General features: G+C 74.1%; 201 protein-coding genes, 4 tRNA genes, 1 other RNA gene, 4 pseudogenes and 1 riboswitch (2 of these 211 cut by a window edge). Of the genes and pseudogenes, 104 read left to right on the plus strand and 106 right to left on the minus strand.

The window, feature by feature from the left end; translation table 11 throughout:
* Positions 1-579 carry the 3' portion of a GGDEF domain-containing protein gene (locus NXY84_RS12800; protein WP_258723468.1) on the plus strand. 516 nt of this gene lie to the left of the window's left edge, so the window shows 579 of its 1095 coding nt (coding positions 517-1095); the start codon falls outside the window, past its left edge; the stop codon is at positions 577-579.
* Positions 580-622: 43 nt separating this feature from the next.
* On the opposite strand, the gene NXY84_RS12805 is transcribed toward NXY84_RS12800, so the two are convergent.
* Positions 623-2764: a putative bifunctional diguanylate cyclase/phosphodiesterase gene (locus NXY84_RS12805; protein WP_309484994.1), complete on the minus strand. Its 2142-nt coding sequence runs from the start codon at positions 2762-2764 to the stop codon at positions 623-625.
* Between the two features lie 573 nt (positions 2765-3337).
* Between NXY84_RS12805 and NXY84_RS12810 the strand changes: the two are divergent.
* The 4 genes and pseudogenes from NXY84_RS12810 to NXY84_RS12825 all read left to right on the plus strand — a co-directional run bounded on the left by NXY84_RS12810 (position 3338) and on the right by NXY84_RS12825 (position 10197).
* Positions 3338-4248, plus strand: a pseudogene (locus NXY84_RS12810) (IS5 family transposase).
* A 31-nt stretch (positions 4249-4279) separates the two neighbouring features.
* Positions 4280-4786: a GNAT family N-acetyltransferase gene (locus NXY84_RS12815; protein ID WP_258723470.1), complete on the plus strand. Its 507-nt coding sequence runs from the start codon at positions 4280-4282 to the stop codon at positions 4784-4786.
* Positions 4787-5502: 716 nt separating this feature from the next.
* Positions 5503-7911: a diguanylate cyclase domain-containing protein gene (locus NXY84_RS12820; protein ID WP_258723471.1), complete on the plus strand. Its 2409-nt coding sequence runs from the start codon at positions 5503-5505 to the stop codon at positions 7909-7911.
* Between the two features lie 660 nt (positions 7912-8571).
* Entirely contained in the window at positions 8572-10197 is a 1626-nt protein-coding gene (locus tag NXY84_RS12825) for a methyl-accepting chemotaxis protein (RefSeq protein ID WP_258723472.1), read from the plus strand.
* 847 nt (positions 10198-11044) lie between these two features.
* Here NXY84_RS12825 and NXY84_RS12830 read toward each other — a convergent pair.
* Positions 11045-11506, minus strand: coding sequence for a MarR family winged helix-turn-helix transcriptional regulator (locus NXY84_RS12830; protein ID WP_258723473.1), 462 nt, complete (start codon positions 11504-11506; stop codon positions 11045-11047).
* A 71-nt stretch (positions 11507-11577) separates the two neighbouring features.
* Here NXY84_RS12830 and NXY84_RS12835 point away from each other — a divergent pair, with 71 nt between their 5' ends.
* The gene (locus NXY84_RS12835; protein WP_258723474.1) at positions 11578-12051 is read left to right on the plus strand and encodes an SgcJ/EcaC family oxidoreductase; all 474 of its coding nucleotides are present in this window, start codon (positions 11578-11580) and stop codon (positions 12049-12051) included.
* A gap of 274 nt (positions 12052-12325) precedes the next feature.
* Positions 12326-13930, plus strand: a complete 1605-nt coding sequence (locus NXY84_RS12840) for a CYTH and CHAD domain-containing protein (protein WP_258723475.1) — start codon at positions 12326-12328, stop codon at positions 13928-13930.
* Positions 13931-14055: 125 nt separating this feature from the next.
* On the opposite strand, the gene NXY84_RS12845 is transcribed toward NXY84_RS12840, so the two are convergent.
* Entirely contained in the window at positions 14056-15006 is a 951-nt protein-coding gene (locus NXY84_RS12845) for an SDR family oxidoreductase (RefSeq protein WP_258723476.1), read from the minus strand.
* Positions 15007-15032: 26 nt separating this feature from the next.
* A complete protein-coding gene (locus NXY84_RS12850) occupies positions 15033-15788 on the minus strand; it encodes a DUF3159 domain-containing protein (RefSeq protein WP_258723477.1) in 756 nt (251 codons plus the stop codon).
* A gap of 189 nt (positions 15789-15977) precedes the next feature.
* On the opposite strand from NXY84_RS12850, the gene NXY84_RS12855 reads away from it, so the two are divergent.
* Entirely contained in the window at positions 15978-16817 is an 840-nt protein-coding gene (locus NXY84_RS12855) for a helix-turn-helix transcriptional regulator (protein WP_258723478.1), read from the plus strand.
* A gap of 320 nt (positions 16818-17137) precedes the next feature.
* Here NXY84_RS12855 and NXY84_RS12860 read toward each other — a convergent pair whose 3' ends face one another.
* From NXY84_RS12860 to NXY84_RS12875, 4 genes are read right to left on the minus strand one after another with little or no spacing between them, the layout of a single operon-like run.
* Positions 17138-18085 (minus strand): carbohydrate ABC transporter permease, encoded by a 948-nt coding sequence (locus NXY84_RS12860; RefSeq protein ID WP_258723479.1) that lies wholly within the window; start codon positions 18083-18085, stop codon positions 17138-17140.
* Positions 18085-19008, minus strand: a complete 924-nt coding sequence (locus NXY84_RS12865) for a carbohydrate ABC transporter permease (protein WP_258723480.1) — start codon at positions 19006-19008, stop codon at positions 18085-18087. Before NXY84_RS12865 ends, NXY84_RS12860 begins: the two co-directional genes overlap by 1 nt.
* Positions 19008-20267: an ABC transporter substrate-binding protein gene (locus tag NXY84_RS12870; RefSeq protein WP_258723481.1), complete on the minus strand. Its 1260-nt coding sequence runs from the start codon at positions 20265-20267 to the stop codon at positions 19008-19010. The genes NXY84_RS12865 and NXY84_RS12870 overlap by 1 nt, the downstream gene beginning before the upstream one ends.
* A gap of 31 nt (positions 20268-20298) precedes the next feature.
* Positions 20299-22473 (minus strand): alpha-galactosidase, encoded by a 2175-nt coding sequence (locus NXY84_RS12875; RefSeq protein ID WP_258723482.1) that lies wholly within the window; start codon positions 22471-22473, stop codon positions 20299-20301.
* 214 nt (positions 22474-22687) lie between these two features.
* Here NXY84_RS12875 and NXY84_RS12880 point away from each other — a divergent pair, with 214 nt between their 5' ends.
* Positions 22688-23827, plus strand: coding sequence for an ROK family transcriptional regulator (locus tag NXY84_RS12880; RefSeq protein WP_258723483.1), 1140 nt, complete (start codon positions 22688-22690; stop codon positions 23825-23827).
* Between the two features lie 77 nt (positions 23828-23904).
* Here the strand turns inward: NXY84_RS12880 and NXY84_RS12885 are convergent, their stop codons facing one another.
* Positions 23905-24393, minus strand: coding sequence for a GNAT family N-acetyltransferase (locus tag NXY84_RS12885; RefSeq protein WP_258723484.1), 489 nt, complete (start codon positions 24391-24393; stop codon positions 23905-23907).
* 63 nt (positions 24394-24456) lie between these two features.
* Between NXY84_RS12885 and NXY84_RS12890 the strand changes: the two genes are divergently transcribed.
* The 3 genes from NXY84_RS12890 (at position 24457) to larC (ending at position 28263) form a co-directional block, all read left to right on the plus strand.
* Positions 24457-25134: a trimeric intracellular cation channel family protein gene (locus tag NXY84_RS12890; RefSeq protein ID WP_258723485.1), complete on the plus strand. Its 678-nt coding sequence runs from the start codon at positions 24457-24459 to the stop codon at positions 25132-25134.
* Between the two features lie 170 nt (positions 25135-25304).
* Entirely contained in the window at positions 25305-26744 is a 1440-nt protein-coding gene (gene gndA / locus NXY84_RS12895) for an NADP-dependent phosphogluconate dehydrogenase (RefSeq protein WP_258723486.1), read from the plus strand.
* 154 nt (positions 26745-26898) lie between these two features.
* Positions 26899-28263 (plus strand): nickel pincer cofactor biosynthesis protein LarC, encoded by a 1365-nt coding sequence (larC, locus tag NXY84_RS12900; protein ID WP_258723487.1) that lies wholly within the window; start codon positions 26899-26901, stop codon positions 28261-28263.
* A gap of 19 nt (positions 28264-28282) precedes the next feature.
* On the opposite strand, the gene larB is transcribed toward larC, so the two are convergent.
* The 4 genes and pseudogenes from larB to NXY84_RS12920 all read right to left on the minus strand — a co-directional run bounded on the left by larB (position 28283) and on the right by NXY84_RS12920 (position 31764).
* A complete protein-coding gene (larB, locus tag NXY84_RS12905; protein WP_258723488.1) occupies positions 28283-28975 on the minus strand; it encodes a nickel pincer cofactor biosynthesis protein LarB in 693 nt (230 codons plus the stop codon).
* Positions 28968-29849 (minus strand): ATP-dependent sacrificial sulfur transferase LarE, encoded by an 882-nt coding sequence (gene larE / locus NXY84_RS12910; protein WP_258723489.1) that lies wholly within the window; start codon positions 29847-29849, stop codon positions 28968-28970. The genes larB and larE overlap by 8 nt, the downstream gene beginning before the upstream one ends.
* 133 nt (positions 29850-29982) lie before the next feature.
* Positions 29983-31539: pseudogene (gene uidA, locus NXY84_RS12915) on the minus strand (beta-glucuronidase); the annotation flags it as partial.
* 15 nt (positions 31540-31554) lie between these two features.
* Positions 31555-31764, minus strand: coding sequence for a hypothetical protein (locus NXY84_RS12920; protein WP_258723490.1), 210 nt, complete (start codon positions 31762-31764; stop codon positions 31555-31557).
* A gap of 129 nt (positions 31765-31893) precedes the next feature.
* Between NXY84_RS12920 and NXY84_RS12925 the strand changes: the two genes are divergently transcribed.
* From NXY84_RS12925 to NXY84_RS12935, 3 genes are all read left to right on the plus strand, one after another.
* Positions 31894-33066 carry a LacI family DNA-binding transcriptional regulator gene (locus tag NXY84_RS12925; protein ID WP_258723491.1) on the plus strand — a complete coding sequence of 391 codons (1173 nt, stop codon included), beginning with the start codon at positions 31894-31896 and terminating at the stop codon, positions 33064-33066.
* 79 nt (positions 33067-33145) lie between these two features.
* The gene (locus NXY84_RS12930) at positions 33146-34438 is read left to right on the plus strand and encodes a lactate racemase domain-containing protein (protein WP_258723492.1); all 1293 of its coding nucleotides are present in this window, start codon (positions 33146-33148) and stop codon (positions 34436-34438) included.
* Between the two features lie 133 nt (positions 34439-34571).
* The gene (locus NXY84_RS12935) at positions 34572-35648 is read left to right on the plus strand and encodes a DNA polymerase IV (protein ID WP_258723493.1); all 1077 of its coding nucleotides are present in this window, start codon (positions 34572-34574) and stop codon (positions 35646-35648) included.
* Between the two features lie 59 nt (positions 35649-35707).
* On the opposite strand, the gene NXY84_RS12940 is transcribed toward NXY84_RS12935, so the two are convergent.
* Positions 35708-37165: an amino acid permease gene (locus tag NXY84_RS12940; RefSeq protein WP_258723494.1), complete on the minus strand. Its 1458-nt coding sequence runs from the start codon at positions 37163-37165 to the stop codon at positions 35708-35710.
* A gap of 168 nt (positions 37166-37333) precedes the next feature.
* The gene (locus NXY84_RS12945; RefSeq protein WP_258723495.1) at positions 37334-37798 is read right to left on the minus strand and encodes an HNH endonuclease; all 465 of its coding nucleotides are present in this window, start codon (positions 37796-37798) and stop codon (positions 37334-37336) included.
* 104 nt (positions 37799-37902) lie between these two features.
* Between NXY84_RS12945 and NXY84_RS12950 the strand changes: the two genes are divergently transcribed.
* Positions 37903-38142, plus strand: coding sequence for a hypothetical protein (locus tag NXY84_RS12950; protein ID WP_258723496.1), 240 nt, complete (start codon positions 37903-37905; stop codon positions 38140-38142).
* A gap of 124 nt (positions 38143-38266) precedes the next feature.
* Here NXY84_RS12950 and NXY84_RS12955 read toward each other — a convergent pair.
* The 6 genes from NXY84_RS12955 to fucP form a co-directional block, all read right to left on the minus strand.
* Positions 38267-38339, minus strand: a tRNA-Arg gene (locus NXY84_RS12955).
* Between the two features lie 282 nt (positions 38340-38621).
* Positions 38622-38765 carry a hypothetical protein gene (locus NXY84_RS12960; RefSeq protein ID WP_258723497.1) on the minus strand — a complete coding sequence of 48 codons (144 nt, stop codon included), beginning with the start codon at positions 38763-38765 and terminating at the stop codon, positions 38622-38624.
* Between the two features lie 143 nt (positions 38766-38908).
* Positions 38909-39487 carry a DUF4334 domain-containing protein gene (locus tag NXY84_RS12965; protein WP_258723498.1) on the minus strand — a complete coding sequence of 193 codons (579 nt, stop codon included), beginning with the start codon at positions 39485-39487 and terminating at the stop codon, positions 38909-38911.
* Entirely contained in the window at positions 39484-40275 is a 792-nt protein-coding gene (locus NXY84_RS12970) for a DUF1992 domain-containing protein (protein WP_258723499.1), read from the minus strand. The genes NXY84_RS12965 and NXY84_RS12970 overlap by 4 nt, the downstream gene beginning before the upstream one ends.
* 170 nt (positions 40276-40445) lie before the next feature.
* Positions 40446-41474, minus strand: a complete 1029-nt coding sequence (locus tag NXY84_RS12975) for a substrate-binding domain-containing protein (protein ID WP_258723500.1) — start codon at positions 41472-41474, stop codon at positions 40446-40448.
* A gap of 14 nt (positions 41475-41488) precedes the next feature.
* Entirely contained in the window at positions 41489-42817 is a 1329-nt protein-coding gene (gene fucP / locus NXY84_RS12980) for an L-fucose:H+ symporter permease (RefSeq protein WP_258723501.1), read from the minus strand.
* Positions 42818-42950: 133 nt separating this feature from the next.
* Here fucP and NXY84_RS12985 point away from each other — a divergent pair, with 133 nt between their 5' ends.
* Together NXY84_RS12985 and NXY84_RS12990 are read left to right on the plus strand one after the other, a co-directional pair.
* Positions 42951-44498, plus strand: coding sequence for an ATP-dependent DNA ligase (locus NXY84_RS12985; RefSeq protein ID WP_258723502.1), 1548 nt, complete (start codon positions 42951-42953; stop codon positions 44496-44498).
* A complete protein-coding gene (locus NXY84_RS12990; RefSeq protein ID WP_258723503.1) occupies positions 44495-45148 on the plus strand; it encodes an SGNH/GDSL hydrolase family protein in 654 nt (217 codons plus the stop codon). The genes NXY84_RS12985 and NXY84_RS12990 overlap by 4 nt, the downstream gene beginning before the upstream one ends.
* Before the next feature lie 51 nt (positions 45149-45199).
* Here NXY84_RS12990 and NXY84_RS12995 read toward each other — a convergent pair whose 3' ends face one another.
* The gene (locus NXY84_RS12995) at positions 45200-46183 is read right to left on the minus strand and encodes an endonuclease/exonuclease/phosphatase family protein (RefSeq protein WP_258723504.1); all 984 of its coding nucleotides are present in this window, start codon (positions 46181-46183) and stop codon (positions 45200-45202) included.
* 318 nt (positions 46184-46501) lie between these two features.
* Between NXY84_RS12995 and NXY84_RS13000 the strand changes: the two genes are divergently transcribed.
* Both NXY84_RS13000 and NXY84_RS13005 read left to right on the plus strand, forming a co-directional pair.
* Positions 46502-50569 (plus strand): endo-1,4-beta-xylanase, encoded by a 4068-nt coding sequence (locus NXY84_RS13000; RefSeq protein ID WP_258723505.1) that lies wholly within the window; start codon positions 46502-46504, stop codon positions 50567-50569.
* On the plus strand, positions 50569-51837 hold the full coding sequence (locus tag NXY84_RS13005) for an endo-1,4-beta-xylanase (protein ID WP_258723506.1): 1269 nt from the start codon (positions 50569-50571) through the stop codon (positions 51835-51837). The genes NXY84_RS13000 and NXY84_RS13005 overlap by 1 nt, the downstream gene beginning before the upstream one ends.
* 84 nt (positions 51838-51921) lie before the next feature.
* On the opposite strand, the gene NXY84_RS13010 is transcribed toward NXY84_RS13005, so the two are convergent.
* Complete coding sequence (locus NXY84_RS13010) at positions 51922-53280, minus strand: S8 family peptidase (protein WP_258723507.1); 1359 nt, start codon at positions 53278-53280, stop codon at positions 51922-51924.
* A gap of 146 nt (positions 53281-53426) precedes the next feature.
* Here NXY84_RS13010 and NXY84_RS13015 point away from each other — a divergent pair, with 146 nt between their 5' ends.
* Together NXY84_RS13015 and NXY84_RS13020 are read left to right on the plus strand one after the other, a co-directional pair.
* The gene (locus NXY84_RS13015; RefSeq protein ID WP_258723508.1) at positions 53427-56162 is read left to right on the plus strand and encodes a CHAT domain-containing protein; all 2736 of its coding nucleotides are present in this window, start codon (positions 53427-53429) and stop codon (positions 56160-56162) included.
* Positions 56163-56349: 187 nt separating this feature from the next.
* Positions 56350-56820 carry a hypothetical protein gene (locus NXY84_RS13020; RefSeq protein ID WP_258723509.1) on the plus strand — a complete coding sequence of 157 codons (471 nt, stop codon included), beginning with the start codon at positions 56350-56352 and terminating at the stop codon, positions 56818-56820.
* Here the strand turns inward: NXY84_RS13020 and NXY84_RS13025 are convergent.
* The 9 genes from NXY84_RS13025 to NXY84_RS13065 all read right to left on the minus strand — a co-directional run bounded on the left by NXY84_RS13025 (position 56817) and on the right by NXY84_RS13065 (position 65217).
* A complete protein-coding gene (locus NXY84_RS13025) occupies positions 56817-57410 on the minus strand; it encodes an RNA polymerase sigma factor (protein ID WP_258723511.1) in 594 nt (197 codons plus the stop codon). The two genes, NXY84_RS13020 and NXY84_RS13025, sit on opposite strands and share 4 nt — an antisense overlap.
* A 158-nt stretch (positions 57411-57568) precedes the next feature.
* Positions 57569-57967, minus strand: coding sequence for an OsmC family protein (locus NXY84_RS13030; RefSeq protein ID WP_258723512.1), 399 nt, complete (start codon positions 57965-57967; stop codon positions 57569-57571).
* Between the two features lie 106 nt (positions 57968-58073).
* Complete coding sequence (locus tag NXY84_RS13035; protein WP_258723513.1) at positions 58074-58859, minus strand: ZIP family metal transporter; 786 nt, start codon at positions 58857-58859, stop codon at positions 58074-58076.
* A gap of 154 nt (positions 58860-59013) precedes the next feature.
* Positions 59014-59163: a hypothetical protein gene (locus tag NXY84_RS13040; protein WP_258723514.1), complete on the minus strand. Its 150-nt coding sequence runs from the start codon at positions 59161-59163 to the stop codon at positions 59014-59016.
* Positions 59160-59813 carry a DsbA family oxidoreductase gene (locus NXY84_RS13045; RefSeq protein ID WP_258723515.1) on the minus strand — a complete coding sequence of 218 codons (654 nt, stop codon included), beginning with the start codon at positions 59811-59813 and terminating at the stop codon, positions 59160-59162. The genes NXY84_RS13040 and NXY84_RS13045 overlap by 4 nt, the downstream gene beginning before the upstream one ends.
* A gap of 69 nt (positions 59814-59882) precedes the next feature.
* Complete coding sequence (locus NXY84_RS13050; RefSeq protein ID WP_258723516.1) at positions 59883-60554, minus strand: thymidine kinase; 672 nt, start codon at positions 60552-60554, stop codon at positions 59883-59885.
* Positions 60555-60581: 27 nt separating this feature from the next.
* Positions 60582-61856, minus strand: a complete 1275-nt coding sequence (locus NXY84_RS13055; protein ID WP_258723517.1) for an alkaline phosphatase family protein — start codon at positions 61854-61856, stop codon at positions 60582-60584.
* Complete coding sequence (locus tag NXY84_RS13060; protein ID WP_258723518.1) at positions 61853-62428, minus strand: DUF5998 family protein; 576 nt, start codon at positions 62426-62428, stop codon at positions 61853-61855. Before NXY84_RS13060 ends, NXY84_RS13055 begins: the two co-directional genes overlap by 4 nt.
* A gap of 41 nt (positions 62429-62469) precedes the next feature.
* Positions 62470-65217, minus strand: a complete 2748-nt coding sequence (locus tag NXY84_RS13065) for a GNAT family N-acetyltransferase (RefSeq protein ID WP_258723519.1) — start codon at positions 65215-65217, stop codon at positions 62470-62472.
* Between the two features lie 225 nt (positions 65218-65442).
* On the opposite strand from NXY84_RS13065, the gene NXY84_RS13070 reads away from it, so the two are divergent.
* Positions 65443-67914: a DNA gyrase/topoisomerase IV subunit A gene (locus NXY84_RS13070; protein WP_258723520.1), complete on the plus strand. Its 2472-nt coding sequence runs from the start codon at positions 65443-65445 to the stop codon at positions 67912-67914.
* 199 nt (positions 67915-68113) lie between these two features.
* Here the strand turns inward: NXY84_RS13070 and NXY84_RS13075 are convergent, their stop codons facing one another.
* Entirely contained in the window at positions 68114-69145 is a 1032-nt protein-coding gene (locus NXY84_RS13075) for a GNAT family N-acetyltransferase (protein ID WP_258723521.1), read from the minus strand.
* A 94-nt stretch (positions 69146-69239) separates the two neighbouring features.
* Positions 69240-71366, minus strand: a complete 2127-nt coding sequence (locus tag NXY84_RS13080) for a DNA gyrase/topoisomerase IV subunit B (RefSeq protein ID WP_258723522.1) — start codon at positions 71364-71366, stop codon at positions 69240-69242.
* A 164-nt stretch (positions 71367-71530) separates the two neighbouring features.
* Between NXY84_RS13080 and NXY84_RS13085 the strand changes: the two genes are divergently transcribed.
* Positions 71531-71758 carry a DUF7455 domain-containing protein gene (locus NXY84_RS13085; RefSeq protein ID WP_258723523.1) on the plus strand — a complete coding sequence of 76 codons (228 nt, stop codon included), beginning with the start codon at positions 71531-71533 and terminating at the stop codon, positions 71756-71758.
* Positions 71759-71997: 239 nt separating this feature from the next.
* Complete coding sequence (locus NXY84_RS13090; RefSeq protein ID WP_258723524.1) at positions 71998-72894, plus strand: NAD(P)H-binding protein; 897 nt, start codon at positions 71998-72000, stop codon at positions 72892-72894.
* 113 nt (positions 72895-73007) lie between these two features.
* Here NXY84_RS13090 and NXY84_RS13095 read toward each other — a convergent pair whose 3' ends face one another.
* The 3 genes from NXY84_RS13095 to NXY84_RS13105 form a co-directional block, all read right to left on the minus strand.
* The gene (locus NXY84_RS13095; RefSeq protein ID WP_258723525.1) at positions 73008-74504 is read right to left on the minus strand and encodes an RNA polymerase sigma factor; all 1497 of its coding nucleotides are present in this window, start codon (positions 74502-74504) and stop codon (positions 73008-73010) included.
* Positions 74505-74957: 453 nt separating this feature from the next.
* Positions 74958-75356 carry a universal stress protein gene (locus NXY84_RS13100; RefSeq protein ID WP_258723526.1) on the minus strand — a complete coding sequence of 133 codons (399 nt, stop codon included), beginning with the start codon at positions 75354-75356 and terminating at the stop codon, positions 74958-74960.
* 96 nt (positions 75357-75452) lie between these two features.
* A complete protein-coding gene (locus NXY84_RS13105) occupies positions 75453-76580 on the minus strand; it encodes a DUF4192 domain-containing protein (protein ID WP_258723527.1) in 1128 nt (375 codons plus the stop codon).
* Positions 76581-76717: 137 nt separating this feature from the next.
* Between NXY84_RS13105 and NXY84_RS13110 the strand changes: the two genes are divergently transcribed.
* Together NXY84_RS13110 and NXY84_RS13115 are read left to right on the plus strand one after the other, a co-directional pair.
* Positions 76718-77263, plus strand: a complete 546-nt coding sequence (locus tag NXY84_RS13110; RefSeq protein ID WP_258723528.1) for a hypothetical protein — start codon at positions 76718-76720, stop codon at positions 77261-77263.
* 19 nt (positions 77264-77282) lie between these two features.
* Positions 77283-78401, plus strand: a complete 1119-nt coding sequence (locus tag NXY84_RS13115) for a polyprenyl synthetase family protein (protein WP_258723529.1) — start codon at positions 77283-77285, stop codon at positions 78399-78401.
* Positions 78402-78452: 51 nt separating this feature from the next.
* Here the strand turns inward: NXY84_RS13115 and NXY84_RS13120 are convergent, their stop codons facing one another.
* Positions 78453-78872, minus strand: a complete 420-nt coding sequence (locus NXY84_RS13120) for an Rv2175c family DNA-binding protein (protein ID WP_258723530.1) — start codon at positions 78870-78872, stop codon at positions 78453-78455.
* 162 nt (positions 78873-79034) lie between these two features.
* On the opposite strand from NXY84_RS13120, the gene NXY84_RS13125 reads away from it, so the two are divergent.
* Positions 79035-80267 (plus strand): LysM peptidoglycan-binding domain-containing protein, encoded by a 1233-nt coding sequence (locus NXY84_RS13125; protein ID WP_258723531.1) that lies wholly within the window; start codon positions 79035-79037, stop codon positions 80265-80267.
* A 48-nt stretch (positions 80268-80315) separates the two neighbouring features.
* On the plus strand, positions 80316-82328 hold the full coding sequence (pknB, locus tag NXY84_RS13130; protein ID WP_258723532.1) for a Stk1 family PASTA domain-containing Ser/Thr kinase: 2013 nt from the start codon (positions 80316-80318) through the stop codon (positions 82326-82328).
* An 83-nt stretch (positions 82329-82411) separates the two neighbouring features.
* Here pknB and NXY84_RS13135 read toward each other — a convergent pair whose 3' ends face one another.
* The 3 genes from NXY84_RS13135 to NXY84_RS13145 form a co-directional block, all read right to left on the minus strand.
* Positions 82412-83764, minus strand: a complete 1353-nt coding sequence (locus tag NXY84_RS13135; protein ID WP_258723533.1) for a class II 3-deoxy-7-phosphoheptulonate synthase — start codon at positions 83762-83764, stop codon at positions 82412-82414.
* Positions 83761-84981, minus strand: coding sequence for a pyrophosphate--fructose-6-phosphate 1-phosphotransferase (locus NXY84_RS13140; protein WP_258723534.1), 1221 nt, complete (start codon positions 84979-84981; stop codon positions 83761-83763). Before NXY84_RS13140 ends, NXY84_RS13135 begins: the two co-directional genes overlap by 4 nt.
* A 145-nt stretch (positions 84982-85126) precedes the next feature.
* The gene (locus tag NXY84_RS13145; protein ID WP_258723535.1) at positions 85127-85924 is read right to left on the minus strand and encodes a lysophospholipid acyltransferase family protein; all 798 of its coding nucleotides are present in this window, start codon (positions 85922-85924) and stop codon (positions 85127-85129) included.
* Between the two features lie 76 nt (positions 85925-86000).
* On the opposite strand from NXY84_RS13145, the gene NXY84_RS13150 reads away from it, so the two are divergent.
* The gene (locus NXY84_RS13150; protein ID WP_258723536.1) at positions 86001-86633 is read left to right on the plus strand and encodes a hypothetical protein; all 633 of its coding nucleotides are present in this window, start codon (positions 86001-86003) and stop codon (positions 86631-86633) included.
* A 131-nt stretch (positions 86634-86764) separates the two neighbouring features.
* Here NXY84_RS13150 and NXY84_RS13155 read toward each other — a convergent pair whose 3' ends face one another.
* Positions 86765-87709: an ROK family glucokinase gene (locus NXY84_RS13155; RefSeq protein ID WP_258723537.1), complete on the minus strand. Its 945-nt coding sequence runs from the start codon at positions 87707-87709 to the stop codon at positions 86765-86767.
* A gap of 364 nt (positions 87710-88073) precedes the next feature.
* On the opposite strand from NXY84_RS13155, the gene NXY84_RS13160 reads away from it, so the two are divergent.
* Positions 88074-89885, plus strand: a complete 1812-nt coding sequence (locus tag NXY84_RS13160) for an AMP-dependent synthetase/ligase (RefSeq protein WP_258723538.1) — start codon at positions 88074-88076, stop codon at positions 89883-89885.
* 88 nt (positions 89886-89973) lie between these two features.
* On the opposite strand, the gene NXY84_RS13165 is transcribed toward NXY84_RS13160, so the two are convergent.
* Together NXY84_RS13165 and NXY84_RS13170 are read right to left on the minus strand one after the other, a co-directional pair.
* Positions 89974-90150 (minus strand): hypothetical protein, encoded by a 177-nt coding sequence (locus NXY84_RS13165; RefSeq protein WP_258723539.1) that lies wholly within the window; start codon positions 90148-90150, stop codon positions 89974-89976.
* 97 nt (positions 90151-90247) lie between these two features.
* A complete protein-coding gene (locus tag NXY84_RS13170) occupies positions 90248-91702 on the minus strand; it encodes an NYN domain-containing protein (RefSeq protein WP_258723540.1) in 1455 nt (484 codons plus the stop codon).
* A 66-nt stretch (positions 91703-91768) separates the two neighbouring features.
* Here NXY84_RS13170 and NXY84_RS13175 point away from each other — a divergent pair, with 66 nt between their 5' ends.
* Both NXY84_RS13175 and NXY84_RS13180 read left to right on the plus strand, forming a co-directional pair.
* Positions 91769-93694: a DEDD exonuclease domain-containing protein gene (locus tag NXY84_RS13175; protein WP_258723541.1), complete on the plus strand. Its 1926-nt coding sequence runs from the start codon at positions 91769-91771 to the stop codon at positions 93692-93694.
* A 7-nt stretch (positions 93695-93701) separates the two neighbouring features.
* Positions 93702-93983: an Lrp/AsnC family transcriptional regulator gene (locus NXY84_RS13180; RefSeq protein ID WP_258723542.1), complete on the plus strand. Its 282-nt coding sequence runs from the start codon at positions 93702-93704 to the stop codon at positions 93981-93983.
* 99 nt (positions 93984-94082) lie between these two features.
* On the opposite strand, the gene trpD is transcribed toward NXY84_RS13180, so the two are convergent.
* Together trpD and NXY84_RS13190 are read right to left on the minus strand one after the other, a co-directional pair.
* Positions 94083-95129 carry an anthranilate phosphoribosyltransferase gene (gene trpD, locus NXY84_RS13185; RefSeq protein ID WP_258723543.1) on the minus strand — a complete coding sequence of 349 codons (1047 nt, stop codon included), beginning with the start codon at positions 95127-95129 and terminating at the stop codon, positions 94083-94085.
* Positions 95126-95566, minus strand: a complete 441-nt coding sequence (locus NXY84_RS13190; RefSeq protein ID WP_258723544.1) for a hypothetical protein — start codon at positions 95564-95566, stop codon at positions 95126-95128. Before NXY84_RS13190 ends, trpD begins: the two co-directional genes overlap by 4 nt.
* A gap of 273 nt (positions 95567-95839) precedes the next feature.
* Here NXY84_RS13190 and NXY84_RS13195 point away from each other — a divergent pair, with 273 nt between their 5' ends.
* The 5 genes from NXY84_RS13195 to NXY84_RS13215 all read left to right on the plus strand — a co-directional run bounded on the left by NXY84_RS13195 (position 95840) and on the right by NXY84_RS13215 (position 100859).
* Positions 95840-96439: a cytochrome c oxidase subunit 3 gene (locus tag NXY84_RS13195; protein WP_258723545.1), complete on the plus strand. Its 600-nt coding sequence runs from the start codon at positions 95840-95842 to the stop codon at positions 96437-96439.
* A 61-nt stretch (positions 96440-96500) separates the two neighbouring features.
* On the plus strand, positions 96501-97286 hold the full coding sequence (locus NXY84_RS13200) for a c-type cytochrome (protein WP_258723546.1): 786 nt from the start codon (positions 96501-96503) through the stop codon (positions 97284-97286).
* Between the two features lie 2 nt (positions 97287-97288).
* A complete protein-coding gene (locus NXY84_RS13205) occupies positions 97289-98323 on the plus strand; it encodes a ubiquinol-cytochrome c reductase iron-sulfur subunit (RefSeq protein ID WP_258727209.1) in 1035 nt (344 codons plus the stop codon).
* Complete coding sequence (locus NXY84_RS13210) at positions 98320-100101, plus strand: cytochrome b (RefSeq protein ID WP_258723547.1); 1782 nt, start codon at positions 98320-98322, stop codon at positions 100099-100101. Before NXY84_RS13205 ends, NXY84_RS13210 begins: the two co-directional genes overlap by 4 nt.
* Positions 100102-100232: 131 nt before the next feature.
* Positions 100233-100859, plus strand: coding sequence for a superoxide dismutase (locus NXY84_RS13215; protein WP_258723548.1), 627 nt, complete (start codon positions 100233-100235; stop codon positions 100857-100859).
* Positions 100860-101315: 456 nt separating this feature from the next.
* On the opposite strand, the gene NXY84_RS13220 is transcribed toward NXY84_RS13215, so the two are convergent.
* From NXY84_RS13220 to coxB, 3 genes are read right to left on the minus strand one after another with little or no spacing between them, the layout of a single operon-like run.
* Positions 101316-101714 (minus strand): cytochrome c oxidase subunit 4, encoded by a 399-nt coding sequence (locus tag NXY84_RS13220; protein ID WP_258723549.1) that lies wholly within the window; start codon positions 101712-101714, stop codon positions 101316-101318.
* Entirely contained in the window at positions 101711-103522 is a 1812-nt protein-coding gene (gene ctaD, locus NXY84_RS13225) for a cytochrome c oxidase subunit I (RefSeq protein ID WP_258723550.1), read from the minus strand. The genes NXY84_RS13220 and ctaD overlap by 4 nt, the downstream gene beginning before the upstream one ends.
* Positions 103519-104397 carry a cytochrome c oxidase subunit II gene (gene coxB / locus NXY84_RS13230; protein ID WP_396126225.1) on the minus strand — a complete coding sequence of 293 codons (879 nt, stop codon included), beginning with the start codon at positions 104395-104397 and terminating at the stop codon, positions 103519-103521. The genes ctaD and coxB overlap by 4 nt, the downstream gene beginning before the upstream one ends.
* 199 nt (positions 104398-104596) lie before the next feature.
* Here coxB and NXY84_RS13235 point away from each other — a divergent pair, with 199 nt between their 5' ends.
* Complete coding sequence (locus NXY84_RS13235; protein WP_258723552.1) at positions 104597-105820, plus strand: cysteine desulfurase family protein; 1224 nt, start codon at positions 104597-104599, stop codon at positions 105818-105820.
* Positions 105821-105909: 89 nt separating this feature from the next.
* The gene (locus tag NXY84_RS13240) at positions 105910-106137 is read left to right on the plus strand and encodes a sulfurtransferase TusA family protein (RefSeq protein WP_258723553.1); all 228 of its coding nucleotides are present in this window, start codon (positions 105910-105912) and stop codon (positions 106135-106137) included.
* 211 nt (positions 106138-106348) lie between these two features.
* On the opposite strand, the gene NXY84_RS13245 is transcribed toward NXY84_RS13240, so the two are convergent.
* Positions 106349-106699: a HesB/IscA family protein gene (locus tag NXY84_RS13245; protein WP_034632266.1), complete on the minus strand. Its 351-nt coding sequence runs from the start codon at positions 106697-106699 to the stop codon at positions 106349-106351.
* 181 nt (positions 106700-106880) lie between these two features.
* Positions 106881-108068, minus strand: coding sequence for a glycerate kinase (locus NXY84_RS13250; RefSeq protein WP_258723554.1), 1188 nt, complete (start codon positions 108066-108068; stop codon positions 106881-106883).
* A gap of 41 nt (positions 108069-108109) precedes the next feature.
* Between NXY84_RS13250 and nadA the strand changes: the two genes are divergently transcribed.
* Genes nadA through NXY84_RS13265 form a run of 3 tightly spaced genes read left to right on the plus strand, consistent with a single transcriptional unit; the run spans position 108110 to position 110488 of the window.
* Complete coding sequence (nadA, locus tag NXY84_RS13255) at positions 108110-109324, plus strand: quinolinate synthase NadA (RefSeq protein ID WP_258723556.1); 1215 nt, start codon at positions 108110-108112, stop codon at positions 109322-109324.
* The gene (locus NXY84_RS13260) at positions 109321-109920 is read left to right on the plus strand and encodes a DJ-1/PfpI family protein (protein ID WP_258723557.1); all 600 of its coding nucleotides are present in this window, start codon (positions 109321-109323) and stop codon (positions 109918-109920) included. Before nadA ends, NXY84_RS13260 begins: the two co-directional genes overlap by 4 nt.
* Before the next feature lie 4 nt (positions 109921-109924).
* Positions 109925-110488 carry an acyl-CoA thioesterase gene (locus NXY84_RS13265; RefSeq protein WP_258723558.1) on the plus strand — a complete coding sequence of 188 codons (564 nt, stop codon included), beginning with the start codon at positions 109925-109927 and terminating at the stop codon, positions 110486-110488.
* A gap of 36 nt (positions 110489-110524) precedes the next feature.
* Here NXY84_RS13265 and NXY84_RS13270 read toward each other — a convergent pair whose 3' ends face one another.
* Complete coding sequence (locus tag NXY84_RS13270; protein WP_258723559.1) at positions 110525-111967, minus strand: dipeptidase; 1443 nt, start codon at positions 111965-111967, stop codon at positions 110525-110527.
* 32 nt (positions 111968-111999) lie between these two features.
* On the opposite strand from NXY84_RS13270, the gene NXY84_RS13275 reads away from it, so the two are divergent.
* Both NXY84_RS13275 and NXY84_RS13280 read left to right on the plus strand, forming a co-directional pair.
* The gene (locus NXY84_RS13275; protein ID WP_258723560.1) at positions 112000-112605 is read left to right on the plus strand and encodes a DUF3043 domain-containing protein; all 606 of its coding nucleotides are present in this window, start codon (positions 112000-112002) and stop codon (positions 112603-112605) included.
* A 70-nt stretch (positions 112606-112675) separates the two neighbouring features.
* Complete coding sequence (locus NXY84_RS13280) at positions 112676-113686, plus strand: aldo/keto reductase family protein (RefSeq protein WP_258723561.1); 1011 nt, start codon at positions 112676-112678, stop codon at positions 113684-113686.
* 92 nt (positions 113687-113778) lie between these two features.
* On the opposite strand, the gene NXY84_RS13285 is transcribed toward NXY84_RS13280, so the two are convergent.
* Both NXY84_RS13285 and NXY84_RS13290 read right to left on the minus strand, forming a co-directional pair.
* A complete protein-coding gene (locus tag NXY84_RS13285) occupies positions 113779-114375 on the minus strand; it encodes a YczE/YyaS/YitT family protein (RefSeq protein WP_258727210.1) in 597 nt (198 codons plus the stop codon).
* An 83-nt stretch (positions 114376-114458) separates the two neighbouring features.
* Complete coding sequence (locus NXY84_RS13290; RefSeq protein ID WP_258723562.1) at positions 114459-114641, minus strand: hypothetical protein; 183 nt, start codon at positions 114639-114641, stop codon at positions 114459-114461.
* A gap of 60 nt (positions 114642-114701) precedes the next feature.
* Between NXY84_RS13290 and NXY84_RS13295 the strand changes: the two genes are divergently transcribed.
* On the plus strand, positions 114702-116177 hold the full coding sequence (locus NXY84_RS13295) for a PLP-dependent aminotransferase family protein (RefSeq protein ID WP_258723563.1): 1476 nt from the start codon (positions 114702-114704) through the stop codon (positions 116175-116177).
* 73 nt (positions 116178-116250) lie between these two features.
* Here the strand turns inward: NXY84_RS13295 and NXY84_RS13300 are convergent, their stop codons facing one another.
* The 4 genes from NXY84_RS13300 to NXY84_RS13315 are packed head-to-tail and all read right to left on the minus strand — an operon-like array spanning position 116251 to position 118371.
* Positions 116251-116463, minus strand: a complete 213-nt coding sequence (locus tag NXY84_RS13300; RefSeq protein ID WP_258723564.1) for a hypothetical protein — start codon at positions 116461-116463, stop codon at positions 116251-116253.
* Positions 116463-117521, minus strand: coding sequence for a quinone-dependent dihydroorotate dehydrogenase (locus NXY84_RS13305; RefSeq protein WP_258723565.1), 1059 nt, complete (start codon positions 117519-117521; stop codon positions 116463-116465). Before NXY84_RS13305 ends, NXY84_RS13300 begins: the two co-directional genes overlap by 1 nt.
* A gap of 59 nt (positions 117522-117580) precedes the next feature.
* Complete coding sequence (locus NXY84_RS13310) at positions 117581-118018, minus strand: hypothetical protein (RefSeq protein ID WP_258723566.1); 438 nt, start codon at positions 118016-118018, stop codon at positions 117581-117583.
* Positions 118015-118371: a hypothetical protein gene (locus tag NXY84_RS13315; protein WP_258723567.1), complete on the minus strand. Its 357-nt coding sequence runs from the start codon at positions 118369-118371 to the stop codon at positions 118015-118017. Before NXY84_RS13315 ends, NXY84_RS13310 begins: the two co-directional genes overlap by 4 nt.
* Positions 118372-118508: 137 nt before the next feature.
* On the opposite strand from NXY84_RS13315, the gene NXY84_RS13320 reads away from it, so the two are divergent.
* On the plus strand, positions 118509-120008 hold the full coding sequence (locus NXY84_RS13320) for a leucyl aminopeptidase (RefSeq protein WP_258723568.1): 1500 nt from the start codon (positions 118509-118511) through the stop codon (positions 120006-120008).
* A gap of 75 nt (positions 120009-120083) precedes the next feature.
* Here the strand turns inward: NXY84_RS13320 and NXY84_RS13325 are convergent, their stop codons facing one another.
* A complete protein-coding gene (locus tag NXY84_RS13325; RefSeq protein ID WP_258723569.1) occupies positions 120084-120452 on the minus strand; it encodes an oxidoreductase in 369 nt (122 codons plus the stop codon).
* A gap of 222 nt (positions 120453-120674) precedes the next feature.
* Between NXY84_RS13325 and lpdA the strand changes: the two genes are divergently transcribed.
* The 3 genes from lpdA (at position 120675) to NXY84_RS13340 (ending at position 125014) form a co-directional block, all read left to right on the plus strand.
* On the plus strand, positions 120675-122060 hold the full coding sequence (gene lpdA, locus NXY84_RS13330) for a dihydrolipoyl dehydrogenase (RefSeq protein ID WP_258723570.1): 1386 nt from the start codon (positions 120675-120677) through the stop codon (positions 122058-122060).
* Between the two features lie 28 nt (positions 122061-122088).
* Positions 122089-123939 carry a 2-oxoglutarate dehydrogenase, E2 component, dihydrolipoamide succinyltransferase gene (gene sucB, locus NXY84_RS13335; protein ID WP_258723571.1) on the plus strand — a complete coding sequence of 617 codons (1851 nt, stop codon included), beginning with the start codon at positions 122089-122091 and terminating at the stop codon, positions 123937-123939.
* A gap of 184 nt (positions 123940-124123) precedes the next feature.
* Positions 124124-125014: a TIGR01777 family oxidoreductase gene (locus NXY84_RS13340; RefSeq protein WP_258723572.1), complete on the plus strand. Its 891-nt coding sequence runs from the start codon at positions 124124-124126 to the stop codon at positions 125012-125014.
* On the opposite strand, the gene NXY84_RS13345 is transcribed toward NXY84_RS13340, so the two are convergent.
* The 3 genes from NXY84_RS13345 to NXY84_RS13355 all read right to left on the minus strand — a co-directional run bounded on the left by NXY84_RS13345 (position 124998) and on the right by NXY84_RS13355 (position 130073).
* Positions 124998-126443: a protein kinase domain-containing protein gene (locus NXY84_RS13345; protein WP_258723573.1), complete on the minus strand. Its 1446-nt coding sequence runs from the start codon at positions 126441-126443 to the stop codon at positions 124998-125000. The two genes, NXY84_RS13340 and NXY84_RS13345, sit on opposite strands and share 17 nt — an antisense overlap.
* A 132-nt stretch (positions 126444-126575) precedes the next feature.
* The gene (locus NXY84_RS13350) at positions 126576-127679 is read right to left on the minus strand and encodes a Gfo/Idh/MocA family protein (protein ID WP_258723574.1); all 1104 of its coding nucleotides are present in this window, start codon (positions 127677-127679) and stop codon (positions 126576-126578) included.
* Positions 127680-127754: 75 nt separating this feature from the next.
* Positions 127755-130073 carry an MMPL family transporter gene (locus NXY84_RS13355; protein WP_258723575.1) on the minus strand — a complete coding sequence of 773 codons (2319 nt, stop codon included), beginning with the start codon at positions 130071-130073 and terminating at the stop codon, positions 127755-127757.
* 88 nt (positions 130074-130161) lie between these two features.
* Between NXY84_RS13355 and NXY84_RS13360 the strand changes: the two genes are divergently transcribed.
* Together NXY84_RS13360 and lipB are read left to right on the plus strand one after the other, a co-directional pair.
* Positions 130162-130731, plus strand: coding sequence for a MarR family winged helix-turn-helix transcriptional regulator (locus NXY84_RS13360; protein WP_258723576.1), 570 nt, complete (start codon positions 130162-130164; stop codon positions 130729-130731).
* Between the two features lie 104 nt (positions 130732-130835).
* Positions 130836-131564, plus strand: a complete 729-nt coding sequence (gene lipB / locus NXY84_RS13365; protein ID WP_258723577.1) for a lipoyl(octanoyl) transferase LipB — start codon at positions 130836-130838, stop codon at positions 131562-131564.
* A 39-nt stretch (positions 131565-131603) separates the two neighbouring features.
* Here the strand turns inward: lipB and NXY84_RS13370 are convergent, their stop codons facing one another.
* The gene (locus NXY84_RS13370) at positions 131604-132107 is read right to left on the minus strand and encodes a flavodoxin domain-containing protein (protein WP_258723578.1); all 504 of its coding nucleotides are present in this window, start codon (positions 132105-132107) and stop codon (positions 131604-131606) included.
* A gap of 175 nt (positions 132108-132282) precedes the next feature.
* Between NXY84_RS13370 and lipA the strand changes: the two genes are divergently transcribed.
* From lipA to NXY84_RS13385, 3 genes are all read left to right on the plus strand, one after another.
* Positions 132283-133284, plus strand: coding sequence for a lipoyl synthase (lipA, locus tag NXY84_RS13375; RefSeq protein ID WP_258723579.1), 1002 nt, complete (start codon positions 132283-132285; stop codon positions 133282-133284).
* 64 nt (positions 133285-133348) lie between these two features.
* The gene (locus NXY84_RS13380; RefSeq protein ID WP_258723580.1) at positions 133349-134056 is read left to right on the plus strand and encodes a DUF4191 domain-containing protein; all 708 of its coding nucleotides are present in this window, start codon (positions 133349-133351) and stop codon (positions 134054-134056) included.
* 96 nt (positions 134057-134152) lie between these two features.
* Positions 134153-134749, plus strand: a complete 597-nt coding sequence (locus NXY84_RS13385; protein WP_258723581.1) for a class I SAM-dependent methyltransferase — start codon at positions 134153-134155, stop codon at positions 134747-134749.
* A gap of 57 nt (positions 134750-134806) precedes the next feature.
* Here the strand turns inward: NXY84_RS13385 and NXY84_RS13390 are convergent, their stop codons facing one another.
* Positions 134807-135241 carry an RDD family protein gene (locus NXY84_RS13390; protein WP_258723582.1) on the minus strand — a complete coding sequence of 145 codons (435 nt, stop codon included), beginning with the start codon at positions 135239-135241 and terminating at the stop codon, positions 134807-134809.
* A gap of 175 nt (positions 135242-135416) precedes the next feature.
* Here NXY84_RS13390 and glnA (NXY84_RS13395) point away from each other — a divergent pair, with 175 nt between their 5' ends.
* Positions 135417-136841 (plus strand): type I glutamate--ammonia ligase, encoded by a 1425-nt coding sequence (gene glnA, locus NXY84_RS13395; protein ID WP_258723583.1) that lies wholly within the window; start codon positions 135417-135419, stop codon positions 136839-136841.
* A gap of 181 nt (positions 136842-137022) precedes the next feature.
* Here glnA (NXY84_RS13395) and NXY84_RS13400 read toward each other — a convergent pair whose 3' ends face one another.
* Entirely contained in the window at positions 137023-138036 is a 1014-nt protein-coding gene (locus tag NXY84_RS13400) for a LacI family DNA-binding transcriptional regulator (RefSeq protein WP_396126400.1), read from the minus strand.
* Between the two features lie 253 nt (positions 138037-138289).
* On the opposite strand from NXY84_RS13400, the gene NXY84_RS13405 reads away from it, so the two are divergent.
* The gene (locus NXY84_RS13405) at positions 138290-139552 is read left to right on the plus strand and encodes an AI-2E family transporter (RefSeq protein WP_258723585.1); all 1263 of its coding nucleotides are present in this window, start codon (positions 138290-138292) and stop codon (positions 139550-139552) included.
* On the opposite strand, the gene NXY84_RS13410 is transcribed toward NXY84_RS13405, so the two are convergent.
* Positions 139543-142593 (minus strand): bifunctional [glutamine synthetase] adenylyltransferase/[glutamine synthetase]-adenylyl-L-tyrosine phosphorylase, encoded by a 3051-nt coding sequence (locus NXY84_RS13410; protein ID WP_258723586.1) that lies wholly within the window; start codon positions 142591-142593, stop codon positions 139543-139545. The two genes, NXY84_RS13405 and NXY84_RS13410, sit on opposite strands and share 10 nt — an antisense overlap.
* An 88-nt stretch (positions 142594-142681) precedes the next feature.
* Positions 142682-144019 carry a type I glutamate--ammonia ligase gene (gene glnA / locus NXY84_RS13415; RefSeq protein WP_258723587.1) on the minus strand — a complete coding sequence of 446 codons (1338 nt, stop codon included), beginning with the start codon at positions 144017-144019 and terminating at the stop codon, positions 142682-142684.
* Positions 144020-144148: 129 nt separating this feature from the next.
* Between glnA (NXY84_RS13415) and NXY84_RS13420 the strand changes: the two genes are divergently transcribed.
* From NXY84_RS13420 to NXY84_RS13430, 3 genes are all read left to right on the plus strand, one after another.
* Positions 144149-145807: an NAD+ synthase gene (locus tag NXY84_RS13420; RefSeq protein WP_258723588.1), complete on the plus strand. Its 1659-nt coding sequence runs from the start codon at positions 144149-144151 to the stop codon at positions 145805-145807.
* Positions 145808-145887: 80 nt separating this feature from the next.
* Positions 145888-146700: a 3-methyl-2-oxobutanoate hydroxymethyltransferase gene (gene panB / locus NXY84_RS13425; RefSeq protein ID WP_258723589.1), complete on the plus strand. Its 813-nt coding sequence runs from the start codon at positions 145888-145890 to the stop codon at positions 146698-146700.
* Positions 146701-146819: 119 nt separating this feature from the next.
* Positions 146820-147779: an endonuclease/exonuclease/phosphatase family protein gene (locus NXY84_RS13430; protein WP_258723590.1), complete on the plus strand. Its 960-nt coding sequence runs from the start codon at positions 146820-146822 to the stop codon at positions 147777-147779.
* A gap of 74 nt (positions 147780-147853) precedes the next feature.
* On the opposite strand, the gene NXY84_RS13435 is transcribed toward NXY84_RS13430, so the two are convergent.
* Complete coding sequence (locus tag NXY84_RS13435; RefSeq protein ID WP_258723591.1) at positions 147854-148036, minus strand: SPOR domain-containing protein; 183 nt, start codon at positions 148034-148036, stop codon at positions 147854-147856.
* 87 nt (positions 148037-148123) lie between these two features.
* Between NXY84_RS13435 and map the strand changes: the two genes are divergently transcribed.
* From map to NXY84_RS13455, 4 genes are all read left to right on the plus strand, one after another.
* The gene (gene map / locus NXY84_RS13440) at positions 148124-148996 is read left to right on the plus strand and encodes a type I methionyl aminopeptidase (protein ID WP_258723592.1); all 873 of its coding nucleotides are present in this window, start codon (positions 148124-148126) and stop codon (positions 148994-148996) included.
* Positions 148993-149802: a polyphosphate--glucose phosphotransferase gene (gene ppgK, locus NXY84_RS13445; protein ID WP_258723593.1), complete on the plus strand. Its 810-nt coding sequence runs from the start codon at positions 148993-148995 to the stop codon at positions 149800-149802. The genes map and ppgK overlap by 4 nt, the downstream gene beginning before the upstream one ends.
* A 47-nt stretch (positions 149803-149849) precedes the next feature.
* The gene (locus NXY84_RS13450) at positions 149850-150608 is read left to right on the plus strand and encodes an MBL fold metallo-hydrolase (protein ID WP_258723594.1); all 759 of its coding nucleotides are present in this window, start codon (positions 149850-149852) and stop codon (positions 150606-150608) included.
* A 119-nt stretch (positions 150609-150727) separates the two neighbouring features.
* Positions 150728-151138: a VOC family protein gene (locus tag NXY84_RS13455; protein ID WP_258723595.1), complete on the plus strand. Its 411-nt coding sequence runs from the start codon at positions 150728-150730 to the stop codon at positions 151136-151138.
* 11 nt (positions 151139-151149) lie between these two features.
* Here the strand turns inward: NXY84_RS13455 and rnpB are convergent.
* Together rnpB and NXY84_RS13465 are read right to left on the minus strand one after the other, a co-directional pair.
* Positions 151150-151534, minus strand: an RNA gene (gene rnpB, locus NXY84_RS13460) — RNase P RNA component class A.
* Positions 151535-151594: 60 nt separating this feature from the next.
* Positions 151595-151978: a tautomerase family protein gene (locus tag NXY84_RS13465; protein ID WP_258723596.1), complete on the minus strand. Its 384-nt coding sequence runs from the start codon at positions 151976-151978 to the stop codon at positions 151595-151597.
* Positions 151979-152046: 68 nt separating this feature from the next.
* Here NXY84_RS13465 and NXY84_RS13470 point away from each other — a divergent pair, with 68 nt between their 5' ends.
* A complete protein-coding gene (locus NXY84_RS13470; RefSeq protein ID WP_258723597.1) occupies positions 152047-152829 on the plus strand; it encodes a YaaA family protein in 783 nt (260 codons plus the stop codon).
* 155 nt (positions 152830-152984) lie between these two features.
* Here NXY84_RS13470 and NXY84_RS13475 read toward each other — a convergent pair whose 3' ends face one another.
* From NXY84_RS13475 to NXY84_RS13515, 9 genes are all read right to left on the minus strand, one after another.
* Positions 152985-154208 carry a bifunctional RNase H/acid phosphatase gene (locus NXY84_RS13475; protein WP_258723598.1) on the minus strand — a complete coding sequence of 408 codons (1224 nt, stop codon included), beginning with the start codon at positions 154206-154208 and terminating at the stop codon, positions 152985-152987.
* On the minus strand, positions 154208-154948 hold the full coding sequence (locus tag NXY84_RS13480) for a zinc ribbon domain-containing protein (protein WP_258723599.1): 741 nt from the start codon (positions 154946-154948) through the stop codon (positions 154208-154210). The genes NXY84_RS13475 and NXY84_RS13480 overlap by 1 nt, the downstream gene beginning before the upstream one ends.
* Complete coding sequence (locus NXY84_RS13485) at positions 154945-156159, minus strand: Nif3-like dinuclear metal center hexameric protein (protein WP_258723600.1); 1215 nt, start codon at positions 156157-156159, stop codon at positions 154945-154947. Before NXY84_RS13485 ends, NXY84_RS13480 begins: the two co-directional genes overlap by 4 nt.
* 10 nt (positions 156160-156169) lie before the next feature.
* On the minus strand, positions 156170-157078 hold the full coding sequence (locus NXY84_RS13490) for an MOSC domain-containing protein (RefSeq protein ID WP_258723601.1): 909 nt from the start codon (positions 157076-157078) through the stop codon (positions 156170-156172).
* Positions 157079-157133: 55 nt separating this feature from the next.
* Positions 157134-157505, minus strand: coding sequence for a DoxX family protein (locus NXY84_RS13495; protein ID WP_258723602.1), 372 nt, complete (start codon positions 157503-157505; stop codon positions 157134-157136).
* 81 nt (positions 157506-157586) lie between these two features.
* Positions 157587-158162 (minus strand): TetR/AcrR family transcriptional regulator, encoded by a 576-nt coding sequence (locus tag NXY84_RS13500; protein ID WP_258723603.1) that lies wholly within the window; start codon positions 158160-158162, stop codon positions 157587-157589.
* Positions 158163-158253: 91 nt separating this feature from the next.
* Positions 158254-158327 (minus strand) — tRNA-Val (locus NXY84_RS13505).
* 36 nt (positions 158328-158363) lie between these two features.
* Positions 158364-158855, minus strand: coding sequence for a peroxiredoxin (locus NXY84_RS13510; RefSeq protein ID WP_258723604.1), 492 nt, complete (start codon positions 158853-158855; stop codon positions 158364-158366).
* Positions 158852-159274 carry a DUF3052 domain-containing protein gene (locus tag NXY84_RS13515; RefSeq protein ID WP_258723605.1) on the minus strand — a complete coding sequence of 141 codons (423 nt, stop codon included), beginning with the start codon at positions 159272-159274 and terminating at the stop codon, positions 158852-158854. The genes NXY84_RS13510 and NXY84_RS13515 overlap by 4 nt, the downstream gene beginning before the upstream one ends.
* A gap of 305 nt (positions 159275-159579) precedes the next feature.
* Here NXY84_RS13515 and aceE point away from each other — a divergent pair, with 305 nt between their 5' ends.
* Positions 159580-162324, plus strand: coding sequence for a pyruvate dehydrogenase (acetyl-transferring), homodimeric type (aceE, locus tag NXY84_RS13520; protein ID WP_258723606.1), 2745 nt, complete (start codon positions 159580-159582; stop codon positions 162322-162324).
* A 92-nt stretch (positions 162325-162416) separates the two neighbouring features.
* On the opposite strand, the gene NXY84_RS13525 is transcribed toward aceE, so the two are convergent.
* Positions 162417-163103, minus strand: coding sequence for a hypothetical protein (locus tag NXY84_RS13525; protein ID WP_258723607.1), 687 nt, complete (start codon positions 163101-163103; stop codon positions 162417-162419).
* Between the two features lie 114 nt (positions 163104-163217).
* Here NXY84_RS13525 and NXY84_RS13530 point away from each other — a divergent pair, with 114 nt between their 5' ends.
* From NXY84_RS13530 to NXY84_RS13550, 5 genes are all read left to right on the plus strand, one after another.
* A complete protein-coding gene (locus NXY84_RS13530) occupies positions 163218-164483 on the plus strand; it encodes a PucR family transcriptional regulator (protein WP_258723608.1) in 1266 nt (421 codons plus the stop codon).
* Between the two features lie 88 nt (positions 164484-164571).
* Positions 164572-165588, plus strand: a complete 1017-nt coding sequence (locus NXY84_RS13535) for an ACP S-malonyltransferase (protein ID WP_258723609.1) — start codon at positions 164572-164574, stop codon at positions 165586-165588.
* Positions 165585-166583: a beta-ketoacyl-ACP synthase III gene (locus NXY84_RS13540; protein ID WP_258723610.1), complete on the plus strand. Its 999-nt coding sequence runs from the start codon at positions 165585-165587 to the stop codon at positions 166581-166583. Before NXY84_RS13535 ends, NXY84_RS13540 begins: the two co-directional genes overlap by 4 nt.
* Before the next feature lie 137 nt (positions 166584-166720).
* Positions 166721-166969: an acyl carrier protein gene (locus tag NXY84_RS13545; RefSeq protein ID WP_258723611.1), complete on the plus strand. Its 249-nt coding sequence runs from the start codon at positions 166721-166723 to the stop codon at positions 166967-166969.
* A gap of 220 nt (positions 166970-167189) precedes the next feature.
* On the plus strand, positions 167190-168437 hold the full coding sequence (locus tag NXY84_RS13550; protein WP_258723612.1) for a beta-ketoacyl-[acyl-carrier-protein] synthase family protein: 1248 nt from the start codon (positions 167190-167192) through the stop codon (positions 168435-168437).
* A gap of 105 nt (positions 168438-168542) precedes the next feature.
* Here the strand turns inward: NXY84_RS13550 and NXY84_RS13555 are convergent, their stop codons facing one another.
* The 3 genes from NXY84_RS13555 to NXY84_RS13565 all read right to left on the minus strand — a co-directional run bounded on the left by NXY84_RS13555 (position 168543) and on the right by NXY84_RS13565 (position 170241).
* A complete protein-coding gene (locus NXY84_RS13555) occupies positions 168543-169043 on the minus strand; it encodes a DUF3145 domain-containing protein (RefSeq protein ID WP_034625127.1) in 501 nt (166 codons plus the stop codon).
* A 259-nt stretch (positions 169044-169302) separates the two neighbouring features.
* The gene (gene def / locus NXY84_RS13560) at positions 169303-169788 is read right to left on the minus strand and encodes a peptide deformylase (RefSeq protein ID WP_258723613.1); all 486 of its coding nucleotides are present in this window, start codon (positions 169786-169788) and stop codon (positions 169303-169305) included.
* A 264-nt stretch (positions 169789-170052) separates the two neighbouring features.
* Entirely contained in the window at positions 170053-170241 is a 189-nt protein-coding gene (locus NXY84_RS13565) for a BldC family transcriptional regulator (RefSeq protein ID WP_258727211.1), read from the minus strand.
* A 58-nt stretch (positions 170242-170299) separates the two neighbouring features.
* A riboswitch (cyclic di-GMP riboswitch) is annotated at positions 170300-170374 on the minus strand.
* A 535-nt stretch (positions 170375-170909) separates the two neighbouring features.
* Between NXY84_RS13565 and NXY84_RS13570 the strand changes: the two genes are divergently transcribed.
* The 4 genes from NXY84_RS13570 to NXY84_RS13585 all read left to right on the plus strand — a co-directional run bounded on the left by NXY84_RS13570 (position 170910) and on the right by NXY84_RS13585 (position 176834).
* Positions 170910-174311: an EAL domain-containing protein gene (locus NXY84_RS13570; RefSeq protein WP_258723614.1), complete on the plus strand. Its 3402-nt coding sequence runs from the start codon at positions 170910-170912 to the stop codon at positions 174309-174311.
* 84 nt (positions 174312-174395) lie between these two features.
* Complete coding sequence (locus NXY84_RS13575) at positions 174396-174800, plus strand: DUF5655 domain-containing protein (protein WP_258723615.1); 405 nt, start codon at positions 174396-174398, stop codon at positions 174798-174800.
* An 88-nt stretch (positions 174801-174888) separates the two neighbouring features.
* Positions 174889-175410 carry a DUF2231 domain-containing protein gene (locus tag NXY84_RS13580; protein ID WP_258723616.1) on the plus strand — a complete coding sequence of 174 codons (522 nt, stop codon included), beginning with the start codon at positions 174889-174891 and terminating at the stop codon, positions 175408-175410.
* Positions 175411-175769: 359 nt separating this feature from the next.
* A complete protein-coding gene (locus tag NXY84_RS13585) occupies positions 175770-176834 on the plus strand; it encodes a lytic polysaccharide monooxygenase (protein ID WP_258723617.1) in 1065 nt (354 codons plus the stop codon).
* A gap of 93 nt (positions 176835-176927) precedes the next feature.
* Here the strand turns inward: NXY84_RS13585 and NXY84_RS13590 are convergent.
* Positions 176928-177001, minus strand: a tRNA-Ile gene (locus NXY84_RS13590).
* Positions 177002-177267: 266 nt separating this feature from the next.
* On the opposite strand from NXY84_RS13590, the gene NXY84_RS13595 reads away from it, so the two are divergent.
* The 5 genes and pseudogenes from NXY84_RS13595 (at position 177268) to NXY84_RS13615 (ending at position 181675) form a co-directional block, all read left to right on the plus strand.
* Positions 177268-178164 carry a carbohydrate kinase family protein gene (locus tag NXY84_RS13595; protein WP_258723618.1) on the plus strand — a complete coding sequence of 299 codons (897 nt, stop codon included), beginning with the start codon at positions 177268-177270 and terminating at the stop codon, positions 178162-178164.
* A gap of 150 nt (positions 178165-178314) precedes the next feature.
* Positions 178315-178821, plus strand: a complete 507-nt coding sequence (locus tag NXY84_RS13600) for a hypothetical protein (RefSeq protein ID WP_258723619.1) — start codon at positions 178315-178317, stop codon at positions 178819-178821.
* A gap of 57 nt (positions 178822-178878) precedes the next feature.
* Positions 178879-178951, plus strand: a tRNA-Asn gene (locus NXY84_RS13605).
* Between the two features lie 684 nt (positions 178952-179635).
* Entirely contained in the window at positions 179636-180646 is a 1011-nt protein-coding gene (locus tag NXY84_RS13610; protein ID WP_258723620.1) for a hypothetical protein, read from the plus strand.
* Between the two features lie 117 nt (positions 180647-180763).
* Positions 180764-181675: pseudogene (locus NXY84_RS13615) on the plus strand (IS5 family transposase).
* Between the two features lie 16 nt (positions 181676-181691).
* Here the strand turns inward: NXY84_RS13615 and NXY84_RS13620 are convergent.
* Positions 181692-182117, minus strand: a complete 426-nt coding sequence (locus NXY84_RS13620) for a hypothetical protein (RefSeq protein ID WP_258723254.1) — start codon at positions 182115-182117, stop codon at positions 181692-181694.
* 357 nt (positions 182118-182474) lie between these two features.
* On the opposite strand from NXY84_RS13620, the gene NXY84_RS13625 reads away from it, so the two are divergent.
* The 4 genes from NXY84_RS13625 (at position 182475) to NXY84_RS13640 (ending at position 185185) form a co-directional block, all read left to right on the plus strand.
* On the plus strand, positions 182475-182783 hold the full coding sequence (locus tag NXY84_RS13625; RefSeq protein WP_258723621.1) for a hypothetical protein: 309 nt from the start codon (positions 182475-182477) through the stop codon (positions 182781-182783).
* Positions 182777-183697: a hypothetical protein gene (locus tag NXY84_RS13630; RefSeq protein ID WP_258723622.1), complete on the plus strand. Its 921-nt coding sequence runs from the start codon at positions 182777-182779 to the stop codon at positions 183695-183697. Before NXY84_RS13625 ends, NXY84_RS13630 begins: the two co-directional genes overlap by 7 nt.
* 37 nt (positions 183698-183734) lie before the next feature.
* Positions 183735-184418: an SAF domain-containing protein gene (locus NXY84_RS13635; RefSeq protein WP_258723623.1), complete on the plus strand. Its 684-nt coding sequence runs from the start codon at positions 183735-183737 to the stop codon at positions 184416-184418.
* A 575-nt stretch (positions 184419-184993) separates the two neighbouring features.
* On the plus strand, positions 184994-185185 hold the full coding sequence (locus NXY84_RS13640) for a hypothetical protein (RefSeq protein ID WP_258723624.1): 192 nt from the start codon (positions 184994-184996) through the stop codon (positions 185183-185185).
* A gap of 116 nt (positions 185186-185301) precedes the next feature.
* Here the strand turns inward: NXY84_RS13640 and NXY84_RS21875 are convergent, their stop codons facing one another.
* Positions 185302-186303, minus strand: a complete 1002-nt coding sequence (locus tag NXY84_RS21875) for a hypothetical protein (protein ID WP_396126227.1) — start codon at positions 186301-186303, stop codon at positions 185302-185304.
* Positions 186304-186435: 132 nt separating this feature from the next.
* Positions 186436-187614, minus strand: a complete 1179-nt coding sequence (locus NXY84_RS13650) for a GGDEF domain-containing protein (protein WP_258723625.1) — start codon at positions 187612-187614, stop codon at positions 186436-186438.
* A 231-nt stretch (positions 187615-187845) separates the two neighbouring features.
* On the opposite strand from NXY84_RS13650, the gene NXY84_RS13655 reads away from it, so the two are divergent.
* The gene (locus NXY84_RS13655; protein WP_258723626.1) at positions 187846-189867 is read left to right on the plus strand and encodes a SpoIIE family protein phosphatase; all 2022 of its coding nucleotides are present in this window, start codon (positions 187846-187848) and stop codon (positions 189865-189867) included.
* A 177-nt stretch (positions 189868-190044) separates the two neighbouring features.
* Positions 190045-191706 (plus strand): SpoIIE family protein phosphatase, encoded by a 1662-nt coding sequence (locus NXY84_RS13660; protein ID WP_258723627.1) that lies wholly within the window; start codon positions 190045-190047, stop codon positions 191704-191706.
* A 588-nt stretch (positions 191707-192294) separates the two neighbouring features.
* Here NXY84_RS13660 and NXY84_RS13665 read toward each other — a convergent pair.
* Positions 192295-193047: an NAD(P)-dependent oxidoreductase gene (locus tag NXY84_RS13665; protein WP_258723628.1), complete on the minus strand. Its 753-nt coding sequence runs from the start codon at positions 193045-193047 to the stop codon at positions 192295-192297.
* A 94-nt stretch (positions 193048-193141) separates the two neighbouring features.
* Between NXY84_RS13665 and NXY84_RS13670 the strand changes: the two genes are divergently transcribed.
* A complete protein-coding gene (locus tag NXY84_RS13670; protein ID WP_258723629.1) occupies positions 193142-193837 on the plus strand; it encodes a TetR/AcrR family transcriptional regulator in 696 nt (231 codons plus the stop codon).
* Between the two features lie 320 nt (positions 193838-194157).
* Here NXY84_RS13670 and NXY84_RS21920 read toward each other — a convergent pair whose 3' ends face one another.
* From NXY84_RS21920 to NXY84_RS21880, 3 genes and pseudogenes are all read right to left on the minus strand, one after another.
* Positions 194158-194493 (minus strand): zinc finger domain-containing protein, encoded by a 336-nt coding sequence (locus NXY84_RS21920; protein ID WP_425322222.1) that lies wholly within the window; start codon positions 194491-194493, stop codon positions 194158-194160.
* Positions 194493-196037 (minus strand): CYTH and CHAD domain-containing protein, encoded by a 1545-nt coding sequence (locus tag NXY84_RS13675; protein WP_258723630.1) that lies wholly within the window; start codon positions 196035-196037, stop codon positions 194493-194495. Before NXY84_RS13675 ends, NXY84_RS21920 begins: the two co-directional genes overlap by 1 nt.
* Before the next feature lie 232 nt (positions 196038-196269).
* Positions 196270-196425 (minus strand): annotated as a pseudogene (locus NXY84_RS21880) (hypothetical protein); the annotation flags it as partial.
* Between the two features lie 638 nt (positions 196426-197063).
* Between NXY84_RS21880 and NXY84_RS13680 the strand changes: the two are divergent.
* Together NXY84_RS13680 and ppk2 are read left to right on the plus strand one after the other, a co-directional pair.
* Entirely contained in the window at positions 197064-197534 is a 471-nt protein-coding gene (locus NXY84_RS13680) for an ATP-binding protein (RefSeq protein WP_258723631.1), read from the plus strand.
* 411 nt (positions 197535-197945) lie between these two features.
* Positions 197946-198854: a polyphosphate kinase 2 gene (gene ppk2, locus NXY84_RS13685; protein WP_258727212.1), complete on the plus strand. Its 909-nt coding sequence runs from the start codon at positions 197946-197948 to the stop codon at positions 198852-198854.
* Between the two features lie 58 nt (positions 198855-198912).
* On the opposite strand, the gene NXY84_RS13690 is transcribed toward ppk2, so the two are convergent.
* Complete coding sequence (locus NXY84_RS13690) at positions 198913-199146, minus strand: hypothetical protein (protein ID WP_258723632.1); 234 nt, start codon at positions 199144-199146, stop codon at positions 198913-198915.
* A gap of 403 nt (positions 199147-199549) precedes the next feature.
* On the opposite strand from NXY84_RS13690, the gene NXY84_RS13695 reads away from it, so the two are divergent.
* Together NXY84_RS13695 and NXY84_RS13700 are read left to right on the plus strand one after the other, a co-directional pair.
* Positions 199550-200056: a hypothetical protein gene (locus NXY84_RS13695; RefSeq protein WP_258723633.1), complete on the plus strand. Its 507-nt coding sequence runs from the start codon at positions 199550-199552 to the stop codon at positions 200054-200056.
* Positions 200053-200685: a hypothetical protein gene (locus tag NXY84_RS13700; protein ID WP_258723634.1), complete on the plus strand. Its 633-nt coding sequence runs from the start codon at positions 200053-200055 to the stop codon at positions 200683-200685. Before NXY84_RS13695 ends, NXY84_RS13700 begins: the two co-directional genes overlap by 4 nt.
* A 335-nt stretch (positions 200686-201020) precedes the next feature.
* Here NXY84_RS13700 and NXY84_RS13705 read toward each other — a convergent pair whose 3' ends face one another.
* Complete coding sequence (locus NXY84_RS13705; RefSeq protein WP_258723635.1) at positions 201021-202805, minus strand: alkaline phosphatase; 1785 nt, start codon at positions 202803-202805, stop codon at positions 201021-201023.
* 603 nt (positions 202806-203408) lie between these two features.
* Here NXY84_RS13705 and NXY84_RS13710 point away from each other — a divergent pair.
* The 6 genes from NXY84_RS13710 to NXY84_RS13735 all read left to right on the plus strand — a co-directional run bounded on the left by NXY84_RS13710 (position 203409) and on the right by NXY84_RS13735 (position 210333).
* On the plus strand, positions 203409-204554 hold the full coding sequence (locus tag NXY84_RS13710; RefSeq protein WP_258723636.1) for an ABC transporter substrate-binding protein: 1146 nt from the start codon (positions 203409-203411) through the stop codon (positions 204552-204554).
* Positions 204551-205579, plus strand: a complete 1029-nt coding sequence (locus NXY84_RS13715; RefSeq protein ID WP_258723637.1) for an ABC transporter permease — start codon at positions 204551-204553, stop codon at positions 205577-205579. Before NXY84_RS13710 ends, NXY84_RS13715 begins: the two co-directional genes overlap by 4 nt.
* On the plus strand, positions 205576-206406 hold the full coding sequence (locus NXY84_RS13720; protein WP_258723638.1) for an ABC transporter permease: 831 nt from the start codon (positions 205576-205578) through the stop codon (positions 206404-206406). Before NXY84_RS13715 ends, NXY84_RS13720 begins: the two co-directional genes overlap by 4 nt.
* A gap of 55 nt (positions 206407-206461) precedes the next feature.
* Positions 206462-207520: an ABC transporter ATP-binding protein gene (locus NXY84_RS13725; protein WP_258723639.1), complete on the plus strand. Its 1059-nt coding sequence runs from the start codon at positions 206462-206464 to the stop codon at positions 207518-207520.
* Positions 207517-209091: a metallophosphoesterase gene (locus NXY84_RS13730; protein WP_258723640.1), complete on the plus strand. Its 1575-nt coding sequence runs from the start codon at positions 207517-207519 to the stop codon at positions 209089-209091. The genes NXY84_RS13725 and NXY84_RS13730 overlap by 4 nt, the downstream gene beginning before the upstream one ends.
* 180 nt (positions 209092-209271) lie before the next feature.
* Entirely contained in the window at positions 209272-210333 is a 1062-nt protein-coding gene (locus NXY84_RS13735) for a serine hydrolase domain-containing protein (protein WP_258723641.1), read from the plus strand.
* Between the two features lie 147 nt (positions 210334-210480).
* On the opposite strand, the gene NXY84_RS13740 is transcribed toward NXY84_RS13735, so the two are convergent.
* Positions 210481-211740, minus strand: coding sequence for a tyrosine-type recombinase/integrase (locus tag NXY84_RS13740; RefSeq protein ID WP_258727213.1), 1260 nt, complete (start codon positions 211738-211740; stop codon positions 210481-210483).
* A 361-nt stretch (positions 211741-212101) separates the two neighbouring features.
* On the opposite strand from NXY84_RS13740, the gene NXY84_RS13745 reads away from it, so the two are divergent.
* The 4 genes from NXY84_RS13745 to NXY84_RS13760 are packed head-to-tail and all read left to right on the plus strand — an operon-like array spanning position 212102 to position 215057.
* Complete coding sequence (locus NXY84_RS13745) at positions 212102-212812, plus strand: hypothetical protein (protein ID WP_258723642.1); 711 nt, start codon at positions 212102-212104, stop codon at positions 212810-212812.
* A gap of 11 nt (positions 212813-212823) precedes the next feature.
* Positions 212824-213393, plus strand: a complete 570-nt coding sequence (locus NXY84_RS13750) for a hypothetical protein (RefSeq protein ID WP_258723643.1) — start codon at positions 212824-212826, stop codon at positions 213391-213393.
* A gap of 3 nt (positions 213394-213396) precedes the next feature.
* The gene (locus NXY84_RS13755) at positions 213397-214191 is read left to right on the plus strand and encodes a hypothetical protein (protein ID WP_258723644.1); all 795 of its coding nucleotides are present in this window, start codon (positions 213397-213399) and stop codon (positions 214189-214191) included.
* Positions 214188-215057, plus strand: a complete 870-nt coding sequence (locus NXY84_RS13760; RefSeq protein ID WP_258723645.1) for an ATP-grasp domain-containing protein — start codon at positions 214188-214190, stop codon at positions 215055-215057. Before NXY84_RS13755 ends, NXY84_RS13760 begins: the two co-directional genes overlap by 4 nt.
* A 34-nt stretch (positions 215058-215091) precedes the next feature.
* Here the strand turns inward: NXY84_RS13760 and NXY84_RS13765 are convergent, their stop codons facing one another.
* Entirely contained in the window at positions 215092-215994 is a 903-nt protein-coding gene (locus NXY84_RS13765) for an endonuclease/exonuclease/phosphatase family protein (protein ID WP_258723646.1), read from the minus strand.
* A 277-nt stretch (positions 215995-216271) separates the two neighbouring features.
* On the opposite strand from NXY84_RS13765, the gene NXY84_RS13770 reads away from it, so the two are divergent.
* Together NXY84_RS13770 and NXY84_RS13775 are read left to right on the plus strand one after the other, a co-directional pair.
* Positions 216272-216916: an AAA family ATPase gene (locus tag NXY84_RS13770; RefSeq protein ID WP_258723647.1), complete on the plus strand. Its 645-nt coding sequence runs from the start codon at positions 216272-216274 to the stop codon at positions 216914-216916.
* On the plus strand, positions 216903-217409 hold the full coding sequence (locus tag NXY84_RS13775) for a DUF1990 family protein (RefSeq protein ID WP_258723648.1): 507 nt from the start codon (positions 216903-216905) through the stop codon (positions 217407-217409). Before NXY84_RS13770 ends, NXY84_RS13775 begins: the two co-directional genes overlap by 14 nt.
* Before the next feature lie 33 nt (positions 217410-217442).
* On the opposite strand, the gene NXY84_RS13780 is transcribed toward NXY84_RS13775, so the two are convergent.
* From NXY84_RS13780 to NXY84_RS13810, 7 genes are all read right to left on the minus strand, one after another.
* Positions 217443-218159: an SOS response-associated peptidase gene (locus NXY84_RS13780; protein WP_258723649.1), complete on the minus strand. Its 717-nt coding sequence runs from the start codon at positions 218157-218159 to the stop codon at positions 217443-217445.
* A 162-nt stretch (positions 218160-218321) separates the two neighbouring features.
* Positions 218322-219230 carry a hypothetical protein gene (locus NXY84_RS13785; protein ID WP_258723650.1) on the minus strand — a complete coding sequence of 303 codons (909 nt, stop codon included), beginning with the start codon at positions 219228-219230 and terminating at the stop codon, positions 218322-218324.
* 187 nt (positions 219231-219417) lie between these two features.
* Entirely contained in the window at positions 219418-220221 is an 804-nt protein-coding gene (locus tag NXY84_RS13790) for a hypothetical protein (RefSeq protein ID WP_258723651.1), read from the minus strand.
* On the minus strand, positions 220218-220889 hold the full coding sequence (locus NXY84_RS13795; RefSeq protein ID WP_258723652.1) for an RNA polymerase sigma factor: 672 nt from the start codon (positions 220887-220889) through the stop codon (positions 220218-220220). Before NXY84_RS13795 ends, NXY84_RS13790 begins: the two co-directional genes overlap by 4 nt.
* On the minus strand, positions 220886-221974 hold the full coding sequence (locus NXY84_RS13800) for an amidoligase family protein (protein WP_258723653.1): 1089 nt from the start codon (positions 221972-221974) through the stop codon (positions 220886-220888). The genes NXY84_RS13795 and NXY84_RS13800 overlap by 4 nt, the downstream gene beginning before the upstream one ends.
* A 53-nt stretch (positions 221975-222027) precedes the next feature.
* On the minus strand, positions 222028-222669 hold the full coding sequence (locus tag NXY84_RS13805) for a hypothetical protein (protein ID WP_258723654.1): 642 nt from the start codon (positions 222667-222669) through the stop codon (positions 222028-222030).
* A gap of 148 nt (positions 222670-222817) precedes the next feature.
* On the minus strand, positions 222818-223828 hold the full coding sequence (locus NXY84_RS13810; protein ID WP_258723655.1) for an LLM class flavin-dependent oxidoreductase: 1011 nt from the start codon (positions 223826-223828) through the stop codon (positions 222818-222820).
* Between the two features lie 149 nt (positions 223829-223977).
* On the opposite strand from NXY84_RS13810, the gene NXY84_RS13815 reads away from it, so the two are divergent.
* Positions 223978-224775 (plus strand): transglutaminase-like domain-containing protein, encoded by a 798-nt coding sequence (locus NXY84_RS13815; RefSeq protein WP_258723656.1) that lies wholly within the window; start codon positions 223978-223980, stop codon positions 224773-224775.
* A 69-nt stretch (positions 224776-224844) separates the two neighbouring features.
* Here the strand turns inward: NXY84_RS13815 and dnaG are convergent, their stop codons facing one another.
* The 4 genes from dnaG to NXY84_RS13835 all read right to left on the minus strand — a co-directional run.
* Positions 224845-227142 carry a DNA primase gene (dnaG, locus tag NXY84_RS13820; protein WP_258723657.1) on the minus strand — a complete coding sequence of 766 codons (2298 nt, stop codon included), beginning with the start codon at positions 227140-227142 and terminating at the stop codon, positions 224845-224847.
* Between the two features lie 89 nt (positions 227143-227231).
* Positions 227232-228506, minus strand: coding sequence for a deoxyguanosinetriphosphate triphosphohydrolase (locus NXY84_RS13825; protein ID WP_258723658.1), 1275 nt, complete (start codon positions 228504-228506; stop codon positions 227232-227234).
* Between the two features lie 32 nt (positions 228507-228538).
* A complete protein-coding gene (locus tag NXY84_RS13830) occupies positions 228539-230416 on the minus strand; it encodes a glycoside hydrolase family 13 protein (protein ID WP_258723659.1) in 1878 nt (625 codons plus the stop codon).
* Positions 230413-230686 carry the 3' portion of a sugar ABC transporter permease gene (locus tag NXY84_RS13835; RefSeq protein WP_258723660.1) on the minus strand. It continues 608 nt past the right edge of the window, so only the last 274 of its 882 coding nucleotides appear in the window; the start codon falls outside the window, past its right edge — the gene reads right to left on this strand; it ends in the stop codon at positions 230413-230415. The genes NXY84_RS13830 and NXY84_RS13835 overlap by 4 nt, the downstream gene beginning before the upstream one ends.

A 230686-nucleotide genomic window follows, 5' to 3' on the forward strand; every position in this document is an offset into this window, starting at 1 on the left:
GGCGCACGCGAGCTCGCCGCCCAGCTCGAGCACGCCGCGCTGCACGACCCCCTCACCGGGCTGGCCAACCGCACCCTGTACACCGACCGGCTCGAGCACGCCGTTGCCCACGCCCATCGCACCGGCCGTGACGTCGCGGTGCTCCTGGTCGACCTCGACCACTTCAAGGACGTCAACGACACCCACGGCCACGCGACCGGTGACGCGCTCCTGGCAGCCGTCGCGGACCGGCTGCGCGCCACGGTGCGGGCCGGAGACACCGTCGCCCGGCTCGGCGGCGACGAGTTCGTCGTCGTCCTCGACGACATCGCCGACCCCGCTGATGCCCTCGCCACCGCCCGGCACCTGCGCGACGCCCTGATCGGGCCGATCACCGCCGATGGTGTGCAGCTGCGCTGCAGCGCCAGCATCGGCGTCGCGTTCGCCCGTGCCCGCGGGCACGAGCTCGGCAAGGTGCTCCGCGAGGCCGACGTGGCGATGTACCGGGCCAAGGCACAAGGCCCCGGGCACCTCGAGGTGTTCGACACCACCCCCGACCTCCCGACCGCGCTCCCCCGACGCGCCGTCGACACCTCCTGACCACCCGGAGGTGTGGCAGCGCCGGACCCGGGCCTGAGCCAGGTCAGGGCTGGGTGTGCTCGCTGCGCCACGCCATCGTGCTGGCTGAGCGGGGTCGGGCGAGCAGGAAACCGGTGGCGGCGTTCGCGCCGGCCGTAGTGACGGCGTCGAGCTGTGCCGGGGTCTCGATACCTTCGGCGATGACCTGGGCGCCGAGGGCGTGGGCGAGGCTGACGATCCCGGCGAGCAGGGTGTCCCCGGTGCGTGTGCCGGACGCAGCGACGAAGGAACGGTCGATCTTCACCACGTCGACCGGTGTGCGGGCGAGCCGCGAGAGCGAGCTGAACCCGGTGCCGAAGTCGTCGATCGCGACCGCGACGCCCAGGTCACGGACTGCTCTCAGGTTCGCCACGAGGCGCCCGTCGTCCGCGGTGGACTCGGTCACCTCGATGCCGAACCTTTCCGCCGGGACGCCTGCCGCAGACAGGTGGTGCTCGAGGAGACGGGCGAGTCCGGGCAGGGCGAGCTGGCGCGGGGAGACGTTCACCCAGACCCGCACTCCGGGAACGTGCGCCCATCGGGCGGCCTGGCGAGTCGCCGCGGCGATGATGTGCTCCCCGACGGACAGGATGAGCCCGGACTCCTCGGCGACGGGAATGAAGTCCAGTGGTGGCACGCCACCCCATGCGGGGTGACGCCAGCGAGCGAGCGCCTCGACGTGAGCGACGTGCCACGTCCGCAGGTCGAACGCCGGTTGGAAGTGCAGTCCCAGCTCGTCCTGGTTCTCGAGGGCTCGGCGCAGGTGGTGCTGGATGTCCAGTCGTCGCGCGGTCCTGTTGTGGAGCGCCTGGTCGAACCAGGCGTACCCGTCGCGACCGGCGTCCTTGGCCCGGTGCAGGGCGGCGTCAGCGTTGCGCAGCAGCGTGTCGATGTCGCCCCCGTGCGCCGCCCGTGCGATCCCGACGCTCGCCGTGATCGACAGCTGGGTCGATCTGGTGGTGATGTGATCGGTCCCCGTGGTCACGACCCGACGTGCGAGGCCTTCCCCGCACTCGGCCGAGCAGTCGGGAACGACGACAACGAACTCATCGCCTCCGAAACGCGCGAGGAGTCCCCCCTCGGGCAGAAGATCGTTCAGGCGCCGTCCCACGGCGGCGAGGACCTCGTCGCCGACGACGTGCCCGAGGGTGTCGTTGACGAGCTTGAACTGGTCCAGGTCGATGAACAGCAGCGCCAGTGGCGAGCCTGGCCGTCGGGTCTGGATGTCGGCGACCTCCCGGAGCAGACCCCACCGGTTCAGCAACCCGGTGACCTCGTCATGGGTGGCTTGGACGGTCAGCTCCCGCTGCGCCGCCTCAGCCGTGGCGCGCGCTGCTCGTTCGCTCACCAGCAGCCGCTCGCGCTCCGCTTGGGCGGCGTGGCGATCGCTGATGTCGCGGAAGTACACCCCCATGCCCTGCCCCGACAACGGGAACGCACGCACTTCGAACCGCAGACCGGTTCCCTCGTAGTACCCCTCGAACTCCACCGGCGCACCGGTACGCATCAGCGTCCGGTAGCGCTCCTCGAAGATCGTCTCGCGCACCGACGGGAAGACCTCCCACAGATCCCGCCCGATCACCTGCGACCCGTCGAGTCGCAGCAGGTGCTCCGCGCGGCGATTGAGATAGGTCAGCGCCCAGTGCCGGTCGACCGCGACATAGGCATCGCTGATCGACTCCAGGATGTCCATCACGGTCTCAGCCGCGCGCTGGGCCTCACCAGCTCGCTCCACGGCATCCACGTAGTGCGAAACGTCTCGGACGAGGACGATCGCTCTACCGGTACCGACGATCGCGGAGGAGAGCTCCACCGGGAACGTCGAACCATCTGCGCGCCTCGCGCGCAGCTCGCCGTGGAAGAAGCCCTCGGCGTTGCGCACCGCGATCGCGTCGATCCACCGATCATCGCCCGTGTCAATCAAGCCGACCCGGCCAACACGGCGCAGCTCCGCCTCGTCACGTCCGAGCATCCGGCACGCCGCCGGGTTCGCCGACAGAATCGCACCCGACGGGTCGGTGAACAGCACCCCGGCCGAGCTCCGCTCCAGCAATGCACCATAGGCCTCAGCCCTGACCGTCCACGCGCCCGGCGAATCAACAACAGGCACGCGTCGCTCCGGTTCACCCGGGCGCGCCCCGCCCGTCCCCTTAGCAGCACCCAGCACGTCGACCCCCCAGTCGCAACGCGTCCGACGCCCCGAGCGTAAGCGCAGACTCCGAGCGCATCAGCGCCGTGTGCAACGAACTCGCTGAACGCCGCCACTCTCTGGCCCACCAGGCCGTGCGACCGGCTTCGGGCTCTTGGGCGCATCGGGTGTTCGAGCGACACGAACACCGCCCCTGGGCAGCTAACGGCTCGGTGAGGTGGAGTCCCTTGTGAGGGACGTTGCCGACCGCCTCGCCGACCTTGCGCGGCTCGGGGAAGAGCCGGTCCGGACCTCCTCGTAGGTCGCTGCGCCCTGGCGGACCTCGGCCTGGCGATCGGGGTAGCGGCCGACGCGGTCCGCAGAAATGGCCTCGGTCAGGGCCACGACGGTCACACGCCGGAGCGCAAGAATGCGCCTCCGAAGCCCGAGGCAGGATCGTCGAAGCCGCACGCCGGCGAGGGCATCTGAGGCATGCCCGTCATGGCGATCTCGACCCACCCTTATGTCATATCTTGACGCGATGAGTGACGCTGAGACCGATCTAGGGCGCGTCTCCCAACCTCCTCTGTAGTTGCCGGGGATGCTGTGCGGGTGTCTTGTCGTGCGGTATCGACCGATGCTCAATGGGAGCGAATCGCTCCGCTGCTGCCCTCGGACGCGGGGAAGCCTGGTCGCCGGTTCCGCGATCATCGGCAGGTGGTGGAGGGCATCGTCTACCGGTACCGGACGGGCGTCGCCTGGCGGGACCTGCCGACGGAGTTCGGTCCGTGGCAGACGGTCTGGAAGCGTCACGCCCGGTTCGCCCGGGACGGGACTTGGGACCACGTCTTGACCCGGCTGCTTGCGCAGGCTGACGCGGCCTGACGCGGCCGGGGCCATCGACTGGGCGGTGTCGATCGACTCGACGATCAACCGGACACATCAGCACGCCGCGACGCTGCCGCACGACACGGGGAGCCGACGCGAATCACAAAAGTCAGATATCCGAGCCGGCTGACGACGCGATCGGCCGGTCCCGAGGCGGACTGTCCACGAAGATCCATCACGCCGTCGACGGGCGAGGCCGGCCGCTGGCCGTCCTGGTCGGACCGGGGCAAGGCGGAGATGCACCGATGTGCCTGCCCGTGCTCGATGCGATCCACGTCCCACGCTTGGGCCCTGGGCGTCCTCGCACTCGGCCGGACTCGGTGCTGGCGGACAAGGCGTACTCCTCGCGGGCCATCCGCGCCCAGCTGCGCCGCCGCGGGATCCGTGCGGTCATCCCCGAGCCACGCGACCAGCAAGGACATCGCAAACGGCGCGGCTCCCGCGGCGGGCGACCTGTCACTGACGACATCGACGCCTACCGTGGCCGCAACGTCGTCGAACGGTCCTTCAACGCCCTCAAGCACTGGCGGGGACTGCCCACCCGCTACGACAAACTCGCCTTGACCTACCGCGGCGGTGCCGTGCTCGCCGCAATCCTCGCCTGGCTCCGCACACCCCCTCGAGACATGCCGTAGAGGCCCGTTTTCGCGCATCTACGATCACCGGATGACTCCTGTTCTCGCGGTCCGAAGCGCCGTGGTCGGCGATGCCCATCAGATGGCTCGCGTGCACGTCGACTCCTGGCGGCAGACCTACCGGGGCCTCATGTCGGACTCCGTCCTGGACGACCCGGAACTCCTCCACACCCGCAAACGCTTCTGGACCGGCGCCCTCACCGATGAGCGCTACAGCAGCAACCGGGTCGCAGTGGCCGAGCGCAACGGCGCCGTGATCGGCATCGCGATGTCCGGCCCCAGCCAGGACCCGGATGCCACCTGGACCTCTCAACTGTTCGTGCTCTACGTCGATGCCGCCCACCACGGCTCAGGCGCAGGACCGGCTCTGCTGAACGCCGTCCTGCACCTACACGAAGCGGCCGCTGTCTGGGTTGCGGACCCCAATCCTCGCGCCCAAGCCTTCTACCGCAAGCACGGCTTCACGCCCGACGGCCACAGCAAGGCGGGGCCCTACGTGCAGGAGCTCCGGCTCCTGCGCGGCCCGGGGACCGCGTGACCTGCCCGCCCACCGCCGCTCGCACCCTCCGGGCAGGCAGGCCGTGTTCCCCGCTCCGCACGATTGAGAGACACGTCCTAGTTGACACAGACGCGGAAGCGCGCACGAGAGCGAGCGTTTAGCGCCTCCACGACGCCGCGCACTGGAGGAAGACTCTGCGGTCGGCACCGCAGGCATCGTCCGGGACTCGCTCCATGACCCCGATTCAGGAAGCGCTCACACTCCTGGACGTCGCGCTCGATGCGGAAGCCTCGGCGCAGAGCCTCGCTCACGCGGCGGGGGAGGTCGCGCGTGAACCAACGCGACGCTCGCGACCGTGCGCGTGCGCACGGTGGTGGCCACCGTGTTCCGCGCGCCGAAGCCGACGACCGCTCGCGAGGCCTTGCCCGCATCCCCTGCCGAACCGAGGCGGACTCAGCGGACGTCGACCTACCCATTCTCAGCGTGCCCCCTCGTCGGTGGCCAGACCAGACTCCGGTCACGACATCGGCAGCCGCCTCGCATCCGCGAGAGCTGCCACGCTCCGTGCCACCAGCACGCCATGGCATGCCGAGCGATCACGCAACGCGAGGCACGCCCGCGCTCCCCTCATTGCACGACCGCTTCGCGTTCCTGCAGTCCGGCGAACTTGCAGCCGCTCCCCCGCCCACGTCGCGGCGTGCTGGCCTTGTCTGGCCTGGTAAACGCTTGCACTGTTCCGCTTCGCAGATGTCCTTATGGTGGGGCGTGGGCTCATACATCAGCAGTCGAGGCAGTGTTGTGCGGTGACCGGTTCACGGTCGGAGGCGCCTGAGGGGGCGGCGTCCTGCGATGAGCACGACAGCGGGGCGGCTGCGGGCGGAGCACAGCTTCGCGCCGTCTATCAACCGATCGTAGATCTGCGTAGCGGGCGCCCGGTGGCCGTCGAAGGCCTTGTCCGGGGGGCACGTCACGGGCTGACCGTCTCCCCGGCCGAGCTCTTCGCCGAGGCAGGGCGGTCGGGCCCTGCGGCAGTGGTGCGCCTGGACGAGGCGTGCATGCGGTGCGTGATCGGGTCCGCGTCCGACCTGGGGGCCGACGCGACGCTCTTCGTCAACGTGGAGCCGGCAACCCTGGCAACGCTGTCGCGCAGGGCATTGGCGGAGATGGCGGCCTTGTTGGCGCCGACGGTGCACGTGGTGGTCGAGGTGACGGAACGTGACCTGCTGCGGCAGCCGGCGGCGCTCCTCGCTGGCGTGGAGCGGGTCCGCGAGCTGGGCTGGCGGGTGGCCGTCGACGACGTGGGAGCCGAGCCGGACGCGCTGGCACTGGTGCCGTTCCTGCGTCCTGACGTGATCAAGCTGGACTTGGCTCTGGTCCGCGCCCGACCCACGCTTGAGGTGGCGACCATCGTCAACGCCGTCAACGCCGAGGCGCAGCGCTCGGGCGCGCTCGTGCTGGCGGAGGGCATCGAGACCGCGGAGCACCTGCAGCGCGCCCTGAGCCTGGGAGCCAGGCTTGGGCAGGGATGGCACTTTGCCCACCCAGGTCCGCTCCCCCAGCAATGGGACGCTGCTCTGCGGCTGCCCGCTGCACGGCCGCGGCAGCCGTCGGCGACAACTGCCTTCCAGCTGATCAGCAGCACCGTGCCTGCTCAGCTGACCACTCCTGCGCTGCTGGCGCCACTGACTCGGCAGGTGGAACGGCAGGCGATGCTGTTGGACGACATGGCTGTGGTGCTGGCCTCGTTCCAGCACGTCCGCTTCCTCACCCCCGCCACCCTCCGCCGCTACCAGTCGTTGGCCCAGGTCACCGCCCTGACCGCTGTTCTGGCCCCAGGCGTCCCGGACGAACCCGCACCTGGCGTGCGAGGCACCGCTCTTCGCGAAGACGATCCCCTGGCGCAGGAGTGGGTCGTCACGGTGATTTCCCCGCACTTCGCCGCCGCGCTCGCCGCCCGGGAGGTCAGCGTGCCGAAGGGCGTCCGGTCAGACGGACTGCTCGACTGCTCAGCGGCCGCCGCGGTCCCAGGCACGGAGCAGCGCCGCCTGGAGTATGTGCTGACCTACGACCGGGACCAGGTCATCGCGGCGGCCGGCTTGCTGATGTCCAAGGTGTCGGCGCGCCCCCTTGCCGACCCGCGGCCGGGTCAGCGCCCGGGCCCTGGACCTGCTCGTGAGCCGCACGCATCTTCGCCAGCGGGCCGGGGAGCAGACGGGGCCTCACCCCCCGGTGCAGCCCCGAAGGGCCGGGACCCGGCCGCATCGTTGCTGGGTGTGCCCCCGGCCGAGCTGCCTGCTCTGTTGACGCGGGCGATCTCCACCGCCAGCAACGGGATCGTCATCGCCGACGCCCAGGCTGCCGACATGCCGCTGGTCTACGTCAATGCAGCGTTCGAGCAGATGACCGGCTACACCCAGCACGAGGTCCTGGGGAAGAACTGCCGCCTGCTACAGGGGCCAGCCACCGATCACGCCATGGCGCGGATCGTCGCCCGCCGCCTGCTCGCCGGGAGCGCTGTGCAGGCGACGCTGCTGAACTACCGCCGCGACGGCACCACGTTCTGGAATGAGATCACTATCAGCCCCGTCCACGACGCCACCGGCGCCCTGACCCACTTCATCGGCAACCAGGTCGACGCCAGCGACCGCATCGACCGTCATGAACGCGCCACGTACCTCGCTCATCACGACCCCTTGACGGGATTGTCCAGCAGAGCGCGCGTACTCGAAGCCCTGGAAGCGGAACTTTCTCGCAGCGCCCGGTCAGGAGCAGGCGTCGCGGTGGTCTTCATCGACCTCGACCGCTTCAAGGACATCAACGACGGCTTCGGTCACGCCGCAGGCGACCAAGCGCTCATCATCGCGGCGCACCGGCTGCGGTCCGTTGTGCGCTCGGGTGACCTGCTCGGGCGTCTCGGCGGTGATGAGTTCCTCCTCGTCATGACAGGTCTGCGAGCGGGCGACGACGAGCCGGTACGGCACGTCGTCGAGCACCTCCACACCTCCCTGGCACCCGCCGTCGAGGTCGTCGGCAGCACGCTCCAGCTCAGCGCCGGAATCGGCTTCGCCGTTTCACCCGGCGACGGCCGTGACGCAGCAGCCCTCCTCGACATCGCTGACGCCCGCATGTACCAAGCCAAACGCGAGGGTCTGCAGAACGGGTAGCTGACCCGACCCAGCGCGAAGATGGTCCCCGATGGAGGCCTCTCCGGCCGCCGCGGTATCGCTCGCTGTACGGCGCGGGTAGTAGCACGTCCACGGGTCGTGATCATCGTGATCGGGCGTTGACCCTTCGTCCGCGAAGTGCCGCGAAGTCCTGGCGAGCCGGACCAGTACGAACGTGACGTCGTACGGGCAACCGCTACAGCGGCGAGACTCCCGACGGCTCCCCCGGTCCGGACACACGCACCGACAGCTCCGCGCGGTCCCGGATGAGGTGCGCCTCGACCGTCGACTCGCTGACGAACGGCCGCGGGGCGATCTCGCGGTTGCGCAGCCCCCGGTCACGAGCGACCCGATCTCGGTCTCGGTCCAAGTCGGGCCTCCGTCGCTCGCCCCCGGACGCGGCCGAGCGGCTCGCAGGCGGCGCCGTCCACACTCCTGGAGCGGTATCCCCGGCGACGTCCCAGCGGTCGAGGGTGCGGTGCGGAGTTCCGACCCCGACCACCCACCGACTGCAGCCGGATGGCCTCTTTCGTGAGGGACGGTCGCAGCCTCGACGAAGGTCGGTCCCGGCGTTCACCCGGTCGGCCCTCTCACCCTGGCGTTGAGGTCGTCGATTCCGCTGGATGGCCTGCGTCTTCAAGTCCGCGTCCCTGGAAATGAGTGATCGTGCACTTCTCGCTTCGCCGCGCCTCCGTAGGTCATCGCCTAGCAGCGTCGTTCGGTGTGGTAACCGTGCTCTTCATTGTGACCGCCGCGACCGGCCTGGGTTTCGGCGAGCTCGAACGTTCCTACAGCGACCGGCTGAAGGCGGCGGAGAAGCATCTCGCGATGGCGGAGGCTGTGCGGTTCCAGATCGCCGACGCCACGGGCTGGCAGGCGCTCGTCGTCGCCGACGCCATGGTCTACGGCCCCGATGCCGCGCTCGCGCCCGGAGCGGTCAACCGCGACGGGATGCTGGCGACCAAGGCCGCCGTCTACACGTGGCTCGATGAGCTCGACACAGCGGGGATGGACGCCGATGAGGCCGACGCGCTCGCGCGCCTGCGGGCCGCGTGGGACGACTACTACACCTGGGACGACGCCGTCGTGGAGTGGATTCGCGACGACACGGCGGCAAGCCACCGTGCGGCTATCGAGTCGATCAACACCGGTGACGCCGGCGCTGCGTACGAGGAGATCCTCGGGGTCGCGGACGAGGTCGACGCGTCGGTGCGTGAACGCATCGTCGAGCTGAGTGAGGCGCGTGAGACGACAGGCCAGCGCTCGTCGCTCGCGATCGGGTCGGGCGCCGGGGCGCTGCTCGTCGCTGTCGTGGCGCTCTCGCTCGTGCTGACGCGCTCGATCGTCCGGCCCGTCCGGGCCGTCGGCTCTGCGCTCGACGCGCTCGCCGTCGGTGACCTCATGACGACCCCAGACGTGCGCTCGCACGACGAGATCGGCCAGATGGCCGCGGCGCTCGGTCGGGCGCAGACCTCTCTGCGGGCAACGCTCGTCGCAGTCGCGGACGCTGCGACGACGGTGGACGGTGCCGCAGTCGCGCTGTCGACGTCGGCGAGCGGTGCTGCTGCAGCGTCCCGCGAGGCCTCCGGAGAAGCGGAGGCTGTCGCTGCTGCCGCCGAGCTGGTGTCGCGCAACGTGCAGGGTGTCGCAGCCGGCGCGGACGAGATGGGCGCCTCGATCCGCGAGATCGCACACAACGCGAACAACGCCGCGAAGATCGCGGGCGAGGCCGTCGAGCAGTCGCGCTCGGCCGCCGCCATCGTGACGGAGCTCGGGCGTAGCTCGGCTGAGATCGGCCAGGTCGTCAAGCTCATCACGAGCATCGCGGAGCAGACCAACCTGTTGGCGCTCAACGCGACGATCGAGGCCGCGCGCGCCGGCGAGGCCGGCAAGGGCTTCGCCGTCGTCGCCGGCGAGGTCAAGGAGCTCGCGCGCGAGTCGGCACAGGCCGCCGAGGACATCGGGGCACGCATCGCGGCCAGCCAGCGCCGGACGGAGTCTGCCGTCGCCGCGATCACCTCCATCGCGGACGTCATCACCGACATCAACGACTACCAGCTGACCATCGCCTCGGCAGTCGAGGAGCAGACCGCAACCACCAACGAGATGGCCCGTTCCGTCGTCGATGCGGCGAGCGGATCCGGGGAGATCGCGGCCCGGGTGACGGCACTGGCGCGCGCCTCCGCCGACTCGTCGGTCGTGCTCGCCGAGATGGGGTCGTCCGTGTCCGAGCTGGCGCGCTTGTCCACGGACCTGCGCAAACGGCTCTCGACGTTCTCCTACTGACGCCCGGTCGCCGCGGCGCGATGGTCACCGTCCAGCGCCAGAGACGGGTCGGCGGCGATCTCCCGTGACGGAGCGCTGCGCGCCTGCAGCGCCGTCTGAGAAGCCGCTCGAAGTTGACTCTCGCCGCGCCTACCTGCGAGTGAGGTCCATACCCGAGGGTTGACGCCCGCCACGAGCGGGATGCGGGCCGGTTCCCGCTTCCTGACGAAAGCCGCTGCGGACATGTCGACTATCGACCACGGCAGCCCAAGCCGGCCGCGCTTCCGAGCGCGGCCAATCGTCCGGCGACCTACAGCCCTGAGGAGGTCGCAACCATGCTCGGCACGTCAGCCTGGTGGGTCCGCGAGCAGGCCCGCCGCGAGCGCGTCGCCCACCTGCGACTCGGCAAGGGCCGCATCCGCTTCTCCCCAGCCCAGGTCGCGGCACTCATCACCAGCGCTACCGTCGAGGTTGTCGAGGATCAGCCGCGGCCGGGACGCAACGTAGCCCGTGAGGACGCAGCCGTTCTCGGAGCGAGCGTCCGGTCGCTCGGCGCACACCGCCGCCGACAGGCGGGCTCTGCTGGCCTCCCGGGCTCCGCGCTCACGGCATCCGGACACCCGTCCCCCGCGGGGACACAGACACCGATCCTCACGTCACCGCAGGTCAGGCCGGTGACGAGGTCGAGGACGTGTCCGATATGCCGCTTTGTCGGGGTTCGAATCCCACTCGGGGCACTGCGTCTGCGCAGGGCAGACCCTGTGACCATGGAGACCACCGGACCGACCCGGGCCGCACCGGCGAGCCGACCTGTCACCCGCGTCCGTGCGTGCCCGAGGGGTCCCGAGCCGATCTCGCGGACATCCGGCTACGCGCCGCCGCACAGCCGGACCGTCTCCTCCTGCAGCACCCTCACCGTGCGCGTGAGGTAGTCGACGATCGCGGCCTGCTCGGAGCTCGTGTAGTCGGCGAACAGGCGCCCCATCGCCGCGCCGAGGTGCCCGTACGCGTCCGCCAGAGCGGGATCGAGGTCCGGGGCGGCGCGGATGACGGCGCGCCGCCGGTCGACCGGATCCGTCTCGCGAACGACATGGTGCCCCCGGCTGAGCCGGGCCACGAGGCTCGTGATCGCGGCCTGCGTCAGCCCCGTGCGCTCGGCCAGCTCGCTCGCGCTGAACGGGCCGTCGCGAGCGATGAGGTCGAGCATCTTCAGGTCCCCCGCCGAGAGGCCGACCTGCGCGGCGACCGCCTGATGGAACAGGACGACGGCGGCGCTGAGCTCGCGCCCCAGGTCGCTGCCGCCGGACGTCTCGTGGGGGCTGGTTGACACGGCGCGCTCCTATTACTTAACTTCGTCGTAGCATTTGCTACACCGGATCTAAGTGAACCAGGGAGGTCCCGATGAGCGCGAACGTAGGAGCCGCCTCGCCCCGGTCGGACGACGAGGGCGTGCTGGCAGTCATGGAGGAGCTGGAGCGGGCGTGGGCCTCCGGCGATGCCGACGGGTTCGGAGCGCTGCACACGGAGGCGTGCAGCTACGTCGCCTTCGACGGCACGGTGATGCGCGGCGCCGAGGGCGTGGCGGACGGGCACCGCGCGCTCTTCACCGGCATCCTGCGCGACTCGCGCCTGGTGACGCAGCACCGCGACGTCCGGTTCGTCACCCCCGAGGCGGCGGTCGTCGTCCAACGCGGGGGGGTCGTCATGTCGTGGCAGCGCGGTCGCACGGCACCGTCCCGGAAGCGGCTGTCGACGAGCACGACGTTGCTCACCTTCACCACCGGCCGGTGGCAGGTCGCTGCGTTCCAGAACACGCGGTTCCGGCCGTGGGCGGAGACGCTCGTCGGCCGCTTGATGACGCGCCGCACGCGCTGACAGGTGGCCGATCGGGCCATCGCACCACACCGGACGGCCCGCTCTCACGGCGACAGGTGCACTCGAACGTCCGGCACTCCGCACCAGTACCGCGGCGACGGCCTCAGCGGCTGGGCAGACGGTCCTCGCTCCGCCCCAGCTGCCGCGCGCGGGTCCGGAGCTGGCCGAACCCGGACGCCAGTTCACTCGTCGGCGAGACCCGATGACGACGCCGAGGTCCCGGAGCAGGCCCGTCGAGGCGACGGGAGCGCGACGCCGCGGTAAGACTGGACGGATGACCGAGGTCCACCGTGAGATCGAGGCGACGCTCGTCGCCGACGACGCGTTCGACGTGCCGAGCCTGCTGGAGCTGGTGCGGTCCTCCGACGCCGCCACCCCGTGGGTCGAAGGCGAGCCCGCGACCCAGGTGCTGCGCGCGACGTACTACGACACCGACGACCTCGCGCTCGCGCGCCACGGCCTCACGCTGCGCCGGCGCGCCGGGGGCAGCGACTCGGGCTGGCACCTCAAGGTCCCCGACGCGGGTGCGGCGCGGTCCGAGGTCCGTCTGCCTCCCGGTCGCGCCGGCTCCGCGCTGCCGGAGCCGTTGCGCCGCATGGTCCGGGCCCAGACGCTGGACCGGCCCCTCGTGCCCGTCGCGAAGGTCACGACGCGGCGGACGGTGCGCCGGCTGTTCGACGCGACTGACCGCCCGGTGCTCGAGCTGGCCGACGACCGCGTCAGCGCCCGGCGCGTGCTCCCGCTGGGCGGCACGGGCGCCGCCACGGGTCCGGAGATCACGTGGCGCGAGCTCGAGGTCGAGGCCCTGGACGACGGGACCGCGCTGGTGGACGTCGCCGCGGCGGAGCTGGTCTCCCGCGGGCTCCGCCCGGCCCCGCACACGTCCAAGGTGGCGCACGTGCTCGGGCTCGACCCGGGCAGCCAGGCCGGTGACGACGGCGGGCGCTCCCGCCGGCCCGCGAAGCCCGCGAGGTCGGCGAAGGCGGCGCGGGCCGCGACGAGCCAGGTGCCGCTCGCGTACGTGCGCGACCAGGTCGAGCAGCTCCGCACCCAGGACCTGCTGGTCCGGCTCGACGCACCGGGCAGCGTGCACAAGATGCGCGTCGCGACCCGCCGCCTGCGCAGCGCCCTGGTCACCTACCGCAAGGCGTTCGACCGGGACGCCTTGCGGCCGCTCCTCCCGGAGCTGAAGTGGTTCGCGGGGGTGCTCGGAGCGGTGCGCGACGCCGAGGTGATGCGCGAGCGCGTCGTGGACTCCCTGCAGGGGCCGTCCGAGCACCTGCAGGGAGCCGACGCCGGCCCGGACCGCGACCCCGACCTGCGCCCGTGGGACGACGCTCACGCGGCGGCACGCGCGGCCCTGCTGGTCGAGCTCGACGGCGAGCGGTACGGCCGCCTGCTGCACTCGCTCGAGCGCCTCGTGACGGACCCTGCCGTGCCGGAGCGCGGGCGTCGGCCCGCCCGGAAGGTCCTGCGGCGCGGGGTCGCACGGGAGTACGCCGACGTGCGCCGCCTCGTGCGGCGGGCGACCACCGTGAGCGACGAGGCCGAGCGTGAGGACGCCCTGCACGACGCCCGGAAGGCCGCCAAGCGCGCCCGCTACGCGGCGGAGCTCGCCACCGCCGTGTTCGGGGACGAGGCGCGCGCGTTCGCCGCGGCCATGGAGAGCACGCAGGAGGTGCTCGGCCGGCACCAGGACTCGGTCGTGCTCCGGGAGCGCCTGCGCGACCTCGCCGCGAGCGCGACGGACCCGATGACGGCCTTCGACTACGGGCGGCTGCACGCGCTCGAGCAGGTCCGCGCACGCGAGGCGGAGGACCGGCTGCCGTCGGTCTGGCGCAAGGCGAGCCGCAAGCGCCTGCGCCGCTGGCTGCGGTGACGCCGGCCGCGCCGCTGTGACGTCGACGTTGCGGTGACGCCGGCGTTGCGGTGACGCCGGCGTTGCGGTGACGTCGCCGTTGCGGTGACGCCGGCGGGCCGGGGCGCAGGCCCCCGGCCCGCCGCTCACACCGCCGCCACCCCCGCGAACGACACGCCCGCCAGCTCCTCCGAGACCCTCCAGACCCGCTCCGCCTCCGCGGGGTCGCGAAGCGGGCGGAACAGGGCGTGCTCCGCCGGGCCGCCGCCCAGGTGCCCCGGTCCCGCCGGTCCGTAGAGCCGCCCGCCGACGGCCTGCGGGGACGTCGCGGCGAGCAGCGCGGGCAACGGCGCGCTGTCGACGGTCCCCACGAGGATCCCGGCCCTGGACAGCCTGCGGATCAGCGCGATCTGCGGGGTGTCCCGGTCCCGGCCGATCTCCGGGCGCGCGGTGAGCAGGCTGGTCGGTGCCACCCCGGGGTGCGACAGGGTGCTGGTGATCCCCCACCCGCCGGCGCTGCTCCGGCGCTCGAGCTCGAGCGCGAAGAGCCCGAAGGCGATCTTGGACTGGCTGTACGCCCGCCGACCGTCGTAGGAGCTCTCCCAGTTGACGTCGGCCCAGTGCACCTCCCCGCTCCGCGCGGCGACGCTGAGCTGCGAGACGACGCGCGCTCGCCCGGCGGTCAGCAGCGGCAGGAGGTGGGCGACGAGCGCGACGTGGGCGAGGTGGTTCGTGCCGAGCTGGAGCTCGAACCCGTCGTGCGTGGTCTGCCGTTCGGGCGGGGTCATGACCCCGGCGTTGTTCACGAGCAGGTGGATCGGCAGGCCCTCGTCGCCCAGGCGCCGCCCGAGAGCGGCGACGGACCCGAGGGACGCGAGGTCGAGGTCCCGCAACGACACGCGGGCAGCCGGGTGCTCGCGGCGGATCCGGTCCACCGCGGCCGCGCCCTTGGCGCTGCTGCGGACCGGGAGGACCACCTCGGCGCCAGCGGCGGCGAGACGGCGCGCGATGCCGAGGCCGATCCCGTCGCTGCCGCCGGTGACGAGCGCGCGGCGGCCGGACAGGTCGGGCAGGGTCAGGTGAGGGGGACGCGGCATGGTTCGGCTCCTGTGCTCGGGGGTCGTCAGCGGGTGGTGGGTGTCGAGAGGGCAGGTGCGGTGCGCGGGCGCGCGGCCAGCCGGCGGGCGACGACGAGCGTCACCGCGAAGTGGAGGGCGAACAGCGTGGTGGCCCCGACCTGGATCGCGGCGAGCACCGCGGGCTCGTCGGCGACGTAGAAGACGACCCGCAGGACGAGGTTCGCCGCCGCCATGGCGAGGCCGACGAGCGAGCTGACGACGTAGGCACGCCGGAGCGCCGGGTGCCGGCGCCAGTCGCGCGGGCCGCCCGAGAGACGGTTCACCATGACCCCGGCGAGCGGCCGGCCGGCGACGAACGAGATGACGTACGCGACGACGAAGACCGCCGGGAGCACCATCGTGGGCAGGAAGAACGCGCGCGCCTCGCCGGCGACGGCCGCGACCGTCGCGCACACCGCCGCGACGAGCAGACCGGCGAGCGCCGACCCGGGCGACTCGCGGCGGGCCAGCCGTACGGCGCAGGCTGTCACGGCGGTGACGCCGAGCGCCACGAACGCCGGCCCGAGCCCCGCGACAGCGTCCGCAGCCACGAAGGCGATCGTCGGTGCCGCCGCCGTGGCGAGGCCGAGCGGCCCGCCGACGCGCTCGAGGGTCCGTCGGGTGGCGGCACGGGCCGCGGACTGCACCACGGGCTCGGGCAGCCCGAGCACGCTCCGGGCGGTCGCGCTGGGACTCGAGCGCGCGCCGCCGGGATCGGCGTGCGCGAGCCCGGGCTGGGCGGTGGTCGGCAGGTAGGTCACGGGACTCTCCTCGGTCGGGGTGTGCAGCCAGCCTCACGGCGGCCGCAGCTCGGAGCCAGGGCCTGCCGATCCGTGCCTGCGCGGGGTGTGCAGGGCGCAGCGTGCTGAGGGGGGGATCGCCGGGCCGTGGCAGCGAGGCGGGCGCGCGGGGTAGGAACGGGACGCACCGATCCGACGAAGGGTGGACCCGTGATCGACAGGACAGGGCTGGCGGGGTTCCTGCGCCGCCGCCGGCAGGCGCTGCAACCGCACGACGTGGGCCTGCCGCGGGGGCAGCGGCGACGGACGGCGGGGCTGCGGCGCGAGGAGGTCGCCGCGCTGTGCCACATGTCGACCGACTACTACGCGCGGCTCGAGCGGGAGCGCGGTCCCCAGCCGTCCGAGCAGATGATCGCCTCGATCGCCCAGGGCCTGCACCTCAGCCTCGACGAGCGCGACCACCTGTTCCGCCTCGCCGGGCACCAGCCGCCGCCGCGCGGGGCGCAGAGCGAGCACGTCAGCCCCGGCCTGCTCCGCATCCTCGACCGCCTGCCCGACACACCGGCCGAGATCGTGACCGAGCTCGGCGAGACCCTGCGGCAGACGCCGCTGGGCACGGCCCTGACCGGCGACACGACCGCGTACACGGGCCCGGCACGCAGCCTCGGGTACCGGTGGTTCACGGACCCGGCTGCCCGCGAGCTCTACGCCGCCGAGGACCACCCGTTCCTGTCCCGGCTGTACGCGTCGCACCTGCGCACGCTCGTGACGCTGCGGGGCCCCGGCTCGCGGGCAGCTCTCCTGGCGGACCTCGCGCTCGCGGAGAGCGAGGAGCTGCGGCGCCTGTGGGACACCCACGAGGTCGGCCTCGTGCCCCACGACGTCAAGCGGCTCGTGCACCCCGAGGTCGGTGCGCTCGAGCTGCACTGCCAGACGCTGCTGGACCCGCAGCAGTCGCACCTGCTCCTCGTGTACACCGCGGCGCCCGGCACCGAGAGCTACGACAAGCTGCAGCTGCTCTCCGTCCTCGGCTCCCGGCCGCTCGGCTGACGAGTCCGGGGGTCGCCGTCCCGCCGCTCGACGCCGGGAGGCCCGGACGGTCGACCGCGTCGGGGCCGGCCGGCCCGCTCGGACGTGGACCGCCGAGGTCGGATCTCGGGGGCGACGAGCACCCCGTCCCCGATCCGGGGCCGCTCGGCGAACCCGAACGCCGCGACGAGCCAGGCGACCGCCGCCGGCACGTCGGACAGAGCCCCGACCCGGTCCGCGCCTCACCCCGGCGCCCGCCGCGCCCCGACGCCCTCGAGTGCGCCGCGACGCCCTCGTCGCACGCGGCGGCGAGGGCGTCGTGGCGTCCGGTCAGCGCGCCGTCACTTGATCGCGCCGCGTGTGACGCCCGAGATGACCCACCGCTGGGCGATCACGTAGACGACGAGCAGCGGTGCCATCGCCATGAGGTAGGACGCGAAGGCCACCGTGTAGTTCGTCGTGAACTGGCTCTGGAACACGTACTGCACGAGCGGCAGCGTCGCGCCCCGGGGGTCCGAGACGATGACCAGCGGGAGCAGGAAGTCGTTCCACGCCCACAGGCACGTGAGGATCCCGACCGTCGCGTTCATCGGGGACAGCAGCGGGAAGATGATCTTCCAGAACAGCGTCCACGTGCTCGCGCCGTCGACGATGGCGGCTTCCTCGAGCTCCCGCGGGATCGAGTTGATGTACGCGACGAAGATGAAGATGTTGAACGACAGGCCGTACACCACGTACAGCAGGATCAGGCCGACCTGGTTGTCGAGCCCCAGCAGCGCCGTCTGCTTGGCGACGGGCAGCATGAGGATCGGGAACGGCACGAACAGCGCCGAGATGAAGTAGAAGAACAGGCCCTTGAACAGCCGCCGGTGCATGTTCCGGGCGATCGCGTAGGCGACCATCGAGTTCGTCAGGAGCGTCAGGACGACCGCACCGACCGTGATCACCGCGCTGTTCAGGGCGGTGCGGGGGAACTCGGTGAGCTGCCAGGCCTCCGCGAAGTTGCCCCACGCGAACTCGGTCGGGAACGCGAACCCCGTGCCGCCCAGCTGGTCCTGGGTCTTGAGCGCCGTGACGACCGTGAAGTAGAGCGGGACGAGGATCGTCAGGCTCAGCACGACCAGCAGCGCGGTGAGCCACCAGTTGACGCGGTACTCCTCCCGTGACTTCCGGGGGCGTCGCGTCCTGCCCCCGGGCCGGCCGGGCAGGTCCGGGCCGTCCGGGTCGGCGCCGCGCGCGGGCCGCGGGGGTGCGGCGATGGTGTTCGGTCCACTCGTCGGCGTGGTCATCACACGGACACCTCTCTGCGCTGCAGGACCCGGAGCTGGACGACCGCGAACGCGACGATCACGATCATGAACAGGACCGCGTTGGCGAGCTGGTAGCCGTACTCGCCGCCCTGGAACCCGCCGCGGTAGATGAGCACGCCCACGGACTGGGTCGAGGTCCCGGGCCCGCCGTTCGTCAGGGCGATGATGTGGTCGAACACCTGCAGGAAGCTCTTCAGCGCGAGCACCATGTTGATCGTGAAGAAGCCGGCGATCATCGGGAACGTGATGCTGCGGAACTGCCGCCAGGAGCTCGCGCCGTCGAGCGACGCGGCCTCGTAGAGCTCCCCCGGCACGGTCTGGAGACCGGCGAGGTAGATGATGATGTTGAACGCGGTGGCCTGCCAGACGGCGAGGACCAGGATGCCGACCCAGGCGAGCTGCGGGTCGGCGAGGATCGACGTCGACAGCCGGTCGATCCCGAGCGCCGTGGCGATCGCGGGCAGCGAGCCCGAGAAGAGGTACTGGAACACGTACCCGATGACGAGGATCGAGAGCACGTTGGGCACGAAGTACGCGCCCCGCAGCGTGTTCTTCCACTTGATCTTCCCGTTCAGCCCGATCGCGACCGCCAGGGCGATCGCGTTGACCAGGATCGTCGCCAGGAGCGCGAACCGGAAGGTGAAGCCGTACGCCGCACGCACCTGCGGGTCGGCGAACAGCGCGACGTAGTTCTCGAGCCCCACGAAGCTCCAGTCCCCGTAGCCCGGGGAGTCGGTGAAGCTGTAGAACACGCCCTGGAGCACGGGGACGGTGTGGAACACGAGGAACAGCACGACCGCCGGCAGGACCATCCAGTAGAACGTGCGCGGTATGCGGTTCCGGTCGGGCCGGTGGGCCGGCGCACCGGTCCGCCGGGCGGGGGCCTGGGTCGACGTGGCCATCAGGAGCTCACCGCCCCGAGGCCCCAGGTGCGGCGCTGCGCGACGCGGTCCCACGCGCCGTCGAGCCCGTCGAGGAACGCGTCGGCGTCCTTGTCGATCAGGAGCTGCTGCAGCAGCGGCCCGAGCGGGATCGCGGGGATGAACTGGTGGTCGTCGAATCCCACGAGACGCTCCTCGTCGATGTAGGGCTGGATCCCGGCGAGCGCCGGGTCCGGGTTGCTCGCGCCCTCGAGCGCGGGGATCGCGACCTGCTGCTCGGCGTAGTCCTGCACCGCGCCGGGCTCCATCAGGAACTCGATGAAGCGGCGCGACTCCTCGGGGTGCGCGCCGCCGGCGCCCGCGGTCACGAGCACGTCGACCCCCGAGACGAGCCGGGTGTCGGCCGGGTCGTCCGTCGCCGGGAGCGGGAAGCTGCCGACGGTGAAGTCCGGCTCGAAGCTGCGGATCTGCGGGACGGCGTAGCTTCCCAGCAGGAGCATCGCGGACTCCCCCGCCGCGAACGCCACGGTGCCCTCCTGGTACCCGAAGGCCGCGGGGTTCGGCTGGGTGTACTCGAACAGCTCGAGCTCCTTCTCCGCGGCCTCGCGCCAGCCCTCGGCGAACGTGGCGTCACCCGCGAACCGGGCCTCGAAGAAGCCCTCGGGCGCGGTCTGCGCGGTGAGCGGCGCGAGCGGCGCCTGCGCGGTCCACGCGTCGGCGAGCATCGCGTAGAACGGCGTGACGCCCGCGGCCTGGAACGTCTGCGCCGCGGCGATCAGCTCGTCCCAGGTCTGCGGGACCTCGACGCCCTGCTGCTCGAAGAGCTCGACGTTGTACAGCACGCCGCTCGCATTCGCGGCGAACGGGATGCCGTTGACGGCGCCCTCCCCGCTCGCGCCGAGGTCCTGCAGGATCTCGACGTAGCCCTCGTTGAGGTCCTCGAGGAGCGGGTCGCCCGCGTAGTTCTCGAAGATGCCCGCCGAGGCGAGCTCTCCGAACGTGCCGTTGCCGTTGAGCGTGAGCACGTCCGGCACGTCGTTCTTGACCAGGCGGGTGCGCAGCGCGGTCTCGGGGTCGGGGACGTTGTCGACGACGACGTCGATGTCCGGGTTCTGCGCCTCGAACTCCGCGGCGCGCTGCTCGAAGTACGCGACGGCCTCGGGCTTGAACTGGAAGAACGTGAGCTCCGTGCGCTCGCCGGACCCGCCGGCGCACGCGGTGAGCGCGGAGGCGGCGAGCCCGACGACGAGGAGCCTCGCGACGGTGCGGGGTGGTGCCATGACGGGTGCCCCTTCCGGGGGGTCGACGGGCTCAGTCGGCGGTCGGGCCGCTGGGTGCCCGGCGCACGTGCAGCAGCACGAGGCGCTCGGGGAAGAGCGACGGGACCTGGATCCCGACCGCCGCGAGGGTGCGGCCGCTGAGCCGCGTGCCGTCCGTCCACCAGGGGACGGGGTAGATCGCGTCCCCGTGCGCGGCGGCGTCGCCAGGCGGCAGCGGCCGCACGTCGTACGTCGCGGCGGGGTCGAGACCGGGGAGCCGGACGCGCCCCGGAGGGCTCGTGGCCGAGGTGCCGAGCGTCACGACGGCGAAGACCGCCTCCTTGCCGTCCTGCGCGACGACACCGTGCACCCACAGCGAGGGGTCCGGCGTGTCCGCGTGCACGACGGTGCCGCTGTGCAGCAGCGCGCGGTGCTCCTGGTGCACGCGCACCCAGGTGGCCAGCGCGGCGACGTCCGCGTCGTCCGCCCGGGTCAGGTCCCACTCGATGCCCAGGTGGGAGAAGAACGCGGTCCCCGCGCGGAACCCGAGCACGTGCGTGCGCCCGGTCGTGTGCGCCGTCGGGGCGCCGACGTGCGAGCCGATCATCTCGGGCGGCAGCAGCAGACCCATCCCGGCCTCGATGCCCTGCCGCTCGAGCGCGTCGATCGTGTCCGACGCCCACACGCGCTCGGCGCGCTCCATGATCCCGAGGTCGGTGCGCCCGCCCCCGCCCGCGCAGGACTCGATCTCCAGCCCGGGGTGACGGGCGCGCAGCTCGTCGAGCAGCCGGTAGGTCGCGAGCGTCTGCTCGTGCACGCCGGCGCGCCCGGTCGGCCACAGGCCGGCGTCGATCAGGTCGCGGTTGTGGTCCCACTTGACGTAGTCGACCGGGTGCTCGGTGAGGATCGCGTCGATCCGCTCGAGCACGTGCGCGTACGCGTCGGGGTGCGCGAGGTTGAGGACCTGCTGGTGGCGCGCGGACGGGCCGAGCCGCCCGCCGGTCTGCAGCAGCCACTCGGGGTGCGCCCGGGCGAGGTCGGAGTCGGGGTTGACCATCTCGGGCTCGAACCACAGCCCGAACTGCATCCCGAGACCGCGCACGTGGTCGACGAGAGGCCCGAGGCCGTCGGGCCAGACGTCCTCGTCGACGTACCAGTCGCCGAGCCCCGCGGTGTCGTCGCGCCGGCCACGGAACCAGCCGTCGTCGAGCACGTAGCGCTCGACACCGAGTGCGGCCGCCCGGTCGGCGAGCGTGCGGAGCCGGTCGAGGTCGTGGTCGAAGTAGACGGCCTCCCAGACGTTGAGCAGCACGGGGCGCGGCGTGCGCGGGTGCTGTGGACGTGAGCGCAGGTGCGTGTGGAACCGTCCCGCGAGCTCGTCGAGCCCGACGCCGTACGAGCCGTACACCCACGGGCTCGCGTACGTCTCCCCCGTTGCGAGCCGCACCTCCCCCATGAGCAGCAGCTCGCCGGCCCCGAGCAGCCGGACGCCCGACGACGTCCGCTCGGCGAGCGTGCGGGTGTTGCCGGACCACGCGACGTGCACGCCCCACACCTCGCCCGACCGGTAGCCGAAGCCCGTCCGACCGGCGAGCAGCAGCACGGTGGCGTCGTGCGCCCGGCCGCGTCGGCTCTCGCGCAGCCGGGTGCCGACGTCGAACGGTGCGCGCTGCGGCGAGCGCTCGCGCAGGTGGCGCCCGGTGAAGTCGAGCACCTCGTCGGCCTCGGACGGCACGGGGAGCATCACGTCGAGCGAACCCACGGTGTAGGTCCCGTCGCCCGTGCTGGTGAGGCTGCTCCGTGTCCGCAGGAGCCCGCTGCCGAGGAGCTCGAGCTCGAGCGCGAGGCCGAGCCCGGCGACGTCGTCGCGTGCCGTGACCCGCACGCGGTGCTCGACGCCGGCCTCGGGGCGCCGCGCGTGCTCGGTCCGGGCGGAGGCGAACGCGACGGAGAAGTCGGCGCCGTCGCGGTGCCCCGTGATCCCGGGCGTCCCGAGCCAGCCGAGCGACTGCTCGGGGAGCAGCGAGACGGGCACCGGGGCGTCGGTCGAGCCGGGCGCGAGCGGGGGGACGCTCGCGGCGCGCAGGTCGGCGAGCTCGTCGTCGGGGAGGTCGCCGAGGTCGGCGCCCCAGTGCAGGACGCGGGGCAGACGCTCGCCCTCGACGTCGAGCACGAGGCTCACGCCCGCGGAGCGCAGGTGCAGCAGGAGGGGGTGCGACGGTGCCACAGGAGTCCAGACGTTGGTCCGATCGGATGACTCCGAGTGTTGCTCCGGAAGTCCCGAAGCGTCAAGCGGAGACCTGCATCACACAATGCGGCATCTGCGCGCCCGCTGGACTTCCGTGACGGAGGTATCGTGGTCCTCGGCCAGCCCCAGGGGCTGGCAGGATGCTGCGCGCAGCGGGCGTGCGACGGGCGGGACCGGGTGCGGAGGAGAAGACATGACCGACGTCACCGCGTGGACGCCCGCCGGTGGATCGACGCGCGACGTCGCGCTCGAGGTGCTGCTGCACGGCCCGCTCTCGCGCACCGAGCTCGCGCGCCGCCTTGAGCTCTCGCAGGCGAGCCTCACCCGGCTCACCAAGCCGCTGCTCGAGTCCGGCATGCTCGTCGAGACCGAGCCGGCGCGGGACCCGGCGACCGGCCGTCCGGCGCGTCCGCTCGACGTCGTCCCGGGGTCGCACCACTTCGCCGGCGTGAAGCTCACGGGAGACGCCGTACACGCGGTGCTCGTCGACCTGCGCGGCATGGTGCTCGCGCACGCGAGCGCGCCCCTCACGGAGCACGACCCGGACCACGTCCTCGGCGTGGTGGCCGCCCTGACCCGCGACCTCGCCGGCGGCTCGGACGTCACCGGGCTCGGCATCGCGCTCGGCGGCCACTCCCCCGACCACCGCTCGGTGCGCAGCGCGCCGTTCCTCGGCTGGGACGACGTCGCGGTCGCAACCCGTGCCGAGCAGGCGACCGGCCTGCCGACGGTCGTCGAGAACGACGTCGTGGCGCTCACGACCGCGGAGCACTGGTTCGGCGCCGGCCGCGGCCTGCGCAGCCTGGCCGTCCTCACGATCGGCGCGGGGGTCGGCTACGGGCTCGTGCAGCACGGGCGGCTCGTGACCCACCGGGACAGCGGCCTGGGGCTCGTCGGGCACTACCCGCTCGACCCCAACGGCGCGGTCTGCTTCGCAGGGCACCGCGGCTGCGCGAGCGCGATGCTCACGATCCCGTCGCTCACGGCCCAGGCGACGGTCGCCCTCGGCCGGCCGGTCGCCTACGACGAGCTGCTCACGCTCGCGCGCGACGACGAGCCCGCGGCGCGGCTGATCGTGCGCGACGCCGTCGGTGCGCTCGGCCGGCTCGTCGCCGCGGTCGCCAACCTCACGATGCCCGAGCGCGTCGTGGTGACCGGCGAGGGGGTCGCCCTCGTCGACGCCGACCCGGCGGCGCTGCGGGTGGCCGTGGCGCGCGACCGGGACCCGCGCACCTCGCCGCTCGATCTCGTGACCCGGCCCGGCGACTTCACCCAGTGGGCCCGGGGCGCGGGCGTCGTCGCGATCCAGGACTTCGTGCTCCGGGCGCCCTGAGCGTCCTGGCGCAGGTCGCCCGGGCCGGACCGCCCGGGGTCGGCACGAGGAGGGCGGCCGCGGGAGGTCACCCGCGGTCAGCCGGCCGCGGCGCCCGGCCCGGGACCGAGATCGCACCGCATCCGGAAGTTCGTCAGCTCGACCCCCCGGAGCACGGGGTGCTGCTCGGCGACGACCACGAAGCCGTGCGCCTCGAAGGCCGGCCGCGCGGTCAGGCTCGCGTTCGTCGTGAGCTCGTGCGCCCCCAGCTCCACGGCCGTCGCCCGCGCCCAGCGCAGGAGCGCGGAGCCGACACCCTGCCGCGCGACGTCGGGCTCCACGAAGAGCATGTCGACGTACCCGTCCTCGTCGACGTCCGTGAAGCCCACGACGCGGCCGTCGGCCTCCGCGACCTGGGTCCGGGCCGCCGCGCGTCGACCGGCCCAGACCACCGGGTCGATGTCCGGGCTCGCCCACGCGTCGACCTGCTCCGCGGTGTAGTCGCGGCTCGCGAGGAGCCGGATCGCGCGGTGGAACACGTCGAGCGTCGCGGCGGCGTCGTCGTCGCGGTACGGGCGCAGGTGCACGTCCCGAGCGTAGCCAGCGGGCGTGGCCCTGCCGGGGCACCGAGCGTGCGGTAGACCCGTGTCGTGACCACCACGACGACCGTGCTCGTCGTGCTCGACCTGGTAGGCACGTTCGCGTTCGCACTGACCGGCGGGCTCACCGCGATCCGCGTGGCGCACGTCGACATCGTCGGCGTCGTGACGCTCGCGGCGATCACCGCGGTCGGCGGCGGCATCCTGCGCGACGTCCTGCTCGGCGCCCTGCCGCCCGCGACGTTCGTGGACTGGCGCTACCTGACCGTCGCCACCGGCGGAGGGCTGGTCGCCTTCGCGTTCAGCCGCGGGCTCAGCCGGTTCAGCAACCCGATCGAGGTGCTCGACGCCGCGGGCCTGAGCCTCTTCGCGGTGACCGGGGCGGGGCGGGCGCTCGAGCTCGGCGCCGGGCCGATGCAGGCGATCATCCTCGGGGCCGTCACCGGGGTCGGCGGAGGGACGCTGCGCGACGTGCTGGTCCGGCAGGTCCCGAGCGTGCTGAGCAGCGGCGTCTACGCGATCCCGGCGCTCGTCGGCGCGGCCCTCGCCGTCGCCGCGGCGACGGGCGGGGTCGACGAGGTGCTCGGTCTCCCGGCGGCGCTCGGAGCGGCCGCGGCGTGCTTCACGATCCGGATGGTCGGCCTGCACCTCGGCCTGCACGCTCCACGCCCGCCGGGTACCGACCGGGGGACGACGCCCGGGCGTGACGGCCGCGCCGGAGCCGGGTGACGGCACGTGGCGCAGCGCCCGTGGCGGGGCCCGCGGCCCGGGCAAGTCGCGACAACCGCTTGCCGCGCACGTGGCCCGCGGCGGTCAATGGGGTGCGGGACGTCGGCACGTCCCCGCGGCGTCCGGGCACGTCCCCGGGACCGTCACGCTCACGAGGAGAGGATCGTGCGATGCCCGGAGGAGCTGCTCAGATCGGTGTGACGGGTCTGGCTGTGATGGGTCGGAACCTGGCGCGGAACTTCGCGCGGCACGGGTACACGGTCGCGGTGCACAACCGGTCCTGGGCCAAGACCGAGTCGCTGGTCGCCGAGCACGGGGACGAGGGGACGTTCGTGGCCTCGGAGTCGATGGCGGACTTCGTGGCCTCGCTGGCCCGTCCGCGCAAGGTGGTGGTCATGGTCAAGGCCGGTCCGGCCACCGACGCGGTGATCGCCGAGCTGGTCCCGCTCCTGGAGGCGGGGGACATCGTGATCGACGCGGGCAACGCCCACTTCCCGGACACGGTGCGCCGGGAGGGCGAGCTCAAGGCCCACGGCCTGCACTTCGTCGGGTCCGGGGTCTCCGGCGGGGAGGAGGGCGCGCTGCTGGGTCCCTCGATCATGCCCGGTGGGTCGCGGGAGTCCTATGCGGTGCTGGGCCCGATCCTGGAGGACATCGCCGCGAAGGTCGATGGGGTGCCGTGCTGCACGTATGTGGGGCCGGAGGGTGCGGGGCACTTCGTGAAGATGGTGCACAACGGCATCGAGTACGCCGACATGCAGCTCATCGCGGAGGCCTACGACCTGCTCAAGCAGGGCCTGGGCGCCTCGGCCGCGCAGATCGGGGAGATCTTCCGGACCTGGAACGAAGGGGACCTGGAGTCGTTCCTGATCGAGATCACCGCCGAGGTGCTCACCCACACCGACGCGGCCACGGGTCAGGCGTTCGTCGACGTGGTCCTCGACCGCGCGGAGCAGAAGGGCACCGGGCGCTGGACCGTGCAGAACGCCCTCGACCTGGGGGTCCCGATCACCGGCATCGCGGAGGCCACGTTCGCCCGGGCGTTGTCGGGGTCGGTCCCGCAGCGCACCGCCGCCGCCGGCACCCTGGTCGGGCACGCCGAGCCGTTCGAGGTCACCGACCGGGACGCGTTCATCGAGGACGTGCGCCTGGCCCTGTACGCCTCCAAGGTCGTCGCGTACTCGCAGGGCTTCGACCAGATCGCGGCGGCGTCCGAGCAGTTCGGGTGGGGCATCGACCGCGGCGCCATGGCCCGGATCTGGCGGGGCGGGTGCATCATCCGGGCCCGGTTCCTCAACCGGATCACCGAGGCCTACGAACGCGACGCGAACCTGCCGCTCCTGCTCGCCGACCCCTACTTCGTCGGCGCGGTCGGCAACGGCGTGGCCGCCTGGCGCCGGATCGTGGCCGCCGCCGCGTTCGCGGGCGTGCCGACCCCGGCGTTCTCCTCCTCGCTCGCGTACTACGACGGGGTCCGCGCCGAGCGGCTGCCCGCCAACCTCATCCAGGCCCAGCGCGACTTCTTCGGCGCGCACACCTACCAGCGCACCGACCGCGAGGGCACCTTCCACACCGAGTGGACCCGCGACCGCACCGAGACCCCCGCGTGAGCGACGAGCCGACCTCACCCTGCCGGGGTGCCCGCGCCCCGAGCGCCGACGATCCCGACCGCTGGCGTCCGGGCTCGTCCCGTGCGCCGGGGGGCGCGCGCGCTGCGGCGGCCCCGCCGTTGCCGCAGGTCAGGGCGCACGGCAGGGTGGCGGCATGACCGTCGAACCCCAGGTGTCCACCGGCGGCACCGGTCGCGTGCTCTGGGTCGACGCGTCCGCCGGGGTCGCGGGCGACATGCTGCTCGGCGCTCTCGTCGACGCGGGCGTCGCGCTCGACGCGCTGCAGGCTGCCGTCGACGCCGTTATCCCGGGCTCCGTCCGGCTCACGGCGTCGACCGTCACCCGCGCCGGGCTGCGCGCCACCAAGGTCGAGGTCGAGGTGCTCGTCGACGACCCGCCGCACCGCACGTGGTCGACCATCCGCGCGCTGCTCGACGAGGCCGACCTCGACCCGCCGGTCCGCACCGCGGCCCTCGCGGCGTTCGCGCGCCTCGCCGACGCCGAGGGCCGCGTGCACGGCGTCCCGCCCGAGGACGTGCACTTCCACGAGGTCGGGGCGCTCGACGCGATCGCGGACGTGGTCGGCTCGTGCGCCGGGGTCGCGAGCCTCGGCGCGGCGCACGTCGTCGTCTCCCCCGTCGCGCTCGGCTCGGGCACGATCGAGGCGCACCACGGGACCCTGCCGGTGCCCGCGCCCGCGGTGCTCGAGCTGGCGCGCGGCTGGGACGTCGTCGCGGGCGGCCGGGGTGAGCTCGCGACGCCCACGGGCCTCGCGCTCGTGACCGCGCTGGCCTCCGAGTCCGGCCCCTTGCCCGCCATGCGCGTCGAGCGCACCGGCATCGGGGCGGGCACGCGGGACCGGCCCGACCGCGCCAACGTGCTGCGGCTCGCGCTCGGCACCGGGGCGCACCTCGGCGCGCCGCACGCCGGGTCGCGGCCGCACACCGAGCCCGCCGTCCTGCTCGAGACCAACGTCGACGACCTCGACCCGCGGCTGTGGCCCGGGGTTCTCGCGCACCTCCTCGCCGCCGGGGCGTCCGACGCGTGGCTCACCCCGATCCTCATGAAGAAGGGTCGCCCGGCGCACACGCTCCACGTGCTCGCCGACCCGTCCGTCGCCGACGCGCTCCGGGCGGTCGTCCTCGCCCACACGACGACGCTCGGGGTCCGGGTGAGCACCGTCGAGAAGGACGTGCTCGACCGGGCCTGGGTCCCGGTGCGGGTCGACGTGACGACCGCCGGTGCCGGTCCCCGCGCCGAGGCCGGCCACGGGCACCCGCACCCTCACGCGGTTGTCGCCCCGACCGACATGGGAGCGCCGGGCACCGGCGTCGTGCGGATCAAGGTCGGTCACCGCGCGGGCCTCGTCGTCCAGGCGATGCCGGAGTTCGAGGACGTGGCTGCCCTGGCGGACGCCACCGGCGTGCCGGCCGCCCGCGTGCTGGCCGACGCGCACGCAGCCGCGGAGGCCGCCGGGCTGGTCGCGGGTGCGTCCTGGGACGGCAGCCGGGCGGGGTGAGCCTCGCAGCGGCTCGCGGTCAGCCCGAGTGCCCCCACGGCGCCGCGACCTGCGCGGCGAGGTGCCCGGCGCCGTAGCCGTTGTCGATGTTGACCACGGCGACGCCCGGGGCGCACGCGTTGAGCATCGTGAGCAGCGGCGCCAGCCCCTCGAACGCCGCGCCGTAGCCGACCGACGTGGGCACCGCGACGACGGGCGCCTCGACGAGCCCCGCGACGACGCCGGGCAGCGCGCCGTCCATACCGGCGACCACCACGAGCGCCCGGGCCGAGCGCACGAGGTCGAGGTGCCCGAGCACGCGGTGCAGGCCCGCGACCCCGACGTCGACCACGGTCTCGACGGGACGCCCGAGGTGGCGGGCGGTGAGCGCCGCCTCGCGCGCGACCGGGAGGTCGGACGTCCCGGCGGCGAGCACCACGACGAGGCCCCCCGTCGCCTCGGGCGGCTCCCCCGGCCACGCGACCAGCCGCGCGTCGGGGTCGTGCGCCGCCCCCGGGAGCTCCGCGAGGAGCACGTCGACCTGGGCGTCGGTCACGCGGGTGAAGAGCGTCCGCGCGTCGCGCGTGCGGACCTGGACCGCGATGACGCGCACCTGCTCGACGGACTTCGACTCGCACAGCACGGCCTCGGGGAACCCGCGGCGTCGGGCCCGGTCGTGGTCGAGCTCGACGAAGTCCGCGAGCGCCGGCGGCGGCGCCCAGCGCTCAGCCACCGCGCACCCCGACGAGCGGGAGCGTGAACGCACCGGACTGGACGCCCGCGAGGTCGAGCGCGACGAACCGGAAGCCCGCCGAGCGCACGGCCCGCCACACCTCGTCGCGCAGCGGGTCGCCCACGACGGCCGCGAGGTCGCGCACCGGGACCTCGAGCCGGGCGACGTCGCCGTGGTGCCGCACGCGCAGGTCCCCGAGCCCGAGGCGCCGGAGCTCGGCCTCGGCGGCCTCGACCTGCGCGAGCTTCTCGGGGGTGACCTCCTCGAAGTGCGGGATCCGCGACGCGAGGCAGGGCGCCGCGGGCTTGTCGGCGGAGGGCAGCGCGAGCGCGTGCGCGACCCGCCGCACCGCCGCCTTGTCGAGCCCGGCGTCGGCGAGCGGGCGCAGCACCCGGTGCTCGGTCGCCGCCCGGGAGCCGGGCCGGTCCGGGCGGCGCGCGTCGTCGGCGTTCTCGCCGTAGGCCACGGCGGTGAGCCCGTGCGCGGCGACGACGTCCGCGCCGATGCGCGTGAACAGCTCGTCCTTGCAGAAGAAGCAGCGGTCCGGCCCGTTCCGCCGGTACTCCGGGTTGTCGCCCTCGTGGGTCTCGACCTCGACGAGCGGTGCGCCGACGACCCGGGCGACGTCGTGCGACGCGGCCCGCTCGTCGGACGCGAGGCTCGGCGAGACGCCCAGGACCGCCACGACGCGCGCCGCGCCGAGCGCCTCGGCCGCCAGGGCCAGCACGACGGACGAGTCGACCCCGCCCGAGAACGCGACGCCGAGGCGCCCGGACGGCACGGCGGACCGCAGCGCGGTCGAGAGGTTCTCGACGGCATCGCGGTCCTCGTCCTCCAGGAGCCGCAGCCAGGGCCGCTCGACGTTCCGGGGCATCAGGCCTCCTGAGCGGGGATCGGGCGGGTCACGACCACGCTCTCGGCGCGGCCGCGGGCGACCTCTCCGACCCTAGCCGGGACGGTCGCGCGGGCCAGCGGGAGGAGGGGCGAGGAGCGCCGCGGCTGCACGGTCACGGCTGGCGGGTCCAGCGCCGGCGCAGCGCGTGCGCGGCGGCCTTGGGCTGGCGGTCCCGCGTGAACACGCCCTTCTTGTTGCCGCCGACGCGCATCACGCCCGACGACGTCGCGAAGTCCGCGAAGTTCCACACGTGCTCGCCGACGACCGCGTCGATGTCGTCGAACACCCGGTGATTCATGTCGAGGTACTCGACCTGGTACTCCTCGGTCCACGGCACGGGCGTGACCGAGTGCAGGCCGGGCAGCGTGTCCGCGCCGTACTCGGTGATGATGATCGGCTTGCCGTCGCCGGCCCACGCCTCGAGCTCCTCGCGCCACGCGGCCTCGGCGGCGACCAGGTCCCCGCTGTGCACGTACCAGCCGTAGTAGCGGTTGAGCATGAGCACGTCGCCGAGCTGCGAGACCTGGCGCTGTCCGTGCGGCGCGAGCATGACGTTGACGAAGCCGACGGGCCGGGTCGGGTCGAGCTCCTTGGTGAGGGCGAACAGCGGCTCGAAGTACGCGCGCGCCGCGTCGGTCTCCGACTCGGGCTCGTTCGCGATCGACCACAGCACGACGCTCGGGTGGTTCTTGTCACGGGCGACGAGCTCGCGGATGGCCTGCGCGTGCACCTCGCGCGAGGTGTCGTTGACCGTCTCGGGCGAGAACGTCACGTAGCCCTGCGTGCCGAAGATCCCGCCGCCGAGGCCCATGTTCTGCCCGACGGCCGCGACCTCGTAGATCACGACCACGCCGTGGCGGTCCGCGTAGTCGTACACCTCGTCGGCGTACGGGTAGTGCGACGTGCGGAACGAGTTGGCGCCGATCCAGTCGAGCAGCGCGAAGGCGTGCACGAGGAACGCGTCGTCGTGGCCCTTGCCGCGCACGGCGCTGTCCTCGTGCTTGCCGAAGCCGGTGAAGTGGAACGGCTCGCCGTTGAGGAGGAACTCGATCCCGCGGACCTCGACCGTGCGGATGCCGACCGTCTGGAGGTAGCTGTCGAGCGTCGCGCCGTCCTCGCCGACGAGCTCGACGTCGAGCTCGTGGAGGAACCCGTCGCCGGGCGCCCACAGGTGGGCGTCCTCGACGCGCAGCTCGCCCTGCTCGCCCTCGCCCGTGGCGACGACGCGGCCGTCGGCGTCGCGCAGCGTCACGCGCGTGGTGCGCGCCGCGTCGCCGGTGGACTCGACCGCGTAGCGCACGACGCCGGTGGTGCCGTCGAGCTCCGTGACGACCGTGACGTCGCTGACGTACGTCGTCGGCGTCGCGTAGAGCCACACAGTGCGGTGCAGGCCGGCGTAGTTGAAGAAGTCGTGGAAGGAGCGCTGCCGGCGCCCGTGCGGGGTCTCCTGGACGAGGCCCGGCGGGATGGTCTGGAACGAGAGCTCGTTGTTCACGACCGCGGTGACGCGTAGCTCCTCGCCGGGCACCGCGAGGTGCGTGACGTCCGCCTCGAACGGCGTGTACCCACCCTCGTGCTCGGCGACCTGCGTGTCGCCGACCCACACCACGGCCCGGTGCGTCGCGGAGTCGAACCGCAGCACGACCCGCTCCCCGGCCCACCCGCGCGGGACGCGGACGGTCGTCTAGTACCAGGCGTCGCCGACGTGGTCGCGCACCGCCGCGTCGGCGAGGACGTCGTTGTAGCTCGCGGGCACCGGGATGTCGACCGCCCCGTCGAGGGCGCGGGCGAACCAGCGGTCGCGGCGGCCCGCCCCCTCCGCGTCGAGCCGGAGCTGCCAGATCCCGGCGAGGGACCTGCGCTCGCGCGTCCGGGTGTCCTGGGGGCGGAGCATGGGGTTCCTCCTCTGCGCCGGGCGTGCCGGCGGGGCCGTCGTGCGGTGTGCGTCCACCCCCATTCACCGCCGCGCCCGGCGCGACGACAAGCGGTTGCCGTGGGTTGTCACCGCCCGTACGGTGCAGGTATGCCCGACGATCAGGGCCCGCAGCGCCGCGGACCGACGATCTACGACGTGGCCCGCGAGTGCGGCGTCGCGCCGTCCACGGTCTCCCGGGCCTTCTCCCGGCCGGGCCGCGTCAACGCCGAGACCGCGGCGCGTATCCGGGCGGTCGCCGAGTCGATGGGCTACCGCGCGAACCCGCTGGCCCGGGCGCTGCCCACCGGACGGACCGCGCTCCTCGCCCTCGTCGTCTCGGACGTGACGAACCCGTTCTTCTTCGAGATCATCCGCGGCGCGGAGCAGGCGGCGACCGCGGCCGGGTACACCGTGCTCGTCTCGGACGTGCAGGAGTCCGCGCAGGCCGAGCGGCAGGCGCTCGACCGGGTGCTGCCCCTCGTCGAGGGGGTCGTGCTCGCGACGTCGCGCATGTCCGACTCGACGATCCGGGTGATGGCCAAGCAGCGACCGACCGTGATGCTCAACCGGGTGCTCACCGAGGTGCCGAGCGTGGTCACCGACAACTCGCGCGGCATGCGGCGGGCGGTCGAGCACCTCGGGGAGCTCGGGCACCACACGGTCGCGTACGCGGCCGGGCCCGAGGCGTCGTGGGCCGACGGGATGCGCTGGCGCAGCATGCGCGAGGCCGGCTACGAGCTCGAGCTCAAGGTCCGGCGCCTGGGCCGGTTCGAGCCGACGGTGCGGGGCGGGCTCGACGCCGCGCAGGCGCTCGCCGAGGCGCCCGCCACGGCGGTGGTCTGCTACAACGACCTCGTCGCGATCGGGCTCATGCGCGGGCTGGCGTCGATGGGCGCTCGGGTCCCCGCGGAGGTCAGCGTCGTGGGGTTCGACAACATCTTCGGGTCCGACTTCTGCAGCCCGCCGCTCACGACCGTCGCCGCGCCGCTGCGTGCGCTCGGGTCGCACGCGGTGCGCGCGCTGCTGCGCGAGCTGGGGCACACCACGCCGCACGCGGTGCGCGCGACGGTGCTGCCCGCCCAGCTCGTGGTGCGCGGCTCGACGGCCACGCCCGGCCGGCGCCGCCACGCGTGGACCCAGCCCGGCGCGGCGGCGCCCGCGCAGGCGTCCGGCTCCGCGTCGGCGTCGACCGCGACGGCGTTCCCGTCCGCGTCCGCGTCCGCGTCGGCGTCGTCGTCCTCGCCCGCACCGGCTCGCGCGGCACCCGTCCGGCACGGTTGAGCCGCCGCCGGGTCCGGGCGTTGCCGCACGTTGCCACGAGCCGTTGCCCCCGGGTGCCGCGGAGGCGCAGGGTGGGCGGATGACAGCCCACACGCAGACCGCGGACCGCGTCGGTGCCCGCTCGATCGGCGGTCCGGGCCAGGTGCTCGACGACGCCACCGTCCGCGCGTTCGTCACCGAGCGCCTCGCCGAGATCGACCTCGCGGGCCGGACCCTGTGCGTCGTCGTCCCCGACGGGACCCGCAGCTGCCCGCTGCCTCTGCTGCTCGGGGCGGTGCACGAGGCCGCGACGGCCGCGGGCGCGGCGCACCTGACGTTCCTCGTCGCGCTCGGCACGCACGCGGCGATGGCCGAGCCGGAGCTGGCGCGCCACCTCGGGTACGGGGCCGGCGACCTCGCCGGGACCTTCCCCGGCACCACCGTGCTCAACCACGAGTGGTGGGACGAGGCGACGTTCGTGTCCGTCGGCACGATCACCGCCGCGCGGCTGTCCGAGCTGTCCGAGGGACGCCTCGTGCGCGACGTCGACGTGCGCCTGAACCGCGCGGTCGTCGAGCACGACGTCACGCTCATCATCGGCCCGGTGTTCCCGCACGAGGTCGTGGGGTTCTCGGGCGGCAACAAGTACCTGTTCCCGGGCGTCGCCGTGAAGGACGTCATCAACGTCTCGCACTGGCTCGGCGCCCTCATCAGCAGCTCGGAGATCATCGGCACGCGCGGGATCACCCCCGTGCGGGCGCTGATCGACGAGGCCGCCGCGCTCGTGCCCGGCGAGCGGTACGCGCTGTGCGTCGTCGCGCAGTCCGGCACCGGGGCCCTGCACGCCGCGAGCTTCGGGAGCCCTGAGGACGCCTGGGCGGCCGCCGCCGACGTCTCCGCCGAGACGCACGTGCGGTACCTCGACGCGCCCGTGCGCCGCGTGCTGTCGGTGATCCCCACCAAGTACGAGGACATGTGGACCGGCGCGAAGGGGTTCTACAAGGTCGAGCCGGTCGTCGCCGACGGCGGCCAGGTCGTCCTCTACGCGCCGCACATCACGGAGATCTCCGTGATGCACCCCCAGATCCTCGAGATCGGGTACCACTGCCGCGACTACTTCGTGCAGCAGTGGGACCGCTTCAAGCACCTGCCGTGGGGCGACCTCGCGCACTCGACGCACCTGCGCGGGCAGGGCACCTACGACGACGTGCACGGCGAGCGGTGCCGCGTCACGGTCACGCTCGCGACGGGGATCCCTGAGGACGTCGTGCGGGCGGCGAACCTCGACTACCTCGACCCGGCCGAGGTCGACGTCGACGCGTGGGCCGCCGACCCGGACACCCTCGTGGTCCCGCAGGCGGGCGAGGTGCTGCACCGGCTCCGGACGCCCTGACGTCCCGCGTGGAGCGGGCCGGGAGGCCCGCGCGCCCGGTGCCGGCGCGGGCCAGGGCCGGCCCGCACGGGGGCGGGTCGCGCGATCGTGCGGCGCGCGTGCCCCGGCCGCCCGGCACCGCCAGACTCGGGGCATGAGCGCTCCGACGCCCTGGGTCCTGCACGTCGACCTCGACCAGTTCGTGGCCGCCGTCGAGGTGCTGCGCCGCCCCGAGCTCGCCGGGCGGCCCGTGGTCGTGGGCGGGCGCGGCGACCCCACCGAGCGCGGCGTCGTGTCGACCGCGTCCTACGAGGCGCGCGAGCTCGGCGTGCACTCCGGCCTGCCGCTCCGGGTCGCCGCGCGCAAGGCGCCCGACGCGGTGTTCCTGCCCGTGGACGGCCCGGCGTACGAGGCGGTCTCCGACGAGGTCATGACGGCGCTGCGCGGGCTCGGCGTCGTCGTCGAGGTGCTCGGGTGGGACGAGGCGTTCCTCGGCGCCGTGACCGACGACCCCGAGGCCCTCGCCCGCCGGGCCCAGGAGACGGTGCTCGCGGCGACCCGGCTGCACTGCTCCGTCGGGATCGGCGACACCAAGGTCCGGGCCAAGATCGCGACCGGCTTCGGCAAGCCCGCGGGGATCTTCCGGCTCACCGAGGCGAACTGGTTCGACGTCATGGGCGAGCGGCCGACGATCGAGCTGTGGGGTGTCGGCACCAAGGTCTCGCGCCGGCTCACGGGGCTCGGGGTCCGCACGGTCGCCGAGCTCGCCGCCGCCCCGACCGAGGCGCTCGTCGCCGAGTTCGGACCGCGCATGGGGGTCTGGTACCACGAGCTGGGTCACGGGCTCGGGCCCACGACGGTCGACGACCGGCCGTGGGTCCCGCGCGGGCACAGCCGCGAGACCACGTTCCAGCAGAACCTCACGACCCCCGAGCAGGTGCGCGCCGCGGTCGACGAGCTCGCCCGCGCGGTCGTCACCGACACCGCGGAGGACGGGCGCGAGGTCGTCCGCGTCGCGCTCAAGGTCCGCTACGCGCCGTTCGAGACCAAGGTCGTGAGCCGCAAGCTCGCCGCGCCGAGCCGGGACGGCGCCGACGTCGTGGCCGCCGCCCTCGCGCTCGCCGAGGGCCTCGAGGACCGGGAGGTGCGCCTGCTCGGGGTGCGCGCCGAGATGGCGATGCCCGACGACGCCGACCCGGCCGAGCGGACGCCGGTGCGCGGACGGATCTGACGCGTCGGGGCGGGGCCGGACGCGGCGCGACCACCCGTCGCGCGGACCGCCCGGCCGGGTCAGGCGTCGGGTGCGCCGGCGCGCGCGTGGTGCGGGCTGTCCGGGTTCAGCAGCGAGTGCCGCCGCCCGTACCCGAAGTAGAGCGCGAGGCCGATCAGGAGCCACACCCCGAACCGCAGCCACGTCTCCCAGTGCAGCTGCAGGATCAGGAACAGCGAGGCCAGCACGCCGAACGCGGGCACGAACGGCATCCACGGGAGCCGGAACGAGCGCGGCGCGTCCGGGCGCGTGTACCGGAACATGATCACGGCGACGCACACGACGACGAACGCGGACAGGATGCCGATGTTCGTGAGGTCCGCGACGGCCCGGATCGGGAAGACGCCCGCGAGCAGCGCGGACGCGATGCCGGCGATCCACGTGACGCGCTGCGGCGTGCCGTGCTCGTCGACGCCCGCGAACCACGTCGGCAGCAGACCGTCGCGGCTCATCGAGAACCACACGCGCGTCACACCGAGCAGGAACGTCAGCATCACGGTGAGGATCGAGAGCACCGCGAACACCGAGATGATGCTCGCGATCACCGGCAGGCCCACGTTCGTGAACGCGGACGCGAAGCCGGCGGTCGGGTCGATGTCCTCGTAGCTCTGCAGGCCGGTGAGCACGAGCGTGGCGGCGACGTACAGGAGCATCGCGATGATGAGGGACAGGATGATCGCCTTCGGCATGTGCTTGCGCCCGTCCTCGGCCTCCTCCGCCGCGGTCGACATCGCGTCGTACCCGAAGACCGCGAAGAAGACCGTGGCCGCGCCGGTGAGGACCGGACCGAAGCCGTTGGGCAGGAACGGGTCGTAGTTGGCCGTGTCGACGTAGAAGATGCCCAGGCCGATGATGAACAGGATGAGCACGACCTTGATCGCGACGGCGACGAGCTCGAACCGCCCGAACGTCCTCGTGCCGCGGCTCAGGATGAACGTCACGAGCAGGCAGATGAGGACCGCGGGGATGTTGACGACGCCGCCCTCCTCGGGGCTCGCCGTCACGGCCGTCGGCAGCTCGACGCCGAACCCTGCGAGGAACGCGTCGAGGTACCCCGAGATGCCGATCGCGACGACCGCGACGATCGCGATGTACTCGAGCAGCAGGTCCCAGCCGATGAACCAGCCGACGATCTCCCCGAGCGCCACGTACCCGTACGTGTACGCCGACCCGGCGCGCGGGATCATGCCCGCGAACTCGGCGTAGGACAGCGCCGCCGCGGCCGACGCCAGGCCGGCGATCAGGAACGAGATCAGCACCGCCGGCCCCACCCCGGGGTTGTCGGCGTCGCCGTGGGCGACGAGGCCGGCGAGGGAGAAGATCCCCACGCCGATGATCCCGCCGACCCCGATCGCGGTGAGCTGCCACAGCCCGAGGCTCTTCGTGAGCCGTCCCGCCCCGCTCGCGCTCTCCACGTCGTCCATCCGGTCGACGGGCATCCGTCGCCAGATCGAGCTCTGCTCCCTCGACACGGCCATGCGTGTGCTCCCCTCGAGGACGGGGCGGCGCCGGAGCGTCGTCCACCGGACGCCTGCCACCCGAGCCTCACAGCGATCCGGCCGCGCGTCCACCGGTCGCGGGCCCGCACCGGCGTCCGCCCCGAACGGGCAGGGACGGACGCCGGGCGGGTGCGGCGGTGCGCTCCGTCAGACGGGGGCGAACGCCGCGCGGAGCGCGACGACCCGCTCGGGCACGTACGGCGTGACGAGCAGCGGCCGGCCCCACTCCGCGGGCGTCCGGTCCGCCTTCGCGTTGTTGCACGCGCGGCACGCCGCGACGGTGTTGAGCCAGGTCAACGCCCCACCGCGCGACGCGGGGACGACGTGGTCGACGGTGTCGGCCCGGCCGCCGCAGTACGCGCACCGGTGGCGGTCGCGCGCCCGGACGCCGGCCTTGGTGCACGCCGCGGCACGGCGCTGCAGCCAACCCATCGCGACGTACCGCAGCAGGCGGACCTTGGTCGGCAGCGGGTGCGGCCCGAAGGTGGCGCCCTCGACGAACTCCTCGACGATCGCCACGCCGCGGGCCAGCATCGTGATGGCGTGCTGGAGCGAGACGTGGTGCAGGGGCTCGTAGCCGGCGTTGAGGACCTGCACGCTGCGGGTGCTCACGGTCCGTCCTTCCTCTCGTGGTGGGTCGTGCTGCGGGCTGGGGGTGGCTGCGGTGTCTGCGGGCGGGAGAGGTGCGTGTGGGTGGCGGGGTGCACGGTGTGCGGATGGACATGGGCGCGGTCACCGACGACGACATCCGGGCTGCCCGGGACGCGTGGCTCCTCGTGCGGCCGCTGGGTGAGCGCGACGGGCCGGAGTACGCGTTCCTCCTCAACCTCGTGCAGGCGCAGTCCCAGCAGCTCGCCGCGGCGTTCCGGGCCGAGCGTGCCGGTCGTGCGGACCCTGCGGACCGCGCCGGCAGCCAGGCGCGGACGGGTCAGCCGGACGGCTCGACGTCCGGCTGAGGTGGGCCCGCGGTGCGCGGAGGGGATCGAACCCCCGACCTGCTGCTTCGGACGGCCCACGTCCCGGTCCCGCCGTCGGCGCAGGCCGACGGCGTGCACGGTGAACGGTCGCCGTGCCGACCTGTGCGCCCGGAGGGACTCGAACCCCCAACCTCCGCATCCGTAGTGCGGCGCTCTGTCCGTTGGGCTACGGGCGCATGCTCTCGACGCCGCGCTCCCCCGGCCCGGGCGGGTCGGCGTGCGCGGTCGTCCTCTCTCGCTGTGCAGCTGTCAGACCGGCGTCCGCGTGCGGCGGGCGGCGGCCACGAGCACGCCCCGGTGACGGGGGTGCGGGTGGTGCGGGTCGAGCGCGTCGAGCGGTCGTGCGGGTCAGGCCGGTCGGGCCGGTCGGACCGCCGCCGGAGACGCCCGGACATGCGAGGAGCCGCCTCGGGACGACTCCCGGGCGGCTCCGCGACGCTGTGCCAGACGGTGTCCGGTCAGGTCGCGGGGCCTCCGTGGGCGGCGCGGGGCTCGCGCTTCGCGCGGTCGAGCGGCTCGGCGTACGGGTTCGCGGACGACGCTCCCGCGGTGGGGGGCAGCACGGCGCAGCGCAGGCTGTGAGCCTGGTGCGTGCGCGTCATGCGGCGGTCCATCGTGTGCTCCTCGTGCGTGGTGGCCGGCCGGCCGGCCGGTGCGTGCGTCGTCGCGGCGAGCGGGCCCGGACCGGGCTCGTGTCGACCGCGGACGGGAGCCTGCCACGGCGCCCGAGACGCGTGCACGCCATTTACGCCGTGGCGCGGCGCAGCAGGAAGAAGAACGGCTCGGGTATCCCGCGCAGGTCCATGACGCCGAGCAGCGTCCGCTCGTCGACGCGGCGGAACACGTCGATGATCGGCACGGAGTCGTAGACCATCGCGGCCGTGCGCACGCCCCGGTGCTCGACGGTGCGCAGGCGCGAGCGGGGCGCGCGCGTGGCGAGCAGCGGGAGGACCCGCCGGAACGCCCCGCCGACGAGCGGGAGGCGCGCCAGGCCGGGCCGGCGGACGAGGAGCGCCAGCGGGAGCCGACCGGGGTCGAGCGACCACAGCGCGCCGGCCGCACCCCGGAACACGAGCGGGTACCCGTCCTCGGTCCCCGCGAACCGCTTGCCGTGCCAGCCGAGCCGCTCGAGCAGGCCGTCGAACGGGTGCCCGGTCGGGACCTCGGCGCCGCGCCACGCACCGACGACGTCGTCCACGTCCACCGGGGGCAGCGCGTCGAACAGCCCGAGCAGCTCGCCGGCCGAGCCACCGCTGCGGAGGAGGTCGGGCAGCGGACGGCTTCCCGGAGCAGGCGCCGCCGAGCGGCCCGAGGGCACCGTCACGCGTCACCACCGCCCGGGGCGCCGCCGCCTGCCGAGCCGCCGCCTGCCGAGCCACTACCCGATCCGGCGACACCCGACGCACCCGAGCCCGGCGGGCGGTCGTACTCGTGCGCCCGGCCGCGCAGCCGCCCGAGCACGCGCGGCCAGGACCGGGACCGGGCGGTCGCCCGGTGCTCGACGGCGGCAGCCGCGGACTCCTCGCGCTCGCGCTGCGCCGCCTCGGCCCGGCGCATGCGCCGGCGCTCGTGCCAGCGCGCGACCTCGGTGTCGACGTCGCGCAGGGGCGTGACGACCGGCGGGCCGCCGAGGAGCTGACGGCGCGCGGCGACGACCCGGGCGTTGAGCTCCTCGACGAGCTCGCGCACGCGCTCCTCGGTCCGTTCCTGGTCGAGGCGTCCGTCGAGCGCGGCGTCGTCCTTGCGGAGCTGGAGCGCCTCGGGCAGCACGCCCGTGATCTGCTCGCGCTCGATCAGCGCCTTGAGCCACCAGTCCGGGTCGTGCCGGCCCGTGAGCCCGGGGATCGGCTTGCCGGTGAGCGGGAGGTCGTCGAACTCGCCGCGGGCCATCGCCTGGCGGACGAGCTCGTCGGCGAACGAGCCGCGCGCCGCCATGCTCGGTGGCCGGGGCGCCGGCGGACGGTCCGCAGCCGGGTCCGCTGCGGTCGAGGGCGCCGACGACGACTCCCCCGGGCCCCCCTCGTGCGGGCCGCCGGAGTCCTGCCGGTCCTGCTCGGCGAGCCGGTCGAGCCGGTACTGCACGGCGCGGCGGTGCGGGTCCTGGTCGTGCATCGCCACCCCCGTGCGGGCCGTCGGTCGTCGTCGCACACCGGCCGTGCGGGGACGTGCACGGCCGTGCGACCACGCTACGACGACGACGCGGACCGCGCCCCACCGACCGTCGTGCCGGCGCAGACCGTCCCGCCCGCGGTGGGCCGTCCCGCCCGCGGAGGAGCGGACCGTCAGCCCCAGCAGTTCCGCACGCCGAACGGCACGTTCTCGGAGCCGACCCCGGGCACCGGGTAGCGCGTGACCAGCGTGACGCCGGTGTCGAGGTACCCGTTCGGGCGGTCCCCGCCGCGCACCGCCTCGGCGATCTGCCGGACGCCCTGCGCAGCCATGTTCTCCGGGTACTGCTGCGCGGTCGCGTCGAGGTCCCCGGGGCGCACGGCGCTCTTCATCGCGGCGCACCCGCCGTCGATCGACACGACGACGACCTCGGCCATGTCGATCCCGGCGTCGCGCATGACGGCGATCGCCCCGAGAGCCGCCGGCTCGTTGACGGTGTAGACGACGTTGATGCCCGGGTCCTCTGCGAGCAGCTCACGCATCGCGACGCGCGCGAGGTCCTCGTCGCCCTCGGTGTCGACCGACCCGGAGATCACCGGGTCGCCCTCCTCGATCCCGAAGCCCGAGAGGAAGCCCTCGCGCCGGAGCTCGCCCGACGCGATCCCGGGGGCGAGGTCGAGCAGCGCGACCCGCGGCTCGATGCCCAGCTGGGCGACCTTCTCGCGCGCGTACCCGCCGACGAGCGCACCGGCGCGCTGGTTGTCGGTCGCGAACACCGCGTCGACCGCGCTCGTGGGGTCCGTCGGGGTGTCGACCGCGATGACGATCACGCCCGCGGCCCGCGCCTCCTCGATCGCCGGGACCACAGCCTGGGAGTCGGTCGGCGCGACGAGGATGCCGTCGACACCGTCCGCGGTCATCCGGCGGATGGCCTCGACCTGCGACTCGACGTCGACGTCCGACGAGCCGGTCGCCGTCAGGAGCTCGACGTCGTGGTCGTCGGCGGCGTCGAGCGCGTCGTTCTTCATGGCGACCCAGAAGGGGTTGGTCTCCTGCTTCGTGATCAGCCCGATCGTGACCTCCTCCTGCTCGTCACCGCTACAGGCCCCGAGCACGGCGACGAGCGCGCACGCCGCGCCGAGCGCGAGCGCGCGCGACCGGCGCGCCTGCGGGTGCGGGCCGGGCCGACGGCGCGTGCGCATGGTCTCTCCTCGGTCTAGAGGGCGGGAGCGAGCTGGTGCGCGTCCTCGCTGCGGGTCGTGCGCAGGTCGAAGAGCGCATACGCGGCGACGACCGCGAGGCAGGCCGCGGGGACGACGAACCCGAGGGAGGTGCGACCGGACGCGTCCATGACCGCGCCCTGGACCATCGGGAGCAGCGCGCCGCCGAGGATCGCCATGACCAGGCCGGCGGCACCGAACTTCGCGTCGTCGCCGAGGCCGCGCAGGGCGACGCCGTAGATGGTGGGGAACATGAGCGACAGCGCCGCGGAGATCATGACGACCGCGATGAGTCCGACGATGTTGAGCGCCACGACGGCGACGAGGCAGCACACGACCCCGAACACCGCCATCACGAGCAGCAGCAGCGCGGGGCGGAAGATGCCGAGCAGGTACACCATGACGAACCGCGAGACGAGGAAGACCAGGAGGCTCGCCTGCAGGAACCAGCCGGCCTGCTCCGGTGCGAAGCCGACGACGTCCTGGGCGTAGATGATCGTGAACGTCCAGGCGCACGTCTGCGCGGCGACGTTGAAGAACTGGGCGATGACACCGAACCGGTAGTGGCGGTTGCGCCACAGCCGGCGCCCGACGCCCTTGCGCGGCAGCGCGGTCGCCTCCTCCTCGACGGGCACGCTCATCTTCTGGAACGCGATCAGCAGCCAGATGGCGACGAGCACGACGGCGATCCCGACGTACGGTCCCAGCACGAGCGACAGGTCCTGCTGCTGGCTCTCGCGGATCTCCTCGGGCGACATGATGACCTTGGCGGCCTCGGACGTCAGCGCGGGCAGGATCAGCAGCGCCCCGAGCAGGACGCCGACATTCGCGCCGACCGGGTTGAAGGCCTGCGCGAGGTTCAGCCGCTGCGTCGCACTGCGCTCCGAGCCCATCGCGATGACGAACGGGTTCGCCGACGTCTCGAGGATCGACAGCCCGGCGGCGAGCACGAACAGCGCGATGAGGAAGAACTCGTAGACCAGCAGCTGGCTCGCGGGCACGAACAGGAAGCCGCCGACGGCCGCGAGCCCGAGGCCCGTGAGCACACCGGCCTTGTAGCCGAACCGCCGGTTGATGAACGCGGCCGGCAGCGCGAGCAGAAAGTACGCGCCGTAGTAGGCGAACTGCACGAGCGAGGCCTGGAAGTTCGACATGTCGAAGATGCTGCGGAACACCCCGACGAGCACGTCCGTGAGGTTCGCCGCCGCACCCCACGCGGCGAAGCACAGGAGCAGGAGGTAGAACGGGACCCGCAGCCGGCGATCGACGAGCGGGGCCTTCGCGCGCTGCGCCCCCTGCGGTTCGACCGCTGCCGGAGTGGCCACGGCGATCACTCTCCCCCATCGGCGTGATCGTGCTCTGAGGCGAACATATGCCCGGATCGTCCGGAGCGACACCGGCGGCGACCTGCCGGTGCCCCGGGCCGCGCGGATCCGCCCCGAGGTGCAGGATGGCGGCGTGCTGCTCGCCGACGTCGCCGCCACGTCCACGGCCCTCGCCGCGACCCGGTCGCGCCTCCAGAAGCGCGCGCTGCTCGTCGAGCTGCTGCGCCGCACGGCCCCCACGGAGGTGCCGGTCGTCGCGCGCTACCTCGCGGGCGAGCTCCGCCAGCGCCGCACCGGGCTCGGGTGGCGCTCGCTCGCGTCGCTCCCCGCCCCGGCGACGGAGCCGAGCCTCGAGGTGACCGCGGTCGACGCCGCGTTCGAGGAGATGGCGGGCCTGTCCGGGCCGGGCTCGACGACGGCCCGCACGGCGCTCGCGTCGGAGCTGTTCGCGGCGGCGACCGAGCCCGAGCAGCGGCTGCTGCGCGGCCTCGTCTCCGGCGACCTGCGGCAGGGCGCGCTCGACGCGCTGCTGCTCGACGCCGTCGCCGACGCCGCGGGGGTCGCGCCCGAGGCGGTCCGGCGCGCGGCGATGCTCGCCGGCAGCACCGAGCCGGTCGCGGTGACCGCGCTGGGCGCGGCGTCGCCCGAGGAGGCCCTCGCGGCGCTCGGCGGGTTCGGGCTCACGGTCGGGCGTCCCGTGCGCCCCATGCTGGCGGCGTCGGCGCCCGACGTGCCGGCGGCGGTCGCGGGCTTCGACGGCCGGCCCGTCGTGGTCGACGCGAAGCTCGACGGCATCCGGGTGCAGGTGCACCGCGACGGCGACGACGTGCGGGTGTTCACGCGCAGCCTCGACGACATCACCGCGCGGGTGCCCGAGGTCGTCGCCGTCGTCCGCTCCCTGCCGGTGCGCACGGTGGTGCTCGACGGCGAGGCGCTCGCGCTCGACGACGCCGGCCGGCCCCGGCCGTTCCAGGAGACCGCGTCGCGCAGCGCGACCCGGGACGCCGAGCTCGCCGCCGAGGTCGAGCTGCGGCCGTTCTTCTTCGACGTCCTGCACGCCGACGGCCGGGACCTGCTCGACACCCCGCTCGTCGAGCGGCTGGAGGTGCTCGACGCCGTCGCCGGCGCGCACGTCGTCGAGCGGGTCGTCGCGCAGGACGCCGGCGCCGCGCAGACGGCGTTCACCGGCTGGGTCGCCGCCGGGCAGGAGGGCGTGATCGTCAAGGACCTCGGCGCGCCGTACGAGGCGGGTCGGCGCGGGTCCGCCTGGGTCAAGGTCAAGCCGCGTCACACGCTCGACCTCGTCGTGCTCGCGGTCGAGCGCGGCTCGGGCCGGCGCAGCGGGCTGCTCTCGAACATCCACCTCGGCGCGCGCGACGGGTCGGGCGGGTTCGTGATGCTCGGCAAGACGTTCAAGGGCATGACCGACGAGATGCTCGCGTGGCAGACGCGGCGGTTCGGCGAGCTCGCGGTCGAGGACGACGGCTGGACCGTGCGGCTGCGGCCCGAGCAGGTCGTCGAGGTCGCGTTCGACGGCCTGCAGCGCTCGACCCGGTACCCCGGCGGGCTCGCGCTGCGGTTCGCCCGCGTCGTGCGCTACCGCGACGACAAGGCCGCGGGCGACGCGGACACGATCGAGACGGTGCGGGCGCTCGCCGGCCCGACCGGCGGGGCGTCGTGACGCAGGCGGCCGGCCCGGCGCCGGGCGGGCACGTCGTGCTCCTCGGCGACTCGGTGCTCGACAACGGCGCCTACGTGCCCGGCGAGCCGGACGTCGTCCGGCAGCTGCGCGGTGAGCTCGGCGCCGCGTGGTCCTCGACGCTGCTCGCCGTGGACGGCGACGTGGTGGGTGGCGTCGAGCGGCAGCTGCAGGGGCTGCCGCTCGACGCGACGCACCTCGTGGTCAGCGCCGGCGGGAACGACGCGCTCGGGTCCGCCGACCTGCTGTGGGCAGACGCCCGGTCCGTCGCCGCGGCGGTCGACCTGCTGGCCGGCGCCCAGGAGCAGCTCGCCCAGCGGTACGACGCGATGCTGACCGTGCTGCTCGGGACCGGTCTGCCGACCGCCGTGTGCACCATCTACGACACGCGCCTGACCGAGCCGAGCCACCGTGTCGTGCGCACCGCGCTCGCGCTCTTCAACGACGTGATCACCCGCTCCGCCGCGGCCCGCGGGGTCGCGGTGCTCGACCTGCGCGTGGTGTGCGCCGAGGACGCCGACTTCGCCAACCCCATCGAGCCGTCCGCGCACGGGGGCCGCAAGATCGCCCGGACCATCGCCGCGTGGCTCGAGCCCGGCCGCCCGGCCACGCGCTCGACGGTCGTCGTCTGAGCGCTCCGCCTGCCCGGCGCCGGCCCGGGCCTGGGCGGCCGTGCCGGGCCCTCAGCCCAGGTCGAACGTCGCGACCACCGGCGCGTGGTCCGACTCGGGGTACTTGCGGTCGACGGCGAACGCCGCCGACTCGTCGTGCAGCACCTCGTTGTGGATCTCCGTGCCGCGGTAGTGCTCGAGCAGGTTCCGGGTGACGAGCATGTGGTCGAGCATCTGCCCCCGGCCCTGGTGGTAGAGCGTGACCCGCGACGGCTCCGGGACCGTGCTCTCGACGGGGACGAGCACGCGGTGCACCAGGTCCGGGTTGCCGGTGTCCTCGACGTTGCCGCGCACGGCGAGCACCGAGACCTCGTCGGGCCCCGCGTTGAAGTCGCCGGCGACGACCACGCGCGCTGCGGGGTCCGCGTCGAGGACCTGGTCGACGAGCCGGCGGGTCTCGAGCGCCTGGGCCATGTGCTTCATCGACGAGAGGAACGACCCCTCGGCCCAGCCGTCCGCGGTGCGCCAGGTGAAGCTGTCCACCCGCTGACCCGGGATGTCGGTCGCGAGCTTGGACTTCCAGTGCACGTCCACGACGTGCAGGGCCGTGCCGTCGGGGAGCTGCAGCACGACGTGCAGGACGGGGCGCTCGATCCCGACGACGACGGCGGCCGCGTCGGGCGGCACGGCCGTGAGGCGCCGGTACGTGAGCGGCGCGACGAGGTCGTTGCGGAGCTGCTGCACGGACAGCACGGGCAGGTGGCTGACGACCACGAGGTTGCGCTCGTCGAACACCTCGCCGCCCTGGGTGCGGGTGCTCGTCATGGTGGCGCCCTCGAGCCGGGTTCCCTGGAGCAGCCCGGTCAGGGCGTGCAGCCCGCGCGGGAGCCCGTCGCGCTCCTGGCCGTTGACCTCCTGGAGGCACAGGACGTCCGCGCGCAGCCGGGCGACCTGGGGGCGCATCAGGGTGATCCGCTCGGCGAGCGACGGGCGCACGCCGGGTGGCGTCTCGTCGAGGTTCTCGACGTTGAACGTCGCGATGCGGAGCTCGGCCACGGCACACCCCTGGTCGGGGGTCGGCGCACCCCCGGTCGCGCCGGCTCGTCGCCGCGTCGCCGTCGCGGCGTCGGCTCCCCCGCCGTCCGGGGGCGCACCCAGGGAGGAGAACGGCAGGTCCGTGATACGCGCGCCGGTCTCGCCGGTCCCGCCGGTCCCGCCCCACGCTCCGGGACGCTCGGACATGCGGGAGCGCGACCACTCGGTAAGGATGTCGATACCGTTTTACAAAAATCGTTCTCCACCTCTGTACGCCGCGCTCCGCACCGCTTACGGTGAGGGCGCATCCACCCGGAATCAGTCGCAAAGGGGCGATAGATGACGCGTTCATCCGCGCGTTGGACAGCACGAGGGGCAGCCCTGCTGGCCGTGGTCATGGCAGCGGCCGTGGCCCCGGGCGCAGCAGCCGTCCCGACCACCACCGACCTCGCCGCGGCCGCCGAGCCCGTCGTCGTCCTCGGCACCGACTTCGAGGACGGCTCCTGGGCGCCGTGGACGCAGAGCGGCGCGGCGCCGCTCTCGGTCGTCGACGTCGACGGCGGCAAGGCGCTCCTCGTGAGCGGCCGCGCGGCCGACTACGAGGGCATCCAGTCCCCCACCGGGCTGCTCGAGCCCGGCACCTCCTACACGTTCTCGATGCGGGCCCGGCTCGCCGAGGGCACCGCGGGCTCCGCGGGCGTGCGGTTCGTCGTCAAGCCCGACTACACCTGGGTCGGGAACACGTCGATGACCGCCGACGCGTGGACGACCGTGACCGGCTCGTTCACCGCACCCGCCGCGGCCGACCCGGCGGCGCTGCAGGTCTACCTCGGCACCGGCGACCTCGCTGCGCCGTACGACTACCTCGTCGACGACATCGTGCTCACCGCGACCGGCGGCAGCATCGAGCCGCACCCGGACGTGGTCCCCGGCGGCGCGGTCGACCCCGTCCCCACGCCCGTGACCACCGCACGCAGCACCGGGAACGTCGCCGCGCTGACGTTCGACGACGGCCCGAACCCCGGCGAGACCGACGACCTCCTCGACTTCCTCGCCGAGAACGACCTGACCGCGACGTTCTGCGTCATCGGCCAGAACGTCCAGGTCGAGGGCGGTGCCGCGCTGCTGCGCCGGATCGTCGACGAGGGCCACACGGTCTGCAACCACACGACCACGTACGCCGACATGGGGAGCTGGACGCCCGAGCAGATCCGTGCGGACCTCGTCGAGAACCTCGCGATCATCCGCGAGGCCGCCGGCGACCCCGAGCTCGAGGTCCCGTACTTCCGTGCCCCGAACGGCAGCTGGGGCGCGACCCCGGCCGTCGCGGTCGAGCTCGGCATGCAGCCGCTCGGCCTGGGCAACGTCATCTCCGACTGGGACGGCAACGACCTGTCCGAGGAGACGTTGACCGCCAACCTGCGCGCGGCCGTCACGCCCGGCGCGATCGTGCTGGTGCACGACGGCGGCGGCGACCGTGCGAACGGCATCGCGGCCGTCCGCACGGTGATCGGCGAGCGCCTCGCCGAGGGCTGGACGTTCACGCTGCCGTCGGGCGGCGCAGCCCCCACCGTCACCTCGCTCAGCACCGACTTCGAGGACGGCCTCGACGGCTGGGTCCCGCGCGGCGACGCCGACGGCGACCCCACCGTGGAGCTCACGACCACGCAGGCGCACGGCGGCGCGCAGGCCGCGCTCGTGAGCGGGCGCTCGTCGCAGGGCGACGGCATCGGCCGCGACGTCACCGGGCTGCTGACCGCGGGCACGACGTACGACATCAGCGCGTGGGTCCGGTTCGGTGAGGGCGCTGCGACGGACGACGTCTGGCTGAGCGTGCAGCGCACCGCCGAGGGCGCGACGACGTACGACACCGTCGCCCAGCTCACGGGTGTGACGTCCGGTGCGTGGCACGAGATCCGGGCGACCTACCAGATGCCCGCGGCCGAGTCCGCGTTCCTGTACCTCGAGACCTCCTACCCCGACGGCTCGACGGCCGACCTCCTGGTCGACGACGTCGTCATCTCCGCGAAGCAGCCCAGCGAGGTCCAGGACCTCACGCCGCTGCAGGACACCGTCGACTTCCCCGTCGGCGTCGCGATCGACAGCCGCGAGACCACCGGCCCCGCGGCCGAGCTGCTCCTGCGACACTTCGACCAGATCACGGGCGAGAACCACATGAAGCCCGAGGCCTGGTACACCGACGCGCGCGAGTTCCGCACGCACCCCGAGGCCACCGCGCTCATGGAGTTCGCGCAGGAGAGCGACGTGCGCGTCTACGGGCACACGCTCGTGTGGCACAGCCAGACCCCGGCGTGGTTCTTCACGCACGAGGACGGCACGCCCCTCACCGCGAGCGAGGCCGACAAGCAGGAGCTGCGGATGCGCATGCGGACGCACATCTTCGACGTCGCCGAGGCGCTCAGCACCGGCGGCGGCTACGGCCTCTTCGGCAGCGAGACCAACCCGGTCGTCGCGTTCGACGTCGTCAACGAGGTCGTCTCCGACGGTCGCAGCGAGGAGGACGGGCTGCGCCGCAGCGAGTGGTACCGGGTGCTCGGCGAGGAGTTCATCGACCTCGCGTTCCGGTACGCCGACGAGGCCTTCAACGGCGAGTTCGCGGTCGAGGGCGAGCGTCCCGTGACGCTCACGATCAACGACTACAACACCGAGCAGGCCGGCAAGCAGCAGCGCCTGCACGCGCTCGTCGAGCGGCTGCTCGCGCGCGACGTCCCGGTCGACGCGGTCGGCCACCAGTTCCACGTGAGCCTGGCCATGCCGGTCCAGGCGCTCGAGGACGCGATCGTCGCGTTCGACGACCTGGGCCTGACGCAGGTCGTCTCGGAGCTCGACGTCACGACGGGCACGCCCGTCACGCAGGCGAGCCTCATCGAGCAGGGCTACTACTACCGCGACGCGTTCCGGATCTTCCGCGAGCACGCCGAGGACCTGTTCTCCGTGACGGTGTGGGGTCTGACCGACGGCCGCAGCTGGCGCGTCGACTCGGGTGCCCCGCTCCTCTTCGACGACGCGCTGCAGGCCAAGCCGGCGTACCACGGCGCGGTCGACGGCGAGCTCCCGGCCCGCCAGCGTGCGGCGAACGCGTTCCGTGGGGACGTCCCCGTCGCCGCGGGTGCCACGGGGGCGGTCGAGTGGCGGCAGCTGCCGCTCCAGACGGTCGAGGACGTCGCGGGCTTCTCGGTGCGCTGGGAGGCCGACCACCTGTCGGTCTACGCCCGGGTCACCGACGCCACGGTCGACGCGTCCGACGCGGTCACGTTCGTCGTGGGCGAGGAGTCGTCCACGGTCGGGCGCGACGGCGAGTCCGACGTCGAGGCCGTCGTCGAGGCGGTCGACGGCGGGTACGCGGTCGTCGCGCACCTGCCGCGCACGTCGGCCGAGGGCGACCAGGTGAGCTTCGACGTCCAGGTCACGGACGGCGAGAGCACCGCGGCGTGGAACCAGCCGGGCGTGCTCGGGACGCTCACGCTCGTCGAGGCCCTGTCCACCACCCAGGTGGTCGAGGCCGCGGCGGCGCCCGTGATCGACGGCCAGGTCGACGCCGCGTGGGCGTCGGCGAACGCCGTCACGACCGACAAGCAGATCGAGGGCCAGGGTGGGGCGACCGCGGACGTGCGGACGCTGTGGCGCGAGAACACCCTCTACGTGCTGGCCGAGGTCGCGGACCCGACGCTCGACGCCACGGGCTCCGACCCGTGGGTCCAGGACTCGCTCGAGATCTTCCTCGACGCGGGCAACGTCAAGAACGGTCCCTACCGCTACGACGACACGCAGATCCGGATCAGCTACCTGGGCGAGACGTCGTTCGGCACGGGTGACGAGGCGTTCCAGCAGAACCGTCTCGTCAGCCGGACCAGCACCGTCGAGGGCGGCTACGTCGTCGAGGCGTCGATCAGCCTGCTCGAGGCCGGCGGCGTGGGGACGTTCCACGGCCTGGACTTCCAGGTCAACGACGCGACGGCCGGCGCGCGCACCGCGGTGCGGGCGTGGGCGGACCCGACGGGTCGCGGCTACCAGAGCACGGCCCGCTGGGGCGTCGCCGAGCTCGTCCCCGCGGTCGTCGTCCCCGAGCCCGACCCGAGCGTCTCGGCCGACCGGAAGGTCCGCGCCGGCGCGCAGCTCGAGGTCACGCTCGAGGGCTACCTCCCCAGCAGCACGGTCGAGCTCGTGCTCGAGCGGCGCATCGGGCGCTGGGTCGTGGCCCGCGTCGACCTCGGCGACGTCACGGTCGGCGCGGACGGCTCCGCGACGACCGAGGTCCGGGTCCCGCGCGGGGTCCTGCCGGGGAAGTACACGCTGCGCGGCACCTCGGGCGAGGTCACGGCCGACACCACGGTGACCGTGCAGCTCGCCAAGCCGTCGTGGTGGTGGGGATGGTGGCCGTTCTGATGGCTGTCGATCTCCGGCACCGCACCGCCGACGCCACGCTGACCGTGCGTGGCGCCGGCGGGCGGCCCCTGGCCGACACCGAGGTCGTCGTCGAGCAGACGCGTCACGCGTTCGCGTTCGGCAACATCGGCTTCGACTTCATCGGGCTCGCGAACGACGAGACGGAGGCGCTCCCGGACAGCCCGTTCGGGGGCGCCCCGCCCGCGAGCGCCGCACGGCTCGCGGACCTGTTCCTCGACGTGTTCAACACGGTGACGCTGCCGTTCTACTGGGGCGGCTTCGAGCCCCGCCGCGGCGAGCCGGACACGGCGCGGCTGCTGCGCACCGCGCAGTGGTTCGCCGAGCGCGGGGTCACGGTCAAGGGCCACCCGCTGGTCTGGCACACGGTCACCGCCGACTGGCTGCGCGAGCTCTCGACCGACGAGGTCGAGGCCGCGCAGCGGGCCCGGATCCGGCGCGAGGTCACCGACTTCGCCGGGGTCGTGGACGTGTGGGACGCGATCAACGAGGTCGTGATCATGCCGGTGTTCGACAACGAGGAGCACCGCAACGGCATCACGCGACTCTGCTACGAGCGGGGCCGCATGGCGACGATCCGGATGGCGTTCGAGGAGGCGCGCGCGGCCAACCCCCGCGCGACGCTCCTGCTCAACGACTTCGACCTGTCGACCGCGTACGAGTGCCTCATCGAGGGCGTGCTCGAGGCGGGCATCCGGATCGACGCCATCGGGCTGCAGAGCCACATGCACCAGGGCTACTGGGGCGAGGAGAAGACGCTGCGGATCCTCGACCGCTTCGCCCGGTACGGGCTGCCGCTGCACCTGACCGAGAGCACGCTACTCTCGGGCGACCTCATGCCGCCGCACATCAAGGACCTGAACGACTACCAGGTCCCGTCGTGGCCCTCGACCCCGGAGGGCGAGGAGCGGCAGGCCGAGGAGATGGTGCGGCACTACCGCACGCTCGTGGCGCACCCCGCGGTGCAGGCCGTGAACTACTGGGGGATCTCCGACGAGGGCGCGTGGCTCGGCGCACCCGTCGGGCTCGTGCGCGCGGACGGCACCCCCAAGCCGTCGTACGACGCGCTGCACGGGCTGGTCAGGGACGAGTGGTGGCACGGGCCGACGACGCTGCGCTCCGACGCGTCGGGACGGGTCGCCGTCCGCGGGTTCCTCGGCGACTACCGGGTCACCGCCGGCGACGCGTCGGCGTCGTTCGCGCTGACCTTGCCCGGCGCCGTCGAGGCGGAGGTGTCCCTCCCCCGCTGACGCCCCGCGACGGCCCGTCGCCTCCCCCGCCCACCGGCTCTGCCCGGGGCGGGTGCGGGGCGGGCCGTCGTCGCTCGGCCCTGGTCAGAGCGGGACGTCGACGAACGGCGGCACGTACCCGTCGCCGTCGGCCGCCGCAGCACCGGCCACGAGCGACGACCACGCCTCCCGTACCGGGACGCCCTGCTTCGCGGCGCGGCGGGCGACCTGACCGGTGAGCAGCGCGGCCGAGAACGACGTCCCGCCCCAGCGGCCCTGGCCGGAGAACTCCTGCACCGTGCCGTCGTCGAGCTCGACCGGGCCGGTCAGGTAGGTGCTCAGCAGCCCCTCACCGGGAACCACGACGTCGATCCACGGTGAGTCCGGCGGCGTGAACGCCGTGAGCGTCGCCGAGCGGGTCTTCTTCTTCTTCGACTCGCGAGCCCGGGCCGAGCCGACCGCGACCACGTCGTCGAGCGCCGCCGGCCACGCGGGCTCGCGGGCGTCGACCCGCAGCGCGCCGTCCGGCCCGGTCCCCCCGACCTGCTGGGCGACGACGGGGTCCGCGTGGTTGCCGGCACACGCCACGACGAGGACCTCGGGCGGGAGCCGGTCGACCGCCGTCGCGAGCGCGAGCGGCGGACGCGAGTCCGACGTGTAGCACACGAGCGAGAGGTTGAGGACGTCGATCCCGCTGCGCCCGAGCGCGACGATGCCGCGCGCCACGTCCCACGACGACGCCGCACCCCGGTCGTCGAGCACGCGCCGCACCCGGACCGTCGCGCCGGGCGCACGGTGCAGCACGAGCCCGGTCACGAACGTGGCGTGCCCAGCAGCCACGGGGAACGGCCCGTCGCCGGCCACCAGGTCGTCCGGCGGGTCCGCGAGGAAGCGACCCGCGAGCGCCGGGTGGGGGGACACCGCGGTGTCGAGCACGCCGACCCTGATCCCCGCGCCCCCGCGGCCCCCGAAGCGCACGGGCTGGTCGGTGCGCTCCGGTGGCGGGCCGCCGCCGTGCGAGACGGTCCCGCCGCCGTTCGTGACGAGCCCGACGAACCGGTTCTTGCCCATCGTCGGGAACCAGCCCGAGTACCGGTCGCGGAACGACGCCCGCAGCAGGGTCAGGAGCTCGTCGGCGTGGTCGGGCTCGAGCCCGCCGTCGACGGCCCGGCGCAGCGGCCTCGCGTACCCCGGGTCGAGCCGCGGGACCGTGGCGTCGTCCTGCACGTCGTCGGGCCCGGAGTCCTGCGGCCGCTCGCGCCACCCGTCCAGCAGCCCCTCGAGGTGCTCGCGCGGGAACGCGAGGCGGCTCAGGCCCAGTGCCTCGTCGCTCTCGTACGCGTAGCCGGTCGCCCCCCAGCGGTCGAGCGTCGTGCGCACGAGCCCGTCGTGCTCGGCCGCGACGAGGAGGTCCGCGGTCGCGGACGGCGTCGCGGTGGCGCGCCTCGGGGTCTGCTCGGACATGTGCGCCTCCGTGGCCGGCGGGATCCTCCGTCAGTCTCCCAGCGGCACCCTCGCCCCGAAAGGCTCGCGGACTGCCCGTTGACGAAGCGCCCCGCACGCGCGACCGTCGGAGCAGGACGCGTGCGCAGCCAGGACGAGGCGGGGACGTGACGGAGCTCAGGGTCGACGCCGACGAGGCGCTACGGCTCGCGGGGGTCGACCCCGCCGCCGCGGTCCTGCTCGCGGGCGACGTCGTCCCAGCGTCCCGGGCGGCGCGCGACTGGGCCGCGGCGTGCGTCGCGGAGCGGGCCCTGGGCGTCGCGGCGATGCAGCAGTCCCGGCTCGACGACGCGCTCGTCCACCTGCGCGCCGCGGTCCGGGCCGGGCACCGCGCCGCCGAGGCCGGGCTGACCGGTGAGGCCCGGATGAGCCTCGCGTCCGCGCTCATGCTCCGGGGCCAGCCCCGGCAGTCGGCGCAGGAGATCGGCCGCGCGCTCGCCGAGCTCGACGGCGTCGCGGCGGCCCGGGCGCTGACGCAGCGCGCCGCGATCTCGCAGGAGCTCGGCCGCCTCGACGACGCGTTGGACGACCTGCGGCGCGCCCTGCCGGTGCTGCGCCGGGCGGGGGACGTGCAGTGGGCGACGCGCGCGCTCTCGAACCGCGGGCTGCTGCACACCGCGCGGCGCGAGTTCGCCGCCGCGGAGTCCGACCTCGTCGCCGCGAGGCGCCTCTGCACGGAGCACGGCCTGCGGCTGCCCGGTGCGATCGTCGCGCACAACCTCGCGTGGGTGCACGCGCAGCGCGGCGACGTCCCGGCCGCGCTGCGGCACCTCGCCTCCGCCGAGACCGCCTTCACGGGGCTCGGGCTGGCGCCGGGGTCGATCCTCACGGACCGCGCCGAGCTGCTGCTCTCGGTGCGTCTCGTCGACGAGGCACGGGCGACCGCGGAGGCAGCGGTCGCCGCCGACGAGCGGGACGGGCGGCGCAACCACCTGCCGGAGGCCCGGCTGCTGCTCTCGACGATCGCGCTCGTCCAGGGCGACGCCGAGCGGGCCCGGGCGGCGGCCGAGACGGCGATGCACGACTTCGGCCGGATGGGCCGCACCGAGTGGACGACGCTCGCCCGGTACGCGCGCGTCCAGGCCCTCGTCGAGGCGGACCGCGCCGTGACGCCGGCGCAGGTGCGCCGGGTCGCGGAGGCGCTCGCGCAGTCGGGGTGGGCGGTCCCCGCGCTCGAGGCGCGCATCCTCGCGGCCCGGCTCGCCCTGCGCCGCGGCGACGCCGCCGGTGCACGCCGCGACCTCGCCGAGGCCGGCCGGGCGCGCCGGGCGGGACCGGCGGACGCGCGCGCCCGGGCGTGGCTCGCCGAGGCGATGCTCCGCGAGCAGACGGGCAGCCGCCACGGTGCCGTCGCCGCGCTGCGCGCCGGCCTGCGGGTCGTCGAGGACCACCGTGCGACGCTCGGGGCGACCGAGCTGCGCGCGCACGTCACCGTCCACCGGGGCGCGATCGCCCGGATGGGCCTGCGCCTCGCGCTCGAGGACCGCGACGCCCGGCACGTCCTGTGGTGGGCGGAGTGCAACCGTGCCACGGCGACCCTGCTGCGTCGCGTGCACCCGCCCGAGGACGCGGTGCTCGCCGACCTGCTCGCACAGCTGCGCGCGACCATGACCGCGATCGAGGAGCGGCGGACCGCCGGGGCCCCGACGTCGTCCACGGTGCAGCAGCAGGTCGTGCTCGAGCGCACGATCCGCGACCACTGCCGCGAGCTGCCCGGGCAGGGCGGCGACGCACCCGTGCGCCCGCGGCCGGTCGCCGAGCTGCAGCAGGCGCTGGGCGGTGCGGCGCTCGTCGAGTACGTCGAGCACGAGGGCCGGCTGCTCGCGGTCACGGTGAGCGCGGGCCACGTCCGGCTGCACGCGCTCGGGTCCGTCGAGGACGTCCGCGCGCAGGTCGAGCTCGTCGGCTTCGCGCTGCGGCGCCTCGCGGCGGGGACCGGGCGCCCGGCGAGCCTCGCGGCCGCCGAGACGGTGCTCGAGCGCGCCGGTGCGCGGCTCGACGCGCTCCTCGTGCTCCCGTTGCGGGGCACGGTCGGCGACCGTCCGCTCGTCGTCGTCCCGGTCGGCGTCCTGCAGCAGGTGCCCTGGTCGGTCCTCCCGTCGTGCCGGGGCCGTGCGGTGAGCGTGAGCCCGTCGGCGACGCTGTGGCACGCCGCAGCCGGGCGCGAGGCCCCTGCCGACGGCCGGGTGGTCGTCGTCGCCGGCCCGGGGCTGCCCGGTGCACGCGCCGAGGCGGACGCGGTCGCGGCCGGGTACCCGGGCGCGCGTCTGCTCGTCGGCCCGGACGCCGCCGCCGCCCCCGTCGGGGAGGCCCTCGACGGAGCAGCACTCGTGCACCTCGCCGCGCACGGGCGGCTGCGCTCCGACAACCCGATGTTCTCCGCGCTCACGCTCGCCGACGGACCGTTCACGGTGCACGACCTCGAGCGCGTCCCGCGCGCGCCGCACCACGTCGTGCTCGCCGCGTGCGACACGGCCCGCTCCGAGGTCGTAGGGGGCGGGGAGATCCTCGGGTTCACCGCGGCGCTGCTCGCCGGGGGGACGGCGACGCTCGTCGCCCCGGTGGTCCCCGTCGCCGATGCCCAGACCGTCGCGCTCGTCGTCGCCTACCACCGCGAGCTCGGCCGGGGCCGGACCCCCGCCGACGCGCTCGCGCACGCCCAGCTCGCGCTCGCCGGTGCGGACCCGCAGTCCCGGGCGGCGGCCGCCGGCTTCGTCGTGCTCGGCCACGGCGACCGCCCGGCGTCGGCGTCACCCGGACCGACGCCCGCCCGGGCCCCGGCGCTGGAGCCGGCCGACGCGGTGCCGGGGCGCACGCCCGTCGCCGCGGCCTTGCCCGCATGAGCACCCCGCGCCGCCCCGACGGGCACGGCCGTCGACCCGGTGTATCAGGGCGCCGGGTCGCGGCTCCCCCGGGTGGTGCACCTGCACCCGGGGACGCGCAGAGCGCACCGCGGTGGGACGCTGGGACCGGGGCTCCGGCACCGGCGGCGCACCGCCGGCCCCCGCGGACGAGTGGACGGTGACGGTCATGACGCAGCCACGATGGACCGACGACGACGAGCTCCTCGCGGACCTGCGCAGCGCCCTGGGCGGGGGCGCACCGGTGGGCGAGGGCGCACCGGTGAGCGCGCGCGAGCTCGAGGCCGCCCGGGCCGCGTACACCTGGCGGACCGTGGACGCCGAGCTCGCGACCCTGAGCTACGACTCGCTGCTCGACGACCGCGTCCTGGTGCGCGGGGCGGCGGCCGCGCCGCGCAGCCTCGTGTTCGACGCCGCGGACCTCACCGTCGAGCTCGAGGTCACCGCGGGCCGGCTCGTGGGCCAGCTCGTGCCGCCCGGCCCCGGCGAGGTGGTGCTCGACACGCAGTCGGCGCAGGAGGGACCCGTCGCCACGGACGACGCCGGCTGCTTCACGCTCTCCGCGCCCCCCGGCGCGCGCGTCCGGCTGCGCTGCACGACCCCGTCGGGAACCGTCGTGACCGACTGGGTGCGTACCTAGCCCTCGGGGGACGCCGCGATCCACGCGGCCACGGCCGGGTGCTCCCGGATGCGCTGCAGCGCACGCGCACGGGTCGGCCCGATGCTGCCGACGGGGATGCCGAGCCGGGCGCTGATCTCCGCGTAGCTCGGCGGCGGGTCCTCCACCAGGACCAGGAGCAGCTCCCGGTGCTGCGCGGACAGCTCGGCGAACGCCCGCAGCAGGAGCTCGTGGCGACCGGCGTGGTCGAGGTCCTCGACGACCTCCTCGTCGAGGCGCGCGGTCGCCGGTGGCTCGTGGTCGATCCCGGGCCCGAGCGGGTCGACCGGCTGGGTGCGCCGGCGGGCGCGCAGGAGCCGCAGGCACTCGTTGCGGGCCGTCGCGACGATCCAGCCCGGCAGCGCGGCCGGTTCACGCAGGTCGTCGAGGTGCTCGACGAGGCGCAGCCAGAGCGTCTGCACGACGTCCTCGACGTCCGAGCCCTGCAGGCGGTAGCGGCGCACGATGCCGTGCACGAGCGGCGTGAACCGCACGACGAGGTCGTCCCACGCCGCCTGCTGCCCCCCGCGCGCCGCGAGGACGAGCTCCGCGACGGAGACGTCGTCCGCCATGGGCTGCCTCCCGGTCACCGGCGAGGACGGTACCGGCGCCGCGTCGCGCCGGGTCCTCCCGAGGCTACGCCGGTGCGCCGCCGGGGTGCGCCCCGGGTCAGGCGGTGCACCGCCGTCGTGCACCGCGGTCGGCGGTGCACGGCGGCGGGCGCCGCCGGTCAGGCCGTGCGCAGCGTGAGCCGCTCTCCGGCGAGCGCCTTGGTGAAGGGGCACAGCGCGGCGGCCTGCTCGAGCACGCGGTCCGCGGTGTCGGCCGGGAGGCCGGTCACCTCGAGCACGAACGAGGAGGTGTACCCGGAGCCGTCGCCCGACTCGAGAGTGACCGTCGCCTCGACGTGGGCGTCGACGGCGGACGCGCCCTGCGAGCTCGCCGCGACCTGGAGCGCCTGGTGCAGGCAGCCTGCGAGCGCCGCGGCCATGAGGTGCTCGGGCGACGTCGCGCCGTCCGACCCGTCGGCGTCACCGGCGACGGCCAGGCCGACGTCGAGGCTGCCGTCGGGCGTGCTGACCCGGCTCGCCGATGCGGTGGCGCGTGCCTCGTGGACCTGCTGCGTCATGGTGGTCTCGCTCTCGTCGTCGCGGGGCGTGCCGTGTGCCTCTACTGTCACCAGCGCGGGCGCGCCGCGCATCTCGGCCGCGCATCTCCGCCGCGCACCCCGCGGGTCACGCGAGCGAGAGCGCGAAGGACAGCACGAAGCCGCCGGTCGTGCTGAGGGCGACGAGCGGGCCCCCGCGCTCGTACGCCTCCGGCATGAGCGTGTCGGCGAGGGACGCGAGCACCGCGCCCGCCGCGAACGCGAGGGGCAGCGAGATCGTCTCGGGGGACGTCTGCGAGAGCGGGCCGGCGCCGAGCACGACGGCGAGCGTCAGCAGCACCGCGCACACGACCCACAGCCCGACGACGTACCGGTGCGAGCGTCCCTGCGCCCGCATCGACGCGGCCCCCACGAGCGCCTCCGGGAAGTTCGACACGAAGATCGCCGCGAGCAGCGCGAGCCCGCCGGTGCCCTCGCCGAGGGACACGCCGAGCGCGAGGTTCTCGGGGACGCCGTCGAGCGTGACCGCAGCGAGCAGCGCGAGCCCGGCTGCCCCCTGCGTCGAGGCCGACGACGCGCGCCGGTCGGACGCGGCGGCGTCGAGGTCGAGCTTGTCGCTCGCCTCCTCGCCCTCCCGTGTCGCTGACCCGGCGCGCGCGGCCTTGTCGAGCTGCGCGCTGAGCACCGTGAACACGACCGCTCCGAGGACGAGGCCGGCCACGGCGCGCCAGAGGCCACCGCGCTCGTAGGACTCCTCGAAGAGCTCGAACGCGAGCGCCGTGATGAGCGCCCCGGCGGCGAACGCGAGCATCCCCGCGAGCACGCGCTTCGGCACGGTGACCCAGCCGCCGACGAGCGCCCCGATCACGAGCGCGCTCGAGGCCACGGCGCCGAACACCAGCGACTCGCCCATGTGCTCACTGAAGCGCACGGCCGCGCGCGTCGCCAGGGCTGGAGGCCGGCTCCCGCGGCGTCACGAGCGCAGCGGGTGGGGCTCCCCGGTTTCAGGCACGCGGCGGGCGCGGCTCCCGCGGCGTCAGGCACGCGGCGGGTGCGGCTCCCCGGCGTCAGCCGCGCGGCGGGTGCGGCTCCGAGGCGGGAACCGCACAGACCCCGTCGACGCACGCCCCGGCGTCGTCGTCGCCGAGCGGCACGAGCGCGAGGCCCGGGAGGACCGGGAGCGGGACAGCGCGCAGGGCGGGCGACGCGTCGCTCATCGCGCGACCGCCCGCTCGTCGCGCACGCGCTCGAGCGCGGAGAGGAACACGTCGGGGCTCTGCGCGCCGGACACCGCGTAGCGGCCGTCGACGACGTGGAACGGCACGCCGCGGATCCCGATCTCCTGCGCGGCGGCGATGTCCTGCTGGACGGCGTCGGCGTACCGGCCCGACTCGAGCGCGGCCCGGGTCTCGCCCGCGTCCAGCCCCACCTCGGCGGCGAGCGCGACCAGCTCGTCGACCCGCCCGACGTGCCGGCCCTCCTCGAAGTACGCCCGGAACAGCCGCTCGACGAGCGCGCCCTGGCGGTCGAGGGCCCGCGCGTGGTGGATCGCCTGGTGCGCGAGCAGCGTCTTGGTGTGCCGGAGCGCGTCGAAGTCGTACGCGAGCCCCTCGCCCGCGGCGAGCTCGGTCATCTGCGCGAGCATCTCCTCGACCTGCGCAGCCGGCAGCCCCTTGTGACCCGCGAGGAAGTCCACCTCGGTCCCCTCGAAGTCGACGGGGGTGTCGGGGGCGAGCTCGAACGCGTGGTACTCGACGAGCACCTCGCCGTCGAACTGCTCGATCGCCTTCTCGAGGCGCCGCTTGCCGATGTAGCACCACGGGCAGGCGATGTCGGACCAGACGTGGACGGTCACGGAATTGCTCACGACCGTCGTCAACGCCGGGCGCGCGCCGCTATTCCCGCACGCCGCGAGCCCGAGGGCGCGCCGCGCCCGTCAGGCGTGGGCGGCCGGGGCATCGTCGGCCAGCACCCCGAGCGTCTGCGGCGACGGGGACGCCGCGCGCGCGGACACCGCCGTGAGCCGGTGGCGGTGGTGGCGCCGGCACAGCACCTCGTAGCCGACCGTGTCGGCGTCCGCCTCGACGTCCCCGACGACGACCTGCTCGCCCTCGACGACCATGACGCCGCCGACGGTCCGGGCGTTGTGGGTCGCGCGCTCCCCGCACCAGCACAGCGCGCGCACCTGCAGCACCTCGACGCGGTCCGCGAGCTCGACGAGCCGCGCGGAGCCGGGGAACAGGCGGGTCCGGAAGTCGGTCGTGATGCCGAACGCGAAGACGTCGACGCCGAGCTCGTCGACGACCGCCGCGAGCTGGTCGACCTGCTCGGCCGTGTAGAACTGGGCCTCGTCGCAGATCAGGTAGTCGACGGCCCGGCCCCGCGTGCGCCGCGCGACGACCTCGGCCCAGAAGTCGGTGGTGTCCGCGACCTCGTGCGCGTCGACGCTGAGCCCGAGGCGCGACGACAGCCGCGCGGCGCCGGCCCGGTCGTTCCGGGTGAACAGGACCCCGTCGCGCCCGCGGGCCTCGTGGTTGTGGTGCATCTGCAGCGCGAGCGTCGACTTGCCGCAGTCCATCGTGCCGGAGAAGAACGCGAGCTCAGCCACGGACGGCCCCGCTCACGCGAGCCCCGTTCACGCCTGCACCGCGAGGAACGGCACCACGACCTCGTGCGGCGTGAGCGATCCGTGCACGCCCACGAGCTCGAGCGAGCCGGGGCTCTGCGTGCGCGAGTCCACGACCGTCGCCCGGCCGGCCATCGCGACGACGACGTCCCCGATGAGCGGGCGCACGTGCTCCGCGACGTCCCCGAACCACCCCGCCGCGACCGCGTCCACCCCGGTCACCACGACCGCCGCGGGACCGAGAGTCTCCCGCCAGCGCCCGACGACCCCGCGGGCGCGCACGGCGACCTCGTCCGGCCCGGCGTCCTCCCCCGGCTGCGTCACGTGCAGGTGCAGCGCGCGCGGCTCGCCGGCGACGACCACGACGCCCTCGGCGAGCGCCGGCGTCGTCGCCACGTCCCAGCGCCGGGCGGGGTCGACGTCGACCATCCCGTGGTCGGCCGTCACGTACAGCGACGTGCCGCGCGGGAGCGACCGCGCGAGGCGGGCGAGCTCGCTGTCGACCGCGCTGAGCTCGTCGCCCCACTGGCTCGACCCCCAGCCGTGGTGGTGCCCGGCCTTGTCGAGGTCGCCCCAGTAGAGGTAGACGAGCGACCGGCCGACGAGCTCGGCCGCCGCGGCGTCGACGCGCTCCGGCAGCGACTCGGCGCCGACGTAGCGCGCCCCGCGCAGCGCCGCCTCGGTGAGGCCCGAGCCGGCGAACCGCGCCGGGCCCACGCTGGTGACCGCGATGTCGTCGTCCGCGAGCTGCTCGAAGACGGTGGGCTCGCGCTGCCACAGGTGCGGGTCGGCGCCGTCGTTCCAGGACACCATGTTCGCGAGCGCACCCGTCGCGGGGACCCGCACGCTGTAGCCGACCAGTCCGTGGCGCCCCGCCGGCGTCCCCGTGCCGAACGACGCGATCGACGCCGCGGTCGTCGACGGGAAGCCGGAGCGCAGCGCGGGCGATCCCTGCAGCAGCGAGCGCAGGAACGGTGCGTGGCCCGCGCGCTCGCTCAGGTTGTGCCGGCCCAGCCCGTCGACCAGGACGACGCACGCGCGCCGGGCGCCGGGCAGCCCGAGCCGCCCGCGGGCGTCGGCGGCACCGCGCGCGTCGCGGGCCCCGAGCGCGGCGGCCACGGCGGGCAGCACGGCACCGAGGTGGCGGCCCGGGAACGCGGGGACGAGCAGCCCGGCGGTCGACAGCGCCGCACCGACCTCGGCGGCGGGGTCGACGGCGGCGTCCGCCGCGGGCGCGTCGGCGGGCGTCGCGCCCGTCAGGGGCGACGAGGACGGCTCGGTCATCGCGGGCCGGAGGTCGCGGCGGACAGAGCGCGGGCGAAGGTCGACGCCGCGCGCACGGCGCCCGCCCCCTCGGCGACGGCCGAGACGCGTACGACGACGTCGTCGGGCGTGAGCGTCCCGGTGAGCCCGTGGTCCGCCTCGCACCCGGCGTCCCCGCACGTCGCGGGCTCGAGGTCGACGCGCGAGACGGCGCCCCACCCGATCGCGAGCGTGAGCTCGGACGCCGCGTCGCCGGTGCGGTGCTTCTCGGGCTTCGCGACCACGTGGGTCAGGGCGACGGACCGCAGCTCGGCGAGCGGGACCGACTCGGTCGTCGCGGAGGCGCTCGCCGACGGGTTCTCGCTGTCCGCGGGGTGGTCGTCGACGTGCGCGACGACGAGCCGCGACGGCGTCAGGACGAGCACCGTGACGTGCCGGCGCACCTCGGCGTCGTCGAACGTCGTCTCGGGATGGACGAGGTGCGCCACGACCGGCTCGTCGGCGAGCGCGACGTCGAGCACGTCGGCGACCAGGTCGGGGTAGTACCCGGCCCGGTGGAGGTCGTGGCGGAGTTCGGTGAACGCGGCGGGCACGGGTCCATCCTCCCATCCCGCGCGGCCCCGCCGGCCCCGCGTCACGTCGGGAGCGCCCGCCGGGAGCCGTCGGCGCGGTCCGCCGTGCCGAGCTGGGCCCGCGCGCCGAGCACGGTCGCGCCGTGCTCGGAGACCACGACGGGGTTGAGCTCGAGGCTGCGCAGCTCGGGCAGGTCGTCCGCGAGGACCGACAGCCGCGCGATGACGTCCTCGAGCGCGTCGACGTCGAGCGGCGGGAGCCCGCGGTAACCGAACAGCCGGGGCGCGGCGCGCGCGGCCCGCACGAGCTCGGCGACGTCGACGTCCGTGAGCGGCGGGACGGCGTAGCTGATGTCCCCGAGCAGGTCGGACGCGTCGCCGGAGAGCCCGAAGCTCAGGACCGGCCCGAACAGCGGGTCCTCGACCGACCGCACGACGCAGGCCGCGCCGAGCGGGGCCATGCGCTGCACCTCGAGCGGCGCGCGCCCGGGGTCGAGCGGGTGCCCCTGCGCGAGCGCGAGCACCTGCTCGACGTCGGCGCGCAGCTCGGCCTCGTCGTGCACGTCGAGCCGGACCCCGCCGAGGTCCGCGCGGTGCCGCAGCGCCGGCACGGTGGTCTTGAGCGCGACCGGCCAGCCGATCCGGCGCGCGGCCTCGACCGCCTCGTCGGGCGTCGCGACGGGGACCGACTCGAGCACCGCGATGCCGGCGCACGCCAGCAGCTCGGTGGTCTCGGCGGGGCTGAGGTCGACCGCGTCCCCCGGGGTCACGTCCGCGAGCCTCGCGAGGACCAGGCGGCGGGCCCGGCGGGTGTCGACCCCGTCGGGCTGCACCGGGCTCCCGCGGTCCGCCGAGCGCCACGCCGCGTAGCGCTCCGCCTGGCCGAGCGCGAGGACCGCGTCCTCGGGGGTCGTGTAGGCGGGGATCGTCCAGCGCCGCCCGTCGTCGTCCTCCGCGGTGAGGTCGTCGGTCGCGCCGTGCAGCCCGAGCATGCACGCGACCGTGGTGCGCCCCGACCCGGCCGCGACGGCCGCGAGCGCGCGCGAGACCCGCACCTGCGAGTGCCCGACGGTCGGCACGTGGACCGCGACGACGACGTCCACCGCGGGGTCCGCGTACAGGCGCGTCAGCGTGGCGGCGAGCGCCTCGTCCTCGGCGTCCTCCCGGACGATCGCGGCCTTGCCGCCGACGACGAGCCCGACCGCGGCGGCGGCCTCGGCGACGAGCGCGGCCATGGGCGCCGAGCTCGCGACGATCGCGACGCGGCGGCCTGTGGGCAGCGGCTGGAGCGCGAGCACCTGCGCCACCTCGAGCATCTGGTGCGTGTTCTCGACCCGGATCACGCCCGACTGGCGCATGACCTCCTCGAGCGTGCGCCGGGGGGCCCGCGTGGCGCGCACCGCGTGCCCGGGCGGGACGACCTGACCCGAGCGGCCCGCGGTCACGACGACGACCGGCTTGACCGCCGCGAGCCGCCGCGCGACGCGCGAGAACTTGCGCGGGTTGCCGATCGACTCGAGGTAGAGCCCGACGACCTCGGTCGCGTCGTCGTCGCGCCAGAACTGCATGAGGTCGTTGCCCGAGACGTCGGCCCGGTGCCCGGCGGACACGAAGTGCGAGAGCCCGAGCCGGCGCCTGCGCACGGAGCCCAGCAGCGCCACGGCCATCGGCGCGGACTGGCAGAACAGCCCGATCGTCCCCGGCGGCGGCGGGTCGGCGGCCAGGGACGCGTTGAGCACCCGGCCCCCGGTCGACGACAGCACGCCGTACGAGCTGGGCCCGACGACGCGCATGCCCGCCGCGTGCGCGGTGCGCAGCAGGGCACGCTGCAGCGCCAGGCCATCCGGACCGGTCTCCGCGAACCCGTCGGACAGGATGACGACGCCGCGGACCTGCAGCCGCGCGAGCGCCCGGACGGCGGCCACGGCCTCGGCCGCGGGCACCGCGACGACCGCGAGCTCGACCGGCCCCGGCACGGACGCCACGTCGGGCCAGTGCTGCGTGGCGACCCCCGGCGTCCGGGAGTCGGAGTCGGGCGGCTGCGCGACCACGTGCAGCTCGAGGTCGCCGTCGGCCCCGGCCTCGAGGTCCGAGACGACGCGGCGTGCGAGCAGGTCGTCCATCGAGCCCCGCGCGACGTCCGGGGAGCCGACGACGACGACCGAGCGCGCCGAGAGCAGACCCTGGACGCTGCGGGCCTCCGCGCGGTGCTCGCGGTCGGCCATGACGGCGAGCGAGCGCCCCGTCGGGTCGATGTCGAACTCCACCGTCACGACGCCGTCCTCGAGCGACTGCCGCACGGCGTACCCGGCCTCGCGGAACACCGCGATCATGCGCCCGTTCTGCGGCAGCACCTCCGCGGTGAAGCGCCGGACACCGCGCTCGCGGGCGGCCGCGGCGAGGTGCTCGAGCAGCACGGACCCGAGGCCGCGCCCGTGGTGCGCGTCCGCGATGTTGAACGCGACCTCCGCGACGTCGGGCCCGATGCGGTCGTACCGCGCGACGCCGATGATCTCCTCGTCCGCCGTCACGGCGACGAGCGCGACCCGGTCGGCGTGGTCGACGACCGTGAACCGCGCGAGGTCGCGGTCCGAGAGCCGGTCGAGGTTGGCGAAGAACCGCAGGTACGTCGAGCGCTCGGACTGCGCGACGTGGAACGCCTGGAGCGCCTCGGCGTCGGTGGGCCGGATCGGCCGCACGTGCGTCGTGGACCCGTCGCGCAGGACGACGTCGGCCTCCCAGCCGGCCGGGTACGCCGGCGTGGGCACGGGGGACGTCGCGGCCCCGTCGCCGTCGGTCACCTCAGCCATGCCGTCCAGGCTAGTGCGCCGGTGCCCGACCACACGGTCGGTCGCCGTCGCGCGGCGCCGGGCGGGCGACGGTGTCCGACCCGCGTGGCATGGTTCGCGCACGCCGTCCGACGCGCGACAATGGCGGCGCCGTGCGCGCCGACGCACCGCCGGTCACGACCCGCACGGCCCCGCAGAGCCCGCAGCACCCGCCCGTCCGCACGTCCCCCGAGGAGCCGCTCACCCATGGCGCGACGCAACGCGACCCCCGACGTCCCGCCCGAGGACGTCGTCGAGCGGATCGTCGACATCGACGTCGCGACCGAGATGGAGGGCTCGTTCCTCGAGTACGCCTACTCGGTCATCTACTCGCGGGCCCTGCCCGACGCCCGCGACGGCCTCAAGCCCGTGCAGCGCCGGATCCTCTACCAGATGGCGGACATGGGCCTGCGCCCCGACCGCCCCTACGTGAAGTCGGCGCGCGTCGTCGGCGAGGTCATGGGCAAGCTCCACCCGCACGGCGACACCGCGATCTACGACGCGATGGTCCGCATGGCCCAGCCGTTCTCGCTGCGCCTGCCGCTCGTCGACGGCCACGGGAACTTCGGCTCGCTCGACGACGGTCCGGCCGCGCCCCGGTACACCGAGGCGCGCCTCGCCCCCGCGGCGGCGGCCATGACGACCGGGCTCGACGAGGACGTCGTCGACTTCGTGCCGAACTACGACAACAAGCTCACGCAGCCCGAGGTCCTCCCCGCCGCGATCCCGAACCTCCTGGTCAACGGCGCGAGCGGCATCGCGGTCGGCATGGCGACGAACATGGCCCCGCACAACCTCGTCGAGGTCGTCGCCGCGGCGCGGCACCTCGTGGCGCACCCCGACGCGACGCTCGACGACCTCATGCGCTTCGTGCCCGGCCCCGACCTGCCCTCGGGCGGCAAGATCGTCGGCCTCGACGGCGTGCGCGACGCGTACCGCACCGGCCGCGGGGCGTTCCGCACGCGGGCCACCGCGCGCATCGAGAACGTCACCGCGAAGCGCAAGGGCATCGTCATCACGGAGCTGCCGTACACGGTCGGCCCCGAGAAGGTCATCGAGAAGATCAAGGAGGGCGTGCAGTCCAAGAAGCTCTCCGGCATCTCCAACGCGGTCGACCTCACCGACCGCCAGCACGGCCTGCGGCTCGTGATCGAGGTCAAGACCGGCTTCAACCCGGAGGCGGTGCTCGAGCAGCTCTACCGGTACACCCCGCTCGAGGACTCGTACTCGATCAACAACGTCGCGCTCGTCGAGGGCCAGCCCCGCACCCTCGGGCTGCGCGAGCTGCTGCAGGTGTGGGTCGCGCACCGCATCGACGTCGTGCGCCGCCGGACCACCTTCCGGCTCGCCCGGCGGCGCGAGCGCCTGCACCTCGTCGAGGGCCTGCTCATCGCGATCCTCGACATCGACGAGGTCATCCAGGTCATCCGCACGTCCGACGACTCCGACACCGCGCGCACGCGCCTGCGCGACGTGTTCGACCTGTCGGAGCCGCAGGCCGAGTACATCCTCGAGCTGCGGCTGCGCCGCCTGACGAAGTTCTCGCGCATCGAGCTCGAGAAGGAGCAGGAGCAGCTCCAGCGCGAGATCGCCGACCTCGAGACGATCCTGGCCGACGAGGAGCGCCTGCGCGGCGTGGTGTCCGAGGAGATGGCGGACGTCGCCGCGACCTACGGCACCCCGCGTCGCACGGTGCTGCTCGAGTCGGCCGGCGGCACGAGCATCACGGGCGCCGCCGCGGCGTCCCGCTCGGCGACGCCGCTCGAGATCGAGGACTCGCCGTGCTGGGCGCTGCTCTCCGCGACCGGCCTGCTCGCGCGCACCACGGGCCCCGACGCACCGCTGCGCGCCGAGGCCGGGTCGCGCCGCGCCAAGCACGACGTGCTGCGCGGTGCGGTCGCGACGACGGCGCGCGCCGAGGTCGGTGCCGTGACCTCGCGCGGCCGCGTCGTGCGCGTCTCGGTGCTGCACCTGCCCTCGCTCCCGCCGACCGACGGCGCGCCGACCCTGTCGGGCGGCGTCCCGCTCGCGGAGGTCGTGACGCTCGAGGCCGGCGAGCGCGTCGTCGGGCTGACGTCGCTGGCGCCCGACGCGCCGAGCCTCGCGCTGGGGACCGCGCAGGGCGTCGTCAAGCGCGTCTCCCCCGGCGACGTCCCCGGCAACAAGGACGCGTGGGAGGTCATCGCCCTCAAGCAGCTCGACGAGGTCGTCGGGTGCGCCGAGGTGACCGACGCCGACGAGCTCGTGCTGGTCGCGTCCGACGCGTCGCTGCTGCACTTCGCCGCGTCGTCCGTGCGTCCGCAGGGCCGCTCCGCGGGCGGCATGGCCGGGATCAAGCTCGGGAGCGGTCAGCGGGTCGTGCACTTCGGCGCGGTGCGCCCCGGCGTCGAGGCCGCGGTCGTCACTGTCGCCGGCACGTCGAGCGCCCTGCCCGGCACGCAGCCGGGCTCGGTCAAGACGACGCCGTTCGACGTCTACCCGGGCAAGGGCCGCGCGACGGGCGGGGTCCGTGCGCACCGGTTCCTCAAGGGCGAGGACACGCTGCTGCTCGCCTGGGTCGGCCCGGTGCCGCCGCACGCGACGACGTCCGCGGGGCAGCCGGTCGAGCTGCCCGCGGTCGACCCGCGGCGGGACGGCTCCGGGCTGCCGCTGGCGGCGCCGATCCACGCCGTCGGCTGACGCACCGCCGCACGGCCGGGGCGTGTCCACGACGGGGCTCGCCCCGGCCGCGCGCGGCGCCGGTGAGTCGGCACCCGGCGCGTGCTTCCCGCGGTGAGTCGGCACCCGGCGCGTACCTCGCGCGCGGCGCCCCGGCGCGGGCCCCCGTGCACGCCGCCCGGCGCGGGTGGCGGGCGCTGCAGCGCCCCGCACGAGCCGGTCAGAGCTCGATCGACCACATCGACGAGCCCTGGAACACCTCGTACCCGAGGCTCGCGTAGAGCCCGTGCGCGCCCGACGGGTTCGCGGTGTCCACGCCCAGCTCGGCGTAGTGCATGCCGTCCGCGGCGTACGCGTGCATCGCCGCCGTCAGCAGAGCCACCCCGAGCCCGCGCCCGCGCCACGCGCGCCGCACGCCGAGCAGCTCGGTGTACCCCGACGGGTAGCCCGCGACGGGCCAGTCCTGCTCGTAGCGGCCGGAGAGCAGGTACCCGGCGACCTCCCCGGTCGCCTCGTCGACCGCGAGGAAGCTCCACGACGGCGCGAACATGCTCCGGCCGTGGCTCCACGCCTCGGCGCTGCGCGGCTGGCTGCCCCAGTGGTCGGCGAAGGCCTCGTTGTGCGCGACGCGGGTCGCCTCGTCGAGCTCGGGCGACCAGGGCACGATCCGCACGCCGTCGACGTGCGGCACGTCCGGCACCCCGTCGCGCAGGGGGCGGCGCATCTCGGCGTAGTAGCGGATCGGCGCGAAGCCCGCGCGGGCGTACACGCGGCTCGCGGCCGGCGCGGCGTCCTCGAGGTAGGCGGCGAGCCGGCCCGGCACGTCCTTGCCCGACTCGGCGAGCAGCTGCCGCCCCCGCCCCTCGAGCCAGGCGACCACCGCGCGGCCGACCCCGCGGCCGCACCACTCGGGGTGCACCCCGCCGAGCAGGAACGCCCGCACGAGCGACTCGTCGCCCGGCGCGGTCGTGGCCTGCGCGTACGCGCGCATCACGCCGTCGTCGTCGAGGCCGACCAGCGTGTCCCGCGCGTGGTCCTTCCAGTCGCCCTCGAACATCTCGACGACCTCCTCGAGGGAGCGCCGGAACGGCAGGGCGTCGGCCTCCTCGATCGCGGCCACGAGCGCGAACAGAGCCGGAGCGTCGTCGGGGACGAGCGGGCGCCAGGCGAGCCCGAGCTCGGCGGGGGGCTGGGGAGGCTCCGCGGGGGCGGCGGCGCGGACGGCGATCGGGGCGAGGGACACGGTGCTCACCGCGCCACGATGCCGGTGCCACCGTGCGACGGGCAAGGCGAATACCGACGCCGCGCTGTGAGCACCACCCCACCCGGCGCCGGCGCGCGGTGCCTCACGCGTCGATGCGGCTCCGGTCGAGCTCGTCGGCGCCCGCGATGATGAAGTCCTTGCGCGGCGCGACGTCGGAGCCCATGAGCAGCTCGAACACCTGCTCGGCCCGCTGCGCGCCCTCGACGGTGACCCGGCGCAGCGTGCGGTGGCGCGGGTCCATCGTCGTCTCCGCGAGCTGGTCGGCGTCCATCTCGCCGAGGCCCTTGTAGCGCTGGATGTCGTCCTTGTACCGCCGCCCGGCCTTGTCGAGCTTCTTGAGCGTCGCGGCCAGCTCGGCCTCGGAGTACGTGTAGAGGTACTCGCCCTTGCGGCTGCCCACGGCGACGGTCTCGATGCGGTGCAGCGGCGGGACGGCGGCGAACACCCGGCCGGCCTCGACGAGCGGGCGCATGTACCGGAAGAAGAGCGTGAGCAGCAGCGTGCGGATGTGCGCGCCGTCGACGTCGGCGTCCGTCATCAGCACGACCTTGCCGTAGCGCGCCGCCTCGAGGTCGAACGTGCGCCCCGAGCCGGCACCGAGCACCTGGATGATCGCCGCGCACTCGGCGTTCTTCAGCATGTCGGTGATCGACGCCTTCTGGACGTTGAGGATCTTCCCGCGGATCGGCAGGAGGGCCTGGAAGTCCGAGCTCCGCGCGAGCTTCGCGGTGCCGAGCGCGCTGTCGCCCTCGACGATGAAGAGCTCGCTGCGGGCGACGTCGTCGCTGCGGCAGTCCGCGAGCTTCGCGGGCAGCGAGGACGACTCGAGCGCGTTCTTGCGGCGCGAGATCTCCTTCTGCTTGCGCGCGGAGAGCCTGGCACGCATCTCGCCGACGACCTTGTCGAGCAGCAGCGCCGAGTGCGCCTTGTGCTCGCGCTTCGTCGACGTGAAGATCGCGCCGAGCTCGGTGTCGATCACCTTGGCCACGATCCCCCGCACCGGCGCCGTGCCGAGGACCTCCTTGGTCTGGCCCTCGAACTGCGGCTCGGCGAGCCGGACCGTGATGACGGCCGTGAGCCCCGCGAGCACGTCCTCCTTCTCGATGCGCTCGCTCGTGTCGCGCGTCGAGATCTTGAGCCGGCGCGCGTTCGCCTCGACCTGCTTGCGCAGCGTCCGCAGCAGCGCGGTCTCGAAGCCGGCGAGGTGCGAGCCGCCCTTCGGGGTCGCGATGATGTTGACGAAGGTGCGGACCTCGGTCTCGTACCCCGTCCCCCAGCGCAGCGCGACGTCGACCTCGCAGCGTCGCTCGACCTCCTGCGGGCTCATGTGGCCACGGCCGTCAAGCACCGGGACGGTCTCCGTGAAGGTCCCCTCGCCCGTCAGGTGCCAGACGTCGGTCACCGGCGCGTCGGGCGCGAGGTGCTCGACGAAGTCGACCGTCCCGCCGGCGTGCAGGAACGTCTCCTCGTGCGGCCCGTGCTCGCCCGGCGTCCCGGGGACCCGGCGCTCGTCGCGGACCGTGATCGCGAGGCCCGGCACGAGGAAGCTCGTCTGGCGCGCGCGCGTGACGAGCTCGTCGTAGGAGAACACCGCGCTCGTGGGGAAGACCTGGCGGTCGGCCCAGTACCGCACGCGGGTCCCGGTGCGCCCGCGCGGCGCCTTGCCGACCACCGCGAGCTCGGAGCCCGACACGAACGGCTCGAACGGCGCGTCGGGGCCCGGCGCCCCGGTGTCGGCGAACGTGCCGGGCTCACCGCGGTGGAACGTCATCCGGTACGTCTTGCTCCCGCGGTCGACCTCGACGTCGAGGCGCGCGGACAGCGCGTTGACCACCGACGCGCCGACGCCGTGCAGACCGCCCGACGCGGCGTACGAGCCGCCACCGAACTTGCCGCCCGCGTGGAGCTTGGTGAACACGACCTCGACTCCCGTGAGGCCCGTCTTGGGCTCGACGTCGACCGGGATGCCGCGGCCGTTGTCCCGGACCTCGACCGAGCTGTCGGCGTGCAGGACGATCTCGATCCGGTCGCCGTGGCCGCCGAGCGCCTCGTCGACGGAGTTGTCGATGATCTCCCACAGGCAGTGCATGAGACCGCGCGAGTCGGTCGACCCGATGTACATGCCGGGGCGCTTGCGCACGGCCTCGAGCCCTTCGAGGACCGAGAGGTGGCGCGCCGTGTAGCTGGACTCCGCGGATGCTGTCGACACGAGGCCCGATGGTAACCGTCGGTGCCCACAGGGGCCGCACGCCGGGCCGTCGAGCCGCCCGTTCCGGGACATCTGGGGTATTCCCGGGCGGGGTCGTGTACGCGGGGAGCGAACCACCCGCGCTCGAGGGGAAGTTTCCCCGGTGCGGATGGTTGTATGTCCATGTGACTGGGACGACGACCGAACCGCTGACCGTAGCCGACCGCTGCGACCGCTGTGGCGCGCAGGCCTACGTCCGTGTGCTGCTTCCTGTGGGCGAGCTGCTCTTCTGCGCGCACCACTACCGGGCGCACGCGCCGAAGTTCGCCGATGTGGCGACCCACGTGCAGGACGAGACCGACCGCCTTCTTGCCGAGCATGGAGCAGGTGCAGGAGCAGCAGCCGCGCGCTGACCTCGACCCTCGAGAGGGCGCCGTCCGGGACACCCCGGCGGCGCCCTCTCGTCGTTCCTGCCCGGCTCCTGTCCCCCGGCACGCCACCGACCCGGGCGTGGTCGGTGCTCCGGGAGAGGGCGGCGGTGTCGGTTCCTGACCAGACGGCGGTGACGTCGGGCCCTGGGCGCGACGGCGGCGATGTCGGTGGCCCGCGAGACGATCGCGCGGCAGGCAACCGTCGACGAGAGGCGCGACCGATGACGATCGTCGTGACGACCCCCACGGGACACGTCGGATCACGTGTCACCACGCTTCTGGCCCAGGCCGGTGAGCGCCCGAGAGTCCTCCTGCGCGACCGCACCCGGCTCGACGCCGGGCTCCGGGCGCTGTGCGACGTGGTCGAGCTCGATCTCGGCGACGCGGACGCCGTCGCACGCGCGAGCGCCGGCGCGGACGCGCTCTACTGGGTCGACCCCCCGACGCCCGACGACGACCCCGTCGCAGGCCACGAGCGCATGGGCGCCTCGGCGGCCCACGCCGTGCGGACGAACGGCATCCCGCGCGTCGTGCTGCAGAGCAGCGTCGGGGCCGAGGCCCGGCACGGCTTCGGGGACATCGACGGCCTTGCGCGCACCGAGGAGATCCTCGACGCGACCGGCGCTCACGTGACCCACCTGCGCTGCGGGTACTTCTTCACGAACCTGCTGATGGACGTCGAGCAGCTCCGGTCGGGGACCCTGACGACGACGCTGCCGACGGACCAGCGGATCCCGTGGGTCGACCCGCGCGACATCGGCGACGTCGCCGCAGCCCGGCTGCTCTCGACGGCGTGGACCGGACGCACCACACAGGGGGTGCACGGCCCGGCCGACCTGTCGTTCGAGGACGTCGCGCGCATCCTCACCGACGTCACGGGGCACACCGTCGTCGCGGCCCGGGTCACCGACGAGCAGGTCGCCGAGGAGCTCCGCGGGTTCGGCCTCACCGACGCGCAGGTCGACGCCGTCGTGGGGATGTCCCGCGGGCTGCGCGGCGACTTCACCCCGGAGGACAGCCGCTCCACCCGCACGACGACGCCGACGACCCTCGCCTCCTGGGCGCACGAGCACCTCCGCCCGCTGCTGGAGCGCGAGCCGGGCACCGCTGCCGGGTGACCGAGGGCGGCCGCGCCGCGCGCCGGGCCACGAGCCTCCGCGCCGCGGGCCGGGCAGCACGAAGGCCCGGTGCACGTGCACCGGGCCTTCGTCGTGCCTGCTGAGGGGAGGACTCAGTCGAGGTAGTCGCGCAGCACCTGCGAGCGCGACGGGTGACGCAGCTTCGACATCGTCTTGGACTCGATCTGCCGGATCCGCTCGCGCGTGACCCCGTAGACCTTGCCGATCTCGTCGAGCGTCTTCGGCTGGCCGTCGGTCAGGCCGAAGCGCATCGAGACGACGCCGGCCTCGCGCTCGGAGAGCGTGTCGAGGACCTGGTGCAGCTGCTCCTGCAGGAGCGTGAAGCTGACCGCGTCGGCCGGGACGACCGCCTCGGAGTCCTCGATGAGGTCACCGAACTCGCTGTCACCGTCCTCACCGAGCGGCGTGTGCAGCGAGATGGGCTCGCGGCCGTACTTCTGGACCTCGACGACCTTCTCGGGCGTCATGTCGAGCTCCTTGGCGAGCTCCTCCGGCGTGGGCTCGCGGCCCAGGTCCTGGAGCATCTGCCGCTGGACGCGGGCGAGCTTGTTGATGACCTCGACCATGTGCACGGGGATGCGGATCGTGCGGGCCTGGTCGGCCATCGCGCGGGTGATGGCCTGGCGGATCCACCACGTCGCGTACGTCGAGAACTTGTAGCCCTTGGTGTAGTCGAACTTCTCGACCGCACGGATGAGGCCCAGGTTGCCCTCCTGGATCAGGTCCAGGAAGAGCATGCCGCGACCCGTGTACCGCTTGGCGAGCGAGACCACGAGGCGCAGGTTGGCCTCGAGCAGGTGGTTCTTGGCACGGCGGCCGTCGGACGCGATCCACTCGAGCTCGCGCCGCAGCTTGGGCTCCATGGTGACGCCCGCGTTGAGACGCTCCTCCGCGAACAGGCCGGCCTCGATCCGCTTGGCGAGCTCGACCTCCTGCTCGGCGTTCAGCAGCGCGACCTTGCCGATCTGCTTGAGGTAGTCCTTGACCGGGTCGGCCGTGGCGCCGGCGGTGACGACCTGCTGCGCAGGGGCGTCGTCGTCGTCGGCGTCGGAGTAGACGAAGCCGACGCTCTCCTCGGTCGTCTCGTCGGCGGCGGCAGCGGGCTTCGCCGGCTTCTCGGCGTCCTCCTCGAGCTCGCCGGCGACGGCCTCGACCTCGGCGACGGCAGGCTCGACGTCCTCGAGCTCGACGTCCTCGAGCTCGACCTCGTCCTCGGCGACCTCGCCGTCGGGCGTGGCGGTCTTCGGGGCGGCGACCTTGGCGGAGGCGACCTTGGCGCCGGCGGCCGCCTTGGCGGCGGACGGCGCCTTGGGAGCGGCCTTGGCGCGGGCGGGCTTGCGAGCGGCGGGGGCCTCGGCGGAACCGTCGGCGACGACGGCCTTGGCGGCGGGGCGCGTCTTCGCGCTCGTGGCAGCGACGGCGCGCGCCGCGGGGACGGGCTCCTCGACGGCGATCCCGGCGGTCGCGAGACCGCGGACGACGGCCTTGAGACGCTTGGCGTCCTGGACCTGGGCCTGCTCGCAGGCCGTGCGCAGGGCGACCGCGTCGACGCTTCCGTGGGTCCGGCCACGACGGACGAGCTCCTGCATGGCGGGATGCTCGAACTCACGCGGGAGTGCGGGGTGCGAAGGCTGGAGCGACACAAACGACCTTTCGGCAGCGAGAGACCCGGATCAGATCGGCGGGTGCTCCCATATTGTACCGGCCGCACCTCGGCACAGCGGGCCGAGAGGGCCGTTCGGGTCAGCGTGGGCGGGGTCCCGGCGCAGACGGCGCGAGGACGCGACGCTCGAGGATCGCGCGCGGACCCGGTGCCCGCCGCTCTCTCGAGACTGACGACGATCACAACGTGCGGGTGCGAGGAAAGATTCCCGCTCGCGGGCCGACGCGGCCGGCGCGGGACCTCGCGGTCACCACCACGCCCGCACGGGCTCAGGGCCGCGCGGATCCCGTCTGGTCGGTCGCAGCAGCTCTCGCGCCGGGTCAGCGAGGTGCGCGTGGTTCCCGGACGCCCGCCGAGGCGTGCCCGGCGGACGGAGCGGTCAGCTCGCGGCGGGCTTGACCGCGAGCACGGGGCACGGGGAGTCGAGCAGGATGCGCTGTGCGTTCGCGCCGAGGATGAGCTTGCCGACGGGGCTGCGACGACGCAGGCCGATGACGATGAGCCCGGCCCCGACCTCCTCGGCGGTGCCGATGAGGTCCTCCGCGACGTCCCGCCCGCGGGCCAGCACGCGGACGTCGTGCTCGATGCCGCGTGAGCTCAGCTCGGACCGGACCGCGTCGAGCGCCGCCTGGGTCTCCTGACGGTGCTCGTCGGTCTCGTCGCCGCGCTCGCTCACGACCACGACGAGCGACTCGCCGCGCCGCTCGGCCTCGCCCGACGCCGTCTCGAGCGCCGCACGCCCCTCAGGGGTTGCCAGGTACCCGACCACGATGCCCATCGGTCCTCCGCTCTCGACGCACTGACGTCCTGCCCCTGCCGTGACGCTACCGGAGCGCAGGCCCCGCGACGAACGCACGCCGGACGACGGGCCTGGTCAACCGGCGCGTCGGACCCAGCCCGGGGGCATCGCGACGGCGAGCGTCCGGTCCAGGATCCGCGCCAGCCGGTGGTCCGGATCCTCCTCGAGGGCGCGCTCGAGGAGCAGCCCCGCGCGCGCACCGTCCGCCTGCCACCAGGCGAGCAGGGCCAGCAGGGTGCACGCGGGCGCCTGCGCGCGGCGCCGACCGTGGCCGACGACGCGCTCGAGCACCGTCACGTGCGCGGCGGTGAGCGCCCGCGGTGGGACGACGCCCCGTCGCTGGTCGACGATCCCGGCGACCGCCTCGGCGACGAGCGCGTCGGTCGCACCGGGCGCCTCGCGCAGCGACCGCTCGGGGAGGTCCGGCGGGCCGGGCACCATGCTGACGAGCACCGCGTCGCGCACGCGGGTGTCGGCGAGCGCGACATCGAGGCGGCCGAGCGCCGGCGCCCGCCCGCACGGCGCCCCCGCGAGCGCCGCGGCGACCTCGTCCCGCCACGCCGCGAGCGACGCGAGGCGCCACGCGGTGAGGGCCGCCGGACCGTCCGCGAGCGCCCGGTCGTGGCGCCCGCGCCAGCGTGCCGCGACGCGTGCCACCGACCGGCGGGCGTCACCGCCCGCCGACGGGATGCGCGCGACGTCCGCCCGGCAGTCGGCCACGGCGGACCCGGCGAGCACGAGTTGTGCCCCGACGGCGGTCGACTCGAGGTCGCGGAGCGCCCGGCCGCCGGGCGGGCAGCAGCCGGGGTCGTCGCAGTCGAGCGCCAGGTAGCCGTCGGCCGTCACCACCCAGACGGCGACGTCGGACAGGCCCGCGGCCGCGGCCTCCCGGAAGTGCTCCGCCGCGGCCCTCGCGACCGGCGGGCTGCCCGGCCCGCGCGGGTCGTGCGCCGTGTACAGGACGAGCACCGCGCGCTCGGCGCCGTCCGCGTCGAGGTGCGCGACGAGACCGCGCGCGACCTGCGGGCCGTGGACCACGTCCCCCAGGTCGGCGAGGTCGACGCGCGCGACCAGCCCGATCCGCCCCCGGGGTGGTCGCAGGCTGACCGCGACGGCGCTCTCGTGCGGCCGGAACCCGAGCTGGTGCGGAAGGTAGGCGAGCAGCTCCCGGGGCTCGCTGACCCGGATCGTGGTGGTGTCCATGCCCGTACCCAAGCGAGCACGCGCCCCTCGCCGGACGGCGGCCTCCGCACCCTGTGGACCGCCCCTCGACCCACGGACGCTGGGGTCGCCCGACCACCCGCGCCACGGTCCGGGAGGACGTTCGTTACGGTGTGCGCGTGCGCCGCCCCTCCCCCCTCCGACGTGCCTGCACGGCGCTCGTGTCGACCGTCGTCGCCGTGAGCGCGCTCGGCGGGTGCACGGCGGACGCCGACCCGGCGCCCGACCCCACCGGCACGGCCACCGGCACCGCGAGCGTCGCCGCGTCGACCCCGACGCCGACCGAGCCGCTGCTGACCGCCGGTCCCGACACCTCGTCCGCGGTCGGTCGCCTCGTGGAGGGCTTCCCCACCGACCTCGTGACCGTGCCGGCCGATGCGGAGGTCCTCGTCTCGTCGGCCCGGCCGCCGGACGCCGCGGGCCTGCGGGAGATCAGCCTGAACCTCCGCAGCCCGCAGGACGCGGCCGCGCTGCTGGACGGGGTCCGGGCCACCGTGCTGGCCGCGGGCTTCTCCGAGACGGCGGGCACGGCTGCCGAGCCCGGCCTGGCGGCGCAGGCGGCGTTCAGCCGCAGCGAGGGCCAGGAGATCGTCATCGTGGGCGTCCTCGACCGTGACGGGGTGCGCACGCTCACCCTCGGCGGACGGGTGCGCACCGCCCCGTGAGCGCACCTAGGCTGCCCGCGTGACCTCCTCCCCCTCACTCGTCGACGTCGAGGACGTCCGCCGCCGCGTCGACGCTGCGCTCCGCCTCCACGTCGAGGACCTCCGCCCGAGCCTCGCCGCCTCGAGCGCCGACGCGGACCGGCTCGCCGGTGCCGTGGAGCAGATGCTCAGCGGCGGCAAGCGGCTGCGCGCGGCCTTCTGCTACTGGTCCTGGCGTGCGCACGGCGGCGTCCCGGGGACTGCGCGCGAGCAGGTCGTCGTGCAGGTCGGTGCGGCGCTCGAGCTGTTCCAGGCGGCCGCGCTCTTCCACGACGACGTCATGGACGACTCGGACACCCGCCGCGGGCTGCCCGCGGCGCACCGCACGTTCGCGGCGCTGCACGAGGACGCGGCCTGGTCGGGGGACGCCCGCCGCTTCGGCGAGTCGGCGGCGATCCTGCTCGGCGACCTCGCGCTCGTGCGCAGCGAGCACGTGTTCTCCCGCGCGCTCGACCCCGAGCCGGCGGAGCTGCGCTCGCGCGTGCGCGGCGTGTTCGACCTGATGCGCACCGAGGTCACCGTCGGCCAGTACCTCGACGTGCTGGCCCAGGCGCTCCCCTGGGGCGAGGACCCGCAGGCCGACGAGCACCGCGCGCGCGAGGTCATCCGGTCGAAGTCGGCGCGCTACAGCGTCGAGCACCCGATCGTGCTCGGGGCGGCGCTCGCGGAGGCCGACGACGACGCGCTGGCGGCGTGCCGGTCCCTCGGGCTCCCGCTGGGCGAGGCCTTCCAGCTCCGCGACGACCTGCTCGGGGTCTTCGGCGACCCCGCTGCGACGGGCAAGCCCGCCGGCGACGACCTGCGCGAGGGCAAGCGCACCGTCCTCGTCGCTCGCGCGATGGCCCGTGCGCTCGCCTCCGGGGACGACGGGACGGTCGCCCGGCTCCGGTCCGAGCTCGGGGTCCGGGACCTGTCCGAGGAGCGCGTCGCCGCGCTGGCCTCGGCGATCGCGCGCACGGGCGCGCCCGACGACGTCGAGCGGCTCATCGACGAGCTCGCGGGCGACGCCTTCGCAGCGCTCGACCGGCTCCCGCTGCACGAGCCCGGCCGGACCTACCTCGTGCGGCTCGCGCACGCGGCGGTCGACCGGCGCGCCTGAGCACGGCGGGCTCCCCCGCGCCCCGGACAGCGGGAGCGCGGGAGCCGGGGCTCAGAGCAGCGCCTGGGCCTGACGACGCACCGCGGTCTTGTGGCCCGTCCGCAGCGCCTCGATCGGCGTCGCACCGAGCGAGTCGTCGTGCGTGAAGAGCCAGGCGACGGCCTCCTCGTCGTCGAACCCCGCGTCGGACAGCAGCGTGAACGTGCCCTGCAGGGCGGCCAGCACCGTCCACTCCGGGGCGTCGGGACCGGAGGCCTCGCGCGACGGCGCGGACGGGTTCGCGAGGTGGCTCGGGACGAGGAACGCCTCCGGGACGGACAGGACACGCGGCTCGCCGCGGCGGACGGCGGCGAGCCGGCCCTCCTGCAGGAGCCGGCGGACCTTCCCCACGTCGAGCCCGAGGCGCTCCGCGACGTCGGGCAGCGGCAGCCAGGAACCGACGAGCTGGTCGAGTGGTGTGGATTCAGTCACCGCCACAGGGTACGCACCCCGGAGATCACCCGTATGCGCGGGAATGACAATGCCGTAATTCCGGCACGGCGCTTTCGCGGCCGCATTCCCTGCGTTACGTTCGCAGTCAAGTCACACGAGTCACACAGGCACCATCCATCACATCTGCCACACGAGGTCGACATGACGCAGCACGCCACCGCCCCGTCCGCCGCGCCAGCTCCGCGCACGGCCGACGCGCGGCCCCGTCCGCAGCGCATCGACCCGCAGCTCGTGCGCCGGCTGGGGACCGGCACCGGCGCGACGCTCGTGCTGGCCGCCGCCGCGGTCGCCGCGTCGGCGAGCGCCGCGCACGCCGACGAGCAGTACACCGTCCGCAGCGGCGACACCGTGAGCCACATCGCGACGCGCACCGGGACGACCGTCGCGGCGCTCGCCCGCGCGAACGCCCTCGCCGACGCCTCGCACATCCGCATCGGGCAGAAGCTCGTCATCCCGACCGGCGCCTCGGCGCCCGCGGCAGCCCCGGCGGCCGCCGCTGCCGCCCCTGCCCCGGCCGCGGCGACGCACACGGTCGCGCGCGGCGAGACGGTCTCGCACGTCGCGAAGCGCTACGGCACCACGGTGGCCGCGATCGTGAGCGCGAACGGTCTCGACGCCCGGGCGTTCGTCCGTGCCGGCCAGACGCTCGCCATCCCCGGCGCCGCCCGGTCCGCACCGGCCCCCGCCGCGCCCGCCGCCGCCCCCGCCGCGGCGGCGACGCACACCGTCGGGTCGGGCGAGACCGTCTCGAGCATCGCGAAGCGCTACGGCACCACGGTCCCGGCGATCGTGAGCGCGAACGGCCTCGACAAGCGCGCGTTCATCCGCGTCGGGCAGAAGCTCGCCGTCCCCGGCGCCGCTGCGCCCGCGGCCGCGCCGGCCGCACAGCTCGTCGGGAACACCTTCGCGGGACGCACCTACGCGAGCCCGGTCGTGGCCGCCGCCAACGCGAACAAGGCGACGCTGCTGGCCGCGGGGGTCCCGTCGAAGGCCGAGATGCAGGCGAAGGTCGCCGCGACGGCGCGCTCGATGGGCGTCGACGCCGCGCTCGCGCAGGCCGTCGCCTTCCAGGAGTCGGGCTTCAACCACACGTCGGTGTCCCCCGCGAACGCCATCGGCACCATGCAGGTCATCCCGTCCTCCGGTGAGTGGGCCTCGCAGCTCGTCGGGCGCAGGCTGGACCTGCTGAACCCGGACGACAACGTCGTGGCCGGCGTCGCGATCCTGCGTTCGCTCGTGCGGACGAGCCCGGACCTGCCGACCGCGATCGCCGGGTACTACCAGGGCGCCTCCTCCGTCCAGCGCAACGGCATGTACGCCGACACGCGGCGCTACGTCGCGAACGTGCAGACGCACATGACGCGCTTCCGCTGAGGCGCGGCCTCCACGATGTGAGGCCGCGGCGACCGTAGACTCACCCGCGTGGGAGCCACCGTCACCGATCCGCTCGTGGGCCGCCTGGTCGACGGGCGGTACGAGGTCGTCTCCCGGATCGCCCGCGGCGGCATGGCGACCGTGTACCTCGCCGTCGACCGGCGCCTCGACCGCGACGTCGCCCTCAAGGTCATGCACCCCCACCTCGCCGAGGGCGGCGCCGGCTCGGACTTCGTCGCGCGCTTCCGCCGGGAGGCCCGTGCCGCGGCCCGCCTCACGCACCCCGGGCTCGTCGGCGTGCTCGACCAGGGCGTCGACGGCGAGACCAGCTACCTCACGATGGAGTACGTCGACGGCACGAACCTGCGCCGCCACCTGGCCGAGCGCGGCGCGCTGACGGTCGGCGACGCGCTCGGGATCCTCGAGCGCGTGCTCGACGCGCTCGGCGCTGCGCACCGCGTCGGCCTGGTGCACCGGGACATCAAGCCCGAGAACGTGCTCATCGCGGTCGACGGCCGCGTCAAGCTCGCCGACTTCGGGCTCGCCCGCGCGGTGACCGAGGTGACCTCGACGACGACCGGCACGGTCCTCGGGACGGTCGCCTACCTCGCGCCCGAGCTCGTGACCCGCGGCGCGAGCGACGCACGCACCGACGTGTACGCCGCCGGGATCCTGCTCTTCGAGATGCTCACCGGCCGTCAGCCGTTCACGGGCGAGACGCCGATCCAGGTCGCGTTCCAGCACGTGAACTCGGACGTGCCGGCGCCGTCGGACCTCGTCCGCTGGCTGCCGGTCGAGGTCGACGAGCTCGTCACCGCGCTGGCGGCCCGCGAGCCCGCGGACCGTCCGGTCGACGCGGCCGCGGCGCTCGAGCAGCTGCGCCGCACGCGCGCGACCCTCGACGCGCCGACGCTCGCCCGCGCCGCCGAGGTCCCGCCCACGATCACCCTGCCGAGCGCGACGGACCCCCGGCCCGCGGAGGACGACGAGCTCACGACCGGCGAGGCGTCCGCGGGGCTCGACGCCGCGCGCCGCCAGGAGGAGACGACGCGGCTCGACGTGGCCGAGGCCGGCCGCACCGTGGCGCTGCCCATCGGCACCGGGCTGCGCAGCACCGCGGTGTCGACCCGGCACGAGGACCCGGCGTCCGACCGGAGCCGGCCCGCCGGCCGGCGGCGGCGCTGGCTCGTGGTGACCGCGTTGCTCCTGGTGCTCGCCGGGGCGGGTGCCTGGTGGTACATGACGTCCGGTCCGGGCGCCTACACACGGGTCCCGGAGCTGATCAGCCTCACGCGCGACGAGGCGCTCGCGACGCTCGGCGGGCACGGGCTCGAGGGCGAGCCGGTCGACGCGTTCGACAGCGTCGCCCCCGTCGGCACGGTCTTCGCGAGCGACCCGGCCGTCGGCGACCGTATCCGCAAGGACGGCACCGTGACGTTCTCGGTGTCCAAGGGACCGGACCTCGTCGCCGTGCCCGCGGGGCTCGTCGGGGCGATGCAGGCCGACGCGCAGGCCGCGCTCGAGGCCGCCGGCCTCGTCGCCGAGTACGCGCCGGGCGAGGACCACTACGACGACAGCGCACCGCTCGGCTCCGTCCTCGAGGCGTCGGCCGAGCCCGACCAGCAGGTCGAGCGGGGGTCGGCCGTCGTGCTCACGCTGTCGGACGGGCCCGCCCCGGTGACGATCTTCTCGGTCGTCGGCGCGAGCCAGGACGAGGCCACCGCCCAGCTCACCGACGCAGGGCTCAGGCCGGAGCCCGTGCCCGCGTGGTCCGACACCGCCCCCGCGGGCCAGGTGATCGCCCAGGACCCCAAGGCCGGCACCGCCGGGCACCGGACCGACACCGTGACGATCACGGTGTCGCAGGGCCCGGAGCCCATCGCGGTCCCTGACCTCACCGGCAAGCAGTTCGCCGAGGCCGAGGCCGCGCTCAAGGCCCTCGGGTTCGCGGTCAAGCGGGAGAACGTGCTCGGGGGGATCTTCGGGACCGTGCGCTCGCAGAGCACGCCGGCCGGCGAGAAGGTCCCCAGGGGCAGCACCATCACGCTGACCGTCGTCTGACGCGTCCTGCGCGCACGGGCGCACGAGAACGGCGCGTGACCCCGTCGGGTCACGCGCCGTCGTCACAACCGGAGGGCCGGACCTCACGCCTTGCGGAGCAGCTCCACGACCTGGAACGCGAGCTCGAGCGACTGCTGGTGGTTCAGGCGCGGGTCCACGAGGGTCTCGTAGCGGCGCCCCAGGCCCTCGTCGTCGATCTCCTCGGACCCGCCGAGGACCTCGGTGACGTCGTCGCCGGTGAGCTCGATGTGCAGGCCGCCCGGGACCGTGCCGAGCGCGCGGTGCACCTCGAAGAACCCGGCGACCTCGTCCATGACGTCCGAGAACCGCCGCGTCTTGTACCCGCTCGCCGAGGTGATGCCGTTGCCGTGCATCGGGTCGCACACCCACGTGACGGGGCGGCCGTCCGCCGCGACCTTCTCCACGAGCGCCGGGAGCAGGTCGCGGATCTTGCCGGCACCCATGCGCGTGATGAAGGTGAGCCGGCCCGGCTCGGCCGTCGGGTTGAGCTTGTCCATGAGCGCGAGGGCGTCGTCCCCCGTGCTCGTGGGCCCGAGCTTCACGCCGATCGGGTTGTGCACGCGCGAGAAGTAGTCGACGTGCGCGCCGTCGAGCTGACGCGTGCGCTCCCCCACCCACAGGAAGTGCGCCGAGCAGTCGTAGGGCAGCCCGGTGCGGGAGTCGATGCGCGTGAGCGGACGCTCGTAGTCGAGCAGCAGGCCCTCGTGGCTCGAGAAGAAGTCGACCGTGCGCAGCGCGTCGAAGTCGGCGCCGCACGCCGCCATGAAGCGGATCGCGCGGTCGATCTCCGCGGCGATCTCCTCGTAGCGCGCGTATGCCGGGTTCGCCGTGAACCCGCGGTTCCACTCGTGCACGCGCAGCAGCGACGCGAAGCCGCCCGTGGTGAACGCGCGGATCAGGTTCAGCGTCGAGGCCGACGTGTGGTACGCCTCGAGCAGCCGCTCGGGGTTCGGCACGCGGGCCTCGGGCGTGAACTCGTACCCGTTGATGATGTCGCCGCGGAACGCCGGCAGCGTCACCCCGTCGCGCGTCTCGGAGTCCGAGCTGCGCGGCTTGGCGTACTGCCCCGCCATGCGGCCCATCTTGATCACCGGCAGGCTCGCGCCGTACGTCAGGACGACGGCCATCTGCAGGATCGTCTTGATCTTGTTGCGGATGTTGTCCGCGGTCGCGTCGGCGAACGTCTCGGCGCAGTCCCCGCCCTGGAGCAGGAACGCCTCGCCGCGGCCCGCGGCGGCGAGCTGGGCGCGCAGCGCGTCGGACTCCCCCGCGAACACGAGCGGCGGCACGGCGGACAGCCGGTCCGTGACGCGCGCGAGGTCCGCGGCGTCCGGCCAGCGCGGCTGCTGCGTCGCGACGAGCTCACGCCAGTGGTCGAGCCCCGCGACGACCTGCGGGTCCGCCTCGACGGTCATGAGTGGCCGCCGGGCACGAGCGGCTGGCCGATGTCGGCGAGCAGCGCACCGAACCACTCCTGCGACACGTCGAACGCCTTGCCGCCCGCGATGCGCGGGAACGCGATGGCCTTGAGCCGGTCGCCGTCCTCCTCGTCGTGCCCGATGACGCCCGAGTCGCCCTTGAGCGCGGCCTCGACCGCGAGGTCCGTCATCGACTTGATGAGGCGCAGGTCCTCGGCGTTGGCGGCTGCGGCGCGGGAGTAGTAGCCCGACTTCTGGACCATGACCTTCTCGGCGCCGAGCTTCTCGGCGAACTGCTTCGCGAACCACTGGCCCGGGTTGATCGTGTCGAGCTTGACGTGCCCGAACGGGTCGCGCGGGACCTCGGCCCCGGACGCCTCGAGCTGCTCGACGATCTCGTGCATGCCCGCACCCTCCGACAGGAAGATGTTGACGTTGCCCTGCTCGTCCATGATCGTCTTCAGGCGCGCCGCCTCGGCGTCGATGTCGAGCGCCAGCTCCGGCAGGAAGACCGCGTGGATGTCCCAGCGCTCACGCGTCAGGCCGAGGCTCGGGACCCACTCCTGGGCGTCGAGCCACTTCCGGTACTCCGCCGCCGCAGCAGCGGTGAGCCAGCCGCAGTGCCGGCCCATGACCTCGTGGACGATGAGCATGCGCGGGCCCGAGCGGTGCTCGCCGATGACGTTGGCCGCGAAGCCGGCGGCCTCCTCGGCGGCGGTCCAGGCGCCGAGCGACTGCTTGATCGGGACGACGTCGTTGTCGATCGTCTTGGGGAGACCGACGACCGTCAGGTGGTAGCCGTTCTCCTCGAGGAACGCCGCGAGGTCCGCGGCCGTCGTGTTCGTGTCGTCGCCGCCGATGGTGTGGAGCACGTCGACGCCGTCGGCCTTGAGCTGCTCGGCCGCGACGTGCAGGGGGTTCTGGCCCTCCTGGACGAGCCCGCGCTTGACGCAGTCCGCCGCGTTCGTCAGCTTGACGCGCGAGTTGCCGATCGGGGAGCCGCCGAAGCGGTGCAGGAGGCCGGCCTTCGCGCGGGCCTCGGCGTCGACGACGATTTTGTCGCCCCGGAGGAGCCCGTGGTAGCCGTGCTGGTAGGCGATGATCTCGATCTCGGGCGCGATCTCGGTGTACCGCTCGATGAGGCCACCGACGGCCGAGGACAGGCACGGGGCGAAGCCGCCTGCGGTCAGGAGCGCGACGCGACGAACCGACATGAGACACACCTCTCGTTGTTTCTGCACAGCTGGCGCCCACAGGGTGGGGCGTCCCGGTGGCCCGTCGTCGGGCCCAAGGTCCGGGATCGTGACGGCGGGACTGGTGGATCGGCGCCGTCGCGGGAGGCCCCGGACGGGGACCGGCTCATCCTACTGACGCGCCCGCGTCGTCCTCGGGCGGTCCCGGCACCTGGACGTCGGGGGCGGGCCGGCCGCCCGGCGCCGTCGGGCCGGACTCCGCCACGGGCGCGGCCGCGGGGTGGCCCGTCGCGATGCGGGCCTTCTGCGTCGCGGCGTACACGTCGACGTACTCCTGGCCCGACAGGCTCATGAGCGCGTACATGATCTCGTCGGTCACCGACCGCAGGATGAAGCGGTCGTTCTCCATGCCGCGGTACCGGCTGAAGTCGAGCGGCTCACCGATCACGACGCCGAGGCGCACGGGCTTGGGGATGACCCGGCCGAGCGGCTGCGCGACGTCGGTGCCCACCATGACGACGGGGACGACCGGGGCGCCGGACTCGAGCGCGAGGCGCGCGACGCCCGTCTTGCCGCGGTACAGGCGCCCGTCCGGGCTGCGGGTGCCCTCGGGGTAGATGCCGAACAGCCCGCCCTCGCGCAGCCGGTTCAACCCGGTGCGCAGCGCCGCCTCGCTCGCCTTGCCGCCCGAGCGGTCGACGGGGATGGTCCCGACCCCGCGGAAGAAGCCGGCCTTGAGGCGCCCCTTCATGCCGGTCCCGGTGAAGTACTCGGACTTGCCGATGAAGACGATCTCGCGGTCGAGCACGAGCGGCAGCACGAACGAGTCGATCACCGCGAGGTGGTTGCTCGCGAGGATCGCGGCACCCTCGCTCGGCACGTTCTCCGCGCCACGGACCCAGGGGCGGAAGACGAGGTGCAGGAGCGGACCCACCATGACCCGCTTCATCAACCAGTAGAACAAGCTGCCACCTCTCGACCACGCCGCCCGGGGATGTCCCGCGCGGCCCGCACCGCATGTCCGACTCTAGAGTGCTCTCATGGCCGCACGCCCGGACGACCCCGACGACACCGTCCCCGATCCCGGGACCACTCCCGGCACCGCGGAGGGCGCCGGTGGCGCCCTCTCCGAGCCCGTCCCCGACGTGCCCCGCGAGCCCACCGACGACGAGCGCTGGGCGGCGATCGTCGCCGACCTGACCGGCGGGAACGACCCCGTGGGCGACGCGTCCGGACCCACGAGCACGACCGGGCCGGCCGCGGGTCCCGCCGTAACCTACCCCGTCGCCCCGGGGGTCCCGGACCCCCGCGTCGTCCGTCCCGCCGCCGACGACGCCGGGCACGAGCGGCCCGGACCGCCCGAGCTCACCGGCCGGTCGTGGGACGGGACCACCCAGATGGACGCCGCCGACGCGGCGGACGAGGCCGAGGAGCACTTCGTCGCCCCGGACCCCGGCCCCGTCCTCGGCGGGGACCCGCTCCTGACGATGGCGTGGTTCGCCGCCGCCGGGATGCCGGTCCTCCTGCTCGTGGTCGTCGTGGCGTGGCCGACGGCCCCTGCCGCGCTCATCCAGGCCGCGGCGGCCGTCTTCGTGCTCGGCGTCGCGACGCTGCTCTGGCGGATGCCGCACCGGCGCGACGACGCGGACGACGACACGGGCGCCGTGGTCTGACCGGAGCGACGGTGGTCTGACCGGAGCGGCCGCGGTCCGACCGGAGCGGCCGTGCTGCAGCCACGGCGGTGGCGCGGCCGGCCGCCGCGTGCTGGGGAGGCCCGGGACGTCGCCGCCCCGGGCCGTCCGCGTCAGAAGCGGGCGAGGTCCGCCGCGCCGACGATGCCGGCGTCGTTGCCCATCGCGGCGAGCTCGATGCGCGCCTCGGGACGGTAGCCGCGCGCGGACAGCTGCTCGCCGAACGCCTGGCGGGCCGGCGCGAGGAGCAGGTCGCCGGCGGCGCCGACCCCGCCGCCGACCACGATGAGCTCGGGGTCGAGCAGGGCCGCGACCGAGGCCGAGCCCTCACCGATCCAGCGGCCCAGCTCGGTGAAGAGCTCGACGGCGAGCGGGTCGCCCTCCTGCGCGGCGTCGGTCACGTGCGGGCCGACGAGCTTCTCCGCGTCGCCGCCCGCGAGCTCGAGCAGGCGCACCGCACGCTCGGGCTGGGTGATGACGGCGGCCTGCGCGTCGCGCACGAGCGCGCTGCCCGAGGCGTACTGCTCCCAGCAGCCCTCGTGCCCGCAGCCGCAGTAGTGCCCGCCCGGCACGACGCGCATGTGCCCGACCTCGGCGGCCACGCCCCACGCGCCGCGCACGAGCCGCCCGCCGATCATGATCGCGCCGCCCAGGCCCGTGCCGACGGTGAGCATGAGCATGTCGTCGACGTCGCGGCCCACGCCGAACCGGAACTCCGCCCAGCCCGCGGCGTTGGCGTCGTTCTCGACGACGATGCGCACGTCGGGACCGACGAGCTCCGCGACACGGTCGCGCAGCGGGTAGTTGCGCCACGCGAGGTTCGGTGCGAACAGCACGCCGGACCGGTCGGAGGCGACGAAGCCCGCCGCGGCGAGGCCGATCGCGCCGACCTCGTACGACGCGGACAGCTCGGCGTAGATCTCGGCGATCGCCCGGTCGATGCTCCCGGCGTCGTCGGGCTGCGTGGCCCGGCGGGTCTGCGCCAGGATCACGCCGTCCTCGTCGACCACGCCGGCCGCGATCTTGGTCCCGCCGATGTCCACACCGATCGCGTGCATGTCCGTCCTTGCTCCTGGGATCGTCGTCCGCCGAAGTGTGCGCCGGCCCGCACGAGCCGCCCGCGGGCGGCTGCGGCAACGCGCCGGCTGCTGCGCGACAACCGTGCCGTACCGGGCGCACGGGTGCGAGCCCACGCTAGCGCGCGCGGCGCACGTGCCCCGCACGGGTCCGCGGTGCGGAGCACGGGCGGAGCACGCCCGGCACGGACGGGTGACGGACGGGACCCGCGCCGGGGTCGGGCGGTGCCGCGCACCGCACGGCGCACACGGTCAGGACCCTAGCCAGGGTGAATGTGACCGGTCAGTACCAAAGTCCCGGTATCGTGCGACGAACCCCCGTCGCCCTACTGTCACTGGAGCCAGCATGGACGAGATCCACACTCCCCCGCTCGTCGAGGCGAGGCCCGACGAGAACCTCAACGACCTGCTCGCAGCGCGTGTCGCGTCGACCCCCGACCATCCGCTGATGGAGATCAAGTCCCCCGGCGACGGCCCCTGGATCCCGCTGACCGCGCGCGCGTTCGACGCCGAGGTCGTCGCGCTCGCCAAGGGCCTCGTCGCGCGCGGCGTCCAGCCGGGCGACCGCGTCGGCATCATGTCGCGGACCCGGTACGAGTGGACGCTGCTCGACTGGGCGACGTGGGCCGCGGGCGCGGTGCCCGTGCCGGTCTACGAGACGTCCTCCGCGGAGCAGGTCCTGTGGATCCTCACCGACGCCGACGTGTCGCTGCTCGTCGTCGAGACGGCCGAGCACGCCGCGACCGTCGCCGAGGTCCGCGCCGACGCGCCGAACCTGCGCGAGGTCGTCGTGATCGACGACGGCGCCGTCGAGAGCCTCGTCGCGGGCGGGACCGGCGTCGACGACGCCGAGATCGTGCGACGCCGCGCGCTCGCCGACCTCGACGACGTCGCGACGATCATCTACACGTCCGGCACCACGGGCCGGCCCAAGGGCGCGCGGCTGACGCACGGGAACTTCAGCGTCCTGACGCGCAACGCCGTCGAGGGCCTCGAGGAGGTCGTCTCGACGCCGGGTGCCCGCACGCTGCTCTTCATGCCGCTCGCGCACGTGTTCGCGCGGTTCGTCGAGGTGCTGTGCATCCCTGCGGGCGCGGTCCTGGGCCACACGCCGGACACCAAGAACCTGCTGGCAGACCTCGCGTCGTTCCAGCCGACCTTCATCCTCTCGGTCCCCCGCGTGTTCGAGAAGGTCTACAACTCCTCGGAGCAGAAGGCGGCGGCGGGCGGCAAGCTCAAGGTCTTCCAGTGGGCCGCGGCCACGTCGATCCTGTACTCGCGGGCGACCGAGACGGCGAGCGGGCCCGGCCTCGGCCTCAAGCTCCAGCACAAGGTCGCGGACGTCCTCGTCTACAAGAAGCTCCGGCACGCGCTCGGCGGACGCTGCGAGTGGGCCATCTCGGGCGGTGCGCCGCTCGGCGAGCGCCTCGGGCACTTCTACCGCGGCATCGGTTTCCGGGTCCTCGAGGGCTACGGCCTGACGGAGACGACGGCCCCGGCGACCGTCAACATGCCGGGCCGGACCAAGATCGGGACCGTCGGCCCCCCGCTGCCCGGCTGCGGCATCCGGATCCAGGAGGACGGCGAGATCGAGGTCACGGGCCCCCACGTCTTCGCCGGGTACCACAACAACGACGCCGCGACGGCCGAGGCGTTCCACGACGGCTGGTTCCGGACCGGTGACCTCGGGTCGCTCGACGACGACGGGTTCCTGCGCATCACAGGGCGCAAGAAGGAGATCATCGTCACCGCCGGCGGCAAGAACGTAGCGCCCGCGGTGCTCGAGGACCGGCTCCGCAGCCACGCACTCGTGAGCCAGGTCGTCGTCGTGGGCGACGCCCGGCCGTTCATCGGCGCCCTCGTGACGCTCGACGCCGAGGCGCTCCCGGGCTGGCTCAGCGCGCACGGCCACAAGCCGATGACCGTCGCCGAGGCCGCAGAGGACCCCGAGGTCCTGGCCTCGATCGAGAAGGCCGTCGAGCGGGCCAACCGGGCCGTCTCGCGCGCCGAGTCCATCCGCAAGTACCGCATCCTCGACACCGACCTGACGATCGCCAACGGCTACCTCACGCCGAAGCTCAGCGTGCGCCGTGCGCAGGTCATCAAGGACTTCGCGGCGGAGATCGACGCGCTGTACGACACGGCACCGGCCGACTGAGGCACCGCGCGCACGCCGGGTCCGCCCGGCGTGCGCGCGGGTCCGCCTCGTCGCGCCCGTCCCGCCACGGACGCCGGGCGAGGACCGCTCACCCGGTGCGGCGCAGGCGCAGCGGCGGCACGAGACCCGACGCGGCGAGGACCTCGAGCGCCGCTCGCTCCTCCTCGACGAGGTCGACCGCGCGCACCGGCACCGTCAGGAACGTCACCACGCAGTCGGAGCACGCCGCCGGGCGCACCGTGCAGGCCTCGCAGTCGATGAGCATGCGCCGGACGCTAGCCGCGCACCCCGACACGTCGGCGCCGCCCGTCCACAGAGCGCTCGGGCACCACGACCCCGTGCCGCCGCCGGGACCGGCCGGCTCAGAGCCGGGTGACCCGCGCGACCAGCGTCGCGGACGGCACGACGCGCGCCCCGGCCGCCTCGACGTCGTCGGCCACCTGCCGGTCGCTCGTCACCACGACGACGACCCGTCCGCGTGGCTCCGCCCCGACCAGACGCCGGATGAGGTCGTCGGCGATCTCCCCCACCGAGAACAGGACGCGGACGCCGCGCGGGCCGCCCGCCGAGGGGCGCGGGCCCTCCTGACCGTCGAAGCAGCACGTGACCTCGGCGCCCGTGCGGCCGGCGACGTTCGCCAGCGCGTCGACCAGCCTGCGCCGCTGCTCGGCGAGGCTCAGCCCGGGCCACGCCGCCTTCGAGACGTTGTAGCCGTCCACCACGAGGTGCGCGTGCGGCAGGGCGAGGAGGTCGTCGAGCAGCGCCGGGTCGCTCGCCGCGCGTCCCCGCGACGTCGCGCGCTCCACAGGGACGGGGGCCCGGGTGCCGACCAGGTCGGCGGGCCGGTCGCCGACGGGCGGGAGCGCGAGCTCGGCGCGCAGGCCCTGACCGGCGTCGACGAGCGTGTCGAGCAGGAGCCGCACGCGCACCCCGGCGAGGTCGCGCGCCACGCGGGCCTCCTGCCGGACCTGGGCCCGCTCGGCCTCCGCGACCCGGCGCAGGGTCTGCGCGCTCTCGAGCGCCTCGTCGGCGGCGACCCGTGCGGCCGTCGCGCGCGCCAGGACGTCCTCGGCCTCGGCGGCGGCGCGCCGGGCCTCGCTGCGTGCGCGGTCGGCGTCCGAGCGGAGCCGGCGCTGCTCGCGCCGGAGCGCCGCCGCGTCCTCCTCGGCCCGCTCCGCACGGACGCGCGCCGCACCGAGCTGCGCCGTCAGCACGGCCGCGCGCTCCTCCGCGCGCTGCAGGGCGTCGAGCGCGCCCGCCACGGCGGCCTGCTGGTCGCCGTCTGCCGGCCCGGCGACGAGCTCCCGCGCCGCCTCGGCGAGCGTGCCGACCCAGCCGTCCGGCCGCAGCAGCCAGGCCCCCACGGCGACGTCGAGCGGCGACACGGCGGAAGGCGCGGCGGGGTCCACCGCCGCGTCGTCGCCTGGCCCCGACTGCTCCTCCGCCGGGCCGTCGGGCGGTCGCGCCTGCTCCTCCGGCGAGCCGTCGGAGGACCCGGCGGCGGGCTCGTGCGTCGCGCCCTCGTCCGGGGCCGCCGACGTGCCGCGTCCCAGCAGCGCGGCGACCTCCGGCCGTGCCCCTGCCCACACGCGCGCGACACGGGCCCGGAACGCCGTGTCCCCCTCGAGCGCGGACCACAGCGGGAGCGCACCGGCGGTCGCCCGGCGACGCGGCGCGAACCTCTGGACCTGGCGCAGGGCGGCCGGGACGTCCGCGGGCTCGATCGCGGTCAGCACCTCGGCGGCGAGCCGCACGAGAACGGTCCGGACGGCGTCGGGAACCGTGGGGTCCGGCTGTCCCGGTGCGTCGTCGGCCATGCGCCCACCCTAGGCACCGACGGGTGGCCGCCGGTCGTGTCGGTCCCGGCGGCTAGCGTCCACGCCATGCAGCACGACCGCCCCGCCGCGCGCCGGGTCACCCGGGTGGACCTCGCACCCCCGCTGCAGGGCCGGCCGGTCCAGCTCGCGCTCGACGAGCTCGGGACACCGCTGTCGGACGTGACGTTCGTGGTCGTCGACCTCGAGACGACGGGCTCGGTGCCCGGCACGAGCGCGATCACCGAGATCGGCGCCGTCAAGGTGCGCGGTGGCGAGGTGCTCGGCGAGTTCCAGACGCTCGTCGACCCGGGGGGCCCGGTGCCCGCCTTCATCTCCGTGCTGACCGGCATCACGACGTCGATGGTGATCGGCGCGCCGCGCATCGAGGAGGTCCTCCCGAGCTTCCTCGAGTTCGCGCGCGGCTCCGTGCTGGTCGCGCACAACGCGCCGTTCGACGTCGGCTTCCTCAAGGCGGCAGCCGCGCAGACGGGGCACGCCTGGCCGGGCCACCAGACGGTGGACACCGTGCGGCTCGCGCGCCGCGTCGTGACCCGCGACGAGGCGCCGAACCACAAGCTGGGCACGCTCGCGGCGCTGTTCGGCGCGACCGTGACGCCCAACCACCGCGCGCTGGCCGACGCCCGCGCGACCGTCGATGTGCTGCACGCGCTCCTCGCGCGCCTCGCACCGCTCGGCATCACGCACCTCGAGGACCTCGCGACGGCCACCGACCCGGTGCCGTCCGACGTGCGGCGCAAGCGGCACCTCGCCGACGGGCTGCCCGACGGCCCGGGCGTCTACATGTTCGTGGGCCCGCGCGAGGAGATCCTCTACGTCGGCACCTCGACGTCGCTGCGCACGCGCGTCCGCAGCTACTTCACGGCGGCCGAGAAGCGCTCGCGCATGGTCGAGATGGTGCGCGTCTCCGAGCGGGTGCACCCCGTCCCGTGCGCGACGACGCTCGAGGCCCGGGTCCGTGAGCTCCGGCTCATCGCCGAGCACTCGCCGCGCTACAACCGCCGCTCGCGCTTCCCCGAGCGCATGCCGTGGGTCCACCTGACGGTCGAGCCCTACCCCCGGCTGTCGGTCGTGCGCGAGGTGCGCCCGCCCGCCGACCCCTCGCCGCACGGGCACGAGCCCGCGTACATCGGCCCGTTCGCGTCGCGCGGCGCGGCGCAGTCCGCGATCGACGCGCTCCACGAGACGTTCCCCGTGCGGCAGTGCAGCGGCCGGCTTCCGCTGCGCGCCGCGCTCGGGGCGGTCGCGTGCGCGCTCGCGGAGATGGGCCGCTGCGGGGCGCCGTGCACGGGCCGCTCCTCGCCCGAGCAGTACGCGGAGGTCGCGTCCGCGGTCCGCGCGGCGATGGTCGGCGACCCCTCCCCCGTCGTGCGCGCCCACGCGACACGCATCGGGCGCCTCGTCACCCAGGAGCGGTTCGAGGAGGCGGCCGTCGTGCGCGACCGGCTCGCGGCGTTCCTGCGGGGAGCGGCCCGCGCGCAGCGGCTCGCGCCGCTCGCCCGGTGCCCCGAGCTCGTCGCGGCGCGGCGCGCGGAGGCCGGCGGGTGGGAGGTCGTGCTCGTCCGCCACGGCCGCCTCGCCGGCACGGCGACCGTGCCGCGCGGTGCCGACCCCTGGCCCGCGATCGAGTCGCTGCGGCTGTCCGGCGAGGAGGTCGCCGCACCCGCGGTCCCCGCGCCGGCGTGCCATCCGGAGGAGGCCGACCTCGTGCTGACCTGGCTCGACCAGCCGGGCGTGCGGCTCGTGCTGGCGCCTGAGGGCTGGACGTGCCCGGTCGGCGGCGCGCAGGCCTACGCAGACCCGGCGAGCACCGCGGGACGCGTCGCGGCCTACCTCGCGCACGACCTCGAGACCGCCGCGTCGGTCGGCGTCCCCGGAGCGCAGGCCACGGCCGGGGTGCCAGGCGTGGAGGGTCCCGGTGCGGGGTCGACCACGGCGGGGTCCACCGGCACGGGGTCGACCGGCGCGGCATGATGGCGGGATGCTGACCGCCATCGTGCTCATCGACACCGACGCCGCCCGCATCCCCGAGGTCGCCGCCGCGATCGCCGACGTCCCCGGCGTGAGCGAGGTCTACTCGGTCACGGGTGAGGTCGACCTCATCGCCCTCGTGCGCGTGCGTGAGCACGAGGCCCTCGCCGACGTGATCGCGGACCAGGTGAGCAAGATCGCGGGGGTGCTGCGCACGCAGACGTACATCGCGTTCCGCGCGTACTCCAAGCACGACCTCGAGCAGGCGTTCGACCTCGGCATCGAGGACTGAGCCGCCGCCCGCCACCGGACCTCGGCGGCCGCGGGGCGGTCACGTCGACTTCCCGTGCACCCTGCAGCGGTCCTCGCGCGTGCGCGTCGCCGGCCGCGCTCAGACCGCCGCGGCCCGCCAGCGCTCGAGGACCGCAGCGGCCGCCCCGTCGTCGACCGAGCGGCGCGCGATCTCCATCCCGGTGCGCAGCCGCTCCACCAGCGAGCCCTCCGCCGTGCCGGGCAGGGTCCCGTCCGCGACGATGCCCGTCGCCGCGTTGAGCAGCACGGTCTCGCGCGAGGGGACCGCCTCGCCCGCGAGCACCTCCCGCACGACACCGGCGTTGAACGCGGCGTCCTCCCCGCGCAGGTCGGCGATCGTGACGGGCACGAGGCCGAGGTCCGCGGCGGGGTCCAGGCGGTGCTCCCCGACCTCGCCGTCACGCACCTCCCAGACCCGGGCCGGGCCGGTCGGCGCGAGCTCGTCGAGCCCGTCGTCGCCGCGGAACACCAGCGCGCTCGACCCCCGTGCCGCGAGCACGCCCGCCACGAGCACCGCCATCCGGGCGTCCGCGACCCCGATCGCGCTCGCGGCCGGCTGCGCCGGGTTGGTGACCGGCCCGAGGAAGTTGAACGCCGTGGCGACACCGAGCTCGCGGCGGACGACCGCCGCGTGCCGCATCGACGGGTGGAAGACCTGCGCGAAGCAGAACGTGATGCCGACCTCGGTCGCGAGCTCGGCCACGCGCTCGACGGGCTGGTCGAGCCGGATCCCGAGCGCCTCGAGCACGTCCGCGGAGCCCGACGACGACGACGCCGCGCGCCCGCCGTGCTTCACGACGCGCAGGCCCGCGCCCGCGATCACGATGGCGGCCATCGTGGAGATGTTGACGGTGTGCGAACGGTCACCGCCGCTGCCGACGATGTCCACCGTCCGCCCGGGCACGGTGAACCGGTGCGCGTTCGCGAGCATGACGTCGGACAGCGCGCGGAACTCCTCGACCGTCTCGCCCTTGCTGCGCAGCCCGACGAGGAACGCGGCGACACGCGCGGGCGAGGCGCTGCCGGCCATGATCTCGCCCATCGCCCACGTGGACTGCTCGCGCGTCAGGTCACGGCCCTGGACGAGCGCCGTGAGCAGGTCGGGCCAGGTGTGCTCCGCGCTCATCCGGCGCTCGCCGCGGCACCGACCAGCTCGGCGACGACGCGCTGCACGTCGATCGGGTCGAGCGGCTGGCTGAGCACGGCGTCGGCCTGCGACCAGGACGCGAGCCACGCGTCCTGGGGCCGGCCGGTGAGGAGCAGGATCGGGGGGCACCGGAAGATCTCGTCCTTGAGCTGCCGGGCGATGCCCATGCCGCCCGCCTTGCCGGCCTCGCCGTCGAGCACGAGGACGTCGAACCCGCCGCCGTCGACGTTGCTCAGGACGGCCGCGGGCGTCGCGACCTCGACCCACGTGATGTCGGGGGCCCCGCGGCGCAGCCGTCGCCCCACGGCCAGCAGCACCTGCTGCCGGGTGTCCACGTCGTCGCTGTAGAGGAGGATCCGGGGGGCGCGCTCGCGCTCGTCCGTCGCGTCAGCTCCGTGCGGGTCGGCCGTGACCATGGTGCGTCCTCATTCGTCGTCGACGTGCGTGCCCCGGCATCTTGGCACGGCGACGGGGCGGTTGTGCAGGTCGGGGACACCGTTCCGCGCGTCGTCCCCGGGGTCGTCGGGACCCCGCTCGGGACCCCCGGAGGACCCCGGAGTCACGATGCTGAGGTGACGCTGTGACATATACCGCTCCCCGCGGGTGGGTCCGACGACCCATGCACGAGCGTCATCAGCCATAATGAACGGGTGTCGACTGCAACGGCTGCCCCTCGCACCGCACCCCACGTGAGCGTGAACCGCCCCAACCCCGTCTCCGTGGGGACGATCGTGTGGCTGGCCAGCGAGCTCATGTTCTTCGCGGGCCTGTTCGCGATGTACTTCACTCTCCGGGCGACGGTGCCCGACGAGTGGGCCGAGCAGACGCAGAAGCTCAACCTGACGTTCGCCGCGATCAACACCGCGATCCTGGTGCTCTCGTCCGTGACGTGCCAGATGGGCGTCTGGGCGGCCGAGCGGTTCCAGCCCGCACGGACCGGGAGGCTGCTCCAGGTCGGGCGCTGGGGCATGAACGAGTGGATGACGCTCACGTACGTCATGGGCGCGATCTTCATCGGCGGCCAGGTCTACGAGTACGCCGAGCTGGTCCACGAGGGCCTCACGATCGCGTCGAGCCCGTACGGCTCGGTCTTCTACCTCACGACCGGGTTCCACGGTCTGCACGTCGTCGGCGGACTCATCGCCTTCCTGTTCCTGCTCGGCCGCTCGTTCGCCGCCAAGCGGTTCGGTCACCACGAGGCGACCACCGCGATCGTGACGTCGTACTACTGGCACTTCGTCGACGTCGTCTGGATCGCGCTGTTCGCGGTCATCTACCTCCTGCGCTGACGCCCCCGGGCAGCGGCGCGCGGTTCCACCCTTCCCCAACGTGCGAGACGAGGATCGATTCGTGAAGGCACTCGCAGCCCGCAGGCACCACCGGTACGCACCGGCCGTGCTGCTCCTGCTGGCGCTGCTGCTCACCGGAGGGCTGTACGCGGTCCTCGCACCGCAGGCGGCCGACGCCGCGCCGGCCGCGGCGGGCAGCGACGACATCGCCACCGGCGAGAAGATCTTCCAGGCCAACTGCGCGACGTGCCACGGCCCGTCGGCGGAGGGCACGGACGCAGCACCGTCGCTCGTGGGCGTCGGAGCGGCCTCGGTCGACTTCCAGGTCGGCACCGGCCGCATGCCGATGCAGGCGAACGGCCCGCAGGCCCCCGCCAAGGAGGTGCAGTTCACCGACGAGCAGATCGAGCAGCTCGCGGCGTTCGTCGCGTCGCTGGGCGCCGGCCCGTCGGTGCCGAGCGAGGAGATGGTGGACCCGGCGCAGGGCGACGTGGCGAACGGCATGGCCCTCTTCCGCACGAACTGCGCGATGTGCCACAACGCCGTCGGCGCGGGCGGCGCGCTCTCCGAGGGCAAGTGGGCCCCGTCGGTCGTCGAGACGTCGCCCCGGCACATCTACGAGGCCATGCTCACCGGCCCGCAGTCGATGCCCGTCTTCAACGACGCGAACCTCTCCCCCGAGGAGAAGCGCGACATCATCGCCTACATCGACGCGCAGCGTGAGCCGTCCCCCGGTGGCATCAAGCTGGGATCGCTCGGCCCCGTCAGCGAGGGCGTGTGGATCTGGCTCGTGGGCATCGGCCTGCTGATCGGTATGTCCGTCTGGATCGGAGCGAGGTCCTCGTGAGCATGCAGCACAACCCGGTTCCCGGGAACACCGAGGCCGTCGAGGTCCACCGTGACGGCGGGCACTACCCGGACCGCTTCGAGAACCCCGGTCTCGAGGAGCACCGCCCGCGTCTGGGCGACGTCGACCCGGCCGCGAGCAAGCGCGCGGAGCGTCAGGTCGTCGCGCTGTTCCTGGTCTCCCTGCTCGGCACGGTCGTCTTCATCGCGGCGTACTTCGTGGTGCCGCTCGGCGACACGCCCGAGACCATGCAGCGCTCGAACCTCTTCCTCGGGCTGGGCCTGTTCCTGAGCCTGTTCGGGATCGGCGCGGCCGCGGTCCACTGGGCCAAGGCGCTCATGAACGACCACGAGCGCGCGGAGGAGCGCCACCCGCAGCGCAGCTCCGACGAGAACCGCGCGGCCGCCATCCAAGCGCTCAAGGACGGTGCCGAGGACTCGGGCATCGGCCGCCGCGGCGTGCTCAAGGGCGCGTTCGCGTCCGCGCTCGCGATCTTCCCGCTCACGATCGTCCTGCCCCTCATCGGTGAGGTCGGCGAGGACTGGGACGTCTCGAAGTTCAAGCACACGTGGTGGAAGAAGGGCACGAAGCTCGCCCTCGACCCGTCTGGCGAGCCGATCAAGGCCGCCGACGTCACCATCGGGTCGGTCTTCCACGTCATCCCCGAGGACCTGCACGAGGCCGAGCACCCGCTCGACGAGAAGGCCAAGGCCGTCGTGCTGCTCATCCGGATGGACCCGCGCGACCTCAAGTCCGAGCAGGGCGAGGGCTGGTCGTACGACGGCATCGTCGCCTTCTCGAAGATCTGCACCCACGTCGGGTGCCCCGTAGCTCTGTACGAGCAGCAGACGCACCACCTGCTCTGCCCGTGCCACCAGTCCACGTTCGACGTGGCCGACGGCGCCAAGGTCGTCTTCGGTCCCGCCAACAGGCCGCTGCCTCAGCTGCCCATCGAGGTCGACGACGAGGGCTACATCGTCGCGCAGTCCGACTTCCACGAGCCTGTCGGTCCGAGCTACTGGGAGCGCCTGAAGTGACCACCACCACCACCCGCACGGGCGCCGCTGCCGGCGCCACCGCGGACTACCTCGACCAGCGGACCGGCATCGGCACCGCGGTCAAGACGTTCGCGCGCAAGATCTTCCCCGACCACTGGTCGTTCCTGCTCGGCGAGATCGCGCTGTTCAGCCTCGTCGTGCTCATCATCTCGGGCGTGTTCCTCACGATGTTCTTCGTGCCGAGCATGGCCGAGACGCACTACGAGGGCCCCTGGGCCGCGATGAACGGCGTGGAGATGTCCGAGGCGTTCGCCTCGACGCTGCGCCTGTCGTTCGAGGTCCGCGGCGGCCTGCTCATGCGCCAGATCCACCACTGGGCGGCGCTGCTGTTCATGGCGGCGATCGTCACGCACATGATGCGTGTGTTCTTCACGGGCGCGTTCCGCAAGCCGCGCGAGATCAACTGGGTCGTCGGCTTCGTCCTGCTGATCCTCGGCCTCGCGGCCGGCTTCTCGGGCTACTCGCTCCCGGACGACGTCCTCTCGGGCAACGGCCTGCGCATCACCGACGGCGTCGTGCGGTCGATCCCGATCATCGGCAGCTACCTGTCGTACTTCATCTTCGGTGGCGAGTTCCCCGGCCAGGACCTGATCCCGCGCCTGTTCACGGTGCACGTCCTGCTCGTGCCGGGCCTCATCCTCGCGCTCGTCGGGCTGCACCTGCTGCTCGTCGTGCTGCACAAGCACACGCAGTACCCGGGCTCGGGCCGCACCGACAACAACGTCGTCGGCTACCCGCTCTTCCCGACGTACACCGCCAAGGCCGGTGGCTTCTTCTTCCTCGTGTTCGCCGTCATCGCGCTGATGGCCGGCACGATGACGATCAACCCGGTCTGGAACTACGGCCCGTACGACCCCTCCCCCGTGTCCGCCGGCGCCCAGCCGGACTGGTACATGCTGTTCCTCGAGGGAGCGCTGCGGCTCATGCCGGGCCAGGGCACCGAGTGGGTCATCGGCGGCTACACGCTGTCGCTCAACGTCCTCATCCCGGCCGTCGTGGTCCCGGGCATCCTGTTCACCGTGCTCGCGGTGTGGCCGTTCGTCGAGGCCGCCGCGACCGGCGACAAGCGCGAGCACCACGTGCTCGACCGCCCGCGCAACGCGCCGTTCCGCACCGCGATGGGCGTCGCGATCCTCACGGCGTTCACCGTCCTGGTCCTCGCCGGGTCGAACGACATCATCGGCGCGCAGTTCTCGATGTCGATCAACGACATCATCGAGGTCTTCCGCGTGCTGTTCTTCGTCCTGCCGGTGCTGGCGTTCTGGATCACCAAGCGCATCTGCCTCGGTCTGCAGCGCAAGGACCGCGAGCTGGTGCTGCACGGGCACGAGACGGGCCGCATCGTCCGGTTCGCGCACGGCGAGTACATCGAGGTCCACCGCCCGCTCGACGAGCACGAGCGCTGGCTGCGCGTGCAGCACGAGCCCCGTCGTCCGCTCGAGATCGAGCCGGCCGAGGACTCGCGCGGCGTGCGCCGCAAGGGCTACGGGCGTGACCGCCTCCGGCAGCGCCTCTCGCGGCTCTTCTACGAGGACCGCGTCGAGCCCGTGACCCCGGCCGAGCTGGCCGCAGCGCACTCGCACGGCGAGCACGACGCCATCGCGGCGCCGGAGCGGAACGAGAGCACCCGCCTCGTCGGCTCCGCGACGGGCGGCTCGGGTTCGCAGGAGGGCTCGGCCATCGGGTCTGTCGGCGGCGGGCAGCACCTCGTCGAACCGGAGACCGGCAACCCCGAGACGGACGCGCGGAATCGCTGAGCCCGCGCAAGAGTTGGTCGTACCGAGAGGGCGCCGCACCCCCAGGGCGCGGCGCCCTCTCGATATGTATCTGACGGAGCACCCGACGACGCCGCGGTCCGCCGCGGCCTGACGCAGGAGAGGCACCACCTATGGCTGACTACACCCTTCCCGAGCTCCCGTACGACTACGCGGCGCTCGAGCCCCACATCTCCGGCAAGATCATGGAGCTGCACCACGACAAGCACCACGCGGCCTACGTCACCGGCGCGAACACCGCGCTGGCCAAGCTCGCGGAGGCCCGCGAGAGCGGCGACCTCGCCGCGGTGAACCTGCACGAGAAGAACCTCGCGTTCAACCTCGGCGGGCACGTCAACCACACGGTCTTCTGGAACAACCTCTCCCCCGAGGGTGGCGGTGCACCCACCGGCGAGCTCGCGGCCGCCATCGACGAGTTCTTCGGCTCGTTCGACGGCTTCCAGAAGCACTTCGCGGCCGTCGCGGCCGGCGTGCAGGGCTCCGGCTGGGCGATCCTCGCGTGGGACTCGATCGGCCAGAAGCTCGTCGTGGGCCAGCTCTACGACCAGCAGAGCAACATCGCCCTGGGCCTCGTCCCGGTGCTCATGCTCGACGTCTGGGAGCACGCGTACTACCTGGACTACCTGAACGTCCGTGCCGACTACATCACGGCCTGGTGGAACATCGTCAACTGGGCCGACGCGGGCGAGCGCCTCGCGCGTGCGCGCACCCAGACGGCGGGACTGATCATCCCCGCCTGAGGTCCTCAGAGCGCCTTCTCCGGCCGGTTCCGGGTCCTCGCGACCTGGCGCCGGCCGGAGCCGTCTCCAGGCCGTCCTGAAGGGCGTCGAGCTCGCGCCGCCGGGGTCGGCTCGGGTGGCCACGGACACGTTCGGCTCACACCAGCCGTCGCCGCTCGCCGCGGCTCCGCTCGCCGGCGACGCAGGGGACGTGGCGCGCGGACGCGAGACGGCCGTGGCGGGCACCGGTCAGTCCCCGCCCCCCTCGCGAGCGCAGGCAGCGCCAGGCGCGCGTCGACCGCTCCGGAAGCGGCGTCGTCGCGACGCGGGCAGACCCGTCGAGGCCGGCACGCGGACTGACGCGCGGACGCACGGCGTCGCGGTCGAGCTCCGAGCATGACGAGAGCGCCGGCACCCCTCGGGGTACCGGCGCTCTCGGTGGAGCCTCGGCGTCAGCGGGCTCGTGCCCGCGCGCCGTCAGTGCGCGTGCTGACCGCGGGAGAACTCGAAGACGAAGCCGACGAGCGCGACCAGCCCGAGGACCGAGCCGAGACCGACCAGCCACCAGCCCATCGCGAGCCCGGCGAAGACGAGGGCGGCCGCGAGGGCGATGGCGAGCGGCCACCAGCTCCACGGGCTGTACACACCCTGGTCGCCGGCGCCCTGCTCGATCTCGCCCAGCGGGTCGTCCTCCGGACGGTCGTCGATGCGCCGCGCCAGGAGCGCGAGGTAACCGCCGATCATCCCGACGAGCCCGCCCACGAGCGGGATGCCGAGCGTGCCGACCGGCTCACCGTCGCTCCACACGGCGTAGACCACGCCGACCGGGACGAAGAACAGGATGCCGTAGAGGAAGAGCTTGGCCTCGAGCTTCACCGGTTGCCCTCCTGGTCCTTCACGTCCGGGAGCACGGTCGTGCTCGACTGCTCGGGCTCACCGGTGCCGTTGCGCACCCGCTCGTCCGCGAGCTCCTTCTGACCGGTGAGGTCGGCCTCACCGAGCAGCTCGTCGAGGACGTTCTGGTCCGGTGCCGCCTGGTCGAGCGCAGCGACCTCGGGGTGGTGCAGGTCGAACGCGGGGCGCTCGGACCGGATGCGCGGCAGCGACGTGAAGTTGTGCCGCGGCGGCGGGCAGCTCGTGGCCCACTCGAGCGAGCCGCCGAAGCCCCACGGGTCGTCGACCGTGACGAGCGGCGCCTTGCGCCAGGTCACGTAGACGTTCCAGAGGAACGGCAGCGTCGAGGCCGCGAGGACCACCGAGCCGACCGTCGAGAGCTGGTTCATCCACGTGAACCCGTCCTCGGGCGAGTAGTCGACGTACCGGCGCGGCATGCCGACGACACCGAGCCAGTGCTGCACGAGGAACGTCATGTGGAAGCCCACGAACAGCAGCCAGAAGTGCACCTTGCCGAGGCGCTCGTCGAGCATGCGGCCCGTGAACTTGGGCCACCAGAAGTAGAAGCCCGCGAACATCATGAACACGACGGTGCCGAACACCACGTAGTGGAAGTGCGCGACGACGAAGTACGTGTCCGAGACGTGGAAGTCCAGGGCGGGGCTCGACAGGATGATGCCCGTCAGGCCGCCGAAGAGGAACGTCACGAGGAACCCGAGCGTCCACAGCATCGGCGTCTCGAACGTGATCTTCCCGCGCCACATCGTGCCGATCCAGTTGAAGAACTTCAGACCGGTCGGGACGGCGATGAGCATCGTCATGAGCGCGAAGAACGGCAGCAGCACCGCGCCGGTGACGTACATGTGGTGCGCCCACACGGTCACGGACAGGGCGGCGATCGCGAAGAACGCGTAGATCAGGCCCTTGTAGCCGAAGATCGGCTTGCGGCTGAAGACCGGGATGATCTCCGAGGCGATGCCGAAGAACGGCAGCGCGATGATGTACACCTCGGGGTGCCCGAAGAACCAGAACAGGTGCTGCCAGAGGATCGCTCCCCCGTTCTCGGGGTTGAACACCTGCGCGTCGAGCCGCCGGTCCGCGCCGAGAGCGAGCAGCGCCGACGCGAGCGGCGGGAACGCCATGAGCACGAGCAGGCTGGTCACGAGGACGCCCCACGTGAACACCGACATCCGGAACATCGTCATGCCGGGTGCGCGCATGCAGACGATCGTGGTGATGAAGTTGACCGCACCGAGGATCGTGCCGAAGCCACCGAGGGCGAGGCCGAAGACCCACAGGTCACCGCCGAGCCCGGGCGAGTACGCCGTCGTCGACAGCGGCGTGTACGCGAACCAGCCGAACGACGCGGCACCCTGCGGCGTGAGGAACCCGCCCACCGCGATGAGTCCGCCGAAGAGATACAGCCAGTACGCGAACATGTTGAGCCGCGGGAACGCGACGTCGGGCGCGCCGATCTGCAGCGGCATGATGATGTTCGCGAAGCCGGCGAACAGAGGCGTCGCGAACAGCAGCAGCATGATCGTGCCGTGCATCGTGAAGAGCTGGTTGTACTGCTCGGGGGTCTGCACGACCTGGATGCCGGGCTCGAACAGCTCGGCGCGGATGAGCAGCGCCATGACGCCGGCGATGCAGAAGAAGACGAACGACGAGATCAGGTACAGGTACCCGATGGTCTTGTGGTCGGTCGACGTCACCCACTTGATGACGGTCCGACCGAGGGTCTGGCGACGCGGCGCCAGACCGGGGATCCGCTCGGCGGTGGCGGTCATGAACCCTGGCTCCTTCTCGTGGGCGTGTCGAGGTCCTGGACGCGGCTGTACTCCAGGCCCAGCTCGCCCGTCTGCCCGCGCTCACGCAGGTCCTCGATGTGCGCGTCGTACTCCTCGCGCTCGACGACCTTGACGTTGAACAGCATCGACGCGTGGTACTCGCCGCACAGCTCGGCGCACTTGCCGGTGTAGTCGCCCACCTCCTGGGGGGTGACCTGGAACTCGTTGGTGAAGCCCGGGATCACGTCGAGCTTGTAGAGGAACGCGGGGATCCAGAACGAGTGGTTGACGTCGCGCGAGTCGAGCTCGAAGCGGACCGTCTCGTCGACCGGCAGGTAGAGCGTGGGCTGCTCGGCGAGGACGCCCGGGTCGCCTATGCCCTGCGCCTGCTGGCCCGTGTCGTACACCTGGTCGTCGACGTAGTTGAAGTCCCAGCTCCACTGCTTGCCGATGACGTGGACCGTCAGGTCGGGCTCCTCGCTGACGTCGGTGATCGCCGACATGTCGCGCGCGGTGTAGTAGAAGAGCACGCCGACCATGATCAGCGGGAGGATCACGTACATGACCTCGAGCGGCACGTGGTAGCGCAGCTGGACCGGCAGCGTGTTGTCGTTCTTGCGCTTGCGGTAGACCGTGATGCACCAGAGCATCAGGCCCCACGTGATGACGCCGACGATGAGCGCGGCGATCCACGAGCCGACCCAGAGGTTCGTGATCCGGCCGGTGTGGTCGGTCACCTCGGCCTCGGAGTCGCCGGGCAGCCAGCCGCGCTGGACCTCGGCGGAGCAGCCCGCCAGGGCGATGGACACGACGGCGACCAGGGTCGCCCACCTCACGGCGGGCCGCTGGTGCCGGCGGGGATTCTGCGAGTGCACGCGGGACCTCTCACTCACGTCCCGGCGGCACGCCGCCGGGTGCTGGCGGAGGTTTCCCGGGACCTTCGTCCTCATTCCCGGGAAGCCTATCGCCTGTGCGGCGCGGATTCGCTCCGACCGAGCCGCATGGCGACGCCGCGTCAGCATCGTGACGGGCCGCAGAAGGGCCTGCTCGGGCCCGGCGCGCTAGCGTGCGCGGGTGACCACGCACGTCGGAGGACCGGCACCGGCCGGTGACCCGCGCCCGGGTGTGACGCATCCCACGTCCGCCGCCCGCGTCTTCCTCGACGCCGGAGGCCGTGCGCCCCTGAGCCGTGCCGCCCGCGCGGCGTTCGACGAGGCGCTCGACCAGGGCTGGGCCGACCCGCGACGGCTGCACGCGGAGGGCCGGCGCGCCCGGCTGCTGCTCGACGGCGCGCGCGAGGCCCTTGCCGCGGCGGTCGGCGCGCGCACCGAGGAGGTCGACCTCGCGCCGTCCCACACCGCGGGCCTGCACGGCGCGGTGCTGTCCGTGGCACGCGGCCGGCGCCGCACCGGCCGCGACGTGGTCGTCGGCGCGACCGAGCGTGCCGCGGTGCTGTCCGTCGCGGAGTTCGCCGCAGCCCAGCCGTGGTCGTCCGCGACGGGCTCGCGCGTCGTGGTGGAGGTCGACCGCGAGGGGCGCGTCGACGTCGAGGCCTACCGGTCCGCGCTCCGCTCCCCCGGTGTCGCGCTCGCGGCGCTGCAGCACGCGAACGGCGAGGTCGGCACCGTGCAGCCGGTCGAGGCGGTGCACGAGGCCGCGCACGCGGCGGGCGTGCCGCTCCTGGTCGACGCGGGCGCGAGCCTGGGGCACGTGGCGGTCCCCGACGCGTGGGACGTGCTCGCCGCCGATCCCGGCGACTGGGGCGGCCCGGCGGGCCTGGGGGTGGTCGTCACGCGCGCGGGGGTGCGGCGCGCGCCGGTCTGGCCGGAGGACGAGGACCGCTGGTTCCCGGGCGGCGTGAGCGTGCCGGCCGCGCTGTCCGCGGCGGTGGCGCTGCAGTCGGCCCTCGCGGAGCGTGCGGCGCAGGACGCGCGGCGCCGCACGCTGGTCGACCGGGTACGGGCACGGGTCGCGGCCGAGGTCCCCGACGTCGAGGTCGTGGGCGCCCGGGAGGCGCGGCTCCCGCACGTCGTGACGTTCTCGTGCCTCTACGTCGACGGCGAGGCGCTCGTCACCGAGCTCGACCGGCTCGGGTTCGCCGTCGGCTCGGGCTCCGCGTGCACGTCGAGCGCGCTCGAGCCGAGCCACGTGCTCGCCGCGATGGGCGTGCTCACGCACGGCAACGTGCGGCTCGCGCTCCCCGTGGACGTGACGGACGACGACGTCGAGCGGTTCCTCGCGGTGCTGCCCGGCGCGGTGGCCCGGGTCCGCGCGGTGCTCGGCGTCGAGGGGCTCTGAGCCCGGTGGCCGAGGTCGAGCCGCCGGAACGGCCGGAGGACGACCGGCCGGACGCTGCGGGTCCTCCCACGCACGCTCGTCACGACGGCGTGGTGGTCGACGCCCGCGGGCTGCGCTGCCCGATCCCCGTGATCCGCCTCGCCCGCGCGGCCCGTGACGCGGCACCCGGCGCGGTGCTCACGGTGCTCTCGACGGACCCGGCGGCGCGGCACGACGTCCCGGCGTGGGCGCGGCTGCGCGGGCACGCGGTCGTCGCGTCCCGCGAGGAGCCCGAGGGCGCGCTCGCGATCAGCGTGCGGGTGGGGCCGGCGGACTGACTCCGCGACGCACGACGCCCCTCGGGTGCGCGGCCCGCGACGGGGTGCAGCCGGCGGGCGGCGCCCGGTCGACGACCGGGTGCGCAGCCCACGCCGGCCGCCCGGCCGGCGAGCGGGTGGGCCGTCGCCGACGGGCGGGGACGCAGCAGGGCCCGGCACCCCTCGGGTGCCGGGCCCTGCGACGTCAACGGTGGAGCTGCGAGCCGTCGGCTCAGCCGAACGAGCCGCCGCACGCGCACGAGCTGCCCGCGTTCGGGTTGTCGATCGTGAAGCCCTGCTTCTCGATGGTGTCGGCGAAGTCGATCGTCGCGCCGTCGAGGTACGGGACGCTCATGCGGTCCACGACGACCTCGACGCCGTCGTAGTCCTTGAGGGCGTCGCCGTCGAGCACGCGCTCGTCGAAGTAGAGCTGGTAGATCAGGCCCGAGCAGCCGCCGGGCTGGACGGCGACGCGCAGACGCAGGTCGTCGCGCCCCTCCTGCTCGAGCAGGCTGCGGACCTTGCCCGCGGCGACGTCGGTGAGGAGGACGCCGTGCGTCGCGGTCTCGGTGGTCTCGCTCATTGGTTGCTCCCGTGCCTCGAGGAAAGGTCGAGTGGTGCTCAGCACTCTCGTCAGCGTCGTCAACAGCCCGGCGCCGCGTCTTGTTCCCTCAGCGTACGCCGCGGTGCGGAGCCCTCCTGCGCACGCCCTGCGTGACGCGCACGGCACGGACGCTCGACGTCGCAGGCCTCGGGCCCGGCTGTCAGCGCGCCCAGGTCCGCGCGACCCGCTCGACCCGGCGCCCGAGGGTCCCGGCGGGGTCCGCGAGCGACTCCCGGACCTGCTCGGGCGTCTCGGCGACCGCGTACGCGGCGGCGATCCCCGCGGCGCCCCACTCACGGCGCCCGACGTCCACCTGCCCCGCGAGCACGACCGTGGGCACCGCGAGCGGCAGCGCACGCGCGGCGACCGCGGCGACGACCTTGCCGTGCAGCGACTGCCAGTCGAACCGGCCCTCGCCCGTGAGCACCACGTCGACGTCCGCGATGCGCTCACCGAGCCCGACCGCGTCGGCCACGAGCGCCGAGCCCGGCAGCAGGCGCGCGCCGAGGAGCGCGAGCCCGAAGCCGAGGCCGCCGGCCGCTCCCGCGCCGGGCTGCGCGGCGAGCCGGGTCACCGGCGCCGACGCCCGGGCGCCCGCGAGCAGGTCGGGCCGGACGGACCCGGCGAGCGCCCCGACCGCGACGTGCGCGAAGTGCCCGAGGGCGCGCTCGAGCTCCTGGGCCTGCACCGGGGTCGCGCCCTTCTGCGCCGCGAAGCCCGCGCTCGCGCCGTGCAGCCCGAGCAGGGGCACGTCGACGTCGTACGCGCCGACGAGCTCGACACCGGCCAGTCCCGAGCGGACGTCCGCGAGCGCGTCGAGGTCCTCGGCGAGGACGTCGCCGAGCTCACCACCGCCACGCCCGAGCGGCGACGGCGGGCCGCCGACACCGAGCGCGGCGAGCATCCCGGCACCCGCGTCGTTGGTCGCGGAGCCGCCGAGCCCGACGACCACGCGCCGGACACCGGTCGCGACCGCGGCGCGCAGCAGCTCCCCGACGCCGTACGTGCTGGTCACCGCCGGGTCCCGCCGCCCGGGCGGGACGAGCGCGAGGCCCGCGGCGTGCGCCGACTCGACGTACGCCGTCCCCGGACCGCCGTCCGCGCCGGCGACCACGAGCACCGCGGCCGGGACCGGCTCGCCGAGCGGCGAACGGACGGTCACCGAGAGCATCTCGCCACCGAGGCTCGCGCGCAGCGTCGCGAGGAAGCCGGGGCCACCGTCGGACAACGGGCACACGCGCACGTCCGACCCCGGGACGGCGCGCAACCAGCCGTCACGGAGCACGGTCGCGGCCTCCTGGGCCGTGAGGGTCCCGCCGAAGTCGTCGGGGGCGATCAGCACGCGCACGCCGCCGATCCTGTCACGGCGCGCTGTGGGAAGATCGCGCCGTGACCCTCACGACACCGCCGCAGGACACCACGTTCACGGAGCCCGCCCCGTCGGCGCTGCTGCTCCTCGGGCGCGGGGTCGACCTCGCCTCCGAGCGCGGCGTCGAGTGCGTCGGGTCGCTGCCGGCCGCGAGCGACCCCGACCTCGTCGAGCGCGCGCACGCGGCCCGCGCCGCCCTCGGCGACCGCGCGTTCGTGCTCGGCCACCACTACCAGCGCGACGAGGTGATCGACCTCGCGGACGTCACCGGGGACTCGTTCAAGCTCGCGCGCGAGGCGGCGGCCCGCCCGGAGGCCGAGTTCATCGTGTTCTGCGGCGTGCACTTCATGGCCGAGTCGGCGGACATCCTCACGTCCGACGCCCAGCAGGTCGTGCTCCCGGACCTCGCGGCGGGCTGCTCGATGGCGGACATGGCGGCGATCGACCAGGTCGAGGACGCGTGGGACGTGCTGGTCGAGGCGGGCGTCGCGGAGGACACCGTCCCCGTGACGTACATGAACTCCACGGCGGCGATCAAGGCGTTCACCGGGCGCCACGGCGGCACGGTCTGCACGTCGTCGAACGCGCACGTCGCGCTGCGCTGGGCGTTCGACAAGGTCGGCGGCGTCGAGGGCACGGGCAAGGTCCTGTTCATGCCCGACCAGCACCTCGGCCGCAACACCGCGGTGAACCAGCTCGGGCTCTCGCTCGACGACTGCGTGGTGTTCGACCCGCGCCGGCCGAACGGCGGGCTCACCGCCCAGCAGCTCAAGGACGCGCGGATGATCCTGTGGCGCGGGCACTGCTCGGTGCACGGCCGCTTCTCCGAGCGCAACGTCACCGACATCCGGGCGGCGGTCCCCGGCGTCCACGTCCTGGTGCACCCCGAGTGCAAGCACGAGGTCGTGACCGCGGCGGACATGGTCGGCTCGACGGAGTACATCATCCAGGCGCTCGCCGCGGCGGAGCCGGGGTCGTCGTGGGCGATCGGCACCGAGCTCAACCTGGTCCGGCGCCTGGCTCGCGCGCACGCCGACAAGCAGGTGCACTACCTCGACTCGACGGTGTGCTTCTGCTCGACGATGAACCGCATCGACCTGCCGCACCTCGTGTGGACGCTGGAGTCGCTCGTGGCCGGCCGGGTCGTCAACCGCATCGTCGTCGACGCGGACGACGCCCACTGGGCCCGGGTCGCGCTCGACCAGATGCTCGCGCTGCCGGGGTACGGCGCATGAGCACGCAGAGCCCGGTGCGGGTCGGGGTGTTCGTGTTCGACGACGCCGAGGAGCTCGACGTCGTCGGGCCCTACGAGGTGCTCGCGTGGTGGGCGCAGCACTCCGAGCTCAAGCCCGAGGTCGTGACGTTCTCCCGCGACGGGAACGGGGTGCGCTGCGCGAAGGGCCTGCGCCTCGTCCCCGACCGCTCGGCCGAGGACGTCGGACCGCTGCACGTCGTCGTCCACCCCGGCGGCAAGGGCACGCGCCTGCTCGCGAAGGACTCCGAGCACCTCGCGTGGGTCCGGCAGCTGCGGTCCACGACCGCGCTCATGACCAGCGTGTGCACCGGCGCGCTCGTGTACGCCGCGGCGGGCCTGCTCTCCGGCCGCCCGGCGACGACGTACTGGGGCGCGCTCGACGAGCTCGCGCAGCTCGACCCGACGGTGCTCATCGACGCCGACGCGCGCTTCGTGGACGACGGCGACGTCGTCACGTCCGCGGGCGTGTCCGCGGGCATCGACATGGCGCTGCACCTCGTGGCCCGGCTCGAGTCGGTGGACGAGGCGCGCGCGGTGCGCCGCGGGATCCAGTACGACCCCGCTCCCCCGGTCTGACCCGGTGAACCGGTACCTGCGCCTCCTGCTCGTGTGGCTGCGGGCGCGGCGGTCCGCGCACACGCCGTCCGCGCCGTCGCCCGGCTCCCCGCTCGGGGAGTACCGCACGACGCTGCGCGTCATGCCCAACGACCTCGACCTGCTGCGGCACGTCAACAACGGTGCGTTCCTGACGCTGCTCGACATCGGGCGCGTGGACATGACCCTGCGCTCGGGCGCGCAGTCGGCGCTCGACGCCCGGGGCTGGTTCCCGGTGGTGGTCGGCGAGTCGATCCGGTTCCGGCGCTCGATGACGCTGTGGGAGCGGTTCACGATCGTCACGCGCGTGCTCGGGTGGGACGAGCGGGTCATCTACCTCGACCAGCGCTTCGAGCGGACCGGGCGCGACGGCGCCGTCGAGGTCGTCGCCGACGCGTGGGTCGTGGCGCGCTTCCTCGCGCGCAGCGGCGGCACGGTTCCCTCGCCCGAGGTCGCCGAGCTGTTCGGGCTCGACCCGGTCAGCCCGCCGCTGCCGGAGCCCGTCGTCACGTGGTCCCGCGCGCTCGACCTGGCGCACCGGGCGGTCTGACGGCGCACGGCCGCCGGACCGCCCGGTGACCGGTCGTCAGGCGCGGGCGTCCCGCGCGAGCCGGGCCAGCAGGAGCGCCTCCGCGAGCACGACGCGCTCGAGCTCGCCGAGGTGCACCGACTCGTCGATCCCGTGCGCGCGGCTGTCCGGGTCCTCGACGCCCGTCACGAGGATCGCGGCGTCGGGGTAGACCTCGAGGAGCTCGGCGATGAACGGGATCGAGCCGCCCACGCCCACGTCGACCGGGTCGGTGCCCCAGGCCTGCGCGAACGCCCAGCGCGCCGCGCGCATCGCCTCGGAGTCCTGCGGCGACTGGAACGGTCGGCCGAGCTCCCCGTCGCGGACCGTGACGCGCGCTCCGAGCGGCGCGTGCGCGTGCAGGTGCTCACGCAGCGCGGCCAGCGCGGCGGCGGGCTCCTGCCCGGGCGGGATCCGGAGGCTGAGCTTCGCGGTCGCCGTCGGGGTCAGCGTGTTCGACGCCCGCGCGACGCTCGGCGCGTCGAGCCCGATGACCGAGAGCGCCGGCCGGGTCCACAGGCGGGCCGTCAGCGGACCGGTCCCGGCGAGCCGGGCACCCTCGACGACCGAGGCGTCGGCGCGCAGCGCGACCTCGTCGTAGTCGACGGTCGGGTCGGGCGCGCTGGTCAGCCCGGCCACCGCGACGTCGCCCGCGTCGTCGTGCAGCGTCGCGATGAGCCGGGCCAGGAGCGTGACCGCGTCGAGCACCGGCCCGCCGTACATGCCGGAGTGCACCGCGTGCTCGAGGACGGTGACCTCGACCTCGAGGTCCACGAGCCCGCGCAGCGACGTCGTGAGCGCCGGGACGCCGATGCGCCAGTTGCTCGAGTCCGCCACGACGATGACGTCGGCCGCGAGCTCGTCGCGGTGCGCCGTCAGGAACGGCAGGAACGTCGGCGAGCCGATCTCCTCCTCGCCCTCGACGAAGACCGTCACGCCGACGCCGAGGTCGTCGCCGAGCACGCGCAGCGCCCCGAGGTGCGCGATCACGCCGGCCTTGTCGTCGGCCGCCCCGCGCCCGTAGAGCCGCCCGCCGCGCTCGGTCGGCTCGAACGGCGCGCTCGACCACGCGGCGTCGTCGCCCGGCGGCTGGACGTCGTGGTGCGCGTACAGCAGGACGGTCGGCGCGCCGGCCGGTGCGGGCCGGCGCGCCACGACCGCGGGTGCGCCCGGGCGGCCGTCCGGCCCGTCGACGCGCAGCACCTGCACGTCGTCGAGCCCCGCGTCGCGCAGGAGCGCGGCGACCGCGTCGGCGCTCGCGGCGACGTGCGCCTGGTCGAACTCGGCGTTGGAGACGCTCGGGATCCGCACGAGGTCCTCGAGGTCGGTGCGCAGGCGCGGGAACTCGCGTGCCGTGCGGGACCGCAGCTGCTCGACCTGGTCGGTCGTGAGCGGGGCGTCGGGTGCGAGCGGGGAGCCGGCGGGGGTGGGGCCGGCGGGCGTGGAGGAGTCGTTCGTCACGGACCCGCACGCTACTCGACTACCCTGGACGGGTGTTCGGACGCAGCAGCAAGGACCAGGGACCCACCTCCCCCGCGCCCCTCGGCACCCCGGGCCCGGACGACGCCGTCCGCGACGGCAAGGGGCGCCCGACGCCGCGTCGCAAGGTCGCCGAGTCGGCCAACCGCCGACCCCTCGTCCCCGCCGACCGCAAGGGCGCCGCGAAGGCTGCGCGCCTCGAGCAGCGGGCCGCGCGCGACCGCCAGTACCAGGCGCTGCAGACCGGCGATGAGCGGTTCCTGCCCGCGAAGGACAAGGGGCCCGTGCGGCGCTACATCCGCGACCACGTCGACGCGCGCTGGAACCTCGGGGAGATGTTCCTGCCCGTCGCGCTCGTGATGCTCGTGCTGCAGATCGTGCTCGCGCAGGTCAACCCGAACGCCGCCTTCGTCGTCCTCATCGCGCTGTACGCGTTCAGCCTCGTCATGCTGCTCGACGCGTACCTCATGTGGCGCGGCCTGAAGAAGCGCCTCCGCGCGAAGTTCGGCGAGGACGTCGTCGTCCGGGGCACCGCGATGTACGCCGTCCTGCGCGTGTTCCAGATCCGCCCGTCGCGGCTGCCCAAGCCGCAGGTCAAGCACGGCCAGTACCCCTCCTGACCCCGCGGGCGCGTGGGGTCCGTGACGCCGCGGACGGGCCGCGCGAGACGGGCGATCGTAGGGTTGCGGCATGGTCAACTACCGCTACCTCGGACGCTCCGGGCTCAAGATCTCGGAGATCACCTACGGCAACTGGCTGACGCACGGCTCGCAGGTCGAGAAGGACGCCGCCGTCGCGTGCGTGCACGCCGCCCTCGACGCCGGCATCACGTCGTTCGACACCGCCGACGTGTACGCCAACACCAAGGCCGAGAAGGTCCTCGGCAAGGCGCTCAAGGGTCAGCGCCGCCAGTCGCTCGAGATCTTCACGAAGGTCTACTGGCCGACCGGTCCGCAGGGCCCCAACGACTCCGGCCTGTCGCGCAAGCACATCCTCGAGTCGATCGACGGCTCCCTCGAGCGGCTGCGCACCGACTACGTCGACCTGTACCAGGCGCACCGCTACGACCACGCGACGCCGCTCGAGGAGACGATGCAGGCGTTCGCCGACGTCGTGCGCTCGGGGAAGGCGCTGTACATCGGCGTCAGCGAGTGGACCGCGGACCAGATCCGTGCCGGCCACGCGCTCGCGCAGGAGCTCGGGTTCCAGCTCATCTCGAACCAGCCGCAGTACTCGGCGCTGTACCGGGTCATCGAGGGGGAGGTCGTGCCCACGTCGGCCGAGCTCGGCGTCTCGCAGATCGTCTGGTCGCCGATCGCGCAGGGCGTCCTCACGGGCAAGTACCTGCCCGGTCAGCCGCTGCCCGCGGGCTCGCGGGCGACCGACGAGAAGGGCGGCGCGAAGATGATCGCGCGCTTCCTCGACAGGCCCGAGGTGCTCCAGCGGGTTCAGGACCTGCGCCCGGTGGCGGACGAGCTCGGGCTCTCGCTCGCGCAGCTCGCGGTGGCCTGGGTGCTGCAGAACCAGAACGTCGCGGCGGCGATCATCGGGGCGTCGCGCCCCGAGCAGGTCACCGAGAACGTCAAGGCGTCCGGCGTCGAGATCCCCTCGGAGCTGCTCAACCGGATCGACGAGATCCTCGGCGACTCGGTGATCTCGGACCCCGCAGAGACGGCCAAGAGCTCCCCGAAGTCCCGCTGAGCGCGCCGACGGCCCGCCCTCCCGCGGAGGGCGGGCCGTCGTGCGTCCGGCACCGGCGGGCGGGCCGGCGCGCGGCTCAGCGGCTCAGCGGCTCAGCGGACGGTGAACCGCGGCAGCAGGTGGTGGACCACCGGCCCGATCGCGAGCGCGTACGCGAGGGTGCCGAGCCCGACGGTCCCGCCGAGCAGCCAGCCCACGGTCACGACGACGACCTCGATGGTCGAGCGCACGAGCCGGGTCGACCGGCCGGTCCGGGCGACGAGGCCCGTCATGAGCCCGTCGCGCGGGCCCGGGCCCAGGCGGACGCCGACGTACAGGGCGGTCGCGAGACCGTTCAGCAGGATCCCGGCGACGACGAGCCCGATGCGGGTCGCGAGCGGCAGCGGCTCGGGCAGCCGCGCGAGCAGCGCGAGGAACGGGTCGACGAGCGCGCCGATGACCACGACGTTCGCGGCGGTGCCGATGCCGGGCCGCTGGCGCAGCGGGATCCACACGAGCAGCACGACGACGCTCACGAGCACCGTGACGGTGCCGAACGACAGGTCGGTGCGCCGGGAGATCCCCTGCGAGAGCACGTCCCACGGCGTCGAGCCGAGGCCGGCCCGGACCAGCAGCGTGATGGACGCGGCGTAGAGGACGAGCCCCACGAGCAGCTGCAGCCACCGACGTGCGCGGCGCGTCGTCGGCAGGAGCTCGGGGCGGTCGCCCGACGGCGAGCCCGTGGTCGGGACACCCGACGGCACCGCTCCGTCGCCGGGCGCGGTGCGGACCGTCACACCAGGCCGCGGATGCGGGGGCCGGTGGGGAGCCCCGCGGTGAGCGCGCTGCCGTCGGCCCAGTGCGGCTCGGAGGCGGGCGGCCGGCGGTGGCCGAGGCCATCGCCCTTGAGGGTGGCGGGCAGCTGCACGAGGGCGACGAGGACGGTGACGGCGACGAGGACGGCGAAGAGGACCATAGGAGTAGTCAATCGCGAGTTGGCATTGTCTTCAATAGCCACTTGAGGGAAGGTGGACCCGTGACAACCACGGAGGACCTGCCCAACGACCGCCGGCTCTCGGCGAGCGGGCTCGCGCGCCTGCTCGGGGCGTGGCAGCGCCCCGGACCCGCGTACGCCGCCCTGGCCGACGGCGTGCGCTCCGCGATGCACGCCGGTTCGCTGCCGCTCAGCACACGTCTGCCGAGCGAGCGCGAGCTCGCCGAGGCGCTCGGCGTCTCGCGCACGACGACCACCGCGGCGTACCGGACGCTGCGCGACGAGGGCTTCCTCGTGAGCCGGCAGGGCTCCGGGACCGTCACGACGCTGCCCGCGTCGGGCGCCCAGGGCGTGCACGCGCCCGTCGTCGTGCGACCGGCCCAGCCGGACGTCGCCGACCTGTCCATCGCCGCCCCGCCCGCGCCGTCGGCGCTGCACCCGGCGTACGTGACCGCGCTCGACGCGCTCCCCCGCTACCTGTCCGGGCGCGGCTACGAGCCGCTCGGGCTGCAGGTGCTGCGCGAGGCGATCGCCGCGCGGTACACCGAGCGCGGGACCCCGACGACCCCGGACCAGGTCCTCGTGACGAGCGGCGCCCAGCAGGCGATCAACCTGCTCGTGCACGCGCACGTCGGGCCCGGCGACCGGGTCGTCGTCGAGCACCCCACCTACCCGCACGCCCTCGACACCGTGCGCGCGGCGGGAGGACGCCCGGTCCCCGTGCCCGTGAGCACCGGGCCGTCCGGGGGCGTCGACGTCGACCTGCTGGAGTCCACGCTGCGCCAGGTCGCGCCCCGGCTCGTCTACCTGGTCCCCGACCACCACAACCCGACCGGCGCGAGCCTCGACCCGGCGGCCCGCGACCGCGTCCGCGCGCTCGCACGGCGCCATCGCACGGTGATCGTCGGCGACGAGGCCCTCACCGACCTCACGCTCGACGGCCCCGAGCCCGAGCCGTTCGCGGGTGCCGGCGCCGCCTCGGGCTTCGTCGTCTCCGTGGGTTCGGCGTCCAAGACCTACTGGGGCGGGCTCCGCATCGGGTGGATCCGCGCGCACCCCGACCTCGTGTCCCGGCTCGCGGTCCTGCGCGGCCACGTCGACATCGCGACCGCGGTCCTCGAGCAGCTCGTGACCGCCGAGCTCCTCGCCCGGCGCGACGAGATCGTGCCGGGCCGTCGTGCGGCGCTCCGTGAGCGGCGCGACCTGCTCGTGGACCAGCTCGCGGAGCAGATCCCGTCGTGGCAGGTGCCCGTGCCCGCGGGCGGGCTGTCGCTGTGGCCCGACCTCGGGGCGCCGGTGGCGTCGGCGTTCACGGCCCTCGCCGTCCGCCACGGGGTGCGCGTGCTGCCCGGCCCGGCGTTCGCGGTCGACGGGAGCTTCGAGCGGCACCTGCGGCTCACGTTCAGCGAGCCGGTCGAGGTGCTCGAGAACGGCGTGCGCGGGCTCGCGGCGGCGTGGGCCGCGCTGGGCATGCCGCAGGACGCCCGCCGCTCGGCGCCCGTGCAGGCGATGGTCTGAGCGGCGGACCGGCACCGCTCGGGGGCTCCGGTCCGCCGCGGCCGAGCTCACGGGCGCCGGGCGCCGGCGCGCCCTAAGGCACGTGCAGCACGAGCGGCGGCGTGGCAGGCGTGCCGTCGTGCAGGAGCTGGGCCGAGTGCGCCCCGCCCGCCGCGAGCGCGCGCCACTGCTCGCCGAGCCACTGCTCGGCGTCGTACTGGTTCGTGAACGCGGGGCTGCCCGGCCGGTCGAGGCGCCTGCCGTCGGCGTCGTCGAACGTCCACTCCCACTGCGGCCGGACCACCATCAGCTGCCTCCCGCACGTGCCGCGGCGCGCGCGGCGTCGGCTGCCAGCGCGCGGTTGACGCCCGCTGCCCAGAAGGGGCCACGGTAGATCAGCCCGGTGTACCCCTGCACGAGCGTCGCGCCGACGGCGACGTACTCGCGCGCGTCCGCGGCCGTGGTGATGCCGCCGACGCCGATCACGACCGGGTCCGGCCCGAGCCGCGTGCGCAGGCGCGCCACGACGTCGAGGCCGCGCTCGAGGACCGGCGGCCCGGACAGCCCGCCGGGGCCGAGGTCGTGGGAGATCGTCGTGTTGACCGCGACCACGCCGTCGAGCCGGAGGTCGAGCGCGAGGTCGGCGACCGCGTCGACGTCGTCGTCGGACAGGTCGGGGGCGATCTTGACCAGGAGCGGGACGCGCGGCCGGCCGGCGCGCTCGGTCGCCTCGTCGGCGGCGGCGCGCGTGGCCTCGAGGATCGGGCGCAGCGCCTCGACGGACTGCAGGTCGCGCAGGCCCGGGGTGTTGGGCGACGACACGTTGACCACGAGGTAGTCCGCGTACGGGGCGAGCCGCCCGGCGCTCGTGGCGTAGTCGGCCGGCGCGTCCTCGGCCGGGGTCACCTTCGTCTTGCCGATGTTGACCCCCACGACCAGGGACCGGCCCCGGGGGGTCGCGCGCAGCCGGCGCAGCCGGAGCGCGACCGCGGAGGACCCCTCGTTGTTGAAGCCCATGCGGTTGCGCAGCGCACGCTGGTCGAGCACGCGCCACAGCCGCGGCTGCTCGTTGCCCGGCTGCGGGTGCGCGGTCACCGTGCCGACCTCGACGAAGCCGAACCCGAGCATCACGAGACCGGGGACCGCGCGGGCGTTCTTGTCGAAGCCCGCCGCCAGGCCGAACCGTGCGGGGAACGTGCGGCCCAGGACCGTCACCGCCGCCGCGGGAGGGGGCGCCGTGAACCGGCCGACGAGCGCCCGCAGCGGCGGCAGCTCACCGACGAGCCGGATCAGCGCGAACGCGAGCTCGTGCGCGCGCTCGGGGTCGAGGCGACGCAGGACGAGACGGAACAGGAGGCTGTACACGGCTGACAACCTAGCCGCCGGGGCACGGCCTCCGACGGCAGCGACCGCGCCGGCCGCCGTCAGGCGACGGGACCGCGACCCGCCGCCGCTCGCGTGCGCCACAGCCACGCGAGGCCGAGGAACGGGAGCACGAGGGGGACGTAGCCGTACCCCTGCCCGAACGCCGACCAGACCGTCTCGTCCGGGAAGTCCCCGGCGTCGAGGACCGAGAGCGCGCCGACCGCGAGCACCCCGACGAGCTCGATGCCGACCGCGACCCACGCGACCGCGCGCCACCGACCGCCGCCGCGCGCGAGGGCGACCGTCGCGAGGACGTAGACGAGCGCCGAGAGCGCCGACAGGCCGTACGCGAGCGGTGCCTCGTCGAGCTTCGTGGCGATCTGGTAGGCCGCGCGTGCGCTCGCGGCGAGCGCGAAGACCCCGTAGACGGCGACGAGCGCCCGGCCGGGGCCGGACGCGGTGCTCCTGGGCCGCGTGTCGCCGGGCGCGGCGCTCATGCGGCCCAGATCTGGGTGAGACGCATCTCGAGGAACGCGACCGTCAGGGCGGCGCCGAGGAGCACGACCGAGCTCCACCGGGTGCGCTCCGCGAACGCCCACGCCGCGGCGAGCGGCAGCAGGATCAGCTGGGTCAGCACGTACCCCCAGAACAGCGCGACGTCCGGCGAGGCCGCCCCCTGCGCGAGCAGGACGCCCGCGACGACCGCCTGGACGACGAGCAGCCCGACGACGACGGCGCCGCCCCAGAGCTGGCGCAGGATCACGGCGCGGTCGCGCACGACGAACCACAGGGCCCACGCCGCGAGCGCGAGGGACGTGGCCGCGACCAGCGCGGTGAGGGGGCCTGGCACGGGCGACCACGCTACCCGTCACGGCGGTCCGCCACCGGTCGCCGGCCGCGTGACGCGCGTCCCAGCGCCGGGCCGGCCCGTCGGGTGGCCGGCGGGGCTGCCGGGGGCTGTCGGAGGTCGCGGTCTACCATCGACGCGTGCCCCGTGCGACCCTCACCTCCCAGGACCCTGCCCACCTCGACGTCGACGCCCTCGTGGTGGGCGTCGCCCGGACCGACCAGGGTCCGCGGCTGCTCGACCCCGACGCGCTGCCGCAGGCCGTGCGCACCGAGGTGACGGCGCACGCCGTCGCGCTCGGCATCTCCGGGGACCAGGACGAGGTGCGCCGCCTGCCCAGCGCCGGGCGCCTCAAGGCCGGCGTCCTCGTGCTCACCGGCGTGGGCCCGCTCGACGCCGTGACCCCCGAGGCGCTCCGCCGCGCCGCGGGTGCGGCGACCCGCGAGCTCGCCGGCGTCGCGTCGGTCGCCGTCGCCCTGCCCGCCGCCGACGTGGCTGCGCTCGCGGCGGTCGCCGAGGGCGCGCTGCTCGGCGCCTACTCCTACACGCGCTACCGCGGTGCCGATGCCGCGGCCAAGTCCGCACCGGTCGCGACGCTGCAGGTCGTCACGCCGCTCGTGCGCGACCGCGGGGCCAAGGCCGCGCTCGCCCGCGCCGAGGTCCTCGCCGACGCCGTCCACGGCGTGCGCGACCTCGTGAATACCGCGCCCAACGACCTGTTCCCGTCGGCGTTCGCCGATCTCGCGAAGGCCGCCGCCAAGGACGTCGGCGCGCGCGCCCTCAAGGTCACCGTGCTCGACGAGAAGGCGCTCGCCGCCGGTGGCTACGGCGGCCTGCTCGGCGTCGGCCTCGGCTCCGTGCGGGGCCCGCGGCTCGTCAAGGTCGCGTACACCCCGTCGAAGCCGGCCGCGAAGGTCGCGCTCGTCGGCAAGGGCATCACGTTCGACTCGGGCGGCATCTCGATCAAGCCCGCGGCCGGCATGGAGGCCATGAAGTCCGACATGGCCGGCGCCGCCGCCGTGCTGCACACGGTCCTCGCGGCCGCGCGCCTCGAGCTGCCCGTGGCCGTCACCGGCTGGCTCTGCCTCGCCGAGAACATGCCGTCCGGCACCGCGCAGCGCCCGTCGGACGTGATCACGATCCGCGGCGGCAAGACGGTCGAGGTGCTCAACACCGACGCCGAGGGCCGGCTCGTGCTCGCCGACGGGCTCGTCGCGGCGACCGAGGAGAAGCCCGACGTCGTGCTCGACATCGCGACGCTCACCGGCGCCCAGCTGATCGCTCTCGGCAACCGGGTCTCCGCGGTCATGGGCACCGACGCGGTGCGTGGCGAGGTCACCGCCGCCGCCGAGGGCGCGGGCGAGCTGTTCTGGCCCATGCCGCTCCCGGCCGACCTGCGCGCGGGGCTCAAGTCGAAGGTCGCCGACCTCGCGAACATCGGCGACCGCTTCGGCGGGATGCTCACGGCCGGGATCTTCCTGCAGGAGTTCACGGGCGGGACCCCGTGGGCGCACCTCGACATCGCGGGGCCCGCATTCAACGAGAAGGCCGCCCACGGGTACACGCCCGTCGGGGGCACCGGGGTCGGCGTCCGCACGATGCTCACGTTCCTCGAGCAGCGGGGCCACGCCGGCCGCTGACCGCACGGGCGCCTGCGGGGCGCGTGGGGCCGGGCCAGGGCTGCCCGGCGTCACGCGCCCGCAGGTGCGACCTCGTCAGTGCAGGCCGGCCTCGCGCGCGTTCTCGCGGCGACGCTCGATGCGCTGCCGGGAGTTCCAGTCGCGCATCCGCTGCGGGTAGCCCGTGCGCTGCACGTCGTACACCGGGATGCCCAGGCCGCGCGCGAGCTCGTGCGCGGCGCGCGCGTCCGGCACGCGACGGCGCGTCCACTCGCCCGTCGTCGCGATGAGCATGAGCGTCGTCTGGGTCACGTTCGTCTGCGGCTCGACGTAGGCCTCGACGCCGACGCGGGTGTCGATGAAGTCCCGGAAGTGCGCGACCGTGGCCTGCTGCGCGGCGCGCCCGGTCGGTGCGGCCTCCTCGCTCCCCGGTGAGCGGCGACGGCGGCGTGAGAACAGGCCCATCCGTGGAGGGTAGCGGCCGGACCTGGGCGTCCGCCGGGAGCCGCGTGAACGTCGCGTGTGGGCTCCCGCCCGCCGACCGCGCCGAGTCATGGGATGACTGTTCGGAGCGTCACACCGCGTCGTGGCTGGTCCGGTTCGTTCGGCGGGCCCTACGGTGACAAGATGGTCGGCGAGCACCCAGCCCACCACACGCCTGCACAGAATTGCGCTGAGGAGTTGCACGTGGCCGACACGACCGGATCCGCTTTCGACATCGTCGTCCTGGGCGGAGGGAGTGGTGGCTACGCGGCTGCGCTCCGCGGCGCCCAGCTCGGCCTCAACGTGGCTCTCGTCGAGGAGAGCAAGCTCGGCGGCACCTGCCTGCACTGGGGCTGCATCCCGACGAAGGCGTTCCTGCACGCCGCGCAGCTCGCCGACGACGCCCGCGAGGGTGCGCACTTCGGGGTGCACACGGAGCTCAAGAGCATCGACATGGCCGGCGTCCAGCAGTACAAGGACTCGGTCATCGGCCGCCTGTACAAGGGCCTCCAGGGCCTGATCAAGTCGCGCAAGATCACCGTGATCGAGGGCCACGGGCGCCTCGTCGCGAAGGACACCGTCGAGGTCGACGGTCAGCGGTACACCGGCAAGCACGTCGTCGTCGCGACCGGCTCGTACGCGCGCTCGCTCCCCGGCCTCGAGATCGGCGGCCGCATCCTCACCTCGACCGAGGCGCTCGACCTCACCGAGGTCCCGAAGTCGGTCATCGTGCTCGGCGGCGGCGTCATCGGCTCGGAGTTCGCGAGCGTCTGGAAGTCGTTCGGCGCGGACGTCACGATCATCGAGGCGCTCCCCCACCTCGTCGCGAACGAGGACGAGGCGCTGTCGAAGGCGTTCGAGCGCGCGTTCCGCAAGCGCGGCATCAAGTTCAACCTGGGCGTGCGGTTCGCCGGCGTCACGCAGGACGAGAACGGCGTGCACGTCTCGCTCGAGGACGGCAAGACGTTCGACGCCGAGTACCTGCTCGTCGCCGTCGGCCGCGGCCCGCGCACCGCCGACCTCGGCTACGAGGAGCAGGGCCTCACGCTCGACCGCGGCTTCGTCCTCACGAACGAGCGCCTGCACACCGGCGTCGGCAACGTCTACGCGGTCGGCGACATCGTCCCCGGCCTGCAGCTCGCGCACCGCGGCTTCGCGCAGGGCATCTTCGTCGCCGAGGAGATCGCGGGCCTCAACCCGCAGCCGATCGTCGAGTCGGGCATCCCGCGCGTCACCTACTCCGAGCCCGAGGTCGCCTCGGTCGGCCTCACCGAGGCCAAGGCCAAGGAGGTCCACGGGGCCGACGCGGTCGAGGTCCTCGAGTACAACCTCGGCGGCAACGGCAAGAGCCAGATCCTCGGCACGGCGGGCTTCGTCAAGCTCGTCCGCCAGAAGGACGGCCCCGTCATCGGTGTCCACATGATCGGCGCGCGCGTCGGCGAGCTCATCGGGGAGGGCCAGCTCATCGTCAACTGGGAGGCCTACCCCGAGGACGTCGCGGCGCTCGTGCACGCCCACCCTACGCAGAACGAGGCTCTCGGGGAGGCGCATCTCGCGCTCGCCGGCAAGCCGCTGCACGCCCACAACTGACCCCACGATCGAAGGAGAACGAGCGGTCATGTCCGACAACGTGCAGCTCCCCGCCCTCGGCGAGTCCGTCACCGAAGGAACCGTCACCCGCTGGCTCAAGCAGGTCGGCGAGACCGTCGAGGTCGACGAGCCCCTGCTCGAGATCTCGACCGACAAGGTCGACACCGAGATCCCCTCGCCGTTCGCCGGCGTGCTCGAGCAGATCCTCGTCCAGGAGGACGAGACCGTCGAGGTCGGCGCGAACCTCGCCGTGATCGGCTCCGGCGAGGGCGGCGGGTCCGCCCCCGCCGAGCCCGCGGCCGAGCAGCCCGCCGCCGAGGCGCCCGCGGCGCAGGAGCAGGCTCCTGCCGAGCAGCCCGCGGCACCCGAGCAGCCCGCCGCCGAGGCGCCGGCCGCTCCCGCCGAGCAGCCCGCCGCATCGTCCGCCCCGTCGGGCGGTGGCGAGAACGTCACGCTCCCCGCGCTCGGCGAGTCCGTGACCGAGGGCACCGTGACCCGGTGGCTCAAGGCCGTGGGTGACGAGGTCGCGGTCGACGAGCCGCTGCTCGAGATCTCGACCGACAAGGTGGACACGGAGATCCCCTCGCCGCTCGCCGGCACGCTCCAGGAGATCCGCGTCCAGGAGGACGAGACCGTCGAGGTCGGCGCCGTCCTGGCCGTGATCGGCTCCGGTGCCGCCGCACCCGCCGAGGCACCGGCACCGTCTGCGGCCCCCGCCGCGCAGGAGCAGCCGTCGGCCCCTGCCACGGAGGCGTCCCCGCAGGTCGCGGCCCCGGACGAGGCACAGGCACCGGCCGCACCGCCGACCCCGCAGCCCGCCGCCGAGCAGGTCGCCGCGCCCGCCGCTCCGGCACCGGCACCGGCACCGCAGGAGACCCACGCGCCCGCGCCGAGCGCGCCTGCAGCGCCCGCCCCGAGCGCGTCCGCGTCGGGCACGTACCTGACCCCGCTGGTGCGCAAGCTCGCGGCGGAGAAGGGCGTCGACGTCACGACCCTCACGGGCACCGGCGTCGGTGGGCGCATCCGCAAGGAGGACGTCCTCGAGGCGGCCGCCAAGGCGGAGGAGGCGGCCCGCGCCGCAGCCGCAGCCCAGGCCCCGGCTGCCGCACCCGCCGCTGCGCCCGCCGCGTCGAAGCCGGCCGCTGCGGTCGAGGTCTCGCCCCTGCGCGGGACGACGGAGAAGGCCAGCCGGCTCCGCCAGATCATCGCCGAGCGCATGGTCGACGCGCTGCACAGCCAGGCGCAGCTCACGACGGTCATCGAGGTCGACGTCACGAAGGTCGCGCGCCTGCGGGCGAGCGCCAAGGACGGCTTCCGGGCGCGCGAGGGCGTGAACCTCACGTTCCTGCCGTTCTTCGTGCTCGCGGCCGTCGAGGCGCTCAAGGTGCACCCCAAGGTCAACGGCGTGCTCGAGGGCAACCAGATCACGTACCACGGGCACGAGAACGTCAGCATCGCGGTCGACACCCCGCGCGGGCTGCTGACGCCGGTGATCCGGGACGCGGGCGACCTCAACCTCGCGGGCATCGCGCGCAAGATCGCGGACCTCGCGGCCCGCACGCGCGACAACAAGGTCACGCCCGACGAGCTGAGCGGCGCGACCTTCACGGTGACGAACACGGGCTCCGGCGGTGCGCTGTTCGACACCCCGATCGTCCCGGGCGGCACGTCGGCGATCCTCGGCACGGGCGCGATCGTCAAGCGCCCGGTCGTCACCAAGGACGCGGACGGCGGCGAGGTCATCGCGATCCGCTCGATGTGCTACCTGTCGCTCTCGTACGACCACCGCCTGGTCGACGGCGCCGACGCGTCGCGCTACCTCGCGACGGTCAAGGCCCGCATCGAGGAGGGTGCGTTCGAGGCCGAGGTCGGTCTCTGACACACCCCGCACGACGCCCGGGCACCCGCAGCAGCGGGTGCCCGGGCGCCGTCGTTCGTCGGGTCGGCAGACCGTCCGCGGCCCCGGGCGGCGCGCCGCACCCCGGGGCGGCAGACCGTCCGCAGCCCGGAGCTGCAGCGCCGCTCCCCCGGCAGGTTCGCCGCCCGCTCCCTAGGGTGAGCGCATGCGCATCGTCGTCGCCGGATCGCACGGCCTCATCGGCACCGCCCTGGTCTCCGAGCTGCGGGGGCGCGGCGACACCGTGGTCCGCCTCGTCCGCGGGACGCCGGGACACCCCGAGGACGTCGCGTGGGACCCGGACGCCGGGCGGCTCGACCCCGAGGCGCTCGCCGGGGCCGACGCGGTGGTCAACCTCGCCGGGGTCAACGTCGGCACGCGCCGGCTCACCGAGAGCCGCAAGCGCGCGGTGATCCTCTCCCGGACCCGCACGACCGGCCTGATCGCCACGACCCTCGCCGGGCTGGCGTCACCGCCGCCCGTGCTGCTGCAGGCGTCGGGGATCGGCGCCTACGGGGACCGCGGGGACGACGTGCTCGACGAGGGCGAGCCGCTCGGCGACACGTTCTTCGCCGGCGTGGTCCGGCAGTGGGAGGGGGCGACCGCTCCCGCCGAGCACGCGGGAGTCCGTGTCGCGCACCTGCGCAGCGGGATCGTCCTCGCGCGCGGCGGGGGCGCGCTGGCGCGCATCGTGCCGCTCGTCCGGGCGGGGATCGCGGGTCCGCTGGGCTCGGGCCGCCAGTACTGGAGCTGGATCACGCTGACGGACGAGGTCCGAGCCGTCCTGCACCTGCTCGAGGCTCCCGTGGCGGGCCCGGTGAACCTCGTCGCGACGGCGGCGACCAACGCCGAGGTGACGTCCGCGCTCGCCCGCGCCGTGCACCGCCCTGCGGTCGTGCCCGTGCCGGCGTGGGCCGTGCGCCTCGGGCTCGGCGACTTCTCCCAGGAGATCCTGGGTTCGGTGCGGGCCGTCCCGCGCAAGCTCACGGACAGCGGGTTCACGCACGTGCACCCCGACATCGACTCGGCGGCGGCCTACGTCACGGCGCGGGGCTGACCTCCGGGTCACGGACCTCGGCCACCCGCCAGCCCGCCGGGGTCTCGCGGAGGACGAGCACGACGGTGCGTGCCGGGGCGGCCGGCACCTCGGCGTGCACCGACCCGTCCGCCCGGACGCGCTGGTGAGCCGAGGTCGCGCTCGTCACGCGCACGTGCGCCTCGCCGTCCGCGGGCACCCCGGGACCGGAGGGCTCCGCCGCCGGGACGCCGGCCTCCTCCACCGCGGCCGACTCCGTGACGACCACGCTCAGCCCGGTGAGGCGCAGCCCCTCGGCGGCGAGCCGGTCGAGGAGCTGCCTGTCGGCGGCGTGGGCGGCGGACCCCGGCACCTCGACCGCGTCGAGGTCGGCCGGGTCGCCGGCCACGAGGACCTCGCCCCGTCGCTCGGTGAGCTCGCGCGCCGCCGCCTCGACCTCCGCCCGGCGGCTGGTCGCGAGCCCCGCCGGGCGGCTGGTCGGCGCGTCCGCCCGGGTCGGCTCCCCCCAGGGACGGGGCACGACCAGCGCGACGGCGCCCACGGCGGCCACGACCGCCGCGGCCGCCAGCCCCGCGAGGACCCGGCGCGTGCGGACCGTCCTGCGGGTGCGCCGGCGGGACGCGCGCCGGACCGTCGCGTCGCGTGAGCCACGGCCGGCGAGCCGGGACAGCTCGGTGCGCGCGAGCACCGCGGCGTCCGGGAGCACGACCGGCTCGGGCTCCTCGGCACGGAAGCACGCGTCCGCGAGCGCCTGGGCGGTCGGCCGCAGCACGGGGTCCGGGTCGGCGGCCTCGGCCAGCAGGTCACGGACGTGCGTGCCGCCGTCCCACGGCGCGTCCACCGCGGCGTCGGGCACCGCGAGGTGCCGCAGCACCGTGCGCGCGAGCGCGTGCACGTCCCCCTCGGGCCCGCACCCGTGCCCGTCGTGGACCTCCGGGGCGCCGTAGCCCGGCGTCCCGGAGCCCCCGACGACGCAGCTGACGAGGTCGACGAGCACCGGCCGGCCGTCGTCGCGCACCACGACGTTGGCCGGGGAGACGTCCGAGTGCACCAGGCCGGCGGCATGCAGCGCCGCGAGTGCGTCCGCGAGCGGGATCGCCAGCGTCACGGCCTCGCCCGGGCTCCACGGCCCGCGCGCGTCGTGCAGCGCCGCAAGGGTGGCGCCGGGGACGTGCTCGGTGAGCAGCGCGCAGCGGCCGTCGGGCAGGTCGAGCACGTCGCGCAGGCGGACGAGGTGCTCGTGGTCGACGTCGCGCAGCCGGTGCAGCCGGGCGGCGTGCCGCGGGTCACCGGTGAGGTCGACGACGCGGACGACGACGCGCTCGGCCGAGCCGTCGAGCGCCACCGCGGACCACGCGGGCCCGTCCCCGCCGACGCCCACGGGGCCGACGACCCGGTACCCCGCCGTCAGCAGCGCAGCGGCGACGTCGGGCGGGGCAGCGCGGTCCATGCCGTCATCGAACCGTGCGGCGTCGCCCGCGGACCCGTTGTCCACAGGCCCGATGGCGTCCGCACGGTCGCTCCGCGCCCGGCTCAGGTCCGGTTTCGTGCGCCGGCGACGCTCAGCCGCACGCCCGCCGCGTCAGCCCGCAGCCGCCGGGTCCACCTCGACCACCCGCCCCTCGCGCGCCGACACCCGGGCGGCGTCGAGCACGGCCGCGGTGCGCACCGCGTCCCACGGGTCGACCGGCACCGGTCCGCCGTCGAGGACCCACGCCGTGACGGCCCGGTAGTAGTCGGCGTGGCCGCCGGGCGCCCGACGCACGGGGACCCGGTCGCGCCCGTGCACGAGCCAGCCCTCGTGCTCGTCCTCCGCGACGTGCGTCGCCGCCCCGAGCACCCCGCGCGGGGCTGAGTCGTCGTGCGTGTGCCGCTCGTCGAGCGACGCGAAGGGCGTCGGCTCCCCCTCGAAGCTCGTGACGAGGTAGGCGCCCTTGTCGCCGAGGACGCGGGTCCGCGGGCCGGGTGCGCCGACGAGCGCGCCCGCCTGGAGGTGGCTCACGACGCCGGGGCCGCCGTCGGCGGCGGCGTGCCGCACCGCGAGGAAGACGTCGTCCTCCGCGGGGGTCGTGAGCGCGCGCAGCTCGGCGTACACGCTCTCGACCGGCCCGAACAGCTGGACGGCGGAGTCGACCAGGTGCGCACCGAGGTCGAGCAGCAGCCCGCCGGCGCGCGTGTCGTTCTCCTTCCAGCGCTGCTGCGGGACGGGGCGCCACCGCTCCCAGCGCCGCTCGAAGCGGTGCACGCGCCCGAGCCGGCGGTCGTGCAGGAGGCCCAGGAGCGTGAGCTGCTCGGGGTCCCAGCGGCGGTTCTGGAACACCGTCAGGCGTCCGCCCGAGGTCTCGGCCTCGACCGCGAGCTCCCGCGCCTCGGCGGTGCTCGGGGCGAGCGGCTTGTCGACGACGACGGGCAGGCCGACCCCGAGCGCGGCGCGCACGTGCGCCACGTGCTCGCCCGTCGGGCTCGCGACCACGACGACGTCGAGCTCGGCGGCGTGGGCGAGCAGCCCCGCCACGTCCGGCTCGACGACGACGCCGGCCCAGTCGGCGCGCGCCTGCGCCGACCGCTCGGGGCTGCGGCTCACGACGTGCGTGACGCGCGCCCCGACCTCGCGCAGGAGCCGGGCGTGGATGCCCCGTCCCGCCGACCCGTACCCGACCAACCCGACCCGCAGGGACTCGCTCATGCGCCCCAACCTACGACGCGTGCGACGCCGGGCGGCACCCGCGTGACCCGCGCCGCAGGACCGGGCGGGTCCCGGTCAGCCGACCGGCGCGGCCTCCGGGGAGCGCTCGGCGACGGCGGGCGACCGGTCGAGGCGCCCGAGGGGGCTCGGCCACCACGTGCGCCGGCCGAGGTCGTGCACGAGCGCCGGGACGAGCAGGCTCCGCACGACGAGCGTGTCGAGCAGCACACCGAACGCGACGAGGAACGCGAGCTGCGCGAGGAACAGCAGCGGGATGACGCCGAGCGCGCTGAAGGTCGCCGCGAGCACGATGCCCGCGGAGGTGATGACGCCACCGGTGACGGCGAGCCCGCGTAGCACGCCCTCGCGCGTCCCGACCTGCAGGGCCTCCTCGCGCACCCGCGTCATCAGGAAGATCGAGTAGTCGACCCCCAGCGCGACGAGGAACGTGAACGCGTAGAGCGGCACCGCGGGGTCGGCGCCCGGGTAGTCGAGCACGTGGTTGAACACGATCGCCCCGACCCCGAGCGCCGCGCCGAACGACAGCACGTTCGCGAGCACGAGCAGCACCGCGGCGACGACCGAGCGCAGCAGCAGCATGAGGATGAGCAGGATCACGACCAGCACGACCGGGACGATCACCCGCAGGTCCCGCGCCCCGGCGACCTGGGTGTCGAGCGTCTGGGCCGCGGCGCCACCGACGAGCGCGTCGGGCGACACGTCCGCGAGCGCGGCGCGCAGGTCCTCGACGGTGCCCACGGCGGCCTGCGTGTCGGCCGCCTCCTGCGTCGCGACGTCGACCCGGACGCGGCCGTCGACGACGACCGGGGGTGCGGGCTCGGCGGCCGGACCGCCGACGCCGCCGGGCGCCCCGCTGCTCTCGCCCGTGTACACCGTGACCGCGTCGACGCCGTCGAGGCCCTCGGCCGTCTCCACGACGGCGTCGAGGTCCTGCTCGGGTGCCACGACGAGGATCGGCTGGGTCGCGCCGGCCGGGAAGTGCTCGGAGAGCACCTCCTCGCCGGCGACCGCGTCGACCTCGACGAGGAACACGTCGGACTGGTTGGTGCCGCCGGCCTTGAGGGTCGGCAGGAACGCCGCTCCCGCGACGAGGAGCAGCACCGTGACGATCCAGACCGGGCGTGCGTGGCGGCCGACGAACCGGGCGACCCCGCCCCACAGACCGGTGAGCACCTCGGCGGTCGGCCGGCGGTGGCCCGGGCCGTCGTGCTCGGCTCCCGCGACGACCTGCGGCCGGCTGGGCCAGAACAGGGCGCGCGAGCGCGACCCGAACACGAGGAGCAGCGCCGGCAAGAGGGTGAGCGACGCGAGGAACGCCGACGCGATGCCGATCGCGGCGACGGGGCCGAGGCTCGAGTTGGACGTCAGGTCGGAGAGCAGCAGGCACAGCAGCCCGGCGATCACGGTGCCCGCGCTGGCGGCGATGGGCTCGATCGACGCCCGCACCGCGCGTCGCATCGCGGTGAACGGGCTCTGCACGGCGCGCAGCTCCTCGCGGTAGCGCGCGACGAGGAGCAGCGCGTAGTCCACCGCGGCGCCGACGACGAGGATCGAGAGGATGCCCTGGGACTGCCCGTTGAGCGTGAGCACGTCGTTCGCCGCGAGCTGGTACACGACGAGCGCGGCCGCGCACAGCGCGAACACCGCGGAGAAGATGACGACGAACGGCAGGAACGGTGACCGGTAGACGATCACGAGGATGAGCAGGACCGCACCGAGCGCGACGAGCAGCAGCACGCCGTCGATGCCGCCGAACGCGTTGGACAGGTCGGCGACGAAGCCGCCCGGGCCGGTCACCCAGGCCTGGAGCCCGAGCTCCCCGGCGTCGTCCGCGCTCGCCCCGAGGTCGGCCTCGAGCGCGTCGCGCAGCGCCCGGACCGACGCGCCGGTGACGCTCTCGTCGTCCGCGAGGCGCCCCTCGGCGGCGTCGCCGTCGAGGGACAGCGGGACGAGCACCGCCTCGCCGTCCTCGGACGGGACGGCGACGGCCGGGCCGGTGAGCACGTCCTCGAGCGTCGTGGGGTCGCCGGCGGCCGCGTCGGCGCCCGGGATCTCGACGTCCGCGACCGTCCGGGCGAACTCCTGCACGGCGGTGGTCTGCTCGGGTGACAGGGCTCCCCCGCCCTGCGCCTCGAGCACGACCAGCACGGGTAGGGTCTCCGAGTCGACGAAGGCGCGTCCCGCCTCGGCCGCGCGCGTGGACTGCGCGGACGAGGGCAGGAACGCGGCCGAGTCGTTGGTCTGGACCTGCGAGAGCTTGCCCTGCGCCATCCCCCCGAACGCCCCGACGGCGAGCCAGACGGCGAGGACGGCGACGAGGGCCAGCGCGCGCAGAGCGGCCCGACCAGATTTACTCAGCATGCTGAGTATCATGAGGGAACGCTGGGCGCCGCGCAACACGTGCTCAGCATGCTGAGCATCTGGTGAGCGCCGAGGGCGCCGGACGGGGGACGGGGTGGGCGTGACCGACGACGCACGTGCTCCCGGCCCCACCGCCCCCTGGGCGCGGATGGCCTCGGACGACCCGACCGACTGGCCCGTCGGACGGCTGCTGTCGGCCGCCGCGCGCCGCGTCGAGCGCGAGTGGAACGCCCATCTCGCCGGGTGGGACCTCAACCACGCGAGCCTGCCGGTGCTCGTGCTCCTCGCGCACGAGCCACGCTCGCAGCGCGAGCTCGCCGACGCGTGCAGCGTGACCGAGCAGACGATGAGCCGCATCCTCGCCCGCATGGAGCGCACCGGGTACGTGACGCGTGCGCCCCACGCCACCGACCGGCGCAAGGTCGTCCTCGCGATCACCGACGCGGGCCGCGAGGTCGCGGTCAAGGCGTCCGACCGGCGGCCCGCCGACGCCATGACCACCCGCGGCCTCACCCCGGAGCAGGTCGAGCAGCTGCGGGCGCTGCTCGCGGTCGTCGCCCGGCCGGCGACGGCGACGGGCCCGAGCGACGGCGCGCCGGACGGCTCGCCGGTCGACACGGACGACGACGCACCCGGCGACGTGTGCCCCGCCGAGGAACGCACCGCCTGAGCCGCCCCGGCCCGGCCGCACCGCCGCGGGGCGCGCCGGGCACGCACCGCCGGTGCGACGACCGTCACGCCGCCGGCGCGCAGCCCCGGGGTTAGCCTGACGCCATGCAGTTCGTCGAGCTCGACCTGGGTGCCCGCCTCCAGCCCTACCGGCCGACGTGGGACCTCCAGCGCGAGGTGCACGCGGAGGTCGCCGAGGGGACGCGCGAGGACACCGTGCTCCTGTGCGAGCACGAGGACGTCTACACCGCGGGGCGCCGCACGGCGTCGTGGGACCGGCCGGTCGACGGCACCCCCGTGGTCGACGTCGACCGCGGCGGCCGCATCACCTGGCACGGGCCCGGCCAGCTCGTCGGCTACCCGATCGTGCGCCTCGCGCAGCCCATCGACGTCGTGCGCTACGTGCGCGCGCTCGAGGAGACGCTGATCCGCACGTGCGCCGACCTCGGGCTGTCCGCCGTGCGCGTCGAGGGTCGCAGCGGCGTCTGGTTCGCGGCCGAGCCCGACGGGCCGCGCGGTCCGCTCCGGGAGCGCAAGGTCGCCGCGATCGGCGTCCGCGTCGCGAAGGGCGTCACGATGCACGGCTTCGCGCTCAACTGCGAGCCGGACCTCGACGCGTTCGGCCGGATCGTGCCGTGCGGGATCCCCGACGCGGACGTCACGTCCCTGAGCGCCGAGACGGGCCGACGGGTGAGCATCGCCGAGGTGCTCCCGCTCGTGCGCACGCACCTCGAGGCCGCGCTCGCGCTGGTGCGCCTCGCGACCGCGGAGTCCCGGGCCGTCGGCGACGCCGCCCCCGTCGGCTCCCCGGACGCGGTGCCCGCGCTGCCCTGACCGCCTTCCCCGCGGCCGGGCTGCGCGGGACGTCGCAGGTCAGCGGCGTGCGCCGTGCGGGGCCAGCTCGTCCGCGACGGACGCGGCCCACGCGCGGACCGCGTCGAGATCGCGGAAGTCGCCCTGCTCGGCGTCGATCAGCGCGACGAGCGCCCGCTCGGCGAGCCCCAGGGTGCGCCGGTCGAGCCGTCCCCCGAAGACCTGAGGCGCGTGCGCCCCGGCCTGCGAGGCGAGCACGCCCACGTCGTCGGGCACCGTCGGCGGGCTGAGCGGGTTGCCGACGGGCCCGGACCAGAAGAGCCACACGGGTCGCGCCCGCAGCTGCCCGCCCTGGCGCTCGACCAGCTTCCGCAGACCCGCGCCGAGCCGCCCGGCGTACACGGCGGAGCCCAGCACGACCGCGGCGTACGGCTCGACCGTGCCCACGTCCTCGGGCTCGAGCTCGTCGACGTCGTGCCCCGCGGACCGCAGCACGTCGGCCACGACCGTCCCGATCTCCCGCGTCGCGCCGTGGCGCGAGGCCACCGTCACCAGGATGCGCATGTCGAACCCCCTCGCCGTCGTGCGGTCACCTTCGTCCCGCTCGTCCCCTCCAGGGTCACCGTCGCGAGGGCCCGCGGCGTGGGTCGGAGGTCCCGTTATTCCCGCGCTGGCCTGTGATGCGTGCCTCCCGCTGCGCACGGCGAGCGCCCGCGCCTGCTGACGTAGGGTGAGGAACGTGACGATCGCACCCGAGGGCCGGCGCATGCTCCGCGTCGAGGCACGCAACGCGCAGACGCCGATCGAGAAGAAGCCCGACTGGATCAAGACGCGCGCGACGATGGGCCCGGAGTACAGCGAGCTCAAGGGGCTCGTGAAGCGCGAGGGCCTGCACACGGTGTGCGAGGAGGCGGGCTGCCCCAACATCTTCGAGTGCTGGGAGGACCGCGAGGCGACGTTCCTCATCGGCGGCGACCAGTGCACGCGACGCTGCGACTTCTGCCAGATCGACACCGGCAAGCCCGCGGACTTCGACGCCGACGAGCCCCGCCGCGTCGCGGAGTCCGTCCAGGCGATGGGCCTGAAGTACGCGACCGTGACGGGCGTCGCCCGCGACGACCTGCCCGACGGCGGCGCGTGGCTGTACGCCGAGACGGTCCGCCGGATCCACGCGCTCAACGCCGGGACCGGCGTCGAGCTGCTGATCCCGGACTTCAACGCCGTGCCCGAGCTGATCGGCGAGGTCTTCTCGTCGCGGCCCGAGGTGCTCGCGCACAACCTCGAGACCGTGCCGCGCATCTTCAAGGAGATCCGCCCGGGCTTCCGCTACGACCGCTCGCTGTCGGTGCTGACGGCGGCGCGCGAGGCCGGCCTGGTCACCAAGTCGAACCTCATCCTCGGGATGGGCGAGACGATGGAGGAGGCCGCCGAGGCCCTCCAGGACCTGCACGACGCGGGCTGCGACCTCATCACGATCACCCAGTACCTGCGCCCCTCGGTCCGCCACCACCCCGTCGCGCGCTGGGTGCGTCCCGAGGAGTTCGTGGCGCTGTCCGACGAGGCCGAGCGCATCGGCTTCCTCGGCGTCATGGCCGGTCCGCTCGTGCGCTCGTCGTACCGTGCGGGTCGCCTGTGGGGCCAGGCCATGCGCCGTCGCGGCGAGGAGATCCCGGCCGCGCTCGCGCACCTCGGCGAGGAGCGCTCGTCGCGCCAGGAGGCGTCGAGCCTGCTCGCCCGCTGACGGCTGCGGCACGGGGCTGCGTGCGGGCACGGAGGGGGCCGGGCGGCGACTAGACTTGCCCACCATGGCCCGCGAGAAGACCGTCAAGCCGCCCAAGGTGAAGAAGACCCGGTGGTACCACCAGGTCTGGCAGGCGTACCAGATGACCCGCCGGAACGACCCGGCGGTCACGTGGTACGTGCTCGGGGCGTTCGTCGGGATCATCGCGGTCGGCCTCGTCATCGGCCTGCTGACGGACCACCCGTTCTACGCGCTGTTCGTGAGCCTGCCGTTCGCGCTGCTCGCGGCGATGTTCATCCTCGCGCGGCGCGCCGAGACGGCCGCGTACACCCAGATCGAGGGCCAGCCCGGCGCGTCGCGCGCTGCGCTCGGCACGATCCGGCGCGGCTGGACCTTCGCCGAGGAGCCCGTCGCGGTCGACCCGCGCACGCAGGACCTGGTCTTCCGCGGCGTCGGCCGGGCCGGCGTCGTCCTCGTCGGCGAGGGTCCCGCTCCCCGCGTCGCCAAGCTCCTCGAGGCCGAGCGCAAGCGCACCGCGCGCGTCCTGTCGGGCGTGCCGATCACGCTCATCCAGGCCGGCAACGGCGAGGGCCAGGTGCCCCTGCGCAAGCTCCCCCGCGCGGTCACGCGCCTCAAGCCGACGCTCACCAAGCAGGAGACCGGCGAGGTGCTCAAGCGCCTCACCGCCCTCGGCGCCGCGCGGCTGCCGCTGCCCAAGGGCATCGACCCGATGCGCGCACGCCCCGACCGCAAGGGCATGCGCGGGCGCTGAGCGGCCCCGCCCCGCGCGGTCTCGCCCGGGAGACCGGCCGAGACCGGAGGCGACCGTCCCCGCGGCGGAGGCGTCGGGCGCGCTACGGTCCTGGTCGTGCCGACGCCGTACTGGAACCACAACACGCACTACCACCCGCTCGCGCTGCGGCACGTGCGGCCCGGCACGCGAGCGCTCGACGTGGGCAGCGGCGAGGGGCTGCTGACCCGTCGGGTCGTCGCCGCCGGCGCCGTCGAGGCGACGGGCCTCGACACCGACCCGGCCGAGACCGCACGGGCGACGCAGGCGTCCAGGGGCGACGAGCGCCTGCGCTACGTCACCGGCGACGTGCTGACCGCGCCCCTCGACGAGCACGCCTACGACCTCGTCACCTGCGTCGCGACGCTGCACCACCTCGACCTGGACGCGGGGCTGCGGCGGCTGCGTGCCCTGACGGCGCCGGGCGGGCACCTCGTCGTCGTCGGCCTCGCCCGCGTCGGCTCCCCCGCCGACCTGGCGCTCTCCGTCGCCGGCGTCCCCGCCGCAGCCGTCGCGCGACGGCTGCGGAGCGAGTGGGAGCACGGCTCGCCGATCACCGAGCCCAGGACGACCTACGCCGACGTGCGCGACGCCGCCGCCCGGCACCTTCCCGGCGCGCGCTGGCGGCGGCACCTGTACTGGCGCTACAGCCTCACGTGGCAGGCACCGCGGTGACGTCGGACCGCGTCGCGCTCGCCGGCCCGGCGCACCCGCGGCCTCGCGCAGCGCGGATCACCGCCGGACGATGACCGTCCCCGCCGTGCGGTCGTGCAGCCCACGACCGTCGGCGTCCCACACGACGGCCGGCACGACGAGGCAGAGCAGCACCGTGCGGACCAGCGCGAGCAGCAGCCCCGGCGGCGTCCCGGGGCTCACCAGCCGCTGGACGCGCAGCCCGAGCGCGCGGTGCCCGAGGGTCGTGCCGAGCGTGCTCACGAGCAGCACGTTCTCGAGCGCGAAGACGCCGAGGGTCGCCATGGGGTCGCGGTCGAAGAACGCGGCCGAGATGAGCAGGCAGACCGCCCAGTCGATCGCCAGGGCCGCGAGCCGCCGCCCGACCGGCGCCAGCGAGCCGGCTCCGGTGGCGGGCAGCCCGAGCCGCGAGCCCTGGCCCTCGCCGGACGGACCGCCCTCGAGCCACGAACCCATCCCCGCGCGCTGCTCCATGCGGCTAGCCTAACCAGCGGACCGGGCGCCGCCGTCGCCCGCGAGTGCGACCGATCGTTACGTGCGGAGCCCCCGCGTAACAGCGCGGAAACATGAGGTACACGGCCGGGTAACGCCCCCCACCTAGCCTCGAGGCGCCCGGACAGCGGGCGTTTCACAACCCGAGGAGCAGCGGATGTTCAGCAAGCCGGAGGAAGTCCTGGCGTTCATCAAGAGCGAGGACGTGAAGTTCGTCGACGTCCGGTTCTGTGACCTGCCCGGCGTGATGCAGCACTTCAACGTCCCGGCGTACTCGCTGGACCTGGACTTCTTCACCGACGGCCAGATGTTCGACGGCTCGTCGATCCGTGGCTTCCAGGCGATCCACGAGTCGGACATGAAGCTCATCCCCGATCTCTCGACGGCCTACCTCGACCCGTTCCGGACCGAGAAGACGCTGAACATCAACTTCCACATCGTCGACCCGTACACCGACGAGCCGTACAGCCGCGACCCCCGCCAGGTCGCCGCCAAGGCCGAGGCGTACCTGCGCTCGACGGGCATCGCGGACACGGCGTTCTTCGCCCCCGAGGCCGAGTTCTACATCTTCGACGACGTGCGCTTCGAGACGAAGCAGAACGCGTCGTACTACTACATCGACTCCATCGAGGCCGCCTGGAACACGGGCCGCGTCGAGGAGGGTGGCAACCTCGGCCACAAGACCCCCTACAAGGGCGGCTACTTCCCCGTCCCGCCGGTCGACATGTTCGCCGACCTGCGCGACAAGATCTCGCTGCAGCTCGACGCGCTGGGTCTCGGCGTGGAGCGCGCGCACCACGAGGTCGGCACCGCCGGCCAGGCGGAGATCAACTACCGCTTCGACGAGCTCGGCAAGTCGGCCGACAAGGTTCAGCTCTTCAAGTACGTCGTGAAGAACGTCGCGCACGAGGCCGGCAAGACCGCCACGTTCATGCCGAAGCCCCTCTTCGGCGACAACGGCTCGGGCATGCACGTGCACCAGTCGCTCTGGAAGGACGGCAAGCCGCTGTTCTTCGACGAGAAGGGCTACGGCGGCCTCTCCGACCTCGCGCGCTGGTACATCGGTGGCCTGCTCAAGCACGCGCCCTCGCTGCTCGCGTTCACGAACCCGACGGTGAACTCCTACCACCGCCTGGTCCCGGGCTTCGAGGCGCCGGTCAACCTCGTCTACTCGGCACGCAACCGCTCCGCGTGCATCCGCATCCCGGTCACGGGCTCCAACCCGAAGGCCAAGCGCATCGAGTTCCGCGTGCCCGACCCGTCGAGCAACCCGTACCTCGCCTTCGCGGCGATGCTCATGGCCGGCCTCGACGGCATCCAGAACCGCATCGAGCCGCCGGAGCCGGTCGACAAGGACCTCTACGAGCTTCCCCCCGAGGAGCACGCGCTCATCCAGCAGGTCCCGGGCTCGCTCGCCGAGGTGCTCGACAACCTCGAGGCCGACCACGACTTCCTCACGGCCGGCGGGGTCTTCACGCCCGACCTGATCGCGACGTGGATCGACTACAAGCGCTCGCACGAGGTCGACCCGATCCGTCTGCGGCCGCACCCCCACGAGTTCGAGCTCTACTACGACGTCTGATCGGCTGCTCCCGGTCAGTGCGGGCGAGGGGCGTTCCTGGCAGCTGCCAGGGGCGCCCCTCGGCCGTTGTCCGGCAGGTCCGACCGGCGCTCGCGAGCGGTCCGGACAGGGATGACCCAGGCGCGGGACGTGCGCGGTCGTCCCGGTGCGGGACGGCCGCCCGGCGGACGGGCGCGGGACGTCAGGCGTCGCGCGTGGGCGCCGGCGCGCAGGACTGCCGCTCGACGAGCTCGGTCGGCAGCGACACGTGCGTCTGGGCGGGCGAGCGGCCCTCGACGAGGTCGATGAGCATGCGGACCGCCTGGTAGCCCATATCCTGGATGGGCTGGGCGACCGTGGTGAGCTGCGGGACGGCGAGCGCCGACTCGGGCACGTTGTCGAAGCCGATCACCGAGAGGTCCTCGGGCACGCGCAGCCCGAGCCCCTGCGCCACCTGCATCGTGCGGATCGCCGAGAGGTCGTTGGCCGCGAAGATCGCGGTGGGCGGGTCGTCGAGCGCGAGGAGCTCGCGCGCCGGCTGCTCGGCGGACTCCGGCCGGTAGCCGCCGACGCGGATCAGGTCGGGGTCGACCTCGACCCCCGCGGCCTCGAGCGCGTTGCGGTAGCCCTCCTCACGGAGGCGGGCCGACTCGAGGTCGAGGCGACCGCCGAGGAAGCCGATCCGTCGGTGGCCGAGGCCGAGCAGGTGCTCGGTCGCGAGCATCGCGCCCTTGAGGTTGTCCGAGTCGACGGTCGGCATGCCGGAGCGGCCGGTGTGCGGGTCGACCGCGACGACCGGCGTTCCGTAGCGCGCGTCCACGACCGTGGGGGTCACGAGGACCGCACCGTCGATCAGCGTCCCCGAGAGGCGCGAGAGGTACCGGCGCTCCCAGCCGACGAGCTCCTCGGCCGCGCCGCTCGCGGAGTAGGCGACGATCTCGTAGCCGCTCCCCCGGATCGCGTGCGCGGCGCCCTTGAGGAGCTCGGTGCTGAACGGCTCGAAGTCGGCGACGAGGATGCCGATGACGTTCTTCTGGTGGCTGCGCAGGCTGCGCGCGACGAGGCTCGACTCGTAGCCGAGCTCGGCGATCACCGCCTGGACCCGGCTCGCGGTCTCGGCCGAGACGCCGTAGCGCTCGTTGATCACCTTCGAGACGGTCGCCACCGAGACGCCGGCCTGCCGGGCGACGTCACTGATGGTGAGCCTGCGCTGGATCTCCACGGCGGACACTCTAGCGTGTGTAAAACGTTATCGAAAACGATTGCCGTGCTCGGCGCCCCTCAGACCGCCTCCGGTGCGGCGTCGACGGCCGGCCGGCGGTGTCCCGCGGTGCTCACCGGGTGCGCGGCCCGTGCGCGCCGCCGCCGCATGCACGGGTGGACGGGACCGGCGTCCACTAGGTTCTCCCCAGAACCGTCCGCACCGGCCCCGAGCGGCCCCGGCGCACCCCCAGCCGTTGGAGCCCTGCATGACCGAGCCGTCCCGCACCGTCCCCCGCACCGCCGCCGCGGACCGTCGCCCACCCGCGTGGCTCCCCCGCGCGCTCGTCATGGCCGTCGTCGCGGTCTTCCTCGGCGTGCTGACCTGGCGCGCGCTGGGCCAGCTCGGCACGGTGCTGACCATCGTCGTCATCTCGTGGTTCATCTCGCTCGCGATGGAGCCCGCCGTCAAGTGGCTCGTGCAGCACGGCATGAAGCGTGGGCTCGCGACGGGCCTCGTCATGATCGGGTCGATCGTCGCCGTCGTCGTCGTGCTGGCCCTGTTCGGCGGGCTGTTCGTCGCGCAGCTCGTCGACCTCGTCCAGGACGTCCCCCGCCTGTACGCGGACCTCACGGCGATGCTCGACGAGAGCTTCGGGATCGTGCTCCCGGGCACCGACGAGGTGCTCGAGCGGCTCGCGAACGACTGGGGGGACGACCTCGCGTTCGGCATCCTGGGCGTGGGCGGCTCGATCGTCGGGTTCTTCTTCGTCGCGTCCGCGGTGCTCCTCGTCGTGTACTACATGGTCTCGGCCGGGCCGCGGTTCCGCGCCGCGATCTGCCGGCTGCTCGCGCCGCGCCGCCAGCGCGAGGTGCTGAACATCTGGGAGGTCTCGCAGGCCAAGGTCGCGGACTTCATCAACTCGCGCCTCATCCTCGCGGCGCTCTCGACCGCGTTCACGTTCGCGTTCCTCACGATCGTGCACGTGCCCTACGCGCTGCCGCTCGCAGCGTTCACCGGTGTCGTGTCGCAGTTCGTGCCGACGATCGGCACCTACCTCGGTGGCATCCTGCCGATCGCCGTCGCGTTCTCGGTCAGCCCGCTCACGGCCGTCGGGGTGCTCGTCTTCATCCTCGCCTACCAGCAGCTCGAGAACCTGGTCTTCGCCCCCAAGGTGTCGGCGCGGTCCCTCGAGCTCAACCCGGCGATGTCGTTCCTCGCGGTCCTCGCGTTCGGCGCGGTGTTCGGGGCGCTCGGGGCGTTCCTCGCGCTGCCGGTCGCCGCGACGATCCAGGCGGTCTCCGGGACGTACGTGCGCCGCCACGAGCTCGTCGACTCCGAGCTCCTGCGCGCCGAGCCGGGCCAGACGCTCGAGCCCAAGGACCCCGAGGCCACGCGCTCCCCGGACACCGGCGGGAACGACGACGACGCGCAGCACGGCACCGCGCGCAACGGCTCCGCGACCGGGACCCCGGCGGCCGCGTCGGCCGACCGCGCGGGCACGGACCCGGCCGCGGGCGCTCAGGCGTAGAAGACCCGCTCGACGACCGCGCGCGCCCGGCGCGCGGTGCGCAGGTAGACCTCCTCGAGCTCGCCCCCCGAGCCCGACGGGTAGCCCAGCACGCGCGCGAGCCCGGCGAGCGCCTGGCGGTCGTGCGGCAGCACGTCGGCGTGCGCTCCCCCGGTGCGCCCGCTCCACAGCACGAGCGCGTCGCGCAGGCGGGAGGCCAGCTCCCACGCGTCGGTCAGCTCCCGGCAGTCGTCGGGGTCGAGCAGGCCCGCGCCGGCCGCGGCGTCGAGCGCCTCGAGCGTCGCGGTCGTGCGCAGCCCCGGGACGCGGTGGGCGTGCTGGAGCTGGAGCAGCTGGGCCGTCCACTCGACGTCGGAGGTGCCCCCGCGCCCGAGCTTGAGGTGGCGCGCCGGGTCGACCCCGCGCGGCAGGCGCTCGGCCTCCACGCGCGCCTTGACCCGCCGCACCTCGCGGACCGTGGCGGCCTCGAGCCCACCCTCCGGGTAGCGCAGCGGCGCGACGAGCTCGACGAACCGGTGCCCGAGCTCCTCGTCCCCCGCGACCGGGCGCGCCCGCAGCAGCGCCTGGCTCTCCCACGGCGAGGACCAGCGGCCGTAGTACTCCGCGTAGGCGTCGAACGACCGGGTCAGCGGGCCGTTGCGGCCCTCGGGGCGCAGGTCGGCGTCGACCTCGAGCGCCGGCTCCGGACCGACCTCGCCGAGCATCTGCCGGATGCGGGTCGCGACCGTGAGGGCGTACTGCTGCGCGCCCGTGGGATCGGTGCCCGGTACGGGGTCGTGCACGAACAGCACGTCGGCGTCCGAGGAGTACCCCATCTCGCGGCCACCGAGCCGGCCCATCGCGACCACGAGGAGCCGCGTCGGGTCCTCGTCGAGGCCGTGCTCCCGGCGCGCCTCGGCCCGCGCGACGCGCAGCGCCCCCGCGAGCACGACGTCCGCGGCCGTCGTGAGGCTCTGCGACGCGCGCGTGCTGATGACCACGCCGAGCACGTCGGCCGCCGCGGTGCGCGCGAGCTCGCGCCGGCGCAGGGCCCGCAGCGCGGTCGCCGCGGGCGCGGGCTCGTGCGCGCGGGTGAGCACCGCGTCCGCCTCGGCGGTCATCCGCTCGTAAGTGCGGGGCTCGAGCTCGGCGTCGCCCGCGAGCCACGTGACCGACTCCGGCGAGCGCGAGAGCGCGTCGGCGACGTACCGGGAGGTCGACAGCACCCGCGCGAGGCGCTGCGCCGCCGTCCCGGAGTCCCGCAGCAGCTTGAGGTACCAGTGCGTCGTCCCGAGCTCGTCGGACAGCCGGCGGAACGCGAGCAGCCCGGCGTCCGGGTCGGCGCCGTCGGCGAACCACCCGATCATCACGGGGAGCAGCTGACGCTGGATCGCGGCGCGGCGCGAGATCCCTTCCGTCAGCGCGGCGATGTGCCGCAGCGCGCCGGCGGGGTCCTTGTAGCCGATCGCGGCGAGCCGGGCGCGCGCCGCCTCGGGGGCGAGGCGGGCCTCCTCGGTCGAGAGCTGGGCGGTCGCCGGCAGGAGCGGGCGGTAGAACAGCTCCTCGTGCAGGCGCCGGACCTCGCGCCGCACCGTGCGCCACCGCTCGTCGAGCCCCGCGGCGCCCTCGGCACGCATCCCGACCGAGCGGGCGAGCCGGCGCAGGTCCGCCTCGGCAGCCGGCATGAGGTGCGTCCGCTGCAGCCGGTGCAGCTGGATGCGGTGCTCGAGCGCGCGCAGCAGCCGGTAGCAGACCGCGAGCTGCGCGGCGTGCTCGCGGCCGACGTACCCGCCGGCGGCGAGCGCGGCCAGCGCCGTGAGCGTGTTGGGGCTGCGGATCGTCTCGTCCGCGCGCCCGTGCACGAGCTGGAGGAGCTGGACCGTGAACTCCACGTCGCGCAGCCCGCCGACGCCGAGCTTGAGCTGCCGGTCGGCCTCGGCGGCGGGCACGTGGTGCTCGACCCGGCGTCGCATCGCCTGGGAGTCCTCGACGAAGTTCTCCCGCTGCACCGCCGACCACACGAGCGGGTTGACGAGCTCGACGTACTCGCGGCCCAGCGCGACGTCGCCGGCGAGCGGGCGCGCCTTGAGCAGCGCCTGGAACTCCCACGTCTTGGCCCAGCGCTCGTAGTACGCGCGGTGGCTCGCGACCGTGCGGACCAGCGGCCCGTTCTTGCCCTCGGGGCGCAGCGCCGCGTCGACGGGCCACAGCGCCGGCTCGGCGGACGCCGTCGAGCAGGCGCGCGCCAGGCCGGTCGCGAGCCGCGCGCCGACCGCGAGCGCCTCGTCCTCGCCGACGCCGTCGACCGGCTCCGCGACGTAGATGACGTCGACGTCGCTCACGTAGTTGAGCTCGCGGCCACCGGCCTTGCCCATCCCGATGACCGCGAGGCGCACCCCGAGCCCGTGGTCGTCGAGGTCGGAACGCGCGATCGCCAGCGACGCCTCGAGCGCGGCCGCCGCGAGGTCCGCGAGCGCCGCGGCGACCCCGGGGAGCCGGCTGAGCGGGTCGGTCGCCGTCAGGTCGGTCGCCGCGATCCGCAGGAGCCGGGCACGGTACGCGCGGCGCATCGCGTCGACGCCGGGCGAGCCGACGACGGCGGCCACCGGCACGTCCGCGGCCGGGTCGGCCCCGACGGCCTCGAGCAGCTCGGCGCGCACGTCGCCCGCGCTCACGCCCGTCCCCGGGGTGTCGTCGACGAGGAGCGCGAGGTTGCCGGGGTGCGCCGCCAGGGTGTCCCCGAGGGCCACCGAGGAGCCGACGACGGCGAGCAGCCGGTCCCGGCCCTCGCTCGGCGACCCGAGCAGCCCGCGGAGCACGCCCGCGTGCGCGGGATCGGCCGACGAGACGCACGCGCCCGCGATCTTGGCGAGCGCGAGCAGCGCGTGGTCGGGGTCGGCGACCTCGGACAGCGGCCCCAGCAGCGCCTCGGGCTCGTCGACGACGACCGCGAGGGCGGCGTCGGCGAGCAGCCGCTCCGCGCGCGCGGCGTCGGCGAACCCGGACCGGGTCAGCCGGCCGGCCAGGGTGCTGCCGCGCCCGCCGGCGCCTGGGGTGCTCACGCCGTCACGCTACCCAGGGCGCGCACGTGGCGGCGCCCCGGGCCGCGGGCCGGGACGCGCGGCGGCACGGGGCGGAGCGCGAAAGGGCTCAGAGGACCGGCAGGAACCGCTGCAGCTCGTACGGCGTGACCTGCGAGCGGTACTCCTCCCACTCGCGGCGCTTGTTGCGCAGCACGTAGTCGAAGACGTGCTCGCCGAGCGTCTCGGCGACGAGCTCCGACTTCTCCATGACGGCGATCGCGGCGTCGAGCGACGTCGGCAGCGGCTCGATGCCGAGCGCACGGCGCTCCGCGTCGGTGAGCTCCCACACGTCGTCCTCGGCGCCCTCGGGGAGCTCGTAGCCCTCCTCGATGCCCTTGAGGCCGGCCGCGAGCATGACGGCGAACGCGAGGTACGGGTTCGTCGCCGCGTCGACCGCGCGGTACTCGATGCGGCTCGAGTTGCCCTTGCCGGGCTTGTACATCGGCACGCGCACGAGCGCCGAGCGGTTGTTGTGGCCCCAGCAGATGAAGCTCGGGGCCTCGGAGCCGCCCCACAGGCGCTTGTAGGAGTTGACGAACTGGTTCGTGACCGCGGTGATCTCGGCGGCGTGCGTCAGCAGCCCCGCGATGAAGCTCCGGGCGACCTTCGAGAGCTCGAGGTGCGCGCCGGGCTCGTGGAACGCGTTGCGGTCGCCCTCGAACAGCGACAGGTGCGTGTGCATCCCGGACCCGGGCTGGTCGGCGAGCGGCTTCGGCATGAACGACGCGAAGACGCCCTGCTCGAGGGCGACCTCCTTGACGACCGTGCGGAACGTCATGATGTTGTCGGCCGTCGTGAGCGCGTCCGCGTAGCGCAGGTCGATCTCGTTCTGGCCCGGGCCGGCCTCGTGGTGGGAGAACTCGACCGAGATCCCCATCGACTCGAGCATCGTGATGGCCGCGCGCCGGAAGTCGTGCGCCGTGCCGCGCGGGACGTGGTCGAAGTAGCCGCCGGAGTCGACGGGGACGAGCGGGACCAGCGGGTCCGCCGGCGCCTCGAACAGGTAGAACTCGACCTCGGGGTGCGTGTAGAAGGTGAACCCCTGCGCGCTGCCCTTCGCGAGCGCGCGCTTGAGGACGTTGCGCGAGTCCGCGAGCGAGGGCTCGCCGTCGGGCGTGAGGATGTCGCAGAACATGCGCGCGGTCCCGTGCCGCTCGCCCCGCCACGGGAGCACCTGGAACGTGCTCGGGTCCGGCTTGGCGATCATGTCGGCCTCGTACACGCGCGTGAGCCCCTGGATCGAGCTCCCGTCGAAGCCGATGCCCTCCGCGAAGGCGGCCTCGAGCTCGGCCGGCGCGATCGCGACCGACTTGAGGATCCCGAGCACGTCGGTGAACCAGAGCCGGATGAAGCGGATGTCCCGTTCCTCGACCGTGCGGAGCACGAACTCCTGCTGCCTGTCCATGCGGTACATCCTGCCTGATGGACGGGGCGTTCCGGCGCCGGACCGCGCCGGGCGCACCCGATCGACGCGGTCCGTCGGCGGGAGGTCGCCCGCGGCGTGCACCGCCGCGGCACCCTCTAGGCTCGGCGCATGGCCCACCTGCGCATCGCCCTGGCCCAGATCGACACCTGCGTCGGGGACCTCGACGCGAACAGCGGTGCGGTGCTCGACCGGGCCCGCCAGGCGGCGGACGCGGGTGCCGACCTCGTGGTCTTCCCCGAGATGACGATCACCGGGTACCCGATCGAGGACCTCGCGCTGCGGGCGTCCTTCCGCCGCGGCGCCGAGGCCGCGCTGCACCGGGTCGCCCGCGAGCTCGACGCCGCGGGTCTCGGCCACCTCGCGGTGCTGGTCGGGTCCGTCGGCGAGAAGACGACGCGCGAGCACGACGGCGCCCCGGCGCGCCCGACGAACCAGGCGGTGCTCCTGCAGCACGGCGCCGTGCAGACGCGCTACGACAAGCACCACCTGCCGAACTACGGCGTGTTCGACGAGTTCCGGATCTTCGCGCCCGGCGACGGCGTGTGCGTGCTCGACGTGCGCGGGCGGCGCGTGGGCGTCGTGATCTGCGAGGACATCTGGCAGGACGGCGGCCCGGTCTCGCAGATGGACGAGAACGAGGTCTCCCTGCTCGTCGTGCTCAACGGCTCGCCGTTCGAGGAGGGCAAGGGGCACGTGCGCACCGAGCTCGCCGCGCGCCGGGCCCGCGAGGTCCAGGCCCCGGTCGCGTACTGCAACATGGTCGGCGGCCAGGACGACCTCGTGTTCGACGGCGGCTCGTTCGTCGTCGGCGCCGACGGCCGGCTGCTCGCGCGGGCGCCGCAGTTCCACGAGCACCTGCTGGTCTGGGACCTCGTCGAGGACGACGAGGAGCCCGCGACGGGCGAGATCGCCCCGCCCCTGCACCCCGACCAGGAGATCTACCAGGCGCTCGTCGCCGGGCTCGTGGGGTACGTCCGCAAGAACGGCTTCCGGTCGGTCGTGCTCGGGCTCTCGGGGGGCATCGACTCCGCGCTCGTCGCCGCCCTGAGCGCGGACGCGGTGGGCGGCGCGAACGTCGTCGGCGTCTCGATGCCCTCGCGGCACTCGTCGGAGCACTCGAAGGACGACGCGGCCGACCTCGCGAAGCGCATCGGGGCCGACTACCGCGTGCAGCCGATCGGCCCGATGGTCGACGCGTTCGAGGGCGAGATGCACCTCGAGGGCGTCGCCGCGGAGAACCTCCAGGCGCGGGTGCGCGGCGTGATCCTCATGGGACTGTCGAACGCCGAGGGGCACCTCGTGCTCGCGACGGGCAACAAGTCCGAGCTGGCGGTCGGCTACTCGACCATCTACGGCGACGCCGTCGGCGGCTACGCGCCGCTCAAGGACGTCGACAAGTCGCGCGTGTGGGCGCTCGCGCGGTGGCGCAACGACGCCGCGATCGACGCCGGCGTGATCCCGCCGATCCCGGAGAGCTCGATCACCAAGCCGCCCTCGGCCGAGCTGCGTCCGGGTCAGGTCGACCAGGACTCGCTGCCGCCGTACGACCTGCTCGACGAGGTCCTCGACGCGTACGTCGAGCACGCCGAGGGCCGCGCCGAGCTGCTCGCGCGCGGGTTCGACCCGGAGGTCGTCGACAAGGTGCTGCAGCTCGTCGACCGGGCGGAGTGGAAGCGGCGGCAGTACCCGCTCGGGCCCAAGGTCACGGCGCTCGCGTTCGGCCGCGACCGACGCCTGCCGATCACGACGCGCTGGCGCGAGCCCTGACGGGCACCCCTCACCCCGACCCACCCGGGGCGCACACCGGCGTGCGCCCCGCCCACCCCGGACGACCAGGAGCAGCGGCGATGAGCGAGACCCCCAAGCGCGTGCGCGTGCACCACCTGCGCGAGGCGAAGGAGCGCGGCCAGAAGATCACGATGCTCACCGCCTACGACGCCCCGACGGCGCGCATCTTCGACGAGGCCGGCATCGACCTGCTGCTCGTGGGCGACTCGATCGGCAACACGATGCTCGGCCACGAGACGACCATCCCGGTCACGGTCGACGAGCTGGTCCCCGCGGTGCGCGCGGTCACGCGCTCGGTGCGCCGCTCGCTCGTCGTGGCCGACCTGCCGTTCGGCTCCTACGAGGCGGGCGCGCAGCAGGCGCTCGAGACGGGCGTGCGGTTCTTCAAGGAGGCGGGCGCGCACGCGGTCAAGCTCGAGGGCGGCAAGCGGTGCGCCGCGCAGGTCCGTGCGCTGACCGACGCGGGCATCCCCGTCGTCGGGCACCTCGGCTTCACCCCGCAGTCCGAGAACATGCTCGGCGGCAAGCGGGTCCAGGGCCGCGGCGACGCCGCTGCCGCGACGCTGAGCGAGGACGCGCTCGCCCTCCAGGAGGCCGGCGCCGTCGCGGTCGTCCTCGAGATGGTGCCCACGCACGTCGCCGCGCGCGTGACCGAGATCCTGGAGATCCCGACGATCGGCATCGGCGCCGGCCCCGAGTGCGACGGCCAGGTCCTCGTGTGGCTCGACATGGCGGGCATGGGCGACTGGTCGCCCCGGTTCGCGAAGCAGTACGCGCAGGTCGGCCGGCTCCTCGGGGAGGCGGCCCGCGCCTACGCCGACGACGTGCGCTCGGGCGGGTTCCCCGACGCGGCGCACTCGTTCGAGAGCTGAGCGCGACGACGCCCCGGCCGGCACCCGAGGAGCCGGCTCGGCGCCCCGGCCCGCGACCGCCCAGACGGCTCGCCGTCTGGGCGCTGCCCCTCACGCTCCTGGGCGTCGTCGTCGTCCTCGTGGCGCCCGGGGCGTTCGACGCGGCCGGACGGGTCGTCGGCGCGCACCTCGTGGCGTTCCGCATGCCCGTCGCGCTCGGCATGCTCGTGCTGGGCGTCGCGGTGCTGCTCGTCCCGCGGGCCCGGCGCTCGCGTGTCGGGGTGGTCTCGGCCGGGGTGCTCCTGGCCGGGGCTGCGGCGCACGTCGGGGTGCTCGGCGCCCGCGGATGGGACGGCGACGTCACGGCGGCGCGCGAGGACGGGGACGTGGTGGTGCTGGCGTTCAACACCCTCGGCGTCGTCACGTCCGCGGACCTCGCGCCTCTCGTGCTCGAGCACGGCGCGGACGTGGTCGTGCTCCCGGAGACCGTGCCGGCCACGGCGAGGGCCACCGCGGCGCTGCTCGAGGACGCCGGCCGTCCGGTGTGGGTCTTCGGGCGGAGCACGGGGGGCGGCGCCCCGGTCGCCTCGACGGCCTTGCTCGTGGCGACCGATCTCGGCCGGTACCAGGTCACGTCCGAGCTGCCCACGGTGCTGGCCGGGTTCCGCGCCGACCCGGTCGCGGGTGACGCCACCTCGGCCCGCGGGGCGCGCGCCGCGGCGGTCGGGCGCTCGCCGCTGCTCGTCGCCGCGCACCCGACAGCGCCGTTCTCGCTCGCTGCGATGGACGACTGGCGCCGGGAGACGAGCCTCGTCGCGCAGACCTGCGACGGGACGTCGGGCGTCGTCGTCGCGGGCGACCTCAACGCGACCCTCGACCACCCCGGGCTGCGTGACCTCGGCTCGTGCGTCGACGCGGCGGAGTCCGCCGGGGCCGCCGCGCTGGGCACGTGGCCGGCCGGGATGCCCAGCTGGCTGTCGACGCCGATCGACCACGTGCTGGTCGACCCGGAGGTGTGGGAGGTCGTCGGCTTCGACGTGCTCCCTGCCGTCGGGGGGAGCGACCACCGCCCGGTCGTGGCGCACCTTCGGCCGCGCTGACGCGGGCGCGAGCACCGGGTCCCGGCATCCGCCGACCCGGGCGCACCGGGACCGGGCCGGCGACGAGCCCTGCGTCAGCGCCGGCGCTCGTCCTCCTCGTCCCACGCGCGCGTCCGGGCCTTCGCCTGGTCGAGCGCGTGCTCGGCGGCCTCGCGCGTCGGGTACGGGCCCATCCGGCCGGTCCAGTCCGAGACCTTGCCCTCCTCGACCTGGCCGGTCTCGGTGTTGTAGTAGAACTCGCGGTCCGTCCCGGTCATGGTTCCTCCGCCGGTTTCGGGGCACCCGGAAGTGCCTTCCTGCTGCTCAGCCGCCGTTCCGCGGCACCTCTCCGTAGACTGCCACTCATGTCGACCCTGCACGCGTCGAGACCGGCGCTGGTCCCCGGGACCGTGAGCCCGCGCCGCGACGTGCCCTCCTCGATCGCGCGGCCCGAGTACGTGGGCCGCCCCGGACCCGCGCCGTACACGGGGAGCGACGTCGTCGACCCCGAGACGGTCGAGCGCATCCGCGTCGCCGCGCGGATCGCCGCGCAGGCGCTCGAGGAGGTCGGGCGGCATGTCGCGCCCGGCGTGACGACCGACGAGCTCGACCGCGTCGGCCACGAGTTCCTGCTCGACCACCACGCCTACCCGTCAACGCTCGGCTACCGCGGCTTCCCCAAGTCGCTGTGCACCTCGGTCAACGAGGTCGTCTGCCACGGGATCCCCGACTCGACGGTGCTCGTCGAGGGCGACCTCGTGAACGTCGACATCACGGCCTACGTCGGCCGGGTGCACGGCGACAACAACGCGACGTTCGGCGTCGGGGAGCTCGACGAGGAGTCCGCGCTGCTCGTCGAGCGGACCCGGGAGGCGCTCGCACGGGCCGTCAAGGCGGTCGTGCCGGGGCGCGAGATCAACGTCATCGGGCGGGTCATCGAGAAGTACGCGCAGCGCTTCGGGTACGGCGTGGTGCGCGACTACACCGGCCACGGGGTCGGCGAGGCGTTCCACACCGGGCTCGTCGTGCCGCACTACGACGCCGCGCCGGCGTACGCGACCGTCATCGAGCCCGGGATGGTGTTCACGATCGAGCCGATGCTCAACCTCGGGACACCCGACTGGGTCCTGTGGGACGACGGCTGGACCGTCGTGACCGCGGACGGCCGCCGCAGTGCCCAGTTCGAGCACACCCTGCTCGTCACCGAGACCGGGACGGAGATCCTGACGCTGCCATGAGCAAGCACCACGAGAAGGACCACGAGAAGACGCACGGCAAGGGCGCCCACGGCGAGGCCGGCACGGCGTTCGGCATCGACATCGGCGGGAGCGGCATCAAGGGCGCGCCCGTCGACCTGAGCACCGGGGAGTTCAGCGCCGACCGCGTCCGGATCCCCACCCCGCAGCCCGCGACCCCGGACGCCGTCGCGCGCACCGTCGCCGAGGTCGTCGACGCCTTCCAGCTCCCGCCCGAGCTGCCCGTCGGGGTGACGTTCCCGGCGGTGATCCTGCACGGGGTCGCGCAGTCCGCCGCCAACGTCGACAAGTCGTGGATCGGCACGAACGTGGAGGAGGTCGTCGCGCAGGCGACCGGCCGCCGTGTCGTCGCGGTCAACGACGCCGACGCCGCCGGCTACGCCGAGACCGTCTACGGCGCCGCGCACGGCCAGAAGGGCGTCGTGCTCGTCGTGACGCTCGGCACGGGCATCGGCTCGGCGCTGATCGTCGACGGTCACCTCGTGCCGAACACCGAGCTCGGGCACCTCGAGATCGACGGGCACGACGCCGAGACCCGGGCCGCGGACAGCGCCCGCGAGCGCGAGGACCTGGACTACGCGCAGTGGTCGGCGCGGCTGCAGCGCTACTTCCGCGTCGTCGAGGACCTGTTCTGGCCCGACCTCATCGTCGTCGGCGGCGGCGTCAGCAAGCACCACGCGAAGTTCCTGCCGCTGCTCGACCTGCGCACGCGCATCGTGCCCGCCGAGCTGCGCAACGCCGCAGGCATCGTGGGCGCGGCGGCCCTCGCGGCGCAGGCCCGGCACTGACGACGCCGGTGCCTCCCCCGGCGCGGCTCACCCGGGTCGCGCCGGGGGTGCACACGGCGACGGCGGAGATCTGGACGACGCTCAGCACGGTCGTCGACGGACCCGACGGCACCTGCCTCGTCGTCGACCCCGCGATCACGCCCGCCGAGGTCGACGCGCTCGCGGACGCGCTCGACGCGACGGGACGGCGGGTCGTCGCCGGCGTCTCGACCCACCCGCACTGGGACCACGTGCTGTGGTCGCCGCGCTGGCCCGGCGTGCCGCGGTGGGCGACGCGGACCGCGGTCGACGCGCTGCGACGCACGCGGGCGTCGGACCTCGCGAAGGCCGACGAGGCGGCGCCGGGCCACGACCCCGACCTGTTCGGTGCCCTGACGGCGCTCGAGGCGGACGCCGTGACGGTCCCGTGGGACGGCGCGGCGGTCCGGGTGCTCCCCCACCGCGCGCACTGCCCGGGCCACGCGGCGCTCGTGCTGCCCGAGGCCGGCGTGCTGCTCGCGGGCGACATGCTGTCCGACCTCGAGATCCCGCTCCTCGACGTCGACGCCGAGGACCCCGTCGGCGACTACGCCGCGGCCCTGGACGTGATGGAGGAGGCCGCCGAGGCCGACGGCGTCCGGGTGCTCGTCCCGGGCCACGGTCACGTCGGTGACCGCGCCGAGCTCGCGCGCCGGCTCGCCGCCGACCGGGCGTACCTCGACGCGCTCGTCCACGGGCGCACGCCCGACGACGCCCGGCTCGCGACGCCGTGGCTCGCGCAGGAGCACGCGCGGCACGTCGAGCGGCTGCGTCGCCAGTGCAGCTGAGGCGGCGCTGGCCGCGGGGCCGGGCGTCGTCCGCGGGCCGTCGCTCCCGACCGGCCGAGCGTGCGTCGACGCCCGACGGTCGTGTCGCCCCGCGCGCCCGTCCGGTCTAGCGTCGGCCCATGGGACTCGTCGTCGACACCCTGTCGGTGGACTGCGCGGCGCCGCGCAGGCTCGCGGAGTGGTGGGCTCAGGTGCTGGGGTGGCAGGTGCTCGAGGACGAGGACCCGGACGACGACGAGGTCGCGATCGGCGACCCGTCGGGGTCACCGCTGACGCTGCTCTTCCTGCAGGTCCCCGAGGCGAAGACGATCAAGAACCGCCTGCACCTCGACCTGCGCCCGCCGGACGGCTCCGACCAGCAGACCGAGCTCGGTCGCCTGCTCGGGCTCGGCGCCCGGCGGGTCGACGTCGGGCAGGAGGCGAGCGTGAGCTGGCTCGTGCTCGCCGACCCCGAGGGCAACGAGTTCTGCCTCCTGCAGTCCACACCGGCCGAGCTCGCCGCGGAGGCGGCCGCGCGGCGCGACGGCTGACGCGCCCGGAGCGGATGAGCTGGCCGGTACGCCGGGTTCTGTGCCCGCGCGCGGTTGCCCCCGCGCGGGTGACGGCCATCCATCTACGACGTACGTTGCCGCACGCCTCCAGCGGCCTACCCGGGAGCTCGGGCGGGCAGCCCTCGAACGCTCCCTGTCTGGCCTTGCTCCGGGTGGGGTTTACCTAGCCGCACCGGTCACCCGGCACGCTGGTGGTCTCTTACACCACCCTTTCACCCTTACCCCGCCTGCCCCGGAGGGCGGGCGTGGCGGTCTTCTCTCTGTGGCACTGTCCCGCGGGTCGCCCCGGGTGGGTGTTACCCACCACCCTGCCCTGTGGAGCCCGGACGTTCCTCGGCGAGCCCGGGGGCTCGACGCGGCCGTCTGGCCAGCTCATCCGGGACCAGCCTAGTGCGCCGCGGCGCCCGGGGGCGCGATGCGCCGGGACGACCGGGGTCAGACGTCGACGCGGTACCCGAGCGTGAGCTCGTCGCCCGCGACCCCGCGGATGCCCCAGCTCGCGGGCGGGCTCTCCAGGACGACGACCTCGAGGTCGTCGGCGTCGAGCCCGAGCGCGGGCGCCACGTCGTCGAAGAACGCGGCGATCAGCGCGCGTCGGGCGGCGGGGCTGCGCCCGGTGAAGCACACGATCTCGACGACCAGGTAGGCGGGCGAGCGCGGTGCGACGAGGTCCTCGGCGTCGAGCAGCAGGAACCGGTGGAAGCGCTTGTCCTCGGGCAGCTGCCATGCGCCGACGAGCGCGGCGTGCACCGCGTCGGACACCTCGCGCCGCCGGGGCGCCCAGACGTCGCGGCGTCCGTAGATCTTGACCTGAGCCATGAGCCACCTCCGGGTCGCGGCCGCGCAGCGCGTCGTCGCTCGCGGTGCGGGCAGCCTAGAGTCTTCGGGTGCTCGTGCTCCTGCCGCCCTCGGAGGGCAAGACCGCGCCGGCGCGCGGCCCGGCCCTCGACCTCGACGCCCTCTCCTCCCCCGAGCTCGGGCCGGTGCGCCGGAAGGTGCTCGACGCGCTCGTCGAGGTGAGTGCGCGACCCGACGCGACGGCCGTCCTCGGCGCGGGGGCGTCGCTCGCGGGCGAGGTGGCGCGCAACGTGAGGCTGCGCGAGGCGCCGACGGCACGTGCGTCCCGCGTGTACACGGGCGTCCTGTACGCCGCGGCCGGTCTCGACGACCTCCCGCGCCGGGCGCGCGAGCGCTCGACCCGGACCGTGCGGACCGTCTCCGCGCTCTGGGGGCTCGTCTCCCCGGCCGACCGCATCCCGGCGTACCGGCTCTCGATGGGCACGGACCTGCCCGGCGTCGGTCCGCTCGCCCCCGCCTGGCGCGACCCGCTCGCCGCCGAGCTCGACACCGCCGCCCGAGAGCGGCTCGTCGTGGACTGCCGCTCGGCGGCGTACCTGGCGGCGTGGCGCCCGCCCGCGGACGCGGACTGGGTGCAGGTACGCGTCCTGCGCGAGCTCGACGGCCTGCGGTCCGTCGTCTCCCACAACGCCAAGCACACGCGCGGCGTGCTCACGCGCCACCTGCTCGTGCGGCCCGGACGCGAGCCCCGCGACGCCGAGCAGCTCGCGGCGGCGGCCGCGGAGCTCCTGGCCGACGGCACGCTGCTCGACGTGGAGCTCGGCGCGCGTCCCCGCGCCGGCGCCCGCGTGCTCTCGCTGGTCGTGCGCTGACGCACGCCGGGCGGCCGTGCGCCGACGCACGCCGGGCGGCCGTGCGCCGACGCACGCCGGGTGCGCCGACGCACGCCGGGCGGCCGTGCACTGACGCAGGCCGGGTGGTCGTGCGCTGACGCAGGCCGGAGGCCGGACCCCGGGGCGCGGCGACGTCAGCGCGCGGGCGCCCAGCCCTCGCTCGGTGCGCCGGCGACGGCGACCTCGGTCCGCCCGTCCTCGAACAGGCGCACGATGCTCACGGACGCGGGCGCGACGCGGAGCTGGCTCCACGCCGACGGCTGCGCGCGCATCGCGAGCCCGAGCGCCGCGCGGATCGCGACCGCGTGGCTGACGACGACGACGGTCCGGTCGACCCCGCCCGCGAGCAGCGCGTCGAGCCCGCCCTGGATGCGGCGGCCGACGTCCTCGATCGACTCCCCGTCCGGCGGCCGGACGTCGGCGCGCGTGTGCCAGGGCACGAGCATGCCGGGCCAGCGTTCCTCGATCTGCTCCGCGGTGAGCCCCTGCCAGGCGCCGAAGTCGGCCTCCCGGAACGCCGGCTCGGTGCGCACGGGCAGTCCGAGCCGGCGTGCGACGACCGCCGCGGTCTCCTGCGTGCGCACCATCGGCGAGGCGAGCAGCTCGCTCGGGTACGGGATGTCGCCCCACAGGTCACGGCCGACCCGCCGAACGAGCTCCGCCGCCGCCGCGGCCTGGTCGCGCCCGTGCTCGTTGAGCGACGGCCCCGGCTCGGAGGAGCCCGAGTAGCCCCGGGAGACGGTCATGGTCGTCTCGCCGTGGCGCACGAGCACGACCGTGACGGGCTGGTCGTCGTCGAAGCGGACGGCCGCGCCGGACGGGCGCGGGCGCCGCGCGGGGACGCCGTCACCGACGGGCGCCGGTGCGGCCGGCAGCCCCGGGGAGGGCGCGTCGGGGGTCGGCCCGGGGTCCCGCGAGACGGGGCCGCGCGTGTCCATCGCCTCGTTCGCCAGCGCGTCGGCCGCGGAGTTCTCGGCGCGGGGCACCCACGTGTACGTCACCTGCGCGCGCGGGAGCACCTCGGCCGCGCGCCGGGCGAGGCGGCGCATGTCCTCGTGCTTGAGCTGCCAGCGCCCCGACATCTGCTCGACGACGAGCCGCGAGTCCATCCGCACCTCGACGAGCGCGGCGGGGTCGATCTGCGCGGCCGCCTCGAGCCCGGCGACGAGCCCCGAGTACTCGGCGACGTTGTTCGTCGTGACGCCGAGGTGGTCGGCGCGCTCGGCGAGCACCTGCCCGGTGGACGCGTCACGGACGAGGGCGCCGTACCCGGCGGGCCCCGGGTTGCCGCGCGACCCCCCGTCCGCCTCGACGACGAGCCGGCGGGGCGAGCCCGCGGCGCCGCCCGTCGACGTCATCAGAAGGCGTCCTCACCGCGCACGAGGATGCGCCCGGAGTCCTCGCAGTACACGATCTCCTCGGGCGGGAGCGCCTTGATGCGCGCGAGCTCGGTCCCGGGCACCTGGAGCCCGCTGCCCTCGGACCGGCCGCGCCGCAGCGCCGCGACCGCCACGCCGCCGAGCCGGCCGCGCAGCCGCTCGTAGAGCGCCAGGAGCTTCTCGTCGAGCGGCGACGCGAGCTCGGCACGCTGCACGGCGACCTTCTCGGCCTCGGCGTCGAGCTCGGCGAACGCGGCGTCGCGCTCAGCGACGAGCTCGGCCTTCTGCGCGACGACCTCGGCGTGCGCGGACGTCAGCCCGGCGAGGGCCGACTCGTGCGCCTCGAGCCGCTCCATGACCTCGAGCTCGACCTCCTCGAGCTCGTCCTGCCGGCGCGCGAGCGACGCGAGCTCGCTCTGCAGCGCCTGGAGGTCCTTCGGGCTCCCGGACCCGGAGTCGAGCCGCGCCTGGTCGCGCGCCGCACGGGTGCGGACCTGCTCGACGTCGGTCTCGGCCTTGGTGACCTCGCGGCGCAGGTCGCTCGCGGCGGTGCGGGAGGCGACGAGCGCGGTGTCGAGGTCGGCGAGGCGGCTGTCGACCTCGGCGAGCCGGGCCAGGACCGGGTGGGTGCGCTTGCGGTGCGCGATCTGGTCGAGCCGCGTGTCGAGCTGCTGCAGGTCGAGGAGCCTGCGCTGGTCCTCGGGGGGTGCGGTGGTCACGGGGCGGTTCCTTCCGACGACGGGGGGCGGTCCGGGCTCGGGACCCGGCCGGACCACGGATCGGTGCGCAGCGTGCTGACCCTGGTCTCCACCGTAGCGCCGGCGGCGAGGGCGTCCGCGCGCAGGTCGGCGGCGGCGCGCTCGAGCCACGGCCACTCGGAGGCGAAGTGCGCGACGTCGACGAGGTACGGGGTCGCGGGCGTGCCCGGCGCGGCCTCGAACTCGGCGCGCTCCCGCAGCTCCGACGCGGGGTGGTGACGCAGGTCGGCGGTGAGGTAGGCGTCGACGCCGGCCGCGCGCACGGCGTCGAACAGCGAGTCGCCCGACCCTCCGAGGACCGCGACGCGCTCGACCGTGCCGTCCGGGTCGCCCGCGAAGCGCACGCCCTGCGCGGTCGCCGGCAGCGCCTGCGCGACGAGCTCCGCGAGGCCCCGCAGCGTCGTCGGCCCGGGCAGGCGCCCGACGCGACCGAGCCCCGTCGCGCCGTCCTCGCGCGCGAGCTCGAGCACGTCGAACGCGACCTCCTCGTACGGGTGCGCCGCGCGCATCGCCGCGGTCACGGCACGGCGCAGACGGCGGGGCGCGACCATCTCGACGCGCGCCTCGACGACGGTCGTGACCTCGCCCCGGCGGCCGACCGCGGGGTCGGCCCGCTCGGACGGGGTGAACGTGCCCTCCCCCGTGGTCCGCCACGCGCAGCGGCTGTACTCCCCGATCGCGCCGGCCCCCGCGGCCGCGAGCGCGTCGACGAGCCGCTCGGCGTTCGCGACGGGGACGAACACGACGTGCTTGTCGAGCGCCTCGACGGGCTGGGCGACGAGCGGCACCTGGTCGACGAGCCCGACGGCGTCGGCGAGCGCCTCGGCGACCCCGCCGTGCGCGGCGTCGGCGTTGGTGTGCGCGACGTGCAGCGCGATGCCCGACCGCACGAGCCGGTGGACCAGCGCGCCCTTGAACGTCGTCGCGGCGACCGAGGTCACCGGGCGCAGCAGCAGCGGGTGGTGCACGAGCACGAGGTCGGCGCCCCAGGCGACGGCCTCGTCGACGACCGCGGCGACCGGGTCGACGGCGAGCAGCACCTTGCGCACCGGTTGGCGCGGGTCGCCCGTCACGAGCCCGACGGCGTCCCACGACTCGGCGGTCCCGGGCGGGTAGCGGCGCTCCAGGAGCCGCACGACCTCGGCGAGGGGCAGGGCGTCGTCGCGGGTCACGGACGGAACGCTACCCGCCGGGACGCCGCTCGCCGAGCACCGTGACGGCGTCCCCGACCGCGACCCGGCCCGTGGTCACGGGGACCATCCGCACGCCGAACCACACCTTGCCGTCCCAGCGCCGGTGCCTCGCGAGCGTGCGCAGCGGCTCCTGCCCGCGCACGAGGGTCGTCGGGTCGACCGTCGTCATGACGCACCGGTCGCAGTGCTCCGCGAACCGCAGCTCGACGTCGCCGACCCGGATGCCGGGCCACGCGTCCTCCGCGAACGGCTCGACGTCGCCGTCGACCACGAGGTTGGGCCGGAAGCGCTCCATCGCGAGCGGCGCGTGCGGGGCGGCGCTCCCGGCGGCGGCACCCCGGCCCTCGTCGACACCGGCCGTCGCGGGGGCGGGGCGCCCGGGGACGGTGCGCGCCGGTGCCGTGGCGACCCACGCGTCGAGCCGGCGCAGCGACGCCACGACCGTGACCAGCACGGGGCCGTCGTCCGCGAGGCTCAGGACGTCGCCCGGGCGGCCGCCGTGGGCCGGGTCGACCGGGCGCCGCGCCGGCTCGTCCTGCCACACGAGCCGCACGTCGAGCCCGAGCACAGCCCGCAACCACGCGTCGGCGTCGGGCCCCGCCGCCCGCACGCGGCGGACGCGGGACAGGCCCACGGCCACCGGACGCCCGTCGAGGGGCGGCGCGACGGGCAGGTCGTCGCGCCCCGGGTGGCTCAGCACGACCCCGCCCCCGGGGGACGTCCGCGCGCTCACCCCGAGCAGCCCGGGGTGCCGCCGTGCGGTGACCGCAGCACCCTCGGGGTCGACGAGCATCCACCGGCGGTCGCCGCGCAGGCCCGCGCGCTCGACCTCGGCCGCCGCGACGGGCTGGCCGCGCAACGACTTCACGGGGTGGACGGTCAGGGCCGCGACGTGCACCGCGCGACGCTAGCAGGCGGCGCGCCGCACCCGTCGCCCACCCGTCGCGCGGTCCTCACGCGGCCGGAACGCCCGCGAAGGCGATCACCCCGGCGGCGACGCAGAGCGCCAGCATCCCGAGGGCGTTGACGAACAGGTTCCGGCCGAGGTCGCGCGCCCGCACGTGCATGCCGACGGCGACGACGAAGTACGCGACGAGCGCCCCGCACGTGAGGGCGCCGAGGTACGGGACGACGAGACCGAGCACCAGCCCGCCCACCGCGGCCAGCTTGAGCGGCGGCAGGACCCACCACCAGCGCCGCGGGAAGCCGACGTCGTCGAGGCACCGGGCCACGAAGGGCACCGGCCGCACGCACGCGGCCGCGTCGACGAGCTGCACCAGCGCGAGCACGAGCACCGGCCAGACGGGGTCGGGCGTGGGCGACATGGTGGCGCTCCTCTGCGGTCGTCGCCATACCGTACCGTATGGTACGGCGGCGCGACCAGAGCAGCCGGGAGCCGACCGCCGTCACGCCTCCGGCGCGGCGTCCCCCTCGGGGACGAGCGGCAGCAGCTGTTCCAGCACCGCCCGCAGCTCCGCCGCACCGACCGGCGGCACCACCACGGCCGCGCCCACGAGAGCGAGGTACGGCAGCAGCGCCGCGCGGCGCGCCTCCTCGGCCGACCCCGTGTGCGGCCGCCACACCCGCTCCAGGGCCGCCAGGCGGGCGCCGTCGATCCGCGCCTGGACGGCGCGGGCGTCGTCGTCGGTCGTCGCCCACGCGCGCAGCGCGACGTCGAGCTCCGGCCGGTACAGCCCGGCGGCCGCGGGCTCGACCAGCGCGGTGAGCCGCGCGAGCACCGACCGGACGTCCCGGGCGTCGGCGGTCTGCGCCACCGCCCGGTCGACCGCCGCCACCGCGAGCCGCTCGACGTGCGCGAGGAGCGCACGGCGGTACCCGTCGGCGCCGTCGAAGTGGTGGTGGAAGGAGCCCTTGGACAGGCCGAGCCGTGCGGCGATCCGGTCGATCCGCAGCCCTGCGGACCCCTCGGCGGCCAGCACGCGCACACCCTCGTCGAGCCACCGGTCGCGCGCGTCTCCCACCGGGCGACCGTACCCCGCGCCACGTGGCCGCCGGCGACGACGGCCCGCACGCGGCGCACGCGGGTCGCCCGCAGCCGTCCGGACGAAGGGGTGGGCCCGGCCGGTTTCGAACCGGCGACCTCCGCGGTGTAAGCGCGGCGCTCTGACCAGCTGAGCTACAGGCCCCTTGCGACGGGGGCACAGCCTACCCGCCGCGGACCCTCAGAAGGGGGCGCCGGGGAGGGCCGCGAGCGCCGTCCGGTACTCCGCGAGGTCCCGCACGACGCCGCGCGGGTTGCGCACGCACCAGCGGACCACGCCGTCGGCGTCGACGAGGAAGCTCCCCCGCAGCGCGAGCCCGTGCGCCTCGTCGAACACCCCGTACGCGCGGGCGACCTCGCCGTGCGGCCAGAAGTCGGAGAGCAGCGCGAACGGGTACCCCTCCTGCTCGGCCCACGCGCGCAGGGAGAACGTCGCGTCGCACGAGACCACGAGCAGCCGGGCGCCGGCGGCCTCGAGCTCGGTCAGGTTGTCGCGGAGCTCGCACAGCTCCTGCGTGCAGCGCCCGGAGAAGGCGAACGGCACGAAGACGACGAGCACGGGCGCGCCGCGCAGCGCACCGAGGCGCACCGGGGTCCCGTGGGTGTCGTCGAGGGTGAAGTCCGGCGCCGGGTCACCGACGCCGACGGGCGCGTCGGGCCCGGACGGGCTCACTTGCCGCGGCCGCGCGTCCCGAGCCGCGTCGCGGACCAGTCGGAGGCGATCGCGAAGGTGCTCGTCGCGTGGAGCCCCGCGGTGGTCGCGGCCTCCTCGATGTCGCCGTGGTCGACGTGACCGGAGCGGCCGGGCTTGGGCGTGAACACCCAGATCGAGCCACCGTCGTCCAGCACGGTCTGCGCGTCGACGAGCGAGTCCGTGAGGTCGCCGTCCACCTCGCGCCACCAGATCACGACGGCGTCCGTGACGTCGTCGTAGTCCTCGTCGACGAGCTCGGTGCCGGTGGCAGCCTCGATCGCTGCGCGCAGGTCGTCGTCGACGTCGTCGTCGTACCCGAACTCCTGGATCACCTGACCGGAGGTGAAGCCCAGACGAACCGCTGCCTGCGTGGCCGCGTCGCCCGCGGTGCTTGCCACGTGCTGACCGTTCCCTTCCGTCGAGGCCGCCCAGAGGTGGCGACCTTTCGATTCCGCAAACCGTAGCCCACCGCACCGGGTGACGCCGTGGCAAGGGCCCTGGCAGAACCGGCGTGGCGCGGGTGTCGTGAGCGTCACGTCCGCCCGAGCGCCCCCGGTGTGACTTTCCGGCCCCGGGAGCAGGACAATGGGTGAACTACCCCGCGCCCGACGGCGCGCACTGCCGCGCACGAACGTCGGGAACGGGCCCAGGTGCGCGCAGGGGCCGACCAGGCGCCGCCGCGAACGAGAGGCGAGGAGCGCTGGTGGCTTCGACCGACGAGAGAGGGCCGCTCATCAACGGCCTGCTGAGCCAGGTACCCGACTTCGACCCGGAGGAGACCGGTGAGTGGGTCGAGTCGCTCGACGGCCTGATCGACGACCGCGGCGGGCCGCGGGCACGCTACGTGCTGCTGAGCCTGCTCAAGCGGGCGCGTGAGCGCAACGTCGCGGTGCCGACGTCCCTGAACACGCCGTACGTCAACACGATCGGCGTGCACGAGGAGCCGTACTTCCCCGGCGACGAGGTCATGGAGCGGCGCTACCGCTCGTGGATCCGCTGGAACGCGGCCGTCATGGTCACGCGCGCCCAGCGTCCCGGCATCGCGGTCGGCGGGCACATCTCGTCGTACGCGTCCGTCGCGACGCTCTACGAGGTGGGGCTGAACCACTTCTTCCGGGGCAAGGACCACGAGGGCGGCGGCGACCAGGTCTACTTCCAGGGCCACGCCTCCCCCGGCGTGTACGCCCGCGGGTTCCTCGAGGGCCGCCTGTCCGAGCACCAGCTCGACGGGTTCCGCCAGGAGCTCTCGCACCCGGGCGGCGGCCTGCCGTCCTACCCGCACCCGCGGCTCGCGCCGACGCTGTGGGAGTTCCCCACGGTGTCGATGGGCCTCGGCCCGGCGTCGGCGATCTACCAGGCGTGGACCAACCGCTACCTGCACTTGCGCGGCATCAAGGACACGAGCCAGCAGGACGTGTGGGCGTTCCTCGGCGACGGCGAGATGGACGAGCCCGAGAGCCGCGGCATGCTGCAGCTCGCGGCGCAGCAGGGCCTCGACAACCTGACGTTCGTCGTCAACTGCAACCTGCAGCGCCTCGACGGCCCGGTCCGCGGCAACGGCAAGATCATCCAGGAGCTCGAGGCGCAGTTCCGCGGCGCCGGCTGGAACGTCATCAAGGTCATCTGGGGCCGCGAGTGGGACGTCCTGCTCAACGCCGACAAAGACCGCGCGCTCGTCAACCTCATGAACGAGACGCGGGACGGCGACTACCAGACGTACAAGGCCAACGACGGCGCGTTCGTCCGCGAGCACTTCTTCGGTCGGGACCCCCGCACCAAGCAGCTCGTCGAGAAGATGACGGACGACGAGATCTGGGCCCTCAAGCGCGGCGGGCACGACTACCGCAAGCTCTACGCGGCGTACGCCGCGGCGCGCTCGCACACCGGGCAGCCGACCGTGATCCTCGCGCACACCATCAAGGGCTACGGCCTGGGCTCGGGCTTCGCGGGACGCAACGCGACGCACCAGATGAAGAAGCTCAAGGGCGACGACCTCAAGGCGCTGCGCGACTCGCTGCACATCCCGATCACGGACGAGCAGATCGACGCGGACCCGTACCTGCCGCCGTACTTCCACCCCGGCGCGGACGACCCGGCGATCCAGTACATGCTCGACCGGCGTCGCCAGCTCGGCGGGTTCGTGCCCGAGCGCCGCGAGAAGCACGTCCCGGTGCAGGTCCCGGGCGACAAGGTCTACGAGGGGCTCGCCAAGGGCTCGGGGACGCAGGAGGTCGCCACGACCATGGCGCTCGTGCGCCTGTTCAAGGACCTCGTCCGCGACAAGGAGTTCGGCCACCGGATCGTCCCGATCATCCCGGACGAGGCCCGCACGTTCGGCCTCGACGCGATCTTCCCGAGCGCCAAGATCTTCAACACGCAGGGCCAGCACTACCTCGCGGTCGACCGCGACCTCATGCTCTCCTACAAGGAGTCCGAGGCCGGCCAGATCATGCACACCGGCATCAACGAGGCGGGCTCCGCGGCGGCGTTCCAGGCGGTCGGCACGTCGTACGCGACGCACGGCGAGCCGCTCGTGCCGTTCTACTTCTACTACTCGATGTTCGGGTTCCAGCGCACGGGCGACCAGTTCTGGGCGGCCGGCGACCAGATGACCCGCGGCTTCCTCATCGGGGCGACCGCTGGCCGCACGACCCTGACCGGCGAGGGCCTGCAGCACGCCGACGGGCACTCGCCCGTCATCGCGGCGACCATGCCGCACGTCGTGCACTACGACCCGGCGTACGGGTACGAGATCCGGCACATCGTGCGCGACGGCATCGACCGCATGTACGGCCCCGACTCGGGCCGTGACCGGGACGTCATGTACTACCTCACGGTGTACAACGAGCCGATGCTCCAGCCGGCCGAGCCCGAGGGCGTCGACGTCGAGGGCATCCTGCGCGGCATCCACCGCGTCGCCGACGCCGAGGGCGACGGGCCGCGCGCCCAGATCCTCGCGTCCGGTGTCGCGGTGCCGTGGGCGCTCGAGGCGCGCGAGCTGCTCGCGAACGACTGGGGCGTGCGCGCCGCGGTGTGGTCGGTCACGAGCTGGAACGAGCTGCGGCGCGACGGCCTGCGGGCTGACGAGCGGGCGTTCCTGCACCCGGGCGAGGAGCAGCACGAGGCGTACGTGACCACGAAGCTGCGCGGGTCCGAGGGTCCGTTCGTCGCGGTCAGCGACTTCGACCACCTCGTGCCCGACCAGATTCGGCAGTGGGTCCCGGGCACGTACGCGACGCTCGGTGCCGACGGCTTCGGCTTCTCGGACACCCGGCCGGCGACGCGGCGGCACTTCAAGATCGACGGCCCCTCGGTCGTCGTCCGGGTGCTGCAGCAGCTCGCCCGCGAGGGTCACGTGGCGCACGACGCCCCGGCCCAGGCGATCGAGCGGTACCGGCTGCACGACGTCACCGCCGGGACCTCGGGCAACGCGGGCGGGGAGTCCTGACGCGCGTGCCGTGAGGCGGGACTGACACGAGGAGGGGCCCGGCGGTGATCCGCCGGGCCCCTCCTCGTTCGTGCGTCGCCGCGTGCGGCGCGTCAGGCGCCGGGGGCGTGCTGCTCGGCCTGCGCGATGGCCCGGCCCAGCTCGGCGCGCAGGTCCCCGACCGCACGCGCGTCGGGGTACAGGTCGAGCGACGCGAGGTGCTGCTTCGCCTCGAACGGGCGGTCGGCCTCGAGCGCGGCGAGCACGAGCTGTCGTGCGATCTCGGGGTCGTGCTCGCGCGGGCGCCAGTGGCCGACGCCGAGGGACAGCGCGTCGACGGGGAGCCCCGCGTCGCGCAGGACGCCGAGCCCGGCGGCGAGCGCCTGGCCGCTCGGGTCGCGCTCCGCGGCGGTCGTGAGCCGGCGCAGCGTCCCCTCGTGGTCGTCGCGCACGGACAGCCGGGCGACCTCGATCAGCGGGTACCAGGCGCGCGGGTTCCCCGCGAGCTCCTCGCCGAGCGACCACACCGCGAGGTCGGCGGCGCGCTGGCGCTCGCTCTCGTCCGTCGGGGCGCTCAGCGGGTCGCCGTCGTGGGAGGTCTCGGCGGCGCGCCGGCGGACGATCTCCGCGAGCGCGCTGAACGCCCGCTCGTTGTTCGGGTCGTCGCTCAGCATCGAGCGCAGCGCGTCCTCGTGCAGGGTGTCCCCGCGGCGCGTGGCCGTGGTCGGGCGTCGTGCGCCCACTCTCGATGCCGACGTCGGTCGTCGCATGAGCTGGCGGAGCCGGGGCAGAAGGGCCATGAGGCGACAATATCCGCTGGCACGCCCGCGCACCCGGGCGGAGGGCCGGATCCGCGGTACTGACGGCCTCGGTCTTTGTCGACTTCCCACAACGGCGAACCGTATGCTCGCCGGATGGCCCCGCCCCGCACCCGCACCTCGGCGCGCGCGCCCGGGACGTCGACCCGCACCGCACCCGCGGTCACGCTGCCGGCCTCGCCCCCGGGCACCGACGCACCGTGCCCGACCGGGACGGAGACGCTGCGCCGCGTGCGGGACGGCAACGGGCTCCTCGCGGCGGCCGCGATGCGCCGGCTCGACGAGGACCTCGACTGGTACCGCACGCTGCCCGCCGAGGACCGCTCGTGGGTCGGGCTCGTCGCGCAGGCCGGCATCACCGCGTTCGTCACGTGGTTCGGCGACCGGTCGACACCCCCGCACGGCGTGGGCGAGATCTTCGCGGCGGCTCCCCCGGAGCTGACCCGGTCGATCTCCCTGCAGCACACGCTGCAGCTCGTCCGGGTGGTCGTCGACGTGGTCGAGACCCACAGCGACGAGCTCGCGGCTCCCGGCGGCGAGCGCGACCTGCGCGAGGCCGTCCTGCGCTACTCGCGTGAGGTCGCCTTCTCGGCCGCGGAGGTCTACGCCCGGGCCGCCGAGGTGCGCGGCGCGTGGGACGCGCGCCTCGAGGCGCTCGTCGTGGACGCCCTGGTCCGCGGCGAGGTCGACGACGCGCTGCGCTCGCGGCTCGCGGCCCTCGGCTGGAGCGGCCGCGGGTCGACGCTCGTCATGGTCGGGACGACGTCCTCGGTGCTCGACGACGTGCGCGCCGCCGACCTGCGGCGCACGACCCGCCGCGCCGCGGACGACGCCCTGGTGGGGATCCAGGGCGACCGGCTCGTCGTCATCCTCGGCGGCGAGCGGGATCTTCGTGCCGCCGCCGCCTCGCTGCTCCCCCGCTTCGGGCCCGGCCCGGTCGTGATCGGGCCCGTCGTGCGGGACCTCGCCGACGCGGCCCGCTCGGCGCGTGCGGCGCTCGCCGGTCTCGTCGCGGCACCCGCCTGGGAGCAGGCGCCGCGCCCCGTGCCCGCCGACGACCTGCTGCCCGAGCGCGTGCTCACCGGTGACGTGACCGCGCGCCGCACGCTCGTGACGCAGGCGTACGAGCCGCTCGTCGCCGCGACGGGCTCGCTGCTCGAGACCCTCTCGGCGTACCTCGGCGCGGGTCGCTCGCTCGAGGCCGCGGCGCGCGTGCTGTACGTGCACCCCAACACCGTCCGCTACCGCCTGCGTCGCGTCGCCGACGTCACCGGCTGGGACCCGCTCGACCCCCGTGAGGCGTACGTCCTGCAGACCGCGCTCGCGCTGGGCCGTCTGGGTGAGTCGACCGCCGGCTCCTGAGCCTTTGTAGGAACAGCACAACGTCGTTCGGCGAGGTTGGTGCGCGTCGTGTGCCGTGCCCGCGGGACAAGCAGGGCACAGTGGACAGGTGCTCGCCATCGTCTGCCCTGGCCAGGGCTCCCAGTCCCCCGGAATGCTCGGCCCGTGGCTCGAGCTCGACGGGGCAGCCGCGCGCCTCGACGGGTTCTCGCGCGCCGCCGGGCTCGACCTCGCCGCGCACGGCACGACCTCGGACGCCGACACGATCCGGGACACCGCCGTCGCCCAGCCGCTCATCGTCTCGACGTCGCTGCTGGCGCTGCACGCGGTGCTCGACGGCCTCGGCGGGCACACGGCCCCCGAGATCGCCGACGTCACCGCCGGCCACTCCGTGGGCGAGTTCGCCGCGGCCGCGGTCGCGGGCGTGCTGGACGACGCCGACGCGGTCGGTCTCGTGGCGCAGCGCGCGACCGCCATGGCCCGCGCCGCCGCCGCGACGCCGACCGGCATGAGCGCGGTCGTCGGCGGCGACCCCGAGGAGGTCCTCGCCGCGATCGCCGCCGCCGGCCTCACGCCCGCCAACGTCAACGGGGGCGGCCAGGTCGTCGCCGCCGGGGACCTCGACTCCCTCGCGGCGCTCGCGGCGAACCCGCCGGCGAAGGCGCGCGTCGTCCCGCTCCAGGTCGCCGGCGCGTTCCACACCGAGTTCATGCGTCCCGCGCTCGACGCGTTCGCCCCCGCCGCCGCGGCCCAGGCGGCGCACGACCCACGCACCGTGCTGCTGTCCAACGCCGACGGCCGCGCCTACGGCGACCTGCCCGGTGCGTCCGGCCCGCACGGCTCGGGCACGGACGTGCTCGGACGGCTCGCGCAGCAGATCGTCGCCCCGGTGCGCTGGGACCTGTGCCAGGAGACGTTCGTCGCGCTCGGCGTCACGGGCCTGCTCGAGCTGGCTCCCGGTGGTGTGCTGACGGGGCTCGCGCGACGTACGCTGCCCGGGGTCGAGACGGTCGCGGTGAAGTCCCCGGCCGACCTCGACGCCGCGCGGGACCTCGTGCTGCGCCACACCTCCTCGCCCGCGAGCAGCGCGGCCGAGTCCCCGAGCACCCAGGAGAACGCCTCGTGACCCGTCCGACCCTCACGCAGGCGACCGGCCCCGCGCACACGCGGATCCTCGGGCTGGGCGCCGCGCGCGGCTCGAAGGTCGTGCCGAACGACGACATCGTCGGCCCCATCGAGTCCTCGGACGAGTGGATCCGCCAGCGGACCGGGATCGTGACGCGCCGGCGTGCCGAGGCCGGGACGGACGTGCTCGACCTCGCCGAGGAGGCGGCCCGCGAGGCGATCGCGAACGCGGGGCTGACGGGCGCGGACATCGACGCCGTCATCCTCTCGACCGTCACCTACTTCCACCAGACGCCCGCGGCCGCCGCGATCGTGGCGGACCGCGTCGGCGCGACGCCGGCCGCCGCGTACGACATCTCGGCCGCCTGCGCCGGGTACTGCTACGGCGTGGGGCAGGCCGACGCGCTCGTGCGGTCGGGCGCGGCGCGCAACGTGCTCGTGATCGGCGCGGAGAAGATGAGCGACTTCATCGACCCGGCCGACCGCAGCATCTCCTTCCTGCTCGGCGACGGCGCGGGCGCCGTGGTGATCGGCCCGTCCGACACCCCCGGCATCGGCCCGACGGTCTGGGGCTCGGACGGCGGGCAGGCCCAGCTCATCCGCCAGACGCACTCGTGGCAGGAGGCCGGAGAGCAGGGCTGGCCGACGCTGCGCCAGGAGGGTGCGAGCGTCTTCAAGTGGGCCGTCTGGCAGATGGCGCCCATCGCGCAGAAGGCCGTGGCCGCCGCGGGTCTCACGATCGACGACCTCGACGCGTTCATCCCCCACCAGGCGAACATGCGGATCATCGACCAGATGATCAAGCAGCTCAAGCTCCCCGAGACGGTCGCGGTCGGCCGTGACATCGCCGACATGGGCAACACGTCGGCCGCCTCGATCCCGCTCGCGACCGAGCGCCTGCTCCGCGAGGGTCAGGCAAAGAGCGGCGACATCGCGCTCCAGATCGGTTTCGGCGCGGGTCTCGTGTACGCCGCGCAGGTCGTCGTCCTGCCCTGACCGCGGCGCGGGTGCCGCCGCCGCGCGGCTCCCGACACGCGACCGGCCCGACCGCGCGTCCGCCGCCCGGCGGTACCGTGCACAGTTCAGCAGCACCTCCCAGCACGTCCCAGCAGCACCCAACCAAGGAGACACCGATGGCGCACAGCGAGCAGGAGATCCTGGCCGGACTGGCCGAGATCGTCAGCGAGGAGACGGGCCTTCCCACCGACTCCGTCCTGCCCGAGAAGTCCTTCACCGACGACCTCGACATCGACTCGCTGTCGATGATGACGATCGTCACCCTCGCCGAGGAGAAGTTCGACGTGCGCATCCCCGACGACGAGGTCAAGAACCTCGTCACGGTCGGCGACGCGGTCTCGTTCATCTCGGGCGCCCAGTCCTGAGCACGCCGCTCGGCCGGCTCCCCGCCGGCTGAGCACCGCTCGGCCCGCACCACCGGCCGAGCACAGCCCGACCGGACGCCGCTCAGGTGAGCGCACCCGGTACGCGCTCCCCCGAGGACGCAGCACGACGCATCCGGCCGCCCGGCCCGCCCACGGCGCACCACACGCCCGGGCCGGGCGCCCGGACGCCCTCCCGCCACCGCCCCGAACTGGAGCACCCATGAGCCCCGTCACCGACGTCGTCGTCACCGGCCTCGGCGCCACCACGCCTCTCGGTGGTGACGTCCCGAGCACCTGGCAGGCCGCCCTCGCGGGCGAGTCCGGCGCACGCCCGCTCCCCAACGACTGGGCGGAGCGGTACGAGATCGCCGTGAGCTTCGCGGCGCAGCTCAAGGTCGGGCCCGACGAGGTCCTGTCGCGCCCCGAGATCAAGCGCATGGACCCGTCCGCCCAGTACGCGATCATCGCGTCGCGTGAGGCGTGGGCCGACGCGGGCAGCCCGGAGGTCGACCCCGAGCGCCTGGGCGCCGTCGTGTCGTCGGGCATCGGCGGGATCTGGACGACGCTCGACGCGTGGGACACGCTGCGCGAGAAGGGCGGGCGCCGCGTCCTGCCCATGACCGTCCCCATGCTCATGCCCAACTCCCCGGCCGCCTACGTCGAGCTCGAGCTCGGCGCCCGTGCCGGTGCGCACGCGCTGGTCTCGGCGTGCGCGTCGGGCGCCGAGGCGATCGGGTACGCGGTCGAGATGATCCGCTCGGGCCGCGCCGACGTCGTCGTCGCCGGCGGCACCGAGGCGGCGATCCACCCCATGCCGCTCGCGGCGTTCGCGGCGTCGCGCACGCTGTCGACGCGCAACGACGACCCCGCCGCCGCGTCCCGGCCGTACGACACCGGGCGGGACGGGTTCGTGCTCGGTGAGGGCGCCGGCATCGTGGTGCTCGAGAGCGCCGAGCACGCGGCCGCCCGCGGCGCACGCGTCTACGCGAAGGTCGCCGGGGTCGGCCTGTCCGCCGACGGCTACCACCTGACGTCCCCCGAGCCGTCGGGGCGCGGTCAGATCTCCGCGATGCGCTCGGCGCTCACGGACGCGGGCATCGACCCCACCGACGTGCGGCACGTCAACGCGCACGCCACGTCGACGGTCGTCGGCGACCTCATCGAGGCGCGGGGCGTCCGCGACGTGCTCGGCGCGGCCGCGGACCAGGTCGCGTTGTCGGCCACGAAGTCGATGACGGGTCACCTGCTCGGCGGAGCGGGCGCGCTCGAGACCATCTTCACGGTGCTCGCGCTGCACGAGCGCACGGCTCCCCCGACGATCAACGTCGCGGACCCGGACCCCGAGCTCGTGCTCGACCTGGTCCGCGACACTCCGCGCGCCCTCCCGGCCGACGGTCAGCTCGCCGCGATCAACAACTCGTTCGGGTTCGGCGGCCACAACGTCGCCCTCGTGGTCACGACGGCCTGACGCCCCGCACGACGACGCCCGGCCACCGCGACCCGTGAGGGTGCGGTGGCCGGGCGTGGTCGTGCGCCGCGTGGCCGGCGTCGCGGCTCAACCGCCGACGGCCGTTCAGCCCACCCGGTGCAGCCAACGGACGGGCGCCCCGGCACCGGCGTAGCGGAACGGCTCGAGCTCGTCGTCCCACGCCTGCCCGAGCGCGAGGTCGAGCTCGGCGCGCAGGCGTGCCGGATCGGCGGCGTGCACGAGGGCGGCACGGATGCGGTCCTCGGGCACGACGACGTTGCCGTGCACGTCGGTCTGGGCGTGGAAGATGCCGAGCTCGGGCGTGTGGCTCCAGCGCGAGCCGTCGGTGCCGTGGCTGGACTCCTCGGTCACCTCGTAGCGCAGGTGGGTCCACCCGCGCAGCGCCGAGGCCAGGCGCGCGCCCGTCCCCTGGGCACCCTGCCAGGACAGCTCTGCCCGGTACATCCCCGGCGCCGCGGGCTGCGGCGTCCAGTCCAGGGACACGCGTGTGCCCAGCACGTTGCCTGCCGCCCACTCCATGTGGGGGCAGAGCGCACGTGGCGCTGAGTGCACGAAAAGTACACCGCGGGTGATCGCACCTGCCATGTCGCCCTCCTGACGGCTCGAGGTTCGTCTTCCCCAACGACCTCGTCCCGCAGACAGGAGTGCACCACGGCCTCGCGGCGTGCTGGTGACAGCATGCATGATCCGGCTGGTCGGACGCCAGCGAATCCGGCTTCGCCACCCGGACGTGCACCGGTCCGGCGTGCGGACCGTCCAGGTTCGCCCCGATACGTCGGGATCAGGACCCGGACGGGCGACGGACGGCGCCGGACCGGAACGGGTGTCCGGGGCGGCGTCCGCGTCAGAGCTGGTCGCGGATCGCGCGCATCGCCTTCTTGCGGACCGACCGCTCGAGCCGGTCGAGGTACAGGTAGCCGTCGAGGTGGTCCACCTCGTGCTGGAGGCACCGCGCCATGAGCTCGGTGCCCTCGACGACGACCTCGCGGCCGTCGAGGTCCTCGCCGACGACCCGGGCGTACCAGGCGCGCTTCGTCGGGTACCAGAGGCCGGGCACCGAGAGGCAGCCCTCGTCCCCGTCCTGGTAGTCCTCGGACAGCTCGACGATGCGCGGGTTGAGCACGTAGCCGATCTCGTCGTCGATGTTCCACGAGAAGGCGCGGAGCCCGACGCCGATCTGGTTGGCGGCGAGGCCGGCCCGACCCTCGTGGTCGACGGTCTCGAGCAGGTCCGTCACGAGGGAGCGCACCCGGTCGTCGACGGTCGTGATCGGGTCGCAGGGGGTGCGCAGGACCGGGTCGCCGACCGTGCGGATCTCTCTCATCGCCATGCCCACGATTGTTTCATGCGGGGCTGTCCTGCTCGGGCACTCCGGCGGTCGGGGGTGTGAACCGCGCGGGCCGGACGCGCCTCCGAGCCGCCGCCCTCGCGCCCGCGCGGCTCCGCCGCCCACCGCACCCCTGCGGCGCACCAAGGACGGGACTGCATTCGAGTGACCCAGGTCACGTGAATTGGACGCGTGCACGACGAAAGGCCCGGGAACATTTCCCCGGGCCTTTCGGCGAGAAGCTGCGCGTGACGCGCGGGTGGTCGCTCAGGCGTCGGAACGCTGCTGCGGGACGCCCGTGAGGAGCTGGCGGACCTCGTTCTCGTGGAAGCGGCGGTGCCCACCGAGCGTCCGGACGGCCGAGAGCTTGCCGGCCTGCGCCCAGCGCGTGACGGTCTTCGGGTCGACGCGGAACATCGCTGCGACCTCACCCGGGGTGAGCAGAGCGCCCGGCATCGAGGCGGACTCGGAACGGTTGGGGGTGGTGATGGCCATGATGACAACTCTCCTGTCGTTCGGTAGCTCGGCTGACCCCTGAGGCCCCGTGGCTTTGCGTCCCCACCTTGCGGCGGGTTTGCCGTTTCTCGCTGACGTCCTCAACTATGCATGAACCCGGACAACTTCGCAACAACCCCCCGAGGGTGAAACGAACCGCCCAGGGGGCCGATCGGGTGAATCGATGCGCTTCGACGCTGCACATAACACGCTTCACCGGGGCGCGCATCCTGACCGCCGCCGGACCTGCGGATGGGCCGGAGCAGACGCCCCCATGACGATCTCTCGCCCTCCCGCCGGATTGGTCCTACCCTTGACCCAACGCCCAGGCGCGAGCGGGGCGGGTCGCCAGGTGACCACGGCGGGTGACGGGCGCCTCATCTTGTGCGGGTGAGGCGCCCGAACGCCGTCCTCCTCCGTCGCCGAACGTGACCGAGACGCGTGTCACCCCGTGCCCCAGGGCCCTCACCGTCGCGGCGGACCGTGGAGTCCGCACCCGGGTGCCGCGGCGGCGTCGGCACCCGTGCCCCGCACGGGCCCTGACCTGCGGCTCTCCCCTCAAGAAGCCGCCGCTCGTGCCGATGCTCCCTCCGGAGAGCCCCCACGTGGCTCGCAGCCGGAGGAGTCACGTGCCGCACACCTGGACCGTCCTCGCGCTCGCGCGCCACATCGGCGGGTTCTACCACGGTGAGCTGCTCGCCGGGCTGGTGCAGGAGGTGACCGCGCAGGGCGGTCGCGTCGTCGTGGCCCAGACCGCACCCGAGAAGCCCGAGCTCGACGAGACCGTCGTCGGCGAGACCGCGCTCTCGGTCGCGTGGGACGAGGCCGACGCGGTCGTCACGATCGCCCTCAGCGCGAGCGCGGCCTTCCTCGAGCGGATGCTCGAGCTCGGCAAGCCCGTCGTGCTCACGAGCCAGCGGGTCGACGGCGTCGAGGCGCCCGTCGCGCTGCCGGACAACCACGGCGGCATCCACGCGGCCGTGGAGCACCTGCGCGCGCACGGGCACACCCGCATCGGGTTCGTCGGGGACCTGCGGCAGTACGACTACCAGGAGCGCCACCTCGCGTACCGGGACGCGCTCGCCGCGCACGGGCTCACCCCGCGCGACGAGCTGCTGGTCGTGGCGCGGGACTGGTCGGAGGCCGCGGGCGAGGAGGCCGCCCGCGCGCTGCTCGACCGTCCCGATCGGCCCGACGCGGTGGTCACCGCGTCCGGGCACAACGCGATCGGTCTCATCCGCGGGCTCGCCGCCGCGGGGGTGCGCGTGCCCGAGGACGTCGCGGTCCTCGCGTTCGACAACGTCGAGCAGGGCGCGTACGCGACCCCGAGCCTGTCGAGCGTGCACCAGCGGTTCGACGAGGTCGGGGCGCTGGCCGGGTCGCTCGTCATGCGCGCCCTGCGAGGCGAGCACGTGCCCGCGGGCAGCCACGTCGCCGAGGCCACGGTCGTCGTCCCGCGCGGCTCGTGCGGGTGCCGCAACGACGTGCTCACCGCCCGGTCGGCCCCTGGGTCCCGCGCCGCCGGCGTACCCGTGCAGCCCGACGACCTCCACCGCACCCTGTCGACCCTGCTCGCCGGGCAGCACCCCGGGACCGTCACCCCCGACGCGACGGTGGGCCTCGCCCGCGAGCTCGAGCGCCTCCTGCAGCGCGGCGACGACCTGACCGGGGCGGACCTCGACGGGCTGCTCGCGCTCATGCGCGACGTCGCACCCGGGGACGACGCGCTGCACCGGGTCACCTCGGTGCTCACCGAGCACGTGCAGCGGTTGATGAGCACGGGGAGCTCCACGGGCGCGAGCCCGCACGCCGCCGCCCTGAGCCGGGTCGCCGCGGCGCTCTGGCAGCTGCAGAACCACGGCTCGGTGCAGCAGGCGCACGTCCTCGCCCACCACGTGCTCGAGGGCTCCGACGTCGCGGCGGCGCTGCTGCGCGCCGACGCGGACGCGGCGCGCGGGCTCGGCTGGCTCGCGCAGACCCACTCGCGCGCGGGGCTGCTCGCGCTGTGGGACGACGCCGCGCCCGGTTCGCCGCTGCGGCTCGCGGGGGTCCACGACCCCGACGGTCTCCTCGACCACCGCGTCGGCGACGAGCTCGACTGGCGCCGGTTCCCGCCGTCCGACCTCGTCGGGGCCGCCGACGGCGCCCAGGGCGAGGTGTGCCTCGTCGTGCCGATCCGGACCCCGGCGCGGCGCTGGGGGCTCCTCGCCGTCCTCGGCGTCGTGAACTCCCGGTCGAGCCACGAGGCGTACCACCACTGGGCCACGCTTCTCGCCTCCGTGCTCGAGGGCGAGGAGCTCGCGCTCAGCGCGCGCGCGAGCGAGGCCCGGTACGCGCACGCCGCGCGCGCCGCGAACGACGGCCTCTGGGAGCTCGACGTCGCCACGCGCGCCATGCACGTCTCGCCGCGGGGCCGCCAGCTCCTCGGCCTCGACGCCGACGCGCCCGCGCGCCTGGAGCGCTGGACCGAGGTGACGCACCCCGAGGACCAGGAGCGCGTGCGCGCCTCCTTCGCGCAGGCGCTCGACACCCCCGAGGTCCCCGTCGAGGTCGAGTACCGCCTGCGCAGGCCCGACGGGACGTACCGGTGGCTGCTCAGCCGCGGCCTCGGCGTCGCCGCCGGGCCCTCCGGACGTGCGGCCCGGCTCGTCGGCTCGCTGAGCGACATCCACCCGCGCAAGGAGCTCGAGGAGCAGCTGCGCGCGGCCGCTCTCTACGACCACCTGACCGGCCTGCCGAACCGGCGGCTCTTCCTCGAGCGCCTGACGGCGGCCGTCGAGCAGCACCGCCGCGAGCCCGGGTCGCGGTTCGCCGTCCTGTTCTTCGACCTCGACGGGTTCAAGCTGGTCAACGACTCGCTCGGCCACCTCATGGGCGACCAGCTGCTGCTCGCCGTCGCGGAGCGCCTGCGCACCCAGGTCCGCGGCGTCGACACGGCCGCGCGGTTCGGCGGCGACGAGTTCGCCGTCCTGCTCGCGGAGCCCGAGCCCGACGAGCTGCTCGCGATCGCGCAGCGCATCCAGGAGCGGATCTCCGCGCCCGTCGAGCTGGCCGGTCACGAGGTCGAGGTCACGGCGAGCGTCGGGGTCGCCACGTCGTCCGGGGAGTACACCGACCCCGAGGACGTGCTGCGCGACGCGGACATCGCGATGTACGACGCCAAGGGCAGCGAGCGCGGCTCCGCGTCGGTGTTCGACCCGACGATGCACGTGCGTGCGACGGTGCGGCTGCGGGCCCGCGGCGAGCTGCGCACCGCCCTCGCCCGCAGCGAGTTCGTGGTGCACTACCAGCCGATCGTGCCGCTCGACGGGTCGGGGCTCGAGCACTTCGAGGCGCTCGTGCGCTGGGAGCATCCTGAGCGCGGGCTGCTGCTCCCCGGGGACTTCCTCGCCGCGATGGAGGACAACGCCACGATCGTGACGCTCGGCAGCTGGGTCGTCGACGAGGTGTGCCGTCAGATCGCCGCCTGGTCCCAGGACTACCCCGGGGCGGTCGCCGTCGCGGTCAACCTCTCGCACCGCGAGTTCTGGGCGCCCGCGCTGCTCCGGACGGTGACCGACTCGCTCGCCCGTCACCGGGTCCCCGCCCGCAGCCTGATCCTCGAGATCACGGAGTCCGTGATCATGGCCGACCCGGCCGTCGCGCGGACGGTGATGACGGACCTGCGGGCGCTCGGCGTGCGGCTGCACATCGACGACTTCGGGACCGGGCAGTCCTCGCTCAACGCCCTGCGGACGTTCCCGGTCGACGCGCTCAAGATCGACGGCGCGTTCATCCGTGAGCTCGAGGTCGTCGAGCAGACGACCGAGCTCGTGCGGATCATCGTCGAGATGGGCCGGGTGCTCGGCATCGAGGTCGTCGCGGAGTGCGTCGAGACGCCGTCGCAGGCGGACCGGCTGCGGTCGATGGGGTGCGCGAACGCGCAGGGCTGGCTCTACGCGCGGGCGCTGCCCGGCGCCGAGGCGGGCGCGCTGCTCGGGCACTCGCTCGCGTCGGACGCGGTGGACGCGTCCGGGCCCGGGAGCCGCTGACCCCGTCGCACGGTGGCTCGCCCTCGCGTCGGACGCGTGCCGCGACGGCGCACGCGTGTCGGTCCACCGGCCTACCGTGGCGGGATGACGGAGTCCCGGGAGTGGACGGTCGAGGACCACCTGGCGGGTGCGCCCGCGGAGCACGTGGCGCTGTACCGCCGCGTCGAGGAGCTCCTGCTGGGGCTGGGCGACGTGCACCAGAGCGTGTCGAGGACCACCATCACGTTCGTCGGGACGCGCCGCGGTTTCGCCGGTGCACGCCCCACCAGCCGGGGTGTGCGCGGCTACCTGGACCTCACGCGGGCGCTTCCGGAGGACCGGCGCCTCACGAACGTCTCGCCGTACACCGCGCGGCTCTTCGTGCACCAGTACCTGCTCCGGGACGAGGGCGACCTCGACGACACGTTCGTCGGCTGGTTGCGCGAGGCGCACGCCGTCGGGCAGGGCGCGCACCTCGCACGCCGCCCGCCGGGTGGCCGGACGCCCTGACCTGCTCCGACGCAGCCGCTCCCCCTGCGGGCCGCGTCGCCCCAAGCGATACTCGGCGTGGACACCCCGGGACCCGAAGGAGACGCTCGTGACGACCAGCTCGCCCGCCCGCGCCAAGCACCCGCGCAACGCCGTCGCCGGACCGTACGGCCACCCGTTCCACCCCATCCTCATCACCGTGCCGATCGGCGCCTGGGTCGCGAGCCTGGTGTTCGACCTCCTCTCGCGGATCACGACCGACGGCTCGGCGTTCGTGACCGGCGCGACGTGGCTGATCGGCATCGGGATCGTCGGTGCGCTGCTCGCCGCCGTCTTCGGGTTCCTCGACCTCATGACCATCCCGCAGCGCACCAAGGCGCACCGCACCGCGCTGACCCACATGACGCTCAACCTGGTCGTCGTCGTGCTCTACGCCGTGAACCTCGGGCTGCGCCAGGGCGAGGAGGGCGACGCCATCAGCACGGTCCCGCTCGTGCTGTCGCTGATCGCGCTCGCGGTGCTCGGCGCGTCGGGCTGGCTCGGCGGCAAGCTCTCCTACCGGTACGGCGTGCGCGTCGCCGACGAGGGCACGCAGGCGGAGGGCTTCCAGGCGCAGGCGACGAAGGGCTGACGCCTCCGGAACGGTGGTGCGTCGACCGTTCCGGCCCTGCGGCTCGCTCCTCGCGCGGGCCCGGTCGACGGGCCGCGGTCGACCAGGGCTCTGCGCGCGCGCTCGCCGGAGCTCATGATCGACGCGCGCGCAGGCCCGAGCCGGCGCGCCGCTGCCCGGACCGTGCTCGGTCGCATAAACGCTTCGGGCGCTTCCGCTGCCCCGGGGCGCGTGTGACCGTCGACAGCGAACCGGCCCACGAGCCCGGGAAGCGCCTGTCGCGAGGGTCACGTCCGCACATCGTCGTGCGACGACCCGCGCGGGGTGCGACACCCTCGTCATCCCGGCTCGGGTCAGCTCGTCGAGCACCTGGAGGATGCATGTCCGTTCGCCCCCGTCTGCGCAGGCTCGCCCTCGCACTCCCCCTCGCCCTGGTCGCACCGTTCGTCGCGGTCGCGGTCATGGCCCCGCCCGCCGCGGCCCACGGCTCCGTGACCGACCCGCCCACGCGCAACTACGGCTGTCTCGAGCGCTGGGGCGACAACCACCTCGACCCGACGATGCAGCAGAAGGACCCGATGTGCTGGGGCGCGTGGCAGCACGACCCCAACGCGATGTGGAACTGGAACGGTCTCTACCGTGAGGGCGTCGGCGGCCGGCACGAGTCGACGATCCCCAGCGGCCAGCTCTGCAGCGGCGGGCGCACCTTCTCGCCGCGGTACGACTACATGGACACGCCGGGCAACTGGGTCGCCAAGGGCGTCCCGCAGAACTTCACGCTGACGCTCACCGACGGCGCGCAGCACGGCGCCGACTACCTGCGCATCTACGTGTCCAAGGCGGGCTTCGACCCGACGACGGAGCGCCTCGGCTGGGACGACCTCGACCTCGTCACGCAGACCGGCCGGTACGCGCCGGCCGGCAAGTACCAGGCGGACGTCAACCTCGCCGGCCACAGCGGCCGCGCGGTGCTGTTCACCATCTGGCAGGCGAGCCACCTCGACCAGCCGTACTACCTGTGCAGCGACATCAACATCGGCGGCGGCACCACGACGCCGACGCCCACGCCCACGGCGACCCCGACGCCCACCCCGACCGTGACGCCGAACCCGACGCCCACGCCGACGGTGACGCCGGACCCGACCCCGTCGCCCACGCAGCAGCCCACGGGCGCCTGCACGGCCACGGTCTCCGTCGCCAGCAGCTGGGGCAACGGCTACCAGGGCACGATCACGATCAAGGCCGGCTCGGCGGCGATCACCGGCTGGAAGGCCACCGTGAACGGCGCGACGATCACGCAGGCCTGGAACGGCAAGCTCTCCGGCAGCACGGTCACCAGCGAGGCCTACAACGGCAGGCTCGCTGCGGGCGCCACGACCACGGCCGGATTCCTCGGCAGCGGCCCGGCCCCGAGCAACGCGACCGCGACCTGCACGGCGTCCTGACGGCCGAGGACGCGCTCGCACGACGTCGGGCCCGCCGGCCCTGACGGCACGGCCACGGCCCCGTCCCTCAGCTGAGGGGCGGGGCCGTCGGCGTGGGCCAGGTGGGGCTTGAACCCACGACCGACGGATTATGAGTCCGCTGCTCTGACCGGCTGAGCTACTGGCCCGCGAGCGCCAGGCTACCGGGCGGTCGCCCGGCCGGACCGCGCCTCGCTGAGCCGCCGGGCGGATGCCGGTCAGGGGGTTGCCGACCACGAGACTCGGCACGCCCACCGTGTCGCCGTGCACCGGGGGCCACCGGCGACGTGGTCGACCGCGCAGCGGCTCGACGCGTGGCCGAGGTCTCCGACGCGCGGACGCCGGCGGCACGTCACCGGAGGTCCAGCGATCGTCCTGAGCCCCCGGTGCGGCCGGTCGTCGGTACCGTGCGCGCATGCCCCGTGTCCTCGTGAACGGCCCCGCGAGCTGGAACACGCTCGTCCGCGTCGCCACCCTGCCCGACGCCCGACCCCAGACGCTCTTCGCCTCCGGGCACCGCGACGGGCTGGGCGGGACGTCCGCCGGGAAGGCGCTGACGCTCGTGCGGCTCGGCGTCGACGTGACGCTCCGCACCGCGCTCGGCGACGACGACGCCGCAGCGCGCATCCGTGCCGAGCTCGCACAGCCAGGCATGGAACTGCTCGCCGACCCGCTGCCCGGCCCGAGCGAGCGGCACCTCAACCTCATGGCCGACGACGGCGGGCGGCTCTCCGTGTACCTCGACCTGCCGCCCGAGCCCGGACCGGCCCCGGCCACCGTGCACGCCGCGCTCGCCGGCGCCGACGCCGTCGTCCTCGATCTCGCCGGGCACAGCCGTGAGCTGCTCCCTCTCGTCCGGGCCGCCGGCGTCCCGCTCTGGTGCGACGTGCACGACGACGACGGGCGAGCGCCGTTCCAGCGCGAGTTCGCCGAGGCCGCCGACGTCCTGGTCGTCAGCGCCGACCGGCTCGACGACGCCGAGGGCTACCTCGCGCGCCACGTGGCCGGCGGCGCGCGGTGGGCCGTCTGCACGCGCGGGCGCGACGGCGCCGTCGCCCTCGGCCGTGCGGAGGGCTGGTGGACGGTGTCGGCGGTCCCCGTGGACGCGGGCGACTCGAACGGTGCCGGCGACGGCTTCACCGCGGGCCTGCTCGCGGCGTCGCTGCGGGGCCTGCCCCTGTCCGAGGCCCTGCGCCACGCCTCGGCCGCCGGCGCGCTGACGGTCGCGAGCGCCGAGCTCTCCGCGCCGGACATCTCGTGGGACGCGGTCGCCGGGCTCGCGGGCACCGCGGTCGCGACGCCGCGCGGCTGAGCCGCCCGGCCGATCCGCGCCCCTCCCCCGGCGCCGCCCCGGTGGTCACGACGCCGCGCTCGCAGCACGCACCGCCGGCACGCCCGACCCGGTCCACGAGCGGGTGACGCGCGTCGGCCCCGCCCGCCCGAGCGCCACTACGGTGGGGACGTGCCCCTGTTCTCGCGTCGACCGTCCCTGCCGGCACCGATCCGCGCCCAGCTCACGCTCCCGCCGGGCGACCGCGTGCTGGTGGCGACGGAGCTCGTCGGCGGCGGGTGGGCGGCGGCGACGCGGCGCGCGCTGTACGTCGTCGACCCCACGCTCGAGCGCCGGCCGTGGGCGGACGTCGACCGGGCGACGCTCGACGCGGAGACCTCGACGCTCACGGTCCGCTGGGTCACCGGGACGTCCCAGGCGCTCGCGCTCACGGGTGCCGGCGCGCCGCCGTTCGCCCAGGTGCTCCGCGAGCGCGTGCAGTCCTCGGTCGTGCACAGCGAGACGGTCCCCGTGAAGGGCGCCGGCGAGATCCGGGTCGCGCTGCGCCGCGACGAGGACGGCGAGCTCGTGTCCCAGGTCATCGGCGACGGGACGACCGACCTCTCCGACCCGGCGGTCGCCGCCCTCGTCGACGCCGCGGAGCGGCGTGTCCGGGCCGCCGCCGGACTCGCCGGGTGAGGTCCTCGAGGTGCGCCGGAGCACTCCCCGAGGGCTGCTAGAGTTTTCCCCGCGCGATCCCTCGTAGCTCAATTGGCAGAGCATCCGACTGTTAATCGGACGGTTACTGGTTCGAGTCCAGTCGAGGGAGCTGCACGACAGGCCCCTGACCAGCGGAGACGCTGGGCGGGGGCCTTCGCTTTGCCCCGTCGTGCAATAGCCGTGCAATAGCGGCGTGCTGCAGAGTCCGCTGAGGGCCCCTCCCGCAGGCACACGGGAACCCGCCGGGAGTGGCGCATGTCACACACGGCGCAGGGGTCGGAAGCGGCGGAACGGTGCCGACGCGGGCCTGCCGCGGGCCGTGCTACTGCGCCCGGCGCACGACCCGCTTGCCGATGCCGAGCTCGGATCGCCGCGCTGCCGGCGGCGCCTGCTCAGCGACGGCCCGCGACTCCGTAACCGGCCGGACAAGCTGTGCCAGGTCCGCCTCGGTGATCCGGATGACGCGTGAGCCGATCTTGATGGCATGCAGCTCGCCAGTCGCGATCAGGCGTCGTACGCCGCTCGGACACGTGCAGGCGGTCGGCGACCTCAGAGACGGTGAAGCACTCCTGAACCGTGGTCACTGCAACCTCCGATGCGGGTCCGGGGCCTGATGGCGCTCCTTCGCTCGTCAGCATCCCGAGGAGCGATAGACGCCGCGATGACGAGCCGGTGCCGTCATTGAGCACGGCCTGCCCGTCATCGCGGCAGGGCCCGGGACGTCCGGCCGTCATCGTCGGGGCTATACCCGTCCGTCAACGTCTCCCGTGTCCGACGACCCGAGGAGGCCACCATGACGTGCAGCACCGGACCAGACCACGGCAGGTCGACACTCACCACGCCCCTACGCATCGTTCGAGACCGCGATCGTCTGCTTCGGGTTCTCGCGATCATCGATTCCGATGGTTGGGAGTCGCCCGCCGGCACCGCTCTGCTCGAGTACGTGCGCACCCAGCTGGCGCGGCCTCTGGCGATCGACCTCGGCGTGCGCGGCGCGGCAGCGTCTCAAGCTGAGGCGACGGCGTGGGAGGCGGTCTGGGTGGCAATGACGAAGCCGTCACTGCGGTCGGCCGGCTCGCCGTGGGGAGTGCTATGGCAGGTCGCTCGCCGGGCCGTGCTCGGCGAGGTCGTCGCTGCGCAGCTCGCAACGAACGAGCGCCGCGCGCGCACGCTCGCCGCCGCTGTGCGGGCAGGAGAGCTGAGCCCACCGATCGCCCTCGAGGTGATCATGGCCGAAGGGTACGAGCCCGCGAGCGGGGACTTCGGACCCGTGGGAGAAGTCGTCTGGCGAGAGCTGCTCGCGTCCGCGGATCGCGCGTTGGTCGACGTAGGGTGGCCGGCCGATGAGGCGGCGAGGATCGTCGACGCGGTGCTGTGCATGCCGACGACGCCGGAATCGCGGTGCACGATCGTCGGCTGGCGGCTGCTGGCGGTCGACCTGGGTGTGCCGCCGTGGCAGGCTCGCCGCCTCGCACTCGCTCTGCGCGGCACCGCCTCGGCACCGGGAGTCCTGCCGCGACTGGTGACCGACGGGGAGTCCGCACTGTGCGACGAGCGCGTGCGGAACGCTCTGCTGGCGACGCGGGACCGGTCCCGCACCTCGACGCCGGACGTGAGCGACGCCGAGCCGCGTAGACGTGCGCCATGCACAGCCGGCCTGCCCGTGGAGATATCCACAGATTCGGGTGTGGCGGGCGCATGTTGTCCCTCCCCTGCGCCTACCTGCTGTCATGAGGACTGCGCGAGTGCACCCAAGTGCGCCGAGGACCGGGGTTCCCGGCTCGCCCGGTTGGGTGTGGAATAGGAACCAGCCGGTCCGTGTCGACGGCGAGCAGGTGGGTCACGTGCGGTCCGCAGGGGGCGGTGATCGCCGATGAGTTAGGGCGCGTCTCCCAACCTCCGCTGCGGTCGCCGGGATGCTGTGCGGGTGTCTCGTCGTGCGGTGTTGACCGATGCTCAGTGGGAGCGGATCGCTCCGCTGCTGCCCTTGGACGTGGGCAAGCCGGGACGCCGGTTTCGCGATCACCGGCAGGTGGTCGAGGGCATCGTCTACCGGTACCGGACCGGGGTCGCCTGGCGCGATCTGCCGGCGGAGTTCGGGCCGTGGCAGACGGTCTGGAAGCGACACGCCCGGTTCTCCAGGGACGGGACCTGGGACAACGTCCTGACCGAGCTGCTCGCCCAGGCCGACGCGGCCGGTGACATCGACTGGGCGGTTTCGATCGACTCCACGATCAACCGGACCCATCAGCACGCCGCGACCCTGCCCCGCACCACGGGGGGCAGGCGCGAATCACAGGAATCAGTTATCGGAGCCGGCTGACCATGCGATGCGATCGGCCGGTCCCGGGGCGGGCTGTCCACGAAGATCCACCACGCGGTCGACGGCCGAGGGCTCCCGCTGGTCGTCATGGTCGGACCGGGGCAGGGCGGCGATGCCCCGATGTGTCTGCCGGTCCTGGACGCGATCCGCGTCCCGCGCCTCGGACCGGGCCGTCCGCGCACGCGCCCGGACTCGGTGCTGGCGGACAAGGCGTACTCCTCCCGGGCGATCCGCACCGAGCTGCGCCGTCGTGGGATCGTCGCGGTCATCCCCGAACCGCGCGACCAGCAAGGACACCGCAAGAGGCGCGGCTCACGCGGCGGTCGGCCCGTCACCTATGACCCCGACGCCTACCGCGGCCGCAACGTCGTCGAGCGGTCCTTCAACGCCCTCAAGCACTGGCGCGGCCTCGCCACCCGCTACGACAAGCTCGCCCTGACCTACCGCGGCGGCGCCGTCCTGGCCGCGATTCTGGCCTGGCTCCGCGCACCGTCGGGTGCGAGGCCCTAGCCAGTCGCTGCGGCTGTCACAGGCTGAACCAGCAGTACACGTGCCCTCCGTCGGCGCGTGCCTGGCGCGCGAGTGCGGAGAGCTCACGGGCGAACGTGGCCAGGTCTGCGGGATCGGCGCCCTCCAGCTCTTCGGTCTGGGACCAGGGGACGACGACCTCTTCAAGCCGGCTGTCACTCACTTCGGCGAGGACCCGGGCCAGCTCGTCCGTGATCCGGAGAACGAGCTCTTCACCTCCGTTACGGTCCGCGACCGGCGACGTCGGTGCGTCGTCGAGAACCTCCTCGAACGTCCTGCCCGTCAGCAGTTCCTCGAGCGTCCCCAGATGCACGACCGGCTCGATCCCACCGCCGTCCACCGCGTGCGGCGGGATCGAGCCCCCGTGAACCAAGGCGGCGGCATCGTCCGTCAAAGCGACGAAGTACTCGGTGAGCAGACCCATGGCCTGATCATGCCGCCTCGCCCTGCATCAGACGCTGACCCACACCGAACGTCGCTCGCTCAGCCCATCGCCTCGGGCCGTTAGGAGACACGTCCTAGCGGTCGAGAACCGCTCGCGCCTCGCTCGCGCTCGTGTGTCTGCTCACCGCGGGCTCGCTGGCGTCGTGCTCTCCCGGAGACGCTCAAGCGGACCCCTCGCCGACGCCGACATCGGTCGGGCCGTCGAGCCCGACATTGACGCCTACGCCGACTACTGAGCCGGATGTCGCCGCAGCTCAAACTGCGATCCTCGATGCGTATCGCGGCTTCTGGGCGGCGCAGACGACCGCTCTCAGCCGAGCCGCCCGCGGAGCTCGCTTTGCACGCAGTTGACAAGGCCTTGGCCGGCGTCGGCGAGGCGCTCTTCGAGTATCGACGTCAAGGGATCGTGATGGTGGGAGCCCCCGCACTCGACCCGGTCGTCGACACCGTCGAGCTCGCCACCTCCACCGCTCACGTCACCGACTGCGTCGACTCGAGCGACTGGACGCCAATCTTCCGTGACACTGGAGAATCTGCCGCGGCCGAGAACCAGTCCCCTCGGCTCGTCGTCGAGGCGTGGGCGATGGTCTATGACGGCCGTTGGGTCATCCGAGAGACGCTCATCCACCGGGATCGACCGTGCTGACCGGCGTGCGAGGTGTGTCCACGGCGCTGCTGGCGGCGTTCCTGCTGTGCGCCGCTGCCACGTCTGCCGAGAGCGGGCCTGCGCCCGTCTGCCCGCCCACCGTGCCGACCTGCACGGTCTCCGTTGAACGATTAGGAACACCCAGCGCCCCTGTAGCTGTCGACGAGCCCGCTCCCGGCGCACCTGGCGAGCGCGTGTGCGTTGTGGATCTGACCGGTGAGACGGTGCCGTGCCGCAACGCCTTCGGGTGGTTCAACGACTCCGACGACTGCTACTACGGCCTGCTCGATCCTCAGCCGCCAGGTGACGATCAGCTGTGGCAGGGGAACTACCCGAACGGCGCCATGTACCAGGTGAGCTGCACCGGCCCGCCGCCCGGAACGAACGGCGGCTGGACGTGGCTGCCCACGCCGCCGCCGGGCTTCGGTGGCGTCTCGGTGACTCCGGCGGAGCTTGCGTCGCGCGCTGTCGATCAGATGCAGCTCGTGGGGCCGGCGATCGGGATCACGGTCCCGCCCGACCGGCTCGGGCTGGTCGGAGTTCCCGTCTGGCTGTGGACCGAGGTCTCGCCCACCACGTGGGGGCCAAACTCGGCGACGGCATCGGTCACAGGGTTGTCGGTCACTGCCACGGCCCAGGTGTCGGAGATCCGGTGGGACATGGGCGACGGCAACGCGGTCGTGTGCCCGAACGCCGGGACACCCTGGTACGAGGGCGGCATCGAGTCCCCGACCTGCGACCACATCTACGAGCAGCCCTCGGTCGGTCAGCCGAACGACGCGTACACGGTCACCGCGACCTCCACCTGGGACGTCACCTGGAGTGGTGGAGGCGCGTCCGGATCACTGACACTCACGCGCTCGTCGTCGACGACGGTGCGCATCGGCGAGCTCCACGTGCTCGTCACCGGTTGAGACCCCGCCCACGCGGGCACGTCATCGGAGCACCACCATGACGACAGGCACCACCCCCGCCTCCACGGCCGCGAACGGCCGGACAACTGCTCCGCTGCGCGCACCCGTCCTCATCCCGCCGAGGGCGCGGCGCCGGCCCGGGCTGATGGTGGCCGGCATCGTGCTTGCGGTGGTTGGCGCGCTCGGGGCGGCGTGGCTCGTTGCGTCGGCCAGCGACCGGACGGCGGTCGTCGTCCTCGCCCGCGACGTTCCCTACGGCGCGACGTTGACCGAGCAGGACCTGACCGTCGGGGACGTGGCGCTGGACCCGACGATCGAGTCGATCCCCGCCGAGCAGCTCGAGGGGCTCGTGGGGCAGGTCGCGGGCGCGACGTTGGTGACCGGTTCTGTGCTGGCACCCGCGCAGGTGCAGCCAGCCGGTCCGCCACTCGCCGGCGAGGTGCTCGTCCCCCTCCCCCTCGACCCGGCGCGCATGCCCGCTGGCGGGCTGACCGCTGGCGATCGGCTGCTCGTCGTGGACACCCCGGCCGCGCAGGCCGAACCGCCGAAGGACACCCCGGTCACGCTGGAGGCGAGCGTCGCTCGGGTCGGTGCGCCGGACCTCAACGGTGTCGTTGTCGTCGACCTCGTCGCCGCTGCCGAGGACGGCCCCGCTCTCGCGGCCCGGGCCGCGACGGGCCGGTTCGCGCTCGTCATCCTGCCTACTGGGGAGGAGCGATGACGTCGCTTACGCTCTGCTCGGCGTCCGGGGCGCCGGGGGTGACAACCACGGCCCTTGCGCTGGGGTGGGTCTGGCCGCTGGTGTACCCCGAGCGGCGGTGCTCGTCGTGGATGCCGACCCGGCCGGGTCCGGGGTTCTTCCGGGCTACCTGCGTGCCGGTGTCGTCGCGGGCGGTGGTGTGCTCGCACTCGCCGCCGAAAGGAGCCGCCCAGGACCGAACGCATTCCTTAATGAGGCGCTCGCGATCGATCCCGCCCGGACTCGCATGGTGCTGCTCGGGTTCACTTCGACCGCGCAAGCTGGGACCGTCACGCCGGTGTGGGAGGCGCTCACCGACGCGTCGCGCGAGCTGGACGCTGCCGGTGTGGACGTGGTGGTGGATGCCGGTCGACTGGGCCACCGCTACGAGCCGACCGCCCTGATCCAGGCTGCCGACGCTGTCGCGGTGGTGCTGGCCTCAAGCCTCCGCGCCGTGATGACGACCGCGGCCGCGCTGCGCGACCTGCGCGCGTCCCGCGGGCCGGGGTCGCGCACGACGGCCGTCGTAGTCGGCGAGCGGCGGCCGTACTCGGCGCGTGAGATCAGCACTGCTCGAGGTCGAGCCGCTGCTCGCTGCCGGGGTCGATCCGTGGGCGGCGGGTGTGCTGGCGGAGGCCGGGTCGACGGGCTGGAGGTTCGAGCGCTCGGCCCTCCTGCGCTCGGCTCGCGACCTGGCCCAGCACCTGCGCACGGCGGCCACGACGGTGCCGTCGGCGGTCGGGTCATGAGAGGTCGCGTCGTTCTGGGAGCCGCCCTTCCCTGGTCGTCGGGAGGAAGGCTCCCGACCTGTCGCCCTCGCCCACGCCGCCGCCGTGGTTCTCGGCGCGGTCGGAGGGAGGCCTCCTCACAGTCCACGCTCGGAGGGCTCGCGGGACTGCCTTCGTCGATGCGCGCCGCCCGGATCGTCACTACGCACGGCATCGGACCGCAACTTCCTCGAGTAGTCCACCTCTGGGTCGCCGATGTGCCCGGGCGCCGATGCAGCAAGAACGCGCTCGACGAAGGCGGAGTACTCCTCCATGTAGTGACGCAGGAAGTCGGCCGTGGAGTCGTCCATGACCTCGCCGTCGTCACCGAAGGCCGCGGGCGCGAAGGTGATGTACTGCCAGGCAGAAGGGAAGCAGCGCGATCTGGGTCCATCAGGAGGATGATCGAATGGCCACGGTCCGCGCGGATCGGCGAGCTCGTGGCGCACGCGCTTGAGGACGTCGCTGTGCCCGTGCCGGACGGTGAGGACGAACCGCTCCCCGATGAAGACCGCGATCTCGGCGACGTCGACGACATGGACCGGGTCGACGTCCCGGGCGGGCTTCAGCACGGCGAACACCACGCGCCATGGATCTCCAGCTTGGGTCGCTGGTGGGCCACCGACGACGTCGTTCACCTTCACCTGGGTCGCGTGGGCATGCACATCGTCCACGTCGGGGTCGTCTTCTCCGTCTGCGCTCGAGGCGAGCGGCTCACCGTAAGGGATGAGGGGCGCGCACTCAGCCGCCGACGTGGATGCCGGGTCGGAGGGCCGGGTCGGGCTCACTCTCGCGGAGGAACTCCCGGAGCACGGGAGCGATGTCGCCCTGTCCGAGGAGCAGGTCCCGCAACAGGTGCCCGAGCGGGTTGCCCTCGTTCCACCTGTGCTGGCACTACGGGCGCCCGTGCCGTCGCGCAGGGCGAGCAGGATCGCCGCCAGGACGTTGGGAGCGGCGGGGCTCTGGGCGCGCAGGATCCGGTGCCCGTCGACACCGACCCCACGCACCTGCAGGACGTCGTTGGAGGTGGAGGGTTCGACGACGTCGATCTCGACGAACCATCCGTCGGCGCGCCCCGGCGCGGGCCCGCTGACCGCCACGCCACGCCACGGTGTCCGGCAGACAGCCGGACGTGGTGGAGGCGCGCCACGTTGGCCACGGCGACCGCGAACGAGCGCCGCGGCGTCCCGCCATCCCGAGTCCGTCCGACCGTGACCGACGAGGTGCCTCGCTCAGGCGCGCTCGAGACGGCCTGGATCGGCGTCAGCGACGACGACGAGATCCCGCCCGGCGAGCTTCGCGTCGTACAGCGCAGCGTCCGCCGCGGCATAGAGACGATCGAGGTCGTCAGGGTCGTCCGTGTGCACGACCCCGATGCTGACCGTCATCGGGATATCCCCCGTCGGGGCGGGGAACGGCGTCTCACGGACGGCCGCGTGCACGGCTCGCGCCAGGTCGACCACGCCGTCACGCGGGCCCGAGAGCAGGATCGCGAGCTCGTCGCCCCCGATCCGGGCGACCGTGTCGCCACGACGCACGACGGACCGCACGAGTTGGGCGACGTGCACGAGGGCGGCGTCGCCGACAGGGTGGCCGTGGGTGTCGTTCAGCTGCTTGAAACGGTCGACGTCGACGAGCACGAGCCCCGCTCCCTCGGCCGGTTGCGTCGAACGCCGCCGCGCTGCTGTGTGTGCCTCTGTCCGCAGGAGCTCCGCCGACTGCTCCAGGACGCGTCGGGTCGCGAGCCCCGTCAGCGAGTCGCTCGATGCGACCTCGTTGAGCCGTTGGACGAGCTGGTCCTGATGTCGGACCGCCGCGAGCAGCGCCGTCGTCGTCATCACGACGACTGCGGCCATGGACGCCAGGTCGGCACCGGCCGATCCCGAGGGCTGCGTCGAGAGGATGATCGTGGAGGCCCCGACGAGCGCGAGGACGGCCACGGTCCAGGCCACGAGGTGGCGCAGATGCGCCGCGGCGAAGATGACGGGGAACGTGAACCACGCGAGGCCGCCGAAAGTGGAGTCTCCGCTCAGGTTCGACGTCGTGGTGTTGACCACCAGCGCGACCATGCACATCACCGTGTACGCCGGTCCGGGCACGATCTCGGGACGGCGGCGCAGGAGCAGAGCGAGCCCGAACATGATGACGGTACCGACCACGGTCCACGCGGCGCTCGCCGCTGTGCCGCGGTAGTCGCCCAGCAGCTGCGGAAGCGTCTCGAGCGCGACGGTGGCGACACCGCCCACGAGGCACATCACCGAGGCGGTCCGCCCCGCGGCGACAGCGTCGCGGGGGCTGAACAGCTCGAGGGCGCGCACGTCGACCCATCGGCTCGCCGGCGCGCCGCTCCAGGCGTTCGGGGCGATGTCACCCACGTCCGTGCCGGTCCGGGCCGCCGGAGCGTCCTCCACGTCCGGCACCGTCCTCAGTCGTGTGGGTGGGAACGAGCAGCCCACGGTAGCGACGCTGGGCTTGCCTGTGTGACGCGTTGGACCGGCACCACCGCAGAACGCACGGCGGCCTTTGGGGTCTCGGTTCGCCGGAAACGTGACCGCACGACCACTTCGGAGTGCGGCATACCGGTCGATGGGTAGTGCGGCGTACCCGACCGGGCGTCCCGACGACAGCGGAGGTGGGGCGCAGTGCAGAGCTTCCGGTCACGTGGCGTCATCCTGGCTGCTTCCTTCCTGCTCGCCTACACGTTGGCGGCGGTGGTGGGGCGTCGCACCGTCCTGGAGGGCACGGACGTGTCCCTGGTGTGGCCTGCGGCCGGCGTGGCAGCGCTGTGGGCGGTGATGCGCGACCGCCGCCGACCGGCCGTGGTCGAGGTCCTGGTCGCAGCGTTGCTGACGTGGGCGGTGAACTCCTCGACCGGTTCGACGGGTTGGCAGGCGGGCGCAGCGCTCAGCGCCGGCGCCGTCCTGCAGGTGATCGTGTTCGGCGTCCTGACCGCCCGGTGGTGCCCGCGTCTGTGGGCTAGCCGTGGCCGGGCGCTGCGCCGGGAGGACCTGTGGTGGCTCCTGCTCGCCGCGTCTCTCAGTGCCGCTATCTCGGCCCCGTTGGCCGGCGTGGCCGAGACCTGGGACGGCGACCCCTGGACATCGTCGGTGCTGTGGACGTGGCTGGCTCGCAACAGTGCGAGCGCCCTCGTGGTGACCACGACGGCGTTGGTCGTCCGACGGTGGTGGACCAGCGAGCGCCATGGACAGGTAGGTCTCGCGGCACTCGTGTCTGCCTCGCGGGTTCGCGAGTACCTCGCGGTCGTCGTGCTCTCACCGGTGCTCTACGTGGTCTGGTTCGTCCAGCTGTCGGACCTGCCAATCATCTTCCCGCTCATCGCCGTAACGGTGTGGGTGGCCACGCGTCTGCACACCACCTTCGTCGTGCTGCACGACGCTGCGATGGGCGCGACGGCCGTCGGTCTCACCCTCACCGGGATCGGCCCGTTCGCTGCGGTCGCCGACCCCACCAGCGAGGTCCTCGTGGCACAGGTCTACCTCGCGATGGTCTCCGTCATCGGCCTCGCACTGGCCCTCACGCGAGACGAGCGGAATGCGTCCATGCGCGACGCCACCGCCGCCCGCGCCGCCGCCGAGAACCAGGCCGAGCTACTCCTGACCGTCATGGACACCATGGACGAGGGCATGGGTGTCATCGACGCCGACGCCCACTTCATCCTCCGCAACGCGACGTCCGCGCAGATCCTCGGCGGCAGGCGCAGCACCACTGAGGCCGTCGGGAGCGGCTCCTTCTACGGGTTCCACCACCCGGACGGCACACCGATGGCCCACGACGACCTCCCGCACGTGCGCGCTCTTGCCGGCGAGGTCATCCGCGACGTCGACGTCTTCGTCCGGAACACCGGAGTCCCGCAGGGCCGGATCGTGAGCTTCAACTGCACGCCGCTGCCCGCAGAGTCCGGAGGTGGTGTGGTGGTCATGCTGCGCGACGTCACCGCGGCCCGCAAGGAGCTCGAGCTCGCCGCACACGTGCAGGCCAGCCTCCTCCCGACCACGGCACCGAGGCTGCCGGGCTACGAGCTGGCTGCCGCGTTCGTGCCCGCCGGCTCCGTGGGCGGTGACTTCTACGACTGGCAGGCCACACCGAAGGGCGTATGCCTGACCCTGGCCGACGTCATGGGCAAGGGCGCCGGCGCCGCCATCCTCGCCGCCACGCTGCGCTCCGCACTTCAGGAGCACGACCCCGCGGAAGATGTCGACCACGTCCTCAACCGCACCGAGACCCGCCTCGAGCCGGACCTGCTCCGCGCCGGGGCGTTCATCACCGCGACCCGCATCCTGCTGGACGCACCCAGCGGCGAGCTCACCTACGCCGACGCCGGCCACGGCCTGACCATGATTGTCCGAGCCGACGGAAGCGCCGCGCGGCTGCCGAGCGGTGGTCCACCCCTCGGCCTGGTCACCGGCGCGGTGCGCACGCGACGTCAGGACGCCCTGGAACCCGGCGACACGCTCGTGTCGTTCAGTGACGGCGTCCTGGACACCATCGGCGGCACGCTCGACGACCTCTCCGTGCTCGGCAAGCTCGTGCATGGCAGCCCCAGCGCCCAGCACGCCGTGGACGCCGTCGTCGAACGCGCGAAGCGCACCGCACCGCTGCCCGACGACGTCACCGTCCTCGCGGTCCGCCGAGGCGCGCGGTAGCGACTCACGCACTGACGGGTTCCGGCGGCCACCGACGTCCACCGCACGCCGGCCCACGGCTACGCTCTCTCCACGCTCCACCGGCAAGAAAGAGGTCTCATGTCCGGTGCCCCGCTCGAACCGGCGACTCCACAGGCACCTCCCCCGCGTGAGAGGGCCGGTGCCGCGCACAGGACGGTGCGGCTGCTGGACACGATGCCGACCGCCTTCTTCTCCCTCGACCGGCAGTGGTGCTTCAGCTACGTCAACGACCGCGGCGAGCAGCTGCTGGGACGCTCTCGTAGCGAGCTCCTCGGGGCGCACCTGTGGGACCTGTACCCCGACGAGCGCGGCTCGATATACGAGACCAGCTACCGCGAGGCGATGCGCACGGGTCGGACGGTCACGTTCGAGATCCACAACCCGTCGACCGACGCGACGTACGAGGTGCAGGCCTGGCCCGGTGAGCACGACCTCGCGGTGTACTTCGAGGACGTCACCGAGCGCCGAGGCGCCCAGGACGCACTCGCGCGCAGCGCACAGCGCGCGCAGCTGGTCGCCGACATCGCCTCCGAGCTGGCCGAGCTGCTCGACGCCGAGCAGGCTCTGACTCGGCTCGCCCAGCGGCTCGTACCTACCCTGGCGGACTGGTGCGTGGTGAGCCTCGTGGATGACGACCAGTACGCCGGGAACTGGCAGTCCATGACCGACCTCGGCTGCGCCCACATCGACCCCGACGCGTTGCCTCTGGTCGAGCGGTACGTCAAGCTGCGCCTCGTCGAGCTGGACGGGGGCGCCAACGCTGCGGTGCGTCGGGCGTTGGAGAGCAGCGAGGTCATCGGCGTCGAATCGGGTGCCACGGAGGCGATCGCCGGATCGCTCCGCAGTGCAGAGGCGCGTGAGGTGGTTCGAACCCTGGCGCCCGACAGCGCCACGATGTTCGCGCTCCGCGGACGTGGCCGGACGACCGGGATCATCACCCTGTTCAACGGTGCGGATCGCGGCCCGATCTCGCCGGACGACCTCGAGACGGTCCGCGAGGTCGCCGCTCGCGCCGGGCTCGCGCTCGACAACCTGCGGCTCTACCGCGAGCAACGCTCCCTCGCCGAGGGACTGCAGCGCTCCCTCCTGACTGCGCCGGCCCGACCCGACCACCTGCAGATCGCCGTGCGCTACGTCCCCGCCGCCGAAGCCGCGCAGGTAGGCGGCGACTGGTACGACGCGTTCCTGCAGCACACCGGTCAGGCCGTCCTCGTCATAGGTGACGTCATGGGTCACGACACGAACGCCGCCGCAGCCATGGGCGAGCTGCGTTCGGTGCTGCGGGGGGTCGCGCTGGCGAGCGGCGGCGGACCTGCCGCTGTCCTGACGCAGGTGGACGAGGCGCTGCACGCACTGCGCTCCCCCACGATCGCCACGGCCGTCGTCGCCCGCGTCGAGCAGACACCCGACCAGCTCGCGCGCGGCGAACACACCGTTCGCTGGTCGAACGCCGGTCACCCCGAGCCCATCGTCTTGCAACCCGACGGCCACGCGGCCCCCCTCGCCGGCGCCGGTTCGAACCTGCTGCTCGGCGTCCAGCACACCGCAGCTCGCACCGAGTCCACCGCCACCCTGCCTGAGGGCTCGACGCTGCTGCTCTTCACCGACGGCCTGGTCGAGCGCCGGGACGAGCCGCTGCCCGAGAGCCTGCGTCGCTTGATGGACACCCTCGAAGCCCTCCACGACCGCGCGCTCGAAGAACTGTGTGACCAGGTGCTCCGCACCATGCTCGCCACCACTCCACGGGACGACGTCGCACTCGTGGCGATCCGGCTCCACCACCAGGACCGAGGAGGCCCGCACCGCGCACCCGTGTGACGTCCATATGGGAGGCGAGACGCGCTCTGCCTAGCCGCCGTCAGGACGATCTCTCGGTGCTCCAGCCGGCGGCGTCGCCCAGGGAAGCCACCGAACTCGAGCGTCCCCTCGCCTACCTGCGAGTGACGCCTACACCCGACTGCTGGTACGCCCCGGGCGCAGGACGACCCTCACGCCCGACCGAAGGCGCCCGCGACCGGTAGCGCGGCGGTCGACGTCGCGGATGTCCAGCCGGCGTCGGCCCGCGGGGCGATTCCCGAGGGTCTCGCCGTCCACGGTGTGAGCGTCCGATCCCTCGGCGCCCAGCGCCGCCGGCGTGGTACGCCAGACGATCATCCAGCGTCAGGTGGTGACGCTGCTGAGCACCTGTCCTCCCTCCCACGGACACACGTGCCGCTTCGAAACCGATAGGTCCACACCCGTCCCGCCATCGGCGCCCACGGTTGGGACACTGTGGGCGCGGCGCTGCTGCGGTAGATCGGTGCTCGGCTGGTGCGTCCGCTGGCGATCGATCTCGGCATGCGCCACGCCGCGGCATCGCACGCGGAGGCGGCGACCTCGGTCCCACGTCGCGCAGGCATCCCCGCGTCACGGCGCTGGAGCCGGACTGACCGGTCTGGTGGCCGTGAGCGCTCGCTGGGCTGACGGAGCTGCGCGGCCCACGATCGCCGGGGCAACCCCGACGAGCGAGTCGTCGGTCAGCGCTTCGACCATGAACATCGCGAAGTCGACCCGTCGGGTCTTGTTGCTCGCCAGTGCGGGGTCGCCGACGTGGCGGCGCCAGATCGGCAGCCCCTGGCTCTCGCCCTCCTCCAGGTCGCTGCCGCGCACGACGGTCCAGCGCGTGGCGCTGGCGAAGATCCGCCGACACGCCTCGACCTGGTCGTCCAGGTCGGCGACACGGAGCAGCCGGGCCACCGGGCCGAACACCCGCACGGTGGCGCGCAGCCGCAGCGAGTAGCGGTCGCGGCCGTCGGCGGAGATGTGCCAGCCGCAGGAGAACACGAGCCGGGCGCCCGGTGCCGCGTGGTCGAGCACGGCCTGCGCCGTGCCGGTCGAGTAGCCCGTGAGGCCCCACGGGACCAGGACGGTGAGCACGCCGTCGCAGCCGTCGACGGCGCGCGCGATGACGTCACGGTCGTCTGTCGCGCCCGGGACGACGGTGATGCGGCCGGCGAAGTCGTCGAGCTTGGGCACGCTCTGCTCCCGGCAGACTACGACGACGTCGTAGCCGCGGTCGAGCGCGTGGCGGACCATGTACCGCCCCAGCTTGCCGGAGGCTCCGACGACGCAGACCCTCCGGGCTGGTGCGGGGGCTGCAGGATCGTCAGGCTGGCTCATCTCGGTCTCCTCGTCGTCGGCTTACGGATGTAAGGCCGGTGACCCGACGCTAGTCTTACGGGCGTAAGGCCGTCAATCGTCCGGAGGACCCGCCGTGCCGTCGCCTTCACTCCGCCGCCCCGCACTGAGCCGCGCCCGGATCATCGAGGCCGCGGTGCAGGTGGCTGACGCCGGAGGCGTCACCGCGGTCACGATGCGCCGCGTGGCCGAGCACCTCGGCGTCGAGGCGATGTCGCTGTACCACCACGTCGCGAACAAGGACGTGATCCTCGACGCGCTCGTCGAGCACGTCTTCGCCGAGATCGACCTCCCCTCTGTCGGCGAGGAGTGGCGGACGGCGATGTGCCGCCGGGCGGTCTCCGCACGTGCCGCGATCCGGCGCCACTCCTGGGCGCTCGGGCTCATGGAGTCCCGGCTGAACCCCGGGCACTCGACGCTGCGACACCACGACGCCGTCCTCGGCTGCCTGCGCAACGCCGGGTTCTCCGTAGCCGAGGCAGCGCACGCGATCTCGCTGCTCGACAGCTACATCTACGGCTTCGTCCTGCAGGAGACGAGCCTGCCTTTCCAGACCAGCGCCGAGCTCGAGGAGGTCGCCGCAGGCCTCCAGGCCGCGATGCCGACCGGGGAGTACCCCCACCTGACTGAGCTCATGGTCCAGCACGCGCTGCGGCCCGGCTACGCCTATGCCGACGAGTTCGACATCGGGCTCGACCTGATCCTCGACGGTCTCGCGCGAAGGCTCGCCACCCGGCAGATCGACGACGAGGCCATCGATCTGACCGCGTAGCGGTCGCATGCGCGCCACAGCGGCATGCCCTGCAGCGGGCGGCTGCCGACGAGCTCATCGTCGCAGTCGTCGACGCTGGTCACAGACAAAGACCGCCGATGGGAGGTGGCATGGCAGCCTGCAGTCGCGGAGCGTCGGGGGCAGATCGTGCTGCCCCTGCCGACGGGGTTGCGTCGCGTCGGCAGGGGCGCTCGCACCAGGGTGGGCGATGCACGACGTCGGCGCATCTGGCCGGTGCGAGCGCTCGGCTCAGCGAGAGCGGATGCGGTGCCGCGCACGACACCCATCGCCCCCGGGCGTCGGTGATGCGACGTCAGCGCCTAGTTGTCGGCGGGGGCGGCGGTGAGGGTCTGGAGGTAGGCGGCAGTGCGGCGTCGATGGGTGCGTCGGGGCAGGCGTTCGCTGGTGCGGCACAGCTCCCGGACACGTGCAGAGCAGCGGGGGCACGGAACAGCGAGGGCGGGGTCGTCTCGGTCAGGCTCACGGTCCTTGTCGACGCTCATGGTCCCCATGGTGCTCGCCAGCGCTCGTCGAGGCCAGGGGCACGGCAGCTGCTCCATGAGCCGCACGGCGTGTCGGCGCGAGCCGTGGTCGGTGCCGGAGGCGCACGGACGTGAGCACGGGTGCAACTGGGTCGGCGCCTCGTCGACGGACATCAGCGGAGCCAGCGGCGCAGCCGCTTCTTGCTGGCCTTGGCCCACACGGACGGCAGCCGGTCCTCCATCTCGCGGGCGCGGACCTCTTCCAGCGCGTGCAGCCTGCCATAGGTGAACGCGGCACTCGGGTCGGAGGTGCTCTCGGCCAGCTCGCGGAGGTGTTCACGCAGGACGACGGAGTCCTGGTGCTGCCCTAGGAGCTCCTGCGTGCTCTCCATCGCGGCGGCGAACGCCCGGGCCTGGGGCCCGAACACGTCTCCGGCGAGCTCTGCTGCGTACCGGGCCTGCTTCGCGGCCTTGCGCGCGTCATGCAGGAGCTCGGCGCGTCGTTCGGCATCGGTGGCGGCGCCGGCGCGCTCGACGAGCCGCCGGACTCGGGCGTACTCCCCCGCAACGCCCCGCCGCAGCGCCTTCCCGGCAGGCCGAGCGCCGCGCTCGGTCGTCGGAGGGCTCGAGACGAAGGCCTCGAGCGCGTCGAGGAGCCGGTCGTACCGCTCGCCGTCGAGCTCGGCGAGCACCGCCACGCGTGCGGCCTCGTATGTGGACCGCAGCGAGGAGTCCGCCTCGGACGGGTCCGCGGCGGGGAGGGCTCCGATGACGCGCTCGTGCATCACCTCGGCGTCGCGGACCTCGCCCAGGACCGCCGCCAGCCACTTCAGCTCTGTGCGCAGCGGCCCGACGACCTCCGGGGCGAACGAGGGGCGGAACGTCGCCAGGGTGCTACGCAGCCGGCGGGTCGCCACGCGCATCTTGTGGACGCTGCCGGGTACGTCCATCCGCACCGGGAGGTCCTGAGATCGCAGCTGCTCGAGCTGGTCGCCCACGTAGACCAGGGCGACACTGCTCGTCGCGGACTTCGCCGAGGTGCGCTTGCCCTTCTTCCGACGGGGGCGCTCTGGGCGCAGGTCAGCACCGAGGACACGCGCCAGCTTGGAGACGTGCGGCGCACCCGTGAGGCCGCGCGCGCTCAGCTCCCCGGCTACCGCGGTCAGGACCTCGCCGTCCCCGTCGAGCGCTTCAACCTCGAGCTCGCGCCACGCGATCTCCGGGCCCGTTGCGTCACCCGGGCCCTCGAGGGGAAGGACCCGCCGGGCGCTGACGCGGTCGTCCGCGACCTCGAGCGCTGCGTGAGCCGTCGCGTCGAACAGCCGGTGCACCGTCCGCCTGGTGGTGACCTTGGCGACCGCGACGAGCGGCCGACCCTGGACGCGAGCCCGCACAAGACGCTGCAACGCGTCCGGGATCGTGCCCCCGGCACGCCCCGGGGGCAGGCGGACCTCGGTGCGCTCGGACTCACCGCTCGGGATCTTGAGGTGCCAGCCGGAGTCCCTGCCCCCGACCCGACGACGCAACGTCAGCCCGTGGCGCGCCAGATCCAGGTCGGCGGTGTCGTAGTACGTGGCACGCAGCACCTGCTGGTCGGGCTCACCCTCGATCAACCGGGCGCTGCGGTCCCGGGGTTCCGCGAGCTCGAGCAGGCTCGGCACCTCGAAGCCGTCGTCGACAGAGAACTTGACCTCGACCTCTCGGTACACCTCAGGCATCCCTCAGTCATACCGCAGAACCACGGCATCGGCTCACGCGCCGGCGGACCGGGCCCGCACGGCCAGGTCCGCCGTGGCGGGTCAAGACTCCTGGCCGGCGTAGTCGGGCAGCTTGAAGGTGCGCTCGGCGTGACCGCCCGCAAGCTTGTGGTCGTTGTTGCCGATGTTCGCCAATCGTGAATCCTTGCCATTCGATCGCGGTCCGGTTGGCCGTCTTCAGGGCCTCGTCCGAGCGGAAGTCGAACCACCCGCGCCTGTACAGCCCGTCGCGCGGGTAGACCGCCCGGTCAAGGTTGGGCCGAGTCCAGGCGCGCAGGATCTCCGGCCGGGCCGTCACGAAGAACACCGCCGCTCCTGCGGCGTCCGCCGGCTGCGCGAGCTCGAGCACACCGGGCGTCGCGGGGCTCCTCAGACCGGGGCGTTAGGTGGTTTGCAGCGCCGTGCTTGTCGAGGTCGAGCACGACCGCGGTCCGAGCCCCCGACGCGTCGGGCAACCGGGTGGCGAGGTAGGCGGCTGCTTCGCCGGTCACGGCCCGGACCTCAGCGGTCCACTGCTCGTACGGCGGAAGAGCGAGCGCCTGGACGTCCCGCGCGGTCAGTGGCCCGGGTCGTGTCGGGTCCGTGGACGAGCCCGCCGCCGGCCCGCTCTCCGGCCCGCAACCGAGGCCGGAGAAATCCCCGCTCCCATGCCTACCGCCACCGCGGGGACGACTGCTCCCCAACGAAGTCCACGCATGTGTCCGCCGCCCCCTTGGCCGCACCGCTGAGTGGTGAACTCGGACGAATGCCGCCAGGCATCGCCGCCGCGAGACTCGCACGCCCGAGGAACGTACTCACGCGTAACAGCGCCGGGCCGGGGAACGATGGCGGTACACCGCGCGAACGGGACGTGATTCCCGCTCGCCCTCCGCCGCCGCTGGGTGCGAGCCCCGCGTACCGCCGTCATCCGGGGGCGGGTCTCGGGTAAGACTGTGGAGGACCCCGGCCAGAACGGCCGCGGTCAGGCTCGGGGGGGCCACACGACACATGGAACATGTTGCGCGCGCAGAGCTGTCCTTGGTCACTCGTGCCCGTCGTCGGGTCGCCGACCACGCAACCCGGTGCGGAGCGTCGGCGGAGCAGAGCTTGGACATCGAGCTCCTCGCGAGCGAGATCGTCACGATCGCCGTCGTTCACGGCGCACCTGCTGGTCAGGTGCGTATCGCGACGGACCACACCAACGGCACCTTCACGGTCTCGGTCAGCAACCAGAGTCGGCGCGAGGTGGGGCATCCGCGACCCGCAGACCCGGCTGGACGCAGCCTGTGGATGGTGGAGAGCCTTGCGGCGTCGTGGGGGATCACCGCGGATCCTGACGGGAAGGTGCTGTGGTTCTCCGTCGAGCTCGACCCTTGCCACGAGCGGCTGGCACGCCGCCTCACCGCAGATCCCCCTCACTCCCGGCGCCCAGGAGCCGAACACTGGCTGAACAGTGTCCCTCAGCAGCGCTGCCCCTGACACCGCCGGACCATCTGCTCTAGCGTCCCGACCTGAGCCCCGCCAGCACCGCATCGCACCGAAACGCAGGCTTCCTCGACCGGCACGCCTTCGACGTAGGACCGCGCACCCGGCCGGGGCGCTGAGCGCGATCACGGGAGCGGAGCGAGACTGAGGGCTCATCCACCGAAGGCACGACACGCACTGTGCCCACCCGCACAGACACAACAGCCTCGCCGGCTCCGGAGGTGCACGGTGATCGAGGACGACCCGATCAGCAGCGATCCCGCCGCGGGCGAGCCCAGGACCCCCGGAGAGCCGGCGGACGGGGCGGCCGCGGACGCCGCGCCGGACGACCGGTACCGCCGTCACCTGGCGCAGAACCTCCAGCTCGCTGCGCGGGCGGCGCCTGCCGAGGTCGTGGACCGAGTGATGCCCGGTGCGCTGGACGTCGACCTGTCGCAGCTGCGCGTCGAGGTCGACGACGAGGGCGAGCCGTTGCTGCTGCGCGCCGACGGCAGCGTCATCGACACGTGGCGCGAGGGCTACCCGTACCCCGAGCGGATGACGCGCCGCGAGTACGACCTGGTCAAGCGCGCGCTGCAGATCGAGCTGCTCAAGCTCCAGAACTGGATCAAGGACACCGGCGAGAAGCTCGTCATCCTCTTCGAGGGCCGCGACGCCGCGGGCAAGGGCGGCACGATCAAGCGGTTCACCGAGCACCTCAACCCGCGGGGGGCGAGGACCGTGGCCCTCGAGAAGCCGAGCGAGCGCGAGCGGGCGCAGTGGTACTTCCAGCGCTACATCGCCCACCTGCCGGCCGCCGGCGAGATCGTCCTGTTCGACCGGTCCTGGTACAACCGTGCGGGCGTCGAGCGGGTCATGGGCTTCGCGACGCCCCTGGAGTACCTCGAGTTCACCCGGCAGGCGCCTGAGCTCGAGCAGATGCTCGTGCGCTCCGGCATCCACCTGGTCAAGTTCTGGTTCTCCGTCTCGTGGGCCGAGCAGCGCACCCGGTTCCTCATCCGCCAGATCGACCCCGTGCGGCAGTGGAAGCTCTCCCCCATGGACATCGAGTCCCTGGACCGGTGGGACGCCTACACAGAGGCGAAGGAGGCGATGTTCTTCTACACCCACACCGCCGACGCCCCGTGGACCGTCGTCAAGAGCAACGACAAGAAGCGCGCCCGGATCGAGGCCATCCGCCACGTGCTCGCCCAGTTCGAGTACGACGGCAAGGACCACGCCATAGTCGGCACACCGGACCCGCTGATCATCGGCCCCGCCCAGGTCGTGCCCGGAGCGGCTGACGAGGGCGCCCGACCGTTCCCGATGCCCTGACCCGGTGCGGAGGCCCTGCCGGGCTCGACGCCCCCTTCGGAGATCTGCTAGGCGACCCTCAGACGGGAGCCGGCGTTCCGGTCCACAGCCCGCGAGCAGCAACGAACCGAAGCTCGCCTGGGCCTGCACCGGTCGCGATATGCGCCACGCAGTAGTCCGCTTCAGGGGCTTCGGACGCGCGCTGGCCGACATCGACGACGCGAACCGTCACCACTTCCCCGAGCGTCGCAGCCTCTGACCAGTTCGAGACGTTCCCCGCGAGCAATCCGTCGACGAAGACATACTCCGGCATCGCGATCCTTCCCTCTGCTCCGCCCCGCGTGTCGCTGCACCGCGACCCGCTGCTTCGATCGGCTCGGCCAGCCTCAACCTGAAGTGCGCACGACCTGATCGCACCATCGGTTCACGCTAGATCGTCACGATGAACGCTCCCCCGTCCGGACGCGGCATCCCCATGAAGATCTCCGACTCGACGAAGTCCGCTGTGCGTCAGACGCCTCGCACCCTCTCCGCGATCGATGATCATGCGAACGCAATGAGCAGCGGTCGACAGCTCCGCCGACCGCAAGTTGAGCGGTGCGGGCTACCCGTGCACGGCGGCGCCTGGGCGGAGCCCCTCCTCCACCTCGGTGCGCCCATCGCCGGTGGGACGTTGGGCTCTCGACGCAAGCCGCGCCGCACGAGACGGTGCAGCCATGTACACGTCCAGTGCCAACGTCGGGCCCTCGTGGGGGCACCGCGTCTTCAACGCGTCGGTACGCGGCGGCGCCCTTGCGCGACAAGCTCGGGCCGTGGTCGAGGTCCTGACCGGCGCGGCGGCACTCGGGGGCGGCAGCCTGATGATCGTGCGCCCCGACGGGTCCTTGATCGGGCTGCAGCTCGACCTGCTCCACAGGACGCCCTTCACCGACTGGCGCCTCCCAGGAGTTCTGCTCGCGGGGTTGGTCGGCACCGCGTTCGTCGTCGCCGGGCTGCTGGAGCGCGCGGCCCACCAACGCGCGGCGCTGGTGTCCCTCGTCGCGGGCGCGGGGCTCGTCGTCTTCGAGCTCGTCGAGTGGTGGTGGATCGGGTTCCATCCTCTGCAGGCCGTGTTCCTGGCGACCGGCAGCGTGCTCGGAGCATCGGCGGTCAGGGCCCTCGTGCGCGGCGTCGCCGTGGGGGTGCATCTGGCCTCCGTGCACGGCGTCGGGGGACCAAGATGACCGTCGACGTCACCGGGGCGAGCGTCGATCTTGTCTGGTTGCCGCTTGGCGCGGGTGGTCACCTCGTCCGCCATAGCGGGCGCCTGTACGAGCGGCTCACCGCGTGGAGTGAGAGGCGCACACCCTGTGACCTCTACCACTCCGCCTTGCAAGTCACGCTCGACGGACACGTCTGGGCAGTCGAGATGACACCGGTGCGGCGCGCGCACCTCGACCGCGGCGTCGTGGCCGAGGGAGCGGTCGGCACGCGCCGGGCGACGCCGTGGCGCCTGTTCCGGTACGAGGTGCGCTGCTGGCGCGACGGGGCGATCCCCGATCTCGCGTACGCCGTGTCGAGCCCGGTGCGACTCGCCTCAGGCCCGGCGGTGTGCCGGCGTGTGCTCCGCGTGCTCCCCTCCGTGCCCACACCCGTGTGGGGACGTGACGAGCTGGGACTCGGCGAGATGTGGAACTCGAACTCCGTCATCTCCTGGTGTCTCGAGAAGGCTGCCGTCGCCGACGCGTCGTTCGTCCGTCCGCCGTTCCGAGGCGGGGCGCCCGGGTGGGGAGCCGGCATCCGCGCCGCACGGATCAACCACGTCAGCAGGACGAGCAGCACGAGCGCTCACGCAGGCGCAAGACGGCCGTGACGCGGCGGCGGCCTTGAGGCCCCGGGGGCTGCTCGGGTGCCACCGCACAGGCGGAGCTCACTGGTGTCTCGGGCCCGTCCGTGGTCCGCACGCGCTGCTCTCCATCGTTCCCGCGTGAGCGGTCCGGTCGAAGCAGCGGGCTGCGACAGTCACTGCTGGCACCCCGACCGGTCTCGGCGGCTGAGTTGCCGGGACTTAGCGCGACCGCGGTCTGGTGAGTGCACAGGCCATAAGTTCGCCACTCCGGCCTGCGACAGGCCGAGACGATGCCGGGCGGGACGCGAACGGCGGGTGGGCGTCCGGGGCGGAGCGCGCACCAGCCGTTCGCCGTCCGATCAGGGCGCGAGGCCCTCGCGGGTCGGGTCCTGCCCGGGCAGACCGGGGTCGACTGCGGCCGGAGCATCGCTCCGGGTGGGTGCGACGCGACCGGTCGGGTGGTCCAGGGCCTCGCCGAAGAGGGTCAGGTAGGCCATGCGGTAGACGTCGACGTTGTCGAACCGGTCGAACAGGGCGGTATCGAGCAGCTCGGCGTTCAGACCTTGCGCACGGGTGACGATGCCCCCGTTGAAGTCCGGGCCACCGGTCCATGCCAGAGCGAAGGGCAGCTCCTGGCCGAACTGGTCCGGAGCCGCCCGGAACGGCGCGGTCTCCCGGCCGTAGCGCCCGTCGAGCGGGTTCTGCGGCGGGTCCTCTCCCTCGGCCTCTGCCCCGGTCGGGTTGACCGGGATGCTGCCGACGGTCGCGGGAATCTCGTCGTCGATGTTGAAGCCCGAGATCTGCGGGGCGCCGCCGGAGCTGTCGGCGGCCGTGAGGATCAGCGTGCGGGGGTGGTCGGCCTGGAAGTCGCGTGCGGCGCCGATCACACCGTTGGCGACGTTCAGCGCGGTCAGGGCGCCGATGCCGTTGTTGTTGTTGCCGAAGTTGTCGGTGCTCTCCACCTCGGAGACCAGGCCGAACGGTCGCCCGGTCCGCTCGGCGTGCGCCTGCAGCACCGCCAGCCCGAGCTCGTTCATCTCCGCGGCCGTCGGCGGGCGGTACCCGGGCGTGCCGGGCTCGGACCCGAAGAGGACGAGGTTGGTCTCCTTGGCGTCCACCGACACGGACGGGTCGACGAGGCCCCGGGCGATCAGGGACTCCTCGGGCTCGTCGTTGAAGATGTCCTCGTCCGCGAACAGGCCCAGCACCTTCAGCTCGGCCGGGTCGACCTTCCCGCTCGCCACGCCGTCGCGCAGGCGCTCGAACTGGGTCCGGGTACGCACGACGGTGTAGCCCTCGGCTGCGGCGACCTCAAGGAGGTTGACGCCGTCGGTGCGCGTGCCACCGGTACGCGGGACCTCCGCGGTCAACGTCGCCCCGGCCGGACGGTGCACCAGGCACGTGAGCGGGATGGGCTCGGCGCGGCGCTCGGAACGGCGGATCTGCGCCTTGGTGCAGTACCGGGTGCCGGCCGGCAGGAAGTTCTCCTCACCCCCGCCCATCACGACCACGGGGTCCTGGTCCTGGTCACCGAACCCGGGGCGACCGGTGATGATCTGCGCCACGATCCCGTTCGGGTCATCGCGGGTGGCGACCTCGGCCAGAAATGCCCCCGTGCCCGGCTCGGCGATGTCGCCGTCGTTGATGATCCCGATCGGGTGCCCGGCGTTACCGGCCTCACGCAGCCAGCTACCCGGGTACCCAGACAGGGCGTCGATCGACCGCGGCGGGTCCACGTTGCCGCCGAGCACGTCCTCGGCACCGCTGTCCGTGCCGAAGGATCCCGGCCCGTCGACCTTGAAGCCGAACGCATGCACCGTCGCACCGCCGTTCGAAGTCCCGTCGAGCTGGTCGGCCATGTGCCCGCGGTAGATCGTCATCTCCGGCAGCAGGTCCCACTGCGAGATCGCATCCGGCCCCTCCCAATAGATTCGGCCCGCATCCCAGTACGCCGCATCCGTGCCGTCGGGGTGGATGAAGATCATGTTCCCCGTGTCGTCCAGCGACCGAGCACTGGCCGCTGCCTCATCCGCGCCCACGACGAAGTCGTCGACGTTCGGCGCAGCGCCGACCACGACAGGCACCCCTGCCAGTGCCGCAACCGCCGTCGTGACCGCGACCGTCCGTGCTGTCGATCTGTTCATCGTGGCTCCTCGTCGAGCAAGCGAGGCAAGTCGCCTCCTAGGCGTGTCGGCCTACGCCCACCCCAGGCTCAGAGCCGCACACATCCCCTGCCCATCGCGCAAGCGCCCAGCAGGCGAACACCAACCCACGCTTGGGGCGGAGGCGGCCGATCCGGCACAACTGCACTCACGGATCTCGATGCTTTCGGCCGTCGTGCGCCCGCGGCGCCCGGGCCGACAGCTGAGGTCGATTGCTGCGGGCACGCGCGCCGTCGCGGTGTCGACCGTCCGGTCATCGGCAACGCGGCGCGGCAGCGCAGCTGGCGCTCGGCCCTAAATCCCCGCGGGCTGCGGCACCCTGAACCATGTCAGCAAGACTGACCTTTGCGACCCCCTCTGCGCATTTCGCCGAGATCGCGCTTCGACCTCGCTCGACACCGTGATCGGCGTCTGCTGCGAGAGGCATCGCATCGGAGAAAGTCGGCCCGGTCGCGCGTCCAGGACTTCATGACGCGGATCTGACGTGTTCACGTGCGCGCACCCGGGGCGTCGGCTCCCCCGACTACCAAGTCCCTCGGCGCCGGCAGCGGCCGGGCCCCACACCTTCTGACCCGAGGGACCACCATGCGCAAGCCGTTCCTGCTCGCTCCGATCGCCGTCGCCGCGCTCGCTCTGTCCGGATGCGGCGCCGCCGGCTCGGAGAGCCCGGCCGGGTCGACCGCGACCTCGACGAGCGCCTCCGGCGCGAGCTGCGGCACGACCGTCGACGAGATCGCCGCGAAGGCCGCCGAGGAGAAGGAGCTCAACCTCATCGCGCTGCCGGACACCTGGGCGAACTACAAGGGCATCCTCGAGGACTTCCGGACGACGTACGGGATCGACGCGACGGTGGCCAACCCGGACGCGTCGTCGGCCGACGAGATCACCGCGATCGAGACCCTGCGTGGTCAGCCGGACATGCCGGAGGTCGTCGACGTCGGGGCGTCCTTCACCCAGCAGATGATCGACGAGGGTTACGCCGAGGCTTACGAGCCGACGGTCTGGGACGAGATCCCGGACAACCTCAAGGACCCCGAGGGCCACTGGGTCGCCGCGTACTACGGGGTGCTGTCGATCGCGACCAACACGACGCTCGTCGAGGACGCACCGAAGACCTTCGCCGACCTCGAGGACCCGAAGTACCAGGGCCAGGTCACGCTGAACGGCGACCCCCGGGAGTCCGGCGCCGGGTTCGCGGCGGTCATGGCGGCGTCGCTCGCTAACGGCGGCAGCTTCGACGACATCACCCCGGGCCTGGAGTACTTCAGCCGTCTCAAGAAGTCGGGCAACCTGCAGTCGGTCGACGTCACGCAGGCGACGCTGCTGTCCGGCGAGGTCCCGATCGCGCTGGACTGGACGTACAACTTCCCGGCCCTCGTGCCCCAGCTCGAGGACGCCGGGTTCGACCTCCAGGTCACCGTCCCGAGCGACGGGGTGTACGGCGGCTACTACGCCCAGTCGGTCGTGACCGAGGCGCCGCACCCGTGCTCCGCACGCCTGTTCCTCGAGCACCTCGTCGGTGACGAGGGCGCGCTCGGCTACCTCGAGGGTGGCGCCATCCCGGCGCGCTACGCGGCGCTGGTGGAGGCCGGCAAGGTCGACGAGGAGCTCGCCGAGAACCTGCCCGACGCCGAGACGATCGAGAAGATCGCCTTCCCGACGCAGGCCCAAATCGACGCCGCGAAGGCGACCCTGGCGGAGCAGTGGGGCCCGATGGTCGCGGACCTGTGACTGGGACCCGACTGCCCTCCGGCCCGGCTGGGGGCGCCGCGAGCGCCCCGGCCGGGCCCGAGGGTGCGGTGGCGGGCGGGTCGGAGGCACTGGTGCGCACGGTCACGCCGACGGTCGCCGTCGACGCCGCACCGCACCGGGCCGGGGCCGGTCCCCGAGGCGCGGCAGGCCGTCGGCGCCGGCCCGCGTGGTCGGGCGCGACACTCGCCCTCGTCCCGTTCCTCGCCTTCGTCGCCGTCTTCCTGCTGTGGCCCGTCGGGGTCGTGGTCGTGCGCGCGTTCACCCCCGGTGGTGTGCCCGGCCTCGGCGCTCTGGTGCGGGCTGTGTCGGGGCCGTATCGCAGCGCCTTCGAGAACTCCCTCGCGCTCGCCGGCACCTCGGCCGTGCTGGGCGGAGTCCTCGGGCTCGCGCTCGCGCTCGCGGTCCGGGACCTCACCCGGCCGCGCTGGCTGCGACCCGCGATTGAGGCATGGAGCTCGGTGGCGTCCCAGCTCGGGGGCGTCCCCCTCGCGTTCGCGTTCGTCGCCGCGCTCGGGACGCAGGGTGTCGTGACGAAGGCGTTGCGAGGTCTCGGAGTCGACCTCATCACCTCGGGATTCTCGCTCGCGACGCTGGCCGGCATGACTCTCGTGTACCTGTACTTCCAGATCCCGCTCATGTTCCTGGTGGTCGCACCGGCCGTCGCCGGGCTGCGCGCGACGTGGCGTGAGGCGGCAGAGCTGATGGGCGCCGGCCCCGTGCGGTACTGGGCGACGGTGGCGGGCCCGATCCTGCTGCCGTCGGTGCTCGGCGGGATGCTGCTGCTCTTCGTGAACGCGTTCAGCGCGTACGCGACCGCCTACGTACTGAGCTCGAGCGGCCAGCTCGTGCCGCTCCAGATCCGGTTCGTGCTCCAGGGCAACGTGATCACCGGCGAGCAGGACCTCGGCTACGCGCTCGTGACCTGGACGGTCGCGCTGATGGTCCTGGGCCTGGTCGGGATGACGCTGCTCCAGCGCCGCGCCGCCCGCTGGACGCACGCATGAGCGCGCCGACGCCGCGCCGCCGCACGACGCGGACCGGCCGCACGGTGTTCCTCGTGCTGCTCGGCGCGTTCTTCGTCGTCCCCCAGCTCGCGATGGCCCGGTTCGCGTTCCAGAACGTGCCCGTAGCCCTGCTCGACGCCGACCGGCTCCTGAGCGGGTGGACGGCGCGGCCGCTGCTCGACGCCCTTGCGCAGCCGGAGCTCTGGGAGGCCGCGCGGACCAGTGCCGTGCTCGCGGTGCTCGCGGTGCTCCTGAACCTCGCGCTCCTGCTGCCGCTGTCGATCCTCGCGGAGCTCCGCGCGCCGTGGCTGCGCCCGGTGCTCGCCGCCGTCACGCTGCTGCCCTGGGTGGTCCCGCCCATCGCGCTGGTCGTGGGCGTGGCCTCCACCTTCCGCGCGGTCGCGCCGTGGTTCCTCACGAGTCCGCTCTCGCTCGTGCCGTTCTACGCGATCTGGGCCATGCCGTTCACCTACCGTGCGCTCGACGCCGGGCTGCAGGCCCTGAACGCACGCACGCTCGTGGAGGCCGGGCGCAGCCTCGGGGCGTCGTTCCCCGTCGTGCTGTTCCGCGTGCTCGTCCCGAACCTGCGCGCCTCGATCATCGCGGCAGGCGGCCTCACCGCGGCGCTCGTGCTCGGCGAGTTCGCCTTCGCCTCCTTGCTGCTCAAGAACACCCTGCCGACCTACCTCGTCGACTACCAGCGTCAGGCGCCGCAGGCCGGCATGGCGCTGGCCCTCGCGATCCTGGTGCTCACCGCGCTCGCGCTCGGCGCCGTCGTGCAGGGCATCCGCCGCCGCGGGCTCGCCGTGAGCACCGCGGGCATCTGAAGACATCGCTGCCCCCCGACGACCTTCCGCCAACCCCGAACCTCAGGAGACAGCCATGGCCACGATCGAGATGACCGCGGTGCGCAAGTCGTTCGGGGGCACGACGGCACTCGCGGGCCTGGACCTGCGCATCGAGTCGGGCGAGCTGGTCTGCCTGCTCGGACCGTCCGGGTGCGGAAAGACCACGGCCCTGCGGCTGCTGGCCGGGTTCGAGCACCCCGACGCGGGCGCGATCACCGTGGACGGCGACGACGTCACGCACGTGTCACCGCGTCACCGCGGGTTCGGCATGGTGTTCCAGGACTACAGCCTCTTCCCGCACCTGACGGCGCGCGAGAACATCGCGTTCGGGCTGCGCGTGCGGCGCGTCGGCGGGCGCGAGACGACCGAGACCGTCGAGCGGCTGCTCGTCGTGACGCGGCTCGAGAAGCACGCCGACAAGTACCCGCACCAGATGTCCGGGGGCCAGAAGCAGCGCGTGGCGCTGGCACGGGCCATCGCGACGCAGCCACGCCTGCTGCTGCTCGACGAGCCGCTGTCGGCGCTCGACGCCCAGGTCCGAGAGCACCTGCGTGACGAGATCCGCCGCCTCCAGCAAGAGGTCGGCGTCACCACCGTGTTCGTCACGCACGACCAGCACGAGGCCATGGCCGTGGCCGACCGCGTGGCCGTGATGCGCGACGGGTTGCTCGAGCAGATCGACACGCCGCGCGCGCTCTACAGCCGGCCGGCGTCGCCGTTCGTCGCCGGGTTCGTCGGTACGGTGAACCGACTCACGGCATCCCGGACGACCGCCGGTCCGTGGGGCGTGCTGGGGGGCCCCACGCCGACCGTCGACATGCGGGCCGTCGGCACGGGCCCGGACCCCTCCCGCGCAGTCGCCGTCGTGCGTCCCGAGCAGCTCGCCGTGGACCCGACGATCGCGACACCGGGTCCGGTGGCCCGGGTCGTCGGCGTGTCGTTCCTCGGCGCGTTCACCCGCCTCACCGTCGAGCACCCCGAGGAGGGGACGATCCTCGCCGACGTGATCAGCGAGGCCGTGGACGGCCTGTCCGTCGGTGACGCCGTCGCGATCAGGGTGCGCGCCAGCGCGGGGGCGGTGGTGCTGCAGTGAGCCTGACGAGCGACCGCACGGTCGAGCGGGGTGAGCCGGACGCCCGAGGGTGGCGACCGCTCGTCACCGGCCCCGGCGAGCCGCACCTGGGCGGCGTGCCGGCCGCCGGCGGACGCGTGCTCGGCGCGCTCGTGCACATGAGCGACCCGCACCTGTGCGACGCCGAGTCACCCGCGCGCCAGGAGCACCTCGACCGGCACGGGGACCCGGGCGCGCCGTACGCCCCGCTGCTCGGCACCATCGGCACGTACCGAGCGCAGGAGATCCTCACCGCGCACGTCGCCGCGGCGGCGCTCGCGGCGGTCCAGCGGCTGCACCGCGCCCCGGTCGCCGGGGCACCGCTGGACGCTGTCGTCGTCACCGGCGACCTCGTGGACAACGCGCAGCGCAACGAGCTCCGCTGGTACACGGACCTGCTCGCCGGCCGGCCGGTCGCGCCGAGGAGCGGCGACCCGGCGCGCAGCTCGTGGGTGGGTGCGACGGATCCCGGGCGGACCTGGTGGCCGCAGTACTGGCACCCCGACGGTCCACCGGACGGTGTGCCGGACGACGTGCCGACCGCGAGGCACGGCTTCCCTCGGCTCCCCGGGATCGTCGATGCCGCCCGTCAGGCGGTCGCGTCGCCGGGCGCCGGACTGCCCTGGCACTCGGTGCACGGCAACCACGACGCGCTGCTGCAGGGTGTCGTGGCGCCCGACGACGCCCTGCGCGCGCTCGCCGTCGGAGCCGAGCGCGTGGTCGACCTCGCGCCCGGGCAGACGCCGTTCGTGGTGCTCGACGCCGCCGCCACCGTCGGCCCCGCCCGGTACACGCACACCCCCGAGTCACCGCGTGAGCCCGTGCCGCCGGACGCCGGCCGTGATCTCGTCGAGCCCGGTGACGTCACCGGAGCGCTCGCCGCCGCGGAACCCGACCCTGGCGCCTTGGTTGCCCGGTACGGGAACGCGTGGGTGCGGGACGTCGGTGAACTCAGGCTGATCGCGATGGACACGGCCAACCCGCACGGCGGCTACCAGGGCTCCGTCGACGCCGAGCAGCTCGCCTGGCTCGACGAGCAGCTGACCGCCGCGGCGGACCGATACGTCGTCGTCCTGTCGCACCACCCGTCCTGGACGCTGCTGAACGCGTACGCGCCCGACGGCGAACCACGGCGCCACCGGGCGGACGACGTCCTCGGCCTGCTCCTGCGGCACCGCTGCGTCATCGCCTGGCTCGCGGGCCACGTGCACGCGCACACGCACCGCTGGCACCCCGGCCCCGACGGCCGCAGCGGGCTGTTCGAGATCACGACGGCGTCGCTCATCGACTGGCCGCAGCAGCTGCGCGTGGTCGAGGTCGTGCGCGAGCCCGGCGGCACGCTCGCGATCACGAGCACCGTCGTGGACCACGCGGGTGCCGGCGGGTGGACATGGGAGCCGGGCTGCGACGACGTCACGGTGCTCGCCGGGGTGTCCCGCACGCTCGCAGCCAACGACTGGCGCGTGCGCGCGCGCCCCGAGCTCCTCACGCGGGCCGCCGGAGCACCGGCGGACCGGAATGCGGTGTGGCGGATGCCCGACCCGCACGCCTGAGCGAGGCAGCGAGGGTGCGACGCGAGCGGGCGGACCGGGCACGTCTCCGCAGCAGCAGCGCCCAGCGACCGGAGCCCTCGTCCGTAGCACCCGCCCGAACATGAACCCTCGACCCCAGACGGGCCTCCCTCCATGACGCATGTCGTGCCTCCGAACCGACCGACCTCTCCACGCACTCCTGTGCTCGTCGCCTTCGCGCTCGTCCTCGCCGCGCTGCTCACGGGGTGCAGCGGCCAGGAACCCGCGACGGCGCCGTCGAGCGACCCCGTCCAGCGTCTGCTCGACGAGTGGGCGGACGACGGACATGGTGGCGTCGCGGTCGCCATGGCGAGCGACGACGAGGAGCTGGCCGTCGCGGCGGCGGGCAGTGCCGGCCCCCAGGGAGACGCCCTGCAGCCCGACGCGGCGTTCCGGGTCGGCAGCCTGTCGAAGACATTCGTCTCGGTGATGGTGCTCCAGCTCGTCGCCGACGGCGCCATCGGCCTCGACGACCTCGTGACGGACCACGCGCCGGACCTGACGGTGGCGCGCGGAGTCACGGTGCGCCAGCTCCTCGCCCATCGCACGGGCATCCCCGAGCACACCGACGGCGAGCTCGCTCCGGCAGTGCTGGCCGATCCGGCCAAGGCGTGGGAAGCGGCTGAGGTGCTCGACCTCGTCGCCGACCAGCCGCGCGACTTCCGAGCCGGCGAGAAGTTCGCCTACTCGAACTCGAACTACGTGGTCGCCGGGATCGTGCTCGAGACAGTCACGGGCACGACGCTCGCCGACAACCTCCGAACCCGAATCGTCCAGCCGCTGGGCCTGACGTCCACCTGGTTCGCCCCCGATGGCGCACGCGCACCCATCGAGGGCTTCTCGCGAGCACTGCCGGGTGGGAACACCACCGGCTCCTCCTACCGCGCGCTCGAGACGGCCGCCGGAGCCGCGGGCGCCCTGGTCTCGTCGGTGTCCGACCTCGCCACCTTCCTCCGAGCTCTCGCCCACGGAGAGCTCCTCCCCGCGGAGACGTACGAGGAGATGACCCACGGCCTACCCGACGAGGGGTGGAGCCTCGGCGTGTTCCCGTCCAACCCGCCCACGGAGACCGGGATCTCCCACAACGGATCGATCCCTGGCTTCGCCACCTATATGCAGTACGACCCGAGCACCGAGGACCTCTTCGTGCTTCTCGTCAACGACGACACCCGCTCGGCGGAACGGCTCGCCGTGGAGCTGCTGGAGGTCGTCCGCACGAGCTGACGCGTGACCTCGGCGAAGCGTCGCCTCGATCGACGCGGCGAGCACGGCCAGGGTCACCGTCGTCGCCGAGCCGCTGACGGCGTGCCGGTCCTCCGCCGCGGGGGCAGGATCTGAACCCGCGACCTCTGGGTCACGAGCCCACCGGTCCTAGCGGCTGACCCTCGTTTGCCGGTGAACCCCGACGACGGCTGACAGCGGTTCGCGAGACGTTGTGGACTCGCTCACAAGAGCCGAGAGCGCTTCAGCGATCGCTCGGTCCCGGTCTTTCGCCGCGTGCTGGTATCGCATCGCGGCCGACGGCGTCGAGTGTCCCAGCCGTGCCATGAGCTCGGCGAGCGTCGCCCCGGTCGATGCGGCGAGCACAGCCCCGGTGTGGCGCAGGTCGTGGAAGCGCAGGTCCGGACGACCAGCCTCCTTCCGTGCGCGGAACCACCACCGGTACAGGCTGTTCGGGCTTATCTGCCGGCCGTCGGCCGCCGGGAAGAGAAGAGCGTCGGGCCCGGGCGCCGTGAAGTCGTGCAGGTGCGCCGCCAGCATCGGCACCAGATGTGGCGGGATCGCCACATCGCGCGTCCCCGCCGTGCACTTCGGGCTCCCGATGACGATCTCCGATCCGACCCGAGTGACCCCACGCCTGATGCGGATGACGCCGCGCTGCAGATCGATGTCGCGGCGGCGCAGCTCTGCCAGCTCGCCGAAACGCATCGCGCACCACGCCGCGAGCAGCACCATCGCCCTGAGCCGCTCGGGCATCGCCGCGGTTGCTGCTTCGAGCTCGGCAAGGGTGGCCGGCCTGATCGCTCGCGCTCGGTGCGACGTGCCGGCGGCACGGACGCGGCACGGGTTGGCCGCGATGAGATCGTCCGCGACAGCGGTGGTGAAGATCGTGCGCAGGAGCGCGTACGCGTGAGCACGGATGGTCGGCTTGCCGACATCCAGCCCGGCGTGCCACAGCCGCACCTGCGCGGGCGTGACGTCGGCGAGGCGTCGGGGACCGAACGTCGGCAGGATCCGGGGGTCGAGGATCTGCCGGTAGTGCTGTCGCGTGCGCGGTTTGAGGTCCCGTCCGGCGAGCCAGGCTTCGGCGTACTCACCCACCGTGACCGCCCGCGGCACCGGGGGGTCGACGGTGTCCGTCTCAGCTCCCCACGAGCCGTCCGCGATGGCGTCGCGGATCCGCATCAGCCACGCCTCTGCCTCGACGCGGGACGCGAACGTCGAGGGCGCGTTGTAGCGAGCCAGATCCGGGCCGACATACGCCGCCTGGTAGCGCTGCGAAGGAAGCTTCCGCACACTCCCCCACGTCCGGCGAGAACGGACCACGTTCACCTTTTCTCCCCCGGCTGTCGTGCAATAGCCGTGCAATAGGGCGGTGCCTTCGAGGGTATCTGCTGCACTCCAGCGCATCGTCACTGGAGTGCGTCCTCGCTGGTGAAGGCGCGTCTTCCCAGGTCGCTGCCAGTGTCGGCACGCCTCTACCTGACTGGTTCGAGTCCAGTCGAGGGAGCAACGACGACGGGCCCCTGACCAGCGGAGACGCTGGGCGGGGGCCTTCGCTCTGCCCCGGCCGGCACACGCTCCGGTGCTGCGCCGCGGCCGCACCGCAGCCCTCGGTGGGATGTCCTGGGACGCGCCCGCTGTCCGCCGCCTCATCGGGACGACCTGACCCGTTGTCGCGGCCCGATCGTGCCGGAATAGTGTGATGTGCCCGGACGACGGTGCCCGGAGTCGTCGGCCGCACGGGGCGGGCCGGCTGGAAGAAGGCGTCGTGCTGCGTCGAGTCGCCGGGGTGGACGGGGTGGCGGAGCTCGACGTCCTCGACCGCCCCGAGGCGCAGGAGATCGCGGACCGGGTGCAGGCCCTGCGGACCGCATGGTGCCGGCGTTCTCCCCGGGTCGAGTTCTACACCCTGGGCGGCAACGCCTACATGGATCTCGCCGGGAGCTCGGAGGCCACCTACGTCGCCTCGGCCCGTCGTGGCAACGCCGTGCTGGACGAGCACTTCCACGCGCTCTACGAGCGCCTCGCGGACCGCCTCGGTACCGCCCTCGGGCTGACCGCCCGCTATCCGGACGACCTGGCCCGCCCCGGGTTCCACATCTGGCTGGGCACCGGCATCCCGCTCGGGCCGCACGCCTCCGTGCACTTCGACCTGCAGTACCTCGGGATCATCGCCCGGCCGGCGTACCGCGCGTGCTCGGGAACCGTGTCCTTCACGGTCCCGATCGCGTTGCCCGCCAACGGCTCCGGGCTCAACGTCTGGCCCGGCTGTGGCTATCCGGCCTCGCCGTCGCAGATCCGGGCCGTCAGCCAGGGTCCACCGGTGGTGATCGGCTACCGGACCGGCACCGCCGTGGTGCACAGCGGTCACGTCCTGCACCAGATCGGTGCGACCCCCGAACCGGGCGCCGACGACGTGCGGCTGACCCTGCAGGGCCACGGGCTCGTCCGCGGGTCCGACCTCGTCCTCTACTGGTGAAAGGGCCGACCATGCCCAGCTCCTACATCCCCGACGACGACCGTGTCGACGTGATCGGCAAGCTCTCCGAGCGTCTGGACGCGATGGGCGACCGGAGCCTGCGCGCAGCCGCGGAGGAGGCCGCGTCCGACGACTCCGACGACCCCGGCACGACCCTCAAGCCCGTCAAGGACGACGGGGAGAAGGACAAGGAGACCAAGGAGGTGCCGAAGGAGCAGGGCGAGAAGGACGCCAAGGAGTTCAAGGACGAGGGCGAGAAGGACGGTAAGGACGTCAAGGACGAGGGCGACAAGGACCTCAAGGACGAGGGCCAGAAGGACGGCAAGGACGCCAAGGACGAGGGCCAGAAGGACGCCAAGGACGAGGGCGAGAAGGAGCCCACGGAGAAGGAGCCGGGCGAGAAGGAGCTCGGGCAGAAGGAGCCCAGCGAGAAGGAGCCGGACGAGAAGGAGCTCGGCGAGAAGGAGCAGGGCGAGAAGGAGGCGGAGTTCGAGGCGCCGTTCCCCGACGACGACCCCCGGTCGGCGCCGGCCGATCCCCCGTACGAGCGCGGGGGACCCGCTGCCCCGCCGGTCATGTAGCGCATGGAGGTCCTCGCTCTCGCGGATCCGAGCGGTCGTCAAGCGCAGCTGCTCGAGGCGTTGCGTCGGTCCCTGCGCGTGCACGGGCTGGCGCTGCGCGCGGCGTCGCACGACGAGCTCGCCCGCGAGGCCCGCGTCGAGCAGACCGGCCTGGACGCACGGGTGCTGCCGGACCGTCCCCTGCTGTGGCTGAGCCCCGGCGCCACCGGCCGCGGCCGGACGCCCGAGGACCGGTTCGTGGCCTACGAGAACTACTCCGCCGCCCGCGCCGTCGCGTTGCTGAGCCGCGCGCCGGTGCTCAACCGCCCCACCGTCGTGGCGCCGTGCGGCACGCTGCCGGACAACCGGGCCATGGCCGTCCGCCGGGCCGGGTCCGTGCTGGGCGTCCCGCAGCGGGGCGAGGTGTTCACCTCCCGCGCCGAGGACGCCGACGGCCTGACCGAGGTCCTCGACTTCGCGACCGGCCGGACCGCGTGGCGGGTTCCCGAGGACGCAGCCGGCCCGTTCCGTGTACGGCGAGGGATCAGCACCGCGCGGGCCGTCGCGGTCAGGGTCGTCGGCTCGACCACCGTGAGCCCGCGCCCGGTGCCGCGGCTGCTCGCGGAGCTCAGCATCCGGGTCGCCGCACTCTTCTCGCTCGACCTGGCCTCGGTCTGGTGGACCGGCACGTCCGCCGAGCCGTACCTGTCCCGGATCGACGGCTGGCACTGGGACGTCAGCCTCGCGGCGGACCTGCTCCCCGTCGCGGCTGCCGTGGCCGACTGGACGGTCGACCGCCTCGCGGAGGGCGCTGCGTGATCGGGATCGCCGGCACCCGGGCCGATCCGGTGATGCTGCACTTCGCGACCCGCTGCGTCGTCGCAGGCGTCCCGTTCGCCGACCTCGACCTCGTGGAGGCGGCGACGCGCGGCGACTGGCGGCTCAGTCTGCCGCCGGCACCGGACGACCGGATCTCCGGTGCCGAGGACGTCCGGCTCGCCGACCTGTCCGGCGTGTACGTCCGGCCGATCTACCTCGGGACCACCGACCGCGCGCGAACGCGGTGGAGCGGCCTGCTGGAGGGCATGAACGCCTGGCTCGACGTGACCGCGCAGACGGTCGTGAACCGCCCGGGCGCCTATCAGTTCAACAGCTACAAGCCGGCCCACTACGCCTGGCTCGCGGCGCGTGGCCTGCCGGTGCCGCCCAGCCTCATGAGCTCCGACCGGCAGCACGTCGAGGCGTTCCTGGCCGGTGGGCGGACCGTCGTGAAGCCGATCTGCGGCACGCGCGCCACCACCCGCGAGCTGACGGCCGACGACCTCGGACGGTTGGCCGGCAGCGACGTCCCGGTGCTCGTGCAACGCCTCGTGCCGGGCGACGACGTCCGCGCGCACGTGGTCGGCGGCTCCGTGATCGCCGCCAGGTTCACCAGCGAGGCGATCGACTACCGCAAGGACCGCGGCGCCGACCGCCGCCCCGTCGAACTCCCCGACGACCTCGCCACCCTGCTCGTGCAGCTCACCGCGGAACAGGGACTCCTCTTCGCGGGCTGGGACTTCAAGGTCGACCGCGACGGCACGTACTGGTGCCTCGAGTGCAACCCGATGCCGGGCTACAGCCACTACGACCGCGTCTGCGACCACCGGATCAGCGACGAGCTGATCCGGCTGCTCCAGCGCTGACCTCGGCCGACGCGCCTGGCGCACCGCGAGCCTCTCAGTGGAGCGTGGTCTTCACCTTGAGGATCTTGTGCTTGCCGTCAACCGGCTCTTCGTACGTCAGGTCCGCGCCGGTGCTCAGAGGGGTGTGATTGGCGGAGAAGAACACGTAGTCGATCTTGCGACCGGCCACCGTGTCAGCGCCGACTCTCCTGGTCTCGTTGTTGGCGAGCTGTGCTGCCTCGATGAAGCGGCCGTTGGACCGCCCCTCGGGGTGCTTGTAGAGGGGGTCGAGGGCAGCGAGCGTCGGCGTCGTGTTGAGGTCGCCGCCGACCACCACCGAGTGGCCACGACCGATCCAGTCGCCGGTGATCTCCTTGACCCGTCGGGCCTGGCGCAGCCGGACCTCCGCCGGGTTGGGGTCGTAGACGGTGAAGTGGGTCGAGCAGGCGTGCACCCGGTGCGTGCCCTTGTCGAACACCGCGCAGGCGATCCCGAAGTTCTTGCCTTCCCCGGCGACGTCGAAGGCCTCGTCGAAGGCGCTCCCCGCGCCTGGGTGGATGGCCGCGTTGCCCTTGGTCCCGCCCGGGCAGTCGCCCTTGGCCACCTGCTCGTGGAACGCGACCGTCCACGTGGGGTGGTTCGCCCTCAGGGCGGTGACCCAGCCCGAGCAGACCTCCTGCGCCGTCACCGCGTCCCAGTTGCCGGACTCCGCCAGTCGCACCACCCGGTTCCAGCGGGCCTCGTCCTGGTCGGTGTTGTGCTGGACGACGCGCAGGTTGGCCGGTGCGGCCGCCGCGCTGCTCGCGGACGCGACGTCCTGCGCGTCCGCCCCGGCGACCGCCGTCGCGAGCTGCGACGACCCGTCGACGTCGGCCGCGTACGCCGCCGTCGGCACCGCCCCAGCCCCCAGGATCATGACTGCTGCCGCGGCAAGCACGGCGCGAGTCCTCGTGATCATGTGCGCTCCCCCTCGAGTGCGATCGGAGCACGCCGGAGCGCGCCTGCCGCGACTCTAGCCCGGCGAGACATGGACGCACCCCTCCCTCCGGCGACGTCGGCAGGATCCGGGCCGGCACAGGCGGCCTGGTCACGCTCGACTCCTGATCCGTTGACCCGCCCGGCGGTACCTGGCGGCGACGACCAGCGCGCCGCGGCGGGCTCAGGACGCCGTGCGGCGCGTCAGCGCCCACGACGTCGGGACACCCGTGGGCCGGTGCTGCCGCTACCGTGTGCCGGTGATCCTCTGGCTCAACGGTGGCTTCGGCTCGGGCAAGACGACGCTCGCGGAGGAGCTCCACCGACGGCTCCCGGACGCGCTCGTGTACGACCCCGAGGACGTCGGCCTCCTGCTCTGGAGGTGGCTCCCGCCGGGCGGCGACTTCCAGCACCTGCCGAGCTGGCGCGAGCTGGTCGTCGCGACGGCGCTGTCGCTGCGCCGGCACCACGCGCAGACGCTGGTCGTCCCGATGTCCCTCGTCCGCGACGCCTACCGCGACGAGATCCTCGGCGGGCTCGCGGACGCCGGCGAGGACGTCCTGCACGTCTTCCTCGAGGCCGACGCCGAGGTGCTCCGCGAGCGGCTCGACGCCCGGGCCCGCGCGCTGCACCCCGACAGCCCGGGGTGGGAGCCGGGCGCCGTCGCGATGGGCCTGCCCCCGGTCGCGGAGTCCGTCGCCGCCGCCCGGCGCCAGCCGCCCGGGACGCTCCTGCTGCGCTCCGACCGGCTGACGCCCGCCGAGCTGGCCGACGCGGTGCTCGCCCGGGCCGGGACGGACCGCGCCGCAGCCTCAGGGTCGGCAGGGTCGGCAGGGTCGGCAGGGTCGGCAGGGTCGCGCTCGCAGTCGCCCGGGGCCGGTGCTTCCTCGCGTGCGCCGCGCTAGCCGCGCCCTGACCTATCCCGAGGTCGGCGCGTCCCTCACGGACGAGCTGCCCGCGGGCTACCACCACCAGCGCCATCGCGCCGTGCTGGGGACGGGACGGGCGCTGTTCGAGCGCTCGTCGGCCGCGGTCACCCGCTGGGAGCTCCATCGACGCGCCGGGGTCTCGCCCGCCCCGGGGACGCCGCCGGCCGCCACGGGTCTCGACGTCGACCTCCGCGCCACCCTCGGGCCGGTCGTCGTCCGCGTGCCCTGCCGCGTCGTCGCGCTCGTCGACGACCCGGACCGGCGCGGGTTCGCCTACGGCACGCTCACCGGTCACGCGGAGTGCGGCGAGGAGGCGTTCGTCGTGTCCATCGACGCGCAGGACGTCGTCCGGCTCGAGATCGCGGCGTTCTCCCGCCCGGGGCGCTGGTACTCGCGCCTCGGTGCGCCGCTCGCACGGGCAGCTCAGCGGGCCGTCACGCGCCGGTACCTGAGCGCGCTGGTCATGTGACGCACGGCCGCTGACCCGGTCCGACGGCGGGCTCTAGCCGGCGGCCGGCTCGACGAGGTGGGGGCCGTCGTTGCGGACGTTGCCGACCGCCTTGCCGACCTCGCGCGGCTCGAGGTGCGGCTCCGGCAGCCCGGCGAGGAGCGCGGCGACGTCCTCGAGGTCGGTCAGGTGCGGGTCGAGCCACGCGTCGACCTGGTCCGGCGTCACGAGCACCGGGCAGCGCTCGTGGATCTCGCCGAGGGTGTCGGTCGCCGCGCGGGTCGCGACCGTCGCCGTCCACAGCCACTCCCCCGGTCGCTCGGGGTCCGGGCGCAGCTCGTAGAGCCCCGCGGCGGCGATCAGGTCGCCGCCCGCGTGCAGGAAGAACGGGGTCTTCGAGCCGTCGGCGTTCTTGCGCCACTCGTAGAAGCCGTCCATGGGGACCAGGCAGCGCCGCTTCGCCGCCGCGCGCTTGAACGCGGGCTTCTCGGTGAGCGACTCCGAGCGCGCGTTGATCATCCGGGCACCGACCTTGGTGACCTCGTCGTCCTTGGCCCACGCCGGCACCAGGCCCCAGCGCACCCGCCTGAGCTGGCGGACGGGCTCGGCGTCCTCGGGTGCGCCGCGTGGCGTGCGTTCGAGCACGACCCGGATGTCCTGCTGCGGCGCCACGTTCCAGGACGGCGCGGTCTCCTCGTCGACGATCTCCTGCACCGCCAGGGCGCCGGCGATGTCGGCGTCCCGGCGTGCGCTCGCGTACCTGCCACACATGGGGCCACCCTCCCGCACCGGCCGGTCGTGCGCTCGGCGACGCGGGCGTCGGCTCAGCGCCCGCCGGTGCGACCGTCCCGCCCGGGACGTCTGTCCGGGTCGGCACCCCGCGAGCGCAGCAGCCGCTCCGTCAGGTCGGCGACGCGCGCCGTCCCGGCGGTGTCAACCCTGGCCGTCGACCCGCAGCTCGGGCAGCAGCGGGCTGCGCGCCGCGACAGCACCCGTCGTGGTGACCGGGAAGGAGCCGTAGATCGCCGTCACGTCGACCAGGACGTGCACCGCGCTGGTCACGAAGAGGCGGATCGTCGGCCGGCCCTGGAACAGCCCCACGGCCGTGACCGCGAAGTTGGCGAGGTCCTGGTTCGCGGTGAAGTTGATGGACGACGTCTCGGGGCGTGCGACGCCGTGCGGGAACAGGGTCACGTAGCCGACCCCGGCGCCCTGCGTCACCGTCAGGTTGACGAAGATGCTCGCGGCATCGAGGTCACCCGTCGCGGCGTCCACCGCGACGTCGATGGTGGCGCCGGCGACGACGCGGCCGCTGGCGTCGAGCGCGCCCGGGGTCCGGCCGACGATCGATGCGCGCCCGGCCTCCGTGCGGGTGTCGAGCACACGCGTCGGGGCGGGCGCATAGATCATCGGCAGGTACGAGACGAGGTCCTGCAGGTCGAGGTTCGTCACGAGGTAGCCGCGCTCGACGCCCGTGCCGTCGCGGTCCAGGCCGATGACGGGTCCGGCCGGGGTGTTCCTGATCTCGCCGAGCTGCGGGTTCCAGCCCGTCGCGTCGGAGGGCTCGAGCCGCAGCTGGGCGCCCGTGGGGTTCGCGAGCGACAGCGTCGGTGCGGTGCTCGTCGCGGCGAGGCGGGTGCCCGACGTGCCGGCGTCGTGCGCGCGGCCGGCGAGCAGCGGGTCGCCCGCCGCGGCCGACGCCGAGGTCGAGCCGATGGCGGTCGCGGCGGCGGCCCCGGCGACGGCCATGCCGCCCATCCGGAGCAGTCGACGGCGTGAGACCTCCGGCGCGGCGGCGTCCGGTGCCGTCGCGCCGTGCGCGGTGGTGTCGTCGGTGGTCATCTGCGTCCCTACTCTCGGGCGATCCGGCACACCCACGCACCCCCGTGCGCCACGCGCGTCACCCGTCCGGTCGGCACCGGCGGGAGGACGGGTGGTCGGCGTTCACCGTCACGCTTCTCACCCGTTCATCGGCGTCCGCGGGTGAACCTTGAGCCGTTGGTACGCACCTCTCCTCCGAGCCCGCGGCTCAGCCGTCACCGGGCCCGGTCCCGCCCGGCGCGACGGGCACGGGCTCGCCGTCCAGGAGCAGCCGGCCGGCGCGGGCCTTGGTCTCGAGGGACTCGCTGCTCCACAGCGCGTTGAGCGCCTCCACGTCCTCGAGCGTGTAGCCGGCGTCCCAGAACGCGGCGCGCGCGCGGTCGTCCTCGGTCGCCGACGGGTCCAGCGGCTCCGCGTAGCCCTCCGCGGGCGCGGTGCCGTCGGAGGGCGCGGTGCCGTCGGCGGGCGCGGTGCCCTCGGCGACCGGCGGGACGAGGCCGTCGAGGAGCATCTGCCCCGCGCGCGCCTTGGTCTCGGTCGTGCCGGTGCTCCACAGCGCGGCCAGCGCGTCGACGTCCTCGGGCGTGTAGCCCGCACCCCAGAACGCGTCGTACTGCTCGCGCGTGTACCCCGGCGGCATCGCCGACCAGTCGATGCCCACGGCCTGCGCGACGTTCTCGACGGCGCGCGCGACGTCCGAGTAGGGGTCGGCGGCGGCCGCCGCCCCGGCACCCGCGACCGCGAGCGCGGACGTCACGACCCCCGCGACGACGACCCTGCCGCCGCGCCGGCGGAACTCCGTGAGCGACGTGGGCTCGGGCGCTCCGCGGCGGTCCGCGAGCGCCGCCTGGAGGCGCGCGGCCACGAGCGCCGGGTCGGGGGCGGCCGCCGCCCGCGAGGCCAGCGCCCGCGTGAGGCGCGCGGTCAGCTCGTCGTCGGTCGGCGGGTGCTCGGGGTCCCGGCGTGGACGGTCCCCGGCGCGGTCGTCGGTGGCTCGGACGTGCTCGCTCATCGCGTCTCCGGTCGGGTCGTGGGTTCGGTGCGGCGCAGCGACGCCAGCGCGCGCGAGGCGTGGGAGCGGACGGTCGCCCCGGACGTGCCGAGGACCCCCGCGATCTCGAGGTCGTCGAGACCCTCGTAGTAGCGCAGCACGAGCACCGCGCGCTGGCGCGGGGGCAGGGCCTCGAGCCGGCGCCACATCGCGTCGTCCTCGACGACGTGGTGCGCGTGGTCGCGCTCGGGGTCCAGGTGCGCGGCGAGCACCTCGTCGGCCGCCGGCCGGACCGTGCGCACGTGCCAGCGCCGCCGCCAGGACAGGTGCTCGTTCGTGACCATGCGGCGCAGGTACAGGTCCGGGCGCTCCATGAGGGCGATCCGCGTCCAGCGCACGTGCGCGCGCAGCAGCACCTCCTGGACGAGGTCGGCGGCGGTGTGCCCGTCGCCCGTGAGGACCGTCGCGTAGCGCAGCAGTCCGGGCAGGTGCGTGCGCACGACCTCGTCCAGGGCGCTCCCGGGGCGTGCGGGGCCGAGGTCGGCCCGCACCGCGTCGCCGAGGTCGGCAGGTACCGCGTCGCCGGGGTCGGCGGCGTCGCGCCGAGCCGCAGCACCGGTCCTCGGTGCGCGCCCGACGGCCGGCACGGCGCCGCTGTCGGGCGCGACGACCCGGAGCCACGTGCTCATCGGCGCACCCCGAGGAGGTCGTCGAGCGCCGCGGCCGGGTCGTCCACGGCACGCTCCCCCGGTCGGGGCAGCGGGCGGTCGTCGAGGCACCGGGTCAGCAGCGCCTCGACCAGCGCCGCGCGCCGCACGATCGCGTTGCCGTCGAGGTCGCCGGGCAGGAGGCGGACCTCCACGGTGTCGCGCACGGGGCGGTCGGTCACCAGCTGGGTCAGGTTGACGTCCGCGAACTTCGTGAGCCCCACGGGGCGCGCCGCCGCCTGCAGGCGCGCCCAGCCGCTCGCGCCGGCGTCGTCGGGCCACGGCTGCTCGACGAGCGCGAGCAGCGCGGCGGGGAGCGGGCCGAGGCGGCGGCACGCCGGGTTCGTGCCGAGAGTGGACCACAGCACGTCGCGCCACCACCCGAAGAGCCGGACGACGTTCGCGAACGCCCCGACGCGCCGGAACGGGCCGCCGTCGACGTGCACGTGCACTGCCGCCTCGTGCGGGACGGTGAACCCGAGCTCGCGCGCGGGCCCGAGCAGGCGCTCGAGGGCGGCCGCGTGGTCGTGCTCGAGCGGCGGCGTGACGACCTCGCACGGCCGCTCGCGTCCCCGCGGGAGCGGCATCGCGACCGCCACCGTCGTGCCGGTCGCGTCGTTGACGCGGGTGGCGGCGGGAAACGCGTCGGCCGTCACGCCGAACAGGTCGGCGACGCCGTCGAGCACGGTCGCGAGCGGGGCGTGAGGGTCGGCGTGGCGCTCGACGAGCCGCAGCAGGCGCGCGTCGTCGCACAGCACCCGGTACCAGCCCCGGTGCCCGGCCCGTCCCGCGGCACCGCGCCCCGCGGCCAGGTCCGCCTCAAGGGTGGTGTCGTCGACGAGGCGCGCGACGGGCCGGCCGGCCGCGTCCTCGACGTCGAACGCGGGCGACAGGTGCCGGAACACCCCGACGCCCGGCACCGCCGACGGCTCGCTGTCGGTGTGGAACGACCGCTGGACGCGCCCGGCGCAGCGCGCGGCGAGCTCGTCCGCGAGCGCCTGCCGGTCGGACCCGGCGGGGGCCAGCAGCTCGATCTCGAAACCGGTGCGCCACGTCAGCTCGTGCACGTCGATGGTCGTCTCCTCACCTGGCGGGTCGTCGGTGGTGCCGGGCCGCACGGTCAGGACGCGGCGGGGGCGGTGCTGCCCGGCGCCACCGGGACGGTCTGCCCGTCGAGGATCATCTGCCCGGCGCGGGCCTTGGTCTCCATCGACTCGCTGCTCCACAGGTCGTTGAGCGCCGCGAGGTCCTCCGGGGTGTAGCCCGCGCCCCAGAACGCGCCGAGCTGCTCCTCGGAGTGCCCGACGGCCGCCGAGCCGTCCGTCGTGGCCGTGCCACCGGCGTCGGTCCGCTCCTCGGCCGCGGGGCTGGGCGGGAAGGGCAGCTCCTGCCCGTCGAGGATGAGCTGCCCGGCGTGGGCCTTCGTCTCGGTCGTGCCGGTGCTCCACAGCGCGGCGAGGGCGTCGACGTCCTCGGCCGTGTAGCCCGCACCCCAGAACGCCTCGTACTGCGCCTGCGTGTACCCGGCGGGCATGAAGGACCAGTCGACCCCCGCGTCGTGCAGGGCACCGGCGACGGCCTGGGAGACCGCCGACGTCGGGGCCACGGCCATCGCGGCGCCCGCCCCGGCGACGGACAGCCCAGCGGCGACGACCCCCGCGGCGACGATGCGGCGTCCGCGCGGGCGGGCGGCGGCACGGGCGGTGGTCGGCCGGGCGGTGGTCGGCCGGGCGGTGGTCGGGCGTGCGGTGGTCGGTTCCATCGGGTTCCTCCAGCGGGCGGTGCGGATGTGCTTGCGCTCCTAGAACGCGGCTCGCGGCCCGGATGTGGAGCGCCCCCGCGAACCGGTCGCATGCGCCCGGCGCGCGGTGCCTCGCGGCGGCCGGTGGGCTCGCCGTGACTCCCCCGCGTCAGAGCACCGCCGCGAGGGCGTCGAGCGCCGCGAACGGGTCCGGGCCGACCGGGATCAGGACCATCGACGAGACGCCCGCGTCGTGCAGCGCTCCGATGCGGGCCCGCGCCTGCTCCGGGGTCCCGGTCACGGCGAGCTGGTCGACCCACGCGTCGGGCATCCGCTGCGCGAGCTCCCCGCCGCTCGCGCACGCGTCCCGCAGCGCCGCGAGGTCGGCCGCGAACGACAGCGGAGCGAGGTGCGGCGCCCAGTCGGCCTCGCCGATCGCGGAGAGCCCGGGACGCACCCTCGCGCGCGCCGCACCGGCGTCGGCGTCGACCGCCGCGACGGCGTAGCCGACGATCCGGTGCTCCCCCGGTGCGGCGATGTGCGCGCGTGCCTCGGCGACGTACTCGGGCGTGACGGGCTCGGCGAGCACCGTGCCGTCGGCGGCCCGGCCCGCGAGCGCGAGCGAGCGCGGGCCGCGCACCCCGGCGAGCAGGCGGGGGACGGTCCGGGGCGGGGAGGACAGGCGCACGCCCGTGACGTCGACGTGGCTCCCGTGCACGTCGAGCCGCTCCCCGCGCAGCAGCGCGCGCAGCGCCGTGAGGTGCTCGTCGAGCAGCGTGAGCGGGCTCGTGGGCCACGCGCCCGCCTGGCGCATCCAGCCGGGCATCCCGTGCCCGACGCCGACGTCGAGGCGCCCGGGGAAGAGCTCGGCGAGCGTGCCGACCTCCAACGCGGCGAACGCGACGTTGCGGGCCGCGGCCGGCAGGATCCCGATGCCGACGCGGAGGCGCTCCGTGACCGCGAGCGCGACCCCGGCCTGCGCGACCCCGCCGCGGAACTCGAGGTCCTCGACGACCCACAGCTCGTCGAACCCGAGCTCCTCGGCGCGCCGCGCGAAGCGCGTGAACCCTGCCGCGGGGAGGTCGCGCGGGAGCATCACGCCGACCGCCCGGTCGTCGTCGCGGGTGCTCCGCGGGGTGGCCGTCACGGGGGCGTCGGCGGTGTCGTCGAAGGAGGTCACCCGGCTGATCCTGGCACGTCGCGCACCCCCTGCGACGACCTCCCGGAGGGCACTGGCGCAAACGTCCGCGCGGCCTCACACTTCACGTGCACCGCCCCCCGATCCCCGCTCGGCACACCCCCCGAGACCCCCCGAGAGGACCCACGTCCGTGCTGCGCACCGTCACCTCGCACCTGTCCCTGGACGTGCGCGGGCCCGCCGAGCTCTACCTCGCCGTCGCCGTCGCGGACGGCGCCTACGACCGCACCGAGCACCTCACCGTCACGCACGAGGACGGGCCGCTCGACGCCCTCGAGATCAAGACCCACCAGGGGGCGCGGCTGCACCGCGTGCACGCCCCCGTCGGCCGGGTCGTCGTCGACTACCGCGCCACGGTCGCCGGGCAGGCCGAGCCGCCCACGGTCGTCGATGCCGACCTCGTCGAGTACGTGCGGCCGAGCCGGTACGCCGAGTCCGACCGCCTCCTCGCGTTCTCCCGCGACCAGTTCCGCGGTGTGGACGGCGCCGAGCTGCTCGACGCGGTCGTCACGTGGGTGCGCGGGAACCTGTCGTACGTCTCGGGGTCCAGCTCCCCGACCGACGGCGCGACCGACACGCTGCTCAAGCGGCGCGGGGTCTGCCGGGACTTCGCGCACGTGACGGCCGCGCTGCTGCGCGCCAAGGACGTCCCGGCCCGGCTCGCGTCGGTGTACGCCCCCGGGCTCCGGCCGATGGACTTCCACGCGGTCGTCGAGGCGTACGTCGACGGGGCGTGGCAGCTCGTCGACGCCACCGGCCTGGCCCCGCGATCGACGATGCTGCGGATCGCGACCGGGCGCGACGCGACCGACACCGCGTTCCTGTCGAACTACCACGGTGCGGTGAACCTCCGGGCGCTCACCGTCACGGCGACGTCCCAGGGCGACCTGCCGACGGACGACGGGCACGAGCTGACCGTCCTGCGCTGACCGTCGCGCCGGGCGGACGGGGTCGCCCGCGCCGGTCCGGCAGCCGTCCCGCCGGTCGGGACCGGCGCGTCAGGCGCTCTCGCGTAGCATCCGGCGGCGGCTCTCGAGTGCGATGAGCTCGGCGAAGACCCGCTGGTAGCCCTCGGGGTCGCTCGCGGCGTCCATCCGCTGGAGCCGGCCCTTGAGGTCGGCGATCGCGCGCGTCACGCCCAGCTCGACGACCTTGCCGACGACGTCCCGCACGTACGACGCGAGCGCGTCCGGCCGGTCCTCGGGCAGCGGGGCGACGGCGAGCTCCGTGACGAGCGGGACGACCATCGACGACGCCTGCTCGCTCACGGCCTCGACCCAGGAGCCGGACGAGCCGCTCGCGCTGGCCGCGACGAGCTCGCGCGCGGACGCCATCCCGCCCGCGGCGCGCACCGCCTCGTGGACCGCCCGGTACGCCGGGACGCTGAAGGCGTCGGCGCCGAGGTCGTCGAAGTCGGGCGGGACCAGGTGCGGGTACTGGAGCACGACCTCGAGCGCGGTCCGCTCGGTGCGGACCACGGGGTCGCGCGGGTCCGGGCGCGAGAGCCGCGCACCCGTGGCCTGCGCCGAGCCCGCGTCGCCGCCCCCGCCGTCGTCCCACGGCTCGGCCGGCCCGGGATCGTCGCGGTAGGGGTCGTCGCGGAACCGGTCGTCCGGGAACCGGTCGCCGCGCCCGCCCGGCCGCCCGTCGCGGTCCTGGCCGGGCCGTCGCGGTCCGTCGGAGCGCCCGGACCAGCCGCCGCCGTCGCGCCCGCCGCCGCCGGGGCGTGCGCCGTCCCGCCGTGCGCCGCCGCCCTGGCCGCCCTGCCACCGCGGGCCGTCACCGTTCCCGGCCCAGCGCGGCCCACCGGAACCGTTCACGCCTCCCGGACGCCCGCCGTCGCGCGAGGACCCCCGCTCGTCGCCGCGGCCCCCGCGGGGGTCCGCCTCGCGCCGGGGTGCGCCGCCGCTCCCGCCCGGGCGCGCCGTCGGCCCCGACCGCACCGCCGAGCCCACGGCGTGCCGCACCGTGTCCTCGTCCATGCCCAGCCACCCGGCGAGCAGGCGCGCGTACTCGAGCCGCAGGCCGCGGTCGCGGATCCCGGCGACGACCGGGACGGCGGCGCGCAGCGCGTTGACCCGGCCCTCGGCACGCTCGAGGTCGAACGAGCGCAGCGTCGTGCGGATCACGAACTCGAACAGCGGCTGGCGCGCCTCGACGAGCCCGCGCACCGCGTCGGGTCCCTGCGCCTGGCGCAGCTCGCACGGGTCCATGCCGCTCGGCTCGACCGCGACGAACGTCTGGGCGGAGAACGTCTGGTCCTCCCCGAACGCGCGCATCGCGGCCTTCTGCCCCGCAGCGTCCCCGTCGAACGTGAAGATGATCTCGCCGCCGACCGACGCCCCGGACGCGAGCTGGACGCCGCCGCTCCCCCCGGTGTCACCGACGAGCCGCCGGACGATGCGCGCGTGGTCGCTGCCGAACGCGGTGCCGCACGTCGCGACCGCGGTGCCCTCGCCCGACAGGTGCATCGCCATGACGTCGGTGTAGCCCTCGACCACGACGACGCGCTTGCTCCGCGCGATCTCCCGCTTGGCGAGGTCGATCCCGTAGAGGACCTGCGACTTCTTGTAGAGCGCGGTCTCGGGGGTGTTGAGGTACTTGGGCCCCTGGTCGTCCTCGTAGAGCTTGCGCGCGCCGAAGCCCACGGTGTCGCCCGTGACCTCGCGGATCGGCCACACGAGCCGCCCGCGGAACCGGTCGTAGAGCCCGCGGTTGCCCTCGCTCATCAGGCCCGTGGCCTTCAGCTCGGCCTCGGTGAACCCGCGCCCGCGCAGGTGTCGCAGGAGCGCGTCCCAGCCCTGCGGCGCGTACCCGACGCCGAACTGCTCGGCGGCGCCCCGGTCGAACCCGCGCTCGGCGAGGAAGGTGCGCGCGGCCGCGGCGCCGGGCGTCGCGAGCTGCTCGGAGAAGTACGTCGCGGCGACGCGGTGGGCCTCGAGCAGCCGCTGGCGACGGCCGGGCTCCTCGCCGGGACGCGGCGCGCCGCCGTCCTCGTACCGCAGCTGGATCCCGACGCGACCCGCCAGGTACTCGACAGCCTCCGCGAACGGCAGGCCGTCGATCTTCTGGACGAAGGAGATGACGTCGCCGCCCTCAGAGCACCCGAAGCAGTGCCAGAGGCCGACCTGGGGGCGGACGTGGAACGACGGCGAGCGCTCGTCGTGGAACGGGCACAGACCCTTCATCGAGCCGACGCCCGCGGACTTCAGCGTGACGTGCTCGCCGACGACGTCCTCGATCCGGGCACGCTCGCGGACCGCCTGCACGTCCTCCCGCTTGATGCGTCCCGCCACGGGGCAATCCTAGGTCCGGCGCGGCGCGCGACCGGCCGGGTCGCGGCCCTCTCCCCCGGTCCCCGCGCAGCGCCCGCGCGCGCCGGGCGTCAGTGCCGCGGCGGGTGCACGAGGCGCGCGTGCACCTCGGCCGCCGAGACGTCCGTCAGCGAGGCGACCTGGTCGATGACGACGCGCAGGCGTGCGGCGTCGTCGGCCGCGGCGGCCCAGTCGGCGGCGAAGGGCGGCTCGAGCGCGAGCGGGGCGCGGTCGGACAGCACGCGCACCAGGTCGACGAGGATCTCGCGCTGGCGGTGGTAGAGCGGCTCGAGCTCGCGGGGTGCCATGACGTAGGCGACCGCGAGGCCCTTCAGGACGAGGATCTCGGCCTGCGTCTCGACGGGGACGACGAGGTCGGCCGCGTAGCGGGTCAGCGGTCCGGGGCCGTACCGCGCGCGGGTCGCGGCGTGCGCGGCGCCGGCGAACCGCCCGATGAGCTGGCTCGTGGCGTCCTTGAGGTGCGCGAGCGCGCCGCGCGACCCGTCGAAGCCGTGCGCCCACAGGTCCGCCTCGTTGAGCCGGTCCATCGCGGCGGCGAGCTCGTCGGGCCCGATCGCGTCGCCGTACCAGGCGTCGACGGCCTGCAGGACGCGGGCCCGCTCGTCGTCGTCGGTCAGGACGGCGAGGTCGAGCCGGCCGCCCACGACGGCGTCCTCGACGTCGTGCACCGAGTAGGAGATGTCGTCCGCGAGGTCCATGACCTGCGCCTCGAGGCACTTGCGGCCCTCGGGCGCGTCGGCGCGCAGCCACGCGAAGACCGGCAGGTCGTCCTGGTAGACCCCGAACTTGTGCGTCGGGCGGCCGTCGCTCAGCAGCGGCCCTTCGCCGAACGCCCACGGGTACTTGACCGAGGCGTCGAGGCTCGCGCGCGTGAGGTTGAGCCCGACCGCGGTGCCGTCCGGCCCGACGACCTTCGGCTCCAGCCGGGTCAGCAGCCGCAGGGTCTGGGCGTTGCCCTCGAAGCCGCCGATGCCCCGGGCGAGCTCGGCGAGCGCGCGCTCGCCGTTGTGCCCGAACGGCGGGTGGCCGAGGTCGTGCGCGAGGCACGCGGTGTCGACGACGTCGGGGTCGCAGCCGAGCGCCTTGCCGATCTCGCGGCCGACCTGCGCGACCTCGAGCGTGTGCGTCAGGCGGGTGCGCACGAAGTCGTCGGACGCCGGGCCGAGCACCTGGGTCTTGGCGCCGAGCCGGCGCAGCGCCGAGGAGTGCACGAGCCGGGCCCGGTCGCGCTCGAACGGGGTCCGGGCGCGCGACTTCGGCGCCTCGGTCACCCAGCGGGCGCGGTCGACCTCGGTGTAGCCGTCGGTCCGGGTCTGCGCGCTCACGCGCACACCCTAGTTCGCGGCTCGCGGGCGGGTCAGGCGAGCCTCCACACCTGGAACCCGGGGCCGTCGCCGGGCAGCCGGAGCGCGTCCGGCGTCACGTCGAGGGCCGCGCCGCCGTAGAGGTTCTCGGCGTCGTGGCCGGGCGCGAGCAGGTAGCGCGGGAGGTCGGCGCCGGACCACGGCGCGCGGGCGGCGAGCACGAGCACGCGCTCGTCGGCCGTCTCGCGCAGGAACGCCACCGCGTCGGGCCCGACGACGGCCCAGCGCAGGCCGCCCTCCCGCAGCGCACGGCTCCCCCGCCGCACCGCGATCAGCGCGCGGTACACCTCGAACGTCGCCGCGTCCCACCGCGACGCGTCGCCCGCGGCGATCGCGTCCCACGGCATCGGCACGCGCGCGTGCTCGCCGTTGACCCCGCGCAGCCCGCCCTCGTCCCCCGCGAACATCGCGGGCGTGCCCGGGTAGGTGAACAGCAGCGCGGCGGCGACCTCGACCCGCTCGCGCGAGCCGACGACGGTCCGCAGGCGCGCGGTGTCGTGCGAGCCGAGCATGTTCCACTGGTGCCGCGTCACGGCCCACGGCACGGCCGCGTCGAACTCGCGCATCGACTGGACCATCGCGTGCCCGTCGCGGCTGGGCACCGGCACCGGCATCCCGAGGAAGCCGAGCTCCGAGCCCGGCTCCGCGAGCCACGTCCACACCGGCCGCGTGAACGCCGAGTAGTTCATGTTGGCGTGCCAGCCGTCGCCCGCGAGGTCGGGGCCGGCGTCGTGGAAGTGCTCGCTCACGAGCACCGAGTCCGGGTTGACCGCCTGCATCGTGCGCCGGATCGTGCGGGCGAGCTCGTGCGTGCGGTCCTCGCTCGCGTAGCGCCCGGTCATGTTGGCGACGTCGATGCGCCAGCCGTCGAGCGCGTAGGGCGCGCGCAGCCAGCGGGCGATGACGGACTCGGGCCCGTCGACCATGCGCTGCGCGAGCGGGCGCGCCGCGTAGTTGAGCTTGGGCAGCGACGCGTGCTCGAGCCACCCGACGTAGCCCGGCGCGGCGTCCGTCCAGTAGTAGAACGACGCCTCCTCGCTCGTGCGGTCGGCGCACGCGCGCTCGAACCACTCGTGGCCGGCGCCCGTGTGGTTCGTCGTGAGGTCCCCGACGAGCCGCAGGCCCCGGGCGTGCACCGCGGCGGACAGCGACGCGAACGCGGCGTCGCCGCCGAGCAGCGGGTCGACATGGTCGAACGTGCGCGCGTCGTACCGGTGGTTGGACCGGCTCGGGAAGATCGGGGTGAGGTACAGCGTGTCGACGCCCAGCCGCTCGAGGTGGTCGAGGTGGGCCTCGACGCCCGCGAGGTGCCCGCCGAAGAGCTGCTGCGAGACGCCCGGTCCGGCCGGGATCGGCTCGTCGTCCCAGCGCGCCGGCACGGCCCAGTCGGGCAGCTCGCCCTCGGGGAGCCCGTCGTGCGAGCCGGCGCGCGCGAAGCGGTCGGGGAACACCTGGTAGACGACGGCCGACGAGAGCCACGCCGGCGCGGGCGCGTGCACGGTGAGCCGGAAGTCGGCGACGTCCGGGACCTCGCGCGCGTGCACGCCGCGCCCGTTGAGCCACCGGTAGCCGCCGGGCTCGTCGAGCAGCGCGCGGTAGCCCGTGACCGGGTTGTGCACCGGGACGTCCGCGACGTACCAGCGCTCGTGCGCGTCGGCCCGGTCGAGGCGCGCGGGCTCGACGCGCGGCTCGCCGTCGCGCACCGTGCGCACCCAGACCGCCCGCTCGGTGCCCGACGCCGGGACGCGGAACCGGACGGGCACGACGTCGCCCAGCGCTGGGGTGCCGGCCGGGACGTACACCTCCGAGCCGTCGTGGTGCGGCTCGTCGAGCAGGTGGCGCACGCGGGTCGCGGCGTCGAGCGTCGTCACCCCTTCACCGAACCGGCGGTCAGGCCCGAGACGATGTAGCGCTGCAGGAACTGGAACAGCAGGAGCACCGGGATCGCCGCGAGCACGGCCGCCGCGGCGAACAGGCCCCACGGCGCGTTGCGCTCGTCGGACGCCCACACGTACAGCCCGACGGCGAGCGTGTAGTTCTCGACGCGGCTCAGCACGATCTTCGCGAGGATGAACTCGCCGAACGCCGAGACGAACGACAGCAGGCCGACGACCGCGAGGATCGGCGAGACGAGCCGCAGG

The organism is Cellulomonas sp. NS3 (assembly GCF_024757985.1).
GTDB lineage: Bacteria > Actinomycetota > Actinomycetes > Actinomycetales > Cellulomonadaceae > Cellulomonas_A.

Coding starts and splice junctions, on each gene's coding strand:
- NXY84_RS12815 (WP_258723470.1), top strand. CDS start 4,280: ATGACTCCTGTTCTCGCGGTCCGAAGCGCCGTGGTCGGCGATGCCCAT.
- NXY84_RS12820 (WP_258723471.1), top strand. CDS start 5,503: ATGGTGGGGCGTGGGCTCATACATCAGCAGTCGAGGCAGTGTTGTGCG.
- NXY84_RS12835 (WP_258723474.1), top strand. CDS start 11,578: ATGAGCGCGAACGTAGGAGCCGCCTCGCCCCGGTCGGACGACGAGGGC.
- NXY84_RS12840 (WP_258723475.1), top strand. CDS start 12,326: ATGACCGAGGTCCACCGTGAGATCGAGGCGACGCTCGTCGCCGACGAC.
- NXY84_RS12845 (WP_258723476.1), bottom strand. CDS start 15,006: ATGCCGCGTCCCCCTCACCTGACCCTGCCCGACCTGTCCGGCCGCCGC.
- NXY84_RS12860 (WP_258723479.1), bottom strand. CDS start 18,085: ATGACCACGCCGACGAGTGGACCGAACACCATCGCCGCACCCCCGCGG.
- NXY84_RS12865 (WP_258723480.1), bottom strand. CDS start 19,008: ATGGCCACGTCGACCCAGGCCCCCGCCCGGCGGACCGGTGCGCCGGCC.
- NXY84_RS12870 (WP_258723481.1), bottom strand. CDS start 20,267: ATGGCACCACCCCGCACCGTCGCGAGGCTCCTCGTCGTCGGGCTCGCC.
- NXY84_RS12880 (WP_258723483.1), top strand. CDS start 22,688: ATGACCGACGTCACCGCGTGGACGCCCGCCGGTGGATCGACGCGCGAC.
- gndA (WP_258723486.1), top strand. CDS start 25,305: ATGCCCGGAGGAGCTGCTCAGATCGGTGTGACGGGTCTGGCTGTGATG.
- larC (WP_258723487.1), top strand. CDS start 26,899: ATGACCGTCGAACCCCAGGTGTCCACCGGCGGCACCGGTCGCGTGCTC.
- larE (WP_258723489.1), bottom strand. CDS start 29,849: ATGCCCCGGAACGTCGAGCGGCCCTGGCTGCGGCTCCTGGAGGACGAG.
- NXY84_RS12920 (WP_258723490.1), bottom strand. CDS start 31,764: ATGCTCCGCCCCCAGGACACCCGGACGCGCGAGCGCAGGTCCCTCGCC.
- NXY84_RS12925 (WP_258723491.1), top strand. CDS start 31,894: ATGCCCGACGATCAGGGCCCGCAGCGCCGCGGACCGACGATCTACGAC.
- NXY84_RS12930 (WP_258723492.1), top strand. CDS start 33,146: ATGACAGCCCACACGCAGACCGCGGACCGCGTCGGTGCCCGCTCGATC.
- NXY84_RS12935 (WP_258723493.1), top strand. CDS start 34,572: ATGAGCGCTCCGACGCCCTGGGTCCTGCACGTCGACCTCGACCAGTTC.
- NXY84_RS12940 (WP_258723494.1), bottom strand. CDS start 37,165: ATGGCCGTGTCGAGGGAGCAGAGCTCGATCTGGCGACGGATGCCCGTC.
- NXY84_RS12950 (WP_258723496.1), top strand. CDS start 37,903: ATGGACATGGGCGCGGTCACCGACGACGACATCCGGGCTGCCCGGGAC.
- NXY84_RS12960 (WP_258723497.1), bottom strand. CDS start 38,765: ATGACGCGCACGCACCAGGCTCACAGCCTGCGCTGCGCCGTGCTGCCC.
- NXY84_RS12970 (WP_258723499.1), bottom strand. CDS start 40,275: ATGCACGACCAGGACCCGCACCGCCGCGCCGTGCAGTACCGGCTCGAC.
- NXY84_RS12975 (WP_258723500.1), bottom strand. CDS start 41,474: ATGCGCACGCGCCGTCGGCCCGGCCCGCACCCGCAGGCGCGCCGGTCG.
- NXY84_RS13000 (WP_258723505.1), top strand. CDS start 46,502: ATGACGCGTTCATCCGCGCGTTGGACAGCACGAGGGGCAGCCCTGCTG.
- NXY84_RS13005 (WP_258723506.1), top strand. CDS start 50,569: ATGGCTGTCGATCTCCGGCACCGCACCGCCGACGCCACGCTGACCGTG.
- NXY84_RS13010 (WP_258723507.1), bottom strand. CDS start 53,280: ATGTCCGAGCAGACCCCGAGGCGCGCCACCGCGACGCCGTCCGCGACC.
- NXY84_RS13020 (WP_258723509.1), top strand. CDS start 56,350: ATGACGCAGCCACGATGGACCGACGACGACGAGCTCCTCGCGGACCTG.
- NXY84_RS13025 (WP_258723511.1), bottom strand. CDS start 57,410: ATGGCGGACGACGTCTCCGTCGCGGAGCTCGTCCTCGCGGCGCGCGGG.
- NXY84_RS13030 (WP_258723512.1), bottom strand. CDS start 57,967: ATGACGCAGCAGGTCCACGAGGCACGCGCCACCGCATCGGCGAGCCGG.
- NXY84_RS13035 (WP_258723513.1), bottom strand. CDS start 58,859: ATGGGCGAGTCGCTGGTGTTCGGCGCCGTGGCCTCGAGCGCGCTCGTG.
- NXY84_RS13040 (WP_258723514.1), bottom strand. CDS start 59,163: ATGAGCGACGCGTCGCCCGCCCTGCGCGCTGTCCCGCTCCCGGTCCTC.
- NXY84_RS13055 (WP_258723517.1), bottom strand. CDS start 61,856: ATGACCGAGCCGTCCTCGTCGCCCCTGACGGGCGCGACGCCCGCCGAC.
- NXY84_RS13065 (WP_258723519.1), bottom strand. CDS start 65,217: ATGGCTGAGGTGACCGACGGCGACGGGGCCGCGACGTCCCCCGTGCCC.
- NXY84_RS13070 (WP_258723520.1), top strand. CDS start 65,443: ATGGCGCGACGCAACGCGACCCCCGACGTCCCGCCCGAGGACGTCGTC.
- NXY84_RS13090 (WP_258723524.1), top strand. CDS start 71,998: ATGACGATCGTCGTGACGACCCCCACGGGACACGTCGGATCACGTGTC.
- NXY84_RS13095 (WP_258723525.1), bottom strand. CDS start 74,504: ATGCAGGAGCTCGTCCGTCGTGGCCGGACCCACGGAAGCGTCGACGCG.
- NXY84_RS13100 (WP_258723526.1), bottom strand. CDS start 75,356: ATGGGCATCGTGGTCGGGTACCTGGCAACCCCTGAGGGGCGTGCGGCG.
- NXY84_RS13105 (WP_258723527.1), bottom strand. CDS start 76,580: ATGGACACCACCACGATCCGGGTCAGCGAGCCCCGGGAGCTGCTCGCC.
- NXY84_RS13125 (WP_258723531.1), top strand. CDS start 79,035: ATGACGCAGCACGCCACCGCCCCGTCCGCCGCGCCAGCTCCGCGCACG.
- NXY84_RS13135 (WP_258723533.1), bottom strand. CDS start 83,764: ATGACCGTCGAGGCGGACCCGCAGGTCGTCGCGGGGCTCGACCACTGG.
- NXY84_RS13140 (WP_258723534.1), bottom strand. CDS start 84,981: ATGTCGGTTCGTCGCGTCGCGCTCCTGACCGCAGGCGGCTTCGCCCCG.
- NXY84_RS13150 (WP_258723536.1), top strand. CDS start 86,001: ATGGCCGCACGCCCGGACGACCCCGACGACACCGTCCCCGATCCCGGG.
- NXY84_RS13155 (WP_258723537.1), bottom strand. CDS start 87,709: ATGCACGCGATCGGTGTGGACATCGGCGGGACCAAGATCGCGGCCGGC.
- NXY84_RS13160 (WP_258723538.1), top strand. CDS start 88,074: ATGGACGAGATCCACACTCCCCCGCTCGTCGAGGCGAGGCCCGACGAG.
- NXY84_RS13165 (WP_258723539.1), bottom strand. CDS start 90,150: ATGCTCATCGACTGCGAGGCCTGCACGGTGCGCCCGGCGGCGTGCTCC.
- NXY84_RS13170 (WP_258723540.1), bottom strand. CDS start 91,702: ATGGCCGACGACGCACCGGGACAGCCGGACCCCACGGTTCCCGACGCC.
- NXY84_RS13175 (WP_258723541.1), top strand. CDS start 91,769: ATGCAGCACGACCGCCCCGCCGCGCGCCGGGTCACCCGGGTGGACCTC.
- NXY84_RS13180 (WP_258723542.1), top strand. CDS start 93,702: ATGCTGACCGCCATCGTGCTCATCGACACCGACGCCGCCCGCATCCCC.
- trpD (WP_258723543.1), bottom strand. CDS start 95,129: ATGAGCGCGGAGCACACCTGGCCCGACCTGCTCACGGCGCTCGTCCAG.
- NXY84_RS13190 (WP_258723544.1), bottom strand. CDS start 95,566: ATGGTCACGGCCGACCCGCACGGAGCTGACGCGACGGACGAGCGCGAG.
- NXY84_RS13205 (WP_258727209.1), top strand. CDS start 97,289: ATGCAGCACAACCCGGTTCCCGGGAACACCGAGGCCGTCGAGGTCCAC.
- NXY84_RS13215 (WP_258723548.1), top strand. CDS start 100,233: ATGGCTGACTACACCCTTCCCGAGCTCCCGTACGACTACGCGGCGCTC.
- ctaD (WP_258723550.1), bottom strand. CDS start 103,522: ATGACCGCCACCGCCGAGCGGATCCCCGGTCTGGCGCCGCGTCGCCAG.
- NXY84_RS13245 (WP_034632266.1), bottom strand. CDS start 106,699: ATGAGCGAGACCACCGAGACCGCGACGCACGGCGTCCTCCTCACCGAC.
- NXY84_RS13260 (WP_258723557.1), top strand. CDS start 109,321: ATGAGCACGCAGAGCCCGGTGCGGGTCGGGGTGTTCGTGTTCGACGAC.
- NXY84_RS13280 (WP_258723561.1), top strand. CDS start 112,676: ATGGTCAACTACCGCTACCTCGGACGCTCCGGGCTCAAGATCTCGGAG.
- NXY84_RS13290 (WP_258723562.1), bottom strand. CDS start 114,641: ATGGTCCTCTTCGCCGTCCTCGTCGCCGTCACCGTCCTCGTCGCCCTC.
- NXY84_RS13300 (WP_258723564.1), bottom strand. CDS start 116,463: ATGGTGGTCCGGCCGCAGTGGGAGTGGACGTTCGACGACGCCGACGGC.
- NXY84_RS13310 (WP_258723566.1), bottom strand. CDS start 118,018: ATGAGCGCCGCGCCCGGCGACACGCGGCCCAGGAGCACCGCGTCCGGC.
- NXY84_RS13325 (WP_258723569.1), bottom strand. CDS start 120,452: ATGGGCCTGTTCTCACGCCGCCGTCGCCGCTCACCGGGGAGCGAGGAG.
- sucB (WP_258723571.1), top strand. CDS start 122,089: ATGTCCGACAACGTGCAGCTCCCCGCCCTCGGCGAGTCCGTCACCGAA.
- NXY84_RS13340 (WP_258723572.1), top strand. CDS start 124,124: ATGCGCATCGTCGTCGCCGGATCGCACGGCCTCATCGGCACCGCCCTG.
- NXY84_RS13345 (WP_258723573.1), bottom strand. CDS start 126,443: ATGGACCGCGCTGCCCCGCCCGACGTCGCCGCTGCGCTGCTGACGGCG.
- NXY84_RS13350 (WP_258723574.1), bottom strand. CDS start 127,679: ATGAGCGAGTCCCTGCGGGTCGGGTTGGTCGGGTACGGGTCGGCGGGA.
- NXY84_RS13355 (WP_258723575.1), bottom strand. CDS start 130,073: ATGATACTCAGCATGCTGAGTAAATCTGGTCGGGCCGCTCTGCGCGCG.
- lipB (WP_258723577.1), top strand. CDS start 130,836: ATGCAGTTCGTCGAGCTCGACCTGGGTGCCCGCCTCCAGCCCTACCGG.
- NXY84_RS13370 (WP_258723578.1), bottom strand. CDS start 132,107: ATGCGCATCCTGGTGACGGTGGCCTCGCGCCACGGCGCGACGCGGGAG.
- NXY84_RS13380 (WP_258723580.1), top strand. CDS start 133,349: ATGGCCCGCGAGAAGACCGTCAAGCCGCCCAAGGTGAAGAAGACCCGG.
- NXY84_RS13390 (WP_258723582.1), bottom strand. CDS start 135,241: ATGGAGCAGCGCGCGGGGATGGGTTCGTGGCTCGAGGGCGGTCCGTCC.
- glnA (WP_258723583.1), top strand. CDS start 135,417: ATGTTCAGCAAGCCGGAGGAAGTCCTGGCGTTCATCAAGAGCGAGGAC.
- NXY84_RS13405 (WP_258723585.1), top strand. CDS start 138,290: ATGACCGAGCCGTCCCGCACCGTCCCCCGCACCGCCGCCGCGGACCGT.
- glnA (WP_258723587.1), bottom strand. CDS start 144,019: ATGGACAGGCAGCAGGAGTTCGTGCTCCGCACGGTCGAGGAACGGGAC.
- NXY84_RS13420 (WP_258723588.1), top strand. CDS start 144,149: ATGGCCCACCTGCGCATCGCCCTGGCCCAGATCGACACCTGCGTCGGG.
- panB (WP_258723589.1), top strand. CDS start 145,888: ATGAGCGAGACCCCCAAGCGCGTGCGCGTGCACCACCTGCGCGAGGCG.
- NXY84_RS13435 (WP_258723591.1), bottom strand. CDS start 148,036: ATGACCGGGACGGACCGCGAGTTCTACTACAACACCGAGACCGGCCAG.
- map (WP_258723592.1), top strand. CDS start 148,124: ATGTCGACCCTGCACGCGTCGAGACCGGCGCTGGTCCCCGGGACCGTG.
- ppgK (WP_258723593.1), top strand. CDS start 148,993: ATGAGCAAGCACCACGAGAAGGACCACGAGAAGACGCACGGCAAGGGC.
- NXY84_RS13455 (WP_258723595.1), top strand. CDS start 150,728: ATGGGACTCGTCGTCGACACCCTGTCGGTGGACTGCGCGGCGCCGCGC.
- NXY84_RS13465 (WP_258723596.1), bottom strand. CDS start 151,978: ATGGCTCAGGTCAAGATCTACGGACGCCGCGACGTCTGGGCGCCCCGG.
- NXY84_RS13475 (WP_258723598.1), bottom strand. CDS start 154,208: ATGACGTCGACGGGCGGCGCCGCGGGCTCGCCCCGCCGGCTCGTCGTC.
- NXY84_RS13495 (WP_258723602.1), bottom strand. CDS start 157,505: ATGTCGCCCACGCCCGACCCCGTCTGGCCGGTGCTCGTGCTCGCGCTG.
- NXY84_RS13525 (WP_258723607.1), bottom strand. CDS start 163,103: ATGGCCCTTCTGCCCCGGCTCCGCCAGCTCATGCGACGACCGACGTCG.
- NXY84_RS13530 (WP_258723608.1), top strand. CDS start 163,218: ATGGCCCCGCCCCGCACCCGCACCTCGGCGCGCGCGCCCGGGACGTCG.
- NXY84_RS13545 (WP_258723611.1), top strand. CDS start 166,721: ATGGCGCACAGCGAGCAGGAGATCCTGGCCGGACTGGCCGAGATCGTC.
- NXY84_RS13550 (WP_258723612.1), top strand. CDS start 167,190: ATGAGCCCCGTCACCGACGTCGTCGTCACCGGCCTCGGCGCCACCACG.
- NXY84_RS13555 (WP_034625127.1), bottom strand. CDS start 169,043: ATGGCAGGTGCGATCACCCGCGGTGTACTTTTCGTGCACTCAGCGCCA.
- def (WP_258723613.1), bottom strand. CDS start 169,788: ATGGCGATGAGAGAGATCCGCACGGTCGGCGACCCGGTCCTGCGCACC.
- NXY84_RS13565 (WP_258727211.1), bottom strand. CDS start 170,241: ATGCCGGGCGCTCTGCTCACCCCGGGTGAGGTCGCAGCGATGTTCCGC.
- NXY84_RS13575 (WP_258723615.1), top strand. CDS start 174,396: ATGACGGAGTCCCGGGAGTGGACGGTCGAGGACCACCTGGCGGGTGCG.
- NXY84_RS13585 (WP_258723617.1), top strand. CDS start 175,770: ATGTCCGTTCGCCCCCGTCTGCGCAGGCTCGCCCTCGCACTCCCCCTC.
- NXY84_RS13595 (WP_258723618.1), top strand. CDS start 177,268: ATGCCCCGTGTCCTCGTGAACGGCCCCGCGAGCTGGAACACGCTCGTC.
- NXY84_RS13610 (WP_258723620.1), top strand. CDS start 179,636: ATGACGTGCAGCACCGGACCAGACCACGGCAGGTCGACACTCACCACG.
- NXY84_RS13620 (WP_258723254.1), bottom strand. CDS start 182,117: ATGGGTCTGCTCACCGAGTACTTCGTCGCTTTGACGGACGATGCCGCC.
- NXY84_RS13635 (WP_258723623.1), top strand. CDS start 183,735: ATGACGACAGGCACCACCCCCGCCTCCACGGCCGCGAACGGCCGGACA.
- NXY84_RS13665 (WP_258723628.1), bottom strand. CDS start 193,047: ATGAGCCAGCCTGACGATCCTGCAGCCCCCGCACCAGCCCGGAGGGTC.
- NXY84_RS21920 (WP_425322222.1), bottom strand. CDS start 194,493: ATGTCCGTCGACGAGGCGCCGACCCAGTTGCACCCGTGCTCACGTCCG.
- NXY84_RS13675 (WP_258723630.1), bottom strand. CDS start 196,037: ATGCCTGAGGTGTACCGAGAGGTCGAGGTCAAGTTCTCTGTCGACGAC.
- NXY84_RS13680 (WP_258723631.1), top strand. CDS start 197,064: ATGGAACATGTTGCGCGCGCAGAGCTGTCCTTGGTCACTCGTGCCCGT.
- ppk2 (WP_258727212.1), top strand. CDS start 197,946: ATGCCCGGTGCGCTGGACGTCGACCTGTCGCAGCTGCGCGTCGAGGTC.
- NXY84_RS13690 (WP_258723632.1), bottom strand. CDS start 199,146: ATGCCGGAGTATGTCTTCGTCGACGGATTGCTCGCGGGGAACGTCTCG.
- NXY84_RS13695 (WP_258723633.1), top strand. CDS start 199,550: ATGTACACGTCCAGTGCCAACGTCGGGCCCTCGTGGGGGCACCGCGTC.
- NXY84_RS13700 (WP_258723634.1), top strand. CDS start 200,053: ATGACCGTCGACGTCACCGGGGCGAGCGTCGATCTTGTCTGGTTGCCG.
- NXY84_RS13705 (WP_258723635.1), bottom strand. CDS start 202,805: ATGAACAGATCGACAGCACGGACGGTCGCGGTCACGACGGCGGTTGCG.
- NXY84_RS13710 (WP_258723636.1), top strand. CDS start 203,409: ATGCGCAAGCCGTTCCTGCTCGCTCCGATCGCCGTCGCCGCGCTCGCT.
- NXY84_RS13720 (WP_258723638.1), top strand. CDS start 205,576: ATGAGCGCGCCGACGCCGCGCCGCCGCACGACGCGGACCGGCCGCACG.
- NXY84_RS13725 (WP_258723639.1), top strand. CDS start 206,462: ATGGCCACGATCGAGATGACCGCGGTGCGCAAGTCGTTCGGGGGCACG.
- NXY84_RS13740 (WP_258727213.1), bottom strand. CDS start 211,740: ATGCGCTGGAGTGCAGCAGATACCCTCGAAGGCACCGCCCTATTGCAC.
- NXY84_RS13750 (WP_258723643.1), top strand. CDS start 212,824: ATGCCCAGCTCCTACATCCCCGACGACGACCGTGTCGACGTGATCGGC.
- NXY84_RS13755 (WP_258723644.1), top strand. CDS start 213,397: ATGGAGGTCCTCGCTCTCGCGGATCCGAGCGGTCGTCAAGCGCAGCTG.
- NXY84_RS13765 (WP_258723646.1), bottom strand. CDS start 215,994: ATGATCACGAGGACTCGCGCCGTGCTTGCCGCGGCAGCAGTCATGATC.
- NXY84_RS13780 (WP_258723649.1), bottom strand. CDS start 218,159: ATGTGTGGCAGGTACGCGAGCGCACGCCGGGACGCCGACATCGCCGGC.
- NXY84_RS13785 (WP_258723650.1), bottom strand. CDS start 219,230: ATGACCACCGACGACACCACCGCGCACGGCGCGACGGCACCGGACGCC.
- NXY84_RS13790 (WP_258723651.1), bottom strand. CDS start 220,221: ATGAGCGAGCACGTCCGAGCCACCGACGACCGCGCCGGGGACCGTCCA.
- NXY84_RS13795 (WP_258723652.1), bottom strand. CDS start 220,889: ATGAGCACGTGGCTCCGGGTCGTCGCGCCCGACAGCGGCGCCGTGCCG.
- NXY84_RS13805 (WP_258723654.1), bottom strand. CDS start 222,669: ATGGAACCGACCACCGCACGCCCGACCACCGCCCGGCCGACCACCGCC.